At 71.4% G+C, this 230,686-nt stretch carries 206 protein-coding genes, 1 tRNA gene and 2 riboswitches (1 of these 209 running past the window's edge); of the genes, 120 read left to right on the top strand and 87 right to left on the bottom strand.

Annotated features, from left to right (window positions below):
* Both ACF062_RS02225 and ACF062_RS02220 read right to left on the bottom strand, forming a co-directional pair.
* A protein-coding gene (locus ACF062_RS02225) for an FAD-dependent oxidoreductase (RefSeq protein WP_392134542.1) crosses the window boundary here: on the bottom strand, positions 1-949 show its 5' portion. 407 nt of this gene lie to the left of the window's left edge; the window shows 949 of its 1,356 coding nt (coding positions 1-949); the start codon lies at positions 947-949; the stop codon falls past the left edge of the window.
* A gap of 167 nt (positions 950-1,116) precedes the next feature.
* Positions 1,117-2,043: a TIGR01777 family oxidoreductase gene (locus ACF062_RS02220; protein ID WP_392134539.1), complete on the bottom strand. Its 927-nt coding sequence runs from the start codon at positions 2,041-2,043 to the stop codon at positions 1,117-1,119.
* A 61-nt stretch (positions 2,044-2,104) separates the two neighbouring features.
* On the opposite strand from ACF062_RS02220, the gene ACF062_RS02215 reads away from it, so the two are divergent.
* Both ACF062_RS02215 and ACF062_RS02210 read left to right on the top strand, forming a co-directional pair.
* On the top strand, positions 2,105-2,593 hold the full coding sequence (locus ACF062_RS02215; protein ID WP_320591209.1) for a GNAT family N-acetyltransferase: 489 nt from the start codon (positions 2,105-2,107) through the stop codon (positions 2,591-2,593).
* A 70-nt stretch (positions 2,594-2,663) separates the two neighbouring features.
* Positions 2,664-3,800, top strand: a complete 1,137-nt coding sequence (locus ACF062_RS02210) for a PP2C family protein-serine/threonine phosphatase (RefSeq protein ID WP_392134536.1) — start codon at positions 2,664-2,666, stop codon at positions 3,798-3,800.
* Between the two features lie 192 nt (positions 3,801-3,992).
* On the opposite strand, the gene ACF062_RS02205 is transcribed toward ACF062_RS02210, so the two are convergent.
* Positions 3,993-4,646, bottom strand: coding sequence for a TetR family transcriptional regulator (locus tag ACF062_RS02205; RefSeq protein ID WP_392134533.1), 654 nt, complete (start codon positions 4,644-4,646; stop codon positions 3,993-3,995).
* A gap of 153 nt (positions 4,647-4,799) precedes the next feature.
* Between ACF062_RS02205 and ACF062_RS02200 the strand changes: the two genes are divergently transcribed.
* Positions 4,800-5,594 (top strand): SDR family NAD(P)-dependent oxidoreductase, encoded by a 795-nt coding sequence (locus ACF062_RS02200; RefSeq protein WP_392134530.1) that lies wholly within the window; start codon positions 4,800-4,802, stop codon positions 5,592-5,594.
* Between the two features lie 16 nt (positions 5,595-5,610).
* On the opposite strand, the gene ACF062_RS02195 is transcribed toward ACF062_RS02200, so the two are convergent.
* Positions 5,611-6,132 carry a DUF4240 domain-containing protein gene (locus ACF062_RS02195; protein WP_392136431.1) on the bottom strand — a complete coding sequence of 174 codons (522 nt, stop codon included), beginning with the start codon at positions 6,130-6,132 and terminating at the stop codon, positions 5,611-5,613.
* A gap of 134 nt (positions 6,133-6,266) precedes the next feature.
* Here ACF062_RS02195 and ACF062_RS02190 point away from each other — a divergent pair, with 134 nt between their 5' ends.
* Positions 6,267-7,214, top strand: coding sequence for an SDR family oxidoreductase (locus ACF062_RS02190; protein WP_392134527.1), 948 nt, complete (start codon positions 6,267-6,269; stop codon positions 7,212-7,214).
* On the opposite strand, the gene ACF062_RS02185 is transcribed toward ACF062_RS02190, so the two are convergent.
* The 7 genes from ACF062_RS02185 to ACF062_RS02155 form a co-directional block, all read right to left on the bottom strand.
* Positions 7,205-8,176 carry a helix-turn-helix transcriptional regulator gene (locus ACF062_RS02185; RefSeq protein WP_392134524.1) on the bottom strand — a complete coding sequence of 324 codons (972 nt, stop codon included), beginning with the start codon at positions 8,174-8,176 and terminating at the stop codon, positions 7,205-7,207. The two genes, ACF062_RS02190 and ACF062_RS02185, sit on opposite strands and share 10 nt — an antisense overlap.
* 76 nt (positions 8,177-8,252) lie before the next feature.
* A complete protein-coding gene (aceE, locus tag ACF062_RS02180; protein ID WP_392134521.1) occupies positions 8,253-10,958 on the bottom strand; it encodes a pyruvate dehydrogenase (acetyl-transferring), homodimeric type in 2,706 nt (901 codons plus the stop codon).
* A gap of 309 nt (positions 10,959-11,267) precedes the next feature.
* Entirely contained in the window at positions 11,268-11,891 is a 624-nt protein-coding gene (locus ACF062_RS02175) for a GntR family transcriptional regulator (RefSeq protein WP_223774215.1), read from the bottom strand.
* 139 nt (positions 11,892-12,030) lie between these two features.
* Positions 12,031-13,806: a 2-oxoglutarate dehydrogenase, E2 component, dihydrolipoamide succinyltransferase gene (sucB, locus tag ACF062_RS02170; RefSeq protein ID WP_392134518.1), complete on the bottom strand. Its 1,776-nt coding sequence runs from the start codon at positions 13,804-13,806 to the stop codon at positions 12,031-12,033.
* Between the two features lie 60 nt (positions 13,807-13,866).
* The gene (lpdA, locus tag ACF062_RS02165; RefSeq protein WP_127910359.1) at positions 13,867-15,255 is read right to left on the bottom strand and encodes a dihydrolipoyl dehydrogenase; all 1,389 of its coding nucleotides are present in this window, start codon (positions 15,253-15,255) and stop codon (positions 13,867-13,869) included.
* Between the two features lie 298 nt (positions 15,256-15,553).
* Entirely contained in the window at positions 15,554-17,101 is a 1,548-nt protein-coding gene (locus ACF062_RS02160) for a leucyl aminopeptidase (protein ID WP_392134515.1), read from the bottom strand.
* Positions 17,102-17,248: 147 nt separating this feature from the next.
* Positions 17,249-18,031, bottom strand: a complete 783-nt coding sequence (locus ACF062_RS02155) for an adenosylcobinamide-GDP ribazoletransferase (protein WP_392134513.1) — start codon at positions 18,029-18,031, stop codon at positions 17,249-17,251.
* Between the two features lie 66 nt (positions 18,032-18,097).
* Between ACF062_RS02155 and ACF062_RS02150 the strand changes: the two genes are divergently transcribed.
* Positions 18,098-18,907: a hypothetical protein gene (locus ACF062_RS02150; protein WP_392134510.1), complete on the top strand. Its 810-nt coding sequence runs from the start codon at positions 18,098-18,100 to the stop codon at positions 18,905-18,907.
* Here ACF062_RS02150 and ACF062_RS02145 read toward each other — a convergent pair.
* Genes ACF062_RS02145 through cobT form a run of 3 tightly spaced genes read right to left on the bottom strand, consistent with a single transcriptional unit; the run spans position 18,802 to position 22,477 of the window.
* Positions 18,802-19,545 (bottom strand): hypothetical protein, encoded by a 744-nt coding sequence (locus ACF062_RS02145; protein ID WP_392134507.1) that lies wholly within the window; start codon positions 19,543-19,545, stop codon positions 18,802-18,804. The two genes, ACF062_RS02150 and ACF062_RS02145, sit on opposite strands and share 106 nt — an antisense overlap.
* A complete protein-coding gene (locus ACF062_RS02140; protein ID WP_392134504.1) occupies positions 19,542-21,308 on the bottom strand; it encodes a phosphatidylglycerol lysyltransferase domain-containing protein in 1,767 nt (588 codons plus the stop codon). Before ACF062_RS02140 ends, ACF062_RS02145 begins: the two co-directional genes overlap by 4 nt.
* 53 nt (positions 21,309-21,361) lie before the next feature.
* Positions 21,362-22,477, bottom strand: coding sequence for a nicotinate-nucleotide--dimethylbenzimidazole phosphoribosyltransferase (gene cobT, locus ACF062_RS02135; protein ID WP_392134501.1), 1,116 nt, complete (start codon positions 22,475-22,477; stop codon positions 21,362-21,364).
* A 165-nt stretch (positions 22,478-22,642) separates the two neighbouring features.
* Between cobT and ACF062_RS02130 the strand changes: the two genes are divergently transcribed.
* Positions 22,643-23,785 carry a class I SAM-dependent methyltransferase gene (locus tag ACF062_RS02130; RefSeq protein ID WP_392134498.1) on the top strand — a complete coding sequence of 381 codons (1,143 nt, stop codon included), beginning with the start codon at positions 22,643-22,645 and terminating at the stop codon, positions 23,783-23,785.
* A gap of 31 nt (positions 23,786-23,816) precedes the next feature.
* On the opposite strand, the gene ACF062_RS02125 is transcribed toward ACF062_RS02130, so the two are convergent.
* Positions 23,817-25,061, bottom strand: coding sequence for a bifunctional adenosylcobinamide kinase/adenosylcobinamide-phosphate guanylyltransferase (locus ACF062_RS02125; protein WP_392134495.1), 1,245 nt, complete (start codon positions 25,059-25,061; stop codon positions 23,817-23,819).
* Between the two features lie 102 nt (positions 25,062-25,163).
* Here ACF062_RS02125 and ACF062_RS02120 point away from each other — a divergent pair, with 102 nt between their 5' ends.
* Positions 25,164-25,388, top strand: a complete 225-nt coding sequence (locus ACF062_RS02120) for a hypothetical protein (RefSeq protein WP_392134492.1) — start codon at positions 25,164-25,166, stop codon at positions 25,386-25,388.
* A 297-nt stretch (positions 25,389-25,685) separates the two neighbouring features.
* On the opposite strand, the gene ACF062_RS02115 is transcribed toward ACF062_RS02120, so the two are convergent.
* The 3 genes from ACF062_RS02115 to ACF062_RS02105 all read right to left on the bottom strand — a co-directional run bounded on the left by ACF062_RS02115 (position 25,686) and on the right by ACF062_RS02105 (position 27,701).
* Positions 25,686-26,213 (bottom strand): hypothetical protein, encoded by a 528-nt coding sequence (locus ACF062_RS02115; RefSeq protein WP_223774204.1) that lies wholly within the window; start codon positions 26,211-26,213, stop codon positions 25,686-25,688.
* A 79-nt stretch (positions 26,214-26,292) separates the two neighbouring features.
* Positions 26,293-27,000 carry a class I SAM-dependent methyltransferase gene (locus ACF062_RS02110; RefSeq protein ID WP_392136428.1) on the bottom strand — a complete coding sequence of 236 codons (708 nt, stop codon included), beginning with the start codon at positions 26,998-27,000 and terminating at the stop codon, positions 26,293-26,295.
* Between the two features lie 74 nt (positions 27,001-27,074).
* The gene (locus ACF062_RS02105) at positions 27,075-27,701 is read right to left on the bottom strand and encodes a DUF3043 domain-containing protein (RefSeq protein WP_392134488.1); all 627 of its coding nucleotides are present in this window, start codon (positions 27,699-27,701) and stop codon (positions 27,075-27,077) included.
* Between the two features lie 256 nt (positions 27,702-27,957).
* Between ACF062_RS02105 and ACF062_RS02100 the strand changes: the two genes are divergently transcribed.
* The 4 genes from ACF062_RS02100 (at position 27,958) to ACF062_RS02085 (ending at position 31,137) form a co-directional block, all read left to right on the top strand.
* Positions 27,958-28,755 carry a PspA/IM30 family protein gene (locus tag ACF062_RS02100; RefSeq protein ID WP_320591218.1) on the top strand — a complete coding sequence of 266 codons (798 nt, stop codon included), beginning with the start codon at positions 27,958-27,960 and terminating at the stop codon, positions 28,753-28,755.
* Between the two features lie 22 nt (positions 28,756-28,777).
* Positions 28,778-29,056: a hypothetical protein gene (locus tag ACF062_RS02095; RefSeq protein WP_392134485.1), complete on the top strand. Its 279-nt coding sequence runs from the start codon at positions 28,778-28,780 to the stop codon at positions 29,054-29,056.
* A gap of 171 nt (positions 29,057-29,227) precedes the next feature.
* Entirely contained in the window at positions 29,228-30,460 is a 1,233-nt protein-coding gene (locus tag ACF062_RS02090; RefSeq protein ID WP_392134482.1) for a sensor histidine kinase, read from the top strand.
* Positions 30,457-31,137, top strand: a complete 681-nt coding sequence (locus ACF062_RS02085) for a response regulator (RefSeq protein ID WP_392134478.1) — start codon at positions 30,457-30,459, stop codon at positions 31,135-31,137. The genes ACF062_RS02090 and ACF062_RS02085 overlap by 4 nt, the downstream gene beginning before the upstream one ends.
* 221 nt (positions 31,138-31,358) lie before the next feature.
* Here the strand turns inward: ACF062_RS02085 and nadA are convergent, their stop codons facing one another.
* Entirely contained in the window at positions 31,359-32,567 is a 1,209-nt protein-coding gene (gene nadA, locus ACF062_RS02080; protein WP_392134476.1) for a quinolinate synthase NadA, read from the bottom strand.
* 274 nt (positions 32,568-32,841) lie between these two features.
* On the opposite strand from nadA, the gene ACF062_RS02075 reads away from it, so the two are divergent.
* Positions 32,842-33,198, top strand: a complete 357-nt coding sequence (locus ACF062_RS02075) for an iron-sulfur cluster assembly accessory protein (protein WP_223774196.1) — start codon at positions 32,842-32,844, stop codon at positions 33,196-33,198.
* A 90-nt stretch (positions 33,199-33,288) separates the two neighbouring features.
* Here ACF062_RS02075 and ACF062_RS02070 read toward each other — a convergent pair whose 3' ends face one another.
* Complete coding sequence (locus ACF062_RS02070) at positions 33,289-34,770, bottom strand: hypothetical protein (protein ID WP_392134473.1); 1,482 nt, start codon at positions 34,768-34,770, stop codon at positions 33,289-33,291.
* Between the two features lie 152 nt (positions 34,771-34,922).
* On the bottom strand, positions 34,923-35,123 hold the full coding sequence (locus ACF062_RS02065) for a hypothetical protein (protein WP_392134470.1): 201 nt from the start codon (positions 35,121-35,123) through the stop codon (positions 34,923-34,925).
* Between the two features lie 162 nt (positions 35,124-35,285).
* Here ACF062_RS02065 and ACF062_RS02060 point away from each other — a divergent pair, with 162 nt between their 5' ends.
* Positions 35,286-36,260, top strand: a complete 975-nt coding sequence (locus tag ACF062_RS02060) for a carbohydrate kinase family protein (protein ID WP_392134467.1) — start codon at positions 35,286-35,288, stop codon at positions 36,258-36,260.
* Here ACF062_RS02060 and ACF062_RS02055 read toward each other — a convergent pair whose 3' ends face one another.
* The gene (locus ACF062_RS02055; RefSeq protein ID WP_392134464.1) at positions 36,261-37,640 is read right to left on the bottom strand and encodes a cysteine desulfurase/sulfurtransferase TusA family protein; all 1,380 of its coding nucleotides are present in this window, start codon (positions 37,638-37,640) and stop codon (positions 36,261-36,263) included.
* Positions 37,641-38,159: 519 nt separating this feature from the next.
* On the opposite strand from ACF062_RS02055, the gene coxB reads away from it, so the two are divergent.
* The 4 genes from coxB to ACF062_RS02035 all read left to right on the top strand — a co-directional run bounded on the left by coxB (position 38,160) and on the right by ACF062_RS02035 (position 42,635).
* A complete protein-coding gene (gene coxB / locus ACF062_RS02050) occupies positions 38,160-39,122 on the top strand; it encodes a cytochrome c oxidase subunit II (RefSeq protein ID WP_223774191.1) in 963 nt (320 codons plus the stop codon).
* Positions 39,119-40,861, top strand: a complete 1,743-nt coding sequence (gene ctaD / locus ACF062_RS02045; protein ID WP_223774190.1) for a cytochrome c oxidase subunit I — start codon at positions 39,119-39,121, stop codon at positions 40,859-40,861. Before coxB ends, ctaD begins: the two co-directional genes overlap by 4 nt.
* The gene (locus tag ACF062_RS02040; RefSeq protein WP_223774189.1) at positions 40,858-41,256 is read left to right on the top strand and encodes a cytochrome c oxidase subunit 4; all 399 of its coding nucleotides are present in this window, start codon (positions 40,858-40,860) and stop codon (positions 41,254-41,256) included. The genes ctaD and ACF062_RS02040 overlap by 4 nt, the downstream gene beginning before the upstream one ends.
* A gap of 134 nt (positions 41,257-41,390) precedes the next feature.
* Positions 41,391-42,635: an Ig-like domain-containing protein gene (locus ACF062_RS02035; RefSeq protein WP_392134459.1), complete on the top strand. Its 1,245-nt coding sequence runs from the start codon at positions 41,391-41,393 to the stop codon at positions 42,633-42,635.
* An 82-nt stretch (positions 42,636-42,717) separates the two neighbouring features.
* Here ACF062_RS02035 and ACF062_RS02030 read toward each other — a convergent pair whose 3' ends face one another.
* Positions 42,718-43,119, bottom strand: coding sequence for a hypothetical protein (locus ACF062_RS02030; RefSeq protein WP_223774187.1), 402 nt, complete (start codon positions 43,117-43,119; stop codon positions 42,718-42,720).
* 164 nt (positions 43,120-43,283) lie between these two features.
* On the opposite strand from ACF062_RS02030, the gene ACF062_RS02025 reads away from it, so the two are divergent.
* The 6 genes from ACF062_RS02025 (at position 43,284) to ACF062_RS02000 (ending at position 50,497) form a co-directional block, all read left to right on the top strand.
* A complete protein-coding gene (locus ACF062_RS02025; RefSeq protein WP_030787003.1) occupies positions 43,284-43,904 on the top strand; it encodes a heme-copper oxidase subunit III in 621 nt (206 codons plus the stop codon).
* Positions 43,905-43,981: 77 nt separating this feature from the next.
* Positions 43,982-44,791 carry a cytochrome c gene (locus tag ACF062_RS02020; protein WP_356579897.1) on the top strand — a complete coding sequence of 270 codons (810 nt, stop codon included), beginning with the start codon at positions 43,982-43,984 and terminating at the stop codon, positions 44,789-44,791.
* Positions 44,788-45,849 (top strand): Rieske 2Fe-2S domain-containing protein, encoded by a 1,062-nt coding sequence (locus ACF062_RS02015; protein WP_356579895.1) that lies wholly within the window; start codon positions 44,788-44,790, stop codon positions 45,847-45,849. The genes ACF062_RS02020 and ACF062_RS02015 overlap by 4 nt, the downstream gene beginning before the upstream one ends.
* A gap of 4 nt (positions 45,850-45,853) precedes the next feature.
* Positions 45,854-47,473 (top strand): cytochrome bc complex cytochrome b subunit, encoded by a 1,620-nt coding sequence (locus tag ACF062_RS02010; protein WP_392134454.1) that lies wholly within the window; start codon positions 45,854-45,856, stop codon positions 47,471-47,473.
* Between the two features lie 160 nt (positions 47,474-47,633).
* Entirely contained in the window at positions 47,634-48,698 is a 1,065-nt protein-coding gene (trpD, locus tag ACF062_RS02005; protein ID WP_392134452.1) for an anthranilate phosphoribosyltransferase, read from the top strand.
* A gap of 100 nt (positions 48,699-48,798) precedes the next feature.
* Positions 48,799-48,916: riboswitch (SAM riboswitch) on the top strand.
* Between the two features lie 189 nt (positions 48,917-49,105).
* The gene (locus tag ACF062_RS02000) at positions 49,106-50,497 is read left to right on the top strand and encodes an aminotransferase class V-fold PLP-dependent enzyme (protein WP_392134449.1); all 1,392 of its coding nucleotides are present in this window, start codon (positions 49,106-49,108) and stop codon (positions 50,495-50,497) included.
* Here the strand turns inward: ACF062_RS02000 and ACF062_RS01995 are convergent.
* The 7 genes from ACF062_RS01995 to ACF062_RS01965 all read right to left on the bottom strand — a co-directional run bounded on the left by ACF062_RS01995 (position 50,446) and on the right by ACF062_RS01965 (position 56,671).
* Positions 50,446-51,648 carry a glycerate kinase gene (locus ACF062_RS01995; RefSeq protein ID WP_392134446.1) on the bottom strand — a complete coding sequence of 401 codons (1,203 nt, stop codon included), beginning with the start codon at positions 51,646-51,648 and terminating at the stop codon, positions 50,446-50,448. The genes ACF062_RS02000 and ACF062_RS01995 overlap by 52 nt on opposite strands.
* Before the next feature lie 17 nt (positions 51,649-51,665).
* Positions 51,666-53,078: an SLC13 family permease gene (locus tag ACF062_RS01990; RefSeq protein ID WP_392134443.1), complete on the bottom strand. Its 1,413-nt coding sequence runs from the start codon at positions 53,076-53,078 to the stop codon at positions 51,666-51,668.
* A 99-nt stretch (positions 53,079-53,177) separates the two neighbouring features.
* A complete protein-coding gene (locus ACF062_RS01985) occupies positions 53,178-53,840 on the bottom strand; it encodes a response regulator transcription factor (protein ID WP_223774180.1) in 663 nt (220 codons plus the stop codon).
* On the bottom strand, positions 53,837-55,294 hold the full coding sequence (locus ACF062_RS01980) for a sensor histidine kinase (protein WP_392134439.1): 1,458 nt from the start codon (positions 55,292-55,294) through the stop codon (positions 53,837-53,839). Before ACF062_RS01980 ends, ACF062_RS01985 begins: the two co-directional genes overlap by 4 nt.
* The gene (locus tag ACF062_RS01975; RefSeq protein ID WP_392134436.1) at positions 55,281-55,580 is read right to left on the bottom strand and encodes a small secreted hydrophilic protein; all 300 of its coding nucleotides are present in this window, start codon (positions 55,578-55,580) and stop codon (positions 55,281-55,283) included. Before ACF062_RS01975 ends, ACF062_RS01980 begins: the two co-directional genes overlap by 14 nt.
* 78 nt (positions 55,581-55,658) lie before the next feature.
* Positions 55,659-55,940, bottom strand: a complete 282-nt coding sequence (locus ACF062_RS01970; protein WP_030787022.1) for an Lrp/AsnC family transcriptional regulator — start codon at positions 55,938-55,940, stop codon at positions 55,659-55,661.
* Positions 55,937-56,671, bottom strand: coding sequence for a rhomboid family intramembrane serine protease (locus ACF062_RS01965; protein ID WP_392134433.1), 735 nt, complete (start codon positions 56,669-56,671; stop codon positions 55,937-55,939). The genes ACF062_RS01970 and ACF062_RS01965 overlap by 4 nt, the downstream gene beginning before the upstream one ends.
* Positions 56,672-56,829: 158 nt before the next feature.
* Between ACF062_RS01965 and ACF062_RS01960 the strand changes: the two genes are divergently transcribed.
* The 5 genes from ACF062_RS01960 (at position 56,830) to ACF062_RS01940 (ending at position 62,280) form a co-directional block, all read left to right on the top strand.
* Positions 56,830-57,069 carry a hypothetical protein gene (locus ACF062_RS01960; RefSeq protein ID WP_125512349.1) on the top strand — a complete coding sequence of 80 codons (240 nt, stop codon included), beginning with the start codon at positions 56,830-56,832 and terminating at the stop codon, positions 57,067-57,069.
* Positions 57,070-57,103: 34 nt separating this feature from the next.
* Complete coding sequence (locus ACF062_RS01955; protein WP_392134430.1) at positions 57,104-58,453, top strand: NYN domain-containing protein; 1,350 nt, start codon at positions 57,104-57,106, stop codon at positions 58,451-58,453.
* 269 nt (positions 58,454-58,722) lie between these two features.
* Positions 58,723-59,766 carry a C40 family peptidase gene (locus ACF062_RS01950; protein ID WP_223774174.1) on the top strand — a complete coding sequence of 348 codons (1,044 nt, stop codon included), beginning with the start codon at positions 58,723-58,725 and terminating at the stop codon, positions 59,764-59,766.
* A 225-nt stretch (positions 59,767-59,991) separates the two neighbouring features.
* Positions 59,992-61,026, top strand: a complete 1,035-nt coding sequence (locus tag ACF062_RS01945) for an NlpC/P60 family protein (protein ID WP_392134427.1) — start codon at positions 59,992-59,994, stop codon at positions 61,024-61,026.
* Positions 61,027-61,059: 33 nt separating this feature from the next.
* Positions 61,060-62,280, top strand: coding sequence for a hypothetical protein (locus ACF062_RS01940; protein ID WP_392134424.1), 1,221 nt, complete (start codon positions 61,060-61,062; stop codon positions 62,278-62,280).
* On the opposite strand, the gene ACF062_RS01935 is transcribed toward ACF062_RS01940, so the two are convergent.
* On the bottom strand, positions 62,237-63,466 hold the full coding sequence (locus ACF062_RS01935; RefSeq protein ID WP_392134422.1) for a glycosyltransferase 87 family protein: 1,230 nt from the start codon (positions 63,464-63,466) through the stop codon (positions 62,237-62,239). The genes ACF062_RS01940 and ACF062_RS01935 overlap by 44 nt on opposite strands.
* A 128-nt stretch (positions 63,467-63,594) precedes the next feature.
* On the opposite strand from ACF062_RS01935, the gene ACF062_RS01930 reads away from it, so the two are divergent.
* A complete protein-coding gene (locus tag ACF062_RS01930; protein WP_392134419.1) occupies positions 63,595-64,737 on the top strand; it encodes a glycosyltransferase family 4 protein in 1,143 nt (380 codons plus the stop codon).
* A 417-nt stretch (positions 64,738-65,154) separates the two neighbouring features.
* On the opposite strand, the gene ACF062_RS01925 is transcribed toward ACF062_RS01930, so the two are convergent.
* Entirely contained in the window at positions 65,155-66,951 is a 1,797-nt protein-coding gene (locus ACF062_RS01925; RefSeq protein WP_392134416.1) for an AMP-dependent synthetase/ligase, read from the bottom strand.
* A 298-nt stretch (positions 66,952-67,249) separates the two neighbouring features.
* On the opposite strand from ACF062_RS01925, the gene ACF062_RS01920 reads away from it, so the two are divergent.
* The 6 genes from ACF062_RS01920 to ACF062_RS01895 all read left to right on the top strand — a co-directional run bounded on the left by ACF062_RS01920 (position 67,250) and on the right by ACF062_RS01895 (position 72,381).
* On the top strand, positions 67,250-68,020 hold the full coding sequence (locus tag ACF062_RS01920) for a metallophosphoesterase (RefSeq protein WP_392134413.1): 771 nt from the start codon (positions 67,250-67,252) through the stop codon (positions 68,018-68,020).
* Positions 68,021-68,095: 75 nt separating this feature from the next.
* Positions 68,096-68,536 carry an SRPBCC family protein gene (locus ACF062_RS01915; RefSeq protein WP_392134410.1) on the top strand — a complete coding sequence of 147 codons (441 nt, stop codon included), beginning with the start codon at positions 68,096-68,098 and terminating at the stop codon, positions 68,534-68,536.
* A gap of 269 nt (positions 68,537-68,805) precedes the next feature.
* Positions 68,806-69,966: an ArsA family ATPase gene (locus ACF062_RS01910; protein ID WP_392134408.1), complete on the top strand. Its 1,161-nt coding sequence runs from the start codon at positions 68,806-68,808 to the stop codon at positions 69,964-69,966.
* Positions 69,967-70,035: 69 nt separating this feature from the next.
* The gene (locus tag ACF062_RS01905) at positions 70,036-70,518 is read left to right on the top strand and encodes a DUF5304 domain-containing protein (RefSeq protein WP_356579859.1); all 483 of its coding nucleotides are present in this window, start codon (positions 70,036-70,038) and stop codon (positions 70,516-70,518) included.
* Positions 70,519-70,570: 52 nt separating this feature from the next.
* A complete protein-coding gene (locus ACF062_RS01900; protein ID WP_223774164.1) occupies positions 70,571-71,524 on the top strand; it encodes an ROK family glucokinase in 954 nt (317 codons plus the stop codon).
* 107 nt (positions 71,525-71,631) lie between these two features.
* Positions 71,632-72,381 (top strand): endonuclease/exonuclease/phosphatase family protein, encoded by a 750-nt coding sequence (locus ACF062_RS01895; protein ID WP_392136425.1) that lies wholly within the window; start codon positions 71,632-71,634, stop codon positions 72,379-72,381.
* Between the two features lie 11 nt (positions 72,382-72,392).
* On the opposite strand, the gene ACF062_RS01890 is transcribed toward ACF062_RS01895, so the two are convergent.
* A complete protein-coding gene (locus ACF062_RS01890) occupies positions 72,393-73,103 on the bottom strand; it encodes a hypothetical protein (RefSeq protein ID WP_392134403.1) in 711 nt (236 codons plus the stop codon).
* The gene (locus ACF062_RS01885) at positions 73,096-73,875 is read right to left on the bottom strand and encodes a carboxylesterase (protein WP_223774161.1); all 780 of its coding nucleotides are present in this window, start codon (positions 73,873-73,875) and stop codon (positions 73,096-73,098) included. Before ACF062_RS01885 ends, ACF062_RS01890 begins: the two co-directional genes overlap by 8 nt.
* Before the next feature lie 146 nt (positions 73,876-74,021).
* On the opposite strand from ACF062_RS01885, the gene ACF062_RS01880 reads away from it, so the two are divergent.
* The 5 genes from ACF062_RS01880 (at position 74,022) to ACF062_RS01860 (ending at position 79,021) form a co-directional block, all read left to right on the top strand.
* A complete protein-coding gene (locus tag ACF062_RS01880; protein WP_223778988.1) occupies positions 74,022-74,732 on the top strand; it encodes a 1-acyl-sn-glycerol-3-phosphate acyltransferase in 711 nt (236 codons plus the stop codon).
* 43 nt (positions 74,733-74,775) lie between these two features.
* Positions 74,776-76,023, top strand: a complete 1,248-nt coding sequence (macS, locus tag ACF062_RS01875) for a MacS family sensor histidine kinase (RefSeq protein ID WP_392134400.1) — start codon at positions 74,776-74,778, stop codon at positions 76,021-76,023.
* The gene (locus ACF062_RS01870; RefSeq protein ID WP_392134397.1) at positions 76,020-76,748 is read left to right on the top strand and encodes a response regulator; all 729 of its coding nucleotides are present in this window, start codon (positions 76,020-76,022) and stop codon (positions 76,746-76,748) included. The genes macS and ACF062_RS01870 overlap by 4 nt, the downstream gene beginning before the upstream one ends.
* Before the next feature lie 134 nt (positions 76,749-76,882).
* Positions 76,883-77,920: a 6-phosphofructokinase gene (locus ACF062_RS01865; RefSeq protein WP_392134394.1), complete on the top strand. Its 1,038-nt coding sequence runs from the start codon at positions 76,883-76,885 to the stop codon at positions 77,918-77,920.
* 96 nt (positions 77,921-78,016) lie between these two features.
* Positions 78,017-79,021, top strand: a complete 1,005-nt coding sequence (locus ACF062_RS01860) for a 2-hydroxyacid dehydrogenase (RefSeq protein WP_392134391.1) — start codon at positions 78,017-78,019, stop codon at positions 79,019-79,021.
* Here ACF062_RS01860 and ACF062_RS01855 read toward each other — a convergent pair.
* From ACF062_RS01855 to ACF062_RS01845, 3 genes are all read right to left on the bottom strand, one after another.
* Positions 78,964-80,853 carry an anthranilate synthase family protein gene (locus ACF062_RS01855; RefSeq protein ID WP_392134388.1) on the bottom strand — a complete coding sequence of 630 codons (1,890 nt, stop codon included), beginning with the start codon at positions 80,851-80,853 and terminating at the stop codon, positions 78,964-78,966. The two genes, ACF062_RS01860 and ACF062_RS01855, sit on opposite strands and share 58 nt — an antisense overlap.
* 107 nt (positions 80,854-80,960) lie before the next feature.
* The gene (locus ACF062_RS01850) at positions 80,961-81,020 is read right to left on the bottom strand and encodes a trp operon leader peptide (RefSeq protein WP_106977022.1); all 60 of its coding nucleotides are present in this window, start codon (positions 81,018-81,020) and stop codon (positions 80,961-80,963) included.
* A gap of 10 nt (positions 81,021-81,030) precedes the next feature.
* Positions 81,031-81,624 carry a TetR/AcrR family transcriptional regulator gene (locus ACF062_RS01845; protein WP_392134386.1) on the bottom strand — a complete coding sequence of 198 codons (594 nt, stop codon included), beginning with the start codon at positions 81,622-81,624 and terminating at the stop codon, positions 81,031-81,033.
* 44 nt (positions 81,625-81,668) lie between these two features.
* On the opposite strand from ACF062_RS01845, the gene ACF062_RS01840 reads away from it, so the two are divergent.
* From ACF062_RS01840 to ACF062_RS01830, 3 genes are all read left to right on the top strand, one after another.
* Positions 81,669-82,598: an SRPBCC family protein gene (locus tag ACF062_RS01840; RefSeq protein WP_392134383.1), complete on the top strand. Its 930-nt coding sequence runs from the start codon at positions 81,669-81,671 to the stop codon at positions 82,596-82,598.
* 35 nt (positions 82,599-82,633) lie between these two features.
* Positions 82,634-83,986 (top strand): class II 3-deoxy-7-phosphoheptulonate synthase, encoded by a 1,353-nt coding sequence (locus ACF062_RS01835; RefSeq protein ID WP_223774154.1) that lies wholly within the window; start codon positions 82,634-82,636, stop codon positions 83,984-83,986.
* A 170-nt stretch (positions 83,987-84,156) separates the two neighbouring features.
* Complete coding sequence (locus tag ACF062_RS01830) at positions 84,157-84,405, top strand: bacterioferritin-associated ferredoxin (protein WP_392134379.1); 249 nt, start codon at positions 84,157-84,159, stop codon at positions 84,403-84,405.
* On the opposite strand, the gene bfr is transcribed toward ACF062_RS01830, so the two are convergent.
* Positions 84,402-84,881, bottom strand: a complete 480-nt coding sequence (gene bfr / locus ACF062_RS01825) for a bacterioferritin (RefSeq protein ID WP_223774152.1) — start codon at positions 84,879-84,881, stop codon at positions 84,402-84,404. The genes ACF062_RS01830 and bfr overlap by 4 nt on opposite strands.
* A 163-nt stretch (positions 84,882-85,044) precedes the next feature.
* Here bfr and ACF062_RS01820 point away from each other — a divergent pair, with 163 nt between their 5' ends.
* The gene (locus ACF062_RS01820) at positions 85,045-85,677 is read left to right on the top strand and encodes a sulfite oxidase-like oxidoreductase (RefSeq protein ID WP_223774151.1); all 633 of its coding nucleotides are present in this window, start codon (positions 85,045-85,047) and stop codon (positions 85,675-85,677) included.
* 61 nt (positions 85,678-85,738) lie between these two features.
* Here the strand turns inward: ACF062_RS01820 and ACF062_RS01815 are convergent, their stop codons facing one another.
* From ACF062_RS01815 to thiO, 5 genes are all read right to left on the bottom strand, one after another.
* Entirely contained in the window at positions 85,739-86,638 is a 900-nt protein-coding gene (locus ACF062_RS01815; protein ID WP_392134376.1) for a deoxyribonuclease IV, read from the bottom strand.
* Positions 86,639-86,747: 109 nt separating this feature from the next.
* Positions 86,748-88,721 carry a Stk1 family PASTA domain-containing Ser/Thr kinase gene (gene pknB, locus ACF062_RS01810; protein ID WP_392134374.1) on the bottom strand — a complete coding sequence of 658 codons (1,974 nt, stop codon included), beginning with the start codon at positions 88,719-88,721 and terminating at the stop codon, positions 86,748-86,750.
* Between the two features lie 174 nt (positions 88,722-88,895).
* Positions 88,896-89,699 (bottom strand): thiazole synthase, encoded by an 804-nt coding sequence (locus ACF062_RS01805; RefSeq protein WP_392134372.1) that lies wholly within the window; start codon positions 89,697-89,699, stop codon positions 88,896-88,898.
* A gap of 7 nt (positions 89,700-89,706) precedes the next feature.
* Positions 89,707-89,934: a sulfur carrier protein ThiS gene (gene thiS, locus ACF062_RS01800; protein WP_392134370.1), complete on the bottom strand. Its 228-nt coding sequence runs from the start codon at positions 89,932-89,934 to the stop codon at positions 89,707-89,709.
* Positions 89,931-91,187, bottom strand: coding sequence for a glycine oxidase ThiO (thiO, locus tag ACF062_RS01795; RefSeq protein ID WP_392134368.1), 1,257 nt, complete (start codon positions 91,185-91,187; stop codon positions 89,931-89,933). The genes thiS and thiO overlap by 4 nt, the downstream gene beginning before the upstream one ends.
* Positions 91,185-91,298, bottom strand: a riboswitch (TPP riboswitch). Its footprint overlaps the gene before it by 3 nt.
* Before the next feature lie 130 nt (positions 91,299-91,428).
* Here thiO and ACF062_RS01790 point away from each other — a divergent pair.
* From ACF062_RS01790 to ACF062_RS01770, 5 genes are all read left to right on the top strand, one after another.
* On the top strand, positions 91,429-92,646 hold the full coding sequence (locus ACF062_RS01790; RefSeq protein ID WP_392134365.1) for an NAD(P)/FAD-dependent oxidoreductase: 1,218 nt from the start codon (positions 91,429-91,431) through the stop codon (positions 92,644-92,646).
* A 123-nt stretch (positions 92,647-92,769) separates the two neighbouring features.
* Entirely contained in the window at positions 92,770-93,135 is a 366-nt protein-coding gene (locus ACF062_RS01785; protein WP_205037939.1) for an Rv2175c family DNA-binding protein, read from the top strand.
* Positions 93,136-93,227: 92 nt separating this feature from the next.
* Entirely contained in the window at positions 93,228-93,887 is a 660-nt protein-coding gene (thiE, locus tag ACF062_RS01780; RefSeq protein ID WP_392134361.1) for a thiamine phosphate synthase, read from the top strand.
* Positions 93,888-94,012: 125 nt separating this feature from the next.
* Positions 94,013-94,930, top strand: coding sequence for a methylenetetrahydrofolate reductase [NAD(P)H] (metF, locus tag ACF062_RS01775; protein WP_223774143.1), 918 nt, complete (start codon positions 94,013-94,015; stop codon positions 94,928-94,930).
* A gap of 52 nt (positions 94,931-94,982) precedes the next feature.
* The gene (locus tag ACF062_RS01770; protein ID WP_392134358.1) at positions 94,983-95,858 is read left to right on the top strand and encodes a hypothetical protein; all 876 of its coding nucleotides are present in this window, start codon (positions 94,983-94,985) and stop codon (positions 95,856-95,858) included.
* A 25-nt stretch (positions 95,859-95,883) separates the two neighbouring features.
* Here the strand turns inward: ACF062_RS01770 and ACF062_RS01765 are convergent, their stop codons facing one another.
* The 5 genes from ACF062_RS01765 to ACF062_RS01745 form a co-directional block, all read right to left on the bottom strand.
* Complete coding sequence (locus ACF062_RS01765) at positions 95,884-97,383, bottom strand: phytoene desaturase family protein (RefSeq protein ID WP_392134355.1); 1,500 nt, start codon at positions 97,381-97,383, stop codon at positions 95,884-95,886.
* 49 nt (positions 97,384-97,432) lie between these two features.
* Positions 97,433-98,047, bottom strand: a complete 615-nt coding sequence (locus tag ACF062_RS01760) for a DUF4126 domain-containing protein (RefSeq protein ID WP_392134353.1) — start codon at positions 98,045-98,047, stop codon at positions 97,433-97,435.
* A 364-nt stretch (positions 98,048-98,411) separates the two neighbouring features.
* Positions 98,412-99,032, bottom strand: coding sequence for a TetR/AcrR family transcriptional regulator (locus ACF062_RS01755; RefSeq protein WP_223774139.1), 621 nt, complete (start codon positions 99,030-99,032; stop codon positions 98,412-98,414).
* 47 nt (positions 99,033-99,079) lie between these two features.
* Positions 99,080-101,164 carry a YhgE/Pip family protein gene (locus ACF062_RS01750; protein WP_392134349.1) on the bottom strand — a complete coding sequence of 695 codons (2,085 nt, stop codon included), beginning with the start codon at positions 101,162-101,164 and terminating at the stop codon, positions 99,080-99,082.
* Positions 101,136-101,921: an ATP-binding cassette domain-containing protein gene (locus ACF062_RS01745; protein ID WP_392134346.1), complete on the bottom strand. Its 786-nt coding sequence runs from the start codon at positions 101,919-101,921 to the stop codon at positions 101,136-101,138. Before ACF062_RS01745 ends, ACF062_RS01750 begins: the two co-directional genes overlap by 29 nt.
* Before the next feature lie 170 nt (positions 101,922-102,091).
* Between ACF062_RS01745 and ACF062_RS01740 the strand changes: the two genes are divergently transcribed.
* The 3 genes from ACF062_RS01740 to ACF062_RS01730 all read left to right on the top strand — a co-directional run bounded on the left by ACF062_RS01740 (position 102,092) and on the right by ACF062_RS01730 (position 104,268).
* Complete coding sequence (locus ACF062_RS01740) at positions 102,092-102,619, top strand: SAV_6107 family HEPN domain-containing protein (RefSeq protein WP_392134343.1); 528 nt, start codon at positions 102,092-102,094, stop codon at positions 102,617-102,619.
* Positions 102,620-102,715: 96 nt separating this feature from the next.
* Positions 102,716-103,579: a class I SAM-dependent methyltransferase gene (locus ACF062_RS01735; protein WP_392134340.1), complete on the top strand. Its 864-nt coding sequence runs from the start codon at positions 102,716-102,718 to the stop codon at positions 103,577-103,579.
* A 275-nt stretch (positions 103,580-103,854) separates the two neighbouring features.
* A complete protein-coding gene (locus tag ACF062_RS01730; protein ID WP_223774134.1) occupies positions 103,855-104,268 on the top strand; it encodes a DUF3040 domain-containing protein in 414 nt (137 codons plus the stop codon).
* 93 nt (positions 104,269-104,361) lie between these two features.
* Here the strand turns inward: ACF062_RS01730 and ACF062_RS01725 are convergent, their stop codons facing one another.
* From ACF062_RS01725 to ACF062_RS01710, 4 genes are all read right to left on the bottom strand, one after another.
* A complete protein-coding gene (locus tag ACF062_RS01725) occupies positions 104,362-106,770 on the bottom strand; it encodes a transglutaminaseTgpA domain-containing protein (protein WP_392134337.1) in 2,409 nt (802 codons plus the stop codon).
* An 82-nt stretch (positions 106,771-106,852) separates the two neighbouring features.
* The gene (locus ACF062_RS01720) at positions 106,853-108,220 is read right to left on the bottom strand and encodes a DUF58 domain-containing protein (protein ID WP_392134334.1); all 1,368 of its coding nucleotides are present in this window, start codon (positions 108,218-108,220) and stop codon (positions 106,853-106,855) included.
* Complete coding sequence (locus ACF062_RS01715) at positions 108,220-109,242, bottom strand: MoxR family ATPase (protein ID WP_223774131.1); 1,023 nt, start codon at positions 109,240-109,242, stop codon at positions 108,220-108,222. The genes ACF062_RS01720 and ACF062_RS01715 overlap by 1 nt, the downstream gene beginning before the upstream one ends.
* Before the next feature lie 235 nt (positions 109,243-109,477).
* Positions 109,478-110,035, bottom strand: a complete 558-nt coding sequence (locus tag ACF062_RS01710) for a carbonic anhydrase (RefSeq protein WP_356579814.1) — start codon at positions 110,033-110,035, stop codon at positions 109,478-109,480.
* A 419-nt stretch (positions 110,036-110,454) separates the two neighbouring features.
* Between ACF062_RS01710 and rsmH the strand changes: the two genes are divergently transcribed.
* The 16 genes from rsmH to ACF062_RS01630 all read left to right on the top strand — a co-directional run bounded on the left by rsmH (position 110,455) and on the right by ACF062_RS01630 (position 128,141).
* Positions 110,455-111,414 carry a 16S rRNA (cytosine(1402)-N(4))-methyltransferase RsmH gene (gene rsmH, locus ACF062_RS01705; RefSeq protein WP_223774129.1) on the top strand — a complete coding sequence of 320 codons (960 nt, stop codon included), beginning with the start codon at positions 110,455-110,457 and terminating at the stop codon, positions 111,412-111,414.
* A 63-nt stretch (positions 111,415-111,477) separates the two neighbouring features.
* Positions 111,478-112,047, top strand: a complete 570-nt coding sequence (locus ACF062_RS01700; RefSeq protein WP_392134331.1) for a septum formation initiator family protein — start codon at positions 111,478-111,480, stop codon at positions 112,045-112,047.
* Positions 112,048-112,053: 6 nt separating this feature from the next.
* A complete protein-coding gene (locus ACF062_RS01695; protein WP_392134328.1) occupies positions 112,054-114,003 on the top strand; it encodes a peptidoglycan D,D-transpeptidase FtsI family protein in 1,950 nt (649 codons plus the stop codon).
* Positions 114,004-114,023: 20 nt separating this feature from the next.
* Positions 114,024-115,676: a UDP-N-acetylmuramoyl-L-alanyl-D-glutamate--2,6-diaminopimelate ligase gene (locus tag ACF062_RS01690; protein WP_223774128.1), complete on the top strand. Its 1,653-nt coding sequence runs from the start codon at positions 114,024-114,026 to the stop codon at positions 115,674-115,676.
* A 4-nt stretch (positions 115,677-115,680) separates the two neighbouring features.
* Positions 115,681-117,096 carry a UDP-N-acetylmuramoyl-tripeptide--D-alanyl-D-alanine ligase gene (gene murF, locus ACF062_RS01685; RefSeq protein WP_392134326.1) on the top strand — a complete coding sequence of 472 codons (1,416 nt, stop codon included), beginning with the start codon at positions 115,681-115,683 and terminating at the stop codon, positions 117,094-117,096.
* Positions 117,093-118,163, top strand: a complete 1,071-nt coding sequence (gene mraY / locus ACF062_RS01680) for a phospho-N-acetylmuramoyl-pentapeptide-transferase (RefSeq protein WP_030783859.1) — start codon at positions 117,093-117,095, stop codon at positions 118,161-118,163. Before murF ends, mraY begins: the two co-directional genes overlap by 4 nt.
* Positions 118,145-119,584, top strand: a complete 1,440-nt coding sequence (murD, locus tag ACF062_RS01675; protein WP_392134323.1) for a UDP-N-acetylmuramoyl-L-alanine--D-glutamate ligase — start codon at positions 118,145-118,147, stop codon at positions 119,582-119,584. Before mraY ends, murD begins: the two co-directional genes overlap by 19 nt.
* A gap of 9 nt (positions 119,585-119,593) precedes the next feature.
* Complete coding sequence (gene ftsW, locus ACF062_RS01670) at positions 119,594-120,943, top strand: putative lipid II flippase FtsW (RefSeq protein ID WP_392134320.1); 1,350 nt, start codon at positions 119,594-119,596, stop codon at positions 120,941-120,943.
* A 6-nt stretch (positions 120,944-120,949) separates the two neighbouring features.
* On the top strand, positions 120,950-122,044 hold the full coding sequence (murG, locus tag ACF062_RS01665) for an undecaprenyldiphospho-muramoylpentapeptide beta-N-acetylglucosaminyltransferase (RefSeq protein ID WP_223774124.1): 1,095 nt from the start codon (positions 120,950-120,952) through the stop codon (positions 122,042-122,044).
* Between the two features lie 14 nt (positions 122,045-122,058).
* Complete coding sequence (locus tag ACF062_RS01660; RefSeq protein WP_392134317.1) at positions 122,059-122,850, top strand: cell division protein FtsQ/DivIB; 792 nt, start codon at positions 122,059-122,061, stop codon at positions 122,848-122,850.
* Positions 122,851-123,125: 275 nt separating this feature from the next.
* Positions 123,126-124,358, top strand: coding sequence for a cell division protein FtsZ (gene ftsZ, locus ACF062_RS01655; protein WP_223774122.1), 1,233 nt, complete (start codon positions 123,126-123,128; stop codon positions 124,356-124,358).
* Between the two features lie 16 nt (positions 124,359-124,374).
* Complete coding sequence (gene pgeF / locus ACF062_RS01650; RefSeq protein ID WP_392134314.1) at positions 124,375-125,106, top strand: peptidoglycan editing factor PgeF; 732 nt, start codon at positions 124,375-124,377, stop codon at positions 125,104-125,106.
* Positions 125,107-125,112: 6 nt separating this feature from the next.
* Positions 125,113-125,832: a YggS family pyridoxal phosphate-dependent enzyme gene (locus ACF062_RS01645; RefSeq protein WP_392134312.1), complete on the top strand. Its 720-nt coding sequence runs from the start codon at positions 125,113-125,115 to the stop codon at positions 125,830-125,832.
* Between the two features lie 125 nt (positions 125,833-125,957).
* Positions 125,958-126,602 (top strand): cell division protein SepF, encoded by a 645-nt coding sequence (locus tag ACF062_RS01640; protein ID WP_223774119.1) that lies wholly within the window; start codon positions 125,958-125,960, stop codon positions 126,600-126,602.
* An 83-nt stretch (positions 126,603-126,685) separates the two neighbouring features.
* A complete protein-coding gene (locus tag ACF062_RS01635) occupies positions 126,686-126,970 on the top strand; it encodes a YggT family protein (protein ID WP_055528652.1) in 285 nt (94 codons plus the stop codon).
* A gap of 55 nt (positions 126,971-127,025) precedes the next feature.
* Positions 127,026-128,141, top strand: coding sequence for a DivIVA domain-containing protein (locus ACF062_RS01630; RefSeq protein WP_320591241.1), 1,116 nt, complete (start codon positions 127,026-127,028; stop codon positions 128,139-128,141).
* 232 nt (positions 128,142-128,373) lie between these two features.
* On the opposite strand, the gene ileS is transcribed toward ACF062_RS01630, so the two are convergent.
* Positions 128,374-131,520, bottom strand: coding sequence for an isoleucine--tRNA ligase (ileS, locus tag ACF062_RS01625; protein ID WP_392134308.1), 3,147 nt, complete (start codon positions 131,518-131,520; stop codon positions 128,374-128,376).
* Positions 131,521-132,373: 853 nt separating this feature from the next.
* Here ileS and ACF062_RS01620 point away from each other — a divergent pair.
* The 5 genes from ACF062_RS01620 (at position 132,374) to ACF062_RS01600 (ending at position 137,718) form a co-directional block, all read left to right on the top strand.
* Entirely contained in the window at positions 132,374-133,849 is a 1,476-nt protein-coding gene (locus ACF062_RS01620; RefSeq protein WP_392136421.1) for a histone H1-like repetitive region-containing protein, read from the top strand.
* Positions 133,850-133,927: 78 nt separating this feature from the next.
* Positions 133,928-134,521: a signal peptidase II gene (gene lspA, locus ACF062_RS01615; RefSeq protein WP_223774116.1), complete on the top strand. Its 594-nt coding sequence runs from the start codon at positions 133,928-133,930 to the stop codon at positions 134,519-134,521.
* A gap of 62 nt (positions 134,522-134,583) precedes the next feature.
* Positions 134,584-135,525, top strand: a complete 942-nt coding sequence (locus ACF062_RS01610; RefSeq protein ID WP_392134306.1) for an RluA family pseudouridine synthase — start codon at positions 134,584-134,586, stop codon at positions 135,523-135,525.
* Entirely contained in the window at positions 135,522-135,995 is a 474-nt protein-coding gene (locus tag ACF062_RS01605; protein ID WP_392134304.1) for a GNAT family N-acetyltransferase, read from the top strand. Before ACF062_RS01610 ends, ACF062_RS01605 begins: the two co-directional genes overlap by 4 nt.
* 136 nt (positions 135,996-136,131) lie before the next feature.
* Positions 136,132-137,718, top strand: coding sequence for a Na+/H+ antiporter (locus tag ACF062_RS01600; protein WP_223774113.1), 1,587 nt, complete (start codon positions 136,132-136,134; stop codon positions 137,716-137,718).
* A 22-nt stretch (positions 137,719-137,740) separates the two neighbouring features.
* On the opposite strand, the gene ACF062_RS01595 is transcribed toward ACF062_RS01600, so the two are convergent.
* Positions 137,741-138,832 carry a mechanosensitive ion channel family protein gene (locus ACF062_RS01595; RefSeq protein ID WP_392134301.1) on the bottom strand — a complete coding sequence of 364 codons (1,092 nt, stop codon included), beginning with the start codon at positions 138,830-138,832 and terminating at the stop codon, positions 137,741-137,743.
* Positions 138,833-138,935: 103 nt separating this feature from the next.
* Between ACF062_RS01595 and ACF062_RS01590 the strand changes: the two genes are divergently transcribed.
* Complete coding sequence (locus ACF062_RS01590; protein ID WP_392134298.1) at positions 138,936-139,505, top strand: dienelactone hydrolase family protein; 570 nt, start codon at positions 138,936-138,938, stop codon at positions 139,503-139,505.
* A 25-nt stretch (positions 139,506-139,530) separates the two neighbouring features.
* Here the strand turns inward: ACF062_RS01590 and ACF062_RS01585 are convergent, their stop codons facing one another.
* The 4 genes from ACF062_RS01585 to ACF062_RS01570 form a co-directional block, all read right to left on the bottom strand.
* Entirely contained in the window at positions 139,531-141,195 is a 1,665-nt protein-coding gene (locus ACF062_RS01585) for an alkaline phosphatase D family protein (protein WP_392134297.1), read from the bottom strand.
* A 109-nt stretch (positions 141,196-141,304) separates the two neighbouring features.
* Positions 141,305-142,114, bottom strand: a complete 810-nt coding sequence (locus ACF062_RS01580; protein WP_392134295.1) for a DsbA family protein — start codon at positions 142,112-142,114, stop codon at positions 141,305-141,307.
* A gap of 48 nt (positions 142,115-142,162) precedes the next feature.
* A complete protein-coding gene (locus tag ACF062_RS01575; protein ID WP_392136418.1) occupies positions 142,163-142,849 on the bottom strand; it encodes a hypothetical protein in 687 nt (228 codons plus the stop codon).
* Positions 142,850-142,927: 78 nt separating this feature from the next.
* The gene (locus tag ACF062_RS01570; protein WP_392134293.1) at positions 142,928-144,256 is read right to left on the bottom strand and encodes a DUF2252 domain-containing protein; all 1,329 of its coding nucleotides are present in this window, start codon (positions 144,254-144,256) and stop codon (positions 142,928-142,930) included.
* 213 nt (positions 144,257-144,469) lie between these two features.
* Between ACF062_RS01570 and dnaE the strand changes: the two genes are divergently transcribed.
* Complete coding sequence (gene dnaE, locus ACF062_RS01565) at positions 144,470-148,012, top strand: DNA polymerase III subunit alpha (protein WP_392134291.1); 3,543 nt, start codon at positions 144,470-144,472, stop codon at positions 148,010-148,012.
* 79 nt (positions 148,013-148,091) lie between these two features.
* On the opposite strand, the gene ACF062_RS01560 is transcribed toward dnaE, so the two are convergent.
* Positions 148,092-148,271: a hypothetical protein gene (locus ACF062_RS01560; protein WP_392134288.1), complete on the bottom strand. Its 180-nt coding sequence runs from the start codon at positions 148,269-148,271 to the stop codon at positions 148,092-148,094.
* Positions 148,272-148,608: 337 nt separating this feature from the next.
* Between ACF062_RS01560 and ACF062_RS01555 the strand changes: the two genes are divergently transcribed.
* The 4 genes from ACF062_RS01555 (at position 148,609) to ACF062_RS01540 (ending at position 152,552) form a co-directional block, all read left to right on the top strand.
* On the top strand, positions 148,609-149,856 hold the full coding sequence (locus ACF062_RS01555) for an NYN domain-containing protein (protein ID WP_392134286.1): 1,248 nt from the start codon (positions 148,609-148,611) through the stop codon (positions 149,854-149,856).
* 117 nt (positions 149,857-149,973) lie between these two features.
* Positions 149,974-150,954: an ABC transporter ATP-binding protein gene (locus ACF062_RS01550; protein ID WP_392136415.1), complete on the top strand. Its 981-nt coding sequence runs from the start codon at positions 149,974-149,976 to the stop codon at positions 150,952-150,954.
* 55 nt (positions 150,955-151,009) lie between these two features.
* Entirely contained in the window at positions 151,010-151,834 is an 825-nt protein-coding gene (locus ACF062_RS01545) for an ABC transporter permease (protein WP_392134283.1), read from the top strand.
* A 34-nt stretch (positions 151,835-151,868) separates the two neighbouring features.
* On the top strand, positions 151,869-152,552 hold the full coding sequence (locus tag ACF062_RS01540; RefSeq protein ID WP_392134280.1) for a DUF2567 domain-containing protein: 684 nt from the start codon (positions 151,869-151,871) through the stop codon (positions 152,550-152,552).
* A 120-nt stretch (positions 152,553-152,672) separates the two neighbouring features.
* On the opposite strand, the gene ybaK is transcribed toward ACF062_RS01540, so the two are convergent.
* The 4 genes from ybaK to ACF062_RS01520 form a co-directional block, all read right to left on the bottom strand.
* Complete coding sequence (gene ybaK / locus ACF062_RS01535) at positions 152,673-153,179, bottom strand: Cys-tRNA(Pro) deacylase (protein WP_392134278.1); 507 nt, start codon at positions 153,177-153,179, stop codon at positions 152,673-152,675.
* Between the two features lie 21 nt (positions 153,180-153,200).
* Positions 153,201-153,947 (bottom strand): LON peptidase substrate-binding domain-containing protein, encoded by a 747-nt coding sequence (locus ACF062_RS01530; protein ID WP_223774102.1) that lies wholly within the window; start codon positions 153,945-153,947, stop codon positions 153,201-153,203.
* A 2-nt stretch (positions 153,948-153,949) separates the two neighbouring features.
* Positions 153,950-154,921 (bottom strand): hypothetical protein, encoded by a 972-nt coding sequence (locus ACF062_RS01525; protein ID WP_392136412.1) that lies wholly within the window; start codon positions 154,919-154,921, stop codon positions 153,950-153,952.
* A gap of 220 nt (positions 154,922-155,141) precedes the next feature.
* Complete coding sequence (locus ACF062_RS01520) at positions 155,142-156,656, bottom strand: oxidoreductase (protein ID WP_392136409.1); 1,515 nt, start codon at positions 156,654-156,656, stop codon at positions 155,142-155,144.
* A 222-nt stretch (positions 156,657-156,878) separates the two neighbouring features.
* On the opposite strand from ACF062_RS01520, the gene hisD reads away from it, so the two are divergent.
* The 8 genes from hisD to hisF are packed head-to-tail and all read left to right on the top strand — an operon-like array spanning position 156,879 to position 162,631.
* The gene (hisD, locus tag ACF062_RS01515) at positions 156,879-158,201 is read left to right on the top strand and encodes a histidinol dehydrogenase (RefSeq protein WP_392134274.1); all 1,323 of its coding nucleotides are present in this window, start codon (positions 156,879-156,881) and stop codon (positions 158,199-158,201) included.
* Positions 158,198-159,319, top strand: a complete 1,122-nt coding sequence (locus ACF062_RS01510) for a histidinol-phosphate transaminase (RefSeq protein ID WP_392134271.1) — start codon at positions 158,198-158,200, stop codon at positions 159,317-159,319. The genes hisD and ACF062_RS01510 overlap by 4 nt, the downstream gene beginning before the upstream one ends.
* Positions 159,316-159,918, top strand: coding sequence for an imidazoleglycerol-phosphate dehydratase HisB (hisB, locus tag ACF062_RS01505; RefSeq protein ID WP_320591249.1), 603 nt, complete (start codon positions 159,316-159,318; stop codon positions 159,916-159,918). Before ACF062_RS01510 ends, hisB begins: the two co-directional genes overlap by 4 nt.
* 3 nt (positions 159,919-159,921) lie before the next feature.
* Positions 159,922-160,086, top strand: a complete 165-nt coding sequence (locus ACF062_RS01500; protein ID WP_062781233.1) for a hypothetical protein — start codon at positions 159,922-159,924, stop codon at positions 160,084-160,086.
* A gap of 16 nt (positions 160,087-160,102) precedes the next feature.
* A complete protein-coding gene (gene hisH / locus ACF062_RS01495; protein ID WP_392134268.1) occupies positions 160,103-160,744 on the top strand; it encodes an imidazole glycerol phosphate synthase subunit HisH in 642 nt (213 codons plus the stop codon).
* A complete protein-coding gene (priA, locus tag ACF062_RS01490; protein WP_392134265.1) occupies positions 160,741-161,469 on the top strand; it encodes a bifunctional 1-(5-phosphoribosyl)-5-((5-phosphoribosylamino)methylideneamino)imidazole-4-carboxamide isomerase/phosphoribosylanthranilate isomerase PriA in 729 nt (242 codons plus the stop codon). Before hisH ends, priA begins: the two co-directional genes overlap by 4 nt.
* A complete protein-coding gene (locus ACF062_RS01485) occupies positions 161,466-161,879 on the top strand; it encodes a RidA family protein (protein WP_392134262.1) in 414 nt (137 codons plus the stop codon). The genes priA and ACF062_RS01485 overlap by 4 nt, the downstream gene beginning before the upstream one ends.
* The gene (hisF, locus tag ACF062_RS01480) at positions 161,876-162,631 is read left to right on the top strand and encodes an imidazole glycerol phosphate synthase subunit HisF (protein ID WP_392134259.1); all 756 of its coding nucleotides are present in this window, start codon (positions 161,876-161,878) and stop codon (positions 162,629-162,631) included. The genes ACF062_RS01485 and hisF overlap by 4 nt, the downstream gene beginning before the upstream one ends.
* Before the next feature lie 14 nt (positions 162,632-162,645).
* Here hisF and ACF062_RS01475 read toward each other — a convergent pair whose 3' ends face one another.
* Positions 162,646-163,281 carry a TIGR03085 family metal-binding protein gene (locus ACF062_RS01475; protein WP_356579759.1) on the bottom strand — a complete coding sequence of 212 codons (636 nt, stop codon included), beginning with the start codon at positions 163,279-163,281 and terminating at the stop codon, positions 162,646-162,648.
* An 83-nt stretch (positions 163,282-163,364) separates the two neighbouring features.
* Here ACF062_RS01475 and hisI point away from each other — a divergent pair, with 83 nt between their 5' ends.
* The 11 genes from hisI to lgt all read left to right on the top strand — a co-directional run bounded on the left by hisI (position 163,365) and on the right by lgt (position 172,096).
* Positions 163,365-163,751 (top strand): phosphoribosyl-AMP cyclohydrolase, encoded by a 387-nt coding sequence (hisI, locus tag ACF062_RS01470; protein ID WP_223774093.1) that lies wholly within the window; start codon positions 163,365-163,367, stop codon positions 163,749-163,751.
* 11 nt (positions 163,752-163,762) lie between these two features.
* The gene (locus ACF062_RS01465; protein WP_392134256.1) at positions 163,763-165,271 is read left to right on the top strand and encodes an anthranilate synthase component I; all 1,509 of its coding nucleotides are present in this window, start codon (positions 163,763-163,765) and stop codon (positions 165,269-165,271) included.
* 7 nt (positions 165,272-165,278) lie between these two features.
* Positions 165,279-165,962: a TIGR02234 family membrane protein gene (locus tag ACF062_RS01460; RefSeq protein ID WP_392134253.1), complete on the top strand. Its 684-nt coding sequence runs from the start codon at positions 165,279-165,281 to the stop codon at positions 165,960-165,962.
* Positions 165,963-166,068: 106 nt separating this feature from the next.
* The gene (locus ACF062_RS01455) at positions 166,069-166,299 is read left to right on the top strand and encodes an HGxxPAAW family protein (protein WP_392134250.1); all 231 of its coding nucleotides are present in this window, start codon (positions 166,069-166,071) and stop codon (positions 166,297-166,299) included.
* 102 nt (positions 166,300-166,401) lie between these two features.
* Positions 166,402-166,845: a DUF2752 domain-containing protein gene (locus tag ACF062_RS01450; protein ID WP_392134247.1), complete on the top strand. Its 444-nt coding sequence runs from the start codon at positions 166,402-166,404 to the stop codon at positions 166,843-166,845.
* Between the two features lie 141 nt (positions 166,846-166,986).
* Complete coding sequence (trpC, locus tag ACF062_RS01445; RefSeq protein ID WP_392134244.1) at positions 166,987-167,796, top strand: indole-3-glycerol phosphate synthase TrpC; 810 nt, start codon at positions 166,987-166,989, stop codon at positions 167,794-167,796.
* A 9-nt stretch (positions 167,797-167,805) separates the two neighbouring features.
* Positions 167,806-167,970, top strand: coding sequence for a tryptophan biosynthesis modulator TrpM (trpM, locus tag ACF062_RS01440; protein WP_392134241.1), 165 nt, complete (start codon positions 167,806-167,808; stop codon positions 167,968-167,970).
* 159 nt (positions 167,971-168,129) lie between these two features.
* Entirely contained in the window at positions 168,130-169,416 is a 1,287-nt protein-coding gene (gene trpB, locus ACF062_RS01435; RefSeq protein WP_392134238.1) for a tryptophan synthase subunit beta, read from the top strand.
* Positions 169,413-170,228, top strand: a complete 816-nt coding sequence (gene trpA, locus ACF062_RS01430; protein WP_392134235.1) for a tryptophan synthase subunit alpha — start codon at positions 169,413-169,415, stop codon at positions 170,226-170,228. Before trpB ends, trpA begins: the two co-directional genes overlap by 4 nt.
* 62 nt (positions 170,229-170,290) lie before the next feature.
* Positions 170,291-171,070, top strand: a complete 780-nt coding sequence (locus tag ACF062_RS01425) for a DsbA family protein (RefSeq protein WP_392134232.1) — start codon at positions 170,291-170,293, stop codon at positions 171,068-171,070.
* 78 nt (positions 171,071-171,148) lie between these two features.
* The gene (lgt, locus tag ACF062_RS01420) at positions 171,149-172,096 is read left to right on the top strand and encodes a prolipoprotein diacylglyceryl transferase (protein WP_392134229.1); all 948 of its coding nucleotides are present in this window, start codon (positions 171,149-171,151) and stop codon (positions 172,094-172,096) included.
* 37 nt (positions 172,097-172,133) lie between these two features.
* On the opposite strand, the gene ACF062_RS01415 is transcribed toward lgt, so the two are convergent.
* Genes ACF062_RS01415 through ACF062_RS01385 form a run of 7 tightly spaced genes read right to left on the bottom strand, consistent with a single transcriptional unit; the run spans position 172,134 to position 179,920 of the window.
* Positions 172,134-172,976 (bottom strand): HpcH/HpaI aldolase/citrate lyase family protein, encoded by an 843-nt coding sequence (locus ACF062_RS01415; RefSeq protein ID WP_392134227.1) that lies wholly within the window; start codon positions 172,974-172,976, stop codon positions 172,134-172,136.
* Positions 172,973-174,181, bottom strand: coding sequence for a CaiB/BaiF CoA transferase family protein (locus ACF062_RS01410; RefSeq protein ID WP_392134224.1), 1,209 nt, complete (start codon positions 174,179-174,181; stop codon positions 172,973-172,975). The genes ACF062_RS01415 and ACF062_RS01410 overlap by 4 nt, the downstream gene beginning before the upstream one ends.
* The gene (rbsK, locus tag ACF062_RS01405) at positions 174,178-175,092 is read right to left on the bottom strand and encodes a ribokinase (protein ID WP_392134221.1); all 915 of its coding nucleotides are present in this window, start codon (positions 175,090-175,092) and stop codon (positions 174,178-174,180) included. The genes ACF062_RS01410 and rbsK overlap by 4 nt, the downstream gene beginning before the upstream one ends.
* Entirely contained in the window at positions 175,089-176,411 is a 1,323-nt protein-coding gene (locus tag ACF062_RS01400; protein ID WP_392134218.1) for an ADP-ribosylglycohydrolase family protein, read from the bottom strand. Before ACF062_RS01400 ends, rbsK begins: the two co-directional genes overlap by 4 nt.
* Positions 176,408-177,610 carry an ADP-ribosylglycohydrolase family protein gene (locus tag ACF062_RS01395; protein WP_392134215.1) on the bottom strand — a complete coding sequence of 401 codons (1,203 nt, stop codon included), beginning with the start codon at positions 177,608-177,610 and terminating at the stop codon, positions 176,408-176,410. The genes ACF062_RS01400 and ACF062_RS01395 overlap by 4 nt, the downstream gene beginning before the upstream one ends.
* The gene (locus tag ACF062_RS01390; protein WP_392136406.1) at positions 177,555-178,874 is read right to left on the bottom strand and encodes an ADP-ribosylglycohydrolase family protein; all 1,320 of its coding nucleotides are present in this window, start codon (positions 178,872-178,874) and stop codon (positions 177,555-177,557) included. The genes ACF062_RS01395 and ACF062_RS01390 overlap by 56 nt, the downstream gene beginning before the upstream one ends.
* 38 nt (positions 178,875-178,912) lie before the next feature.
* Complete coding sequence (locus ACF062_RS01385; protein ID WP_392134213.1) at positions 178,913-179,920, bottom strand: ADP-ribosylglycohydrolase family protein; 1,008 nt, start codon at positions 179,918-179,920, stop codon at positions 178,913-178,915.
* Between the two features lie 247 nt (positions 179,921-180,167).
* Between ACF062_RS01385 and ACF062_RS01380 the strand changes: the two genes are divergently transcribed.
* The 6 genes from ACF062_RS01380 (at position 180,168) to ACF062_RS01355 (ending at position 190,734) form a co-directional block, all read left to right on the top strand.
* On the top strand, positions 180,168-180,899 hold the full coding sequence (locus ACF062_RS01380) for a VIT1/CCC1 transporter family protein (RefSeq protein ID WP_392134210.1): 732 nt from the start codon (positions 180,168-180,170) through the stop codon (positions 180,897-180,899).
* A 308-nt stretch (positions 180,900-181,207) separates the two neighbouring features.
* Positions 181,208-185,776: a glutamate synthase large subunit gene (gltB, locus tag ACF062_RS01375; RefSeq protein ID WP_392134207.1), complete on the top strand. Its 4,569-nt coding sequence runs from the start codon at positions 181,208-181,210 to the stop codon at positions 185,774-185,776.
* Positions 185,769-187,229 carry a glutamate synthase subunit beta gene (locus tag ACF062_RS01370; RefSeq protein WP_223774078.1) on the top strand — a complete coding sequence of 487 codons (1,461 nt, stop codon included), beginning with the start codon at positions 185,769-185,771 and terminating at the stop codon, positions 187,227-187,229. Before gltB ends, ACF062_RS01370 begins: the two co-directional genes overlap by 8 nt.
* Positions 187,230-187,525: 296 nt before the next feature.
* Positions 187,526-188,827 (top strand): sugar ABC transporter substrate-binding protein, encoded by a 1,302-nt coding sequence (locus ACF062_RS01365; protein WP_392134203.1) that lies wholly within the window; start codon positions 187,526-187,528, stop codon positions 188,825-188,827.
* A gap of 54 nt (positions 188,828-188,881) precedes the next feature.
* Positions 188,882-189,895: a carbohydrate ABC transporter permease gene (locus tag ACF062_RS01360; RefSeq protein WP_392134201.1), complete on the top strand. Its 1,014-nt coding sequence runs from the start codon at positions 188,882-188,884 to the stop codon at positions 189,893-189,895.
* Positions 189,892-190,734, top strand: coding sequence for a carbohydrate ABC transporter permease (locus ACF062_RS01355; protein ID WP_392134198.1), 843 nt, complete (start codon positions 189,892-189,894; stop codon positions 190,732-190,734). The genes ACF062_RS01360 and ACF062_RS01355 overlap by 4 nt, the downstream gene beginning before the upstream one ends.
* On the opposite strand, the gene ACF062_RS01350 is transcribed toward ACF062_RS01355, so the two are convergent.
* Both ACF062_RS01350 and ACF062_RS01345 read right to left on the bottom strand, forming a co-directional pair.
* Positions 190,724-190,942 carry a hypothetical protein gene (locus ACF062_RS01350; RefSeq protein ID WP_392134196.1) on the bottom strand — a complete coding sequence of 73 codons (219 nt, stop codon included), beginning with the start codon at positions 190,940-190,942 and terminating at the stop codon, positions 190,724-190,726. The genes ACF062_RS01355 and ACF062_RS01350 overlap by 11 nt on opposite strands.
* Positions 190,943-191,020: 78 nt before the next feature.
* Complete coding sequence (locus ACF062_RS01345; RefSeq protein WP_392134193.1) at positions 191,021-191,767, bottom strand: SDR family NAD(P)-dependent oxidoreductase; 747 nt, start codon at positions 191,765-191,767, stop codon at positions 191,021-191,023.
* Positions 191,768-191,904: 137 nt separating this feature from the next.
* On the opposite strand from ACF062_RS01345, the gene ACF062_RS01340 reads away from it, so the two are divergent.
* Positions 191,905-192,642 (top strand): VWA domain-containing protein, encoded by a 738-nt coding sequence (locus ACF062_RS01340; RefSeq protein ID WP_392134191.1) that lies wholly within the window; start codon positions 191,905-191,907, stop codon positions 192,640-192,642.
* On the opposite strand, the gene ACF062_RS01335 is transcribed toward ACF062_RS01340, so the two are convergent.
* Positions 192,639-193,571 carry a tyrosine-protein phosphatase gene (locus tag ACF062_RS01335; protein WP_392134187.1) on the bottom strand — a complete coding sequence of 311 codons (933 nt, stop codon included), beginning with the start codon at positions 193,569-193,571 and terminating at the stop codon, positions 192,639-192,641. The genes ACF062_RS01340 and ACF062_RS01335 overlap by 4 nt on opposite strands.
* Before the next feature lie 329 nt (positions 193,572-193,900).
* On the opposite strand from ACF062_RS01335, the gene ACF062_RS01330 reads away from it, so the two are divergent.
* The 3 genes from ACF062_RS01330 to ACF062_RS01320 all read left to right on the top strand — a co-directional run bounded on the left by ACF062_RS01330 (position 193,901) and on the right by ACF062_RS01320 (position 196,853).
* On the top strand, positions 193,901-194,104 hold the full coding sequence (locus ACF062_RS01330) for a cold-shock protein (protein WP_030362889.1): 204 nt from the start codon (positions 193,901-193,903) through the stop codon (positions 194,102-194,104).
* Between the two features lie 163 nt (positions 194,105-194,267).
* Complete coding sequence (locus ACF062_RS01325) at positions 194,268-195,887, top strand: DEAD/DEAH box helicase (protein ID WP_392134184.1); 1,620 nt, start codon at positions 194,268-194,270, stop codon at positions 195,885-195,887.
* A 114-nt stretch (positions 195,888-196,001) separates the two neighbouring features.
* Positions 196,002-196,853, top strand: coding sequence for a pentapeptide repeat-containing protein (locus tag ACF062_RS01320; RefSeq protein ID WP_392134181.1), 852 nt, complete (start codon positions 196,002-196,004; stop codon positions 196,851-196,853).
* 7 nt (positions 196,854-196,860) lie between these two features.
* Here ACF062_RS01320 and ACF062_RS01315 read toward each other — a convergent pair whose 3' ends face one another.
* Positions 196,861-197,754: a hypothetical protein gene (locus ACF062_RS01315; protein WP_223774069.1), complete on the bottom strand. Its 894-nt coding sequence runs from the start codon at positions 197,752-197,754 to the stop codon at positions 196,861-196,863.
* Positions 197,755-198,001: 247 nt separating this feature from the next.
* On the opposite strand from ACF062_RS01315, the gene ACF062_RS01310 reads away from it, so the two are divergent.
* Both ACF062_RS01310 and ACF062_RS01305 read left to right on the top strand, forming a co-directional pair.
* Positions 198,002-198,799, top strand: a complete 798-nt coding sequence (locus tag ACF062_RS01310; protein ID WP_392134178.1) for a S1 family peptidase — start codon at positions 198,002-198,004, stop codon at positions 198,797-198,799.
* A 153-nt stretch (positions 198,800-198,952) separates the two neighbouring features.
* Complete coding sequence (locus tag ACF062_RS01305; RefSeq protein ID WP_392134176.1) at positions 198,953-202,060, top strand: endo-alpha-N-acetylgalactosaminidase family protein; 3,108 nt, start codon at positions 198,953-198,955, stop codon at positions 202,058-202,060.
* Positions 202,061-202,087: 27 nt separating this feature from the next.
* On the opposite strand, the gene ACF062_RS01300 is transcribed toward ACF062_RS01305, so the two are convergent.
* Positions 202,088-203,845 carry a beta-galactosidase family protein gene (locus tag ACF062_RS01300; protein ID WP_392136403.1) on the bottom strand — a complete coding sequence of 586 codons (1,758 nt, stop codon included), beginning with the start codon at positions 203,843-203,845 and terminating at the stop codon, positions 202,088-202,090.
* 130 nt (positions 203,846-203,975) lie between these two features.
* On the opposite strand from ACF062_RS01300, the gene ACF062_RS01295 reads away from it, so the two are divergent.
* The 6 genes from ACF062_RS01295 (at position 203,976) to ACF062_RS01270 (ending at position 212,066) form a co-directional block, all read left to right on the top strand.
* Positions 203,976-204,947, top strand: a complete 972-nt coding sequence (locus ACF062_RS01295) for a helix-turn-helix domain-containing protein (protein WP_392134174.1) — start codon at positions 203,976-203,978, stop codon at positions 204,945-204,947.
* An 11-nt stretch (positions 204,948-204,958) separates the two neighbouring features.
* Positions 204,959-205,303 (top strand): chorismate mutase, encoded by a 345-nt coding sequence (locus tag ACF062_RS01290; RefSeq protein ID WP_320591262.1) that lies wholly within the window; start codon positions 204,959-204,961, stop codon positions 205,301-205,303.
* Between the two features lie 90 nt (positions 205,304-205,393).
* Complete coding sequence (pepN, locus tag ACF062_RS01285) at positions 205,394-207,952, top strand: aminopeptidase N (protein WP_392134173.1); 2,559 nt, start codon at positions 205,394-205,396, stop codon at positions 207,950-207,952.
* A gap of 149 nt (positions 207,953-208,101) precedes the next feature.
* Entirely contained in the window at positions 208,102-208,956 is an 855-nt protein-coding gene (locus ACF062_RS01280; RefSeq protein WP_392134170.1) for an NAD(P)H-binding protein, read from the top strand.
* A 225-nt stretch (positions 208,957-209,181) separates the two neighbouring features.
* Positions 209,182-210,621: a pyridoxal phosphate-dependent decarboxylase family protein gene (locus tag ACF062_RS01275; RefSeq protein ID WP_392134167.1), complete on the top strand. Its 1,440-nt coding sequence runs from the start codon at positions 209,182-209,184 to the stop codon at positions 210,619-210,621.
* Positions 210,618-212,066 (top strand): lysine N(6)-hydroxylase/L-ornithine N(5)-oxygenase family protein, encoded by a 1,449-nt coding sequence (locus tag ACF062_RS01270; protein ID WP_392134164.1) that lies wholly within the window; start codon positions 210,618-210,620, stop codon positions 212,064-212,066. Before ACF062_RS01275 ends, ACF062_RS01270 begins: the two co-directional genes overlap by 4 nt.
* Positions 212,067-212,128: 62 nt before the next feature.
* Here ACF062_RS01270 and ACF062_RS01265 read toward each other — a convergent pair whose 3' ends face one another.
* The gene (locus tag ACF062_RS01265) at positions 212,129-213,931 is read right to left on the bottom strand and encodes a bifunctional metallophosphatase/5'-nucleotidase (protein ID WP_392134161.1); all 1,803 of its coding nucleotides are present in this window, start codon (positions 213,929-213,931) and stop codon (positions 212,129-212,131) included.
* Between the two features lie 128 nt (positions 213,932-214,059).
* Here ACF062_RS01265 and ACF062_RS01260 point away from each other — a divergent pair, with 128 nt between their 5' ends.
* Together ACF062_RS01260 and pyk are read left to right on the top strand one after the other, a co-directional pair.
* Positions 214,060-214,785 (top strand): SIMPL domain-containing protein, encoded by a 726-nt coding sequence (locus ACF062_RS01260; protein ID WP_392134158.1) that lies wholly within the window; start codon positions 214,060-214,062, stop codon positions 214,783-214,785.
* A 131-nt stretch (positions 214,786-214,916) separates the two neighbouring features.
* Positions 214,917-216,344, top strand: a complete 1,428-nt coding sequence (pyk, locus tag ACF062_RS01255) for a pyruvate kinase (RefSeq protein ID WP_392134155.1) — start codon at positions 214,917-214,919, stop codon at positions 216,342-216,344.
* 154 nt (positions 216,345-216,498) lie between these two features.
* Here the strand turns inward: pyk and ACF062_RS01250 are convergent.
* Positions 216,499-216,573, bottom strand: a tRNA-Leu gene (locus ACF062_RS01250).
* A 100-nt stretch (positions 216,574-216,673) separates the two neighbouring features.
* Between ACF062_RS01250 and ACF062_RS01245 the strand changes: the two genes are divergently transcribed.
* Positions 216,674-217,330 carry an ANTAR domain-containing response regulator gene (locus ACF062_RS01245; protein WP_392134152.1) on the top strand — a complete coding sequence of 219 codons (657 nt, stop codon included), beginning with the start codon at positions 216,674-216,676 and terminating at the stop codon, positions 217,328-217,330.
* 99 nt (positions 217,331-217,429) lie between these two features.
* Here the strand turns inward: ACF062_RS01245 and ACF062_RS01240 are convergent, their stop codons facing one another.
* The 9 genes from ACF062_RS01240 to ACF062_RS01200 form a co-directional block, all read right to left on the bottom strand.
* Positions 217,430-218,146: an ABC transporter ATP-binding protein gene (locus tag ACF062_RS01240; protein ID WP_392134150.1), complete on the bottom strand. Its 717-nt coding sequence runs from the start codon at positions 218,144-218,146 to the stop codon at positions 217,430-217,432.
* On the bottom strand, positions 218,146-218,967 hold the full coding sequence (locus ACF062_RS01235; protein ID WP_392134147.1) for an ABC transporter ATP-binding protein: 822 nt from the start codon (positions 218,965-218,967) through the stop codon (positions 218,146-218,148). The genes ACF062_RS01240 and ACF062_RS01235 overlap by 1 nt, the downstream gene beginning before the upstream one ends.
* A gap of 3 nt (positions 218,968-218,970) precedes the next feature.
* Entirely contained in the window at positions 218,971-220,815 is a 1,845-nt protein-coding gene (locus ACF062_RS01230) for a branched-chain amino acid ABC transporter permease (RefSeq protein WP_392134144.1), read from the bottom strand.
* Positions 220,816-220,820: 5 nt separating this feature from the next.
* Positions 220,821-221,750 (bottom strand): branched-chain amino acid ABC transporter permease, encoded by a 930-nt coding sequence (locus ACF062_RS01225; protein ID WP_223774053.1) that lies wholly within the window; start codon positions 221,748-221,750, stop codon positions 220,821-220,823.
* 191 nt (positions 221,751-221,941) lie between these two features.
* The gene (locus tag ACF062_RS01220; RefSeq protein ID WP_392134141.1) at positions 221,942-223,189 is read right to left on the bottom strand and encodes an ABC transporter substrate-binding protein; all 1,248 of its coding nucleotides are present in this window, start codon (positions 223,187-223,189) and stop codon (positions 221,942-221,944) included.
* A gap of 291 nt (positions 223,190-223,480) precedes the next feature.
* Positions 223,481-224,077, bottom strand: a complete 597-nt coding sequence (locus tag ACF062_RS01215; protein ID WP_392134138.1) for a Tat pathway signal sequence domain protein — start codon at positions 224,075-224,077, stop codon at positions 223,481-223,483.
* On the bottom strand, positions 224,074-224,235 hold the full coding sequence (locus ACF062_RS01210) for a hypothetical protein (protein WP_392134135.1): 162 nt from the start codon (positions 224,233-224,235) through the stop codon (positions 224,074-224,076). The genes ACF062_RS01215 and ACF062_RS01210 overlap by 4 nt, the downstream gene beginning before the upstream one ends.
* 154 nt (positions 224,236-224,389) lie before the next feature.
* Positions 224,390-224,872: a PaaI family thioesterase gene (locus tag ACF062_RS01205; protein WP_392134132.1), complete on the bottom strand. Its 483-nt coding sequence runs from the start codon at positions 224,870-224,872 to the stop codon at positions 224,390-224,392.
* Between the two features lie 65 nt (positions 224,873-224,937).
* Positions 224,938-227,217, bottom strand: a complete 2,280-nt coding sequence (locus ACF062_RS01200) for an FdhF/YdeP family oxidoreductase (RefSeq protein WP_392134130.1) — start codon at positions 227,215-227,217, stop codon at positions 224,938-224,940.
* A gap of 124 nt (positions 227,218-227,341) precedes the next feature.
* Between ACF062_RS01200 and polA the strand changes: the two genes are divergently transcribed.
* On the top strand, positions 227,342-230,095 hold the full coding sequence (gene polA, locus ACF062_RS01195; protein ID WP_392134127.1) for a DNA polymerase I: 2,754 nt from the start codon (positions 227,342-227,344) through the stop codon (positions 230,093-230,095).
* Positions 230,096-230,686: the final 591 nt, after the last annotated feature.

Below are 230,686 nucleotides of genomic sequence, written 5' to 3'. Positions count from 1 at the left end.
GGAGCAGCGCGGGACCGTCGAGCGGTGGTTCGGGAGCCGTGTGGTGAAACACCGTCAGCTCGTGGAACGGCGGTACGCGCAGGCCGGGCAGCAGCTCGGCGGCGGCGCGGGCGTCGGTGGCCAGCAGCACGGCGCGGCAGGAGATCTCGCCGTGCTCGGCGGTGGTGACGGACGTCGTCGCCACCGAGGTGACGCGCACCCCGGTACGGACCGTGCCCGGCGCCAGCGCCGCCGCGAGCAGCTCGGGCAGGACCTCGGCGCCGCCTTCCGGTATGCAGAGCCGGCCGCGCGCGAAGGCGTGCAGGGCGAGGTCCGCGCACCGGCTTGAGGTGGTCAGGCCGGGGTCGCAGAGCAGCGCGGAGAGCAGCGGGCGCAGGAAGCCGTCGATGGTGCGGGAGGGCAGCCCGCGCGCGGCCAGGGCGCGTGCCGCCGGCAGTTCGGGGCGGGCCAGCAGGCGCTCGACGGGGGTCGCCGCGAGGCGGGCGAGGGCGGCGCCGAGCCGGGCCTGGTCGAGGGGGCCGCCGAGCGGGGCGGAGGTGCGCGGCGCCGCACCGGAGACGGCCCGTGCGGGCCGCGGCACGCGGGGGGCGCTCGCGAGGGCGCGCGCCGCTGTGAGTGCGCCCCTCGCGCTCCGTCCCGGCAGCGGCTCGGCCGCGCGGTGGCGGCGGCCGTCGCTGTGCACCAGCAGGCCCGGCGCGAAGGGACGCAGGACGAGCGCGTCGAGGCCCGGCGTGCGGCGCAGCTCCGGATACGAGGTGGTGAGCAACTGCCCGATCCTGTCGAGCCGGAAGCCGTCGACCTTCTCGGTCGACATGCGACCGCCGACGTAAGGGGCGGCCTCCAGGACGACGGTCGTCACACCGGCGCTGGTCAGCCGATGCGCGGCCGAGAGCCCCGCGGCCCCGGCCCCCACGATGACGACATCCGCATGGTGCGCTGGCTCTGGCACGTGCCCTCCCGGAGGTCGCGCGGCTGGTGGGGAGCTGATGCCCTCGACGAGGCGCCGGAATCCCCGACTTCGGGACGAGGGTAGGAGCGGGCCGGGGCCGGGGCAGTCGCGCACGCACCGGGCACGGTCGCACGCCGGTCGCACGCGGCGAGATCCTCGCGGCCCCTTCACCTCAGGGCAGCCCGCAGCGTCTCCTCGATGCCGGGGTACGTGAACGTGAAGCCGGAGTCCAGCAGGCGCCTTGGCACGACCCGCTGGCTCGCCAGGACATCGCCCGCCATCTCGCCGAGCACCAACCGCAGCGCGGGCGCCGGTGCCGTGAGGAGCGTGGGCCGCTTCAGCACCCGCCCCATCGCGGCCGTCACCTCTGCGTTGGTGAGCGGCTCGGGTGCCGTGAGGTTCACCGGGCCCGACAACGACTCCGTGTCGAGGAGATGGCGCAGCGCGGCGACCTCGTCGTGCAGGGAGATGTGGCTCCAGTACTGCCGGCCGTCGCCGAGGCGGCCGCCGAGGCCCGCCTTGAAGAGCGGGAACAGGCGCCCCCAGGCGCCGCCCTCGCGCGCCACCACCAGGCCGTTGCGGGCATGGACGGTACGGATGCCCGCCGCCTCGGCGGCCGCGGTGGCCGCCTCCCACTCCACGCACAGCGACGGCAGGAAGCCCTGCCCGGCGGGGGCGCTCTCGTCCACCGCGCGCTGACCGGTGTCTCCGTAGTAGCCGATCGCGCTCGCGTTCACGAACACGCGCGGTGGTACGTCGAGCGAGGCCGCCGTGGCGGCGAGCGTGCCGGTGCCGAGGACCCGGCTGTCGCGCAGCTCCCGTTTGTAGGCGTCCGTCCAGCGGTGGTCGCCGATGCCCGCGCCCGCGAGGTTGACGATCGCGGTGCAGCCCGTCAGGCCCACCGCGTCGACGTACCCCTCCTCGGGGTCCCAGCGCACCTCGTCCTTGCCGTGGGGCGCTCTGCGCACCAGCCGGACCACCTCGTGCCCGTCCGCTGCGAGGGAGCGGGTGAGCGCGGTGCCGATGAGCCCGGAGGCGCCGGCGACGGCCACCCGGTACGGCTGCGGGGAACGCTGCGGCTGTGTGGGTTCCATGGCTCCATCCTCCCTCCGAACGGCCCGGCGGGCGGGACGGGCGCCGCCGTACAGTGGCGCCATGACGGACATGCACATACGTACCGCGCTGCCCGAGGACGACGACGCCCTCGCCCGTCTCGACCGCGCCACGTGGTCCACCCTGCACGCGGTGCAGCCCCGTCCCGAGCCTCCCTACGAGCCCTTCTTCAACGACCGGTTCGGCCCCCATGACCACCTCGTCGCCGAGCTGGAGGGGCGGCTCGTCGGCTATGTGAAGCTCGGGTTCCCCACGCCGCTCGCCGTCAACGCCCACGTCCGCCAGATCCAGGGCTTCGTCGTCGCCGAGGACGTGCGCGGCACAGGGGTCGGCAGGCGGCTGCTCCGGGCCGCCATGGACGAGGCCCGCAGACAGGGCGCCGTCCGCCTCACGCTGCGGGTCCTCGGGCACAACACCCCGGCCCGCAAGCTCTACGAAGCGGAGGGCTTCGTGATCGAGGGCGTGCTGCCCGGCGAGTTCCTGCTGGACGGCGCGTACGTCGACGACGTGCTGATGGGCCGGCCTCTGTGACCGATGGGACACCGCACCCGACGGACCGGCCCGGCGTGCGGTGTCCCGGCGCGCGTAGGAGCGTGAAGAGATGATCAGGGCTGCGGCCAGACGGCGCGACGCGGAGGAGCGCGACTGGTTGCTGCGCGGAACGCCGCCCCCGCCCTGGCTGCGCTGGCCGCCGCCGCTGCTCCTGGTGGTGATCACCCTCCTCCAGTGGTTCACCCCCCAGACGGTGGACCTGGCCTTCCTGGTCGTGGCGGCGCCGCCGCTGGCCGCCCTGTCGTACGGGCCCGCCGCCACCGCGCTGATGGGCGGTGCCGTGGTCATGCTGCTCCTGCTGCCCGGCTTCGGGCTCGGCCGTCCCGGCAACAGCGACGCCCTGACGATCGCCTTCATCGCCCTGCTCAGTGTGGTCTTCGCATGGGTGCGCAGCCGCCGCGAGGCCCAGCTCGTCACGGTCCGCACGGTCGCCGAGGCGGCCCAGTTCGCGGTGCTGCCGCCGCTGCCGGAGCGGGTCGGGCGGGTGCGGTTCGCGGGCCTGTACCAGGCCGCGCAGCACGAGTCGCTGGTCGGCGGCGACTTCTTCGACGTACGCAGGGGGCCGGGGGTCGTCCGGGCCCTCATCGGCGATGTGCGGGGGCACGGTCTTGCCGCCGTCGGCACGGTCGCCGCGCTGCTCGGCGCCTTCCGCGAGGCGGTCCTCGACCAGCCCGACCTGGAGGGTGTCGCGGCCCGCCTCGACCGCAGGCTCGTCGTCGACTCGCAGGGCGACGAACACACCGAACTGTTCGCCACGGCCGTGCTCCTCGAGTTCCCCGACGACTCCACCGTCGTCCGCGTCGTCTCCTGCGGCCATCCGCCGCCGCTGTTGCTGCGCGGCCCCGCGGTCATCGAGCTGCCGGTGGTGTCAGGGCCTCCGCTCGGCCTCGGCATCTCGGGCCTCGCCCCGCCCGAACAGCTGACGGTGCCGCTGCTCGCCGGGGACCGGCTGTTCGGCCTGACCGACGGGGTGAGCGAGGCGCGCGACGCGTCCGGCACGTTCTATCCGCTGGCCGAGCGGATCAGCGAGATGGTGAAGGCGGACCCGGCGACCCTGGACGACCCCGCCGGCCTCACGGAGCGGGTGTGGTCGGACGTGCTGCGCTTCGCGGGGACGGTGCGCGATGACGTGACGATGATGGTGTTCGCGCCGGAGGAGCAGACTCCGGGACCGGACACGCCCTAGGGCCTGTCTGACAATTCCCGCCTGCCTCGCGACGCCATGCACGCACTCTCGCCGCACCGGGCGCAGAGCCAAGTACATCCAGTACGAGGCCCTACGCCCGGCACGCCGAGAGCACGCACCTGACGCCGCGAGGCCGCCCTCCGGGCGACGACGCGAATTGTCAGACAGGCCCTAGGCCCGCCGCCGCGCCGCTCACGACCCGGGGCCCATGAGGCGGTCCAGGCACCGCGCCGCGAGGTCCGCGGGGGAGCCGGGGCCCGTGACGTCCGCGTCCGTCTCCGACCAGGTCTCCAGGGCGATCCGGATGGCGGCGGTCGCGGCGGCCGCGGCGAGGCGGACCTGGAGCGAACCTGTCCCCACGCCCGCCCCCTGGCCTGCCGCCACACCCGCGTCCACGCCCACGCGCTCCGCGACGAGCGGGCGGAGCAATTCCTCGGACTCCTGGTTCACGCGGTACCAGACCGCCCGCAGCGCCGGGTCCCCCGTTGCCGCGCGCAGCAGCCCGCGCGTCTGGCGCAGCCCGTCCGCCGCCGCCTCGTCCGGCGCTGCGAGCGCCTCGCGGACCGCCGCCCGCAGCGCGTCGGGCAGGGCCGCCGCCGGATCCGTCGCGGCCAGCAGCGCCCGCCAGCGCTGCCCGCCGACGGCGAGCAGCGGTCCTACGGCGTCCTGCTTGGCGCGGAAGTACCGGTAGAAGGTGCGCAGTCCGACCCCGGCCCGCCGCGCGATGGCCTCGGCCGTGGTGCCGTCGGTGCCCCGCGCGACGAACAGCTCGGCCGCGGCGTGGGCGATCTCCAGCTGCGTGGCCAGCTTGCGGCGCTCGGTGAGGGTCAGGGCCTGTGTGCTCACCACGGCAGAGTACGCGGCTCACACCAGCACATCGGCAGCATGGGCCCACATGGCACATTGTGCCACTCAGGCGTACTGTGAAGGATGTGCCCGGGGGGAAGCGTGCCCGGGAGAAGCGAGCGGAGCCGAGAGCTCCAGGAGTGGGAGTACGACATGCAGACCCTGAACCGTTACGAGGGACGCCGCGCCCTGGTCACCGGCGGCGGCTCCGGCATCGGGCAGGCGACCGTGCTGCGCATGCTGGCCGAGGGCGGCAGGGTCGTCGCCGCCGACGTCAGCGAGGACGGCCTGAAGGACACCGTCGCCAAGGCGGGCACGGACGCGGAGCGCCTCACCACCACCGTCGTGAACATCGCCGACGAGGCCTCGGTCCGCGCCGGCGTCGCCACCGCCACGGCCGCGCTCGGGGGCCTCGACGTCCTGGTCAACGCCGCGGGCATCCTGCGCTCCTCGCACACCCACGAGACCACCCTCGACGCCTTCAACCAGGTCATCGCCGTCAACCTCACCGGCACCTTCCTGATGATCCGCGAGGCGATACCGGCGCTGCTCCGGGGCGAGGGCTCCGCCGTCGTCAACTTCAGCTCCACCTCGGCGATGTTCGCCCACCCGTACATGGCGGCGTACGCGGCCAGCAAGGGCGGCATCCAGTCCATGACGCACGCCCTCGCCGCCGAGTACGGGAAGCAGGGCATCCGGTTCACCGCCGTACAGCCCGGCTCCATCTCCTCCGGGATGACGGATGGTTCGGGCGCGAGCCGGCAGAGCCTTGGCCCCGGCCTGCCCGAGGACGCCGACATGAGCCTGTTCGTGAAGCTGGCGCCCGCCCTCGGCCAGGGCTTCGCCGGTCCCGAGACCGTCGCGTCCGTCGTGGCCATGCTCGCCTCGGACGACGGCCGCTTCATCACCGGCACCGAGGTGCGCATCGACGGCGGCACCCACTACTGAACCGCGTGGCCGCGGCTCAGTCGCTCATGAAGCGGCCCCACAGCTTCGGATAGCGCTGCGCCATCACCGCGTCGTCCTCGAAGTCGACGGGCGTACCCACCGGCTCTGGCGGCGCGGGCAGGATGCCGAGGTCCGGTGCGACGAGGCCGGTGAGCTGCTCGTACGCCTCATCGGCCGCGTAACCGAGCTCCTCGCCGTCGCCGTCCAGCTCCTCGTCGAAGTCGTCCAGGAGATCGGCGAGCGCGTCGGGGTCGTGCAGGGCGCCCTCGAAGATCTCCCGGCCCTGGCCGATCAGCCAGCACCGGAAGTAGTCGAAGGCGTCGTCGCTCGCGCCGCCGAGCAGCACCCAGGCGGCGCCCCACAGGTCCCAGCGGTAGGCGCGGTTGTACCGGGCCTCGAAGTGGCGGGCGAAGTCGAGGACGGAGTCCGGGTCGTACCGCAGCAGTCTCTCGACGAGCAGCTCGGCGTGGTCCTCGGGGTCGCCGCCGGCGGCCTCGCGGGTGCTGTCCACGATCTCCCAGAACTCCGTCTCGTCCATCACGGGTCCAGCATCGGCCCTGAGGAGTGGGGGCGCACGCGGAGTGCGCCGGAATGCGGCTGTCTCGTTATGCGCGCACATGCCGATGGAAAGACCGACAGGAGTTGTCGCCTTTTGGTGGAAGCCTCAAGGACATGGAGACCACACAGCAAGCGACCCGCCCCGCACAGCCGCTGACCGGAAGGATCGCCCTCGTCGCCGGTGCCACGCGCGGCGCGGGCCGCGCCATGGCCGTGGAACTGGGCCGCGCCGGAGCCACCGTCTACGTCACGGGACGCACCACGCGCGAGCGCGTCAGCGAGGTCGGCCGCAGCACCGAGACCATCGAGGAGACCGCCGAGCTGGTCGACGCCGCCGGCGGCACGGGCATCGCCGTGCCCACCGACCACCTGGAGCCCGCACAGGTCGCCTCCCTCGTCGAGCGGATCGACCGCGAGCAGGGCCGCCTGGACATCCTCGTCAACGACATCTGGGGCGGCGACCTGCACGTCGAGTGGGACAAGAAGATGTGGGAGCACGACCTCGACAAGGGCCTGCGCGTCCTGCGCCTCGGCATCGAGACCCACATCGTCACCAGCAGGTACGCGCTGCCGCTGCTCATCAAGAACCCCGGCGGCCTGGTCGTCGAGGTCACCGACGGCACCGCCGAGTACAACGGCCCCCACTACCGCAAGCCCTTCTACTACGACCTCGCCAAGGCCGCCCCGCTGCGGATGGCCCGCGGCCTCGCCGAGGAACTCACGGAGTACGGCTGCACGGCCCTCGCGCTGTCCCCCGGCTGGCTGCGCTCCGAAGCCATGCTCGACACCCACTTCAAGGTGACCGAGGAGAACTGGCGGGCGGGCTGCGAGCAGAACCCGCACTTCGCGATCTCCGAGACGCCCGCCTTCGTCGGCCGGGCGCTCGTCGCCCTCGCCGCCGACCCCGACGTGGCCCGCCACAACGGCGCGTCGCTCTCCAGCGGCGGCCTCGCCAAGGAGTACGGCTTCACCGACGTCGACGGCTCGGCGCCCGACGCCTGGCGGTACATCACGGAGGTCGACCAGGAGAGCCCTACGGCGGACGTCACCGGCTACCGGTAGAGCGCCGCCGAGCGCGCCGCGGCTTCCGCGAACCGCTCCCGCAGCGCCGCGGGCTCCAGCACCTCCACCTCCGGGCCGAGCGCCATGAGCTGCGTGTACGCCACGTCCTCGTTCTCGACGGGCAGGGTGGCCGTCACCCTGCCCGTCGCGTCGGGCTCACCGGCGCTCTCCATGGCCTCCCGCGCCACCACCCGGTCGGTGGCGTACGGCAGCTGACGCACGCCCGCCTCGGTGAGCCGCACCACGACCTCCGCCCGCAGGATCGCCCGCGCGAACTGCGCCGCCCGCTCCTCCCAGAAGGCCGGCAGGTCGAACTCCTCGTCCCGTACGAAGCGTTCCTCGCCGACGGCGACCGCGGTGAACCGGTCGATGCGGTACACGCGGTGCGAACCGGAATCGGGCACCCGCGCGCACAGATACCAGACGCCCGCCTTGAGCACGAGCCCGTACGGCTCCAACTCCCGCTCCACCTCGGCCTCCTGGCGGCGGTAGCGGGCGGTGATCCGCCGGTCGTCCCAGACCGCGTCCGCGACGGCGGGCAGCAGCTCGGGCGCGGGCGACTCCTTGAACCAGCCCGGCGCGTCCAGATGGAACCGCTGCGAGGCGCTGCGCGGGGCGTCCCGCAGCGAGGGCATGAGCGCCGCCGACACCTTCAGACGGGCCGCCGATGCCGCGTCCTCAAGACCCATCTCCCGCAGCGCGCCCGGCACCCCGGAGAGGAACAGCGCCTCGGCCTCGCTGCGGCCGAGCCCGGTGAGCCGCGTGCGGTAGCCGCCGATGAGCCGGTAGCCGCCGGTCCGCCCCCGGTCGGCGTAGACGGGCACGCCCGCCTCCGACAGGGCCTGCGCGTCCCGCGTGATGGTGCGCTCCGACACCTCCAGCTCGGCGGCCAGCTCGGCGGCGGTCATGGAGGGCCGTGCCTGGAGCAGCAGCACCATCTTGATGAGGCGGGCAGCGCGCATGGCCCCCATGATGCCGTCATACACGGGTGCGGGCCCCCGCCAGTGGCAGGGGCCCGCACCTACAACCCGGCGAGGCTTACAGGCCGTACTTGGCCCGTGCCTCCTTCACCGCGGACGCGGGCACCTCACCGCGGCGGGCGAGCTGCGCCAGCGCGGCGACGACGATCGACTCGGCGTCGACACCGAAGTGGCGGCGCGCCGCGTCCCGCGTGTCGGAGAGGCCGAAGCCGTCCGCGCCGAGCGAGGAGTAGTCCTGCTCGACCCACTGCGCGATCTGGTCGGGGACCTGGCGCATGTAGTCGGAGACCGCGAGCACCGGGCCCTGCGCGCCCTCCAGCGCCGTACGGATGTACGGGGTGCGCTCCTCGCCGCGCAGCAGCGCCTCGTCCGCCTCCAGGGCGTCACGGCGCAGCTCGGTCCAGGACGTCGCGGACCACACGTCGGCGGCCACGCCCCACTCCTCGGCGAGCATCTTCTGGGCCTTCAGGGTCCAGTGGATGGCGGTGCCGGAGCCGAGCAGCTGGATGCGCGCGGCGTTGGCAGCGGGGGACAGGCCCGCGGACTCCGCCGTGTTGAAGCGGTAGAGGCCCTTGATGATGCCCTCGTCGACACCCGCGGGCTTCGCGGGCTGCGGCATCGGCTCGTTGTAGACGGTGAGGTAGTAGAAGACGTTCGGGTCCTCGCCCGGCAGCGCCTCGCCGTACATGCGGCGCAGACCGTCCTTGACGATCGCCGCGATCTCGTACGCGAACGCCGGGTCGTACGTCAGCGCGGCCGGGTTGGTCGCCGCGATCACCGGCGAGTGACCGTCCGCGTGCTGGAGGCCCTCACCCGTCAGCGTCGTACGGCCGGCGGTGGCGCCGACGAGGAAGCCGCGGCCGAGCTGGTCGCCGAGCTGCCACATCTGGTCGGCCGTGCGCTGCCAGCCGAACATCGAGTAGAAGATGTAGAAGGGGATCATCGCTTCGCCGTGCGTCGCGTACGACGTGGACGCGGCGATGAAGTCCGCCATGGAACCGGCCTCGGTGATCCCCTCGTTGAGGATCTGGCCGTCCTTGGCCTCCTTGTAGTACATCAGCTGGTCGCGGTCGACCGGCTCGTACGTCTGGCCCTTCGGCGAGTAGATGCCGAGCGAGGGGAAGAGCGACTCCATGCCGAAGGTGCGCGCCTCGTCGGGGACGATCGGCACCCAGCGCTTGCCGGTCTCCTTGTCGCGTACGAGGTCCTTGACCAGGCGTACGAACGCCATGGTCGTCGCCACGTTCTGCGAGCCGGAGCCCTTGTCGAAGGAGGCGAACGTCTTGTCCGCGGCGGCCGGCAGCGGGGCCAGCGGCTGCGTGCGGCGGGCCGGGGCCGGGCCGCCGAGGGCCGCGCGGCGCTCCTGGAGGTAGCGGACCTCGGGGGAGTCGGCGCCGGGGTGGCCGTAGGGCACCTGGCCGTCGACGAAGGCGCTGTCCGGGATCGGCAGCTCAAGGAGGTCCCGCATGTCCTTGAACTCGTCCACCGTGAGCTTCTTCATCTGGTGGTTGGCGTTCTTGGACTCGAAGCCCTTGCCGAGCGTGAAGCCCTTGACCGTCTGCGCGAGGATCACGGTCGGCGCGCCCTTGTGGGTGAGCGCCGCACGGTAGGCCGCGTAGACCTTGCGGGCCTCGTGGCCGCCGCGCGAGAGGTGGAAGCACTCGCTGATCTTGTCGTCGCTCAGCAGCTTGCCGAGCTCCACGAGCGCGGGCTCGGAGCCGAAGAAGTGCTCGCGGATGTAGGCGGCGTCGCGCGTCGCGTACGTCTGGAACTGCGCGTCAGGCACCTCGCGCAGGCGGCGGACCAGGGCGCCGGTGGTGTCGAGCTGGAACAGCTCGTCCCAGGCGTTGCCCCACAGGACCTTGATGACGTTCCAGCCGGCGCCGCGGAACTGGGCCTCCAGCTCCTGCACCACGCGGAAGTTGGCGCGGACCGGGCCGTCGAGGCGCTGGAGGTTGCAGTTGATGACGTACGTGAGGTTGTCGAGACCCTCGCGCGCGGCCAGTGCGAGGGCCGCCGTCGACTCGGGCTCGTCCATCTCGCCGTCACCGAGGAACGCCCACACGTGCGAGGCGGAGACGTCCTTGATGCCGCGGTTGGTGAGGTAGCGGTTGAAGCGCGCCTGGTAGATCGCCGACAGCGGGCCGAGACCCATGGAGACCGTCGGGAACTCCCACAGCCAGGGCAGGCGGCGCGGGTGCGGGTACGACGGCAGGCCGTTGCCGCCCGCCTCCTGGCGGAAGTTGTCGAGCTGCGCCTCGTTCAGACGGCCGTCGAGGAAGGCGCGGGCGTAGATGCCGGGGGAGGCGTGACCCTGGATGTAGAGCTGGTCACCGGAGCCGGCGGCCTCGCCGGACTCCTTGCCCTTGAAGAAGTGGTTGAAGCCGGTCTCGTACAGCCAGGCAGCGGACGCGAAGGTCGCGATGTGGCCGCCGACGCCGTGCTTGGAGCCGCGGGTCACCATCGCGGCCGCGTTCCAGCGGTTCCACGCGGTGATCTTCCGCTCCATCTCCTCGTCACCGTCGATCGACGGCTCGGCGGAGGTGGGGATGGTGTTGACGTAGTCGGTCTCAAGAAGCTTCGGCAGCGCCAGGCCCGCGCCCTCGGCGCGCTCCAGCGTGCGGCGCATCAGGTACGCGGCACGGTGCGGCCCGGCCGCCTGAGTAACGGCGTCCAGGGAGGCCTGCCATTCGGCGGTCTCCTCGGGGTCGCGGTCCGGGAGCTGGTCGAGCTCGCTCGGCTGGATTGCGGAGGGGTCGGTCATTGCGCCGCCTTCCTGAGTCGGAGGGGGTCCCCTGTTCGGTAAGGGGTGGGGGTGCCCGTTGTCTTTGGCAGGACAGGGCGTGAGGTTCTGGTGGGGAGTCGTTTGTGCGGCTCCGCCACAACCCCGTCGGAGACTGTAACTCCGTGATCGATGATCGATCAAAGGGTTGAAGACGAAAACCTCTCCATATCGAGAAAGTAGGCATCCGGTGCCAGCAAAGCGGGCACGCGGTGCCTTCGATTTGAAGGGTTTACGCAGGTGGGAGCACGTCTGCGGCCACACGGACACGGATGAGCGGACGACCGGGGCTCAGGCCCGCGGCGCGCACCCCAGGACGTGTGACTTGACCAGCTCGGCGATGGCCGGATCACGCCGCCGGAACGCGGACACCAGTGCCTCGTGCTCCTCCGCGTACGACTGCTGGACCGTGCCCAGCCAGCGGATCGACAGGGCGGTGAAGACCTCGATGCCGAGGCCCTCCCAGGTGTGCAGCAGCACGGAGTTGTCCGCGGCCCGCACCAGCTCCCGGTGGAAGGCCACGGTGTGCCGCACCTGCCCGGTGCCGTCGGCGGCGCGGTCCGCCTCGTAGAGGGCCGCGACATGGGGCTCCAGGGCCGAGCAGTCCTCGGCGAGACGCTCGGCCGCCAGCTCCGCGGCGATCGCCTCGAGGCCCGCCCGCACGGGGTAGCTCTCCTCCAGGTCCGCGGCGGTCAGATTCCTTACCCGCACGCCCTTGTTGGGCGCCGATTCGATGAGCCGCAGCGTCTCCAGTTCCCGCAGCGCCTCGCGCACCGGGGTCTGCGAGACCTCCAGCTCCACGGCGATCCGACGCTCCACGATGCGCTCGCCCGGCTTCCAGCGCCCGCTGACGATCCCCTCGACGATGTGCTCGCGGATCTGTTCGCGCAGCGAGTGAACGACGGGCGCGGTCATGAGAGCTCCTCCGGCAGGGGCTGCGGACCCCAAGGGCGTGTGACCCCTAGACAATACGGCGACGCCCCCGCCCGGATAACTCCGAACGGGGGCGTACGTGCTGATGAGACGAGTGTTACAGCCTCACCGGGAGCCGGTACTACAGGCCGAGCTCGACCTCGAACTCGCCGGCTTCCAGGATCGCCTTGACGGCGGTCAGGTAGCGGGCGGCGTCGGCTCCGTCGACCAGGCGGTGGTCGTAGGAGAGCGAGAGGTACGTCATGTCCCGTACGGCGATGGTCTCGCCGAGGTCGGGGTGGTTGATGACGACCGGGCGCTTGACGGTGGCGCCGATGCCGAGGATGGCGGCCTGGTTCGGCGGCACGATGACCGTGTCGAACAGGGCGCCGCGGGAGCCGGTGTTGGAGATGGTGAAGGTGGCCCCCGACATGTCGTCCGGGGTGAGGCCGCCGCCGCGGGCCTTGCCGGCCAGTTCGGCGGTCTTCTTGGAGATGCCGGCGATGTTGAGGTCGCCCGCGCCCTTGATGACCGGGGTCATCAGGCCCTTCTCGGCGTCGACGGCGATGCCGATGTTCTCCGCGTCGAAGTAGGTGATGGTGCCTTCGTCGTCGTTGATGCGGGCGTTGATGACCGGGTGGGCCTTCAGTGCCTGGGCGGCGGCCTTGACGAAGAACGGCATCGGGGACAGCTTGACGCCCTCGCGGGCGGCGAAGGCGTCCTTGGCCTTGGCGCGCAGCTTCATCAGCTTGGTGATGTCGACCTCGACGACCGAGGTCAGCTGGGCCTGCGAGTGCAGGGCCTTCATCATGTTGTCGCCGATGACCTTGCGCATGCGGGTCATCTTGACCGTCTGACCGCGCAGCGGCGACGCCTCCAGGGCCGGGGCCTTGGGAGCGCTCGGAGCAGCGGCGGCGGCCGGGGCCGGGGCGGCCTTCTTGGCCTCGGCGGCGGCGATGACGTCCTGCTTGCGGATGCGGCCGCCGACACCGGAACCGGTGACCTCGGAGAGGTTCACGCCGTTCTCGGAGGCGAGCTTACGGACCAGCGGGGTCACGTAGGCGCCGTCGTCGGCCGGGGCCGACTGCTGGGCCGGGGCGGCGGGAGCCTGTGCCGGGGCGGTCGGCTGCGCCGGAGCCGGAGCGGCGGCGGCGGGCTGGGCCGGGGCGGCGGGAGCGGCGGCCGGAGCGGCGGGCTGGGCCGGAGCCGGGGCCTCCTGCTTCGGAGCCTCCTGCTTGGGGGCCTCCTGCTGCGCGGGGGCGGCCGGGGCCTCCTCCTTGGCCGGGGCCGGGGCGGCACCGGGCGCGCCGACGACGGCGAGCTTCGCGCCGACCTCGGCGGTCTCGTCCTCGCCGACGACGATCTCCAGGAGAACGCCCGAGACGGGCGAGGGGATCTCGGTGTCGACCTTGTCCGTCGAGACCTCCAGGAGGGGCTCGTCGGCCGCGACCTCCTCGCCGACCTCCTTCAGCCAACGGGTGACGGTGCCCTCGGTGACGGACTCGCCGAGCGCGGGCAGGGTGACCTCGGTGCCCTCGGCGGAACCGCCGGACTGGGCGGGGGCCTGCTGCTGGGGGGCCTCCTCCTGCGCGGGGGCGGCCGGGGCCTCCTCCTGCGCGGGGGCGGGGGCGGCCGGGGCCTCGGCCTGTGCCGGGGCGGCCGAACCGCCCGCGTCGCCCGAGCCGTCGTCGATGACGGCCAGCTCGGCGCCGACCTCGACCGTCTCGTCCTCGGCGACCTTGATGGAGGCCAGGATGCCCGAGGCGGGGGCCGGGATCTCGGTGTCGACCTTGTCGGTCGAGACCTCGAGCAGCGGCTCGTCGGCCTCGACGCGCTCGCCTTCGGCCTTCAGCCAACGGGTGACAGTGCCCTCGGTGACGCTCTCGCCGAGCGCCGGAAGGGATACGGAAACCGCCATGGTTTCGGTTGCTCCTTACGAATTGCGGAAAGTCTGGTCGTCGCGCCCGAAGACTGAAGATCAGTCGTGGGAGTGCAGCGGCTTGCCCGCGAGGGCCAGGTGGGCCTCGCCGAGCGCCTCGTTCTGCGTCGGGTGGGCGTGGATGAGCTGGGCGACCTCGGCCGGCAGCGCCTCCCAGTTGTAGATCAGCTGGGCTTCGCCGACCTGCTCGCCCATGCGGTCGCCGACCATGTGGACGCCGACCACGGCACCGTCCTTGACCTGGACGAGCTTGATCTCGCCCGCGGTCTTGAGGATCTTGCTCTTGCCGTTGCCCGCGAGGTTGTACTTGAGGGCGACGACCTTGTCCGCGCCGTAGATCTCCTTGGCCTTGGCCTCGGTGATGCCCACGGAGGCGACCTCGGGGTGGCAGTACGTCACCCGGGGCACGCCGTCGTAGTCGACCGGGACGGGCTTGAGACCGGCCAGGCGCTCCGCGACCAGCATGCCCTCGGCGAAGCCGACGTGCGCGAGCTGGAGGGTCGGCACCAGGTCGCCCACGGCCGAGATGGTCGGGACGTTGGTCTGCATGTACTCGTCGACCAGGACGTAGCCGCGGTCCATGGCGACGCCCTGCTCCTCGTAGCCGAGGCCCTGGGAGACCGGGCCGCGGCCGATGGCGACCAGGAGGACCTCGGCCTCGAAGGTCTTGCCGTCGGCGAGGGTTACGCGCACGCCGTTCTCGGTGTACTCGGCCTTCTCGAAGAAGGTGCCGAGGTTGAACTTGATGCCGCGCTTGCGGAACGCGCGCTCAAGGAGCTTGGAGCTGTTCTCGTCCTCGACGGGCACGAGGTGCTTGAGGCCCTCGATGACCGTGACGTCGGTCCCGAAGGACTTCCACGCCGAGGCGAACTCGACGCCGATGACGCCGCCGCCCAGGATGATCGCGGACTCCGGCACGCGGTCCAGGGTCAGCGCGTGGTCCGAGGAGATGATGCGGTTGCCGTCGATCTCCAGGCCCGGCAGCGACTTCGGCACGGAACCGGTCGCGAGGAGCACGTGGCGCCCCTGGATCCGCTGCCCGTTCACGTCCACGGAGGTCGGGGAGGAGAGCTTGCCCTCACCCTCGATGTACGTCACCTTGCGGGAGGCGACGAGTCCCTGGAGGCCCTTGTAGAGGCCGGAGATGACGTCGTCCTTGTACTTGTGGACGGCCGCGATGTCGATGCCCTCGAAGGTGGCCTTCACGCCGAACTGGTCGGCCTCGCGCGCCTGGTCGGCGATCTCGCCGGCGTGCAGCAGCGCCTTCGTGGGGATGCAGCCGTTGTGCAGGCAGGTGCCGCCGAGCTTGTTCTTCTCGATCAGGGCGACGTCCAGGCCCAGCTGCGCTCCGCGCAGGGCCGCGGCGTAACCGCCGCTACCGCCGCCGAGGATCACTAGGTCGAAAACGGTGCTGGCGTCGTTCGCCACGTCACGTCCTCCATGCATGTGCGCCGTACGCCGGACCCCTTTTGCGCGGGGGACGACCGGTCGGTCGGCTGGTATTCGGCCGCTCTTGTTTCGGCCCTTTGGTGGGGGCCCTGTCCTGCCGAGAACCCATCTTCGCACTTGTCGACGGGAGGCGGGACGCCGGGCCAGGCTGTGAGACGTCCGATCAGCCGTCTCCAGCGGTTCTGCCGTGTACGAACCTACGGATTTCGTCGAGGGCGAAATCACGCGGGGCCCCGGACGCGTGGAACGTCCGGAGCCCCGAAGTGCTGCTCGCGAATCAGCCCAGGTCGCCCGCGGCGGTGCGCTCGGCGAGTCGGACCAGGGTGCGGACCGCGGTGCCGGTGCCGCCCTTGGGGGTGTAGCCGAACGGCGCGCCCTCGTGGAAGGCCGGGCCCGCCACGTCGAGGTGCGCCCAGATGATGCCCTCGCCCACGAACTCCTGGAGGAAGAGGCCGGCGACCAGGCCGCCGCCCATCCGGTCGCCGATGTTGGCCATGTCGGCGGTGGCGGAGTCCATGCCCTTGCGCAGTTCGGCGGGGAGCGGCATGGGCCAGGACGGCTCGCCGACCTCCTCGGCGATCTCGTGGACCGACGTACGGAAGGCGTCGTCGTTGGCCATGATGCCGAAGGTGCGGTTGCCGAGCGCCACCATCATGGCGCCGGTCAGCGTCGCCACGTCGACGATCGCGTCGGGCCGCTCCTCGGAGGCCTTGGCGATGGCGTCGGCCAGGACCAGACGGCCCTCGGCGTCGGTGTTCAGGACCTCGACGGTCTTGCCGCTGTACATCCGCAGGACGTCGCCGGGACGGGTGGCGGAGCCGGACGGCATGTTCTCGGCGAGCGCCAGCCAGCCGGTGACGTTCACTTCGAGGCCGAGGCGCGCGGCGGCGACGACGGCGGCGAAGACCGCCGCGGCACCGGCCATGTCGCACTTCATGGTCTCGTTGTGACCGGCGGGCTTCAGCGAGATGCCGCCCGAGTCGTACGTGATGCCCTTGCCGACGAAGGCGAGGTGCTTCTTCGCCTTGGAGTGCGTGTACGAGAGCTTCACCAGGCGCGGCGGGGCGTCCGAGCCCGCGCCGACGCCGAGGATGCCGCCGTAGCCGCCCTTGGTGAGCGCCTTCTCGTCGAGCACCTGGACCTTGATGCCGTGCTCCTTGGCGGCCGCGGTGGCGACCGCCGCGAAGGCCTCGGGGTCGAGGTCGTTCGGCGGGGTGTTGACCAGGTCGCGGGCGCGGTTCAGCTCCTCGGCCACGGCGGCGGCGCGCTCGATCGCGGCCTTGTACGCCTTGTCGCGGGGCTTGCCGCCGAGCAGGACGGCCTCGGCGAGCGGCGCCTTGGCGTCCTTGCCGTTCTTCTTCCCGGGCTTGGTGTCGCCCTGGTCCTTGTACGCGACGAAGGAGTACGCGCCGAGCAGCGCGCCCTCGCCGAGGGCGCAGATGTCGTCGGCGTCCTCGACGGGCAGCGCGAACGCGGCCTTCTTCACGCCGGTCAGGGCGCGGGCGGCGACGCCTGCGGCACGGCGCAGCGCGTCCGTGCCGTACGTCTCGTCCTTCTCCGGGACCTCGCCGAGGCCGACCGCGACGACGACCGGGGCCTTGAAGCCGGACGGCGCGGGCAGCTTCGTCACCTCGCCCTCGCCGCCCGAGGCGCCGAGGGTCTCCAGGACCGAGGCGAGCTTGCCGTCGTACGCCTTGTCCACGGACTCGGCGCCGGGTGCGACGACCAGAGCCCCCTTGGAGCCAGAGCCCTTCGCGACACCGACGACGATCGCGTCGGCACGCAGGCCGGACGCGGCGGCGGTGCTGAGAGTCAGAGCAGTCACGGTGGTGAGGTCCTCTTTCGGTTGGTTTTCGACGGGCTGTGGGGTGGTGAGCCCGTCGCGAGCCTACGCCCGTGAGCGCTGCGGTGCGCCTGACTGTGTGTGTTCGATGGAGTGTCGCGTACGCGGCGGTTTCCGCCGGCCCGGGAGTCAGCCGAGCACGAGCACCACCAGAGCGGTGGTCGCCGCCGTCTCGGCGAGGCCGCCGAAGACGTCTCCGGTGACGCCGCCGAACCGTCGTACGCAGTGGCGGAGCAGCAGTTCGGCGGCGCCGAGCGCGAGGACCACACAGGCCGCCGCCCGCGCGAAGCCGTACGTACCGAGCGGCGCGCCCGCGCCCGCCGCCGCGCCCGTGACGACCGCCGCGACCAGCAGTGCCCGTCCTCGCGGTACGACCCCGGCGACGGCGGCGCCGAGGCCTTCGGGGCGGGCCGGGGGCACTCCGGCGCGGGCGGCCAGGGTGAGGGCGAGCCGGGCGGCGGTGGCCGAGACGACGACGGCGACGGCGCCTTCCGCCCAGGACCTCTCGTACAGCTGGCCGACCGCGGCGACCTGGGCGAGGAGCACGAAGAGCAGGGTGAGGACGCCGAAGGGGCCGATGTCGGACTGCTTCATGACGCGCAGCGCGTCGTCGGCGGGCCTGGCGCTGCCGAGGCCGTCGGCGGTGTCCGCGAGGCCGTCGAGATGCAGGCCGCGGGTGAGGGCGGCGGGCGTGGCGACGGTCGCCACTGCGGCGAGCAGGGGCCCGGCGCCGAGCAGTGTCAGGGCGCCGCCGACCCCCGCCGCGCAGAGGCCGATCACCAGGCCGGCGAGGGGGGCGCACTGCATGCCGGCGCGCGCGGCTCCGCGGTCCCAGCGGGTGACCCTGACGGGGAGCGCGGTGAGGGTGCCGAAGGCGAAACGTATGCCGTCGGCGGGGGAGGTTCTGGACACCGCGGCAGGCTACCCCGGGCGACGGGCCGCCCTGCGGATCACCCTTCGGGGACGGAGGATGGCCGCATGAGCGACTGGTGGTACCGGAACGTCGTCGAGCCGGGGAAGCTGCCGCTGCTGCTCGCGCTGCTCTCCTTCGTCGGGTCGTTCCTCGTCACGCGGACGATCACCCGGCTCATCCGGGCGGGCAAGGGCCCGTTCCGGAACATCCGTTCGGGCGAGGTGCATGTCCACCACGTCGTGCCGGGCATCTTCCTCATGCTGGTCGGCGGTTTCTGGGCGGCGGCCGCCGGGCGGCACGGTGCCGCCCCGCTGTACGCCGCCGTCATCTTCGGGACCGGCGCCGGCCTCGTGCTCGACGAGTTCGCGCTGATCCTCCACCTCGACGACGTCTACTGGAGCGAGCAGGGCCGCAAGAGCGTGGAGGCCGTGATGCTCACGGCCGCCCTGGTCGTCCTGGTGCTCACCGGCTTCACGCCGTTCGGGGTCGACGACCTGACGGCCGTCGAGCGGCAGAACCGCGGCCTGCTGGCGCTGAACATCGGGCTGAACTGTGCCTTCGCCCTGATCGCGCTCCTCAAGGGCAAGCTGCGTACCGCCCTGATCGGCATGGTGATCCCGCTCGTCGCGCTGGTCGGCGCCGTCCGTCTGGCCCGGCCGGGATCGGCGTGGGCGCGGCGCTTCTACCGCGACCGGCACCGGACACGCGCGCGTGCGGGCCTGCGCGCCTTCCGCCACGACCGCCGCTGGGCGAGGCCGCGCCGCAGGCTTCAGGACTGGATCGGCGGCTTCTCGCCCGACCCGAAACCGTCCGGGGAGGTGGACCGGGAGCCGTCCGGGCAGGCGGACCCGGAACGCTTGCCGCCGCCCCGGTGACGCAGCGCAGAGAGGGCGCGCAGCGCGAGCACGGCCGCGACCGCCGCGATGTGCTCCTTGCCCGCGAGGTTGTTCTTGACGATCACCTCGACGACCATCAGGGCGGCCACCAGGGCCGCGGTGACGTACGCCCGGTGGCGCCAGCACACGTACAGCGCGAGGCCCACGACGGCGGCGGACGGGCCCGTGTCGACGACCCGCGCGTCCGAGGCGGGGAGGCCGATGGGGCTGCCGGGGCCCAGCTCGATGCCCACGCGCGCGTAGAGCGTGCCGGCCAGCGTGGCCACGTACGCGATGAGGAGCGCGCGCCGCCGGCCGAGGCAGATCTCGGCGATCCCGAAGACGAGCAGGATCTGCGCGAGCGCACCCCATACGGGCAGGTCGAGCGCGGGCACGAAGAGGGAGAGCGGGGTGCGGAGGAGCGCGAGCCACAGGGGGTCATCGGCGCGCACGGCGCCGATGTTCTGGACGAACTGGTAGCCCCAGGGCTGGTTCTGCGCGTACTGGAAGAGGGCGGTGAGGCAGACCGCCGCGAGCGTCATGGGCACGGCCCGCCATCGCCGGGCGACGAGCGCGTCGCGCACGGTGGAGACGAGGGGTCTCCACTCGGCGCGGGCGAAGCGGGCCAGGGTGCTCATCGTCTCGACTCCAGATGCTTGCGGTGCAGGAACTTCGGCAGTCCCGGCGCTTCGAGGAAGCCTTCCGCGCGCGCCGACGCGATGCCGATGCGCGGCAGGTCGCCGCTCTTCTCGAAGAGGAGGAAGCGGGGTTCCCAGATCGGCCGGTACTTGGCATTGGCGCGGTAGAGGGATTCGATCTGCCACCACCGGGAGAAGAAGCTGAGCAGCGACCGCCACAGGCGAAGGACCGGGCCCGCGCCGAGCCGCGAGCCACGTTCGAAGACCGACCGGAACATCGCGAAGTTGAGCGAGACCTGCGTGATCTGGATCTCGGGGGCGCGCTGGAGGAGTTCGATGACCATGAACTCCATCAGGCCGTTCTCGCTGTCGCGGTCGCGCCGCATCAGGTCCAGGGAGAGCCCGCGCGGCCCCCACGGCACGAAGGAGAGCACCGCCCTCAGCTCGCCGTCGGCGTCCGTGCACTCCAGCATCACGCACCGCCCGTCCGCGGGGTCGCCGAGCCGTCCGAGCGCCATGGAGAAGCCGCGCTCGGTGGCGCCGTCGCGCCAGTCGTCGGCGCGCCGCAGCAGTTCCGCCATCTCGTCGGGCGGAATGTCCTCGTGGCGGCGGATGCGCACGGTGTAGCCCGCGCGCCTGACGCGGTTGTACGCCTGGCGGACGGTGCGCATGGCCCGCCCCTCCAGGCTGAACTCCGCCGTCTCCACGATCGCCTCGTCGCCCAGCTCCAGAGCGTCCAGGCCGTGCCGGGCGTAGATCGTGCCCCCCTCCTCGCTCGCGCCCATCACGGCGGGGATCCAGCCGTGCTCGCGGGCCTCGGCGAGCCACGGCTCGATCGCCCCCGGCCAGGCCTCCGGGTCGCCGATGGGGTCGCCGGAGGCCAGGGAGACGCCGCCGACGACGCGGTACGCGACCGCCGCCTTGCCGGTCGGTGACCATACGACGCTCTTCTCGCGGCGCAGCGCGAAGTAGCCGAGCGAGTCGCGCTCGCCGTGCCGGGCGAGCAGTGCGCGCAGCCGCTCCTCGTCCTCCTCGCTGAGCGGATCGACGGCCCTGCGGGAGCGGAACGCCGCGTACAGGACGGCGCAGAGCAGCAGTGCGCTGAGGACGTTGATGGAGACATTGACCCAGCCGGGCGTGGTGATGCCTTCGAAGCGCTGGTCGTCGGCGGCCAGCGAGACCAGGCGCATGGTGCCGTAGCGCCACCGGTCGAGGAAGGCCGAACGGTCGCCGTCCTGGGCGCGGTTGGTGACGGTGACGAGCAGCGCGGCGATCAGCGACGTCACGAGGAGCCCGCCGACCGCCACGGCCGATGCCAGCCTCGGGTTGGACCGGTCGCCCTTGGCGTAGAACTCGCGGCGCCCGATGACCAGCGCCACGACGAAGGCGGCGGTCAGGACGAGGGAGATCCAGTTCTGCGCGTACCGCCGGACCTCCGGGAAGCACATCGCGAAGGCGAAGAGCAGCAGGAAGAGCCCGCTGAGTACGGCGTTGAGGATCCACGCGGCGCGCTTGCGGCGCCGCATCGTGATCGCCAGGAACATCGTGAACGCCCCGGACGCGAAGCCCGCGGTCAGCAGGTACGGGGTGAAGTAGTTCTCCGTGTTGTGCTGCCGCAGGTCCTGCCCGAGGGAGACCCAGACCGCGCTGAGGAAGTTGATGAACGTGACGGCGCGGAGATACCAGACGGTGAAACCGGCGGCGCGGCGTTGTGTGACGGTGCGTGGTTTCCGTTGCCTGGTGACAACCTGCTCAACTCCCATAAAAAGGGATCATATGGGCAAGGCCGTCGTGGCCGTTCCGTGCCGCCGGACGCCTACTCGGTGGGCGGAATGGCAGGCTCCGCCTGGGCCTCCGTTTCGGTCTCCGCCTCGGCCTCCGCGGCGGCGGCCCGCACCGGCAGTTCCGCCGACAGGGCCGCGGCCGCCTGCACCAGCGGCAGGGCCAGCAGACCCCCGGCGCCCTCGCCGACCCTGACCCCGTGGTCCAGGAGGGGCTCGAGGGCCATCCGGTCCAACGCCTTGGCCTGGGCCGGCTCCCCGCTGTCGTGCCCCGCGAGCCACCAGTCCGGCGCCCGGAAGGCGACCCGCTGGGCCACCAGCGCCGCCGCCGACGCCACCACGCCGTCGAGGATCACCGGCGTACGGCGCACCGCGCACTGCAACAAGAAGCCCGTCATCGCGGCCAGGTCGGCGCCGCCCACCGCCGCGAGCAGCTCCAGCTGGTCGCCGAGCACGGGCCGCGCCCGCCGCAGGGCGTCCCGCACCGCCGCGCACTTGCGCATCCACGCCAGGTCGTCGATTGCCTCGCCGCCCCGCCCGGTCACCACGGACGCGTCGGTGCCGCAGAGCGCGGCGATCAGCGTCGCGGCGGGCGTCGTACCCCCGACGCTCACATCGCCGAGCACGATCAGATCGGTGCCGGAGTCGGCCTCCTCGTCGGCGACGGCCATGCCGGCGCGCACCGCCTGCTCCGCCTCCTCGGCGCTCAGCGCGTCCTCGATGTCGATACGTCCCGAACCGCGCCGCACCCGGTGCCCCGCGACCTCGGCGGGCAGCTCGGCCGGGTCGCAGTCGAGCGCCATGTCGACGACGCGTACGGGCACGTCGAGGCGGCGCGCGAGCACGGCCACCGGGCTCTCGCCGGCCAGGACGGCACGGACGAGAGCGGCGGCGCTCCCCGCGGGCCGCGCCGAGACCCCGAGCTCGGAGACGCCGTGGTCGCCCGCGAACAGCACCACGCGCGGCCGCTCGACGGGCCGCACCGGCACCGCGGCCTGGGCCGCCGACAGCCACTCGCCCAGCTCGTCGAGGCGGCCCAGGGATCCGGGCGGCAGGATCTGCCGCTCCCTGCGCTCCTCGGCGTCGCGGCGCACCCCGCCGTCGGGCCGCTCGATCAGGTCGGTGAAGTCGTCGAGATTCAGCGAGCTCATTCGCCGAACAGTACCGGCAGGCCGGGCGCCGGTGTTCGAACGGCCCCGAGGGCCGGGACCACCGTCCGGCGGGAGCCCTCCGGCGGTTACGGCATGTGCCCCATTGGGCACATAACGTCATTGCCGGACCTAACCCACCAAAGACGCATACTTCAGGAGCACGCCATGGACGTCGCCCCGCGGATCGCCGAACGACGCCCCGCCTACCTCGCCGCCCTCGCCCAGGGAACCGAGCGGTTCCACGAGCCCCGCCGCCGTGCCTGCCCCTGGTGCGGCTCCCCGCGGCTGCGGCCCCGGCTGCGCACCACCGACCTGGTCCAGCACAAGCCGGGCACCTTCACGCTCGACCAGTGCGCCCACTGCGGCCACTGTTTCCAGAACCCCCGCCTCACCCCCGAAGGCCTGGCCTTCTACCACCGCGACCTCTGCCACCGGGAGGGCCTCGGCGGCCTCGGCGGATTCGGCGGATTCGGCGGCTTGGGGGGACTGGGCGGGCTCGGCGGGGCCGGGGGCATGGGCAGCAAGGCGCTCGGCAGACTCCTCGGCGCCAGACCCACCGACCGGCGCCATCTGGCCCGTGCCCGCGCTCTGCGCGAGTTCGACGAGCCCGAGTGCTGGCTGGACGTCGGCACCGGGCGGGCGCTCTTCCCGGCCCTCGCCAAGCAGGTCCTGCCGTACACGTCCTTCGACGGGCTCGACCCCGGCAAGGGCATCGAGGTGGCCGTGCGCCGCGGCCGGGTCGAGGAGGGCCACCGCGGCACCCTGACCGGACTCGCCGGCCGCCTCGCGGGCCGGTACGACGCCCTGAGCCTCTTCCACCAACTGGAGCGCGGCCCCGACCCCCGCGCGGAACTCGCGGCGGCGAGGACCGTCCTGCGCCCCGGCGGCCACCTGATGATCGAGTCCCCCGACCCCGGCTGCCGGTACGCCCGACTGCTCGGCAGGTGGTGGCCGTCGTACTCGCAGCCCCGGCACCTGCACCTCGTGCCGCTCGCCAACCTCCGCGCGGGACTGGAGGAACTCGGCTTCACGGTGGTGCGCGTCGAGCGCCGCGCCTCGCATGTGCCCGCCGACCTGAGCGGGGCGCTCGCCCTCTTCCTCGACCGCTGCCTGCCCCGGGCCGACGTCCCCTGGCGCGCCAGGCCCGCGCCCCGGCTCGGCCTCACGATCCGCCGCGCCGCGTGGTGGGGCGCCGTGCCGGTGCTGACCCTCGCCCAGGCCCTCGACCGGCTCCTGGCCCCGCTGCTCACCCGCGTCGGTTTCTCCAACACCTACCGGGTCATCGCGCGCAGGGGCGAGGGCGCCTGACGTACGCGCGGCGACCGGAAGGCCGGCCGGGTCAGCCGCGCAGCGCCAGCGCCTGTCCCGCCACGACGAGAAGCACGTGCTCGCACTCGGCGGCGAACGCCGCGTTCAGGCGGCCCAGTTCGTCGCGGTAGCGGCGGCCCGAAGCGGTCGCGGGGACGATGCCGGAACCGACCTCGTTCGAGACGGCGACCACCGTGCGCCGGGTGGCGCGCACCGAGTCCGCCAGCTCGGCGACCCGCCCCCGCAGCCGCCGCTCGCCGCCGCCCGCCCACTCGGCGTCGTCCCACGCGTTCACCTCGTCCATGACGTGGGTCAGCCACAGCGACAGGCAGTCGATGAGCAGCGGCGGCCCGTCGTCCGTGAGCAGCGGCACGAGGTCGCAGGTCTCCGCGGTCCGCCACGAGCCGGGACGCCGCTCGCGGTGCAGGCTCACCCGGTCCGCCCACTCGGCGTCACCGTTCCTGGTCCCGCCCGTCGCGACGTACAGCACCTCGGGGAAGGCCTCCAGGCGCCGCTCGGCCTCCACCGACTTGCCCGAGCGGGCGCCGCCGAGGACGAGGGTGCGGCGCGGCACGTCCGGCACGTTCTCGTAGGCGCCGACGACGAGCGTCGTCCCGTCCGGCACGGCCCGCGCGCCCGCGGCCGCGAGCCGGCGTGTCAGCTCCCTGCCCGGCGGCACCTCGTGGCCGATGTGGACGGCGATGACATCGGTGGTGGGTCCGACGGCACCCGCCGCGCGCAGCCGGGCGAGCCCGTCGGGACGCCCGAGGACATCGGCGAGGACCATCTCGTACGCGGCCCGCCCGCCGTGCGCCCCGGTGAAGCCGAGGCCGAAGCCGTTGCCGTCGCCGTCGGCGAGCCCCGCGGGGGCGCCGCCGGGCGGCAGGTACAGCAGCCGTTCGCCGTCCGGGCCCGTCACCTCGTACCCCGAGCCGGGCGCGTCCAGCGCCACCGCCCGCACCCGGTGGCCGGTCAGCAGTGCCAGCTCCCGCCCGTCGGCGACGCGTCCGGGCTGCGGGAGACCGGCCGGGACCTCCACGGCGGGCCCGTCGTGCGGATGGGAGAGCAGGACCTGGCGCACACCGCCGAGCGAGTGCCCCGCGCGGGCCGCAGCGAAGGCCGCGCCGGGCGTGAGGTCGAGCAGCAGGACGCCGTCCACGAGCAGCGCGGTGGCCGCCCGTGCCGCGTCATCGAGGGCGGTCGCGCAGGCCGCGCAGGGGCAGCCGGGGAGGGGCAGTCCTTCGGGGGCGCCGGTGCCGAGCAGAGTCAGTTCCACACGAAGATCCTCCCGCGTCGGGTCCGGCGCCGCGCGCCCGGCTAGGCTTCAAGCGGATTCAGGCGGCTCCCAAGCCGCTACGGGACCCTCGGGAGGCTGACGATGGCAGCATGGACGTGGCGGTTCGAGAAGGCGGACGGGACGGAGGTCCAGCCCGCGCTGACCCCGGAGGAGTTCACCACACAGGGTGACGCCGAGTCCTGGGTCGGTGAGTACTGGAAGGAACTGGCCGAGGGCGGTGCCGATCAGGTCTCCCTCTTCGAGGACGCGACCAAGATCTACGGCCCGATGAGCCTGCACCCGGACGCGCAGGACGCGCAGGCGTAGCGGGTCCCACGCGGACATACGACACGTACGACACGCGGACATACGAGAGGCGGCGGCCGGATCCCCGGCCACCGCCTCTCCCACGACCGGACCCCGGCCACCGCCGCTCTTGCGACCGGGCGCTAGGGCCTGTCTGACAATTCCCGCCTGCCTCGCGACGCCATGCACGCACTCTCGCCGCACCGGGCGCAGAGCCAAGTACATCCAGTACGAGGCCCTACGCCCGGCACGCCGAGAGCACGCACCTGACGCCGCGAGGCCGCCCTCCGGGCGACGACGCGAATTGTCAGACAGGCCCTAGCCCACCCACTCCCGCAGCAGCTTCTCCCGCTCCGCGGCCCGCGGGGTCCCGCCCTCCCACGTGCGGCCCCACTCCGACATCGCGGCAAGGGTCGTGGCCATCGTCGCGGCGCCCTCGGTGAGGCGCGCCAGAAGGGCGCGGGAGAGGTCGACCTCGGCCGGGGGGTAGCCGACGGCCGCGGCGGAGTACGCCAGCAGGTCGAGGTCGCCGCCGGCCGACGCCACGCGCAGCGTCATCATCGGCGGGGTCTCCTCCGTCGGGCCGGTGACCATGGGCACGGCCAGGTTCATCACCGTCCCCACGGCGAGGTTCTTGACCGCGCCGATCTTCCGCATGAGGGACTTCACGGGGACGTCCGTCACCGTCAGGGCGCGTATGTCCTCCCACAGCCGCAGGCCGGACTGCCCGTCGCCGAGGGCCACCACGCCCTCGGGGGCCAGCCGCACCCCGGGCGCGAGGCCGGACGGCTTCGCGCCCACGTACACATCGCCCTGGGCGATCCAGAAGAGGCCCACCATGGCCATGCGTCGCTCACTTCTCCCGCCGACGGCGCCGCCGCCGGAACTCCTACGTCATGTTCCCGGGCCCGTGGCCCCGGTCCCGCTAGTCCCGCACGCCGCACAGATGCAGCAGCGCGGCGACCCGCCGATAGGGGTCGGTGCGCCCCGCCCGCTCCTCGGCGGCCAACAGCGCCTCCAGTTCCCACTCGGGGGGCAGCGGCGTGCCGTCCGGGACGGTGTCCGTGAAGACCCGCACGCCGTACCAGACCTGGAGTGGCGCCGCGATCCCCGCCAGCGTCGCCGACAGCGCGTCGAGCCGGTCGGCCCGCACGTCGAGGCCCAGGCGGTTGCGGTACGTGACGGAGTCGAAGGCGGCGACGGCGCCGCTCCAGTCCCCGTCGAGCCCCGGCCGCATGGCCAGCGCGTCCGCGTTCCGCACGAGGAGCGAGAGCAGCCCGCCGGGCGCCAGCATCCGGGCCAGTCCCGCGAGCAGCGCGTCGGGCTCCTCGACGTACATCAGTACGCCGTGGCAGAGCACCACGTCGAAGCTGCCCGGCAGGAAGTGCACCCCGGTCTGGTGGCCGTCGCCCTCGACGATCCGCACCCGCCCCTGGATGCCCTCCGGTTCCCCGGCGAGCGCCTCACGCGCGGCGGCGATCATCGTGGGGTCCCGCTCGACCCCGGTCACCTTGTGCCCGGCGCGGGCCAGCCGCAGCGCCTGGGTGCCCTGGCCCATGCCGACGTCGAGCACCCGCAGCCGCTGCCCCACGGGGAAGCGCGCCACTATCTGCTCGTCGAGCTGCCGGGCCACCAGCTCCTGACGCACGGCGTTGCGCAGTCCGCCCAGCTTCTCCAGCCAGGCCCTGGCCCCGCCGGTGAATCCGCTCAGGGCCGCTCTCCGCGCTTGACCTGCGGCTTCGGCAGCCTCAGCCGGCGCATCTGGAGCGTACGCATCAAGGCGTAGGCGACAGCGCCCTTCTTGCTTTCGTTCGGGAAGCGTTCGGCCAGGCGCTTCTTCAGGCGGAACGCGGTGGCGACCGAGTCCAGCACGATCAGCACGATCACGATGAGCCAGAGCAGCAGCGCGATGTTCTGCAACTGCGGTACGCGGACCATGCTCAGGACGAGGATGATCACCGCGAGCGGCAGGAAGAACTCGGCGATGCAGAAGCGCGAGTCCACGAAGTCGCGGGCGAACTTGCGCACCGGGCCCTTGTCACGGGCGGGCAGGTACCGCTCGTCACCGCTGGCCAGGGCCTCGCGCTGCTTCGCCATCTGCGCGCGGCGCTCGTCGCGCTGCCGCTTCGCCGCCTCCTTGCGCGTCGTCGGCGTATTGGTCACGCTGCGGCGCTGCGACTGTGCCATGGCGCGCTTGGGGGTGGGGCGGCCCTTGGGGGCCTGCGGGTCACGGGGCTGCTTGGAGTCGGTCACCGGCGCCTGCGCGGCCGGGGCCTTCTCTTCCTTGGATCGGCTACGGAACACAAAATCCAAGGGTACGTGGTGCGGGGGCATGGACCCCAGCCGGACGGGGAACGATCCGGCAACGCCGGGCGTCTTGATTTACGTGCCTAAGGGGACGTAGCAGGCGGTATCCAGTCGGCCCCAGGGGAGCACCTACTCCTTACGCCGGATCAGGGCCGGACGCAGTCGTCCTTGGGGATGAGCGCATCCGCACGCGAACAGTGCGGTAATGGATGCAGGGCCCGTACTGTGGGTTCTGAGCAGTACCTGGAGCTGGAAGTCCGTCAGAAGGGGGCGCGCGAAGCCCATGAGCGGTGTCATGAAGCGTATGGGGATGATCTTCCGCGCGAAGGCGAACAAGGCCCTTGACCGGGCCGAGGACCCGCGCGAAACCCTCGATTACTCGTACCAGAAACAGCTGGAGCTGTTGCAGAAGGTGCGCCGCGGCGTCGCCGACGTGGCAACCTCCCGCAAGCGTCTCGAATTGCAGCTGGCCCAGCTCAACAAGCAGTCCTCCACCCTTGAGGACCAGGGGCGCAAGGCCCTCGCCCTCGGCCGCGAGGACCTGGCCCGTGAAGCCCTCTCCCGGCGGGCCGCGCTCCAGCAGCAGGTGACGGACCTGGAGACGCAGCACCAGACGCTCCAGGGCGAGGAGGAGAAGCTCACCCTCGCGGCGCAGCGCCTCCAGGCCAAGGTCGACGCCTTCCGTACGAAGAAGGAGACCATCAAGGCCACGTACACCGCGGCCCAGGCGCAGACCCGCATCGGCGAGGCCTTCTCCGGCATCTCCGAGGAGATGGGCGACGTCGGCATGGCGATCCAGCGTGCCGAGGACAAGACCGCGCAGCTCCAGGCGCGGGCCGGCGCGATCGACGAACTGCTCGCTTCCGGTGCCCTCGACGACTCCTCCGGTCTCGCCAAGGACGACATCCAGTCCGAGCTGGATCGCCTCTCCGGTGGTACTGATGTAGAGCTGGAACTCCAGCGCATGAAGGCGGAGCTCGCGGGGGGCTCCAGCAGCGGCCAGCAGGCGATCGAAGGCGGCCAGGGCCAGTCCCAGCCGCAGCAGCAGCCGCAGGACACCCCGCGCTTCGACAAGCAGTAGCTCTACGTCCGAGGAGGACGACATGATCGTACGGATCATGGGGGAGGGGCAGGTGAAGCTGGCCGACAGCCACTTCGCCGAACTGAACAAGCTCGACGACGAGCTGCTCACGGAGATGCGGAGCGGCGACGGCGTCGCGTTCCGCCGCACGTTCCACGCGCTCCTGGACAAGGTCCGGGAGCTCGGCGAGCCCCTCCCGGACGACGCCCTGGAACCGTCCGAACTGATCCTCCCCGCCCCGGACGCGACCCTGGAAGAGGTCCGCGAACTACTCTCGGACGACGGCCTCTTCCCGGGCTGACACCCCCGGTACACGGACGCCCCGTAAGGGGCGCGGGGAACCGCGCGCCCAGCCACGTCCCACCCGCAGAAAACCCCGAAACCCCCAAACCCCCCAAAGCCCCACCCCCGCCGACAGCCCGAGCCCCGCAATCCGCCCAGGCCCCCGCCAAGGCCCCGTACGGTTTGCACCGTGACCACACTCGTACGAGGCCGCGGCTGGGCCCGAACTCACCCGCTGGCGGTGGACGCGGCGCTCGCCTCCACCGTCCTCGTCTGCATGGTCGTCGGCTCCTTCGCCGAGCCCAACGGAGAGCACGGCCCCACCTGGGGCACCCGCACCCCCGACCTGCCGAGCCTGCTCCTGATGGCCCTCGGCGCCCTCGCGCTGTTCTTCAGGCGCCGCGCCCCCTGGACGGTGCTCGCCGCCACCTGCGCCGCCTCCATCACGGAACTGCTCACCGGCGAACCCCGCGCACCCGTCGTGATGTGCGCCGTCATCGCGCTCTACACCGTGGCCGCCACCACCGACCGCTCCACGACCTGGCGGATCGGCCTGGTCACCATGGCGGGCCTCACCGGCGTAGCGATGCTCTCGGGCCCGCTGCCCTGGTACGCCCAGGAAAACCTCGGCATCTTCGCCTGGACCGGCATGGCCGCCGCCGCGGGCGACGCGGTGCGCAGCCGCCGCGCCTTCGTGGACGCCATAAGGGAGCGCGCCGAGCGGGCGGAACGCACCCGCGAGGAAGAGGCAAGGCGCCGCGTCGCCGAGGAGCGGCTGCGTATCGCCCGCGACCTGCACGACGTCGTCGCCCACCACATCGCCCTGGTCAACGTGCAGGCCGGTGTCGCCGCGCACGTCATGGACAAGCGACCCGACCAGGCGAAGGAGGCCCTCGCGCACGTCCGCGACGCCAGCCGCTCCGCCCTGGACGAACTCCGCGCCACCGTCGGCCTGTTGCGGCAGACCGGCGACCCCGAGGCCCCCACCGAACCCGCCCCCGGCCTGCACCGCCTCGACGAGCTCGTGGAGACGTTCCGCAACGCCGGCCTGCCCGTCGAGGTCGCCCTCGGCCAGGTCGGCCTCGACCTGCCCGCGGCCGTCGACCTCGCCGCGTTCAGGATCATCCAGGAGGCGCTGACCAACGTACAGAAGCACGCGGGGAGCGAAGCCAAGGCCGAGGTCAGCGTCGTCCGCGTAGGACCGAACGTCGAGGTCACCGTCCTCGACGACGGCCCGGCCCACGGCCAGGGCGGCGAGGGCGCGCGGAAGCCGAACACCGACGGTGGCGGCCACGGCCTGCTCGGCATGCGCGAGCGCGTCACGGCCCTCGGCGGCAGCTGCACCGCCGGACCCCGCTACGGCGGCGGCTTCCGCGTCCATGCGATCCTGCCCGTCACCACGGCAAAGGGAGGGACCGCGTGACGATCCGCGTACTGCTCGCCGACGACCAGGCGCTGCTGCGCAGCGCGTTCAAGGTGCTCGTCGACTCCGAGCCCGACATGGAGGTGGTCGGTGAGGCGTCCGACGGCGCGCAGGCGGTGCGGCTCGCCAGGTCGGAGCGGGCCGACGTGGTCCTGATGGACATCCGCATGCCCGGCACGGACGGTCTGGCCGCCACCCGGCAGATCAGCGCCGACCCCGCCCTGGCTCACGTACGCGTGGTGATGCTGACGACGTTCGAGGTCGACGAGTACGTGGTGCAGTCGCTGCGCGCGGGCGCCTCCGGCTTCCTCGGCAAGGGCGCGGAGCCCGACGAACTGCTCGGCGCCATCCGCATCGCGGCGGCGGGCGAGGCGCTGCTCTCCCCGGTGGCCACCAAGGGGCTGATCGCCAAGTTCCTCGCGCAGGGCGAGGGTTCGGACGGCGAGGTGTCGGTGCGCGGCGAGCGCCTGGCCGCGCTCACCGGCCGTGAGCGCGAGGTCCTCGTCCAGGTCGCGGGCGGCCACTCGAACGACGAGATCGCCGAGCGCCTCGAAGTCAGCCCGCTCACCGTCAAGACCCATGTGAACCGCGCGATGGCGAAGCTCGGCGCCCGTGACCGGGCCCAACTCGTGGTCATCGCGTACGAGTCGGGCCTGGTACGCCCAAGGGTGGAGTGACGCGAGGATCTGCGTACTGCGTCCGCAGGCGGATGAAACCGGCCGAGCTGAGGGGCACCCCCATACGCCGGGTGCCTCTTACGTGGACGCGCGGTCGGCGCCTTGAAGGGGCGCGGGGAACCGCGCGCCCGGCCACGACGCGCCCGCAGGCGGCTGAAACCGGCGGAGCCAAAGGGCGCCCAAGACGCCAGGCGCCCCCCATCGCTCCCGCCGGCGCAGCGCTACGGCAACGCCAGCATCCGCTCCAGCGCCAGCTTCGCGAACTGCTCGGTCTCGCGGTCGACCTCGATCTGGTTGACGAGGTTGCCCTCCGCGAGCGACTCCAGCGTCCAGACCAGGTGCGGCAGGTCGATGCGGTTCATGGTCGAGCAGAAGCAGACCGTCTTGTCGAGGAAGACGATCTCCTTGTCCTCGGCGGCGAAACGGTTCGCCAGGCGGCGTACGAGGTTCAGCTCCGTGCCGATGGCCCACTTCGACCCGGCAGGGGCCGCCTCCAGGGTCTTGATGATGTGCTCGGTGGAGCCCACGTAGTCCGCCGCGGCGACGACCTCGTGCTTGCACTCCGGGTGCACCAGGACGTTCACGCCCGGTATCCGCGCGCGCACGTCCTCGACCGACTCCAGCGAGAAACGCCCGTGCACCGAGCAGTGCCCGCGCCACAGGATCATCTTCGCGTCACGCAGCTGCTCGACGGTCAGGCCGCCGTTCGGCTTGTGCGGGTTGTAGACGACGCAGTCGTCGAGCGAGAAGCCCATGTCGCGCACAGCGGTGTTGCGGCCCAGGTGCTGGTCCGGCAGGAAGAGCACCTTCGCCGGAAGGGGGCCGCCCTGCTCATACGCCCACTCCAGCGCGCGCTTGGCGTTCGACGACGTACAGATCGTGCCGCCGTGCTTGCCGGTGAAGGCCTTGATGTCGGCAGAGGAGTTCATGTACGAGACGGGTACGACCTGCTCGGCGATGCCGGCCTCGGTCAGTACGTCCCAGCACTCGGCGACCTGCTCGGCGGTGGCCATGTCGGCCATCGAGCAGCCGGCGGCCAGGTCGGGGAGCACGACCTTCTGGTCGTCCGTCGTCAGGATATCCGCGGACTCGGCCATGAAGTGCACACCGCAGAAGACGATGTACTCGGCGTCCGGGCGGGCGGCGGCGTCGCGTGCCAGCTTGAAGGAGTCACCGGTCACATCCGCGAACTGGATGACCTCGTCACGCTGGTAGTGGTGGCCGAGGACGAAGACCTTGTCCCCGAGCTTCTCCTTGGCGGCCCGGGCGCGCTCCACCAGGTCCGGGTCGGAGGGGGACGGCAGGTCGCCGGGGCACTCGACGCCGCGCTCGCTCCTGGGGTCGGCCTCACGGCCGAGCAGCAGCAGGGCGAGCGGCGTGGGCTGCACACCGAGGTCCACGAGCTCCACGGGGGACTGGGCGGTGGTCACGACGACACCTACCCTTTCTCTTCTGACAGACGAGCCTTTTCGTCTAATTGACGCTATCTATCATAACCGCTTCACGTCAGTTTGACGATGGCCATAGTGTCGATGTGACGCATTCGCCGGCTCCCCGTCCCGCAGGCTGGTGCCCCGGGAAAAACCATGTGCGAGCATGAAGGGGTAAGACGCAAGACGTAAGCGCTCGGCCCGGAATGAATCCGCGGCCCCGCCGGTTGCAACCGTCGGCAAGCAGTCTCCGTACAACCCGGGAGAGAAGCAGATGTCCGTATCGGACGAGACCACCACCGTGAACGACGGCATCCTCCTGTCGGACGCCGCCGCGGCCAAGGTGAAGGGCCTGCTGGAGCAGGAAGGCCGGGACGACCTGGCGCTGCGCGTCGCCGTCCAGCCCGGTGGCTGCTCGGGCCTGCGCTACCAGCTGTTCTTCGACGAGCGCTCGCTCGACGGCGACGTCGTCAAGGACTTCGACGGCGTGAAGGTCGTCACCGACCGGATGAGCGCTCCCTACCTGGGCGGCGCCTCCATCGACTTCGTGGACACCATCGAGAAGCAGGGCTTCACGATCGACAACCCGAACGCCACCGGCTCCTGCGCCTGCGGCGACTCCTTCAGCTGAGTCCGTAGCTGTAGGCAGAGACATACGTACGAAGGCGGCGGCTCCCTGAACTCCAGGGAGCCGCCGCCTTCGTACGTATGCGTGACCGGGCTACTTCCGGCGGACGGTCTCGCCCGTGCCGTCCACGACCTTCCGGTCGCCGAGCGGCTTGTCGAGGGTGACCGTCTCCGAGAGCTTCTTGGCGACCATGACGCAGACCTCGTCCTTCTGCCTGGTCTCCGTGACGCGGACCGTCACGCGGTCGCCGTCCTCGTTCGCCGACGCGGCGTACTCGCCGCACGCGCCGCCCCAGAAGTGCACGGTGAGCGACTTCCTGTCGGCCGTGTAGGACTCCACGCGCGCCTGCCGCTCGGTGCTGCCCCCGGGCTTGTCGGTGGGCTCCGGCGTGCCCGGGGTGCCGGGCGAGGTCAGGTACGCGGGCGCGATCGCCGGGTGCGTCACCGTGAAGGCGTCCCGCGCGCCCTGCGGCTTCACCTCGAACAGCCAGGACGGCACCAGCGTCTGCTTGCCGTCCACGTGGTGCGTCGCGAGCCCGAAGGCGGCGCCGCTGACGGCCACCGGCCGCGGCTTCGCGGGCGCGGACGAGGGCTCGCAGGGCGCCTGCTTCACGCCGCCGCCCTCCGTCTTCGTGCTGTCATCGGCGTGCGGCACCGGCGTCGCGCAGCCGCCGATGCCGACGCGTCCTTCACCGGCGGACGCGTTCAGTCGGTCCAGGGTCTCCCGGGCGCCGATCACGGGATACCGGGCGCCCTTCTCGGGCGCCTTCAACTGCCCGCTGCCGCCCACCACTTGCCCGTCCGTGCCGACCTGGATGCCGGTCGACCAGCCGTAGGTCGGCAGGCCGTCCACCTTCGGATCGGCGTTCACCACCCGTACGGCGCCCATCAGTTGGCGGGCGTCCAGCTTCGCGTCGTCCTGGCCGAGTGCCTTGAGGACCGGCGCCGCGGCGTCCTTGGCGGCCTTCTCCCCGACGGCGTCGCCCAGTTCGCCGTTCGGCGCGGTGGAGGTGCTCGAACAGGGCTTGCCCTTGGGGCAGTTGTCCGTGCCGCCCGTGCCGTGCCGGGCATACGTCCAGGTGCCGGGCGCCTGCTTGTTCACCTGGAGCGAGGGGCCTGAGCCGTCCTTGTCCTGCGCCACCCGCCAGACGCCGTCCCGCGCCGTCGGCGTGCCGGAGAGGCCGAGCGCCTTGGCCAGCGTGCTCACCTCGCCCCGGGTGACCTCGCCGCGCGCGTGGTAGACGGACGCCGACTTCGGCCCCTCGGGCAGCTCGCCGGTCGCCCTGTACGTGGTGCCGCTCGGGTCGGGCTCACCGGGCGCGATGCCGCCACTGCCGCCTCCGTTCCGGCCGGCGTCACCCGTATAGCCGTCCAGCGCGAGTGGTGGCGGGGGGCCGCCGTCTCCCGCCGGGGCGCCGTCACTGCTCTGGCCGCCACCGCCGCCGGACGCGGTCGCCGCGAAGTACGCGCCACCGCCGCCGACGAGCAGCACGGTGGCCGCGACCGAGGCGACGGCGAGGCGGGCACGCCTCCGCTGCGGCTCGGCCACCTCATGGACGGATCGCTCGGTGCTCACCGCATCGCTCCTTCGACTGCACTGCTGTCCCCGGAAACCCATGGGCGGGCTTCGTCGTATCCCAGTACCCCCTTTACGGGGGACAGCGATGGGACGCAGCGGGGGAGCGCACGGTTCCCCCGGCGCGCGCCGAGGCCCGGGGCCAGTCTCCCTCAGTCGCCGTACTCGGACATCCCGTCGATGAGCCGCGCGGAGGCGGGCGGCACGGTGACGCCGTGGATGAGGGCCGGCGGCACCGGGGCGGCGGCGGCCGTGGCGGGCACCACCCAGTGCGGCGCCATGCGGGCGCAGTCGCCGCGCAGCGTCTCCATGCTCTCGGAAGGCTCCGCGGAGACCCTGTGGGCACGCTTCATGACGACATCCTTCGAGATATGGGTCATAACGGCACCGTACGCATCGGGCCACACAAGAAAAAAGCCCTACTATCGGGTAGTTTTGGCACTTCAGTGGGGGTGGGTCGACCCGATAGCGTGAACCGTCAACCCCTCGCCTCTCCTCCACAGGAGCACCCAGCCGTGCGTATCGCAGTCACCGGCTCCATCGCCACCGACCACCTGATGACCTTCCCCGGCCGCTTCGCCGACCAGCTGGTCGCCGATCAGCTGCACACGGTCTCCCTCTCCTTCCTGGTCGACAACCTCGACGTCCGCAGGGGAGGCGTGGCCGCCAACATCACCTTCGGCATGGGGCAGCTCGGCACCCGGCCGATCCTGGTCGGCGCCGCGGGCGCCGACTTCGACGAGTACCGCGCCTGGCTCGACCGGCACGGCGTGGACACCTCCTCGGTCCGGATCTCCGAGACGCTGCACACCGCCCGCTTCGTCTGCACCACGGACGCCGACCACAACCAGATCGGCTCCTTCTACACGGGCGCGATGAGCGAGGCCCGCCTCATCGAGCTGAAGACGGTCGCCGACCGCGTGGGCGGCCTCGACCTCGTCCTGATCGGCGCCGACGACCCCGAGGCGATGCTGCGGCACACCGAGGAGTGCCGCACCCGCCGGATCCCCTTCGCCGCGGACTTCTCGCAGCAGATCGCGCGCATGGAGGGCGAGGAGATCCGCACCCTCCTCGACGGTGCCACGTACCTCTTCTCCAACGAGTACGAGAAGGGGCTCATCGAGTCCAAGACCGGCTGGAGCGACGCCGAGATCCTCTCGCGCGTCGGCCACCGTGTGACGACCCTCGGCCCGGGCGGCGTACGCATCGAGGCGACCGGACAGGACCCGATCGAGGTCGGCGTCCCGGACGAGGAGGCCAAGGTCGAGCCGACCGGCGTCGGTGACGCGTTCCGCGCGGGCTTCCTGTCGGGCCTCGCCTGGGGCGTCTCACACGAGCGCGCCGCGCAGGTGGGCTGCATGCTCGCCACCCTGGTCATCGAGACCGTCGGCACGCAGGAGTACGAGCTGCGCCGCAGCGACTTCATGGACCGCTTCACCAAGGCCTACGGCCACGAGGCCGCCACCGAGGTCCGCGTGCACCTCACCTGATCACGAGAGCCGGCGGACCACATACGCGCTGCCGTGGTCCGCCGGCCGCTCGCCCACATACTCCTGCCCCCGCATCTCGCACCACGCCGGGATGTCGAGCCGCGCCGCCTCGTCGTCCGCGAGCACGGTCACCGTCCCGCCGACCGGGACGTCCCCGATGACCTTCGCGAGCTTGATGACCGGCAGCGGGCACCGCTTGCCGAGCGCGTCGACGACGAGCGAGGTGCCTTCCGTACGCCGCTGAGCCGCGACCGGGGCGCCCAGCTTCTCCCGGACCTCGCCCACGGCGCCGGGCAGCACGTCGAGGAACCGCTCGACCTCCGCGGCCTCGGTGCCGGCCGGCAGCGAGACCCGGACGTTGCCCTCGCTCAGCACGCCCATCGCCCTGAGCACATGGCTCGGGGCCAGCGTCGAACTGGTGCACGACGACCCGGACGAGACGGAGAACCCCGCCCGGTCCAGCTCATGCAGCAGGGTCTCCCCGTCGACATAGAGACAGGAGAAGGTGACGAGGTGCGGAAGCCGCCGCACCGGGTCGCCCACCACCTCCACGTCCGGCACCAGCACGGGCACCCGCGCCCTGATCCGCTCCGTCAGCTCCCGCAGCCGCGCGCCCTCCGCGGCGGCCTCGGCCCGCACGGCCCGCAGCGAGGCGGCCGCCGCCACGACGGCCGGGATGTTCTCGAACCCGGCGGCGCGCCCCGACTCCCGCTCGTCCGCGGGACCTTGCGCGGCGAAGCGCACCCCCTTGCGCACGACGAGCAGCCCGACCCCCGCGGGCCCGCCCCACTTATGGGCACTCCCGGTCAGCAGCGACCAGTCCCCGCCGACAGGACCCCAGGCCAGCGACTGCGCCGCGTCCACGAGGAGCGGCACCCCCGCCGCACGGCAGGCCGCCGCCACCTCGGCCACCGGCTGCTCGGTGCCCACCTCGTGGTTGGCGGACTGGAGACAGGCGAGCGCGGTGTCCTCGCGCAGCGCGGCGGCGTACGCCTGGGCGTCCACGGCCCCGGCGCGGTCCACCGGCACCTCGGTCACCGTCCCGCCGCCGGCCTCGTGAGCCGCTGCCGAATGGAGCACCGACGAGTGTTCGACGGCCGACACGATCAGGTGGCGCCCGGCGCGGCGGCGCCCGGTGAGGGCCCCCGCCACCCCCGAGTGCACGGCACGCGTACCCGACGAGGTGAACACCAGCTCGTCGGCCCGGCACCCCACGGCGTCCGCAGCGGCCTCCCGCGCCGCGTCCAGCAGCATCCGGGCCCGCCGCCCCTCCCGATAGAGCCGAGCAGGATCGGCCCACCCCTCGTCGAGCGAGGCCTGCAGAGCCTGCCGGGCAACGGGATGAAGGGGAGCGGAGGAGGCAGCGTCGAAGTAGGGCACGCGCCAACGCTAGACCCCGCGCCCCAAGGGGCGCCCGCAGGGCGCAGCCCTTAGGGCCTGTCTGACAATTCCCGCCTGCCTCGCGACGCCATGCACGCACTCTCGCCGCACCGGGCGCAGAGCCAAGTACATCCAGTACGAGGCCCTACGCCCGGCACGCCGAGAGCACGCACCTGACGCCGCGAGGCCGCCCTCCGGGCAACGACGCGAATTGTCAGACAGGCCCTAGGGGCGCGGGGAACTGCGCGCCCAGCCCCCACAAGCCCACACTCGCGGACCTACAGATTCCGCCACCCCGGTGGGCGCCCCGACCCCCCGTCAGAAAGCGGCAAGGGGCGCCCACCCCACCCTTCGGAGTGACCCGCGGCGCGTTAGGCACCCTCCCCGCGCGACCCCAAAATGCGTCCAGTAGGGTTTGGTCCGCATAAACATCCAAACCCCTGCCCGACGCAGGGCGGCGACCGACCAGCGTGAAGGCCGCAGCCGACAGCGCGGGCGAGACTCTCGGGAAGGCGCTACGTGAGTCCCAACGGCTCCGACCGCTCGTCGCGGCGCCCGATGCGGCGGAAGCTGCCGCAGGTGCTGACTGCGGGCCTGATCCTGGCGACCGCCACCGGTTGCACATACAAGGATTTCCCCCGCCTTGGAATGCCCACCCCGGTAACGGAAGAGGCTCCGCGGATTCTCTCCCTCTGGCAGGGCTCGTGGGCGGCAGCGCTCGCCACGGGCGTGCTGGTCTGGGGCCTGATCCTGTGGAGCGTCATCTTCCACCGGCGCAGCCGCACCAAGGTGGAAGTCCCCATCCAGACCCGTTACAACATGCCCATCGAGGCGCTGTACACGGTCGTCCCCCTCGTCATCGTCTCCGTGCTCTTCTACTTCACGGCGCGCGACGAGTCCAAGCTCCTGCAGCTGGAGGAGAAGCCGGCCCACACCGTCAACGTGGTCGGCTACCAGTGGAGCTGGGGCTTCAACTACGTCGAGAACGTTCCTGGCGCCGGCAAGGACAACGCCCGGACGTCCAAGGACCTGGAAGCCATCCCGGACAAGTTCCGCAAGGACTTCCCGGCGAAGGCCAACGGTGTCTACGACGTCGGCGTACCCGGCGACCGGAACCCCCAGAACGGCAACCCGGGCCCGACCCTCTGGCTCCCCAAGGGCGAGAAGGTCCGCTTCGTCCTGACTTCGCGTGACGTCATCCACTCCTTCTGGGTGGTGCCGTTCCTCATGAAGCAGGACGTCATCCCGGGCCACACCAACGCCTTCGAGGTGACTCCCAACAAGGAGGGCACCTTCATGGGCAAGTGCGCCGAGCTCTGCGGCGTCGACCACTCCCGGATGCTCTTCAACGTCAAGGTCGTCTCTCCCGAGCGCTACAAGCAGCACCTCGAGGACCTGGCGAAGAAGAACCAGAAGGGCTACATCCCGGCCGGCATCGAGCAGACGCCCCACGAGAAGAACCGGGAGACGAACAACCTGTGAGCATCCTCAACGAACCCCAGGGTGCCGCGGCAGCACCAACGGACTCGTACGAGAACGAGCTGCCGGTCCGGCGCAAGCAGCCGGGAAACATCGTCGTCAAGTGGCTGACCACCACTGACCACAAGACGATCGGCACGCTCTATCTGGTCACGTCGTTCGCGTTCTTCTGCATCGGCGGCGTGATGGCGCTCTTCATGCGCGCCGAACTCGCCCGTCCCGGCACGCAGATCATGTCGAACGAGCAGTTCAACCAGGCGTTCACGATGCACGGCACGGTCATGCTGCTGATGTTCGCGACGCCGCTGTTCGCCGGTTTCGCGAACTGGATCATGCCGCTCCAGATCGGTGCGCCCGACGTCGCCTTCCCGCGGCTGAACATGTTCGCCTACTGGCTCTACCTGTTCGGCTCGCTCATCGCGGTCGGCGGTTTCCTCACGCCGAACGGCGCGGCCGACTTCGGCTGGTTCGCGTACGCGCCGCTGTCGGACGCCGTGCACTCGCCGGGTATCGGCGGCGACATGTGGATCATGGGTCTGGCCTTCTCCGGCTTCGGCACGATCCTCGGCTCGGTCAACTTCATCACCACGATCATCTGCATGCGCGCGCCGGGCATGACCATGTTCCGCATGCCGATCTTCGTGTGGAACGTGCTGCTCACCGCCGTGCTGGTGCTGCTGGCCTTCCCGGTCCTGGCCGCCGCGCTGTTCGCCCTGGAGGCGGACCGCAAGTTCGGTGCCCACATCTTCGACGCGGCCAACGGCGGCGCGTTGCTGTGGCAACACCTCTTCTGGTTCTTCGGCCACCCAGAGGTGTACATCATCGCCCTGCCGTTCTTCGGCATCATTTCCGAGGTCATCCCGGTCTTCTCCCGCAAGCCGATGTTCGGCTACATGGGCCTGATCGCCGCGACCATCGCCATCGCGGGTCTCTCCGTGACGGTGTGGGCGCACCACATGTACGTCACGGGCGGCGTGCTGTTGCCGTTCTTCTCCTTCATGACGTTCCTGATCGCCGTACCGACAGGCGTGAAGTTCTTCAACTGGATCGGCACCATGTGGAAGGGGTCACTGAGTTTCGAGACCCCGATGCTGTGGGCGGTCGGCTTCCTGATCACCTTCACCTTCGGTGGTCTGACGGGCGTCATCCTGGCCTCGCCGCCGATGGACTTCCACGTCTCGGACTCGTACTTCGTGGTGGCGCACTTCCACTACGTGGTCTTCGGCACCGTCGTCTTCGCGATGTTCTCCGGCTTCCACTTCTGGTGGCCGAAGTTCACCGGCAAGATGCTGGACGAGCGCCTCGGCAAGATCACCTTCTGGACGCTGTTCGTGGGCTTCCACGGCACGTTCCTGGTCCAGCACTGGCTGGGCGCCGAGGGCATGCCGCGTCGTTACGCGGACTACCTCCACGCCGACGGCTTCACCGCGCTGAACACGATCTCGACGATCAGCTCGTTCCTGCTGGGCCTGTCGATCCTGCCGTTCTTCTACAACATCTGGAAGACGGCCAAGTACGGCAAGAAGATCGAGGTCGACGACCCGTGGGGCTACGGCCGCTCGCTGGAGTGGGCGACGTCCTGCCCGCCGCCGCGGCACAACTTCCTCACGCTGCCGCGCATCCGCAGTGAATCGCCGGCCTTCGACCTGCACCACCCGGACATCGCGGCCCTCGGCCAGATCGAGAACGACGGCCAGAAGGACACCGCGCTGTTCGGCGGCGACAAGGAGGCCGCGAAGTGAAGATCCAGGGCAAGATGTTCATCTGGCTGAGCGTCTTCGTCCTCGCCATGGCGATCGTCTATGGCGTGTGGTCGAAGGAGCCGGCCGGTACCACGGCGCTCTTCCTGGCCTTCGGCCTGTGCATCATGATCGGCTACTACCTGGCCTTCACGGCCCGGCGGGTCGACGCCTCCGCACAGGACAACAAGGACGCCGACGTCGCGGACGAGGCCGGCGAGGTGGGCTTCTTCAGCCCGCACAGCTGGCAGCCGCTCTCGCTGGCCGTGGGTGGCGCGCTCGCCTTCATGAGCATCGCCATCGGCTGGTGGCTGCTGTACTTCTCGGCCCCCCTCCTGCTGATCGGTCTGTGGGGCTGGGTCTTCGAGTACTACCGCGGCGAGAACCAGACCCAGTGAGTCTGTAGTTCCCGACCGCACCGAGGGGCCCGGACACTCCGTCAGGAGAGTCCGGGCCCCTCGGCGTGTCGCGCTTGACACCCGGACGGGTCACTCGCCGCGCCGGACCGGGTGAACGTCCATACCGTGAGTTCATGAGCCACTCACCGCGAATCCGCACGGTACTGAGCTGCACGATGCTGGTGGCCGCCCTCGGCGCGGGGGCCACGGCGTGCGGCTCCGACGGCCACCCGCTCTCGGCGAAGCCGTACGACGCGGCCGGCCATGTCGCCTTCAACGGCCCCGTGGGCAGCAAGAAGGCGGATCCGGACAAGCCCCTGGAGGTCACCGCCCAGGGCGACGACGCGCGCATCACCGATGTGACGGCCACGGACGCGATGGGACGGTATCTGGCCGGTGAGCTCTCCGCCGACGGCTCCCGGTGGCACAGCACCGCGCCGCTCGCGGCCGGCGCCCACTACACGGTGCGGGTGAGCACCGAGGACGACGAGGGCGCACCGGGCCGCAAGGTCCTGACCTTCGACACCGGCGCCCCCGAGAAGAAGAAGCGACTGAAGGTCACCTTCGGCCCCGAGGGCGGCAAATACGGCGTCGGACAGCCCGTCACGGCCTCGCTCAGCGCCCCGGTGAAGGGCAAGGAGGCCAGGGCGACCGTCGAACGCTCCCTGAAGGTGCGGTCGGTGCCCGCGGCCGAGGGGGCCTGGCACTGGGTGGACAGCGAGACGCTGCACTACCGCCCCAAGGAGTACTGGCCCACCCACGCCACGGTCACCGTCTCGAGCAACCTGGAGGGCATCAAGGTGGGCGACCGGCTGTGGGGCGCCGAGACCAAGCCCCTGAAGTTCACCACCGGCGACCGGATCGAGGCGGTCACGGACGCCTCGTCCCACTGGATGACGGTCTACCGCAACGGCGAGGAGATCAATTCGATCCCGGTGACCACGGGCAAGCCCGGCTACTCCACCCGCAACGGCGTCAAGGTCGTGCTCGGCAAGGAGTACTCCGTACGCATGACCAGTGCCAGCATCGGCTCCGCGGACTTCTACGACAAGCAGGTCTACTACGCGACGCGGGTCACCGACTCCGGTGAGTACGTGCACGCGGCGCCCTGGTCGGTCGGTTCGCAGGGCTATGCCAACACCAGCCACGGCTGCATCGGCATGAGCACGGGCAACGCCGCCTGGTTCTACGAGACCGTGCGGCAGGGCGACCTGGTGAAGGTGATCAACAGCGCCGGCGAGGACATGCCGACGTTCGGCAACGGCCTCGGTGACTGGAACGCGAGCTGGAAGTCGTGGCGCAAGGGCAGCGCGCTGCTCACCGGCGCCAAGGAAGGCCCCGCGGCGGCCGACGCGGCCCGACTGCGGCCGCAGGTCTAGCGGGGGCGCAGAACGGCACACAACGGCACGCGGGGCCCCACGCCGACGCGTCCTGCCCCGCGTGCCGCGTGACCGGGACCCGTCAGGCCTGCACGGCCTGCGTGCTGCGCAGCAGGGCGGCCAGGGCGTCCGCGAACTCCACCGGATCGACCGGAAGGGTCACCGCCGCTTCCGCGCGGCTCCAGGTGGCCAGCCAGGCGTCCTGCGGGCGCCCGATGAGCAGCAGTACGGGCGGCGCGCGGAAGATCTCGTCCTTGACCTGGCGGCACACCCCCATGCCGCCCGCGGGCGTCGCCTCTCCGTCGAACACACAGACGTCGACGCCGCCCCGGTCCAGTTCCTTGAGCACGGCGGGCAGCGTCGCGCACTCGATGAACTCGACCTCGGGAACGTCCGCCGCCGGCCTGCGCCCGGTGGCCAACCGGACTTGCTCGCGGGTGCTCGCGTTGTCGCTGTAGACCAGCACCGTGGCGGTCGGCTGCATTGTTCCTCCAGATCATCGGGAACCGATGCGCGGATGCTACTCCTCCCGACGCCCCGTCAGCAGGGGTTCGGACAGGCCTCCGATGGGCCATACGGGCAGGACACACCCCACAGACACTCCGAACGGCACCCCCCGGGGTGAGGGCGGGATAAGCGACCGACATAATGTCGGTCGTGGCGACAGCAACGACAGTAGATACCGGGCACGCGCACCCGCCGGTCAATCGACCGAACCTCACCAGCGTCGGAACCATCATCTGGCTGAGTTCCGAGCTGATGTTCTTCGCGGCCCTCTTCGCGATGTACTTCACCCTGCGATCGGTGACAGGTCCTGATCACTGGAAGGAAATGGCCTCGGCCCTTAACTTCCCGTTCTCGGCGACGAACACCACCATCCTGGTGCTCTCCTCCCTCACGTGTCAGCTCGGCGTCTTCGCCGCTGAGCGTGGCGACGTGAAGAAGCTCCGGATGTGGTTCATCGTCACCTTCATCATGGGTGCGATCTTCATCGGCGGTCAGGTGTACGAGTACACCGAGCTGGTCAAGAAGGACGGGCTCTCGCTCTCCTCCGACCCTTACGGCTCGGTCTTCTACCTGACCACCGGCTTCCACGGACTGCATGTGACAGGCGGCCTGATCGCCTTCCTGCTGGTCCTCGGCCGCACCTACGCGGCCAGGAAGTTCACCCATGAACAGGCGACCGCAGCCATCGTCGTGTCCTACTACTGGCACTTCGTCGATGTGGTCTGGATCGGACTCTTCGCCACGATCTACATGATCAAGTAATCGGCGGGGTCGCTCACGCGACGTACCGACATTTTCCAGAAGCATCGACGCAGAAGATCCTGACACCGGGGTAATCCGTGAAAAAGCTCTCCGCACGACGACGCCATCCGCTGGCGGCGGTCGTCGTCCTACTCCTCGCGCTGGCGGCCACCGGGGGGCTGTACGCCGCGTTCGCGCCGGCGGACAAGGCGCAAGCCGACGACACCGCCCAGTCCCTCGCCATCGACGAGGGCAAGAAGCTCTACGCCGTGGGCTGCTCCAGCTGCCACGGAACCGGCGGTCAGGGCTCCTCCGACGGTCCGAGCCTGGTGGGCGTGGGCGCCGCGGCGGTCGACTTCCAGGTCGGCACCGGGCGCATGCCGCTCCAGCAGCAGGGCGCCCAGGCGCCCAAGAAGAAGGTCATTTACAACCAGGCCCAGATCGACCAGCTGGCGGCGTACATCTCGTCGCTCGGCGCCGGTCCCTCGGTCCCGACCGAGAAGCAGTACAGCCCGGACGGGGCGGACATCGCCAAGGGCGGCGAGCTGTTCCGCACCAACTGCGCCCAGTGCCACAACTTCACTGGCGAGGGCGGCGCGTTGACGCACGGCAAGTTCGCGCCTTCGCTCGAGGATGTCTCCCCGAAGCACATCTACGAGGCCATGCAGACCGGCCCGCAGAACATGCCGTCCTTCCCCGACACGACGATGCCGGAGAAGGAGAAGAAGGACATCATCGCGTACCTCGACGCGGTCAACGGTGAGAAGACCCAGAGCCCTGGCGGTCTCAAGCTGGGTGGACTGGGCCCGGTCAGTGAAGGCCTCTTCGGCTGGATCTTCGGTCTCGGCTCGCTGATCGCGGTCGCCGTGTGGGTCGCCGCTCGGACCGCAAAGGCCAAGAAGTCATGAGTAGCCAAGAGATTCCAGAAGAGAACCTGCCCACCAAGCAGGAGACCGAGTCCGAGCACGGCTCGGTGGCGGTCGCGGACGACAACCCGTTCGCCGACCCGGGCCTTCCGCCCCACCAGCACCGCATCCAGGACATCGACGAGCGGGCCGCGAAGCGCTCCGAGCGTGCGATCGCGTTCATGTTCACGCTGTCCATGCTGGCCACGGTCGGCTTCATCGCCGCGTTCGTGACCATCCCGGCCGACAAGAGCATCTTCGTCTGGCCGATCGGGCACATCAGCGGACTGAACTTCGCCCTGGGTCTGACCCTCGGCGTGGCCCTCTTCTGCATCGGCGCGGGCGCGGTCCACTGGGCCCGCACCCTGATGTCCGACGTGGAGGTCGCCGACGACCGGCACGCGATCGAGGCCGAGCCCGAGGTCAAGGCCAAGGTCATGGCCGACTTCAAGGCCGGTGCCGAGGAGTCGCAGTTCGGGCGGCGCAAGCTGATCCGCAACACGATGTTCGGCGCGCTCGCCCTGGTCCCGCTCTCCGGCGTCGTCCTCCTGCGCGACCTCGGTCCGCTGCCCGAGGACAAGCTCCGGCACACCAAGTGGGCCAAGGGCAAGAAGCTCGTCAACATGAACACGCACGAGCCGCTGCGTCCCTCGGACGTGCAGGTCGGTTCGCTCACCTTCGCCATGCCCGAGGGCATGTCGGAGCACGACCACGACTTCCAGACCGAGATCGCCAAGGCCGCCCTGATGATCGTCCGGATCCAGCCGGAGAACATCAAGGACAAGCGCGAGCTCGAGTGGTCGCACGACGGCGTCGTGGCGTACTCCAAGATCTGCACCCACGTGGGCTGCCCGATCTCCCTGTACGAGCAGCAGACGCACCACGTCCTCTGCCCGTGCCACCAGTCCACCTTCGACCTCTCCGACGGTGCCCGAGTGATCTTCGGCCCCGCTGGTCACGCCCTGCCGCAGCTGCGCATCGGTGTGAACGAGGAGGGCTACCTCGAGGCGCTCGGCGACTTCGAAGAGCCCGTCGGTCCTGCCTTCTTCGAGAGGGGCTGACCTGATGAGCAGCGACAACAAGAAGAAGGCACCCGCCGGCGAGCGGGTGGCCGACTGGGCCGACGGCCGCCTTGGGATCTACTCCCTGGCCAAGGCCAACATGCGCAAGATCTTCCCGGACCACTGGTCCTTCATGCTCGGTGAGATCTGCCTGTACAGCTTCATCATCATCATCCTCACGGGTGTGTATCTGACGCTGTTCTTCCACCCGTCGATGAACGAGGTGGAGTACCACGGCAGCTACGTCCCGTTGCAGGGACAGCTGATGTCCGAGGCGTTCAACTCGACCATGCACATCTCCTTCGATGTGCGCGGTGGTCTGCTGATCCGGCAGATCCACCACTGGGCGGCGCTGATCTTCATCGCGGGCATGTTCGTGCACATGATGCGCGTGTTCTTCACGGGCGCCTTCCGCAAGCCGCGTGAGGTCAACTGGCTGTTCGGCTTCCTGCTGTTCGTCCTCGGCATGTTCACCGGTTTCACCGGTTACTCGCTCCCGGACGACCTGCTCTCCGGCACCGGTGTCCGCTTCATGCAGGGCGCGATCCTGTCCGTCCCGGTCGTCGGCACGTATCTGTCGATGTTCCTGTTCGGCGGTGAGTTCCCGGGCGGCGACTTCGTGGCGCGGTTCTACTCGGTCCACATCCTGCTGCTGCCCGGCATCATGCTCGGCCTGGTGGTGGCGCACCTGATCCTGGTCTTCTACCACAAGCACACGCAGTTCGCGGGTCCCGGCAAGACGAACAAGAACGTCGTCGGCATGCCGCTGCTGCCCGTGTACATGGCCAAGGCCGGAGGCTTCTTCTTCCTGGTCTTCGGTGTCATCGCGGCCATCGCGGCGATCGCCTCGATCAACCCGATCTGGGCACTCGGCCCCTACCGTCCGGACCAGGTGTCCACCGGCGCCCAGCCCGACTGGTACATGGGCTTCGCCGAGGGTCTGATCCGTGTCATGCCGGGCTGGGAGATCAACCTCTGGGGTCACACGCTCGTTCTCGGCGTGTTCATCCCGCTGGTCATCTTCCCGCTGATGCTCGCGGCGATCGCGGTCTACCCGTTCATCGAGTCCTGGGTCACCGGGGACAAGCGCGAGCACCACATCCTGGACCGCCCGCGCAACGCCCCGACCCGTACGGCCTTCGGTGTCGCCTGGGTCACCGCGTACATGATCATGCTGCTCGGTGGCGGCAACGACATCTTCGCCACGCACTTCCACCTGTCGCTGAACGCGATCACCTGGTTCGTCCGGATCTTCTTCTTCGCCGGACCGGTCATCGCCTTCATCATCACCAAGCGGATCTGCCTGGGCCTCCAGCGGCGCGACAGGGACAAGGTGCTGCACGGCCGCGAGTCGGGCATCATCAAGCGCCTGCCGCACGGTGAGTTCATCGAGATCCACGAGCCGCTCGACCAGGGGCAGCTGCACACGCTCACCTCGCACGAGCAGTACAAGCCGCTCGAGATCGGCCCGACGGTCGACGAGAACGGCGTCGAGCGCAAGGTGTCCGGTTCGCAGAAGCTCCGGGCCAAGCTCTCCAAGGGCTACTACGGGGAGGACAACCAGATCCCCAAGCCCACCGCCGAGGAGTACAAGGAGATCACCAGCGGCCACGGCCACCACTGATCACCTGCGAGCTCCCTGAGCTCTGACCCACGGTCGCCACGGCGAGAGCCCCGTCCAGTGCATGGACGGGGCTCTTTGCCGTCCCGGAGGCTGGATAGGGTGGACCCACCCGACGTGTCGGGCACTTTCCTCCCCTGACAGACGAACACCAGGAGCGGCCATGAGCGCTGTGACCCCCGCAGGAGGCACTACCGCGGCGGGCCGCTCCTGGCCCGACGTACTGAACGGCCTGCTCGACGGGCGGGACCAGAGCGCCGACGACACGGCCTGGGCCATGGACCGCATCATGCGCGGCGAGGCCACCGACGCGCAGATCGCCGGATTCGTCGTGGCGCTGCGGGCCAAGGGCGAGACCGTGGAGGAGATCTCCGGTCTCGTACGGGCCATGTACGAGCACGCCAACGTGATCGAGGTGCCGGGCGAGACGGTCGACATCGTCGGCACCGGCGGTGACGGCGCCAAGACCGTGAACATCTCCACGATGTCCGCGATCGTCATCGCGGGCACCGGCGCGAAGGTCGTCAAGCACGGCAACCGCGCCGCGTCCTCGGCCAGCGGGGCGTCCGACGTGCTGGAGAAGCTCGGAGTCAACCTCCAGCTCACCCCGGAGCGGGTCGTCGAGGTCGCCCAGGAGGCGGGCATCACCTTCTGCTTCGCCGTGAAGTTCCACCCCGCGCTGCGGCACGCGGGCGCCGCGCGCAGCCAGCTGGGCATCCGGACCGTCTTCAACCTCCTCGGTCCGCTCACCAACCCGGCCAGGGTGCGCGCCCAGGCGGTCGGGGTCGCCGACGCCCGGATGGCGCCCGTCGTGGCCGGCGTCTTCGCCGAGCGCGGGAACTCCTCCCTCGTCTTCCGCGGCGACGACGGGCTCGACGAGCTGACGACCACGGCCACCTCACGGGTGTGGATCGTGCGGGACGGCCAGGTGCGCGAGGAGGCCTTCGACCCCCGCGACGTCGGGATCGACCTGGTGCCCGTCGAGGCCCTGCGGGGCGCCGACGCCTCGTACAACGCCGAGATCGCCCGGCGGCTGCTCGACGGCGAGAGCGGGCCGGTGCGCGACGCCGTGCTGCTGAACTCGGCGGCGGCGCTGGTCGCCCTCGCGCCGACCGACGCGCCTCTCGCCGAGCAGATCCGCGGGGGCATGGCGCGGGCGGCCCACTCGATCGACTCCGGGGCCGCGAGGAATGCCCTGGAGCGGTGGGTGGCGGCCAGCAACCGCTGACGCTCCCGCCCATCTCCCGCTCACCCGTGTGACGCAAGGCGCAGTCCGGATTCTGGACTGCGCCTTGCGCGTCGAAGATCGTGTGGCAGGATGCTGGACAGGTCATGAGTGACAGCGACTACGGCCCCGGCCCGCTGTCCGGCAACCCTCCGTCCGTGGCGGGGTGCCCCGGGTGAAGACCAGGCCGTACGCAGCGAGGCGTATGGCAAGCGCGGACCCCTGGACATCGGTGAATGTCACAGCCCTGGGGTCCTGGTCCTCAAGGGAGCAGTCTCGTGAGCAAGCGAATGTGTTAGGGCCTCGGCGCCCCTCTTCCGCACACCTTCCTCTCTTCATCACTGCACCGCCGTACCTCCGCGTACGCGCGTCGACGCAGTGAACTCACTTGCCTCTTACGGGAGTTCGCCATGTCCGTTGCCGCTGTCCCTGCCGTTGCCGCCGACCCGTCCGTCTGTGCCCCGCTCGCCGTCCTCGGCCGGGACGTCACCGTGCCGCTGGTCACCGGCGGCGAGGTGACGTACGCCGCGCTCGACTACGCGGCGAGCGCCCCCGCGCTCCAGCGCGTCTGGGACGACGTGGCCGCCTACGCCCCGTACTACGGCAGCGTGCACCGCGGCGCCGGGTACCTCTCGCAGCTCTCCACCGACCTCTTCGAGAACTCCCGCACGACCGTCGCCGAGTTCCTCGACTGCCGCGAGGACGACCAGGTCGTCTTCACCCGCTCCACCACCGACTCGCTGAACCTCCTCGCCGCCGCCCTGCCCGCCGGTTGCGAGGTCTTCGTCTTCGAGACCGAGCACCACGCCTCGCTCCTGCCGTGGCGGAACGCCCGCGTCACCTACCTCGACGCCCCGCGCACCCCCGGCGAGGCCGTGCGGAACCTGGAGCGCGCTCTCGCCGACCGCGACCCCTATGGGCCCGCCCTGGTCTGCGTCACCGGCGCCTCCAACGTCACCGGTGAGCTGTGGCCGGTGCGGGAGCTGGCCGCAGCCGCGCACGCCCACGGGGCCCGCATCGTCCTGGACGCCGCGCAGCTCGCCCCCCACCACCCGGTCTCCGTACAGGAGTTGGACGTCGACTGGGTCGCCTTCTCCGGGCACAAGCTGTACGCGCCCTTCGGCTCGGGCGTGCTCGCGGGCCGCTCCGACTGGCTGCGGGAGGCCGAGCCCTACCTTGCGGGCGGCGGCGCCTCGCGGAAGGTGGCGCGACGCCCCAAGGAAGCGGGCGGCGGCGTGGACGTGGAGTGGCACGACACCGCGGCCCGGCACGAGGCGGGGTCGCCGAACGTCATCGGCGTCTACTCCATCGCCGCCGCCTGCAAGGCGCTCACCGAGGCCGGGTTCGACGAGCTGGTGGCCCGTGAGCAGTACCTGATCAGGAAGGTCCGCGAAGGGCTGGCCGAGGTGCCCGCCGTACGGGTGCTCTCCCTCTTCGGTGACGACGCGCCGCGCGTGGGCGTCATCTCCTTCGTCGTGGACGGCTGGAACAGCTCGCACTTCGCCGCCGCGCTCTCCGCCGAGTACGGCATCGGCGTACGCGACGGCCTCTTCTGCGCCCACCCGCTGGTGCGCACCCTGCTCGGCGGCAAGGCCGACGAGCCCGGCGAGTGCGGCGCCCCGGAGGCCGCGCCCGGCGAGAAGTCGCTGAACGCGATCCGCGTGAGCTTCGGCGCGGGCACCCCCGACGAGCACGTCGAGCGTTTCGTGCGCGCCGTCAAGGAGCTGGTGGCGGACGGCGCGCGGTGGAACTACCGCACCGAGGACGGCCGTTGCGTGCCGGACACCAGCGCCGCCGCCTGACCGGCCGGCAGCCGTGACCCCAGCAGGATCATCCGCAGGGCCCGCTCGGTCGCGTCGGTGAGGAACTCGCCGCCCCGGCCGAGCGCCTCGGTCAGCGAGACCGGGGCGGGCAGGATCGCGCTGTAGGCGTCCACGCCCAGCGCGCGCACCGAGTGCGCGCCGACGCCGATCGTGCCCGCGAGGACCAGGACCGGGCGCCCGGACCGCTTGGCGCGGCGGGCCACCTCGGCGGGGATCTTCCCGTGCCGCGTCTGGCCGTCCAGGGCCCCCTCGGCGGTGACGACCAGGTCGGCGCGGGCCAGGCGGGCGTCCAGGTCGAGCCGGCCGAGCAGCACGTCGAAGCGGGGCAGGAGCCGGGCGCCGAGCGCGGCGAGGCCGGCGCCGAGGCCGCCCGACGCGCCGGTGCCGGGCCCGCCGGAGAGGTCGGCGGTGACGCGCAGGTCGCGCGTGAGGACGTACGCCCAGTGCTCCAGGGCCGCCGCCAGCTCCTCGACCTGCCTGGGGGTGGCGCCCTTCTGGGGGCCGAAGACGCGGGCCACGCCGCGCTCGCCGCACAGGACGTTGAAGGGGTTGCAGGCCACGCGGATGTCGGTGTCCGCGAGGCGGGGGTCGAGGCCGCTCGTGTCGATGCGGCTCAGCCGGGACAACGCCCGGCCGCCGCGCGGGAGTTCGAAGCCGTCCAGGTCAAGCAGGCGGGCGCCGAGGGCCTGGAGGGCGCCCGCGCCGCCGTCCGAGGTGCCCGAGTCGCCGCAGCCGACCAGGATGCGGCGGGCGCCCACGTCGAGGGCGGCGCGGATCAGCTCGCCGACGCCGTACGTGGTGGTGGCGCCCGGGTCGCGCAGATCGCGGGGGACCAGCGAAAGCCCGGCCACGGCCGCCATCTCGACGACCGCCGTGCCGTCGGGCAGCAGCGCGAAGTGGGTGCCGATCGGCTGGCCGACCGGGCCGGTGGCGGGCAGCGCGACGAGGCGGCCGCCGTCCGCCGCGGCGAGCGCGCGGGCCGTGCCCTCGCCGCCGTCCACCAGCGGGATCAGATCGGTCTCGGCGTGCGGGACGACACGGCGTACGCCCGCCGCGATGGCCTCGGCGGCGGCGGGCGCGGACAGGGACTCCTTGAAGCCGCTGGGGGCGATGGCGAAACGGGTCAGCATGAGGTCTCCTCGATGGTTCAGCGGACGGGGACGCCGAGCAGCGGCCAGAGCGTCACGGCGCAGAGCAGGACGAGCGCGGCGGTCAGCGGCGCCAGGACCGCGGAGAGGCGCAGCAGGTCGCGCGGGGTGTAGGTGGGGGTGCCGGGGATGTCGGCGAAGAGCGTGACCGGCTTGGCGGAGGCGGGCAGCGTGTGACAGAAACCCGCGGCCGCCGTGGAGGCGAGGGCGGCGGCGACCGGGTTGACGCCCGCGCCGACGGCCGCCGCGACGACCAGCGGGACCAGGACCGAGGAGCGTGCCGAGCGGGACTGGAGGACCAGGTGCGCGGCCGTGCTGACCGTCACGACGGCGGCGAGGAACAGCCACGGCGGCAGATCCAGCGGCAACCCGCCGACCAGCCACTTCGCCGCCCCGGAGTCGGCGAGCGCGACGCCCATCGCCATCGTGGCCGCCATGAAGAGCAGCAGCGACCAGGGCACGGTCTTCAGGGCGTCCTTGAGTCGTACGGTGCCAAGGGCGGGGGAGGCCGCCACGACCGCGCCGATCAACGCCACGACGGCGGGCGGAACTTGGTGCAGCGGCTCGCTGCACCACAGGGCGACGACCGTGGCGAGCAGCAGGGCGCAGCGCGTCTCGGCGGGCTCCCAGGGGCCGGTCACCGGCTGCTCGCTGTGCTCCTGGAGCTGGTCGAGGGTGATGTGGACCGGGCCCTTGCGGTCGGCGCGCCGGGTGGTCGTCAACAGCACGGCCTCGGCGGCCAGGTGGGAGGAGGCGACGGCGAGCGGCAGCCCGAGCAGCAGCCACTGCGTGAAGCCGATCCGTTCACCGGTCGCCTCCCACAGCACCGACACCGTGATCAGATGCGCGCCCGCGCCGATCAGGGTCGCCACCGCGGAGAGCAGGATGACGGTCGGGAAGAGCAGCGCCAGCATCACCACGAGCCGCCCGCGCTCGGCGAGGACCTTGGCGAGGGCGAGGAAGACGGGCAGCGCGAGCGCGGCGCGCCCCGAGGTGGCCGGCACCGCGAAGGCCGTCACGACCAGGGCGGCTGTCGTCAGATGGGTCAGCTGCCGTACGCTGCGCGCCCCGCTGACGAGGAACGCCGCGGCCCGCCCGGCGAGGCCGGTGCGCGCGACGGCGGCGGCGAGCACGAAGGCGCAGATCAGCAGCCACACCGTCTCGTCGCCGAGGGTGCCGAAGAGGGTGTCGCTGCTGATCACGCCGGTCGCGGTGAGGGCGAGTCCCGCGCCGAGCGCGATGTACGTGTCGTCGATCGGCGTGCTGATCCAGGCGCAGGTCGCGAGCGCGAAGACGGCCAGCGTGAGGCGGGCGTCGCCGCTCAGCCCCGGGAAGTTGCCGGGCACGAGCAGCAGCGCGCAGAGGCTGAGGGCCGCGCAGAGGGTCACGGCTTGGCGCGGGTGCAAGGTCACGCCGTTCAGCGTGGTGCGCCGCCGTGAGCCCTCGATGAGCCGCTGATGAAGGAAACTTCACCGGCCGTCAGGTCACAGGCGTGCGGCGTGCCCGGGGGGTCAGGCCGGGAGCCGGTACCCCATCCCGCGCACCGTCTCCACCCGCTGCGGGCCGAGCTTCTTGCGCAGCGCGCGGACGTACACGTCCACGATGTTGGAGCCGGGGTCGAAGTCGTAGCCCCACACGTGGGAGAGGATCTGCTCCCGCGAGAGCACCTGTCCGGGGTGGCGCAGGAACAGTTCGAGCAGCACGAATTCACGGGCCGTCAGGTCCACCGTCCGCTGGTCCGCGCGCGCCCTGCGCGTGCGCAGGTCCAGGCTCAGCCCGCCGCTGCGCAACACCGTCACCTCGGGCGCCCGGGCCGCCGTGCGCAGCCGCAGCCGGACCCGCGCGAGCAGCTCCTCGAAGCGGAAGGGCTTGGTCATCCAGTCGTCGGCGCCGCCCTCCAGGCCTGCCACGGTGTCCCGCACCGAGTCGCGCGCCGTCAGCACGATGACGGGGGTGCTCACCCGGGCCTCGCGCAGCTCCCGCAGGACCGTGAAGCCGTCCTTGCCGGGCAGTCCGATGTCCAGGACGATCAGGTCGAAGCCGCCGGTCAGGGCGTAGTCGTGGGCGCTCTCGCCGTCGCCGACCACGGTCGTCGTGAAGCCGCCCGCGCGCAGGCCCTTCTCCACGAAGGAGGCGATGCGCTCCTCGTCCTCGACGATCAGAATGCGGTTCACGGGTGGGCCGCCCCTTCCGGCTGTGGCTGTACGAGTACGAAGGTGGCGCCGCCGCCGTCCGTAGGGCGCAGTTCGACGCGCCCTCCGTGGCTCTCGGCGATGGCTTTCACGATGGCGAGGCCGAGCCCCGCCCCGGTGGCCCGGGCGCCGCGCCGCGCGGTGCCGCGGCGGAACCGCTCGAAGATGACCTCGGCGTCCTGCGGCTGCACCCCGGGCCCGCTGTCGGCCACGTACAGCTCGATGTGTCCCTCGCGCAACCGCGACCCTATGCTGACGCGCTGGCCGGGGACGGTGTGCTGGACGGCGTTCTGGGCCAGCTGCACCATCGCCTGGGTGATGCGCTGGGCGTCGAGGTCGGCCTCGGTGTCGGCGACCTCGGCGAGGTGCCAGTCGCGCTCGCCGAGCGCCCGGGCCTTGACGAAGACGTCCGCCGTCAGCTCGGTGAGCTGGACCGGCTCCGGGGCGACGAAGTCGGGGCGCTCGGCCTTGGCGAGCAACAGCAGGTCCTCGACGATGCGACTCATCCGGTCCAGCTCCTCGGTGACGATGCGGACCGTCTCCTCGCGCTCGGCGGCGTTGTCGGTGGCGGTGTCCATCAGTTCGAGGTGGCCGCGGACGATGGTGATGGGTGTGCGCAGTTCGTGCCCGGCGTCGTCGACGAACTCGCGCTGCGCGGCGAAGGCACGCTCCAGGCGGTCCAGCATGCCGTTGAAGGTCTCGGCGAGGGCCGCGATGTCGTCCCGCCCCTGCACCGGGATGCGCTGGGTGAGGTCCTGCTCGGTGAGGTGCGCCGCGGTCGTGCGCACCAGCCGTACCGGCTTGAGGATGCGGCCCGCGACCGCCCAGCCGATGCCGGTCGTCATCAGCAGCGCTACACCGGAGATGGCGAGCAGCATGGTGAACACGTCACCGGCCTTGGCCCGCTCACGGGCGGGGTGGAAGGCGACGACGAACGCCGCCTCCGGATGCGTCGCGCTCGCCTTGACCACCACCTTGGCCCAGCGGACCTCGCCCTCGGGCCGGTGCAGCGTGCCCGTGGCGTCGGGGGAGTCGAAGACGGCCGTCAGCGACGCGGGGTCCTCGGCGAGCGGGTGGTCGATCCGAGGCTCGCGTGACTGCTCCTTCTTGGCGGGCGCCGCACCCTCCCGGCCGATCAGTCCGAGGAGCTCCTCGTCGGGGTCGGCGTACTGCCGGGAGAGGAAGAGCCGCAGGAGCGGGTCGGCGTCGGTGAACTTCTCGCCGGTGTGCGGGTCGACACCTTCGTGTACGAAGTTCGTGAACTCCCCGGTCTCCTGCGCGAGGAGGCGGTCGATCCGGTGGTCGACGTCGCGCAGCAGCACCGAACGCGTGGTGGCCGCGACGGCGGCGAGCGCCACGGCCATCACCACGAGCAGCCACAGCAGGATGCGGACGCGGGCGGAGATCCAGCGGCGCGGCGGTTCAGCCGTCGTCACCGGGACCGTCGTCGTTGCCCTGGTCGTCGGTGTCGGTGTCGGCGGCGTCGTCGGTGTCGTCATCGCCCGTGGAATTCTCGCTGACCGGCGGCGGGGAGACCTTCTCGTCGCTGGGGGTGGGCCGGGGGCTGCCGGGCGTCGCGGACGGCGAGCGGCTCTCCAGCTCCACCTTGGGCGGGGCCTTCGGCGGTTCGGGGCTGTCGGTCAGGGCGTAGCTGGTCGCGGCGATGCCGAGCGGGATCGCCACGACGGCGGCCAGGGCGGCCATGCGGTGGGAGAAGACCATGGGAGCGAGGGTGGACGGCGTACCCCGTCATCCGGATGAGCCGCGGATGAGGAAACCTTCATGGAGCCGCGGGGCGTGTCACGAGTCGAGGCCGATCGCGAACGCCGCCTCCAGGTCGTGCTGCGAGTACGTGCGGAACGCCACGTGCGTGTCCGTCGCCTCCACGCCGGGGATCTTGCTGATCTTCCCGGGGATGACGTCCGCGAGGTCGTCGTGGCGCGGCACCCGCACCATCGCGATCAGGTCGTACGTGCCCGTCACGGAGAAGACCTCGCTGACGGAGTCGAGCGCGGCGATCGACTCGGCGATCTCCGGGATCCGGTCCACGCTGGTCTTGATGAGCACGATCGCGGTGATCACGGCTGGCTGTCTCCCTCGGTGGCCGGTACTGCTGCGCCTTTCACTTTAACCTTCCTTACACACCATCCCCAGGCGTACAGGAACCCCAGCGAGAACCCCACCAGGTGCGCCAGATACGCCACCCCCGTCCCCTTGCCGCCCTGCCCCGCCGCGAGCCACTGGAGCGCCACCCAGAACGGCAGCACCACCCACGCGGGAAACCGCAGCGGCAGGAAGAAGAGGAACGGGAAGAGGCTGGTGACGCGGGCCTTGGGGAAGAGATAGAGGAAGGCGCCGAGGACGGCGGAGATCGCCCCGGAGGCACCGACGAGCGTCTGGCCGGAGTCCGCGTGCGCCGCCGCGTAGGCGAGCAGGGCCAGATAGCCGCAGGCGACGTAGAAGAGCGCGTAGTGGAGGTGCCCCATGCGTTCCTCGACCATGGCCCCGAAGACGTACAGGAACAGCAGGTTCCCGAGCAGATGCACCCAGCTGCCGTGCACGAACAGCGCGGTGAACGGGCCGAGGGCGGCGCGCGGGACGCCGCTGAACAGCTCGGTGGGCACCACGCCCCAGCGCTCGAAGTAGGTCTGCTGCGCGGTGAGCAGCTGATCGCCGGTGCCGTAGGAGGGGTTGAGCCCGGACACCGGGGAGATCACGAAGACCAGGCAGCAGACGGCGATCAGTCCGTACGTCACCGGGGCCGACAGCCCCCTCCGCAGCCGGTCCGTGTGCGTACCCTTTGCGTTGATCATGGACAGAGCATGACGTAACGGGCGCTACCCGCATGGACCGCCATGCCGCGACGGAGCCCGCCGCATCGCGACCCTTACAGGCCTTAGGGTTACGGGCGATACGCACCACGGAAGAACCGCCGAAGCACCACGGTCACCGAAGAAAGCGAACAGCCACGATGACGGTCCCCCTGCCGACGGACACCACCCGGTGGCGCTGCACGCTGTGCGGCAATCTCACGCGTTTCGACGTGACCCGCACGTCGAAGGTCGTCGAGTATGTCCATCTCGACCTGGCCGGTGAGTCGAACGTCGAGGAACGCGAGGTGGTCAGTGAGACCATCGAGTCGGTGCGCTGCCGCTGGTGCAACGCGGTGGACCAGGTGGAACTCGTGGACAGGCCGGGCACCGGCTCCTGAGGGAGCGGGGCCCGCACAGCTAGTGGGGTGACGGATGGTGGAGAGCGCAGGCGGGGAGCCGGACGACGGCACCGCTGAGGTGCTCGACCGTCCGCTGCCCGACGGGGTACGCCGACGGGTCGTCCGGCTCGTCTCGGACGGCTTCGGCGGCCTGACCCCGGCCGAGCTGCCCGCCCAGCTGCGGCAGTACGCCCGCTTCACGCCCACCCGGCGCGCGAAGTTCGCGGGCAACGCCATGGCCGCGGCGCTGGAGGGCGACACCCTCTTCCGCCAGCGCATCGGCGAACGCCTCCGCGAGGCACAGCCCGAGCTGGCCGGCGCGCTGGACGCGGGCTCCCCGCCGCCGGCCGCCGACCCCCTGGACGTGGCGGCCGCGGCCTATGTGCTGCGCCCGGCGGGCTGGGTGAAGCTGGTGACCGCCGCGGGCGAGGAGGCCCAGCGGGCCGTCGCCGAGCGCGTCGACGACGAGACCAGGGCCGAGCTGGAGCGGCTGCGCGAGGAGCTGGCGGCGGCCCGGGCCCAGACCAGGGCGGAGACCGAGCGGCTGCGCACGGAGCTCGAAGCGGCACGCCGGGAAGCCGAATCGGTGCATCGCAAACTGCGCGGGGCGCTCAGCGACGTCAAGCGCGGTGAGGCGGCGCTGCGCAAGGCGACCGCCGAGACCGAGGCCGTCCGCACCGAGGGGCAGGCCCAGGTGTCCGCCGCCGAGAGCGAGACGCGGCGGCTCAAGGCCCGCCTCAGTGAGACCGAGGCCGCGCTGGAGGCCAGCCGCAGGGCGGCGCGCGAGGGACGCAGCGTCGAGGACATGCGGGTGCGGCTGCTGCTCGACACGGTCCTGGAGGCGACCCAGGGGCTGCGGCGCGAACTGGCCCTGCCGCCCGTCTCCGTACGGCCCGCGGAGACCGTCGACGCCGTGGAGCCCGGCCGGATGTCGCCGAAGGACATCGCCGCCCGCGCGCTGTCCGAGAACGACCCGGCCATCCTGGACCAGCTGCTCGCCCTGCCGCAGGCGCATCTGGTCGTCGACGGCTACAACGTCACCAAGACCGGCTATCCGACCATGCCGCTGGAGAAGCAGCGGCTGCGGCTGCTCGGCTCGCTCTCGCAGCTCGCCCTCCAGTCGGGCGCCGAGGTCACCTGCGTCTTCGACGGGGCGGAACTGGCCGCCCCGGTGCTGCTCGCGCCGCCGCGCGGGGTGCGGGTGCTCTTCTCCAAGCCGGGCGTGACCGCCGATGAGTTGATCCGTCAGCTGGTGCGCGCGGAGCCGCCGGGCCGGCCCGTGGTCGTCGTGTCGACCGACCGCGAGGTGGCCGACGGGATCGCCAAGGCGGGGGCGCGGCCGGTGGCTTCGGCAGTGCTCCTGAAGAGGCTTTCGCGCGGCTAAAGGGGTGCACGGCAACTCCTGTGCCCTATGCCCGAATTGGGGGCTTCCGTGCGCGACGTAGCGTCAGAAGGTCATCACGGGCTGTGCGGTATCGGTAAAGAATGTTTCCCGCGACCGATTTTTTGATGGTGTGATTTGAACTGATCACAAGGAGGTCACTAGGGTCAGCCCTCGAACCCCCGCTCGGTTGATCACCCATCCGGGGTGGCGGCGGTGGTACCCGCCCGCCGCGTCTCGGCAGGCGGCAGGAGGAAGAAGGAGCCGCCCGCGTGGCGTCCCACCGTCGACCCAAGCAGCCGAGCCGCACCCGCGTGACCGTGCTCACCGCGACCGCCGCCGCTGCCGTTGCCCTCACCTCGCAGGGCGCCGCCCAGGCCGCGCCGAAGCCGAGCAAGGACGAGGTCAAGTCCAAGGTCGACAAGCTCTACGAGGACGCGGAGCGCGCCACCGACAAGTACAACGGCGCCAAGGAGAAGCAGGAGAAGCTGGAGAAGCAGATCGGCGATCTCCAGGACAAGGTCGCCGAGGGCCAGGAGGACCTCAACGACCTGCGCGACGGCCTCGGTTCGATGGCCAGCGCCCAGTACCGCTCCGGCGGCATCGACCCCTCCCTCCAGCTCTTCCTCTCCTCCGACCCGGACGACTACCTCGACAAGGCGTCCACCCTGGACCAGTTGAGCAGCCAGCAGGTCGACTCGCTCAAGAAGATCCAGAAGAAGCAGCGGGACCTCGCGCAGCAGCGCAAGGAGGCCGCGGGCAAGCTGGACGACCTCGCGGACACCCGTGAGGAGCTCGGCAAGAAGAAGCGCGAGGTCCAGGGCAAGCTCGGCGAGGCGCAGAAGCTCCTCAACACCCTGACGGCCAAGGAGAAGTCGGACCTCGCCGCCAAGGAGAAGCAGCGCGCCAGCCGCGCCGCCGACCGCGCCGACAAGCCCGCGGACCTCGGCGACGAGGCCCCCGCCTCCAGCCGCGGCGCCGCCGCCCTGAACGCCGCGGCCACCCAGCTCGGCAAGCCGTACGTCTCCGGCGGCACCGGCCCCAACTCCTACGACTGCTCCGGGCTGACCCAGTGGGCGTACGCCCAGGCCGATGTCTCCATCACCCGGACCACGTACACGCAGCAGAACGACGGCACCCGGATCGGCCGCGGCGAGCTGAAACCCGGCGACCTGGTGTTCTTCAACAACCTCGCGCACGTCGGCCTCTACGCGGGCAACGGCCAGGTGCTGCACGCTCCCAAGCCCGGCGCCGTGGTGCGCTACGAGGCCATGGAGTACCTGGGCGACTTCCAGTTCGGCGTCCGCGTCGCCTGATCACCCCCGTCGACACGGGCTGACACGGGCCGACACCGCCCGAACGGGCGAATTCCGGCAACTCCCGCTGACCCCGCGCCCCGCTGATGACCTGCGTCTGAGGCGGGGCGCGGGGCTGTCCGCACCCATCCGGGTCGTTGGCCCCTCCCTGGCCGCACGGCTACTGTCGGCGCGCATTCCCCCGGACGACCGGGGGTCCGTCAGCGGAAGGGAGACCGGCCACCCGTGGGGTTCCATCGCCGTCCCGCACAGCCCGGCATCGACCGGAGCACGCGCGTCACCGTCCTCTCGGCGGCAGCGGTCACCGCGGCCGCCGCCCTCGGCGCCACACCCGTCGGTGCCGCGCCGCAGGACAAGCCGTCCGAGGTCCGGGCCGAGGTGGACCGGCTGTACGCACAGGCCGAGAAGGCGACCGAGGCGTTCAACGAGGCCGACGAGCGCACCGACCGGCTGCGCGCCCAGGTCGAGCGGGCCCGGGACAGCGTCGCGCGGGGCCAGGAGCGGATCAACCGGATGCGCGGCGCGCTCGGCGCGCTCGCGGGAGCGCAGTACCGCGAGGGTGGCATCGACCCCGCGCTCCAGCTGATGCTCTCCTCCGACCCGGACGGCTACCTCGACAAGGCCACCACCCTGGACCGGGTCAGCGCCCGGCACGCGGGGCAGCTCGTCGATCTGCGGCGGGCGCAGCGCGGTCTCGCGCAACAGCGCGCCGAGGCCGGGCGGAAGCTCGCCGAGCTGGAGAAGAGCCGCACCCTCGTCGCCCGCCACAAGCGCGCCGTCGAGCACAAGCTGGCGCAGGCCCGCCGACTGCTCAACTCGCTGCCGAGCAAGGAGCGCAAGGAGTACGAGAGGTCCTCGCGCACCGGGTCGCGCCCCGAGCCGCCGGACGTCAAGGGCGCGGCGGCCCCCTCCTCCTCGCGGGCCGCGGCCGCCATCGCCGCCGCCCGCTCCGCCGTCGGCCGCCCCTACGTGTGGGGCGCCAACGGCCCCTCCGGCTTCGACTGTTCGGGCCTCACCCAGTGGTCGTACGCCCAGGCCGGGGTCGGCCTGCCGCGCACCTCGCAGGCCCAGCGGTACGCCGGACGGCAGGTGTCGCTGGCCGAGGCACAGCCCGGCGACCTCGTCACCTACCGCGACGACGCCAGCCACATCGGCATGTATATGGGCAACGGCCAGGTGGTGCACGCCCCCTACCCCGGGGCGCGGGTCCGCTACGACCCCGTCGGCATGATGCCGGTCTCGTCCGTGACACGGGTCTGACCGGCGCCGCCGCCGCCCCGTACGATCGGGAAGGTGGCTGGTCACAGGCGTGGGTCGGGGGCGGGGGCGCTGTGCTCGGCGCTCTGCCTCGCCGCGCTCACCATGCTTGTCGGCTGCGGCGCCGACCCCGTCCCGGACACCGCCGCGGGCGACGTGCGCAGGCTCCTGGACCGCCGGGCGCACGCCGTCCTCGCCGGGGACGAGAAGGCGTACGAGAGGACCGAGCGCCCGGCGCGCGGCGCGGCCGGTTCACCGGACCTCTTCGCGAACGTCCGCGCGATCCCGCTGGACACCTGGGAGTACCGCCTCTCCCGCCTGGAGCGCTCCGGATCGCGGGCCACGGCGAGTGCCGAACTCCGCTACCGCGTCGAGGGCCACGACCGCGCCCCGCTGACCGCCGAGCGCACGCTCTTTCTGGAGCGGCACGACGGGCAGTGGTACGTCACCTCCGAGCGGCCCGCGAGGAAGGCGGGCGAACAGCTGTGGGACCAGGGCAGGGTGCGGGCGGTGCGGGGCGCGGACAGCCTCGTCCTCGGCGTCGGGCGGAGCGCCGGGGAGCTGCGCGCCTACCGCCGGCTCGCCGACCGCGCGGTGCCCGCGGTGAGCGACGCCTGGCCGGGGAAGTGGCCGCGGAAGGTCGTCGTCCTCGTACCGCGCTCCCTGAAAGGCATGGCGGGCCTCCTCGGGGCGCCCGCCTCCGGGTACCGGGGGATAGCGGCGGTCACCACGGGGGAGGCGGGCGGTTCGGGGCGGGCCCCCGCCGACCGGATCATCGTCAACCCTGAGGCGTACGGAATCCTCGGGGACCTCGGCAAGCAGGTCGTGCTGACCCACGAGACGACCCACGTGGCGACCCGCACAAGCACATCCCCGGCCACCCCGCTCTGGCTCTCCGAGGGCTTCGCGGACTGGGTGGGCTACCGCGGCACCGGGCGCACGGCGGCCCAGGCCGCGCCCGAACTGCGGCGCGCGGTGCGGGACGGAGAGCTGCCCGGCGATCTGCCGGGCGACGACGAGTTCGGCTTCGGGGAGGACGCCGGTCGGCTCGCGCGGGCGTACGAAGGCGCCTGGCTGGCCTGCCGGATGATCGGGGACCGGTGGGGCGAGCGCAAGCTGACGGACTTCTACCGGGCCGTCGGCGGCCACGGGAAGCGGGCGGGCGCGGTCGAGGACGCGCTGCGGGACGTCCTGCGCACGACGCCGGAGGAGTTCACGGCGCGCTGGCGCACGTATCTGCGCTCGGAGCTCGGCTGACCGGCGCCTGCGCGGGTCCTTGCTCGTGCACGGCCACCGTCTGCCGCCACAGGGCGCGGCACGCCAGCAGGGCCGCCGCGACCAGCAGGCCGTTGCGTACCAGCAGCAGGGCCACGCCCAGCGGATCGCCGACCACCACGTGCGAGAACCACACCGGGAACTCCAGGAACGTCACGAACGTGGCGGCGAGGACCAGCCGGGCCGGCACCTCCATGCGGCTCGCGCGGAAGGCCAGGCAGACGGCGGCGGCTCCGACCAGCCACAGCATGTACTGCGGGCTGATCACGCGGCTCGTCGCGGTGAAGAGCAGCACCGCCGCGAAGGCCGCGTCCGCGAGGGTGCTCGCCGCCCAGGTCCGCGCCCGCAGCCGCCACGCCAGGAGCCAGCACAGGGCCGCCGCCGAGAGGAGCTGCGCCGCCGTGCTCACCAGCGGCACGTACGGGCCGAGGAATTCCACCGAGCCGTAGTTGAGCCGGACGTCGCCGCGCCAGCCGAGGTGCCGCCCGACGTGGAAGACCAGGGCGCCGAGGGACTCCACCTCCGTGCCCCGGTCGCGCTGGAAGGCGAGGAACGCGAGCGCGCCGGGCATCGCCACGAGGAACGCCAGCGTGACACCGAGCGCCGTGCCCGCGGCCGTGGTCCAGGACCGCCGCGTCGCCCGCCCGCGCGGGACGCCGGCCAGCAGCAGCACCGGCCACACCTTCAGCAGCGCCCCGAACCCGGCGAGCGCTCCCATGGCCCGCGGATGCCGGGCCCCCGCGAGCAGCGCGGCGACCGCGACGGCCGTCACCATCACGTCGTAGCGGGCGTACACGGTCGGACCGAGCAGCGGCACGCCCACGACCCACACGCACAGGCCCCGATGGGACTTGCCGGGCCGTCGACCCGCGTACAGGAGCAGCCCGCAGACCACCGCGTCGGCGAGGAGGGCGAGGACGAAGAAGGCCGAGGCGTAGTCGAGGAAGGGCAGGAGGGCGGGGGAGAGGACCGCGAGGGCGGCGGCCGGCGGGTACTGCCAGGTGACGTCGTCGAGCGGGAAGGTGCCGGTGCGCAGGATCTCGTACCAGCCCTGGTAGATGACGGTGACGTCGCTGGTGACGTCCGGGCCCGGGGCGGTCAGCACATGGAAGACGCAGAGCAGCAGGAGGGCCCTGGTGAGGACCCAGACCGTCAGGATGCGCGCCATGCGTACCTCGCCCCCATTTCGCATGCTTCACCGTGATTCGGGGAGCCATGATGCCGGGCGCGCCGGACCGAGGCGAAGAGGCTGGGCCATTCGGTGGCCCCGGGCCGCTTTCGGTACTGTCGGGCCCGATGCACAAGACCCTGATCGTCACGAACGACTTCCCGCCCAGGCCCGGTGGCATCCAGGCGTTCCTGCACAACATGGCGCTGCGCCTGGACCCCGAGCAGCTCGTCGTCTACGCCTCCACCTGGAAGCGCGGCCGGGAGGGTGCCGAGGCCACCGCGGCCTTCGACGCCGAACAGCCCTTCGAGGTCGTACGCGACCCCACGACGATGCTGCTGCCGACCCCGCGCGTCACCCGCCGCGCGGTCTCGCTCCTGCGCGAACACGGGTGTACGTCGGTGTGGTTCGGGGCGGCGGCCCCGCTCGGGCTCATGGCGCCCGCGCTGCGCAAGGCGGGGGCGACGCGGCTCGTCGCCACCACGCACGGCCATGAGGCGGGGTGGGCCCAGCTGCCCGCCTCGCGCCAACTGCTGCGCAGGATCGGCGAGTCGACGGACACGATCACCTACCTCGGCGAGTACACGCGTTCGCGGATCGCCGCCGCGCTGACGCCCGCGGCGGCCGGGCGGATGGTGCAACTGCCGCCCGGCGTGGACGAGAAGACGTTCCATCCGGGGTCCGGCGGCGACGCGGTGCGGGCGCGGCTCGGCCTGACCGACCGGCCCGTGGTGGTCTGCGTCTCCCGTCTTGTGCCGCGCAAGGGGCAGGACACGCTGATCCGCGCCATGCCGGCGATTCTGGCGCGGGAGCCGGAGGCGGTGCTGCTGGTGGTGGGTGGCGGGCCCTACGAGAGTGACCTGCGCAAGCTGGCCGCCGAGACCGGTGTCGCGGAGTCCGTCCGCTTCACGGGGGCGGTGCCGTGGGAGGAGCTGCCCGCCCATTACGGCGCCGGTGACGTCTTCGCCATGCCGTGCCGGACGCGGCGCGGGGGGCTGGACGTGGAGGGCCTCGGCATCGTCTACCTGGAGGCGTCCGCCACGGGGCTGCCGGTGGTCGCCGGCGATTCCGGCGGGGCGCCGGACGCCGTCCTCGACGGTGAGACGGGGTGGGTCGTGCGGGGCGGTGTGCCTCAGGAGGCGGCGGAGCGGATCGTCACGCTGCTGGGGGACGCGGAGCTGCGGGCGCGGATGGGGGAGCGGGGGCGGGCGTGGGTGGAGGAGAAGTGGCGCTGGGACCTGCTGGCCGAGCGCTTGCGGGAGCTTTTGTAGCGCCTGGCGCCTACGGCACTGCCGCGGGGCCCTGTCGGGCGACTGCGGGCCGCCATGGGCTGGTCGCGCAGTTCCCCGCGCCCCTGGGGGGGCAGGGGGCGTCGGGTGTCTGCGGGTCGCCGTGGGCTGGTCGCGCAGTTCCCCGCGCCCCTGAGGCAGGGGCTGCGCCCCGCCTCCCCAGGAAAGCGGGCGAAGCCCGCCTTTCAGGGGCGCGGGGAACTGCGCGAGCAACCACGTACAGCCGAGAGCCGCGAAGAGACAGGCCCTCCTACGGCGTGTGGGCGCGAGGAACCACCCACGACCGAGAGCCGCGAAGAAAAAAGGCCCTCCCACGGCGAGTGGGCGCGAGGAACCACGCACGACCGAGAGCCGCCAAGAGACAGCGGCCCCCACGCCGAGTGGGCGCCCCCGCCCACGCTACCCGCGGTAAATCGCCTCGATCTCGTCCGCGTAATCCTTCGCCACAACATTCCGCTTCAGCTTCAGCGACGGCGTCAGATGCCCCGACTCCTCCGTGAACTGGGAGTCGAGGACACGGAACTTCCGCACGGACTCCGCCTTGGAGACCGCCGCGTTGCCGTCGTCCACCGCGCTCTGGATCGCCGCGAGCAGATCCGCGTCGTCACGGAGGGACGCCGCCGTGGAGCCCGCGGGCTTCCCGTGGTCCGCCGCCCACCGGCCCAGGAACTCGTCGTCCACCGTGACCAACGCGCCCACGAACGGCCGGCCGTCACCGACGACCATGCACTCGGCGACCAGCGCATGCGCGCGGATACGGTCCTCGATCACGGCCGGGGCGACGTTCTTGCCGCCCGCGGTGACGATGATCTCCTTCTTGCGGCCGGTGATGCGCAGGTAACCGTCCTCGTCGAGGGTGCCGATGTCGCCGGTGTGGAACCAGCCGTCGGCGAGCGCCTCCTCGGTGGCGTCCTCGTTGTTCCAGTAGCGCGAGAACAGGTGCTCGCCGTGGAGCAGCACCTCGCCGTCGTCGGCGATGCGTACGACCGACCCCGGCAGCGGCTGGCCGACCGTACCGATCTTCTGCCGGTCCCAGGGGTTGAAGGCGGTGGCCGCGCAGGACTCGGTGAGGCCGTACCCCTCAAGGACCGTGAAGCCGATGCCGCGGAAGAAGTGGCCGAGCCGCTCGCCGAGCGGGGCGCCGCCGGAGATCGCGTACTCGCCGCGACCGCCGAGAACGGCCCGCAGCTTGCTGAAGACCAGCTTGTCGAAGATCTTGTGCTTGATCCTCAGGCCGAGGGACGGACCCGAGGGCGTGTCGAGCGCCCGGCTGTACGCGATGGCCGTGTCCGCGGCCATGTCGAAGATCTTGCCCTTGCCGTCGGCCTGCGCCTTCGCGCGCGCCGAGTTGTAGACCTTCTCGAAGACGCGCGGCACGCCCAGGATCATGGTCGGCCGGAAGGAGGCGAGCTCGTCCGTCAGGTTCTTGACGTCCGGCGCGTGGCCGAGCTTGATCGGCGCCATCAGCGCGGCGACCTCGACGAGCCGCCCGAACACGTGCGCGACGGGCAGGAAGAGCAGGACCGAGCACTCGCCCGTGCGGAAGAGGGGCTTGAGCCGCTCCACCACGTTGCCGCACTCGGCGAAGAAGCTGCGGTGCGTGAGGACACAGCCCTTGGGGCGGCCCGTGGTGCCGGAGGTGTAGACGATGGTGGCCGGGTCGTCGGCCTTGGCGGCGGCGCCGCGCTCGTCGACCGTCTCCTCCGAGACGTCGGCGCCCGTGCGCCGCAGGTCCTCGACGCCGCCCTTGTCGATCTGCCAGACGTGCGCGAGGGCGGGCAGCCTCTCGCGCACGGACTCGACGGCGGCGGCGTGCGCGTCCAGCTCGACGACGCAGGCCACGGCGCCGGAGTCGCCGAGGATCCACTGGATCTGCTCGGGGGAGCTCGTCTCGTACACCGGCACGGTCACCGCGCCCGCGCTCCAGATGGCGAAGTCGAGGAGTGTCCACTCGTAGCGGGTGCGGGACATCAGGCCGACGCGGTCGCCGGGCCGCACGCCGGCGGCGATCAGGCCCTTGGCGGTGGCGCGCACATCGGCGAGGAAGGCCTTGGCGGTGACGTCCTGCCAGCTGCCGTCGACCTTGCGGCCGATGACGGCGACATCCGGGTGCTGCGCGGCATTTCTACGGACGATGTCGGTCAGATTGCCGTCCGCAGGGACCTCGTACAGGGCCGGAAGGCTGAACTCGCGCAAGACTGCTGCTCCTACATAGGGCGCCGGCGCCACGACGTTGTGTGCTGCGACGGTGCGGTCCAAGATCGGGCAGGTGCTCAGTCGAGTGGGGGGCTGAGCACTACTGGACTGCCCGGACGTTACCCACCGGTATGGCTTGTTCGGTAGGGGGGCAGGGCCAGATGTTCGGTGCGTCACACGTCGTCGTGGTCTGAACCGCACAGTACGCCACCGTCTTCCCGACTCGGAAGTAACCGCAGGTCCAGCCCCTGACCTGGGCCCCTACCGTCCGCCCCGCGGCCGTCCTAGGGTGATCGGCATGCCAGCTTTCCGGGTCAACGTGGTCAGTGACGTGCACGGCAACGCGGCGGACCTCGCCCGCGCGGGGGACGGCGCCGACGCGCTCGTCTGCCTCGGCGACCTCGTCCTCTTCCTCGACTACGCCGACCACTCGCGCGGCATCTTCCCCGATCTCTTCGGGGCGCGGAACGCCAGCAGGCTCGTGGAGCTGCGCACCGCCCGCCGCTTCGAGGAGGCCAGGGAGTTCGGCAGGCGGCTGTGGGCGGGCGTCGACCGCGGCCCGGCGATCGAGCGGGCGGTCCGCAAGCAGTACGCCGAACTCTTCGCCGCCTTCCCGACGCCGACGTACGCCACCTACGGCAATGTCGACATGCCGATTCTTTGGCGTGAATACGCCGGGCCCGGCACCACCGTCCTCGACGGCGAGCGCGTCGAGATCGGCGGCCGGGTCTTCGGCTTCGTCGGCGGCGGTCTGCGTACCCCCATGCGGACTCCCTACGAGATCAGCGACGAGGAGTACGCCGCCAAGATCGAGGCCGTCGGCGAGGTCGACGTCCTGTGCACCCACATCCCGCCGGACGTCCCCGAGCTGCTCTACGACACCGTGGCCCGCCGCTTCGAGCGAGGCAGCCGTGCCCTGCTCGACGCCATCCGCAGGACCCGCCCCAAGTACGCCCTCTTCGGCCACGTCCACCAGCCGCTGGTCCAGCGGATGCGGGTGGGCGCCACGGAGTGCGTGAACGTCGGCCACTTCGCCGGGTCCGGAAGGCCATGGGCCCTGGAGTGGTGACCCGGCGGCGCGCGGTAGCCTTCACGCGGCAGACGTGCCGTACCGGACCCGACCGCATCTGGAGGAGCCACAGCGATGGCGGAACACACCAGCTCGAGCATCGTGATCGAGGCGGCTCCGGCCGAGGTCATGGGAGTGATCGCCGACTTCGCTCGCTACCCCGACTGGACGGGCGAGGTGAAGGAGGCCGAGGTCCTCGCCACCGACGAGCGGGGCCGCGCCAAGGAGGTCCGCCTCGTCATGGACGCCGGCGCGATCAAGGACGACCAGACCCTCGGCTACACCTGGACCGGCGACGACGAGGTCAGCTGGACCCTCGTCAAGTCCCAGATGCTGCGCTCCCTGGACGGCACCTACCTCCTGAAGCCCAAGGGCACGGGCACGGAGGTCACGTACCGCCTGACCGTAGACGTCAAGATCCCCATGCTCGGCATGATCAAGCGCAAGGCCGAGAAGGTCATCATCGACCGCGCACTGGCAGGCCTGAAGAAGCGCGTGGAGTCCAAAGAGGCCTGAGAGCGAACTAAGGGGAGGCCGGGGCGAAGCCCCTGCCTCCCACCCGCACCCGCGAAGGCACCGGCCCTCGGCACTTCCCAGGGGCGCGAGGAACTGCGCGAGCAACCACGACGCACGTCCAGCCGAAACAGAGCCCGCACCCCCCACCTCCAGGGGCGCGGGGAACTGCGCGAGCAACCACCCCCCACCCGCACCCGCCAAAAAACCGCCCCCCCACGGCGAGTGGGCGCCCCCAGCCCCCACCCCCCGCTGCCGTACCGTTCACCCTTATGCGCACCCTCCTCGTCACCGGCCCCGGCGGCTCCGGCCGGACCACCGTCGCCGCCGCCACGGCACTCGCCGCGGCGGACGCGGGCCACAGGGTCCTCGTACTCAGCGCCGACCGCACCGACACCCTCGGCGCCGTACTCGGCGGACCGCACGCGCACCCCGGCCTCACGGCGCGTCGCCTCACCCCCGACGACCGCTTCCGCGACGACCTCGCCGCCCTCCAGGACCGCGCCGCCTCCGCCCTCGACCTCCTCGGCGCCGACCGGATCGACGCCGAGGAGCTGACCCCGCTGCCCGGAGCCGAGGAGCTCGCCCTGCTGCGCGCCCTGCGCGACGCCGCCCGCGACGACACGTACGACACCGTGGTCGTCGACCTGCCACCCGCCCCCAAAGCCCTGGCCGTCCTCGCGCTCCCCGAGCAGCTGCGCCGCTACCTCCGCAAGTTGCTGCCGCCCGAGCGCCAGGCCGCCCGCGCCCTGCGCCCCATGCTCGGCCGCCTCGCCGGCGTCCCCATGCCGGCCGCCTGGCTGTACGAGACCGCCGCCCGCTGGGAGGACGACCTCGCCGCCGCCCAGGCCGTGATCGAGGCGCCCACCACCACCGTCCGCCTGGTCGCGGAGCCGGGCCCCGCAGGCGCCGACGCCCTTGACGCGGCCACCACCGGCCTCGCCCTCCAGGGCCTGCGCGCCGACCTCCTGGTCGCCAACCGCCTGCTCCCCGACGCCTCCGCCGACACCTGGCTCGCGGCGCTCGCGGCCCAGCAGCACAAGACGCTGGCCGCCTGGGAGACGGAGTATGAGCAGGTCACCACGGTCCGCCACCTCGGCCACGACCCGCGCGGCACCGACGACCTCACCGCCCTCGGCCTGCCCGGCCGCACCGATGCCCCCGCCCCCGTCCAGTGGCCCGTCACCGCGGCGCCCGCCGACGAGGAGAACCACGCGTACGTATGGCACATCCCGCTCCCCGGCGTCGTACGCGAGGAACTCGGCCTGATCCGGCGCGGCGACGACCTCGTGATCACCGCCGGGGTCTTCCGCCGCATCGTCACCCTGCCGTCCGCGCTGCGCCGCTGCACCGTCGCGGGGGCCGGGCTGCGCGAGGGCGAGCTGAGGGTGCGGTTCGCGCCGGACCCCGGCCTGTGGCCGCGGGAACGCTGAAGATCCGCTCGCGATCCGGCCCACGCGCACGGTGAACGGGCTGCCGCCATTCGGGTAACGTCGAGTGGCATGAGCGATGCCACCGGGCGCGAAGGCCCCGAAGCCTCTGAAGCCGACGTCGACGCCGACGCCTGGGAGCAGGCGTGCGCCGAGGATCTCGCGGCGGAGCAGGCCCGCCGCCGCGCCCAGTACGGGCCGCCGCCCGGCTCGGCCGCCGAGGAGCTGCGCAAGCTCGTCGACGCCGTCTCCGACAAGCTCTCCGGGCTCCAGGCACCGCTGCTCGGCGCGGCCGCGCAGGGCGCCGTCGAGCAGACCGTGAAGCAGGTCGTCCAGCAGGCGAAGGCCGTGGTCGAGCCGGTGATCGAGCGCAACCCCGACGTCTTCGACCACCTGGCGGCGGCCGGTTCCGAGCTGCTCGCCGCCTACCGTTCGGCGGTCGAGAAGCAGGAAAGCCGGTGGACCCGCGGCGACGACACCTCGGGCGGCGACGCGCGGGGCCCCGGCCGCCGCGACGAGGGCACCGCCGGCGGGGAACACATCGATCTCGACTGACCCCCCTCGGGTACGGTGGGCCGTAGCGGGGCTCGATCGAACTGAGGGATTCATGGGACTCACCATCGGCGTCGACATCGGCGGCACCAAGATCGCGGCCGGAGTGGTCGACGAGGACGGCAACATCCTCTCGACCTTCAAGGTGCCGACCCCTGGTACTTCCGAGGCCATCGTCGACGCGATCGCCTCCGCCGTGGAAGGCGCGCGGGCCGGTCACGACATCGTCGGCGTCGGCATCGGCGCCGCCGGGTACGTCAACCGCCAGCGCTCCACGGTCTACTTCGCGCCGAACATCGACTGGCGGCAGGAGCCGCTCAAGGACGAGGTCGAAAAGCGCGTCAGCCTGCCGGTCGTCGTGGAGAACGACGCCAACGCCGCCGCCTGGGGCGAGTACAAGTTCGGCGGCGGCAAGGGCCACCGCAACGTCATCTGCATCACCCTTGGCACCGGCCTCGGCGGCGGCATCATCATCGGCAACAAGCTGCGCCGCGGGCACTTCGGCGTGGCCGCCGAGTTCGGCCACATCCGGATGGTCCCGGACGGCCTGCTCTGCGGCTGCGGCAGCCAGGGCTGCTGGGAGCAGTACGCCTCCGGCCGCGCCCTCGTGCGCTACGCCCGCCAGCGGGCCAACGCGACGCCGGAGAACGCCGAGTTCCTGCTCTCGCTGGGTGACGGCACCCCCGAGGGCATCGAGGGCAAGCACATCTCCATGGCCGCGCGGCAGGGCGACGCCGTCGCCATCGACTCCTACCGCGAGCTGGCCCGCTGGGCCGGCGCCGGCCTCGCCGACCTGGCCTCGCTCTTCGACCCGTCCGCGTTCATCGTCGGCGGCGGCCTCTCGGACGAGGGCGAGCTGGTCCTCGACCCGATCCGCAAGTCCTTCAAGCGCTGGCTCGTCGGTGCCGCCTGGCGCCCCGAGGCCCAGGTCATCGCCGCCCAGCTCGGCAACAAGGCGGGCCTCGTCGGCGCCGCCGACCTGGCGCGGGAGCCCGACCCCGTCATGTGACCGCCCGGCCCGGTCCGGCCCGGTCCGGCCCGTACACCAGTGCCCGCCGCGCCCCGCGAGGGAGCGGCGGGCACTGTCGTATCTTGATCGCCATGTCGACGAGTCCCATGGGTACGCTCCCCAACTCCCGCACCGATCCCGACGGTTCGGCGGTCGTCCGGGTGCTCAGCTACAACATCCGATCGATGCGCGACGACACCGACGCGCTCGCCCGGGTCATCGCCGCCTGCGCCCCCGACCTCGTCCTGATCCAGGAGGCGCCGCGGTTCTTCCGCTGGCGCAAGAAGCTGGCCCGCCTCGCGCGCGCCGCCGATCTCGTGATCCTCTCCGGCGGCGGCACCGCGGCGGGGCCCGCGCTGCTCTGCTCGCTGCGCGCCACCGTCGAGCGGACCGAGGACGTGCTGCTGCCCCTCACCCCGGGGCTGCACCGGCGAGGCTTCGCGAGCGCCGTCGTCCGCTTCGGGGGCGCCCGCCTCGGCGTCCTCAGCTGTCACCTCAGCCTCCAGACCGACGAGCGGTACGCGCAGGGCGGGATGCTGCTCGACCGCCTCGCGGAGCTGGGCGTGGAGCACGCGGTCGCGGGCGGAGACCTCAACGAACGGCCTCAGGGGCGTACATTCCGCAGGCTCGCGGCCGAGCTGCGCGACTGCTGGACGGCCGAGCCGTGGGGCGGCGAGCACACCTCGACGCCGGACGATCCGCACCAGCGCATCGACGCGCTGTTCGTCACGCCGGGCGTTGAGGTCCTCGGCTGCGGTGTGCCGCTGGGCCTGCCCGGGGTGACCGAGGCGGACCTGAGGGCGGCCACGGACCATCTGCCGGTGCTGGCCGCCCTCAGGGTCCCGTCTGCCCGGTGAGGCCCGGGGCCTCAGACCACCGCGCCGCGCCCCGGGTCGTCGTCCTCGTCGTCGTCCCCGCTGTTCATCCGCACCACGAGCGTGGCGAAGCCGCCCAGGAAGCCGCCGAGGCCGAGCGTGGTCAGCCACCACGTCATCTGCCAGCCCAGCAGCACGGCGAGCAGGATGAGGAGCGGGCCGCCGAGCACGGCGAGCCAGGCGAACTTGGCCGTCACGTCGGCCTCGGGCAGCGGCGGCGGCTCCGGCGGCACGAAGTGGCCCTCGTCGTCCGCGTCGAAGTCGTCCTCGGAGGGCTCCGGGGTGGTGTAGTCGCGGGGGCCACCGCCGCCGACGCCGGGCGCGAAGGAGACGGAGCTGCCGAGCGGCTTGCCCGCGCCGGGGCCCGCCTCGTCGGCCGGGTCGGCGGCGCCCCTTCCGGGGGTCTTGTCGGGGCCCTTGGCGTCCGTGCCGGGGCCCTTGGTGAGGCCGCTCGCGGGGCCGTCTACCGGGCTGTTCGACTCCGGCTCCAGGAGCGCGAGGTCCTCGACCGACTTGAAGGGCTTCGCGCCCGGCGGGTCCGCCGGCTCCTCGCCGTACCCCGCGACGATCGCCTGCCAGGCGGCGTCCTCGTCCAGCGGCAGACCGTCCTCGGGCGCCGCCTTGTCCTTCCCGGGCTCGCGGTCCTTCTCCGGCTCGCGACTCTCGTCGCGGCTCTCGTCCCGGTCCGCCTCGTGCTCAGCCACCGCTGGCCGTCCCTTCCATACCGACGCTGGGAGCGAGCCGGCCGATGAACGCGTGACTCTCCTCGAAGATCCGGTCCGCGTCGTGGTCCAACGTCGCCACGTGGTAACTCTGTTCCAGCAAGATCTCCGTGACGTCCGTCGACGAGACGCGGCTGAGGACGCGGGCCGAGTCGGCGGGCGGCACCACATGGTCCCGCGGGCTGTGGAGCAGCAGCAACGGCTGCGTCACCTGCGGCAGTTCGGCGTCGACCATGCGGAAGAACACGCGCATGGAGTGCGCGGCGTGCAGCGGCACGCGGTCGTAGCCGATCTCCACCGAGCCCTCCTTGGCGATGTCGCTGGCGATGCCCTTCGTCGTCCGCACGAGGTGCCGGGCGACCGGCAGCGCGTAGGGCGAGAGGCCGTGCAGCTTGTTCGCAGGGTTGACCAGGACGATGCCGCTGATCGCGTCGCCGTGCTTGGCCGCGAGGCGCAACGTGAGCGTGCCGCCCATGGAGAGGCCGAAGACGAAGACCCGCGCGCACCGCTCCAGGAGGCCGCGCAGCTCGCGGTCCACCTCCGCGTACCAGTCCTGCCAGCCGGTGACCTGCATGTCCTCCCAGCGGGTGCCGTGTCCGGGCAGCAGCGGCAGCGAGACGGTCAGGCCGCGCTCCGCCAGGTACTGGGCCCAGGGGCGCAGCGACTGCGGGGATCCGGTGAAGCCGTGGCAGAGCAGGACGCCGACCTCGCCGCCTTCGTGGCGGTACGGCTCGGCTCCGGGGAGGACCGGCACCTTCGGTCTCCTTCGTGAGACGTGGCAAGGGGGGTAGGGAGTACCTCACCGTACGCGACCGGACTGACACCGACCAGGGTCGTCGGGCCCATTGGCCGTACCGCGGGTTAAGGTCTGATCCACAGAAACAGGAGGCACTCGGTTTGATCTACGGCGCAATGAAGGTTGCCATCGGAGGGCCGCTGAAGCTCGGCTTCAGGCCCTGGGTGGAGGGCCTTGAGAACGTCCCCGCCGAAGGCCCCGCGATTCTCGCGAGCAACCACCTCTCGTTCTCGGACTCCTTCTTCCTCCCCGCGGTCCTCGACCGCAAGGTCACCTTCATCGCCAAGGCGGAGTACTTCACCTCGCCCGGTGTGAAGGGCAAGTTGACCGCCGCCTTCTTCAAGGGCGTCGGCCAGCTCCCGGTGGACCGCTCCGGCGCGCGCGGCGCGGGCGAGGCGGCCATCAAGAGCGGCATCGAGGTCCTGGAGCGCGGCGAGCTCTTCGGCATCTACCCCGAGGGCACGCGCTCGCCCGACGGGCGCCTGTACCGCGGCAAACCGGGCGGCCTCGCGCGCGTGGCGCTCGCCACCGGCGCCCCGGTCATCCCGGTGGCCATGATCGACACGGAGAAGATCCAGCCACCCGGCAAGGTGCTGCCGAAACTGATGCGCCCCGGCATCCGCATCGGCAAGCCGCTCGACTTCCGCCGCTACCAGGGCATGGAGCAGGACCGCTTCGTGCTGCGAGCGCTGACCGACGAGGTCATGTACGAGATCATGAAGCTCTCCGGCCAGGAGTACGTGGACGTGTACGCGACGGCCGCCAAGCGCCAGCTCAGCGAGGCCGCGAAGGCCGCCAAGGCGGGCGAGAAGTAGCAGCCGGGGGACACCGCGTGGGGGACTGGGGGAGCTGGGGGGCATGGCCAAGCGCGAGCGAGTCATGAGGATGTCGGTCGAGCAGCCGCTCTGGCGTGCCCTCACCGGCTACCGCGTCCTCACGATGCTGTACGCGATCGGGCTCTTCACGACGGCGCACGAGGAACTGGACCGCCCCTGGGTGGCCATCGCCTACTACGTGGTGCTCGCCGGCTGGACGCTCGGCACGCTGCGCCGCGTGGCGAACGCCGCGAGCTGCACCAAGCGGTTCCTCGTCATCGACCTGGCCGTCGCCCTCGTGGGCATCCTCCTGACGCCGCTGGCCGACTCGCACCAGCGGATCGTCGAGGGCGGCCCGACGCTGCCCTCCATATGGACCGCCGGCGCCGTCCTCGCGTACGCCATCAAGGGCGGCTGGCGCTGGGCCGCCTTCGCCTCGCTCCTGGTGGGCGTCGCCAACGTGGTGCAGCGCGGGGCCTTCAGCCGCGACACCATCCACAACGTCCTGCTGGTCTGCATCGCCTCCATCGCCATCGGATACGTCGTGGAGGTGGCCCGCGCCTCCGAGCGCACCCTCGCCCGCGCCCTGGAGATAGAGGCCGCGACCCGCGAGCGCGAACGGCTCGCCCGCGACATCCACGACAGCGTCCTCCAGGTCCTCGCCATGGTGCAGCGGCGCGGCACCGCGATCGGCGGCGAGGCGGCGGAGCTCGGGCGGCTTGCGGGCGAGCAGGAGGTGGCGCTGCGCACGCTGGTCGCCGGCGGCATGGTGCCCGCCTCGCGCGCCTCGGAGGACGCCTCGCAGGGTGCGCTCGTACGGGCCGTCGAGGAACCGGACGACGAGACCGGCGCCGCCGACGAGACGGCGCCCCGCGATCTGCGCTCCCTCCTCGTCCCGTACGCCGGGTCCAAGGTGACCCTCTCCGAACCGGGGGCCCCGGTGCTGCTCGCGCCGCCCGCCGCGAGGGAGCTGGCGGCCGCTGTCGGTGCGGCCCTGGACAATGTCCGCAGACATGCCGGAGCCGAGGCGCACGCCTGGATCCTGGTCGAGGACGAGCCGGGCGAGGTGGTCGTGACGGTCAGGGACGACGGGCCGGGCATCCCGGAGGGCCGCCTCGCCGAGGCCGAGGGGGAGGGGCGCCTCGGCGTCGCCCTGTCGATCCGGGGGCGGCTGCGGGAGCTCGGGGGCACGGCCGAGCTGATCTCGGTGCCGGGCCAGGGGACGGAAGTGGAACTGAGAGTCCCGCGCGAAGCGGCGCGGGAAGCACGGGGGAAGGCAGGAAAAGCATGAAGAGCGAGCAGGGACAGCAGCGGCGGGAGCCGTCCACGGACACCGGCGGGGGAGCGGGCCCGGTCAGGGTCATGGTCGTCGACGACCACCCGATGTGGCGCGACGCGGTCGCCCGCGACCTCGCCGAGGCGGGCCTCGACGTCGTCGCCACCGCGGGGGACGGCGAGCAGGCGGTCCGCCGCGCCCAGGCCGCCGCGCCCGACGTCCTCGTCCTCGACCTGAACCTCCCGCTGAAGCCGGGCGTCCAGGTCTGCAAGGAGCTGGTCGCCGCCAACCCCGCGCTGCGCGTCCTGGTCCTCTCCGCGAGCGGCGAGCACGCCGACGTCCTGGAGGCGGTCAAGTCAGGCGCCACCGGCTATCTCCTGAAGTCGGCGTCCACGGAAGAGCTGATCGACGCCGTGCGGCGCACGGCCGAAGGCGACGCCGTCTTCACCCCGGGCCTCGCCGGTCTGGTCCTCGGCGAGTACCGCCGCCTGGCCACCGAGCCCGAGGCCGGCACCCCGGACGACCCGAAGGCCCCGCGGCTCACCGACCGTGAGACGGAGGTCCTGCGGCTGGTCGCCAAGGGCCTGAGCTACAAGCAGATCGCCGAGCGCCTGGTCATCTCCCACCGCACCGTGCAGAACCACGTCCAGAACACCCTGGGCAAGCTCCAGCTGCACAACAGGGTGGAGCTCGTGCGGTACGCGATAGAGCGGGGCATCGACAGGGCGGACGACGCCTGACCCCTCGTACGAGTGAACGCCTGTGATCAACTCCGGCCACATACAGGGGAATTGACCGTTCGCACCGTCCCGTAGTGACCTGGGTCACCATTAGCGTGACCCGCGTCAGGTCACTGAGGCGAAGGGACACTTCCATGGGGGCCAAGAAAATTGGCGTACTGACCGGAGGCGGCGACTGCCCCGGGCTCAACGCCGTGATCCGTGGCGTCGTCCGCAAGGGCGTGCAGGAGTACGGCTACGACTTCGTCGGCTTCCGGGACGGCTGGCGCGGTCCGGTGGAGGGCGACGCCGTCCCGCTCGACATCCCCGCGGTCCGCGGCATCCTGCCGCGCGGCGGCACCATCCTCGGCTCCTCGCGCACCAACCCCTTCAAGGTGGAGCACGGGGTGCGCCGCATCAAGGAGAACCTCGCCAAGCACGAGGTCGACTCGCTCATCGCGATCGGCGGCGAGGACACGCTCGGCGTCGCCGCCCGCCTCACCGACGAGTTCGGCGTCCCGGTCGTCGGCGTCCCGAAGACCATCGACAACGACCTCTCCGCCACCGACTACACGTTCGGCTTCGACACGGCCGTCGGCATCGCCACCGAGGCGATCGACCGGCTGCACACCACCGCCGAATCCCACATGCGCGTCCTCGTCGTCGAGGTGATGGGCCGCCACGCGGGCTGGATCGCCCTGCACTCGGGCCTCGCGGGCGGTGCGAACGTCATCCTCATCCCCGAGCAGCGCTTCGACGTCGACCAGGTTTGCGCGTGGGTCGCCTCGCGCTTCAAGGCGTCGTACGCCCCGATCGTCGTCGTCGCTGAAGGGGCGATGCCGAGGGACGGCGAGATGGTCCTCAAGGACGGCACGCAGGACTCCTTCGGGCACGTGCGGCTCTCCGGGGTCGGCGAGTGGCTCGCCAAGGAGATCGAGGGGCGCACCGGCAAGGAGGCGCGCACCACGGTCCTCGGGCACGTCCAGCGCGGCGGTACGCCCAGCGCCTTCGACCGCTGGCTCGCCACCCGCTTCGGGCTGCACGCGATCGACGCGGTGCGGGACGGGGACTTCGGCAAGATGGTCGCCCTCAAGGGCACGGACATCGTCCGCGTACCGATCGCGGAGGCCACGGCCCGCCTCAAGACGGTGGACCCGGCGCTGTACGCGGAAGTCGGCGTCTTCTTCGGCTGAACCGGTCGCCGACTGACCCGCGCGGACAGCCGGAACGCGACGGGACGGCCCCCCCCCCGGGTGCCGTCCCGGAAACCGGTCAATAGACTCACATCCATGGAAATACTCGCATTTGGCGTGCAGTCCGATGAAAAGCCGCTGATGGAGAAGGCCTTCGAGGGGCACCACGACGTCCGCTGCCTCGACGTGTTCCTGAACGAGGACACCGCGCCCATCGCCGCCGGCTACGAGATCATCTCTTCCAGCGTCAACGCCACCCTCGACAACCGGGTGCTCCAGACCCTCGCCGCCGGCGGCACGCAGCTGATCGCCCAACGCTCCACCGGCTTCAACAACATCGACCTTCAGGTCGCCGAACGCCTTGGCCTGACCGTCGCCCGCGTCTCGTCGTACTCGCCGTACTCCGTCGCCGAGTTCGCCTGGACGCTCGCCATGGCCGTCAACCGCCGCATCGTCCGCGCCAGCAACCGCACCCGCGACTTCGACTTCCGCCTCGACGGGCTGATGGGCCGCGACCTGCGCGGCCGCACCGTCGGCGTGCTCGGCACCGGCAGGATCGGCGAGGCGTTCACGCGGATCGCGCACGGCTTCGGCATGCGCCTGCTCGGCTGGGACGCCGTGCCGAACCCCGCCTGCGTCGAGCTGGGCATGGAGTACGTCGAGAAGGACCGGCTCCTCGCCGAGGCCGATCTGGTCAGCCTGCACGTCCCGCTGCTCCCGTCGACGCAGCACCTCATCGACGCCGACGCGCTGCGGTCGATGAAGGACGACGCGATCCTCGTCAATTCCAGCCGCGGCGGCCTGATCGACACCGAGGCGCTCGTCGTGGAGCTGCGCGCCGGACGGTTCACCGGCGTCGGTCTCGACGTCTACGAGGCCGAGGCGGGCCTGTTCTTCCTCGACAAGTCCCTGGAGGTCGTCGCCGACGACACCCTGGCCCGCCTCGTCACGTTCCCGAACGTGGTCGTCACGTCCCACCAGGCGTACTACACCGTGGACGCGGTCGCCCAGATCATCGAGACCACGGTGCAAAACGTCCTGGACTACACGGAGGGCCGCCGCTCCGAGAACGTCCTCGTCCCCGCCGTCGCCAACACCTGACCGAGCAGTTCCCGCACGATCCGGTCCCCGCGCAGCGTCAGCACCGACTCGGGGTGGAACTGCACCCCGGCGAAGGAAGGCCCGCGCACCGCGTGCACCTCGCCGCTCGCCCCGTCCCCGCTGACCTCGATGCCGTGCGCGGCCAGCTCTGCCGCGGACTCGTCGTCGCAGCGCGCCACGAAGCTGTTGTAGAACCCGACGGTCTCGGCACGCCCGAACAGGTCGATGCCCGTCTGCGCGCCCTGGTACGGCACTTCCTTCCGTACGATCTCCAGGCCCAGCTCCGCCGCGATCAGCTCGTGCCCGAGACAGACGCCCAGCACGCCGTACTCGTGGTCGCGGATCACCTCCGCCGCCAGTGAGCGCAGGAACCGCATCTTCGGGTCGGTGAGGTCGGACGGGTCGCCGGGGCCGGGCCCGAGCACGACGGGCCCCTCGTGCACGAGCACCGCCTCCCGCAGCCCCCGTGCGTCGTACCGCAGCACCGAGACCTGAAGGCCGCAGGAGCGCAGGACGTGCGCGAGCATCGCGGTGAACGTGTCCTCGCCGTCCACGACGAGCGCGTGCCCGCTCAGTGCGTCACCGCGCTCCTGCATCCGCAGCCAGAACGGCGCGAGCCGCTCCCGCCGCCCGTCCAGCGCCGCCCGCACGCGCGGATCGTCGGCCAGGGCGGGCCGCGCGCACTCCTCGCGCGGGCGCCCGGGCCGCACCCCCAGCGCCGCGAGCACCCCGGCCGCCTTCGCATGCGTCTCCGCGACCTCGCCCGCCGGGTCGGAGCCGCGCACCAGCGTCGCGCCGACCGGTACGCGCAGTTTCCCGGCCGCGGAGATGTCGGCGGTACGGATCAGGATGGGGGAGTCCAGCGTCTGCGCGCCGCCGCCGTCCCGGCCGATGAGCGCGAGGGCGCCGGCGTAGTAGCCCCGCCCGGACGGCTCGTACCGCTCGATGACCCGGCAGGCGTTCTGCACCGGCGACCCGGTGACGGTCGCCGCGAACATCGTCTCCTTGAGGACCTCGCGCACGTCCAGCGACGACTTGCCCCGCAGCTCGTACTCGGTGTGCGCGAGGTGCGCCATCTCCTTCAGACGCGGCCCGACCACGACCCCGCCCATGTCGCCGACGGTGCACATCATCTTGAGCTCCTCGTCGACGACCATCGACAGCTCCTCGATCTCCTTGCCGTCGGCGAGGAAGGCGAGCAGGTCGTCGGGGGTCGGCCCCTCGGCCGGATAGCGGTAGGTCCCGCTGATGGGGTTCATGACGACCGTCCCGCCGGACATCCGCACATGCACCTCGGGGCTCGCCCCGACGAGCGTCCGGTCCCCGGTGTGCACGACGTACGTCCAGTACGCGCCCCGCTCGCCCACCAGGAGCCGCCGGAACAGCGCGAGCGCGTCGGCCCGGTCAAAGCCCGGGATCTCGCCCTCGTACGTACGGCGGATCACGAAGTTGGCGCCCTCGCCCCGCCCGATCTCCTCGCGCAGGACGCGCCCCACGATGTCGGCGTACGCGGTGTCGTCCACGTCGAAGGCCCCGCCCTCGACCCGCACGTCGTGCGCGGGAAGCGAGGCCAGGGCCTCGCCGAGCGGGAGTTCGTACGTCTCCTCGGGGGTGAGGACGGTCAGCGGCGTGCCGTCGTCGCGGACGTCGAAGCCGCGCTCCCGGATCTGCCGGAAGGGCACGAGCGCGAGGCCCTCGGGGATGTCGGCGAGGCGGTCGTACGTGCCGGTCGGGCCGATGAGGACCTCGACCGTGTCATGGTCACGGCCCGGCGTGCGGCGGCGCAGCAGGGCGAACGGGCGGTCGTCGGACAGCAGATCGGTCAACTGCATCAGTTCTGTTCCTTCTCACTCGGAGAGGAACGGCCCGGCCCGGAGAGTCCGGGAAACACGGAAGGCCGCCCCTCGGGCGGCCTTCGCGAGTCTGTGGGTACGCGCAGTCAGTGGGCCGCCGGATGAGCGGGCCACCACCAGTTGCGAGTCGTCGTCTGCGCGTGCATGTGCGGCACCCTAGCGCATCATCAGGAGGTCGAGGCCCTCGTCGAGATACGCGCCGAGCTCCTCACCCGCGGGCACCACGGAAGGCACCGCGTGGCCGAGCTGGGTGTGGCCCAGATAGACGCTGTACGCGAGCAGGCCGCGGCGGCGTGCCTCCGCCTCCGGGAAGCCGAGCGCGGCGAACAGCTCGGCGACGTACGCCAGGCGGCGTTCGGTCACCTTCCGCAGGGCCGCGGCGACCTGCGGGTGCTCTGCGGTTGCCAGCAGGGAGACCTCCAGGGGGCCGGAGGCGGCGGCGGTGATCGCCTCGGCGAAGAGCAGCCGGATGCGCTTGCGGACGTCCGGCTCGGCCTCCACGTGGGTGATCATCCCCTCGGTGTGGAGCTGTGCCCAGCGGTCCAGAGCCGCCTCGACGAGCGCGTCACGGTTGGCGAAGTGCCAGTAGAAGCTGCCCTTGGTGGTGCCGAGGCGGACCGCGAGCGGCTCCACGGCGACGGCCGCGAGCCCTCCCTCGCCGATCGCCGTCAGCGCCGCGTCCGCCCAGTCGTCGGCGGTCATCCGGGGCTTCGCCGGGGTCGTCTTACGCTGCCGTTGCACCATGGCCATACGGTACCGTACGGTGACCATACGCCAGCGTATGGAGGTGCGGCATGGGTGTCGTGCGCAACGAACACGAGCGGCTTTTCGAGGCCCCTGCGGAGGAGGTCGGCGCGCTGCTCGACCGGCTGTCCGCCGAGGACGACCCGGTCTTCCCGGCCCCGCAGTGGGCCCCGATGACCTTCGACCGCCCCCTGGGTGTGGGCGCGACCGGCGGCCACGGCCCGGTCAGGTACGCCGTCACGGAGTACGAACCGGGCCGCCGCGTCCGCTTCGCCTTCACCCCGCCGGACGAGGGATTCCACGAGCTCTCGGTCGAGCCGCGCGGAGAGGGCCGCTGCCTCGTGCGCCACGTGCTTGAGGCACGGCAGCGCGGTCTCGACTTCCTCCTGTGGCCGACGGCTGTCCGGCCGGTGCACGACTCGATGATGGAAGAACTGTTCGACAACATCGAGCGCGTGGTGGCGGGCGGCTGCGCCCGGCCCGTGCGCTGGTCGCCCCGGCTCCGCCTGCTCAACCGGCTCTGGTGGCCCCGGCCGCGGACGGTCGAGGTGCCGCCGGAGGCCCGCCTGCTCCGGGACTCCATCGAGCGGCCCGACTACCAGGACGCGTACCGCATGGACATGCGCGCCGGCCTGCCCCGCGACCCCGGCGCGTGGACCGGCGTCCTGCGCGACGCCTTCCCCGTCATCGCCCGCGAGGGCGGCGAACTGCTGATGGACGTGAACACGGCAGGCCTGACGGCCCGCGCCTCGATCCTGGTCGACGAGCGGCACGTCACCCTGAGCACGGCCGTGCGGGCGGACACCACCTGCGCACGGCTCTACTGGAGCGCCGTGCGACGCGCCCACCCCTTCATGGCCCGCATGATGCTGCGCCGCGTCCACCGCGGGCTCTGCCTCGCGGCCCCGACCGCGGGCGACCGGGCGGCGGCGGCCCCTCGCTCTTCCGTGTCTGCTCCGTCTCACTTGGTGAGCGGGTGAATGGACGGCGCGCCCGACCCCGTAATGTTGACGAGGTGACCGTGAACGCTAAGACCACCGCAACCGGTGGCAACACCTGGCGAAACCTGCCCGCGGCGCAGCAGCCCGAGTACCCCGATGCCGAGGCTCTGCGCGATGTGATCGCGGACCTCGAGTCGTATCCCCCGCTCGTCTTCGCGGGCGAGTGCGACCAGCTGCGCGCCCGACTGGCCTCCGTCGCCAAGGGAGAGGCGTTCCTGCTCCAGGGCGGCGACTGCGCCGAGGCCTTCGACGCGGTGTCGGCCGACCACATCCGGAACAAGCTGAAGACGCTGCTCCAGATGGGCGCCGTCCTCACGTACGCGGCGTCCGTGCCCGTCGTGAAGGTGGGCCGCATCGCGGGGCAGTACTCCAAGCCGCGCTCCAAGCCGACCGAGACCCGCGACGGCGTGACGCTCCCGACCTACCGGGGCGACTCCGTCAACGGCTTCGACTTCACCGAGAAGGCCCGCATCCCGGACCCCGAGCGCCTGAAGCGGATGTACAACGCCTCCGCCTCCACGCTCAACCTGGTGCGCGCCTTCACCACCGGCGGGTACGCCGACCTGCGCCAGGTGCACGCCTGGAACCAGGACTTCGTGAAGTCGTCCCCCTCCGGCCAGCGGTACGAGCAGCTGGCGCGCGAGATCGACAACGCCCTGCACTTCATGCGGGCCTGCGGCACCGACCCGGAGGAGTTCAAGACCGTCGAGTTCTACGCCTCCCACGAGGCGCTGCTGCTCGACTACGAGGGCGCGCTGACCCGCGTCGACTCCCGCACCGGCCGGCTGTACGACACCTCGGCCCACATGGTCTGGGTCGGCGAGCGCACCCGCCAGCTCGACCACGCGCACATCGAGTTCGCCGCGCAGATCCGCAACCCCATCGGCATCAAGCTCGGCCCGTCCACGACGGCCGAGGAGGCGCTCCAGTACATCGAGCGCCTCGACCCCGACCGTGAGCCCGGCCGGCTGACCTTCATCGTCCGCATGGGCGCCGACAAGGTCCGCGACAAGCTGCCCGAGCTGGTCGAGAAGGTCACCGCGTCCGGCGCGACCGTCGCCTGGATCACCGACCCGATGCACGGCAACACCTACGAGGCGGCCTCCGGCCACAAGACCCGCCGCTTCGACGACGTGCTCGACGAGGTGAAGGGCTTCTTCGAGGTCCACAAGGCGCTCGGCACGCACCCGGGCGGCATCCACGTCGAGCTGACCGGTGACGACGTCACCGAGTGCGTGGGCGGCGGCGACGAGATCTTCGTCGACGACCTCCACCAGCGCTACGAGACGGCCTGCGACCCGCGGCTCAACCGCAGCCAGTCGCTCGACCTGGCGTTCCTGGTAGCGGAGATGTACCGCGACCAGTAAGCCTTCGGCAGTACGTACGAGTGGGGCGCGGATCCATGTGATCCGCGCCCCACCGCCGTACGGGGGCTTTTGTGGGCCCGGAGTCGTGGGTAAGGTTAGGTTAGCCTCACCGATCAATCGGGACGGCGCTGTCGATAAATCCTGTCCGTCCTGTCTCTTCTGCCCGGGAGGTGAGCCGCGTGTACGTCTGCAACTGCTTCGGGGTCACCGAGGCGCAGGTGAAGAAGCACGCGGCGGACGGCGCCTGCACCCCCCGCCAGATAGCGTCGGCCTGCAAGGCGGGCACGGACTGTGGTTCGTGCGTACGGCGCATCCAGGCGCTGCTCGGCCGGGGCGCGTGCCCCCGCAGGGAACTCGTCGACCAGGGAGAGCCCGCCGTGGCGCTGGCCCCCGAGGCCGGGCTTCCCGAGGCCGCCTAGCTCTCCGGCTGCTCGATGAGCTGCGCGAGGTAGAGCGGCTCACCCAGCTTCTCGACCAGCTCCAGCTGCGTGTCGAGATAGTCGATGTGGTGCTCCTCGTCCGCGAGGATCGACTCGAAGATGTTCGCCGACGTGATGTCGCCCTTGGTGCGCATCACCTCGATCCCGCGCTTGAGGCGGTCGATCGCCTCCACCTCGACCTGCCGGTCCGCCTGGAACATCTCGGTGACGGTCTGGCCCACGCGCACGTGGAAGAGCCGCTGATAGTTGGGCAGCCCGTCGAGGAAGAGAATCCGGTCGGTCAGCACCTCCGCGTGCTTCATCTCGTCGAACGACTCGGCCCGGGTGTACTTGGCGAGCTTCGTCCAGCCGAAGTTCTCCTGCATCTTGGCGTGGAGAAAGTACTGGTTGATCGCCGTCAGTTCGGCGGTCAGCTGCTCGTTGAGAAATTCGATGACCTCGGGGTCGCCCTGCATCGCAAAGGCTCCTTCCAACGGTGTCTGGGCAGGTAGCGCGCATCTTTGCACCGGTGTTCGGAGGCCGTCCAGTAAGTGCACGCTTAGTAGGAGTTGCCCGAATCCGCATCTGTCAGACTTCGTCTGGTCACGCCTACTGTTCCCCGTCTGTCAGGATGGAGTCATGGGTCAGCCGGCGGAACGCGCATCTCGACAGGCAGCGGAGCCGGAGCTTCCGCCGGGTCAGCGGCTCCAGCGCGGCTGGCCGGTCACGCACTACGGGCCGGTGCCGAAGTTCCGGCCCGAGCGCTGGGAGTTCAGGGTCTTCGGGGCCACCGCGGACGGCGAGAAGCACTGCTGGACCCATGAGGAGTTCTCGGCCCTGCCGTACACCACCGTGGTCGGCGATCTGCACTGCGTGACGAAGTTCAGCATGCTGGGCGCCGAGTGGGGCGGAGTGGCGGCCCGTACGATCCTGGAACTCGCGCCGCCCGCGCCCGACGCCACCCATGTCATGGTCTGGGCCGAGTACGGCTTCAGTTCGAATCTGCGGATGGACGACTTCGCCTCCGACCGCACGATTTTCGCCACCCACAAAGGCGGTGAACTGCTCACCGCGGAGCACGGCTTCCCACTGCGGCTCGTGGTCCCGCACCTGTACGCGTGGAAGGGCCCCAAGTGGGTCCGCGGCGTCGAGTACATGACCGCCGACCGCCGCGGCTTCTGGGAGGAGCGCGGCTATCACAACGTCGGCGACCCCTGGCGTGAGCAGCGCTACTCGTACCAGGAAGAGCCCGGGGACGGCCCCGAGCTCTAGCTGCCGGGTGCGGATGCGTGTCCATCGCGCCGGGCCACAGGGCGGTCGGGCCCAGTATTTCCTAGTCGCTCCTGAGCCCCTTGAGCCGCGCCACGTCCGCCGCGTGTCCCTCCTTGCCGCCGGGCGTCTCGATGACCAGCGGTACGCCCTCGGTGGCCGGGTGGCGCATCAGCTCGCGGAAGGGCTCCTCGCCGATGTGTCCGGTGCCGATGTTCTCGTGGCGGTCCTTGTGGGCGCCGACGACGTCCTTGGAGTCATTGGCGTGCACGAGCTTCAGGCGGCCCTCGCCGACCGTGTCCACGAGGAGGTCCAGGGTCTGGCGCATGCCGCTGGGGCCCGTCAGGTCGTGGCCCGCCGCGAAGATGTGGCAGGTGTCCAGGCAGATGCCCAGCTTCGGGTGCGCGTCGAGTGCCTCGAAATAGGGGCCGAAGTCCCAGGTGCGGGAGCAGAGCGAGGCGCCCTGGCCGGCCGTCGACTCCAGGAGCAGGAACGGGTCGTCGTCGTGCGTCAGCTCGTCGAGCAGCGGCAGCACGAGCTCGCGCACCTGCTTGAGGGCGACCCCCCGGTCGCGGCCGCCGGTCGCCGAACCGGTGTGCACGACGACACCGAGCGCGCCGATCTCACGGCCCCGGCGCAGCGAGTGGCGCAGGGAGTCCACGGACTTCTCGGCGGTCGCCTCGGTGTGCGAGCCGAAGTTGATGAGGTAGGGCGCGTGGACGTACGCAGGGATGTTCCCGGCGGCGCAGGCCGCGCGGAACTCCTCGTCCTGCTTCGGATTGCCGGGCGGGGTCGCCCACCCGCGCGGGTTGGCGACGAAGACCTGGACGGCCTCGGCGCCGAGATCACGGGCGTACGACAGTCCTACGGAGGCGAGACCGCCGGCCACGGGGATGTGGGCACCGACGGGGTTGCGGGACGCGGCGCCCAAGGACGCAGGACGGGGGGATTTGTTGCTGCTCACGCCGTCAAGGGTGGCACGTGGGCGGGGCCGGGCGGGCATCGGCCGGGGGTGGGCTTCGTCATCCTCGCCGGGGCGGCGGGGGCCCGCGCGGACCCCCGGGGGCCGCGGCTCAGCGGATCTCGATGGTGATCGTCGACCCCTTGGGGGCCTCGTCGCCCGCGTCCACCGACTGGTCCTTCACCGTGTCCCCGAAGAGGCCGAGCAGCCCGCGGTCCTTCTCCACCGCGAAGCCCTTCGACTCCAGCTTGTCCACGGCCTCGTCGACGCTCATCCCGGTGACGTCCGGGACCTCGACCATCGGAGGGCCCTTGGAGATCGTCAGCGTGACCGTGTCCCCCTCGGCGAGCGGCTTGTCCGCCGCGGGGTCCTGCGCGGCGACGGCACCCTTGTCCTCGTCGGAGGGGATGCGGGCCGACTTGATCTTCGCCTTCAGCCCGGCGTCCTCCAGGTCCGCGACGGCGTCGGCCTCGGACTCGCCCACCACGTCCGGCACCTCGACCTGGCGGCCCTTGCTGACGACCAGGGCGACGGCCGAGTCGGCCTTGCGGGTGAAGCCGGCCCGCGGGTCCGTACGCACCACGGAACCCTTCGCGACGTCCTCGCTGAAGGTCTTGGTGACCATGCCGGGGGCGAGACCGGAGTTCTTCAGCTCCTTCTTCGCCTCGGCCAGCGGGATGCCCTTGACGTCCGGCACCTTCACGGTCTCCGGGCCCCGCGAGACGGTCAGCGTCACCTTGCCGTTCTGCCGGATGCGCTCACCGGCCGCGGGGTCGCTGTCCATGACCGTGCCGCGCTTGTCGGTCTCGCTGTACTCGCGCTTGATCTCCTTGACCTCGAGCCCGGCTTCCTCCAGACGCTTCTCGGCCTGCGCCTCGGTCTTCGCCAGAAGCGGCGGGACCTCCGTGAACTGGCCGGAGTTGATGTACCAGACGCCCGCGCCCAGGCCGAGGGCCAGGAGCACCGCGGCCACCACCGCGATCGTGCGGCGGCGCGGATCGAACCGGCCGCGCGAGCGCGGTGCCGGGGCGGGCGGCGCCGGCGGCGGTGTCGTCAGGACGCTGGTGCGGTTCAGGGCGTCCTGCCGGCCCTGCTCTCCCTCGGCCGAGAGCGGGAGTGGGAGCTGCGCCGAGCGGTCCGCGCGCGGGATCACGCTGGTGCGGTCCTCGGAGTTGTCATGGTGGCCGGGGGCGTCATGCTCCGCCGCGCGGGCCTGCGGCGGCACCGCGTCGAGCTGCTCCTCGGTGAGGGCTCCTCGCGCCTCGCGCAGCTGGGCCAGGAGGGCCACCGCGTCGTGCGGGCGGACGTCGGGGGTGCGGGCGGTGGCGGAGGCGACCAGCTCGTCGAGCGCGAAGGGGAGCCCCGGCACGGCCGCCGACGGGGGCGGCACGTCTTCGTTGAGGTGCTGGTAGAGCACTTGGGCGGGGGAGTCCCCGGAGTGCGGCTTCGCGCCGGTCAGCATCTCGTAGAGCACCACGCCGCAGGCGTACACGTCCACGCGTGTGTCCGCCGTGCCGTGCTCGATCTGCTCGGGGGCGAGATAGGAGACGGTGCCAAGGACGGTGCCGGTCGTGTTCGTGACGGTGTCCACCGCGCGTACGAGGCCGAAGTCGGCGACCTTCACCCGGCCGTCGTCCCCTATGAGGACGTTCTCGGGCTTCATGTCGCGGTGCACGAACCCGGCGCGGTGCGCGGCGCCGAGCGCGGCGAGGACCGGCTCCAGGATGTCGAGCGCGGCCCGTGGCTGGAGCGCGCCGCGCTCGCGCAGGACGTCACGCAGCGTGCAGCCCGCCACGTACTCCATCGCCAGATAGACGTACGCCCCGTCGGTGCCCTGGTCGAAGACGCCGACCACGTTCGGGTGCGAGAGGCGGGCGACCGACTTCGCCTCGCGGATGAAGCGCTCCACGAAGGAGGCGTCGGCCGCCAGCGTGGGGTGCATCACCTTGAGCGCGAGCACGCGGTCGAGGCGGGTGTCCACGGCCCGGTAGACCGTGGCCATCCCGCCGACCGCGATGCGCCCCTCGATCCGGTATCGGCTGTCGAGCAGCTGCCCGACGAGGGGGTCCTGAAGGGTCGTGTCCACGCAGGGGAGTCTACGAGCCGCCACCGACACCTCGTCCCGGCCGGTCCTCCCCGCGGCTGGACTGCAGCCGAGCTGTGACAGGTGACGGGCCGGAGCGCCCCGTCAGGGGCGCGGGGAACTGCGCGCCAAGCCCCCACCGGCGGCCGGCCGCGAGCGAGCAGTACCCCGCCTTGCTCAAGGCGTCCCGAAAGCCGGCCGCTCCGGATCCAGCCGAGCCATGCCCTCCGCAGGAGAGGACGCCTCCGCGAAGTGACGGCGGGGGATCCGCCCGGCCCGGTACGCGAGGCGCCCCGCCTCGACGCCGTGCCGCATGGCCTCCGCCATCAGGACCGGCTCCTGCGCCCGTGTCACGGCCGAGGCGAGCATGACACCCGCGCACCCCAGCTCCATGGCGAGCACCGCGTCGGACGCCGTGCCCGCACCCGCGTCCAGGATCACCGGCACGCGCGCGTGCTCGACGATCAGCTGGAAGTTGTGCGGGTTGCGGATGCCGAGCCCCGAGCCGATGGGGGAGCCGAGCGGCATGATCGCCGCGCACCCCACGTCCTGGAGCTTGCGCGCGAGCACCGGGTCGTCGTTCGTGTACGGAAGGACCGTGAAGCCGTCGTCGACGAGGGTCTCGGCGGCGTCCAGGAGCTCGATCGGGTCCGGGAGCAGCGTGCGCTCGTCCGCGATCACCTCCAGCTTCACGAGATCGGTGCCGAGCGCCTCGCGTGCGAGACGGGCCGTGAGGACGGCCTCCCCGGCGGTGAAACAGCCCGCCGTGTTCGGCAGGACGCGGATGCCGAGCCGGTCCAGGACGGAGAGCACCGAGCCCTGCACACCGGGGTCGAGGCGGCGCATGGCGACCGTGGTCAGTTCGGTGCCGGACGCGACGAGGGCGCGTTCGAGGACGTCGAGGCTGGGCGCCCCGCCCGTGCCCATGATCAGACGCGAGGAGAGGGTGAGCCCGCCGATGACGAAAGGGTCGTCTGCCATGGTGGGATCAGCCTCCCTGGACTGCGGTGAGTACTTCGACGCGGTCGCCCGCGGCGAGCACGGTGCCGGACCACCGCGCGCGCGGTACGACGGTTTCGTTGAGGGCGGCGGCGACACCGGAGTGGGCCGCCGTGAGAGTGGCGACGAGGGCTTCGAGCGTGGTGCCCGGGGTCACGTCGCGTACCTCTCCGTTGACGGAAACGGTGAAGGGCGTACTGGAGGCGGGCGTACTCATGCGGGTTGCTCCGTGAACGACTGCGTGGGCAGTGGCTGCGTTGGGGGTACGAGGGAGGGCTCGGTGAATCGGCGCGGGGTGAACGGCCGCGCCTCGTCGGGAAGCTCACCGGTGGCCAGGGAGTGCGCCATGACGTCGCCCGTCAGGGGCGTCAGCAGGACGCCGTTGCGGTAGTGCCCGGTGGCCAGCTGGAGCCCGGGCAGCCGCGTCGGGCCGAGCAGGGGCGCGTTGTCGGGGGAGCCGGGGCGCAGGCCCGCGCGGGTCTCGGTCAGCGGCAGTTCGGTGATGCCGGGCACGAGTTCGTGTGCGTCCCGCAGGAGTTCGTAGACGCCGCCCGCGGTGACCGTGGTGTCCCAGCCGAGCTCCTCGCTGGTGGCGCCGACGACGAGTTCGCCGTTCTCGCGCGGGACGAGGTAGAGGGCGCCGCCGCGCACGACCGCGCGCACGGTGCGGCTCAGGAACGGCGCGTACGCCTTCGGCACCGTCAGGCGCAGCACCTGCCCCTTCACCGGCCGCACGGGCGGCAGGACGTCGTCGGGAACGCCCGCGAGGCGCCCGCTGAGGCTGCCCGCCGCCAGCACGACCTGGTCCGCGTGCAGCTCGGTGCCGTCCCCGAGGACGACTCCCCCGGCCCGGTCGCGTACGACCGAGAGCCGCTCGGCCCAGCCGCGGTGGAAGGCGACGCCCGCCCGCTCGCAGGCCACGAGCAGCGCCGCCGCGAGCCGGCGCGGGTCGACCTGGTGGTCGCCGTCGACCCGTAGCCCGCCCCGCACGCCCGGTGCGAGCATCGGCTCCAGGCGGCGGCACTCGCGGCCGCTCAGCCACTGCGACTCCAGGCCGGACCGGCACTGGAGGGCGTGCAGTTCGCGCAGGTGGGCACGGTCGTCGGAGTCGAGCGCGACGGCGAGCGTGCCACACGCGCGGTAGCCGAGGTCGCCGACACCGCGGTCGCTCGCCTCGGCCAGTTCGGCGGCGAAGTCCGGATAGCGCCGCGCGGATTCGAGGTTGAGTGCGAGCAGCGTCTGCTCGCCGTGGTGCAGTTCCGTGACGGCGGCCAGCATGCCGGCCGCTACCTGCGCGGCGCCGCCGCCCGGCTCGGGGTCCACGACGGCGACGGAGAGCCCGCGCTGCGCGGTCCGCCAGGCCGTGACCAGGCCGATGATGCCGCCCCCCACGACGAGGACGTCCGTCGGAGTCTTCGATTCCGCCGGTGGCGCACAGGATGGTGTGCGGGGTGGTGTACGTGGCTGCATGGGCGTCCAGCCCCTCCCTTCGCCGGCATGACCCGGATCAGGTTCGTACGGTCGGAGGCCGTCCCAGCCTCCCTCTCAGCCCGGTGCGTCCGGGCTCCCGCGAGTGCTCTGCACCGGCCACCCTAGCCCGTCGCCCCGCGCGGCAGTAGGGGAGCCGTGCCGTCATGGGCGGTGACGGTGTGTCAGAGATCTCCCCGCCCGCCTCTGAAGGCGCCGCCGTCCGCCGCCCTACAGTGATCGGGTGAGCGAGCAGCAGAGGCAGAGCGAGCGGCACGTCGTCATCGTCGGCGCCGGGATGGCAGGGGTGCAGACCGCCGTGGCCCTGCGTGAGCGGGGTTTCGCCGGTCCGGTCACCGTGATCGGCGCGGAACCCCACCAGCCGTACGACAGGCCGCCGCTGTCCAAGGCGGTGCTGCTCGGCAAGGCGGAGGGCTCCGCCTTCGACATCGACTTCGAGGCGCTCGGCATCGGGCTCCGCCTGGGGCGCGAGGTCACCGGCGTGCGCCCCGCGGACCATGAGCTGGACACGGCCGAGGGCCCGGTCGCCTATGACGTCCTGGTGCTCGCGACCGGCGCCGAGCCGATCACGCTGCCGGGCACCGAGGGCGTTCCCGGCGTCCACCTCCTGCGCACCCTGGACGACGCCGCGCGGCTGCGGCCGGTACTCGCCGCGCAGCACGAGATCGTGGTGGTGGGCGCGGGCTGGATCGGCGCCGAGTTCGCCACGGCCGCGCGCGAGGCGGGGTGTGCGGTCACCGTGGTCGAGGCCGCGGGCCGGCCGCTCGCGGGGGCGCTGCCCGCGGAGGTCGCGGCCCCCATGGCGGGCTGGTACGCGGACTCCGGAGCCGTGCTGCGCACCCACGCGCGCGTGGAGCACGTCGAGCCGGGCGCGGTGGTCCTGGCCGACGGGGCCCGGTTGCCGGCGGGCGCGGTCGTCGTCGGCATCGGGGCGCGGCCCGCGACCGCCTGGCTGACCGGCTCCGGCATCGTCCTCGGCGCTCACGGGGAAGTGGTGGCCGACGACCACCTGCGCGCCTCGGTGCCCGACGTGTACGCGGTCGGCGACTGCGCCTCGTTCCCTTCCGGGCGGTACGGCGAACGACTGCTCGTCCACCACTGGGACAACGCGCTCCAGGGCCCGCGCACGGTCGCGGCGAACATCATCGGCGAGGACCCCGCGGCGTACGACCCGGTGCCGTACTTCTGGTCGGAGCAGTTCGGCCGCTTCGTGCAGTACGCGGGCCATCACACGCCCACCGACGAGCTGGTGTGGCGCGGCGACCCCACGGGCATGGCCTGGTCGGTCTGCTGGCTGCGGTCCGGCGCCCTGGTGGCGGTCCTCGCGGTGGGCCGCCCCCGGGACCTGGCCCAGGGCCGCAAACTGATCGAGTCAGGCACCCACCTGGACCCAACTCTGACGGCAGACCCATCGGTACCCCTGAAGAAGGCAGCGCTATAACGCCCCTTGAGGGGCGCGGGGAACCGCGCGCCCGACCTCCACGCATCCGCACCCGAACACACCCCCCGTCCCCGACCGCGGTGCCGCCCGCCGCGGGCCCCCGGCCAGAGATACGCTGGGACGGTGACCGAGATTGACGCAAAGACCGATGCTCTCGTCCCCGCCTGGCTCCACCTCCCCGACATCGCGGAAATGCTCGACGTCGAGGTGACGCGCGTACGCCAGCTGGTCAAGGACGGCCAGCTGATCGCCGTACGCCGTGGTGAGAACCGGACGCTCCAGGTGCCGGCCGCCTTCATCGACGGCGACAAGGTCGTCAAGGGCCTCGTCGGCACCTTGACGCTCCTGAGGGACGACGGTTTCTCCGACGAAGAGATGCTCGAGTGGCTCTTCACCCCCGACCCGACCCTGCCCGGCACCCCCGCGCAGGCACTGAGCGAGAATCGCGGCACGGAGGTGAAGCGCCGCGCCCAGGCGCTCGCCGTCTGAGCAGGCGCCCGTCGTCTGACTGAACACACCGTTCGGGATGCGGGCCGCGCGTCGCGCGGCCCGCACGCCCACGACACCGGGGGGATCTCTCCATGGCCGCCGACCACCCGCGCGCCCAGCTCGCCGACGCCCGGCTCTACCTGTGCGTGGACGCCCGCAAGCGTCAGGGAGACCTCCCCGACTTCCTCGACGCCGTCCTCGCGGGCGGCGTCGACATCGTGCAGCTGCGCGACAAGGGCATGGAGGCGGCCGAGGAGCTGGAGCACCTCCAGGTCTTCGCCGACGCCGCCCGGCGCCACGGCAAGCTCCTCGCGGTGAACGACCGCGCGGATGTCGCGCACGCCATCGGCGCCGACGTCCTCCACCTGGGCCAGGGCGACCTGCCCGTCCCCGCGGCCCGCGCCATCCTCGGCGGCAGCGACGACGTACTCATCGGCCGCTCCACGCACGCCGAGTCCGAGGCCGCCGCGGCCGCCGTCCAAGAGGGCGTGGACTACTTCTGCACCGGCCCCTGCTGGCCGACCCCCACCAAGCCGGGCCGTCACGCACCGGGCCTCGACCTGGTCCGCTACACGGCCTCCCTCGGCACGGACCGCCCCTGGTTCGCCATCGGCGGCATCGACGCGGGCAACCTCGACGAGGTGCTCGAAGCGGGCGCGCGCCGCGTCGTCGTCGTACGGGCGATCAGCGAGGCCGACGACCCGGGCGCCGCGGCGGCGGACTTCGCGAAGCGGCTGCGTACGGCCGGCTGAGCACCTGCTCGGCACCCGCTCGGCGGTGTCCGATCCGTGTCCGATCCGTGGACAAGAAACCGGCAAATGAGATGAAATCCCCAGGTCCGGTTGGGTGACCGCCGTGGCCTGGCTAACCTGCCCGTATGGCCCTAGGCACAGCTTCCACCAGGACTGACCGCGCGCGCACCGTGCGCGACATGCTCGCGACCGGCAAGACGACGTACTCCTTCGAGTTCTCCGCGCCGAAGACCCCGAAGGGCGAGCGGAATCTGTGGAACGCGCTGCGCCGGGTCGAGGCGGTCGCCCCGGACTTCGTCTCCGTCACCTACGGAGCGGGTGGTTCGACGCGTACCGGCACGGTCAAGGAGACCCAGCAGATCGTCGCCGACACCACGCTGACGCCCGTCGCCCACCTGACCGCGGTCGACCACTCCGTGGCCGAGCTGCGCAACATCATCGGGCAGTACGCGGACGCCGGGATCCGGAACATGCTGGCGGTCCGCGGCGACCCGCCCGGCGACCCGCTCGGCGAGTGGGTCGCGCACCCCGAGGGCCTCACCTACGCCTCCGAACTGGTCGAACTCATCAAGGAGTCCGGCGACTTCTGCGTGGGCGTCGCGGCCTTCCCCGCCATGCATCCCCGCTCGCCCGACTGGGAGTCCGACACCCGGCACTTCATCGACAAGTGCCGGGCCGGCGCGGACTACGCGATCACGCAGATGTTCTTCGACCCGGAGGAGTACCTGCGGCTGCGCGACCGCGTCGAGGCGGCCGGCTGCGCGACGCCGATCATCCCCGAGATGATGCCCGTCACCAACGTCCGCCAGCTCGACCGGCTGCCGCAGCTCAGCAACGCCGTGTTCCCGGCCGAGCTGAAAGACAGGATCCTCGCGGCCAAAGAGGATCCCGCCGCTGTACGCTCCATTGGCATCGAGTTCGCGACGGAGTTCTGCGCGCGATTGCTGGCCGAAGGCGTGCCGGGATTGCACTTCATCACGCTCAACAACTCCACGGCGACGCTGGAAATCTACGAGAATCTTGGTCTGCACCAGCAGGCTTGAACGGCAGTACCCCCGTACCCACGGGCGGCGGCCGTAGGGGAGTGGGGCGTACATGGGCTGGACGGTCCTCTACATCGCGTTCGGATTCGTCGCGCTGTGGCTGCTGGGCGAGGTGCTGCTCCAGTACAAGGCCAGGCTGCGCTGGCGGCTGCTGGCGTTCGTGGGCTTCCTGGGCGTCGTCGTCGGCGTGGTGATGTCGTCGGTCCCGGTCATCGCGGCCGGCGCCATCGCCTTCGCGGTCGGCCAGACGTACGTGACGCTGTCGTTCCGCCGGGGCTTCTCCACCGGCTGGGCGCTGGGCGGGAAGCCGGGCCTCAGCAAGCGCCGCAAGAAGCCGTCCCAGGGCGCGGCCGCCGCGCAGGAGCCGACGCTCCAGGTGTCCGACCTGGAGTATGAGCAGGCCCCGCCGCCGCCCGCGCACGCCCCCGGGGTCTACGAACCGGAGCCGCTGCCCGACGACACCGGGCAGTACGGCGTCTACACCGACGCCGCGCACGCCCCGCCGGCCGCGGGCGACGCCTACCACGGCGACGGCGGCCAGGGCTATGACGCCGCCGCCTACACCGGCTACGACCAGCAGAACTACAACTACGACGAGACCGGCCACCAGCAGTACGCCGCGTACTCGGACCCGTATGTCGGCACGCAGACCTACGGCGCCCGGCAGAGCTACGACACCTACGGCGACCAGCAGCAGTACGCCCCCTACGGCGGCGACACCTACGGCGGGCTCGGCGAGGTCTACAACGACACCCCGCCCGGCGGCGTCTGGGTGCCGCACCAGCGCACCACCGACGAGCCGTACGGCGGCGAACTCCCGGCGGAGCAGCCGTATCCGTACCAGGGCGGGCAGACCGGCGGCCACTCCGGCGGATACGACGACTCCGGCTACGACTCGGGCCACAACGAACAGCAGTACCGCTACTGACCCGCTGCTCACCGGCTCCTCGAGGTCACTGCGAGCCGCGGAACTCCGGTCCCTCGACGATCAGCCCGGCGACCAGCGCGCCCGACATGCCCGCGTGGGGCAGGCCGCCGCCGGGGTGCGACCAGCCGCCGACCGCGAAGAGGCCCGGCAGGCGGGTGCTGTTCGCCGGGTGCAGGAGCGCGCCGTCGGCCGCGGCGAGCGCCGGGGCCGGGACCGAACCGCCGTCGGCGCCGGTGGCCTCCGCGATGTCCGCCGGGGTGTGCGTCCGGTGCCACAGGAGGCGCTCGCGCAGGCCGGGGAGCACGGCCTCGGCGCGGGAGATCACGCGCTCCACGTCGGCCGGGGAGACCTCCAGGTGCGCCGGGACCGTCACCGTGAGCGTCACCGCTTCGTGTGCGCCGTCGGGCGTGAGATCGGGGTCGTCGGGGCGCAGCACCGTGACCGTGGGGGAGGCGGGCAGGCCGGGCCGCTCTCCGAAGAGGCGGTCGAGCTCGTCCTGACGGTCGGCGGAGTGCAGCACCGTCCGGTGCGGGGTGCCCTCGGGGCGGGCTCCGGAGAGGGCCAACAGGACCGTCAGACGGCTGGGCATCCCGGAGCGTGCGGGCACATCACCCTCCGACCGTATGTTCACACCGGGCAGCATTCCGGCCAGGACGGTGGGCGCCACACCGGCGACGACGAAGTCCGCCTCGGCCGTCGTGCCGTCGGCGAGCTCCACGCCCGCGGCCCGGCCGTCCTTCTCGGTGATCCGGACCACCGCCGCGTCGAACACGAACTCGACCCGGCGGGCCAGGCACCGCTCGTACACCGCCTCGGCCAGCGCGCGCAGACCGCCCCGCACCGACCAGGTGCCGAACGTCTGCTCCAGGTACGGCAGGACGGCCGCGCTCGCCGGGGTCGTGCGGGGGTCGAGGCCGTGCGCCAGGGCGAACTGCTCCAGGAGCGCGACAAGGCGGGCGTCGCCACCCAGCTCCAGCTCACCGATCTCGCTGAGCGTGGCCGCGCGGCGCTCGCGGCGCAGCAGGCGCTTGTGAGGCACGGCGGGGTAGGGCTCGCGGGAGCCGAGCACCTCCCAGTTGGGGTACAGCGGCTCTTCGAGCAGGGGGCGGCGGGTGCGGTCCCAGGTCTCCCTGGCGCGGTTCATGAACGCCGCCCAGCGGGCGCCCGCGCCGTCGCCGAGCGCCGCGTCCAAGGCCTCGCCGACGCCCGCGCGTGAGGCGTTCGGCAGGTCCGTCGTGGTGCCGTCGGCGAAGACATGGCGCACGGCGGGCTCCACCTGGGAGAGCTCGACGCACTTCTCCAGAGGTTCCTTGCCGGTCTTGACGAACACGTCGCGGTAGACCGCGGGGAGCGGGAGCAGTCCCGGTCCGGTGTCGAAGGCGAAGCCGTCCCGCTCGACGCGGCCGAGCGCGCCGCCGTAGGTCCGCCCGCGTTCGTACACCACCACCCGGTGGCCCGCGACGGCCAGCCGGGCGGCCGCCGTCATCGCGCCCATCCCGGCGCCGATCACCACAATCCGTGCCATGCCAGGGACTTTATCGGCCACCACTGACAGTCACGCCGCGGCCCCGGCCTCAGAGCGGGGGCGGCCCCGTCCGCGCCGCCAGCCGCTTCTCCTCGCGCCGCTGCGCCCGGCGCCGGCGGAACCTGCGGATGCGGGAGACCAGGAGGAACAGCAGGAACAGACCGAGCAGCAGGAGCACGGCCGCGATGATCGCCGCGGCCTCCGGATAGAACATCGCGAAGGAGATGATCCCGCCGACCCCGAGGTCCTCGGCCGTGCTCATCACGACGTTGCTGAACGGCTCGGGCGAGGTGTTGATCGCCATCCGTGTCCCGGCCTTCACCGCATGGCTGGCCAGCGCCGTCGATCCGCCCACGGCGCCCGCGGCGAGGTCGGAGAGGGAGCCGCTCTGCCCCGCGAGGAGCGCCCCCACCACGGCTCCGGAGACCGGCCGGATCACGGTGTGCACCGTGTCCCAGACCGAGTCGACGTACGGGATCTTGTCGGCGACGGCCTCACAGACAAAGAGCACACCGGCCACGATCAGCACGTCCGGCCGTTGGAGCGCCGCGGGGACCTCGTCGCTGATCCCGGTCGCGCCGAAGACGCCGAGCAGCAGGACAACGGCGTACGCGTTGATCCCGCTCGCCCAGCCGCTGGTGAACACCAGGGGGAGTACGGACACGGACGCGATCGTAACCACTCCGGGACGAGGCGGCCTGAGGAGGCGCCCGCACGCCTGAGTACCCGTACCTAGTCGGTGAGATGAGTACGCGCGCGGATGGGCTCCGACCTGCGTGGACGGCAGAGTGTGGGGCACGGAGAAGGGCGCGGCGCCGGTACCGCCGACACGGGGCGGCGGAACGGCGCAGCGCCCTTGACCGCTCCTTCCGCCGCGAGGCGGGAGCGAGGTACGGGGGTGACTCGGGGGAACGACCACACGGGGGTCGCACGGGGGTTACGGGGGACACGAAGAAGCGCCGGTCCGGTGCCGCCTGGAGAACAGGGGCACCGGACCGGCGCCGTCGTCTGCGCGCGGAAGCCGGCCGCTACGCGCGCGTGCCGCTCACCCGGCCCTGCAACAGCCGGGACAGGGCCGCGTGCACGTCGTCCAGGGAGCGCTCCGGCTGGAAGGCCTGCCAGTCGAGGGCGGCAACCAGCACCATGCCGACGAGCGCCGCCGCCGTCAGCGGGATGTCGATCTCCTCGCTCAGCTCGCCGTTCCCGACGCCCTCGCGCAGCACGTCCTCGACGACCGCGACGGCCTGCTGCCTGACCACCAGAAGGGTGGACTGCCAGGCGCGGTTGGTGCGCCACAGTTCGGCGACGTACAGCTGGGTGAAGGCCGGATAGCGGTTGATGAAGACGAGACCGGCCCTGATCATCGCGTCGAGGGCGTCGACCTTGCTGCCGCCGTTCTTGGCCGTCGCCTCGGCCGCGTCCTTCAGGGAGGCGGTGAGCAGGCCGACGCCGTGCCGCAGCAGCTCTTCGAAGAGGACCGATTTGCTCGCGAAGTTGTAGTAGACGGTGCCCTTCGCGACCCCGGCCCGTTCGGCGATCTCGTCGACCGTCGTCGCGGAGAAACCCTGCTCCGCGATGAGGGTGACGGCTGCCTCGTAGAGCTTCTGCCGGGTGGCCTCGCGGCGGGTGCTGCCTGCACTGCTGTCCATGGCCCTGATTCTCACAGGTCCCGCCGGGCTCCCCGGCTCCGCCGTGGTCACAGGCTCAGCTCCGGATGCAGCCGGTCAAGGGTCCATACCTGCTTGCGGTGGGCGGAGAGCGCGGTGAGCGCGAGGGCGCCCACGGTGAAGGCCACCAGGACCCCGCACGCCAGCCATACGGGTGTCAGCCCGCCGCCGGTGATCAGTCTGCGCAGGGCGTCGACGACGTGGCTCATCGGCAGGTAGGGGTGGACCGCGCCGAAGAAGCCGGGGCTCGTCTGCACGGGATAGGTGCCGCCCGCCGACGTGAGCTGGAGCATGAGCAGGGCGAGGACGAGGATCCGCCCGGCCGCTCCGAAGCGGGCGTTGAGCCACTGCACGATGGCCGCGAAGCACGCCGTGACCAGGAACAGGAACCCGACCGTGCCGGCCGCCCTGGCCATCTGGAGGCCGAGGCCCCAGTGCAGGACGGACATGAGGGCCACCGTCTGGAGCACCCCGAGGGCCGCCACCGGCAGCCAGCCGGCCAGCGCGATGCGCCACGCGGAGGCACCGGCGGCGAGTGCGCGCCGGTTGAGCGGCTGGATCAGCATGTACGCCACCATCGCGCCGACCCACAGGGAGAGCGGGATGAAGTAGGGCGCGAAGCCGGTGCCGTAGTTGGGCGCCTTGTGCAGCGACTGCGAGGCGAGCTGTACGGGGTCGGCCATGACGCCGGTGCGGTCGTCGCGGTCCTTCTTGCCGTAGTCGGGGATCTTCTTGACGCCGTCGTGCAGCCCGCCGGACAGCTTCGCGGAGCCGTCGGCCAGCTTGAACATGCCGCCCTTGAGGTCGCTCGCGCCCGTCTCCAGCTTGGTGATGCCCGCGTTCAGGTCGCTCGCCCCGGTCTTGGCGGTGCCGAGGCCGGTGTGCAGCTTCCTGGCGCCGGCGGCGACCTTGCCCGCGCCCTTGTTCAGCTCGTTGATCTGCGTGACGGCCCTCTCCAGGTCCTCGTCGAGGTGCGGGGCCCGGTCGGCGAGCGCCTGCGACTTCTTCTGGAGCGTGGCCAGGTGTCTGTCGAGCTTCTTGACGTCGCCGCTGTGGTCCTTGATCAGCGTGTTCATGTCGTCCGCGAGGGCCGACACGTTCTCGGCGGCCTTCCTGGCCTCCTTGATCTCCGGGCAGGCCGGGTCCGGCACGGGGGCCGTCTCGCAGCGCTTGGTGTAGAAGTCCCCGAGGGTCTTGGAGCCCTCCTCGGCGCCCTTGGCGGCCGCGGGAGCGAGCTTGACCCACGTGTGCAGGTTGCGGCGCATCGCCTTGGAGGAGTCGGCGACCAGCTGGGCGGTGTCCCCGATGGTCTTGCCGTTGTCCTTGAGGAAGGGCCGCACCTTCTCGGCGGTGCCGTTGACCTTGCCGGCGAGCTTCCGCGTGCCGTCAGCGACCCGCTGGGAGCCGCTCTTCAGCTCACCCGCGCCCTTGTGGAGCTTCTTCACGCCCGAGGCCAGGTCGCCGCTGCCGTCCTTGGCGTCGCCGAGACGCTTCGCGAGGTCCGTCGTGCCCTTCTTCGCCTTGCCGATGCCGTCGTCGAGCTTGTCGGCGCCCTCGGCGGCCTTCTGCGTCTTGCCGTGGATGTCGGAGAAGGAGATGAAGATCTTGTCGAGGAAGGAGCGCGAGGCCTTCGTGGACGCGGCCGTGCGCACCTCGGAGAAGACCGTCCGCGAGATCTGCCCGACGATGTAGTTGTTGGCGTCGTTCGTACGGACCCGCAGAGCGCCCGTCTCCGGAGAGTCCCCCGAACTCGAGGCGATGCGCTTGCTGAAGTCCGACGGCATGGTCAGCGACAGATAGTACGTACCGTCCTCGACGCCCTCGCGCGCCTCGGCGTCGGTGACCTCGTGCCACTCGAAGGTCTTGCTGTCGCGCAGCCCCTCGACGATGGAATCGCCCGCCGCGAGCTTCTTGCCCTGCGCGGTGGCCCCCTTGTCCTCGTTGACGAGGGCCACGGGGATGCGGTCGAGACGGCCGTACGGGTCCCAGAAGGAGCACAGGTACAGCGCGCCGTACAGCAGGGGCAGCACCAGGAGCGCCACGAGCGCGGCGCGCGGCAGCTTTCCCCTGCCGAAGCGCCTGAGCTCAAGCGCGGCGAGCTTCGGCGAGCGCATCCGCCGTCTCCTTGTCGTCGTCGGTGCGGTGCCGTTCCTGGTCCGCCTCGTGGGTGCCGGTGCGCACCACGACCGCGCCGTCAGGCGCCTCGCTGCACACCGCCACGACGGTCGTCCCGCCCTCGGCGAGGGACTTCAGCAGGCCCCAGGCCTCGGCCCGTTCGGCGTCCGGGAGCTTGAGGTCGGTGTCGTCGACGCCGAGGACGCGCGGCCGGCCGATCAGCGCCAGGGCAACGGACAGCCGCAGAGCCTCCAGCCGTTCCAGGTCGCGTACTGAGGTCCGCCGCCCCTTGGGCAGCGACTCCATGTCGAGCCCGGCGGCGGCCAGCGCGGTCTCCACTCGTGAGCGCATCTCGGCCGCCCGCTCGGTGCGCGGCCTCAGGAGTCCCCGCAGCGGCCCGCCGAACCGCCGCTCCAGCAGGGCGCGTTCGTGCAGGTGCTCCGCGACGGTCAAAGCCGGGTCAAGGTCGGTGACGCCCGGCAGGGGCCCGAGCCCGCTGATCCGGCGCACCGCCGCGAGCTGCTTCGGCAGATGATGGCGTCCCACGCGCGCGTGGCCCTCGGTGGCGCGCATACGTCCCGTCAGAGCGAGCAGCAGACAGGTGCGGCCCGACCCCGACGGGCCCTCCAGCGCGATCAGCGACCCGGGCTCCGCGTCGAAGCCGACGCCGCGGAACGCCCAGCCCCGCGGCCCCTTGAGCCCGAGGCCCTCGGCGGTGACGGCGGCTCCGGGCACGCCGTCGGTCGGACCGTCCACAGTCCCCCCTGCCCCTCTTTGGACCTTCTTTTGAACTGACTGGTCAGTACAAAAGTAGGCCCGAACCCCCGCTCGAGGCAAAGGGCCAGGTCAGAGCCGATTGTCAGTGGCGTACTCCACGATGGGCACATACGGCCACTGCGCCGTCACACGACGACAGGAGGTTCGTCATGGCCAGCACTTCCGCGGCAGCCGCACGTCGGCACCCCGCCGTCGGCCACGCACCCTCGACCGCCGGCCCGGCGAGCGATGTCCACCCCGTCCTGCGCCGCGCGACCGCCCCGCCCGCCGCACTCGAACTGCTCGCCCAGGCCCACGCCGGCATCGACGAGGCCACCCGCCTGGACGCCCCGAACGAGCGCTATGCCACCGCCCACCTCGCCGCCCTGCGCACCGCGGCCGCCGTCCTGGCCGCGCGCGGACGCCCCGAGACGACCCCGCGCCGCAGGCAGCGCATCCGCAGCGCCTGGGAAGTCCTGCCGGAGATAGCCCCCGAACTGACCGAGTGGAGCGCGCTGTTCGCCTCCGGCGCCGCCCGCAGGGCCCGCGCCGAGGCGGGCATCCAAGGCGCCGCCACCGCCCGCGACGCCGACGACCTGCTCCGTGACGTGGCGATGTTCCTGCGTCTGGTCGAGCGGATGCTGGTGCTCCAGCCCGTGCTGCCCCAGCCGAGGCAGGAGCCGCCGGACGCGAGCTGACCGGCACGTCCGCGCCCGTGGACGGGTGACAAGGGCACTGCGCGGCAGGCAATAGGGTGGGGGAAATCGCACCCACGCGCCGAGGAGTCAACTGCCGTGTCGGACCCGATGCGCCCGCCCGCCTCCCACCACCACGCTCAGACGGCGTCGCCGCGCTCGGACTCCGCGGATTCCTCGGGAGCCCCCCGGCCCCGCGCGTCGCTGCGTACCGCCGTGGTCTGGGACGTCCTGAAGGAAGCCCTCGACCGCCGCGTCGAGGTCACGGGTCGTCAGTCGCGCACCGAGCTCGACGTGCTCGACACCGGAGGCGGCAGCGGCAACTTCGCGGTACCCGTCGCCCGGCTCGGCCACCGCGTCACCGTCGTCGACCCCAGCCCCAACGCCCTGTTCGCCCTGGAACGCAGGGCCGCCGAGGCCGGGGTCGCCGACCGCGTGCGCGGCGTCCAGGGCGACGTGCTCGGCCTCTTCGACGTCGTCGAGCGCGGCGGCTTCGACGCCGTCCTGTGCCACGGCGTCCTGGAGTACGTGGACGACCCGGCCGAGGGCGTGCGCCTCGCCGTCGACGCGCTGCGCCCCTCCGGAGTGCTCAGCCTGCTCGGCGCCGGACTCGGCGGGGCCGTGCTCGCGCGCGCCCTCGCGGGCCACTTCAAGGAGGCCCGGACGGCGCTCACCGACCCGGCGGGCCGCTGGGGCGCGGGCGACCCCGCGCCGCGCCGCTTCACAGCCGAGCAGCTCACCGAGCTGGTCGAGGCCGCGGGCGTACGCGTCGACGCCGTGCACGGCGTGCGGGTCTTCGCCGACCTGGTCCCCGGCGTCCTCGTGGACACCGAGCCCGGCGCCCTGGACGCCCTCCTGGCGCTGGAGGCCGCCGCCGCCGAGCTGCCCGCCTTCCACTCCGTGGCCACCCAGCTGCATGTGCTCGGTGAGGCGCGTGGGCCCCAAGGCGGCGCGGCGGCCTGAGGTGCGGGCGTGGCTGCCCCGCTGATCAGGGACGCAACCGCACATGGAGTACGCCACAGGACCCCCGAACGGGCTACTGGCGCCGTATGATCGAAGGACACCGTCCTGCATGACGGTCCGGCCGCCGGGGAATGCACGCTTCAGCGAGCCGGAGCGATGTGAAGGTCCGGTTTGGCGAAGTTGGCGCAGAGGGGCGGGTTTCACGGGGGCGATTCCCTGCCTATCCTGAAGGGGACCCCCGGTCGCCCCGGCGACTGCACGATGAGGAGGACTCCGTGCCGCTCTCGGAGCACGAGCAGCGCATGCTCGAGCAGATGGAGCGAGCGCTGTACGCCGAAGATCCCAAGTTCGCGACAGCGCTTGAGGGAAGCGGGCTGCGTACGTACACCCGGAAGCGGGTCTACCAAGCGGTCGTGGGCTTCCTGGTGGGCATCGCCCTTCTCATGGCCGGAATGGTCGCCCAGCAGATCTGGATCAGCGTGGTGGGGTTCCTCGTCATGCTGGGCTGCGCGGTGCTCGCCGTCACCGGTTGGCGCAAGGCCCCGAAACCGGGCGAACAGCCCGCGGGCGCGGCCACGGCGCAGGGTGGGCCCCATGCCCGCAGACAGACGAGGCAGCGTCGTTCCGTCATGGACCGCATCGAGCAGCGGTGGCAGCGTCGCCGCGACGAACAGCAGGGCGGTCAGTGAGCCCGGCCCGGCAAGGCTGACCGAACAGACTGGATGAGCTTGTGTAAGGGGTGACCGCCCTGTTGGGCGGTCACCCCTTACTTGTGCGTGCGCTTACGCATGCCTCCGCGTCAGCGCCGCCCACCGCTTGGCGGCCCGCTCGCTCCAGCGGGCGCTCGACGCCGACCAGCGGTCCGAGACCGCCCACACCACCCGTGCGGCCGAACGCGGCGCGAGCGTCGCCCGCAGCCGGGCGGAGCGGGTCGACGTGGCGTGCAGTCCTTCCCGTACGCGCAGCACGTCCTGCGAGAGCCCCGTCACCGGAAGTCGCGGGCTCGGAGCGTAGAGCGCCTGCTCCACGGCGGTCGCCACCCGGTGGACGGCCTCCGCGGGCCCCGACGGCAGCTGCCCGATGCGGACGATCCGCGCGGCGGCGTTGCGCGGGGTCTGTGACTCGTCCGGCTCAATGCCGTGGTCCCAGGCCGTGTCGGTCACTTCGAGCCAGGCGGCCAGGGTCCGCGCGACGGCGTCCCCCGGTGTACGACCGCCGGCGCCGAGACGCGCCGACCGCATCCGGGTCCGCCACAGCATCGGCAGCAAGGGCAGCGTGACGACGAGCAGGACCGCGAGGGCCACCAGGACGATCATCTGGATGGGCGGCCCGTCACCACCCGAACCGGCGGCGACCTGCGGCGCGGCACTCGCGCAGCCGCCCTGCTTACGCACGTCCGGCGGGCAGCTGTCGGACGCCGAGGGCGCCGTGGACGGCTCCGAGGAGCGGGCCGGCTCCGGGGCGTCCGGGTCGCTCGCGTCGCCCGACGGGACATCGGAGCGGGTGTACTCGGGCACCGTGCCCCGGCTCGGCGTCGGCTCGAAACGGGTCCAGCCCACGCCTTCGAAATAGAGCTCGGGCCAGGCGTGCGCGTCCCGCAGCCCGACCGACATCGTGCCGTCGGCCTGCGCGGAACCCGGCGTGAAGCCCACCGCGACCCGGGCCGGAATGCCGAGCGTGCGCGCCATGGAGGCCATCGCGAAGGAGAAGTGGACGCAGAAGCCTTCCTTCTGCCGCAGGAACTTCTCGATCGCGGCGGGTCCGCTGCCCGCCCGCACCTGGGTGTTGTACGTGAACCCGCCGTCCGAGGCGAAGTAGTCCTGGAGCTTGACCGCCTGCTCGTAGGGGTTCGCGGAGCCCTTGGTCACCCGGCGGGCCGTGGCCCCGACCAGCCCCGGCAGCGAGTCAGGGACCTTGGTGAACTCTTTCCGCAGGTCCGCGGGGGGCGACGGAGCGTCCGCCAGCTGCTCGGCGGTGGGCTCCACGAGCAGACTCTTGACCTCGTAACGGGCGCCGCGCGTGGTCTGGCCCCGGTCGCCGACGAGGGCGCGGCCCACCGGCTCGTACCGCCAGCGGCCGCCGATCTTCACGTCGCTGGCCGGGAACGGCATCGGCAGCCAGTTCTGCGCGTAGCCGTCGGCGGCGGAGATGTTCGTCTGGATCTCGCTCCTGCGGACGTCCGGGAGCAGACCCCGTGGCGTCGGCAGGGGAGAGGGCACGTCCTCGATGCTCCGGACGGTGGTCTTCCACGTGGTGCCGTCGAACTGGTCGAGCGAGACGATCCGCAGATACAGGTCGTCGGTCCGCTCGGCGTTCGTGCGGTAGGTGATGACCTCGCGGTCCTCCGGCTGGTTCAGGCTGTCCTGGAGCGCGACCAGGGGATTCACGGCGGAGATCGTCCCGCCGCCGCCCGAGCCGCCCCCGCCGGGGCCACCGGAACCGTCCAGGAGACCGCCGTCCAGGGCCGGCAGGGCGAGCGGCACCACCAGGGCGATGCCGAGGGCGAGGGCGCCGATGCGCCGGCCCGTGCGGACCGGGGCGATCGCCCCGCCGCTGCTCTCCAGGCCTCCGGAGACACGCCCAGGAGCGCGCGCCGCACCGCCGAACACCCGGCCCCACTGGGAGATCCGGTCCCTGCCCTCCGCCAGGAGCAGCAGCAGGTATCCGGCCGAGGCGAGCAGGAACCACAGCCATCCCGCGCCGTCCCCGGAGAGCCCCGCCGCGACCGAGTACAGCGCGAGCAGCGGCAGCCCGGCCGGGGCCGCCGCACGGAACGTCACCGCGAGGGCGTCCACCGCGAGGCCGATCACCAGGACGCCGCCGACCAGCATCAGCCGGATGCCGTCACTGAGCGGCGCCGGAATCGCGTACCGCCCGACGTCCTCGCCGCCCGCCTCAAGGAGCACCGCGAACCGCCGGAACACGTCGGGGCCCGGCAGGATGCCCGCGATGGCCTGCTCGCGGGCGAAGACCAGGGTGAGCAGCAGCAGCGACACCAGCGCCTGCACGGCCACGGTGAGCGTCCTGGCCAGCGGCAGCCGCCGGGCCAGCGCGCCGACCCCGCTCTGCACCACCAGCAGGATGACGGCCTGCACGAACCACGTCGCCGGATCGACGAGCGGCAGTAACGCGCTCGACGCCATCAGTGTCGCCGCGGTGGCACACAGCGCGAGCCGCGCGCGTCCGCTCATGACCGTCCCCCCACTGTCGTACGTCCCTGCCGTGCTACCGGGCCTCCCGCGCGCGGGTGCCCCGGCGATCCGTACCGCGTCCTCATGCCCAGCCCCCGGTCGTGGTGCCCGTCGCGGGTGCCGGGCCCGCGCTCGTGCGCGCGTGGTCGGCCCGGCGCCACAGGTCCGTCAGGCTCGCCCCCGGCGGCACGGTGAGGGCCGTCCAGCCTGCCTCGCGCAGCAACTGCATCCGTACGTCACCGGCGCCGGCCGGCACACCGCCGGAGCCCTGCGCCCACACCGTGCTGTCCAGGACGAAGGCGACCGCGGCGCCGCTGCGCTGGCGCATCTTGGCGACCACCGCCGCCTGTTCCTCGTCGAGGTCGCCGAGGAAGGCGATGAGGAGGCCTTCATTGCCACCGCGCAGCACGTCGTACGCACGGGAGAGCCCGGCGCCGTCCGAGTGGTCGATCACCGCGAGGGTGTCCATCATCAGCCCGGCCGCGTCCGCCGACTCCTGGCTCGCGCCCGCGAAGCCGTCCGAGCCCTCGCCCGGCACGGAGGTGCCGGTGTCGGTCAACAGCCTGACCGAGAAGCCCCGTTCGAGCATGTGCACCAGGGCGGAGGCCGTGCCCGACACCGCCCACTCGAAGGCCGAGTCGGGCCCGGCGCCCCGGAAGCCGGTGCCCCGGGTGTCCAGGAGCACCGTGCAGCGGGCGCGCTGCGGCTGCTCCTCGCGGCGGACCATCAGCTCGCCGTAGCGCGCGGTGGAGCGCCAGTGGACGCGGCGCAGGTCGTCGCCGTGGCGGTACCCGCGCGGGATGACGTCGTCCTCACCGGCGAGCGCCAGCGAGCGGTTGCGCCCGTCGCCGTACCCCTTGGCCTCGCCCGAGAGCCGCACCGGGGGCAGCGCCTCCACGCGCGGGATGACCGTCAGGGTGTCGTACGTCGAGAAGGAGCGGGTCAGCTCGCACATCCCGAACGGGTCCGTCAGGCGCAGCTGCAGCGGCCCCAGCGGATAGCGTCCGCGCAGGTCGGAGCGGACGCGGTAGGACACCTCGCGGCGCCCGCCCGCCTCGACCCGGTCGAGCACGAACCTGGGCCGGGGCCCAAGGACGTACGGCACCCGGTCCTGGAGCATCAGCAGTCCCGTGGGCAGCCGCGAGACGTTGTCCATGCGCAGGTGGACGCGGGCCTCCGAACCGGCCGGCACGCGCGCGGGGGAGAGCCTGCGGCTGCCCGCCACGCGGTACCGGGTGCGGAAGAGGACCACGGCGCAGACCAGTGGCAGTACGGCGAGCAGCAGCCCGACGCGCAGCAGGTCGCTCTGGCCGAGGACGTAGGCGCAGATGGCGGCGGCGATGCCCGCCGCCAGGAAGGAACGCCCGCGTGTGGTCAGGCCCGCGAGAGCCGTGCGCAGCCCGCCCTTGTCGCCCTCGGCGGGGCCCGCAGGACCCGCTGGCGCCGTCATCACAGCCTCCGCGTGCCGGGCGGCTGCGGGGCGAAGAAGGCGCCGTTGCCCGGCTGGGCGGCGGCGGGGACGGGGGTGTGCTGGAGGATCTCCAGGACGACGGATTCGGCCGTGCGGCGGTTCAGCTGGGCCTGCGCGGTGGGCAGCAGGCGGTGCGCGAGGACCGCGACGGCCAGCGCCTGTACGTCGTCCGGCAGGGCGAACTCCCGGCCGCTGAGCGCCGCGGAGGCCTTGGCGGCGCGCACCAGGTGCAGCGTGGCGCGCGGCGAGGCCCCGAGTCTCAGGTCCGGGTGGTTGCGCGTGGCGGAGACCAGGTCCACCGCGTACCGCCGCACGGTGTCGGCCACGTGGACCGTGCGGACCGCGTCGATGAGCTTCACGATGTCATGGGCGTGCGCCACCGGCTGGAGGTCGTCCAGGGGTGAGACGCCGCCGTGCACGTCGAGCATCTGGAGCTCGGCCTCCGGCCCCGGATAGCCGATCGAGACGCGCGCCATGAAGCGGTCGCGCTGCGCCTCGGGCAGGGGGTAGGTCCCCTCCATCTCCACGGGGTTCTGCGTGGCCACGACCATGAAGGGGCTGGGCAGTTCATAGGTCTGCCCGTCGATGGTGACCTGACGCTCCTCCATGGACTCCAGGAGCGCGGACTGCGTCTTCGGAGAGGCGCGGTTGATCTCGTCGCCGATGACGATCTGCGCGAAGATGGCGCCCGGCTTGAACTCGAAGTCCCTGCGCTGCTGGTCGAAGATGGACACACCGGTGATGTCCGATGGCAGCAGGTCCGGCGTGAACTGGATCCGCCGCACCGAGCAGTCGATGGACCGCGCCAGTGCCTTGGCGAGCATGGTCTTGCCCACGCCCGGCACATCCTCGATGAGCAGGTGCCCCTCGGCGAGGAGCACGGTCAGCGAGAGCCGTACGACCTCCGGCTTGCCCTCGATCACACCCTCCACCGACCTGCGGACACGCTCCGCTGTGGTGGTCAGATCTGTGAGGCTCGCTCGATCGTCATACGTCGTCACCCGGCCCTCCTCGGCCCTGCCCCGCGCTCCTGAGGAGCAGGGGGTACCCCATTTCCGGGCTGCCGCTCAAGCGCACGACCCGGTCCACCCCGAATTCACCGGCGCCACGCGTGAATGGTGTGCGTGGTGCCACCCCCGCATTGTTGTTGGGTGTACCGGGTCGTGTCACTCGCCTGTGGATAACTGGCGCCGATTTGTCGGGTCTTACGACCTTTTGTCAGTCACGCAGGGTCGATTACGCGGGGTCGATCTCCCGCAGCAGACCCGTCGTCACGTCGAAGACAAAGCCGCGGATGTCGTCGGTGTGCAGCAGGAACGGCGAGGTCCGTACGCGCTGCATCGACTGGCGTACGTCCTGCTCGACGTCGCGGAAGGACTCCACCGCCCACGTCGGCCGCTGCCCCACCTCGTTCTCCAGGTCCTGGCGGAACTCCTCGGTGAGGGACTCCAGGCCGCAGCCGGTGTGGTGGATGAGGACCACGCTGCGGGTGCCGAGCGCGCGCTGGCTGATGGTCAGGGAGCGGATGACGTCATCGGTGACCACGCCGCCCGCGTTGCGGATGGTGTGGCAGTCGCCCAGCTCGAGGCCGAGCGCGGCATGCAGATCGAGGCGGGCGTCCATGCAGGCGACGACGGCGACACGCAGTACGGGGCGGGCGTCCATGCCCGGATCGGCGAAGCCGGCGGCGTACCGCTTGTTCGCTTCGACCAGGCGGTCGGTGACCGTGCCGACGGCTATGTCGCCGATCGGCTCTGCGGGGCTGTTACCCGAGGGGGATGCGGAAGTCGACATGGATATGACGTTAATGGCCACTGATCAACTCGGCCCGCTGTGAGAAGGGACAAAGAACGCCAATAACTCTTGTTGTGAGCTAACCCACAGGGTGTGGCGGCTACGGCCGAATGGGTGACTTCGGGGGATTCGTGCCCGTGTCCCGGACCGGTCCGCGACGCGCAGGCCGGTTGATTGACCGGAAGACACCGTGGACTAAAGTGACGCGAAGCGGGAGACGTGACCTGCTCCCCGCTGGACCGCACATCCCGGAGATTCTTGAGAATCCCCACGTGCGCGGCGCGTACGTACGGCTCGGCCTCCTCCCGCTCCCGGTCGGCTGACGCCACTTCCCCGGCGCCGGCGGACCATTCCCCTTCACGGAGCGGGCGGGGACCCGGCAGTGCGTACGGACGCCGCGCCGGACCTGAGAGGGCCCCTTGACCGACAACAGCCGACACGTCCCGGTGATGCTCCAGCGGTGCCTGGACATGTTGGCCCCCGCCCTCGCCGAACCGGGCGCGGTCGTCGTCGACTGCACCCTCGGCCTCGGCGGCCACAGCGAGGCCCTCCTGGCCACCTTCCCCGCGGCGCGCCTCGTCGCCCTGGACCGCGACAAGGAAGCACTGCGCCTGTCCGGCGAACGGCTCGCCCCCTACGGCGACCGGGCCACCCTGGTGCACGCCGTCTACGACGAACTCCCCGAGGTGCTCGACCGCCTGGACATCCCGCGCGTACAGGGCGTCCTCTTCGACCTCGGCGTCTCCTCCATGCAACTCGACGAGGCGGACCGAGGGTTCGCGTACGCCCAGGACGCGCCCCTGGACATGCGCATGGACCAGACGACCGGCATCAGCGCCGCCGAGGTCCTCAACACGTACGCGCCCGGCGAACTGGTGCGGATCCTGCGCCAGTACGGCGAGGAGAAGCAGGCCAAGCGCATCGTCAGCGCCGTCGTGCGCGAGCGCGAGAAGGAGCCGTTCAGCAACAGCGCGCGGCTCGTGGAGCTCATCCGCGACTCCCTGCCGCAGGCCGCCAAGCGCACCGGTGGCAACCCCGCCAAGCGCACCTTCCAGGCCCTGCGCATCGAGGTCAACGGCGAACTGAGCGTCCTGGAGCGGGCGATCCCGGCAGCCGTGAAGGCGCTCGCCGTCGGCGGCCGGATCGCCGTCCTGTCGTATCACTCGCTGGAAGACCGCCTGGTCAAGCAGGTGTTCGCGGCCGGTGCCGCGAACACGGCGCCGCCCGGACTGCCCGTGGTCCCCGAGCGCTACCAGCCGCGCCTGAAGCTTCTGACCCGCGGCGCCGAACTGCCCACCGAGGAAGAGGTCGCCGAGAACCGCAGGGCCGCCCCGGCGCGGCTGCGGGGCGCCGAGCGCGTCCGCGAGGACGTGAGCTGAGGTCCGGCCGGCCGAAGGGCACGTGAGCACCGTCCGCTGAGCTGAGTTACGCGAGGAGGCTCCATGAGCAAGAAGCCCGAGCTGCGGGGGAGGGCCGCCCGCCTCGCGAAACTGCTCCCGCAGGGCCAGAACCAGGCCGCGCGCACGCCCTTCGTCCTCCTGGTCGTGCTGCTCCTCGGCGGTGGCCTGATCATGCTGCTCATCCTGAACTCCTCGCTCAACGAAGGCTCGTTCCAGGTGAGTGAGCTCAAGCGGCAGACGAAGGACCTCACCGAGGAGAAGCAGGAGCTCCAGCGCGACGTGGACGGCTATGCCGCGCCCGACGCCCTCCAGCGGCGCGCCGACAAGCTCGGCATGGTCCCCGGCGGCGACCCGGCCTTCCTGAACCCCGACGGCACCGTGCGCGGTGTGCCCGGCGCCGCCGCGGCCCGGCCCTCGGCGCTGCGTCCGCAGGAGATGGCGCCCCCGGCGGCCTCCGTGCCGATCTCCGCCCCGCCCCCGGCTTCGGCCCCGCCCGCCGCCTCCGCCCCGGCACCCGCGGCCGCGCCACCCGCAGCTGGGCCACCCGCGACCGTGCCCCCCACGACCCCCCGGCCCCCGCAGCCCGGCCCCCCGACGACCTCCGGCAGGTGACGTTAAGTGTCCGACAGGGAACCCCCGCGGCGTCGGGTGCCAGGGCCATCGCGGCCCGCACGCCCCGGCGCGCCCCGGCGCCCGGCATCCGCAGGGCGCCCCGCCGCCCGCCGCCCCGGCACCAAGGCCAAGCCCCGCACCATCCGCCTCGGCAGCCCCCGCCCACGCCTGCGCATGGTCAGCCTGGGCCTGACGCTGGTGATGCTGGCCTTCGTCGTGCGGCTCCTCCAGGTGCAGGCCGTCGACGCGAGCGTGTACACGGCCAAGGCGGAGAAAAACCGCTACTTCACGCACACCCTGGCGGCCGAGCGCGGACGCATCACCGACCGCGCCGGCGTCGAACTGGCCGCCAGCGTGGACGCGTACGACATCACGGCGGACCCCACGCTGTTCACGCCGAAGGAGATGAAGACCAAGGACGCGCCCGAGCAGGCGGCGGCGCTCCTGGCCCCCATCCTCGACAAGAGCGTCGCCGAGCTCACCAAGAAGCTCAAGACGCCCGACACCCGCTACGTCCTGCTCGCCCGCCGCCAGACCCCGAAGGTGTGGAAGCAGATCAAGGACCTGCGCGGCGCGCTCGCCGAGAAGGCGGGCACCGACCCGGGCTCCCCGAACGTCCTGGCCGGCGTCCTCGCGGACCCGAGCAGCAAGCGGGTCTACCCCAACCACGATCTGGCCGCCGGGATACTGGGCTGGGTCAGCTCCAACGGCAAGGGCGGCGGCGGCCTGGAGCGGCAGCTCGACAAGCAGCTGGCGGGCGAGGACGGCAAGATCCGCTACGCCCAGTCCGGCGGCAGGCAGGTGCCGACCGCGGGCTCCACGGAGACGCCCGCCGTGCCCGGCTCCGACATCGAGCTCACCATCGACCGCGACATCCAGTGGGCCGCGCAGAACGCCATCACGGAGCAGGTCAGGAAGTCCAAGGCCGACCGCGGCTACGTGATAGTGCAGGACACGCGGACCGGCGAGGTCCTCGCGATGGCCAACGCCCCCGGCTTTGACCCGAACGACCTCACGCAGGCCAACGGCGCGGCGCTCGGCAACGCCGCGCTCCAGGACGCCTTCGAGCCCGGCTCCACCGCCAAGGTCATGTCCATGGCGGCGGTCCTGGAGGAGAACGTCGCCACGCCCGGCACCCGGGTGACGGTGCCCAACCGGCTGCACCGCGGCGACCGCCTCTTCCAGGACGACATCGACCACCCGACCTGGCACCTGACGCTCAACGGAGTGCTCGCCAAGTCCTCCAACATCGGCACCATCCTCGCCACCGGCCAGCTGGGCAAGACGCAGGAGCAGGCCAACGAGGTCCTCTACTCCTACCTGCGCAAGTTCGGCCTCGGCAAGGAGAGCGGCCTGGGCTTCCCCGGCGAGACCTCCGGCATCCTCGCGCCCCCCGCCAAGTGGTCGACCTCGCAGCAGTTCACGATCCCGTTCGGCCAGGGCGTCTCCATCAACGCGATGCAGGCGGCCTCGGTCTACTCGACGATCGCCAACGGCGGCGTACGCGTCGAGCCCACGCTCGTGCGCGGTACGAAGGGGCCCGACGGCCGCTTCACGCCCGCGCCGAAGCCGAAGAAGACGCGGGTGGTGAGCGACAGGACCGCCAAGACGGTGTCGCAGATGCTGGAGTCCGTCGTCGACGACGAAGAGGGCACCGGCACCAAGGCCCGCATCCCCGGCTACCGCGTCGCGGGCAAGACCGGTACGGCCAACCGGGTCGACCCCGCGACCGGCCGCTACAAGGGCTACACCTCGTCCTTCGCGGGCTTCGCGCCGGCCGACAAGCCGCGCGTCACGGTCTACTGCGCGATCCAGAACGCCACCAAGGGCAGCTACTTCGGCGGCCAGATCTGCGGGCCCATCTACAAGGAAGTCATGGAGTTCGCCCTCAAGACGCTCCAAGTCCCGCCCACGGGGAGCGGTCCGGCCCGCCTTCCCGTCACCTTCGAGCCCTAGGACCCGACCAGGAACCGCCCGTGACAACGATCACTCCCGACCCCGGGAACCACCCCCCGCCACGCCCCTCACTTCGCCCCGAGTGGGGTGCGCCCGGTACGCTCACCGCCGTGCCACACGCTGATCAGTCCCAAACCACCCAGAAGGGCGCTCCCGTGACCTACCCGGGACCGCCGCGGCCGGACCAGGTCTCCGCGACCTCCTTGACGGACCTGGCGGGCCAGCTGGGCGTCGCCGTCGAGGGCGCCGCGCAGATCACGGGCATCACGCACGACTCCCGCGCGGTCCGCCCCGGTGACATCTACGCCGCGCTGCCCGGCGCCCGTATGCACGGCGCCGACTTCGTGGCGCAGGCCGCCGACCTCGGCGCCGCGGCGATCCTCACGGACCCGACCGGCGCCGAACGCGCGGCCGCGACCGGCCTGCCGGTCCTGGTCGTCGACAGCCCGCGCGGCCGGATGGGCGAACTCGCGGCGACGGTCTACGGCCACCCCGGCCGCGACCTCCTCCAGATCGGCATCACCGGCACCTCCGGCAAGACGACGACCGCGTACCTCGTCGAGGGCGGCCTCAAGGGCCTGCGCGCGACCGGGCTCATCGGCACCGTCGAGATGCGCATCGGCGAGACGCGCATCAAGTCGGAGCGTACGACCCCCGAAGCCACCGACCTCCAGGCGCTGTTCGCGGTGATGCGCGAGCGCGGCGTCGAGGCGGTCGCCATGGAGGTCTCCAGCCACGCCCTGGTGCTCGGGCGCGTGGACGGCTGCGTCTTCGACGTCGCCGTCTTCAACAACCTGAGCCCGGAGCACATGGAGTTCCACTCCGACATGGAGGACTACTTCCAGGCCAAGGCGCAGCTGTTCACCAAGCGGCGCTCGCGGCTCGGCGTGGTCAACTTCGACGACGAGTACGGGCGTCGGCTCGTCACCGAGTCCGAGGTGCCCGTCACCACGTTCTCCGCCGAGGGACACCCCGACGCCGACTGGCGCGCCGAGGACGTCGTGGTCGGTCCGCTGGACTCGACGTTCGTCGTGGTCGGCCCCAAGGGCGAGCGCATCACGGCGAAGTCGCCGCTGGCCGGTCCCTTCAACGTCGCCAACACCCTCGCCGCGATCGTCTCGCTGGCCGTCGCGGGCATCGACCCGCAGCAGGCCGCCGACGGTGTCGCCGCGGTGCCCGGCGTGCCCGGCCGCCTGGAGCGCGTCGACGCGGGCCAGCCCTACCTCGCGGTCGTCGACTACGCCCACAAGACGGACGCCGTCGAATCGGTCCTGCGCGCCCTGCGCAAGGTCACCGAGGGCAAGCTGCACATCGTGCTCGGCTGCGGCGGCGACCGCGACAGGACCAAGCGGATGCCGATGGGCGCGGCCGCGGCCCGCCTCGCCGACACCGCCGTACTGACCTCCGACAACCCCCGTGGCGAGGACCCCCTCGCGATCCTCGCCACGATGCTCGCCGGCGCCGCCGAGGTGCCGATCCACGAGCGCGGCGACGTCGCCGTGTTCGAGGACCGCGCCGCCGCCATCCGCGCGGCCGTCGTCCGCGCGCGACCGGGCGACACCGTCCTGGTCGCGGGCAAGGGCCACGAGCAGGGGCAGGACATCGCCGGGGTGGTGCGTCCCTTCGACGACCGCCAGGTGCTTCGCGAAGCTATCCAGCAAACCCAGGGATGAAGTTGTGATCGCCCTCTCCCTCGCCGAGATCGCCAGCGTCGTCGGCGGGCAGACGTACGACATACCGGATCCGGCCGTCCAGGTCACCGGACCCGTCGTCCGGGACTCCCGTGAGGTGGAGCCCGGCAGCCTCTTCGTCGCCTTCGTCGGCGAGCGCGCCGACGGCCACGACTACGCGGCGGACGTCGTCGCGGCAGGCGCCGCGGCCGTCCTCGCCTCGCGGCCGGTCGGCGTGCCCGCCATCGTCGTCGACGACGTACAGGCGGCGCTCGGCGCCCTCGCCCGCCACGTCGTGGAGCGGCTCGGCGCGACCCTGGTCGCCCTGACCGGCTCGGTCGGCAAGACCAGCTCCAAGGACCTGCTCGCGCAGGTGCTGCGGCGCCACGCGCCCACGGTCTTCACGCCGGGCTCCCTCAACAACGAGATCGGCCTGCCGCTGACCGCGCTCAGCGCCACGGACGAGACGCGCTTCCTCGTCCTGGAGATGGGAGCGCGCGGAATCGGCCATATTCGCTACCTCACCGGACTCACGCCGCCGAAGATCGGCCTCGTCCTGAACGTCGGCACCGCCCACATCGGCGAGTTCGGCGGGCGCGAGCAGATCGCACAAGCGAAGGGTGAGCTGGTCGAGGCGCTGCCTGCGGACGGCGCTGCCGTCCTCAACGCCGACGACCCCCTCGTCCGCGCCATGGCGTCGCGCACCAAGGCGCGCGTGATCCTCTTCGGAGAGGCCGAGGACGCCGACGTACGCGCCGAGAATGTCCGACTCACGGAGAACGGACAGCCTGCTTTTACGCTGCACACACCCTCCGGGTGCAGCGACGTGACCTTGCGGCTGTACGGTGAGCACCACGTGTCGAACGCGCTTGCCGCGGCCGCCGTCGCCCATGAGCTGGGCATGTCCGTCGACGAGATCGCCCTCGCGCTCTCCGAGGCGGGCACGCTGTCCCGCTGGCGTATGGAGGTCACCGAGCGCCCGGACGGTGTGACGGTCGTCAACGACGCCTACAACGCGAACCCCGAGTCCATGCGAGCCGCTCTGCGCGCGCTCGTGGCCATGGGCAAGGGGCGTCGTACGTGGGCGGTGCTCGGTCAGATGGCCGAGCTGGGGGACGACAGTCTCACCGAGCACGACGCGGTCGGACGCCTTGCCGTCCGGCTCAACGTGAGCAAGCTCGTGGCAGTCGGGGGCAGGGAAGCGTCCTGGCTCCAACTGGGCGCATACAACGAGGGTTCGTGGGGTGAGGAGTCGGTGCACGTGTCCGACGCACAGGCGGCGATCGACCTGCTGCGCAGCGAGCTGCGCCCGGGAGACGTCGTGCTGGTGAAGGCGTCCAGGTCGGTCGGTCTCGAGCGGGTCGCCACGGCGCTGCTCGACGACGCCGCGGTGTCTTCTGAGGGGCAGGTCTCCGGCCGATGAGGCAGATCCTCTTCGCGGGCGTGATCGGGCTCTTCCTGACCCTGGTCGGCACCCCGCTGCTGATCAAGCTCCTGGCCCGCAAGGGCTATGGCCAGTTCATCCGGGACGACGGCCCGCGCGAGCACCACAGCAAGCGCGGTACGCCGACCATGGGTGGTATCGCCTTCATCCTGGCCACGCTCATCGCGTACTTCCTCACGAAGATCATCACGGGTACGGAGACCACGCTCTCCGGCCTGCTGGTGCTCTTCCTGATGGCGGGCATGGGCCTCGTCGGCTTCCTCGACGACTACATCAAGATCGTCAAGCAGCGGTCGCTCGGTCTGCGCGCCAAGGCGAAGATGGCCGGCCAGCTGATCGTCGGCATCGGCTTCGCCGTGCTCGCGCTGAACTGGCCGGACAACCGCAACCAGACCCCGGCCTCCACCAAGCTGTCGTTCGTCACGGACTTCGGCTGGTCGATCGGCCCGGTCCTGTTCGTGGTCTGGGCGCTGTTCATGATCCTCGCCATGTCGAACGGCGTGAACCTCACCGACGGTCTGGACGGCCTCGCCACCGGCGCCTCCGTGATGGTCTTCGGTGCCTACACCTTCATCGGCGTCTGGCAGTACCAGGAGTCCTGCGCCAACGCGACGACGCTGACCAACCCCCAGGCGTGCTTCGAGGTCAGGGACCCGCTCGACCTCGCCGTCGTGGCCTCCGCGCTGATGGGCGCCTGCTTCGGCTTCCTGTGGTGGAACACCTCGCCCGCCAAGATCTTCATGGGTGACACCGGCTCGCTCGCCCTCGGTGGCGCGCTCGCGGGCCTCGCGATCTGTTCCCGCACGGAGCTGCTCCTCGCGCTGCTCGGCGGCCTCTTCGTGATGATCACCATGTCGGTCGTCATCCAGGTCGGCTCGTTCAAGCTGACCGGCAAGCGCGTCTTCCGGATGGCGCCACTCCAGCACCACTTCGAACTCAAGGGGTGGTCCGAGGTCCTTGTGGTGGTCCGCTTCTGGATCATCCAGGGCATGTGCGTGATCGTCGGCCTCGGTCTCTTCTACGCGGGATGGGCAGCCGAAAAGTGACCTTCGCCTCCGACTGGCAGGGCAGGAACATCACCGTCGCCGGTCTCGGCGTGAGCGGCATCAGCGCCGCCCGCGCCCTGGCCGGCCTCGGCGCGTCGGTGACCGTCGTGGACGGCGGCTCGGGCTCGGCGCACGAGGAGCGTGCCGCCCCGCTCCGGGGCGAGGGCATCTCCGTACGCCTGGGCGACGCCGAGACGCTGCCCGAGGGCACCGACCTGGTGGTCACCTCGCCGGGCTGGAAGCCGTCGTCACCGCTGTTCGCCGCGGCCGCCGAGGCGGGCGTGGACGTCATCGGGGACGTCGAGGTCGCCTGGCGGCTGCGCGGCCCGGACGCGGCGCCCTGGCTCGCCATCACGGGCACCAACGGCAAGACGACGACCACGCAGATGCTCGCCTCGATCCTCGAAGCCGCGGGCCTGCGCACGGCCGCCGTCGGCAACATCGGCACCCCGATCGTGGACGTCGTCCTCGAAGGCGACGACGCGTACGACGTGCTCGCCGTCGAGCTGTCCTCGTACCAGCTGCACTGGGCGCCCTCGCTGCGCGCCCACTCCGCGGCCGTCCTCAACCTCGCGCCCGACCACCTCGACTGGCACGGCTCCATGGAGGCGTACGCCGCCGACAAGGGGCGTATCTACGAGGGCAATCTCATCGCCTGCGTCTACAACGTCGCGGACAAGGCGACCGAGGACCTGGTCCGCGAGGCCGACGTCGAAGAGGGCTGCCGGGCCATCGGCTTCACGTTGAACGCGCCCGCACCCTCGCAACTGGGCGTGGTGGACGGCATCCTGGTCGACCGTGCCTTCGTGCCGGACCGCCAGAAGCAGGCCCAGGAGCTCGCCGAGATCTCCGACGTCCGCCCGCCCGCGCCGCACAACATCGCCAACGCGCTGGCCGCCGCGGCCCTCGCCCGCGCCTTCGGCGTCCAGGCGACGGCCGTACGCGACGGCCTGCGCGCCTTCCGTCCGGACGCCCACCGCATCGAACACGTCGCCGATGTCGCGCAGGTCGCCTACGTCGACGACTCCAAGGCCACCAACACCCACGCCGCACAGGCGTCGTTGGCGGCGTACGAGTCGATCGTGTGGATCGCGGGCGGCCTCGCCAAGGGCGCCACCTTCGACGAACTCGTCACGGGCGCGGCGAAGCGGCTGCGCGGTGTCGTCCTGATCGGCGCCGACCGCGCCCTGATCCGCGAAGCCCTGGCGCGACACGCCCCCGAGGTCCCGGTCGTCGACCTCGACCGGACCGACACTGGGGCGATGTCCGAGGCGGTACGGCGGGCGGCGGAGCTGGCTCAGCCGGGGGACACCGTGCTGATGGCTCCGGCCTGTGCGTCGATGGACATGTTCACCAACTACAACAAGCGTGGTGAAGCGTTCGCGGACGCCGTCCGCGAACTCGGCTCCGCGCGCGCCTGACCGGGTCTCATGCCCGGTCGGCGCCGGGCACACCCTTGGGAGGGGAATGTGGCCAGGTCATCCGTGCGGGTCGCCAGACGTCCGGCTCCGGTACGCGCCAGAGGTGCCTCCCACCCTCCGGGCGAGAGCGGGCCCCGGCGGCTCGTCAACAGGGTCCGCCGGGCCTGGGACCGCCCGCTGACCGCCTATTACCTGATCTTCGGCAGCAGCCTGCTGATCACCGTGCTCGGCCTGGTGATGGTCTACTCCGCGTCGATGATCCAGGCGCTCCAGCTGGACCTGCCCGCCTCGTACTTCTTCCGCAAGCAGTTCGTCGCCGCCGTGCTCGGTACGATCCTGCTGCTGCTCGCCATGCGGATGCCCATCAAGCTCCACCGGGCGCTGGCGTATCCGATGCTCGCGGTGACCGTCTTCCTGATGGTCCTCGTACAGATCCCGGGGATAGGGCGCAGCGTCAACGGCAACCAGAACTGGATCTATCTGGGCGGCCCGTTCCAGCTCCAGCCCAGTGAGTTCGGCAAGCTCGCCCTCGTGCTGTGGGGTGCCGACCTGCTCGCGCGCAAGCACGACAAGCGGCTGCTGACCCAGTGGAAGCACATGCTGGTGCCGCTCGTCCCGGTCGCCTTCATGCTGCTCGGGCTCATCATGCTCGGCGGCGACATGGGCACCGCGATCATTCTCACCGCGATTCTTTTCGGCCTGTTGTGGCTCGCGGGCGCACCGACCCGGCTGTTCGCGGGGGTGCTCGGCGTCGCGGCGCTGATCGGTGTGATTCTCATCAAGACGAGCCCCAACCGGATGGCCAGGCTCGCCTGCATCGGCGCCACCGATCCCGGGCCCGGCGACCAGTGCTGGCAGGCGGTACATGGCATTTATGCCCTTGCCTCCGGCGGATTCTTCGGTTCCGGCCTGGGCGCGAGTGTGGAAAAATGGGGTCAACTGCCCGAACCACACACCGACTTCATCTTCGCCATCACCGGGGAGGAACTCGGTCTGGCGGGGACACTGTCGGTGCTCGCCCTGTTCGCGGCTCTAGGCTATGCGGGTATCCGCGTGGCCGGACGCACGGAGGACCCCTTCGTGAGGTATGCCGCGGGAGGCGTGACCACCTGGATCACGGCCCAGGCCGTGATCAACGTCGGTGCGGTGCTCGGTCTGCTGCCGATCGCCGGTGTCCCGCTCCCGCTGTTCTCCTACGGGGGTTCGGCGCTGTTGCCGACCATGTTCGCCATCGGGCTCCTCATCGCCTTCGCGCGATCGGACCCCGCTGCGAAGGCGGCCCTGGCCATGCGGCAACCTCGGGTGAGATGGAACACGATGCGACGGCGCGCCAAGGCGCGTCCGTCCGGAGAGCGGTGAATTTCGGTGCATGTCGTACTCGCCGGTGGGGGGACCGCCGGCCACATCGAGCCCGCGCTCGCCCTCGCGGACGCCCTGCGGAGGCAGGACCCGACCGTGGGCATCACGGCCCTGGGCACGGAGCGTGGACTCGAGACCCGACTCGTACCCGAGCGGGGCTACGAACTCGCGCTGATCCCGGCCGTCCCGCTGCCGCGCAAGCCCACCCCTGAACTGATCACCGTCCCAGGAAGGCTGCGGGGCACCATCAAGGCGGCCGAGCAGATCCTGGAGCGGACGAAGGCGGACTGCGTCGTCGGCTTCGGCGGCTATGTCGCCCTGCCCGGCTACCTCGCGGCCAAGCGGACCGGGACGCCGATCGTCGTGCACGAGGCCAACGCGCGGCCCGGGCTCGCCAACAAGATCGGTTCGCGGTACGCCCACGGGGTGGCTGTCGCCACCCCCGACAGCAAGCTGCGCAACTCCCGCTACATCGGCATCCCGCTGCGCCACACGATCGCCACGCTCGACCGGGCCCGGGTCCGCCCGGAGGCGCGCGCCGCCTTCGGCCTCGACCCCAACCTGCCGACCCTGCTGGTCTCCGGTGGCTCACAGGGCGCCCGGCGGCTCAACGAGGTCGTCCAGCAGGTCGCGCCGGTGCTCCAGCGCGCGGGCATCCAGATCCTGCACGCGGTGGGCCCGAAGAACGAATTGCCGCATGTGCAGCAGATGCCGGGGATGCCCCCATACATCCCGGTACCGTACGTGGACCGGATGGACCTCGCGTACGCCGCGGCCGACATGATGCTCTGCCGCGCGGGCGCGATGACCGTCGCCGAACTCTCCGCCGTCGGGCTCCCCGCCGCGTACGTACCGCTGCCGATCGGCAACGGCGAACAGCGGCTCAACGCCCAGCCGGTGGTCAAGGCCGGCGGTGGACTGCTGGTCGACGACGCGGAGCTGACGCCCGAGTGGGTCCAGGGCAATGTCCTGCCCGTGCTGGCCGATCCGCACCGGCTGTACGAGATGTCCCGCGCCGCCTCGGAGTTCGGCCGGCGGGACGCCGACGAGCTTCTGGTCGGCATGGTGTACGAGGCGATTGCGGCACGCCGTAACGCGTGAGAAGGCAGGGGACCGTGGCCGGACCGACCACCGCCGAACGGCAGCAGCAGAAGTCCGGCCCGCCCCGCCCGCAGCGCGCCCGCCGGTTCCGTCCGGCCCGTCCCCGCACCCTGGTCCTGGCCCTGGCCCTCGCCGTGCTCCTGGCGGCCGGGGGCATCTGGGCCCTCTACGGCTCGCAGTGGGCGCGCCTGGAGCAGGTGAAGGCGTCGGGTACCCGCGTGCTGACGCCCCGAGAGGTGATCGGCGCGGCGGACGCCCCCGTCGGGGAACCACTGGTTTCGGTCGATACGGACGCCCTTGAGGAGCGTCTCCGCTCGAAATTGCCCCGAATTGACTCGGTTGAGGTCGTACGGTCCTGGCCGCACGAAATCGCACTCGAAGTGACGGAACGCAAGCCGGTTCTCGTCCTCGAAAAGGGCGGAAAGTTCATCGAAGTGGACGCCGAGGGAGTGCGATTCGCCACGGTCGAGCACGCGCCCACGGCCGTGCCACGGCTCGAATTGACGCCGGATCACAAGAACGACGCCGCGAGCCTGCGCCGGTTCGGCACCGACCGGCTGCTGCGCGAAGCGGTGCGGGTCGTCGGTGACCTGCCCGGAGCCGTCGCCCGCGATACCCGGAAGGTCAAGGTCCGTTCGTACGACTCCATCTCGCTGGAGTTGAGCGGCGGCCGTGCGGTCGTCTGGGGCAGTGGCGAGAAGGGGCGTACGAAAGCCACTACCCTCACCGCGCTGATGAAAGCGACCCCCAAGGCGCGGCACTTCGATGTGAGCGCCCCCACCGCCCCTGCGTCATCAGGGAGTTGACGCGTATCGCCGCAGGCCAGCACCCTGGTTCGGCATCGCTACGGCTGATCACATAGGGTGAAAAGAAAAACGGGAGGTTCGGCGTGTTCGTTGAACGTGCGCCACTTGTCGACTTAGTGTCCTGTTCGGAAGAGTCCAGGGAACAGACACACTGGTAACCCTAAACTTCAGCGTTAGGGTTCGGGTCGGCGTTCGGACCGTCCCATTCGGCATCAGTCGCCGCATCGCATCGATGCGAAACGGCGACACGTAACTCGAGGCGAGAGGCCTTCGACGTGGCAGCACCGCAGAACTACCTCGCAGTCATCAAAGTCATCGGTGTCGGCGGCGGTGGTGTCAATGCCATCAACCGGATGATCGAGGTCGGTCTCAAGGGCGTCGAGTTCATCGCCATCAACACCGACGCGCAAGCCCTGTTGATGAGCGACGCCGACGTCAAGCTCGACGTCGGCCGGGAACTGACCCGCGGCCTCGGCGCCGGCGCCAACCCGGCCGTCGGCCGCAAGGCCGCAGAGGACCACCGCGAGGAGATCGAGGAGGTCCTCAAGGGGGCCGACATGGTCTTCGTCACCGCCGGCGAAGGCGGTGGCACCGGCACCGGCGGCGCACCCGTCGTCGCCAACATCGCGCGCTCGCTCGGCGCCCTCACCATCGGCGTGGTCACCCGGCCGTTCACCTTCGAGGGCCGCCGCCGCGCCAACCAGGCCGAGGACGGCATCGCGGAGCTGCGCGAAGAGGTCGACACCCTCATCGTCATCCCCAACGACCGACTGCTGTCCATCTCGGACCGCCAGGTCTCGGTCCTCGACGCCTTCAAGTCGGCGGACCAGGTCCTGCTCTCCGGTGTCCAGGGCATCACCGACCTCATCACCACGCCCGGCCTGATCAACCTCGACTTCGCCGACGTCAAGTCGGTCATGTCCGAGGCCGGTTCGGCACTCATGGGCATCGGCTCGGCCCGCGGCGACGACCGCGCGGTGGCCGCCGCCGAGATGGCGATCTCCTCGCCGCTCCTGGAGGCGTCCATCGACGGCGCCCGCGGGGTGCTGCTCTCCATCTCCGGTGGCTCGGACCTCGGCCTCTTCGAGATCAACGAAGCGGCCCAACTGGTCAGCGAGGCCGCACACCCCGAGGCCAACATCATCTTCGGCGCGGTCATCGACGACGCGCTCGGCGACGAGGTCAGGGTCACCGTCATCGCGGCGGGCTTCGACGGCGGTCAGCCACCGTCCAAGCGGGACAACGTCCTTGGCTCGGCCTCCACGACCGCCAAGCGCGAGGAGCCGGCGCCGTCCGCGGCCCCGCGTCCCGCGGAATCGTCCCGCCCGGCCTTCGGCGGACTCGGGAGCGTCACCCCGCGCGAGGAGCCCCCGGCCCCGGAGCCCGCGGAAGCGGCCCCGGCGAGCGAGGCCCCGGCCACGCCGGTGACCCCGCCGCAGGTCCCGCCGGCCCGTCCGTACCAGGACAGCCAGGCCGAAGAGCTGGACGTGCCGGACTTCCTGAAGTGATATCGGACTTCTCGAAGTGATAAGCAAGCACAGCACCGCGAGCGGCGCGCACTTCGCCTTCACCGACAGGTGGGGCGGGGTGAGCGCCGTTCCGTACGAAGAGCTCAATCTCGGCGGCGCGGTCGGCGACGAGGCCGAGGCGGTGCGGGAGAACCGGACGCTGGCCGCCAAGTCCCTCGGCGTCGACCCGGGCCGGGTCGTCTGGATGAACCAGGTGCACGGCCGCGATGTCGCCGTGGTCGACGGGCCCTGGGGATCCGAGGCCGAGATCCCGGCCGTCGACGCGGTGGTGACCGCCCGCAGGGGCCTCGCCCTCGCGGTTCTGACCGCCGACTGCACGCCGGTCCTGCTCGCCGATCCGGTCGCCAAGGTCGCGGCCGCGGCGCACGCCGGGCGCCCGGGCATGGTGGCGGGCGTCGTGCCGGCCGCCGTCGAAGCCATGGTGGAACTCGGCGCCGACCCCGGGCGCATCGTCGCCCGCACCGGGCCCGCCGTCTGCGGGCGTTGTTACGAAGTACCCGAGGCGATGCGCGCCGATGTCGCCGCCGTCGAGCCCACGGCGTACGCCGAGACGAGCTGGGGTACGCCGGCGGTCGATGTGACCGCCGGGGTGCACGCCCAGCTGGAGCGGCTCGGGGTGCACGACCGGGAGCACTCGCCGGTGTGCACGCTGGAATCCGGTGACCACTTCTCGTACCGCCGCGACCGCACGACCGGTCGTCTCGCGGGCTATGTCTGGCTGGACTGATAAGGCATGACGGACCGTAGGACTCAACTCGCAGCAAATCTCGCGCAGGTCGAGGAGCGCATCGCCGCGGCGTGCGCGGCGGCCGGGCGCAAGCGGGAAGAGGTGACCCTGATCGTGGTCACCAAGACCTATCCGGCGAGCGATGTGCGAATCCTGTCGGAACTCGGAGTGCGTCACGTCGCGGAGAACCGCGACCAGGACGCGGCACCGAAGGCCGCGCAGTGCACGGATCTCCCCCTTACCTGGCACTTTGTCGGTCAGTTGCAGACCAATAAGGTGCGTTCCGTGGTCGGTTATGCCGATCTGGTGCAGTCTGTGGACCGGCCCAAGCTCGTCACGGCCCTTTCGGCGGCCGCCGTTCGCGCGGAGCGTGAACTCGGCTGCCTGATCCAGGTCGCGCTCGACGCCGAGGAGAACGGGCGGGGGGAGCGCGGGGGTGTCGGCCCCGGCGGAATCGAAGAGTTGGCCGACCTCGTGGCCGGGGCGCCGGGACTGCGTCTCGACGGTCTGATGACCGTCGCGCCGCTCACCGGTCCGTACGCGGGACGGCAACAGGCGGCGTTCGAGCGGCTGATGGAATTCGCAACCCTCATGCGCGCGGCTCATCCGGCTGCGAACATGGTGTCAGCAGGGATGAGTGCGGACCTCGAACAGGCCGTGGCGGCCGGGGCGACACATGTGCGCGTCGGTACGGCGGTACTCGGAGTCCGACCCGGGCTCGGGTAACGTCGCCAAGAAGTCGGACCACAGCAGAAAATATGGTCATTCTCGCTGTTGAGGCGGGGATACCACGTGGATCGCGGGCAGTTGGTGACGACAGCCGATCCACCACAGAGCGGAGGACTCAGAGCATGGCCGGCGCGATGCGCAAGATGGCGGTCTACCTCGGCCTCGTGGAGGACGATGGGTACGACGGAGCGGGGTTCGACCCCGATGACGAGTTCGAACCCGAGCCGGAGCCCGAGCGCGACCGCAGGCGGCATGAACCGCCACACCAGTCGCACCAGTCACACCAATCCCATCAGTCCCAAAGGGACGAATCGGTACGAGTGGTGCAGCCCCCCGCCCCCCGTGAGCCGGTGGCCCATTCCGCTTCGCTAGCCGCGGAATCCGGACGTCCGGCACGAATCGCCCCCGTGGCATCCATCACACCTGAACGCCAGAGCCTGGAGAAGAACGCACCGGTGATCATGCCCAAGGTCGTGTCCGAGCGGGAGCCCTACCGCATCACCACATTGCACCCCCGGACCTACAACGAGGCCCGTACCATCGGGGAACACTTCCGCGAGGGCACTCCGGTGATCATGAATCTGACCGAGATGGACGACACCGACGCGAAGCGACTTGTCGACTTTGCCGCCGGTCTGGTCTTCGGTCTCCATGGCAGCATTGAGCGCGTGACGCAGAAGGTGTTCCTGTTGTCGCCTGCTAACGTCGATGTAACGGCGGAGGACAAGGCTCGCATCGCAGAGGGCGGGTTCTTCAACCAGAGCTGAGACGCAAGTGACGCAGTAGTCGCAAGCAAGACGCAGTACCGGAACGACGAAGCACGAGTAACAGGGGAGAGGGAACCGCGAACATGAGCGTGGTCTTGCAGGTGCTTTACATCGCGCTGATGTGCTTCCTCATCGTGCTTATCTTCCGACTGGTCATGGACTACGTCTTCCAGTTCGCCCGCTCATGGCAACCCGGCAAGGCGATGGTGGTCGTTCTGGAGGCCACCTACACTGTCACTGATCCACCGCTCAAGCTTCTGCGGCGGTTCATTCCGCCGCTGCGTCTCGGGGGCGTGGCGCTCGACCTGTCCTTCTTCGTACTGATGATCATCGTCTACATCCTGATCTCCGTCGTGAGCCGGCTGTGAGCTCGATGTCAGCTACGTTCTTGCCGAATGCCGACGACTACGTTGAGGTGAAGAGATGCCGTTGACCCCCGAGGACGTGCGGAACAAGCAGTTCACGACCGTCCGCCTCCGAGAAGGCTATGACGAGGACGAGGTCGATGCCTTCCTCGATGAGGTCGAAGCCGAACTGACTCGCCTGCTCCGCGAGAACGAGGACCTGCGCGCCAAGCTGGCCGCCGCCACCCGCGCCGCTGCTCAGAACCAGCAGCAGGGCGGTATGCGCAAGGGTCCCGACGGGCCGCAGGACCAGCGAGGTCCGGGTGCTCCGGTGCCCGCCGCTATATCGGGACCGCAGCCGGTCCCGCCGCAGCAGCAGATGGGTGGCCCCATGGGTGGCCCGCCTCAGCTGCCCGGCGGCGCACCGCAGCTGCCCGCAGGCCCCAGCGGACATGGCCAGCAGCATGGCCAGCAGGGTGGTCCGCAGGGCCCCGGCCCGATGGGTCAGGGTCCGATGGGCGGCCCCATGGGTGGTCCCATGGGTGGCGGCCCGATGGGTGGTCCGCAGATGCCGCAGCCCGGTCAGGGCCCCGGTGGCGACAGCGCCGCACGCGTGCTGTCCCTTGCGCAGCAGACCGCCGACCAGGCGATCGCGGAGGCCCGTTCCGAGGCCAACAAGATCGTCGGCGAGGCCCGTTCGCGCGCCGAGGGCCTCGAGCGTGACGCCCGTGCCAAGGCCGACGCCCTGGAGCGGGACGCGCAGGAGAAGCACCGCGTCGCGATGGGCTCCCTGGAGTCCGCTCGCGCCACGCTGGAGCGCAAGGTCGAGGACCTGCGCGGCTTCGAGCGCGAGTACCGCACGCGTCTGAAGTCGTACCTGGAGTCGCAGCTGCGCCAGCTGGAGACGCAGGCCGACGACTCGCTGGCCCCGCCGCGTACGCCTGCCACCGCCTCGCTGCCGCCGTCCCCGGCGCCGTCGATGGCTCCGGCCGGCGCGGGTGCCCCGTCCTACGGCGGCAACCAGTCGATGGGTGGCGGCAACCAGCAGGGCGGCGGTCCGTCCTACGGCGGCCAGCAGCAGATGTCGCCGGCGATGACCCAGCCGATGGCGCCGGTGCGGCCGCAGGGCCAGCAGCCGATGCAGCAGGCCCCGTCGCCGATGCGTGGCTTCCTCATCGACGAGGACGACAACTGACGGGCGTGACCGCGCCTTAGGCGTCGGCAGCGTTCAGGGCCGGGCCCCCAGTCTCTCTGGGGGCCCGGCCCTTTTGTGCGTCCGGGGGTGTTCTGCGCGTCCGGTGGTGTTAGGCGCGCCCGGTGGCGTCGTACAGGAACGTTCGTCTGTACGTGGGTACGCAACGCCGAAGGCCCGGTCCCACCAAGATTTCTTGGCGGGGCCGGGCCTTCGGCCGTGTGCTCGGGCGCGCTTACGCCTTGCGCAGGCGGAACGTCAGCTTCAGGGAGTCGTCGGTGAACGGCTGCCCGAATGTGTCGTCCGCCTCACCCTGGGCGAACTCCGTGGCGAGCACCTCGTCGGAGATGAGCCCGGCGTGGTCGGAGAGCGCCGTGAGCACCTCCGGGTCCGTGGACGTCCAGCGCAGGGCGATCCGGTCCGCGACGTCCAGGCCGCTGTTCTTGCGGGCCTCCTGGATCAGGCGGATCGCGTCACGGGCGAGGCCCGCGCGGCGCAGCTCCTCAGTGATCTCCAGGTCCAGGGCGACCGTGGCACCGGAGTCGGAGGCCACCGACCAGCCCTCGCGCGGGGTCTCCGTGATGATGACCTCGTCCGGGGCCAGCGTCACCGTCTCGCCGTCGACCTCGACGGAGGCCGTGCCCTCGCGCAGCGCCAGCGACAGGGCGGCGGCGTCGGCCTCGGCGACGGCCTTGGCGACCGCCTGGACACCCTTGCCGAACCGCTTGCCGAGCGCCCGGAAGTTGGCCTTGGCGGTGGTGTCGACCAGGGAGCCGCCGACTTCGGAGAGTGACGCCAGGGAGGAGACGTTCAGCTCCTCCGTGATCTGGGCATGCAGCTCCGGGCCCAGCGCGTCGAAGCCGGACGCCGCGACGAGCGCGCGGGACAGCGGCTGGCGGGTCTTGACGCCCGACTCCGCACGCGTGGCACGGCCGAGCTCGACCAGGCGGCGTACGAGGACCATCTGCCGGGACAGCTCCGGGTCGATGGCGGTCAGGTCCGCCTCCGGCCAGGAGGCCAGGTGCACGGACTCCGGGGCGTCCGGCGTCACGGGCACGATCAGATCCTGCCAGACACGCTCCGTGATGAACGGCGTCAGCGGCGCCATCAGGCGCGTGACGGTGTCGACGACCTCGTGCAGGGTGCGCAGGGCCGCCTTGTCGCCCTGCCAGAAGCGGCGACGGGAACGGCGTACGTACCAGTTGGAGAGGTTGTCCACAAAGACGGACAGGAGCTTGCCCGCGCGCTGCGTGTCGTAGCCCTCCATGGCCTGGGTGACCTGGTCGGTCAGCGCGTGCAGCTCGCTGAGCAGCCAGCGGTCCAGAAGCGGGCGGTCGGCGGGCGCCGGGTCGGCGTCGCTCGGGGCCCACTTCGACGTACGGGCGTACAGGGCCTGGAAGGCGACCGTGTTCCAGTACGTGAGGAGCGTCTTGCGGACGACTTCCTGGATGGTGCCGTGGCCCACGCGGCGCGCCGCCCACGGGGAACCGCCGGCCGCCATGAACCAGCGCACCGCGTCGGCGCCGTGCTGGTCCATGAGCGGGATGGGCTGGAGGATGTTGCCCAGGTGCTTGGACATCTTGCGGCCGTCCTCGGCGAGGATGTGGCCGAGGCAGACCACGTTCTCGTAGGACGACTTGTCGAAGACCAGGGTGCCGATGGCCATCAGCGTGTAGAACCAGCCGCGGGTCTGGTCGATGGCCTCCGAGATGAACTGCGCGGGGTAGCGGCTCTCGAAGAGTTCCTTGTTCTTGTACGGATAGCCCCACTGCGCGAACGGCATCGAGCCCGAGTCGTACCAGGCGTCGATGACCTCCGGCACGCGCGTGGCCGTGCCGGCGCAGCCCTCCTTGGGGCACGCGAAGGTGATCTCGTCGATGAAGGGGCGGTGCGGGTCCAGGCCCGACTGGTCGGTGCCGGTCAGATCGGAGAGCTCCGCGCGCGAGCCGACGCAGGTGAGGTGGTCGTCCTCGCAGCGCCAGATGGGCAGCGGGGTGCCCCAGTAGCGGTTGCGGGAGAGCGCCCAGTCGACGTTGTTGTTCAGCCAGTCACCGAAGCGGCCGTGCTTGACCGACTCCGGGAACCAGTTGGTCTTCTCGTTCTCCTGGAGGAGCTTGTCCTTGACGGCCGTGGTGCGGATGTACCAGGACGGCTGCGCGTAGTAGAGCAGCGCCGTGTGGCAGCGCCAGCAGTGCGGGTAGCTGTGCTCGTACGCGATGTGCTTGAAGAGCAGGCCGCGGTCGTCGAGGTCCTTGGTGAGGGCCTCGTCGGCCTTCTTGAAGAAGACGCCGCCCACGAGCGGGACGTCCTCCTCGAAGGTGCCGTCCGGGCGGACCGGGTTCACGACCGGCAGGCCGTACGCGCGGCAGACCTTGAGGTCGTCCTCACCGAAGGCGGGGGACTGGTGGACGAGGCCGGTGCCGTCCTCGGTGGTGACGTACTCGGCGTTGACCACGAAGTGCGCCGGAGCCGGGAACTCCACCAGCTCGAAGGGACGTTGGTACGTCCAGCGCTCCATCTCGGCGCCGGTGAAGGTCTCGCCGGTCGTCTCCCATCCCTCGCCGAGCGCCTTCTCGACGAGCTGCTGGGCGACGACGAGCTTCTGCTCGCCGTCCGTCGCGACGACGTAGGTGACGTCGGGGTGCGCGGCGACGGCGGTGTTGGAGACGAGCGTCCAGGGCGTCGTCGTCCAGACCAGGAGGGCGGCCTCGCCCGCGAGGGGGCCGGAGGTGAGGGGGAAGCGGACGTAGACGGACGGGTCGACGACCGTCTCGTAGCCCTGCGCCAGCTCGTGGTCGGACAGGCCCGTGCCACACCGCGGGCACCAGGGGGCGACGCGGTGGTCCTGGACGAGCAGGTCCTTGTTGAAGATCTCCTTCAGGGACCACCAGACCGAGTCGACGTACTCGGGGTTCATCGTCCGGTACGCGTCGTCGAGGTCGACCCAGTAGCCCATGCGGGTCGTCAGCTCGGTGAAGGCGTCGGTGTGGCGGGTCACGGACTCGCGGCACTTGGCGTTGAACTCGGCGATGCCGTACGCCTCGATGTCCTTCTTGCCGTTGAAGCCGAGTTCCTTCTCGACCGCGAGCTCCACGGGGAGGCCGTGGCAGTCCCAGCCGGCCTTGCGGGCCACGTGGTAGCCGCGCATGGTGCGAAAGCGCGGGAAGACGTCCTTGAAGACGCGGGCCTCGATGTGGTGGGCGCCCGGCATGCCGTTGGCGGTCGGCGGGCCCTCGTAGAACACCCACTCGGGGCGGCCTTCGGACTGCTCCAGGCTCTTGGCGAAGATCTTCTGCTCGCGCCAGAAGTCGAGCACGGCGTGCTCGAGGGCGGGCAGGTCGACCTGGGCGGGTACCTGTCGGTACTGCGGCGGCGTATTCACGGGCTCCTCCGGCGGATGTGCTGCCTTCCGTCGGAGGGACGAGAGCCGTGTGCGCCTGGTGCGGCGCGCTCCCGCGGTACCACCCTCCTTGGCTCTCCGGAACGGTGCTCCGTGCCGGTGAGCCCCCTCATTGGGGTCGCGATACCGGGTCTACTCGCCTCGGCCCGAAGGCCTCGGCTTTCTTCCGGCGGCTCCGGGGTGATCTTCACGTCGCGCTCGCCCCCGGGCTCACACCGTCCCCGGGTCGCTCATGGCTGCGTACGCCGCTACTCGTCCCCATCCACGCTTCTCGCTGCCGTTCAGTGTACGGCGCCCGGGAAGCGTGGCCGAACGGTTTTCGCGGGACCGCGCGGGGCGCGGGGTGCGGGGCGCGGACTGCCCCGAATGGCGACATGCGGGGCGCGGGATCCCGGCGCGCGTCGGCCGGCGGATTACCCGGCAGGGAGTTGGGCACAACGCTTGCAGACTCGCCCCGCGGGACCGGCGTGGCGGGCGGATCGGGCGGCGTGCCCCGTTGCCGCGGGCCTGGAGTCGATTTATCGTCCCAGAACGATTCGCGTGCAAGATCACAATATGTGAAGGGGCCGCGGCCATGGTGGCGAAGAAGACCGCCGTACAGCAGTCGGCGTCCGGCAGATCCACAGGCGCGGCCGGGACGACGGCCAAGGATGTGAGCGGCAGCGGCGAGAGGCGCGGGCACGAGGCGTACGTGGCCAATGGCATGCATGCGGCGGGGGAGGTCGCGCGGAAGGTCCATGTGGGGCCGGGAGCGATGTCGGGGGATGAGGCGGCGGGGAAGAGGGCGGGAGTGTCTGGGGCGGCGGTGCGGGGGGCGGAGACGTCGGGGGCAGTGGTGAAGAAGGCGGTGGCCAAGGAGGCGGCGGTCAAACGGGCGGTGGCCAAGGAGGCCGCGCCTGAGCAGGGCGCGGCTAAGAAGACTGCCGCTAAGAAGGCGGCGGCCAAGAAGGCGGCAGCCAAGAAGGCAGCAGTTAAGAAGACGGCAGCTAAGAAGACGGCAGCTAAGAAGACGGCAGCTAAGAAGACGGCAGCTAAGAAGACTGCCGCCAAGAAGACGGCAGCTAAGAAGGGGGCGGTCGAGAACACGGCAATGGAGGGGGCGGCAGCCGAGAAGGCGGCGGCCAAGGAGGCGGCGGCCAAGAAGGCCCCCGCGAAGAAGGCCGCGCCTGAGCCGACCGCGCCTGGCGAGGCCGCGCCGGAAGCGGCTGTGCCGGACGCGGCCGCGGTGAAGAAGGCCGTGGCCAAGAAAGCCGGCGCCGAGAAGGCCACTACCAAGAAGACCGCTACCAAGAAGACCACCGCCAAGAAGGCCGCCGCGAAGAATGCTTCCTCCAAGGAGGCTTCCGCCGAGAAGTCGGTGGGCAAGAAAGCCTCTGCCGACGGGGCGGTAGCCGCGGAGGCATCCGCTTCCGGGATGGGTGCGGACGAGGCTTCTGAGAGCGCTGCCAAGACGGCTGAGCAGGCAGGGAAGATGGCGATGGAGGAGGCGACCCCGCTGCGGAAGGCGACCCCCGCGAGGGATGTGGGCCATGCGGGGGCGGAGGCTTCCGTGAGGGAAGCGACTCCTGCCGGGGAAGGGATTGCCGCGGGAGGCGCGGACCGGGACCTGGACTTGGAGGGAGAGGCGGACGTCGGGGGCGAGACCGACTCCGCGGCAGGCATGGCCCCGGCCGGGGAAGCGCCCGCCAAGAAGAGCCCCGCGAAGAAAAGCGCCGCCAAGCAGAGCACGACGAAGCAGAGCACGGTCAAGAAGAGCACGGCGAAGAAGACGGTCGCGTCCGCGGCCGAAGATGCGGCTGAGGCCGCGGAGACGACGGGAGCCACGACAGTGGTTGCGAAGAAGACTCCGGGCACGGCGACCGCAGCGACCAAGCCGACGGCGGTGCCCAAGGCGCGTGCCGCCGCGGCCGACGCCGGTGAGCTCGCGGTCCGGCCGGGCGAGGACCCCTGGACGCCGGAAGAGGTCGCGCAGGCCCGCACGGACCTCCAGAGCGAGGCGCTGCGGCTGACCACCGAGATCACGGCGTCCGAGCGGGCCCTCGCGGGGCTTATGCGGGACTCCGGGGACGGCGCGGGCGACGACGAGGCGGACACCGGTACGAAGAACATCACGCGCGAGCACGAGATGGCCCTGGCCGCGAACGCGCGCGAGATGCTCGTCCAGACCGAGCGCGCCCTGGAACGCCTCGACGCGGGGACGTACGGCCTCTGCGAGAACTGCGGCAACCCGATCGGCAAGGCGCGCATGCAGGCCTTCCCGCGCGCGACGCTATGCGTGGAGTGCAAGCAGAAGCAGGAACGGCGCTCCTGAGCACGGCCTGAACGCCTGGACCCGTACGTGTGTGCCGTACCCTCGTCCCCAGTCAGGTACCTAGGTCGAGGGACTCACGTGGCAGAGGCGGAGCGCATCATCGGTACGCCGGACAACCCTGAGACGGGCGGGGGCGAGCCGGAGCAGTCCGGCGAGGTCGCGGGCGAGGACGGGCAGCAGCCCAGGGGCAGGCGCAGGATCGCCGTGCTCTTCGTCGTCGCCGCCGTCGCCTACGCCTTCGACCTGATCAGCAAGATGATCGTGGTCGCGAAGCTGGAGCACCACGAGCCGATCGACATCGTCGGCGACTGGCTGCGCTTCAACGCGATCCGGAACGCGGGCGCGGCCTTCGGGTTCGGCGAGGCCTTCACGATCATCTTCACGTGCATCGCGGCCGCCGTCATCGTGGTGATCGCCCGCCTCGCCCGCAAGCTGTACAGCCTGCCGTGGGCGATCGCGCTCGGTCTGCTGCTCGGCGGCGCGCTCGGCAACCTCACCGACCGGATCTTCCGTGCGCCCGGCGTCTTCGAGGGCGCGGTGGTCGACTTCATCGCCCCCAAGGGCTTCGCGGTCTTCAACCTCGCGGACTCGGCGATCGTCTGCGGCGGCATCCTGATCGTGCTGCTGTCCTTCCGCGGACTCGACCCGGACGGCACCGTCCACAAGGACTGAGGCCCCGCCCCGTATGCGACCTGTGGTCGGGGAGTGTCGGTGGGCTCCTGCATACTCAATGGGTGAGCACGATTCCCGAGATCCGCACCCTGCCCGTGCCGGACGGCCTGGAGGGCGAGCGCGTCGACGCCGCCATCTCCCGCATGTTCGGTTTCTCCCGTACGAAGGCCGCCGAGCTCGCCGCGGCGGGGAAGGTCTCGGTCGACGGCTCGGTGGTCGGCAAGTCCGAGCGGGTGCACGGCGGCGCCTGGCTGGAAGTGGAGATGCCGCAGGCGCCCGCTCCGGTGCAGGTCGTGGCCGAGCCCGTCGAGGGCATGGAGATCGTGCATGACGACGACGACATCGTCGTGATCGTCAAGCCGGTCGGCGTGGCCGCGCACCCGAGCCCCGGCTGGACCGGGACGACCGTGATCGGCGGCCTCGCGGCGGCCGGTTTCCGCGTCTCCACCTCCGGTGCCGCCGAGCGCCAGGGCATCGTGCACCGCCTGGACGTGGGCACCTCCGGCCTCATGGTGGTCGCCAAGTCGGAGCGTGCGTACACCTCCCTGAAGCGCCAGTTCAAGGAGCGCACGGTCGACAAGCGCTACAACGCGCTGGTGCAGGGCCACCCCGACCCGATGAGCGGCACGATCGACGCCCCCATCGGCCGGCACCCCAACCACGACTACAAGTGGGCGGTCACGGCCGAGGGCAAGCCCTCCGTGACGCACTACGACCTCATCGAGGCCTTCCGGGCCGCCTCCCTGCTCGACATCAAGCTGGAGACCGGGCGCACCCACCAGATCCGCGTCCACATGGCGGCACACCGGCACCCCTGCGTGGGCGACCTGACGTACGGCGCGGACCCGACGCTCGGCAAGCGGCTCGGCCTCACGCGGCAGTGGCTGCACGCGGTCCGGCTCGGCTTCGAGCACCCGGGCGACGGGCAGTGGGTGGAGTTCGAGAGCCAGTACCCCGACGACCTCCAGCAGGCGCTCGACCGGGTGCGGGCGGAGAGTTCGTGAGCGATGTGACGATCCGGGTCGCTCGGGATCCGGACGACCTGGCGGCCTGCTTCGCGGTCCGCAAGGACGTCTTCGTGGCCGAGCAGCAGGTGCCCGAAGAGCTTGAGTACGACGAGTACGACGCGGGGGCGGTGCATGTTCTGGCGGTGCGCGAGGACGGCGTTCCGCTGGGCACCGGGCGGCTCCTGACCGGCGCCGCGGCCGCCGCGAAGAACGGCGGGGACGCCACCGTCGGCGCGCTCGGCCGGCTCGCGGTGACGCGGGCCGCGCGCGGCCTCGGCGTCGGAGCGGCCCTGGTCGGCGCCATCGAGGACGCGGCACGCGCGCGTGGCCTGACGGCGGTCGACCTGCACGCGCAGACACAGGCCCTGGGTTTCTACGAGCGCCTGGGGTATGAGGCGTACGGACCTGAGTTCCCGGACGCCGGAATTCCGCACCAGGCGATGCGGAAGGCGCTGCGCCTGCGTTGACGCCTAGGCATGGGCCGCGCGCCCCGGGTCACCGCCGCGAGCGCGGAAAGTGGGGCGCGGTCGTCCGGTTCGCAACGGACGCGTGGCAGGGTTGAGGTCTTGATCGTTGGAGTCTCGACCGCCCGGAGGGCGCACCGTGGATCAACTGGCGCTGCTGCTCGTGTTGCTGCTGGGGGCCGTTGTCACGGTACCGCTGGGGGACCGGCTCGGGCTGCCCGCGCCGGTGCTGATGACGCTGGCGGGCATCGGCATGGCCCTCCTGCCGTTCGTGCCCAATGTCGAGATCCCGCCGGACTACATCCTCCCGCTGGTCCTGCCGCCCCTGCTCTACGCGTCCGTGCAGCGCACGTCCTGGCGGCAGTTCGCGGCCAACCGGCGGCCCATCTTCCTGCTCGCCGTGGCCCTGGTGTTCGTGACCACGGCGGCGGTCGCCGCCATGGCCAACGCCCTGGTGCCCGGGCTGCCGATCGCCGCGGCCGTCGCGCTCGGAGCGCTCGTCGCGCCGCCGGACCCCGTCGCCGCGACCGCCGTCGCGGGTTCGCTCGGGCTGCCCCGCAGGCTCGTGTCGATCCTGGAGGGCGAGGGGCTCTTCAACGACGTCACCGCGATCGTGCTCTACCACGTGGCGATCGCGGCGGCGGTGAGCGGCACCTTCTCCTGGCCGTCCGCCGCGGGCCGGCTGGTGCTGTCCGCCGTGGTGGCCGTGCTCGTCGGGCTCGTGCTCGGCTGGCTCACGAACAAGCTCATGATGCTGCTCGGCGACGCCACCCTCCAGACCGGCCTGACGCTGCTCGTGCCGTTCGTCAGCTATGTGCTGGCCGAGGAGATGCTCGGCTCCGGTGTGCTCGCCGTCCTGACCACGGCGCTCTACCTCGCGGAGAACGCCGTCGACGCCGACGACGTGCTCGGGCGGATCACCGGCCAGACGTTCTGGCAGATCGTCGACACCCTGGTGACCGGCGCCGCGTTCGGGCTCATCGGGCTCGAACTGCACAACGTCTTCGGCATCGCGAGCGGCCGTGAGTGGGAGATGTTCGGCTGGGGCGCGGCGATCGTCGGCGTCGTCGTCGGCGTACGGCTGCTGTGGCTGCTGCCCGCGACGTGGCTCGCCAAGCGGCTCCACAAGCGCCGGGACTTCGACGAGGACATTCCGACGAGCTGGCGCGAGACCGTCGTCATGTGGTGGGCCGGTATGCGCGGCGTGGCCTCCGTGGCGCTCGCGCTCGCCATCCCGCTCAAGACGGACGACGGGTCTCCGTTCCCGGCCCGAGACGAGATCATCTTCATCGCGTTCTGCGTCATCATGGCGACCCTCGTCGTGCAGGGGCTCACGCTGCCCTGGCTGGTGCGCAAGCTCCGGGTGCAGGCCGACGCCGGCGCGGAGCGGGAGCTGGAGCGCGAGCTGGCGGTGCGCGCCGCCAAGGCCGCCAAGCGCCGCCTCAAGGAGATCGAGGAGGTCGAGGAGCTCCCGGAGGAGGTCTCGGAGCGGTTGCAGCGCGGCGCGTTCGACATCGGGGCCAGGATCAGCCCGGACATGGTCGACGAGGAGCGCCGCGAGCGGTACGCGCGGCGCGTGGACCGCCTGAAGGCCTTCCAGCGCATCCAGCGCGAGATGATGTCCGCCGCCCGCCACGAGGTCCTCGCCGCGCGCAGCGAGCCCGGTGCCGACCCGGAGATCGTCGACCGGGTGCTGCATCACCTCGACGTGCGCAGCTTGCGCTGAGGCGGCAGGTGGCGTCGCGGGCTCAGCCTCGTCCGGTGCGGGGCATCTCCGGGGTCAGGGGGTGCGGGTCGTGGCCGTTCGGGGAGGGTTCCGCCCAGGCCGTGGTGATGCGCGGCAGGGCGTACGGATGGTGTTCCGTCAGCCACTGGATCAGCTGCTCGCGCACCGTGACCCGCACCGTCCAGACGTCGTCCGCGTCCTTGGCGGTGACCAGGGCGCGGACCTGCATCGTGCTCGGCGTCGTGTCCGTGACCGCGAGGCCCCAGTCCCTGCCGTCCCACGCCGCGCACTCGCGCAGGATGTCCCGGAGCTTCTCGCGCATCTCGTGGACCGGCGCGGAGTGGTCCAGGTGGAAGAAGACCGTGCCGGTCATCTGCGCGCCGCCACGGGACCAGTTCTCGAAGGGCCTGGACGTGAAGTACGACACGGGCATCGTGATCCGGCGCTCGTCCCAGGTGCGGACGGCCAGGAAAGTGAGGGTGATCTCCTCCACGGTGCCCCACTCGCCCGCCACCACCACGGTGTCCCCGATCCGCACCATGTCGCCGAAAGCGATCTGCAGGCCCGCGAAGAGGTTGCCGAGAGTGGACTGGGCCGCGACACCGGCGACGATGCCGAGGATGCCGGCCGAGGCGAGCAGCGAGGTGCCCGCGGCCTGCATGGCGGGGAAGGTCAGCAGCATCGCGGCGACCGCTACGACGGCGACGATCGCGGTGACGACCCGCTGGATGAGCGTCACCTGCGTACGGACCCTGCGCACCCGGGCCGGATCGCGGTGGACCGCGGCGTAGCGGGCGTACGAGGACTCCACTATCGCCGCGGCGATCCGCACCACCAGCCAGGCCGTGGAGCCGATGAGCACGAGGGACAGGATCCGCCCGATGGCCTGCGAGTGGTTCCTGGCGAGCTCCGCGTGCCCGTAGGAGCCTCTCAGCAGGGCGGCACACAGAACGACGTGGAAGGGCACCCGGCAGCGGCGCAGCAGACCCCACAGCGGGGTCTCGTGGTGCCGCTCGTCGGCCCGGCGCATGGCGAAGTCGACCAGCCAGCCGATCGCCACCGTGAGCACGACCGAGCCGCCGATCACGATCAACGGACGCAGTACGTTCTCCATGGCTCCGAGGGTAGGGGTACCGCGTCCGTACATCCGCGGGCAGGGGTGCCAGGTGCATGACATTGAAAACGGGGTACCCGGTACGGATGGCACGATTGACCCCATGAACATCATGCTTTTCCACTCGACGTACGGGCTGCGGCCCGCGGTGCACGCGGCCGCGGACCGGTTGCGCGCCGCGGGGCACGAGGTGTGGACCCCCGATCTCTTCGAGGGGCGCACCTTCGACACCGTCGAGGAAGGCATGGCCTTTCAGGACGGACTCGGCAAGGACGAGCTCCTGAAGAGGGCGATCCTGGCCGCCGCCCCCTACTCCGAGCGAGGCCTCGTCTACGCGGGCTTCTCGCTCGGCGCCGCGACCGCGCAGACCCTCGCGCTCGGCGACGACAAGGCGCGCGGCCTGCTGCTCCTGCACGGCACCTCCGACATCGCGGAGAACGCGTCCGTGGACGGCCTGCCGGTGCAGCTGCACGTGGCGGAGCCCGACCCCTTCGAGTCGGACGACTGGCTGAGCGCGTGGTACCTGCGGATGGGGCGCGCCGGGGCCGACGTGGAGATCTACCGCTACGCGGGCGCCGGGCACCTCTTCACCGACCCGGACCTCGACGACTACGACGCCGAGGCCGCGGAGGCGACGTGGCGCACGGCGACCGGCTTCCTGGAGACGCTCTGACGGCCTCCGGCACGCCCCCGCGGGCTCAGCGCACCGGCTCGTGCACCCGCTCGACCTTCTGCGTGCCGCTGAGCGTGCGGTAGGAACGGACCCAGGACGACGTCGCCTTCGGGTCGGTCCGGTCGGAGAGGGCGTAGTAGTCCATCTGCGCGCGCTCGGCGGTGACGTCGAGGACGCCGTAGCCGTGCGAGTCCATGTCCAGCCACTTCACATGGCGGTTGGCCGCCTTGATGGCCGCCGCGGCCGCCAGCGAGACGGTGTGCGGGGCGACGTCGAGCATGTCGTCGATGTTGTCCGAACTCACCGAAGTGACCACGAACTCCGTGGCGACCGAGGGCGAGAGGGGATACGTGGCCGCCTTGGCCGGCACATTGTTCGCCCACGCCATGTGGATGTCACCGGTCAGGAAGACGGTGTCCTGGATCTCGTTGTCCCGCAGGTGGGCCAGGAGTTCCTTGCGGTCGTCCGTGTAGCCGTCCCACTGGTCGGTGTTGATGGCGAGGCCCTCCTTGGGCAGACCCAGCAACTCCGCGAGGGGCGCGAGGAGGTGCGCGGGCAGGGAGCCGAAGGCGACCGGCGAGATCATCACCGAGGTGCCGACCAGCTTCCAGGCGGCCCCCGAGGACGCGAGGCCCGCCTTCAGCCAGTCGAGCTGCGCGCGGCCCGTCAGCGTACGGTCCGCATCGTCCACCGCGCCGCTGCCGGTGCCCGCCTGCTGGGAGCGGAAGGACCGCAGGTCGAGCAGGTGCAGATCGGCCAGCCTGCCGAAGCGGATGCGGCGGTGGACCGTGCCCTCGGTCGAGGGGCGTACGGGCATCCACTCGAAGTACGCCTGCTTGGCCGCCGCCATGCGCTGCGCCCAAGGACCCTCGGACGCGCTGTGGTTGACGGCGCCGCCCGACCAGGTGTTGTCCGCGAATTCGTGGTCGTCCCAGATCGCGACGACCGGGTGCGCGGCGTGCATCGCCTGCGCGTCGGGGTCGGTCTTGTGCGCGCCGTGCCGGACGCGGTAGTCGGCGAGGGTGATGATCTCGTGCCGGGGCTCGTGCTGACGTACGACGTCGTCGGCGGTCGGGTATTCACCGCTCCGGTACTCGTAGATGTAGTCCCCGAGGTGCAGGACCGCGTCGAGTTCGGTGCGGTCCGCGAGATGGCGGTACGCCGAGAAGTACCCCGCCTCCCAGTTGGCGCAGGAGACCACGCCGAACCGGACGCCGTGCGCGGTGGCTTCGTGCGCGGGAGTGGTGCGGGTGCGGCCCACGAGGGAGTGCACCCTGGAGGCGTCGCCTACGGAAAAGCGGAAGTAATAGGTGGTCGCTGGGCGCAAGCCCCTTACGTCGGCCTTGACCGTGTGGTCGGAGGCCGCCCGCGCGGTGGTGCTGCCCCTGCTGACGACTCTGGAGAAGCCCTTGTCCTCGGCTATCTCCCAACGCACCTCCGTATCGGGCCCCTTGCCCGACCCGGGCACGGCGTCCGGGGTGGGCGTCACCCGGGTCCACAGCAGGACGCCGTCGGGCAACGGGTCACCGGAGGCGACACCGTGCAGGAAGGCGGGGCTCTCGGCGGCGTGTGCGAGGGATGCCGTGGCGAGTGGGGCCGCGAGTGCGGCGGTGGCGGCAGCGGCCTTGACGACCGTGCGGCGACTGGGAGTTGAGGCACCTGTAGGTGCGGAAGGGAGGCTACTGGTCACGAGTGATCACATTACTGACCAGTATGGACGAAGAGCGGGCCAACGGGGAAAATTGGCCCGCTCTTCGGCGGAAGGCAGAGTGCGCGCTACGCGGAAGGCTGAGCGCGCGCTACTTCGTGACGCCCGCCGTCTTCAGCGCGGCCTTCCAGGCGTCCGGGGTCTTCGGCGTCTCGATCACCTTGCCGTTGACCTTGATCGTCGGGGTCGACTCCACGCCCTCGGCCGACTGGAAGGAGTCGCTCATCTTGATGGCCCAGGCATCGAAGGTGCCCTTCTTGACGGCACTCTCGAACTTCTTGTTGTCCTTGAGTGAGTCGACCGTGTCGGCCACCTTGAGCAGCTCGTCGTCATCCGCGAACGTGTCGGTGGACTCCGACGGGTGGAACTTCGCGGAGTACAGGGCGGTCTTGAACTCGAGGAACGCGTCCGGGCTGACGTTCAGGGCGGCGCCGAGCGCGCTCAGCGCGTTCTTCGAGCCCTCGCCGCCGAGGTTGTTGTCGAGGAACGTCCCGATGGTGAAGGACAGCTTGTAGTCGCCGTCCTTCATTCCCTTGTCGACCGCGGAGCCGATGGACTGCTCCATGGCCGCGCAACCGGGGCAGCGCGGGTCCTCGTACAGGTGGACGGTGTTCTTGGTGGAGGACTTGCCGAGCGTGAGCGTGGTGCCGTTCTTGCCCGAGGTGTTGGCCGGGGCGACCACCTTCGCGTCGGCTGCCTTCTCCCACTTGCCGGGCTTGCCGGGCTTGTTGGCCTGCATCACCGCGTAGCCGACGCCGCCGGCGATCGCGATGACGCCGACGATCGAGACGCCGACGATGGCCGCGCGCTTGCGCTTCTCCCGCTTCCGCTCGGCTTCCTGCTGAGCGCGGATCCGCTCACGGGCGGCGGACTTGGCGGCCTGGCTGTTGCGCTTGCTCATGATCTTTTCTCCGTGTGGGTGAACTGCGTGGGGGTGCCGTACTCGTGCTCAGGCGAAGATCGCCGAGCGCGGCGGTCCACGCCGCCCCACGAAGTGCACCAGCAGGCGCGTGGCGGTGACGCGCGCCCGGCGCTCGGGGCGCGGCAGGCGGCGTACGGGAGTGCGCGGCACGGTCACCGAGGCGACCGCGAGCAGCAGCGGCCGGAACGACGCCGCGGCGACCGCGCGCAGGAGCTGGGCCAGGGCGCGCTCACCGCGGCGCAGCCACGCCGCCGCCAGGAGCCCCACGCCCACGTGCGCCCCGAGCAGCAGCCAGGCGGCGCCCGGGTCGGCGTCGGCGAGCAGCGCCGCGGCGCCGCCGTGGCCGTCCGCGGTCATCCGGGCCAGCGGCGTCCCGACGGGCGTGCCACCGCACAGCACGTCGAAGCCGACGGAGCGCAGCGGGCCGGTGACCGGGCCGCCCGCCTCGCCGTAACAGACGTGCTGGCCGGCGGTGAACACCGTGTCGGCCGCCAGCTCCAGCGGGATCAGCAGGGCGGCGATCCGCCCGTAGCCGCGCTCGCGGCCCGCCAGCGCGTACGCGAGGACGAAGACGGCGGCGGCGATCGCCGCGACGGTGGTCAGCGGCAGGGGGACCCGGGACAGCAGCACGTGCGACGCGGCGGAGAGCGTCACGACGAGTGCCGTGAACAGCGCCGCGCGCACGGCTCTGAGCTGGGTCCCGGATATGTCCATCGCGGAGGAGTGTGCCATGGGTTCCTGTAGGAGCGCCCTCAAGGGTGCCCATGAGTTCCGCATCGGCACCCGGGGCGGCTACAGGCCCGGGATCCGGCCGTTGCGGAACAGGTCGACGAAGATCTGGTGGTCGCCACGCGCGCGTGCCCCGTAGGTGTGCGCGAAGTCCACGAGCAGCTCCCCGAAGCCGCTCTCGTCGGCCGCGATCGCGGCGTCGATGGCACGCTCCGTGGAGAACGGCACCAGGTCCGAGTGCCCGCTCTCGTCGTCCGCCGCGGCGTGCATCGTGGCGGTGGCGCGGCCGAGGTCGGCGACGACCTCCGAGATCTCCTCCAGGTCGTCGATGTCCGACCAGTCCAGGTCCACCGCGTACGGCGACACCTCGGCGACCAGCTGGCCCGCGCCGTCCAGCTCCGTCCAGCCGAGCCACGGGTCGGCGTGCGCCTGGAGCGCGCGCTGCGAGATGACCGTGCGGTGGCCCTCGTGCTGGAAGTAGCCGCGCACCGCCGGGTCCGTGATGTGCCGCGAGACGGCCGGGGTCTGCGCCTGCTTGAGGTAGATCACGACGTCGTTCTCCAGGGCGTCGCTGTTGCCCTCCAGGAGGATGTTGTACGACGGCAGGCCCGCCGAGCCGATGCCGATGCCGCGCCGGCCCACCACGTCCTTCACGCGGTAGGAGTCGGGGCGGGTGAGCGAGGACTCCGGCAGCGTCTCCAGATAGCCGTCGAAGGCCGCGAGGACCTTGTAACGCGTGGCGGCGTCCAGCTCGATGGAGCCGCCGCCCGGCGCGAAGCGGCGCTCGAAGTCGCGGATCTCGGTCATCGAGTCGAGCAGCCCGAAGCGGGTCAGGGAGCGCGCGTCGCGCAGCGCGTCCAGGAGGGGCCCCTGGGCGGTGTCCAGCGTGAAGGGCGGCACCTCGTCGCTCTTGGCGCCGGTCGCGAGGTCGTGGATGCGCTCGCGGTACGCCGCGGCGTAGATCCGCACCAGCTCGGAGATCTGCTCGTCGCTCAGTGCCTTCGAGTAGCCGATCAGGGCCACGGAGGCGGCGAAGCGCTTCAGATCCCAGGTGAAGGGGCCTACGTACGCCTCGTCGAAGTCGTTCACGTTGAAGATCAGGCGGCCCTGGGCGTCCATGTACGTGCCGAAGTTCTCGGCGTGCAGGTCGCCGTGGATCCACACCCGGCCCGTGCGGTCGTCCAGATACGGCCCGCCGTGCTGCTCGCGCGCCAGGTCGGCGTAGAACAGGCAGGCCGTGCCGCGGTAGAACGCGAAGGCGGAGGAGGCCATCTTGCGGAACTTCACCCGGAACGCGGCGGGGTCCGCGGCAAGCAGCTCGCCGAACGCGGTGCCGAAGACGGCGAGGATCTGCTCGCCGCGCTGATCGGCCGTGGGCTGCGGGACGGACATCGCTGGGTGCCTCCTGGTTACAGGGTCGTGCGGGACAGTGGTGGGCGGGTGGGGGCGGAGATTCCGCCCGTACCGGGCAGGCGCTCCGCCTCTTCCAACGCACGACCGTACTCCCGAGTGCCCGCCCGCTGTCAGTGCCCCGGATTAGACTTCACCGCTGTCCCCCAGACTGCCCGCAGCCTGTCACCAACCGTTCTCCGGAGGCCTCCTACCGTGACCAAGCCGCCCTTCACGCACCTGCACGTGCACACCCAGTACTCGCTGCTTGACGGTGCCGCGCGGCTCAAGGACATGTTCAACGCGTGCAATGAAATGGGCATGACGCACATCGCCATGTCCGACCACGGCAACCTCCACGGTGCGTACGACTTCTTCCACTCGGCGCAGAAGGCGGGCGTGACGCCGATCATCGGCATCGAGGCGTATGTGGCGCCGGAGTCGCGGCGCAACAAGCGGAAGATCCAGTGGGGCCAGCCGCACCAGAAGCGCGACGACGTGTCCGGCTCCGGTGGCTACACCCACAAGACGATCTGGGCGGCGAACAAGACGGGCCTGCACAACCTCTTCCGCCTCTCCTCGGACGCGTACGCGGAAGGCTGGCTCCAGAAGTGGCCGCGTATGGACAAGGAGACGATCTCCCAGTGGTCGGAGGGGCTCATCGCCTCCACCGGCTGCCCCTCGGGCGAGCTTCAGACCCGGCTGCGGCTCGGGCAGTTCGACGAGGCGCTGAAGTCGGCGGCGGAGTACCAGGAGATCTTCGGCAAGGACCGGTACTTCCTGGAGCTGATGGACCACGGCATCGAGATCGAGCGCCGGGTCCGCGACGGCCTGCTGGAGATCGGCAAGAAGCTCGGCATCCCGCCCCTGGTGACGAACGACTCGCACTACACGTACGCGCACGAGTCGACCGCCCACGACGCCCTGCTCTGCATCCAGACCGGCAAGAACCTCTCGGACCCGGACCGCTTCCGCTTCGACGGCACCGGCTACTACCTGAAGTCGACCGACGAGATGTACGCGATCGACTCCTCGGACGCGTGGCAGGAGGGCTGCCGCAACACGCTCCTGGTGGCGGAGCAGATCGACACCACGGGGATGTTCGAGAAGCGCGACCTGATGCCGAAGTTCGACATCCCCGAGGGCTTCACCGAGGTCACCTGGTTCCAGGAGGAGGTCCGCCGCGGCATGGCGCGCCGCTACCCGGGCGGCGTCCCCGAGGACCGCCAGAAGCAGGCCGAGTACGAGATGGACATCATCATCCAGATGGGGTTCCCGGGGTACTTCCTGGTGGTCGCCGACTTCATCATGTGGGCCAAGAACAACGGCATCGCGGTGGGCCCCGGCCGAGGCTCCGCGGCCGGCTCGATCGTCGCGTACGCCATGGGCATCACCGACCTCGACCCGATCACGCACGGCCTGATCTTCGAGCGGTTCCTCAACCCCGAGCGCGTCTCCATGCCCGATGTCGACATCGACTTCGACGAGCGCAGGCGCGTCGAGGTGATCAGGTACGTGACGGAGAAATACGGCGCCGACAAGGTCGCCATGATCGGCACATACGGAAAGATCAAGGCGAAGAACGCCATCAAGGACTCCGCGCGCGTGCTCGGATATCCGTACGCGATGGGCGACCGCCTCACCAAGGCCATGCCCGCCGACGTCCTCGGCAAGGGCATCGACCTCGACGGCATCACCAACCCCAGCCACCCGCGCTACAGCGAGGCGGGCGAGATCCGGGGGATGTACGAGAACGAGCCGGACGTGAAGAAGGTCATCGACACCGCCAAGGGCGTGGAGGGCCTGGTCCGGCAGATGGGCGTGCACGCGGCCGGCGTGATCATGTCCAGCGAGCCGATCGTCGACCACGCCCCGATCTGGGTGCGCCACACCGACGGCGTGACCATCACGCAGTGGGACTACCCCCAGTGCGAGTCGCTCGGCCTGCTCAAGATGGACTTCCTGGGCCTGCGCAACCTCACCATCATGGACGACGCCGTCAAGATGGTGAAGGCCAACAAGGGCATCGAGCTGGAGATGCTCTCCCTGCCGCTCGACGACCCGAAGACCTTCGAACTGCTCTGCCGCGGTGACACCCTCGGCGTCTTCCAGTTCGACGGCGGCCCGATGCGTTCGCTGCTGCGCCAGATGCAGCCCGACAACTTCGAGGACATTTCCGCCGTCTCGGCCCTGTACCGGCCGGGCCCGATGGGCATGAACTCGCACACGAACTACGCCGAGCGCAAGAACGGCCGCCAGGAGATCACGCCGATCCACCCGGAGCTCGAAGAGCCCCTGAAGGAGACGCTCGGCCTCACCTACGGCCTCATCGTGTACCAGGAGCAGGTGCAGAAGGCCGCCCAGATCGTCGCGGGCTACAGCCTCGGCGAAGCCGACATCCTGCGCCGCGTGATGGGCAAGAAGAAGCCCGAGGAGCTGGAGAAGAACTTCGTCCTCTTCCAGGCGGGCGCCCGGAAGAACGGCTACTCCGACGAGGCCATCCAGGCCCTGTGGGACGTCCTGGTCCCCTTCGCCGGCTACGCCTTCAACAAGGCGCACTCCTCCGCGTACGGCCTGGTCACCTACTGGACCGCCTACCTCAAGGCGAACTACCCGGCCGAGTACATGGCCGCGCTGCTCACCTCGGTGAAGGACGACAAGGACAAGTCGGCCGTCTACCTCAACGAGTGCCGCCGCATGGGCATCAAGGTCCTCCCGCCGAACGTGAACGAGTCCGTGCACAACTTCGCCGCGCAGGGCGACGACGTGATCCTCTTCGGCCTGGAGGCGGTCCGCAACGTCGGTACGAACGTGGTGGAGTCGATCATCCGTTCGCGCAAGGCCAAGGGGAAGTTCACCTCCTTCCCCGACTACCTCGACAAGGTCGAGGCGGCCGCCTGCAACAAGCGCACCACGGAATCGCTCATCAAGGCGGGCGCCTTCGACACCATGGGCCACACCCGCAAGGGCCTGACCGCGCAGTACGAGCCGATGATCGACAATGTGGTCGCGGTGAAGCGGAAGGAGGCCGAGGGCCAGTTCGACCTCTTCGGAGGGATGGGCGACGAGACCGGCGGCGACGAGCCGGGCTTCGGTCTCGACGTGGAGTTCTCCGAGGACGAGTGGGAGAAGACGTACCTGCTCGCCCAGGAGCGCGAGATGCTCGGCCTGTACGTCTCCGACCACCCGCTCTTCGGCCTGGAGCACGTGCTCTCCGACAAGGCCGACGCGGGCATCGGGCAGCTCACCGGCGGCGACTTCTCCGACGGCTCGGTCGTCACCATCGGCGGCATCATCTCCGGCCTCCAGCGCAAGATGACCAAGCAGGGCAACGCCTGGGCCATCGCCACCGTCGAGGACCTCGCCGGTTCCATCGAGTGCATGTTCTTCCCCGCGACGTATCAGCTGGTGTCGACCCAGCTCGTCGAGGACGCCGTGGTCTTCGTCAAGGGCCGGCTCGACAAGCGCGAGGACGTGCCGCGGCTCGTCGCGATGGAGCTCCAGGTCCCCGACCTGTCGAACGCGGGCACCAACGCCCCCGTGGTGATCACCATCCCGACCGTCAAGGTGAGCCCGCCGATGGTCCACCGGCTCGGTGAGGTCCTCAGCCACCACCGCGGCAACAGCGAGGTGCGGATCAAGCTCCAGGGGGCGCAGAAGACCACGGTCCTGCGGCTCGACCGGCACCGCGTGAAGCCGGACCCCGCGCTCTTCGGCGACCTGAAGGTGCTGCTCGGCCCGTCCTGCCTGGCGGGCTGACCGGCAGCCGCCGCGGCGGACGAAAGCACGAGGGGCGCACCCGGTCCGGGTGCGCCCCTCAGTCGTGCCTCAATGTGCGTCAGTTGTGGCCGAAGCGGCGCTGGTGCTTACGCGCAACATCAGCGGGGCTGCCCTGCGCCTGCGACTCCATCGGCGACTGGGCCTCGGCGGCGGCCGACTTGGCCTGCTCCGACGCCCGCTCGGCCGCCGAGGCGCGGTTCTCCTGGCTGCCCTGCTTGCGATTCTTGTTCTTGGCCATGGTGATCTTCCTCCTGAGGGGAATCCGGGGGCCATGACGCGATCAGACTCACATAAGACGACAAAGCGCGCATTTCGGAGAATTACCGTGCGTGATAAGGGCTCTCCTCAAGCGAAGCGGTGATACGCCACGCCGAAGATCGAGTTCCGGCCGTTAACCTCCGCCAGGTCGGGCAGACTCGAAGCAGACCCGACGCGGCCCCGCACCCGCACCCCTGATTCATACCCGTCACAGGGTGTGTCCGCGGGCCTTCGAGGGAACGTCCAGGAACCTCCGGGCACTTTCAGGAACTGCCGCCGAAGGCCGGGAGAACCTCCAGGGAAAGAGGGTGGATCGTGTGGACCGCTGCATCGTCCTGGTGGACGCCGGGTATCTGCTGGGTGCCGCCGCGAGTCTCCTCGCGGGCGAACCGTCCAGGTCCCGGATCACCGTCGATCACGCCGCCCTGATCCAGGGTCTGCGCGAGCGCGCGGAGTCCGACACGGAGCGCCAGCTGCTGCGCATCTACTGGTTCGACGGCGCCCCCGACCGCGTACCCCAGCCCGAACACCGGCGGCTGCGCGTCATGCCCCGCGTGACCGTCCGGCTCGGCGCCCTGACCCGCAGCGACGGGCGCTGGGCGCAGAAGGGCGTGGACGCCGCGATGCACGCCGAGCTGACCGAGCTGGCCCGCAACCGCGCCTGCTCCGACATCGTGCTCGTCACCGGCGACGGGGATCTGCTGCCCGGCATGATGGCCGCCAAGGAACACGGCGTCGCCGTCCACCTGTGGGCCGTGCAGGCCGCCGACGGCGACTACAACCAGTCCGAGGACCTGGTCGCCGAGGCCGACGAGCGGCGCGTGCTCGACCGCGCGTGGATCACCAAGGCCGTACGCCCCAAGGAACTCACCGGCATCTGCGCCCCGCCGCCCGCCCCGCGCCCCGAGATCGCCGCGATCCTCTCCGCGCCGCTCCCGGAGTCCGCGCTCGCCGCCGCGGCTCAGCGCGCCGAGGAGGAGGCCGCCCCCGCCCGCCACTCCGACGCCACCTCCAACGGCCGGGAGCCCGGCGAGCACCGCGCCCCTGCGGGCAGAACCGTGCCCACCCCCAAGGATCTGGCCGCCCTGCGCGGCCCCGGCACCCACACCGCCGCCCCCCAGCACCCCACCAACGCCACGCTGCGCTGGTCCTCCGACAAGGGCTGGGTCGAGCGGCCCGGCGGCGCGCCCGAGGGCACCGAGGCGGCCGCGCTGCCCACCCTCGCCCAGCTGACGACGGCCGAGCAGCGCTGGGCCGACCGCGAGGAGGACATCACCACGGTCGGCGGCGACCCGTATGAAGTAGGGCAGGTGTTCGCGCGGCGCTGGATGGCGCGCCTCCCCGAACAGCACAACCTCCAGAAGCTGTCGACGATGTACCCCCGCATCCCGCACCGCATCGACGGCGAGCTGCTGCGCTACGCGGCGCGCTTCGGTCTCCTCGCCCACAAGGACGATCAGATCGACGAGCACGACCGGTACGCGATCCGGGCCGGTTTCTGGCGGGAGATCGACGTGCGGACCGCCGCCGAACACGCGCCCGCGGGAGACCGGGCAGGTGACTGATACGGGGCGTACGGGGCGCCCCGGGCGTCATCGGCACCCGCGGACCCCGTACTCTCGTCCTTCGTGAGTACGCGCCCGGCACCGGCAGTCCGACAGGGACTCCGTCAGGAACACGGCATCGAGGCCGTCTGCGCGGTGCGCGACCTGGTCAAGACCTACCCCGCCGCCCGCGGCGGGCGCGGCCGGCCCGCGACGCCCGAGATCCGCGCCACCGACGGCATCTGCCTGACGGTGCGGCGCGGTGAGATCTTCGGCCTGCTCGGCCCCAACGGCGCCGGCAAGTCCACCCTCGTACGCCAGCTGACCGGGCTCATGCGGCCCGACAGCGGCGGCGTCGACATCCTCGGGCACGACATCGTGCGCCACCCCGAACGGGCCGCGCGGCTCCTCGCCTACCTGGGACAGGAGTCCACCGCACTCGACGAGCTGACGGTGTCGCTCGCCGTCGAGACGACCGCGCGGCTGCGCGGCCTCGACGTACGCCGGGCGCGGGCCGAGCGGGACGCGGTCCTGGAGGAGCTGGAGCTCACCGCGCTGGCCGCGCGTCCGCTGAAGAAGCTCTCCGGCGGGCAGCGGCGGCTCGCCTGCTTCGCCACCGCACTGGTGGGAGAGCGGCCGCTGCTGGTCCTCGACGAACCGACCACCGGCATGGACCCCGTCGCACGCCGTGCCGTATGGGCGGCGATCGACTGGCGCAGGGCCGAGCGCGGCACGACCGTGCTGCTCGTCACGCACAACGTCATCGAGGCGGAGACCGTGCTCGACCGGGTCGCCGTGCTCGACCAGGGCAAGGTCATCGCCTGTGACAGCCCGGTCGGGCTCAAGGAGAAGGTCGCCGACGAGGTGCGCGTGGAACTGGTGTGGCGCGAGCGGGCGCCCCTGGACGTCCCCGAGGTGGCCGCGCTGCGCTCCAGTGCCGTCGAGTCGGGGCGGCGGTGGTCCCTGCGGCTCGCTCCCGACGAGGCGCGGGCGGCCGTGGCGGCGGTCACCGGCGGGGCCGCCTTCGCCGCGCTGGACGACTTCACCGTGGCCACGCCCAGCCTGGAGGACGTCTATCTCGCGCTGGGCGGACGTGGGCGGGGGTTGGTGAAGGCGTGACGGCCGGTACGAGCGGTGAGCGAACAGACAGGTACCTGAGCAGGAAGGACGTTCGGTGAGCGCGGTTCCTTTGGAAGCCGCTGTGCGGGCCGACAGCGTACGCCCGGAGCAGGAAGCCGACGGCCCGGCGCCCCTCGGGCCCCCCGCCCGTCTCTTCCCGGCGCTCTCGGCCGTCTACCGCGCCCAGCTGTCCCGCGCGCGGGTCGCCCGGATACCGCTGCTCTTCGTGGCGACCTTCCAGTCCGTCGGCATCATGATCCTGATGCGCGGCGTCGTCGACGGCGGCGGCGAGGCGCGTGCCGTGGTCGCCGGGTCGTCCGTGCTCGTCGTCGCGTTCGTCGCCCTGAACCTCCTCGCGCAGTACTTCGGGCAGCTCCGCGCCGATGGCGGGCTCGACCACTACGCCACGCTGCCCGTGCCGCCCGCCGCCGTGGTGCTGGGCGCCGCGGCCGCGTACGCCTCGTTCACAGTGCCCGGCACCCTCGTCACGGCGGTCGTCGGGTGCGGGCTCTTCGGGCTTCCGCTCACCCACCTGTGGGTGCTCCTCGCGGTGATCCCGCTCGCCGGGGCCGCCCTCGCGGGGCTCGGCGCCGCGCTCGGTCTGCTCGCGCCGCGGCCGGAACTGGCCACGCTGCTCGGCCAGATGGGCATGTCGGCGGCGCTGCTGCTCGGCGTGCTCCCCGCCGAGCGCATGCCGACGCTGCTCCAGTACGCGCGTGACCTGCTGCCCTCGACGTACGGAGTGGAGGCCTTCGCCCGTACGTTCGATCCGGAGCCGGGTTGGGCCGTCGTCGCCCTGGATCTGGCGGTCTGCGCCGGGGTCGGCGTGGCCTCTCTCGCCGTCGCCACGTGGGCGTACCGCCGAGCGGCCGTCCGGTGACGCGCCGCACAGGGACTGCTGGCACGATGTGTGGGTGACCGCACCGCTGACACCCTCCCAACCGCCGCACCACCAGCCCTCGAACGACCCCTGGCAGGCAGCCCCGCACCCGGCGGGAGCGACGTCTCCGTACGGATACGAGGAGGACGGCTCCGGCATGAAGAACGAAGCGCTCCAGGCCGTGGCGGTCATGGTCGCGGCCGCCGTCAGCGGCGTACTGCTCGGGCTGCTGTGGGTGTGGCTCTCCCCGCGCGTGCCGCTCATCTCGGACGGTCAGACCGTGTACCTCAAGGACACCGAGGGAGAACAGGCGATCGGTGTCGACGGAACGTTCACTCTGCTCGCGCTCGGCTTCGGTCTCGTTAGCGGCGTGGTCGCCTTCCTGCTGCGCAAGAGCGGCGGCGTCCCGCTCGTCGCGGGACTCGCGCTCGGCAGCCTGCTGGGCGCCCTGCTGGCGTGGCGGGCCGGGATCTGGCTCGGCCCGCAGACGGATGTGGTCGCGCACGCCAAGGCGGTCGGCAAGGGAGTCGTCTTCGACGCGCCCCTCGACCTGAAGGCCAAGGGCACCCTCCTGGCCTGGCCGGTGGCCGCGCTGGCCGTGCACCTCGGCCTCACCGCGCTGTTCGGGCCCCGGGACCCGGAGCCGTACCCCATGCCCTACGGAGAGCCCCGCGGCGAGGCCCGCCCGTCCGCCGAGGGCACGGGCACGGGGCTCTGAGTCAGGCGGGGCGCCTGCCGTGATTGGCCTTGCGCTTCTTCGCCCGCCACTTCCGCATGCGCGTCTTCTTCGACATGCTCCCGGTACTAGTCCCGCACCGGGCAGGTGTCGAGGGGCCTTTCAGGCCGTGCGTCCGACGGGCGCCAGTACCGCCCCGGTGAGCTCCGCTAGGTCGCCCGGCGCGAGCTCCACCTCCAGGCCCCTGCGGCCCGCCGAGACGCAGATCGTGGCGTGCGCCGACGCCGAGTCGTCCAGGACCGTGCGCAGCCTCTTGCGCTGGCCGAGCGGGGAGATGCCGCCCCGCACATAACCGGTGGTGCGCTCGGCCGCCGCCGGGTCGGCCATCGCGGCGCGCTTGCCCCCGACCGCGGCGGCCAGCGCCTTGAGGTCCAGGGAGCCCGCGACCGGCACGACGGCGACGGTCAGCTCGCCGTCGACCTCCGCGACCAGCGTCTTGAAGACCCGGTCGGGGGAGACGCCCATGGCCTGCGCGGCCTCCTCGCCGTACGAGGGGTGGGCGGGGTCGTGCTCGTAGGAGTGCACGGTGAACGCGGTGCCCGCGGCGGTCAGCGCCACCGTCGCCGGGGTCCCGGCCCCGCCCGCCTGCTTCCTCTGCTTCTTCGCCAAGGTGATGCGCCTTTGCATGCGTCAGTTGAGGCTGGTCGTCCCGCGCGTCAGCTCCGTCGCGGGCAGCGAGGGCAGATTACGGATGATGGCGGTCTCGGCGCGCAGCAATTTCAGCTCGTCCCGCAGCCGCGCCGCGGTGTCCGGCGCCTCCAGGAGCCGCTGCTTGGTCGGGGTGTCCAGGACGGCCGCCGCCGCGACCAGGTACGACACCACGGACGGCTCGTCCGGCAGCTCCGCCCCCGTCGTCAGCGAGCGTTCCCGCGCCCCCGCCAGCCGCTTCTGGTAGGCCCGGAAGGCGCGCAGGACACCCTCCGCGAGCGTGCCCGCCCCCTCGCCCGGCTCCTCCGGCACCTCCTCGACCTCGGCGGTGAGGAAGGCCCCGGAGGCGTCGACCGACAGGATCCGCACCCGCGTGGTGCCGGTGGCGAGGACCTCGAAACCGCCGTCGGCGCGCTCCCTGATCGTCGCCGCGTCCGCCACGCAGCCCACGGTGTGGAAAGCCTTGACCGGGTCGTCGCCGAAGCCCGCGGCGGGGCCGTGCTCGGGCAGCGCCGTCTGGTCGGGGAGGCCGGGCGCGCTGGGCGCCACCTCCAAGCCGTCGCGGATGGCGACGACGGCGAACTGGCGCTGCTCCTCCTCGGGGGACTTGAGCAGCTCGCGCATCATGGCGCGATATCGCTCCTCGAAGACGTTCAGCGGCAGGACGAGGCCGGGGAACAGCACCGAGTTGAGCGGGAAGAGCGGAAGCCGGATGGTCACGACCGGCAAGCCTAATGCTCGCCGGAGCGCTCACGTCCGCGCGGCGGCCGCAGCGGGGTCATCGACGCCACTTCGATGCGTACGCCGTCGCGCAGCTCCAGGAACTGGCCCAGCGGATCGTCCGCCATCCGGTCCCAGGGGAAGGACGTCGCGTACGGGCCGATCATGCGCAGCTGTTCGAGGGCGTCGTCCCACCGCTCCAGGCGGACCAGGACGTAAGCGAGGAGGTTGCGGACCTCGGCGGGCCAGGGATCGCCGGCCCCGTACTCCGAGGACAGGCCGATGGCGAGGTCGGCCGCCGCGTCCAGACGCTCGCGCGGCACGCTGCCCGTCGGGCTGGTGAGGTAGGCGAAGGCGGCACGGGCCGGCAGGACCTGTATCAGCGAGCCGGGCAGCGCGTCCGAGGCGGCGCGCTCGGCGAAGTCGAAGCACTCGCGGTGCGAGCCGTACCAGGCGGCCGAGAGGTACTGGAGGGCGGAGGCATGGCAGCCGTAGTGGTACGAGGAGCGGCGCACCGCCTCCTCCCACAGCTGTTCGAAGACGGTGTGCGTGGCGTGGGTGCCGCGGGCGTGGTCGAGGGCGATCCGCCAGGGCACCGGGTCGCGGGGGTCGGCCTCGGCGGCGGCGGTCAGCAGCGGGCTCACCTCGCGCAGCAGTTCGGCGCGGGCCGGTGACTCCCAGCCGCGGACGACCGCCAGCTCGGCCTTGACGAGCAGGGCGTCCGGGTCGTGCGGGGACGCGCCCAGCCACGCGTCGAACCACTCGGGGCGGGAGCGGGCGAAGGCGGCGAGCCGCGTGGTGTAGCGGTCGCGGTTCTCCCACTCGGCGGCATCGCGGGTGGTGGCGAGGAGCTTGGCGGCCGGGCCGTGGTCGCCGCGCCCGGCGGCGACGAGCGCGGGGGCGAGCCGCTCGTCGGGCACGTCGAGGAGCACTTCCTCGTCCGGCGGCAGCCCGGCGGCGAGCCGCGGGGTGTGCCGGATCATGCGGGCGGTACGGATGAAGGCACGCAGCACCGTGCCCTCCTTTGCGCCTCAACCGGCGCCGCTCGCGCGGGGGGTGGCCGGTCACCTTCGTGGTTGCTCAATTGTTGGTTGCGGTGGGATGACGGTCGAAGGGCGGCGAAGGTTGCCCGCCGCCGGATAACGGTTCGGCGGCGGGGCGCACCGGCGCGGGGCGGCCGGGCGGCGCGCCGTGGCACGCGCCTCAGCTGCGCCGCAGCAGCCGGGTCGCGCCCGCCGCCACCGTCGTCGCCAGGACCCAGCCGAGCAGGATCAGCGCCGTCGAGAACCACTGCCAGCCGCCGCGCAGCTGCCAGTAGCTGTCCTGGCCGAGGTTGATCACGGGCAGCAGGAGGTCGAGCGCGAAGAGCGCGGGGTTCCAGTTCGGGTGTTCGCCCGGTTTGATCGCCGGGTGGTCGGCGTGCGAGAACGCCACGGCGCTGATCGCCCACAGCACGGCCATCCAGACCGCCGCCCGGCCGGGCCGGTAGCCGTACGCGACCGTCCAGTCCTGGGCGAACCCCCACAGCTTCGCCGCCATCGGCAGTGTCTCGCGGCGTCGGCGCTGCTTGGCGAGGAGGACCTCGCGGGCGTCGGCGTCCTCACCGCCGTTGCGCAGGACGGCGGCCAGCTTCTCGTACGGCTCCGGGTTGTACTCGGCGGTCGCGGCCGACACCCAGGCCAGCCGCTGGTCGAGCGTGAAGCTGCCCAGCGGGACGAGGTTCTCGTAGGTGAAACCGCCCATCTGGAGGCCGCCGGGTCCAGGCCAGCTGGTCGCCCGGTCGATGAGGTTGACGACCTTGGCGCCGGACAGCACGACCTTGCCGCGCTGCGGCGCCTCGCCCAGGAAGCGCAGCTCCGGCGTCTGGACGCGGCGCAGCGAGATCTCCTGGTCGTTCTGGAGCCTGAAGCGGGCGGCCGCGAAGTCGATGGCGTCGCCGAAGCGGCCGTCGTCGAGCCGGATGCCGCCCTCGCACTCGAAGCGCTGCACGCGGGTGCCGCGTGCCGGGGTGGTGCCGCTGGTCTGCGGCGGATTGCCGACGGCGGCGGGCGTCAGGTACAGCGTGCGCTCCACGGTCAGCTGCGGGGCGTTGAGCGCGTACCGCCCGTACTGGTTGATGAGTCTGCTGCCGCGCAGGCTCAGCGACACGCCGACCTTCGCGCCGCGCAGGCTCAGCTCGCCGTGCGACTCCATCATCTCGGCCTGGAGGTCCTGCCCGACGGTGAGGCCGTCACCGGTGATCGAGCGGCTGCGCCGGTCGCGGTAGACCACCGCCTGGTTCAGGAGCAGATCGGTGCCGATCTGGGCGTCGGTGAGGCGGATGCCGTTGTGCACCCGGCAGCGCGGCAGGTGCAGATCGCCCTCGGTGTGCAGCCGGGCCGCCTCGATGCGCGGGATCGAGCAGTCGACCAGGCGCAGCGTGGCGAAGCGGGACTCGGGGAGGAGGATCTCCTTCTCGAAGCGGCAGTGCTTCATCTCGGTGTACGGGACGATGGTCCCGCCCGCGAGATCGAGCACGTCGGTGATCTGCACCCCCGCCAGCTTCAGCGAGGAGACCCGGCCCGCCAGCGCGGGCGGCCCGCCGAGGAGGAGCCAGCACACGATGCGCGCCCGCACGCTGCGCTCGGGTCCCCAGGGGTGCCCGCCGTGCGGATCGTCGGCGGCGCCGTCGCCCGATCTGAGGTCGTAGACGCTGCCGTTGCGGAACGCCTGCCACATGCCGATCTCCGCGGCGGTCAGCCCGTCCGGCGGCTCCACGGTGCCGTCGTCGTCGACCACTGCTCCTGCCACCTCCTCCGCGTGTACCGGTGCCTCGTACACCTGTTTCATGCCCGCTCTGTGACCGGCTGAACGCGCTTGGTGAAGACGGTCCCGCGAGATCCATATCAGCCACTGATACGGGCGAACGAGGTCGAAAGAAGGTCTGAGAGAATTGGCCATGTGATCTCTCGAATCGATCTGCGCGGCGACGCCCTCCCCGAGGGCCCCGCCCTGCGCGCCCTGCTGCCCCGTGCCGACTTCGACGTCGCGGCCGCCCTGGAGAAGGTGCGGCCCATCTGCGAGGACGTGCATCATCGTGGCGACGCGGCGCTGATCGAGTACGCGGAGAAATTCGACGGCGTGCGGCTCGACCAGGTCCGGGTGCCCGCGGCCGCCCTCAAGGAGGCCCTGGCCGGTCTCGACCCGGTCGTGCGCGAGGCGCTGGAGGAGTCGATCCGCCGCGCCCGCCTCGTCCACTCCGCCCAGCGCCGCGCCCCGCACACCGTTCAGGTCGTGCCCGGCGGCAAGGTCACCGAGAAGTGGGTGCCGGTCGAGCGCGTCGGGCTCTACGCCCCCGGCGGCCGGTCCGTCTACCCCTCCTCCGTGATCATGAACGCCGTCCCGGCGCAGGAGGCGGGCGTCGGGTCGATGGCGCTCGCGTCCCCGCCGCAGGCCGACTTCGGCGGGCTGCCGCACCCGACGATCCTCGCCGCCTGCGCGCTCCTCGGCATCGACGAGGTGTACGCGGTCGGCGGCGCCCAGGCCGTCGCGATGTTCGCCTACGGCACCGAGACCTGCGCCCCCGCCAACATGGTGACCGGCCCCGGCAACATCTGGGTCGCCGCCGCCAAGCGGTACTTCACCGGCCGGATCGGCATCGACACCGAGGCGGGCCCGACCGAGATCGCCGTCCTCGCCGACGACACCGCCGACCCGGCGCACGTCGCGTCCGACCTGATCAGCCAGGCCGAGCACGACCCGCTCGCGGCCGCCGTGCTCGTCACCGACTCCGAGGCGCTCGCCGACGCGGTCGCCAAGGAGCTGGTGCCGCAGGTCGCCGCCACCAAGCACGTCGAGGACCGCATCATCCCGGCACTCGAGGGCCGCCAGTCCGCGATCGTCCTCGTCGACGGCGTGGAAGAGGGCCTGCGGGTCGTCGACGCGTACGGCGCCGAGCACCTGGAGATCCAGACCGCCGACGCCCCTTCCGTCGCGGAGCGCGTCAAGAACGCCGGTGCGATCTTCGTCGGCCCCTGGGCGCCGGTCTCCCTCGGCGACTACTGCGCGGGCTCCAACCACGTCCTGCCGACCGGCGGCTGCGCCTGCCACTCCTCGGGCCTGTCCGTCCAGTCGTTCCTGCGCGGCATCCACATCGTGGACTACACCCGCGAGGCGCTCGCCGACGTCGCCCACCACGTGGTGACGCTCGCCGAGGCGGAGGACCTGCCCGCCCACGGGGCGGCCGTGAAGGCGCGGTTCGGATGGAAGGTGCCGGGCCAGTGAGCACCGTACGCATCGACGACCTCCCCGTCCGCGACGAACTGCGCGGCAAGTCCCCCTACGGCGCGCCCCAGCTCGACGTACCCGTACGCCTGAACACCAACGAGAACCCCTACCCGCTCCCCGAGCCGCTCGTCGAGCGCATCGCCGAGCGGGTCCGCGAGGCCGCCCGCGACCTCAACCGCTACCCCGACCGGGACGCGGTGGAGCTGCGCACCGAGCTGGCGCGCTACCTCACCCGCACCGGCGGACACGAGGTCACGCTCGCCAACGTCTGGGCGGCCAACGGCTCCAACGAAGTCATCCAGCAGCTCCTCCAGACCTTCGGCGGCCCCGGCCGCACGGCCATCGGCTTCGAGCCCTCGTACTCGATGCACGGCCTGATCGCGCGCGGCACCGGCACGGCCTGGATCTCCGGGCCGCGCCACGACGACTTCACGATCGACGTGGCGGCGGCGGTGAAGGCCATCACCGAGAACCAGCCGGACGTCGTCTTCATCACCACGCCCAACAACCCCACGGGCAACGCCGTCCCCGCAGAGACCGTCCTCGCCCTCCACGACGCCGCGCAGGCCGCGAAGCCGTCCATGGTGGTGGTCGACGAGGCGTACGTGGAGTTCAGCCACGGAGACTCGCTGCTGCCGCTGATCGAGGGGCGCCCGCACCTCGTCATCTCACGGACCATGTCGAAGGCCTTCGGCGCGGCCGGGCTGCGCCTCGGCTACCTCGCCGCCGACCCCGCGGTCGTCGACGCCGTACAGCTGGTGCGCCTGCCCTACCACCTGTCGGCCGTCACCCAGGCCACCGCGCTCGCCGCCCTGGAGCACACCGACACGCTCCTGAAGTACGTGGAGCAGCTCAAGGCCGAGCGCGACCGCCTCGTCACCGAGCTGCGCGCGATGGGGTACGAGGTGACGGACTCCGACGCCAACTTCGTCCAGTTCGGGCGATTCGACGGCGAGGGGGCCTCCCACGAGGTCTGGCAGAAGATCCTCGACCGGGGCGTCCTGGTCCGGGACAACGGCGTACCGGGATGGCTGCGGGTCACCGCGGGAGCACCCGACGAAAACGACGCGTTCCTCGATGCGGTGCGCGAACTCAAGAAGGAGCAGGACGCATGACTCGCGAAGGCCGCGTCGGAAGAATCGAACGGACCACCAAGGAGACCTCCGTCGTCGTCGAGATCGATCTCGACGGCACCGGCAAGGTCGACGTGTCGACCGGGGTCGGGTTCTACGACCACATGCTCGACCAGCTCGGCCGCCACGGCCTGTTCGACCTCACGGTCAAGACCGACGGCGACCTGCACATCGACTCCCACCACACCATCGAGGACACCGCCCTCGCGCTCGGCGCCGCCTTCAAGCAGGCACTCGGCGACAAGGTGGGCATCTACCGCTTCGGCAACTGCACGGTCCCGCTCGACGAGTCGCTGGCCCAGGTGACGGTCGACCTCTCCGGCCGCCCGTACCTCGTGCACACCGAGCCCGAGAAGATGGCGCCGATGATCGGCGAGTACGACACGACGATGACCCGGCACATCCTGGAGTCCTTCGTCGCGCAGGCCCAGATCGCCCTGCACGTCCACGTGCCGTACGGCCGCAACGCCCATCACATCGTGGAGTGCCAGTTCAAGGCCCTGGCCCGCGCCCTGCGGTACGCGTCCGAGCGCGACCCGCGCGCGGCCGGCATCCTTCCCTCCACGAAGGGCGCGCTCTAACCCATGACCGGCCTCAACACCATCCTCATCGTCGTCGGTCTCTTCCTGATCGGCGGCGTCATCTCCTTCGTCAAGCAGGGGATGCCCAAGAGCCTGATCACGCTGCTCTCCATCGGCGCGGTGATGTGTCTGGCGGCGGGCATCCTGCGGCTCGACTACTGGAACTGACGGAGGCGTACGCCACATGAGCACTCCCAAGAAGGTCGTCGTCTTCGACTACGGCTTCGGGAACGTCCGCTCCGCCGAGCGCGCCCTCGCGCGCGCGGGAGCCGACGTCGAGATAACGCGCGACTACGACAAGGCAATGAACGCCGACGGCCTGCTGGTGCCGGGCGTCGGTGCCTTCGCCGCCTGCATGAAGGGCCTCAAGGAAGCACGCGGCGACTGGATCGTCGGCCGCCGCCTGGCCGGTGGCCGTCCCGTGATGGGCATCTGCGTCGGCATGCAGATCCTCTTCGCACGTGGCGTCGAACACGGCGTCGAGACCGAGGGCCTGGACGAGTGGCCCGGCACGGTCGAACCGCTGAAGGCCGAGATCGTCCCGCACATGGGCTGGAACACCGTCCAGACCTCCGCCGGGTCCACGCTCTTCAAGGACCTGGACGACGACGCCCGCTTCTACTTCGTGCACTCCTACGCCGTGCACCACTGGTCCCTCGAAGTCGCGAACCCGGCGATGCGCGCGCCGCACGTCACCTGGTCCACGCACGGCGAGCCCTTCGTGGCGGCCGTCGAGAACGGCGCGCTGAGCGCCACCCAGTTCCACCCCGAGAAGTCCGGCGACGCCGGCGCCCAGCTCCTCACCAACTGGATCGGAACCCTGTGAGCATCCTCGAACTCCTTCCCGCCGTCGACGTCCGCGACGGCCAGGCCGTACGTCTCGTCCACGGCGAGTCCGGCTCGGAGACCTCCTACGGCTCCCCGCTGGAGGCCGCCCTCGCCTGGCAGCGGTCGGGCGCCGAGTGGCTGCACCTGGTCGACCTGGACGCGGCGTTCGGCACCGGCGACAACCGCGCCCTGATCGCCGAGGTCGCCGCCGCGATGGACCTCAAGGTGGAGCTCTCCGGGGGCATCCGCGACGACGACACCCTCGCCGCCGCCCTCGCCACCGGCTGCACCCGCGTCAACCTCGGCACCGCCGCCCTGGAGACCCCCGAGTGGGTCGCCAAGGTCATCGCCGAGCACGGCGACAAGATCGCGGTCGGCCTCGACGTACGCGGCACGACGCTGCGCGGCCGCGGCTGGACCCGCGACGGCGGCGACCTCTACGAAACCCTGGAGCGCCTGAACTCCGAGGGCTGCGCGCGCTACGTGGTCACCGACATCGCCAAGGACGGCACGCTCCAGGGCCCCAACCTCGAGCTGCTGCGCAACGTGTGCGCGGCGACGGACCGCCCCGTCGTCGCCTCCGGCGGCGTCTCCTCCCTGGACGACCTGCGCGCCATCTCCGAGCTCGTCCCGCTCGGCGTCGAGGGCGCGATCGTCGGCAAGGCGCTGTACGCGAAGGCGTTCACGCTCGAAGAGGCACTCGCCGCGGTGGCGTCGTCATGAGCGACGCCGTGCGCCGGGTGAAATCGGGCGGCCCGTGGGAGGAAGCCTTCGGCTACTCCCGCGCCGTCGAACTGCCGAACGGCCTCGTCCTGGTGTCCGGTTGCACGTCGGTGGTGAACGGCGTGATCGAGGCGGGCACCCCGTACGACCAGACCGTCAACGCCTTCCAGGTCGCCTTCGACGCGCTCAAGAGGCTCGGCCTCGGCCGCGAGCACGTCGTACGCACCCGCATGTACCTCACGCACGCGCGGGACGTGGAGGACGTGGGCCGCGCCCACAAGGACCTCTTCGACGACGTGCGGCCCGCCGCCTCCATGCTGATCGTCTCCGGCTTCGTCGACCCCAGTCTGGTCGTCGAGGTCGAGGTGGAGGCGTACGGTCCGCGCGCCGCCCAGGGAGGCGCGGCATGACCCTCTCCGTACGCGTGATCCCCTGCCTGGACGTGGACAACGGCCGCGTCGTCAAGGGCGTCAACTTCCAGAACCTGCGCGACGCGGGCGACCCCGTCGAGATGGCCAAGGTGTACGACGCCGAGGGCGCCGACGAACTGACCTTCCTGGACATCACCGCGTCCTCGGGCAACCGCGCGACGACGTACGACGTGGTCCGCCGCACCGCCGAGCAGGTCTTCATCCCGCTCACGGTCGGCGGCGGCGTCCGCACCGCCGAGGACGTCGACAAGCTCCTTCGCGCGGGCGCGGACAAGGTCGGCGTCAACACGGCGGCGATCGCCCGCCCCGACCTGATCCGCGAGATCGCGGAGCGCTTCGGCCGCCAGGTCCTCGTCCTCTCCGTGGACGCGCGCCGCACCCCGTCCGGCACCTTCGAGGTGACCACCCACGGCGGCCGCGAGTCCGCCGGCATCGACGCCGTCGAATGGGCACACCAGGCCGCCGAGCTGGGCGCGGGCGAGATCCTGCTCAACTCGATGGACGCCGACGGCACGAAGGACGGCTACGACATCGAGATGATCTCGGCCGTACGCCGACACGTCACGGTCCCGGTCATCGCCTCCGGCGGCGCGGGCCGCCTGGACCACTTCCCCCCGGCGATCGAGGCGGGCGCGGACGCGGTGCTCGCGGCGTCGGTCTTCCACTTCGGCGATCTGCGGATCGGCGAGGTGAAGGAGACGTTGCGGGGGGCGGGGCACCCGGTGAGGTAAGGCCGGGCCGGGGCCTAAAGCCCCAGCTGCTTCGTCTCGTGGAGGGCGGCGATCGCGTCCTTGTCGCCCTCCAGGGAGACGTCGGCGGCCTCCTGCCTGCCGTACGCGAACAGCAGCAGCTCGGACGGTTCGCCCGTCGCCGTCACCACCGGGGTGCCCCGGTGGGCCACCGCCGTGCGGCCGTCCGGGCGGCGCAGGACGAGGCCGACCGGGGACTTGCGGCCCACCAGGCGGGCCGTGCGCTCCAGGCGGGACCACAGAGCGTCGGAGAAGACCGGGTCGAGGGCGCGCGGCGTCCAGTCGGGCTGGGCCCGGCGCACGTCCTCGGTGTGGATGTAGAACTCGAGGGCGTTCGACGCCTCGTCGAGCTGCTTGAGCGAGAAGGGCGAGAAACGCGGCGGGCCCGTCCTGATCAGCTGGATCAGCTCTTCGTACGGCTTCGCGGCGAACTCCGCCTGCACCCGCTCCAGACGCCCCGCCAGCTGCTTGATCAGGAGCCCGCCCGCGGCGTCCGCGCGGCGCTCGCGCACCACCACGTGGGCCGCCAGGTCCCGGGTCTTCCAGCCTTCGCAGAGCGTCGGGGCCTCAGGGCCCTGGGCCTCCAACAGGTCGGCGAGGAGAAGTCGTTCACGCTTCGCATGGGTCGACATGCCAGCCAGCCTACGACCGGTCGGCCGGTCCGGACAGTGGACGCCCGCCGGGCCCGCCGCGCCGGCGCGGCACAATGGGCGGCATGACCAGCGTGCCCCCGCCCAGCAGCGGCCTCGACCCGGAGATCGCCGCGCGCCTCAAGCGCAGCGCCGACGGCCTCCTCCCCGCCATCGCCCAGCAGTACGACACCGGTGAGGTGCTCATGCTCGGCTGGATGGACGACGAGGCGCTGCACCGCACCCTCACCACCGGGCGCTGCACCTACTGGTCCCGCAGCCGCCAGGAGTACTGGGTCAAGGGCGACACCTCCGGACACTTCCAGTACGTCAAGGAGGTGGCCCTCGACTGCGACGCGGACACCGTCCTCGTCCAGGTCGACCAGGTCGGCGCGGCCTGCCACACCGGCACCCGCACCTGCTTCGACTCCGACGTGCTGCCGTTGTCCGGCGTACCGGCGCCCGGTCAGTAGGGTCTGCCGGCATGGACCTCGACACCTTCCGCAAGCTCGCGACCGACCGCCGAGTGATCCCCGTCAGCCGCAAGCTCCTCGCGGACGGCGACACCCCCGTCGGCCTCTACCGCAAGCTCACCGCCGAACGCCCCGGCACCTTCCTCCTGGAGTCCGCCGAGAACGGCCGCAGCTGGTCCCGGTACTCCTTCGTCGGCGTCCGCAGCGCCGCCACCCTCACCGTCAAGGACGGCGAGGCCCACTGGCTGGGCACCCCGCCCGTCGGCGTCCCCACCAGCGGCGACCCGCTCGACGCCCTGCGCGCCACCGTCGAGACCCTGCACACCCCCCGCGACCTGGTCACCGACGCGGGCCTGCCACCCTTCACCGGCGGCATGGTCGGCTACCTCGGCTACGACATCGTGCGCCGCCTGGAGAAGATCGGCCCCGGCGACCGGGACGACCTGCGGCTCCCCGAGCTGACCATGCTGCTCACCAGCGATCTCGCCGTCCTGGACCACTGGGACGGCTCGGTCCTGCTGATCGCCAACGCCATCAACCACAACGACCTCGACACCGGCGTCGACGAGGCCCACGCCGACGCGGTCGCCCGGCTCGACGCCATGGAGGCCGACCTCTCGCGCCCCGTCGCCCAGCCGCCGGCCGCGCTCCCGCCCTCCGAGCTGCCCGAGTACACCGCGCTGTGGGGCGGCGAGCAGTACCAGGAGGCGGTCGAGGACATCAAGGAGCGCATCCGGGCCGGTGAGGCCTTCCAGGTCGTGCCCTCGCAGCGCTTCGAGACCCCGTGCGAGGCGAGCGCGCTGGACGTGTACCGGGTGCTGCGGGCCACCAACCCCTCGCCGTACATGTACCTCCTGCGCCTCGACGGCTTCGACGTCGTCGGCTCCAGCCCCGAAGCCCTCGTCAAGGTCGAGGACGGGCACGCCATGGTCCACCCCATCGCGGGCACCCGCCACCGCGGTGCCACCCCCCAGGAGGACCAGGCGCTCGCCGACGAACTGCTCGCCGACCCCAAGGAGCGCGCCGAGCACCTGATGCTCGTCGACCTCGGCCGCAACGACCTGGGCCGTGTCTGCGAGCCGGGCTCCGTGGAGGTCGTGGACTTCATGTCCGTCGAGAAGTACTCCCACGTCATGCACATCGTCTCGACGGTCACCGGACAGGTCGCCGAGGGCCGCACCGCCTTCGACGTGCTCACCGCCTGCTTCCCCGCGGGCACCCTCTCCGGCGCCCCCAAGCCCCGCGCGATGCAGATCATCGACGAACTGGAGCCCTCCCGGCGCGGACTGTACGGCGGCTGCGTCGGCTACCTCGACTTCGCGGGCGACTCCGACACCGCCATCGCGATCCGCACCGCCCTGCTGCGCGACGGCACGGCGTACGTGCAGGCCGGAGCCGGTGTCGTCGCCGACTCCGACCCCGTCGCCGAGGACACCGAATGCCGCAACAAGGCCGCCGCCGTGCTGCGCGCCATCCACACCGCCAACCGCCTGCACGCCCCGGGAAGCCGTGAGGGATAGTGGACAGGTGACTTCCGCTGTACCACCGCCCCGTACCGACGCCCAGCCCGACCCCGCCAAGGCCGCGGAGGCCGCCGGGCCCGCCGAGACCAAGGAACAGCGCGGCAGCAGGCGCAGCATCGCCGCCGCCCTGCTGCTCGGCGCCGTCGGCGCGGCCCTCGCGCTGCTCGCCTCCCGCCAGACCTGGGCCCGCGGCACGGCGTCGGTGGCGGGCGGCGACCTGCCCCTGACCGCGAGCGGCGGCGACGTCACGGGCGTGCCCGCGGCCCTCGCGATAGTGGGCCTCGCCGCCCTCGTCGCGATCTTCGCGGTCCGCCGCACCGGACGCGTCCTGGTCTCCCTGCTGCTCACACTGAGCGGCGCGGGCACCGTGGCCGCCGCCCTGATCGGCGCGGGCGACAGCGCCGCCCTCGACGAGAAGGCCGCCACCGCCTCCGGCGACGCCGCCGCCACCATCGGCGGCCTGAGCCACACCGGCTGGCCCTACGCCGCGGCCGCCGCCGGCGTCCTCCTCCTGCTCGCGGGCCTGCTCGCCCTCACGTACGGTCGCTCATGGCCCGCCATGTCGGGACGCTACGAACGCGACGGCTCGCCGCGCCCCCGCAAGGCACGCCGCGCCCCGGACCCCGAGCGGCCCGAGGAACTGTGGAAGGCCCTGGACCGGGGCGAGGACCCGACGCGCGAAGCATGACCCCGCGCTCAGGCCATACGCGCCGGTACGGGACAATGACAGCGAGCGTCCGACTCGCGGTGGGTCTTACGCCCATCACCACGCATACAGCAACGAGGAGCAAGTCATGGCGGGCAGCAGCCACGGACACACCCCGGCCGCCTGGACCGGTGTCATCATCGCCTTCATCGGTTTCTGCGTCGCCGGTGCCTTCATGGTGATGGCCAACGTGCCCGGGTTCTGGGCGGGCATGGCCCTCACCGTGGTAGGCGGCCTCGTGGGCCTCGTCATGCGCGCCATGGGCCTCGGCGCGGACAAGAACCAGCAGCAGCGCCAGGTCGTGCGGTCCCAGAGCTGACCTTCGCCCTACGGAGAGAGGCGGTCCCGGCAGGTGCCGGGGCCGCCTCTTCCGCTGTCCGGCCACCGGGCGGCGGGCCCACGGGCGGGGCACAATGCACGCGTGAGAGCCGAAACCGAGAGCGCCGAGGCCGCCCGCAGGGGCGCGCCCGCGCTCCTGGCCCGCCTGCTCGTGCCGGCCGGTGTCCTCGCCGCCGTCGCCGGCGCCTTCGCGTACGTCGGCGCCGTCGACCCGAACGAGCCCGGCCACTACCCCGCCTGCCCGCTCCTGCGCCTCACCGGGATCTACTGCCCCGGCTGCGGCGGGCTGCGCAGCGCCCACGCCTTCGTCCACGGCGATTTCACCGCGGCCCTCGGCGCCAACGCGCTCGCCGTCGCCGGCTACGGCCTCTTCGCGGTGCTGTGGGCCGTCTGGGTGGTCCGCGCGGCGCGCGGGCGGCCCCCGAGGATCGACTTGCGCCCGGCACAGCTGTGGGGAGCCGGTGTCCTGGTGGCCGTCTTCACCCTCGTACGCAATCTGCCGTTCGGGTCATGGCTGCATCCATGAACGCGCAGGCCGCAGGGGTGACGCGTGTCCAGGTCGTGGGATGGGCGTCAACCGGATGCGGAGGCTTCGCCCTCCTGCGGATACCATCGCAGTGACCAGCTTGAACGTCAGCTTCAACCGTCAGGGAAGGGGACCGCTCGCGTGAGTGTGCTCGACGAGATCATCGACGGAGTCCGTGCCGACCTCGCGGAGCGGCAGGCGCGCGTCAGCCTCGACGAGCTCAAGGAACGCGCGGCCAAGGCCTCTCCGGCCAAGGACGGTGCGGCGGCCCTGCGCGGCGACGGCGTCAAGGTCATCTGCGAGGTCAAGCGCTCCAGCCCCTCCAAGGGCGCTCTCGCCGCGATCGCCGACCCGGCCGGCCTCGCCGCCGACTACGAGGCGGGCGGCGCCGCCGTCATCTCCGTGCTCACCGAGGAGCGCCGCTTCGGCGGTTCGCTCGCCGACCTGGAGGCCGTCCGCGCCAAGGTCGACATCCCGGTGCTGCGCAAGGACTTCATCGTCACCTCGTACCAGCTGTGGGAGGCCCGTGCGTACGGCGCCGACCTCGCGCTGCTGATCGTGGCCGCCCTGGACCAGCCCGCCCTGGAGTCCCTCATCGAGCGCGCCGAGTCGATCGGCCTCACGCCGATCGTCGAGGTGCACGACGAGGAAGAAGCCGAGCGCGCCGTCGACGCGGGCGCCCGGGTCGTCGGTGTCAACGCCCGCGACCTGAAGACCCTCAAGGTCGACCGCACCGTGTTCGAGCGGATCGCCCCCGAGCTGCCGGACAGCGTCGTCAAGATCGCCGAGTCCGGTGTCCGCGGCCCGCACGACCTGATCGCGTACGCCAACGCGGGCGCCGACGCGGTCCTCGTGGGCGAGTCCCTGGTGACCGGCCGCGACCCCAAGGCCGCGGTCTCCGACCTGGTCGCCGCGGGCGCGCACCCGGCGCTGCGACACGGACGGAGCTGACCCCTCCCGATGCCGATCTCCGCCCGCCTCGCACCCGGCTGCCGCCCCCGCGGCTGCCGGGCGCCCGCGCGGCGGGTGCGGGGCAGGCGGGTGCGGTACCACATCGGCTCGGAGCCGGGCCAGATCCCCGGGATGCGATGGCGACGCGGCGCCTCGACCGCCGCCGCGAGCTGAAACGCCCCTGAAAGGGGCGCGGGTCTGTATCCATTTGCGGCTCCGCCGCGTGGGCGCGACCGGCCCAGGACGGGCCGCAGTCGCGCGAGAACCCGGTCGGCCACGGCGCAGAGGCGTACTCATGCCACACGCCCACGCCAGCCAGAGCGAGGTTCAGCCATGCCCAGCCAGTTCTTCATCCCCGACCCCGAGGGTCAAGTCCCCAGCACCGAAGGCTACTTCGGCGCGTTCGGCGGCAAGTTCATCCCGGAGGCCCTGGTCGCCGCCGTGGACGAGGTCGCCGTCGAGTACGACAAGGCCAAGAGCGACCCGGAGTTCGCCCGCGAGCTCGACGACCTCCTGGTCAACTACACCGGCCGTCCGAGCAGCCTCACCGAAGTGCCCCGCTTCGCGGAGCACGCCGGCGGCGCCCGCGTCTTCCTCAAGCGCGAGGACCTCAACCACACCGGCTCGCACAAGATCAACAATGTGCTCGGCCAGGCCCTGCTCACCAAGCGCATGGGCAAGACCCGGGTCATCGCCGAGACCGGCGCCGGCCAGCACGGCGTCGCCACGGCCACCGCCTGCGCGCTCTTCGGCCTCGAATGCACCATCTACATGGGCGAGATCGACACCCAGCGCCAGGCCCTGAACGTGGCCCGCATGCGCATGCTCGGCGCCGAGGTCATCGCCGTGAAGTCCGGCAGCCGCACCCTCAAGGACGCCATCAACGAGGCGTTCCGCGACTGGGTCGCCAACGTGGACCGGACCCACTACCTCTTCGGGACCGTCGCCGGACCGCACCCCTTCCCCGCCATGGTCCGCGACTTCCACCGCGTCATCGGCGTCGAGGCCCGCCGCCAGCTCCTGGAGCGCGCCGGCCGGCTGCCCGACGCCGCCGTCGCCTGCGTGGGCGGCGGCTCCAACGCCATCGGCCTCTTCCACGCCTTCATCCCCGACCGGGACGTACGCCTCATCGGCTGCGAGCCCGCCGGGCACGGCGTCGAGACCGGCGAGCACGCGGCCACACTGACCGCGGGCGAGCCGGGCATCCTGCACGGCTCCCGCTCCTACGTCCTCCAGGACGAGGAGGGCCAGATCACCGAGCCCTACTCGATCTCGGCGGGCCTGGACTACCCCGGCATCGGCCCCGAGCACGCCTACCTCAAGGACAGCGGCCGCGGCGAGTACCGCGCGGTCACCGACGACGCGGCGATGCAGGCCCTGCGGCTCCTCTCAAGGACCGAGGGAATCATCCCGGCCATCGAGAGCGCCCACGCACTCGCCGGGGCCCTTGAGGTCGGCAAGGAACTCGGCAAGGACGGCCTGATCGTCGTCAACCTCTCCGGGCGCGGCGACAAGGACATGGACACGGCCGCGCGCTACTTCGGCCTGTACGACACGGACGCCACCGTCGAGGCGGACGCGTCCGCCACCGGTGCGGAGATCAAGGGGGACGCCAAGTGAGCGGCAACATCCGACTGTTGGGCGACACCCTGGCCGTCGCCAAGTCCGAGGGGCGCTCCGCGCTCATCGCGTACCTGCCCGCCGGTTTCCCCACCGTCGACGGCGGCATCGCGGCCGTCAAGGCGGTCTTCGACGGCGGCGCGGACGTCGTCGAGGTCGGCCTGCCGCACAGCGACCCGGTGCTCGACGGGCCGGTCATCCAGACCGCCGACGACATCGCCCTGCGTGGCGGCCTCAAGATCCGCGACGTCATGCGCACCGTCCGCGAGGCCCACGAGGCGACCGGCAAGCCGGTGCTCGTCATGACGTACTGGAACCCCATCGACCGCTACGGCGTGGAGCGCTTCACCGCCGAGCTCGCCGAGGCCGGCGGCGCGGGCTGCATCCTGCCCGACCTGCCAGTCCAGGAGTCCGGCCTTTGGCGGGAGCACGCCGAGAAGCACGACCTGGCGACGGTCTTCGTCGTCGCGCCGAGCAGCAAGGACGAGCGGCTCGCCACGATCACGGCGGCGGGCTCCGGGTTCGTGTACGCGGCGTCGCTGATGGGCGTCACGGGCACCCGCGAGTCCGTCGGCGAGCAGGCCCAGGACCTGGTGCGGCGCACCAAGGCCACCACCGACCTGCCGGTCTGCGTGGGCCTCGGCGTCTCCAACGCCCGCCAGGCCGCCGAGGTCGCGGGCTTCGCCGACGGAGTGATCGTCGGCTCCGCCTTCGTGCAGCGGATGCTCGACGCCGAGGACGAGGCCGCCGGGCTCGCCGCCGTGCGCGCGCTGGCGGCCGAGCTCGCGGACGGCGTCCGCGGCAAGGCGTAACTCGTACGGGTGGTCCTGGACCGGGGAGGCACGCTGGTGCCTCCCCGGTTCGTTGGCGGGGTGTGAGTGAGAAGAACCGTGAGGCAAAGCGATCGGCCCGTGAGCGGCTGACGGAAGAGCGAGAGCGACAGAAGGCCCGCGACAAGCGGCGCCGGGCGCTGATCGTGGGCGCCGCGGTGGTCGGCGTCCTCGGCCTCGCCGCCGTCGTGGGGCTGCTCGCCGCCAATGCCGGCGACGACGAGAAGGACACATCGGGGCCCGTGGTCGTCCCCAAGGGGGCGACCGGTGAGGACGAGCTGACGCTCCCGCTCGGCAAGGCGGACGCCAAGTCGACCCTCATCATCTGGGAGGACTTCCGCTGCCCGGCCTGCAAGGGCTTCGAGGACGCCTTCCGTTCCACGATCCACGACCTCGCCGACAAGGGCGAGCTGAAGGTGGAGTACCACCTGGCCACGCTCATCGACGGGAACATGGGCGGCAGCGGCTCCCTGCGCGCGGCCAACGCCGCGGCGTGCGCCCAGGACGCCGGCAAGTTCCCGGCGTACCACGACGTGCTCTTCAAGAACCAGCCCGCCGAGACCGACGACGCCTTCGGCAAGAACGAGAAACTGATCGACCTCGCCGGTCAGGTCGACGGTCTCGTCACGGACTCCTTCAAGAAGTGCGTCGAGGACGGCAGGCACGACAGTTGGGTCGTCCGGTCGAACAAGGCCTTCGAGGACGCGAAGCTCCAGGGCACCCCGACCGTGCTGCTCAACGGCAAGAGCATCTTCGGCGACCAGAAGAACCCGCTCACCCAGCAGAAGCTGCGGCAGATGGTGCGGGACGCCAACAAGGGCTGAGGCGCAGGCGCCCGTTATGGACCCGTAGCCGGGCTGGTTGCCGCCCCCGCCGCCCGGCACGGTAGCGTCGGACGTGCCATGGACCTTGCCTTCATTCCCAGCCCGTCCCGCGGAGTGGTCGAACTCGGACCCATTCCGCTGCGCGGCTACGCGTTCTGCATCATCATCGGCGTCTTCGTGGCCGTCTGGCTCGGCAACAAACGGTGGATCGCCCGCGGGGGCCGCTCCGGCACCGTGGCCGACATCGCCGTGTGGGCCGTGCCGTTCGGCCTCGTCGGCGGGCGTCTCTACCACGTGATCACGGACTACCAGCTGTACTTCAGCGAGGGCCGTGACTGGGTCGACGCCTTCAAGATCTGGGAAGGCGGCCTCGGCATCTGGGGCGCGATCGCGCTCGGCGCGGTCGGCGCGTGGATCGGCTGCCGCCGCCGGGGCATCCCGCTGCCGGCCTGGGCCGACGCGCTGGCCCCCGGCATCGCCCTCGCCCAGGCCATCGGCCGCTGGGGCAACTGGTTCAACCAGGAGCTGTACGGCAGGCCCACCGACGTGCCGTGGGCGCTGAAGATCACCTCGGCGGAGGACGGCCGGGTCCCCGGCACGTACCACCCCACCTTCCTGTACGAGTCCCTGTGGTGCGTCGGCGTCGCCCTCCTCGTCATCTGGGCCGACCGCCGCTTCAAGCTCGGGCACGGCCGGGCGTTCGCGCTGTACGTCGCCTCGTACTGCGCGGGGCGCGGCTGGATCGAGTACATGCGGGTCGACGACGCGCACCACCTGCTCGGCCTGCGCCTCAACGTATGGACCGCGATCGTGGTCTTCGTGCTGGCCGTCGTCTACCTCGTGGTGTCGGCGAAGAAGCGTCCCGGGCGCGAGGAGATCGTGGAACCCGATGACTCCGGCGCGGTGGCCTCCGGCGGGGGCGACGGGGACGGTGACGGCGGTTCCGTGCAGCTCACCAAGGGGGAGAAGGCCCCCGCGTCCAAGGCCGAGTCCGGGTCCGGGTCCGGGTCCGCCGAGAAGAGCTGAGGCCAAGGCCTTCTGGGCGCTTCCGGGCGTACGTCGACTAGCGCGGGCGTCGCGCCAGGGACAGGATCCGTCGCGCGCCCTCCACCACCGCCCGGTCGACGAAGCGGCCGTCCGGCAGGGCGAGGGCCCCCTCGTCCGTCGTCGCCGCCTTGGTGATCTCCTCCGCTTGTTCGATCTCCTCGGCGGTGGGGAGATAGGCCCGTTCGATCACCGGGAGCTGGCGGGGGTGGATCGCCGCGCGGCCGAGGAAGCCGAGGGCGCGGCCCCGGGCGCAGGACGCCGCCAGGCCTTCGAGGTCGCGGATGTCCGGGTGGACGGACTGGCCGGGCGGGGCGAGGCCCGCGGCGCGGGCCGCCACCACCACGCGGGAGCGCGCCCAGTCCAGGCCCGCGTCCTCCCGTACGCCGAGGTCCGCGCGGAGGTCCGCCTCGCCGAGGGAGAGGCCGTGCAGCGCCGGGTGCGCGGTGGCGATGGCGAAGGCGTGCTCCACGCCGAGCGCGGACTCCACGAGGGCGTGCAGGCTGGGGGAGCCGCCGTCGGCGGGGACCGCGCGTTCCGCGACGCGGATGACGTCGGCGCGGGAGGTGACCTTGGGCAGGCGCAGCCCCGCGACGCCGGGGAGCGGGGCGATCGCGCGGAGGTCGGCGTCGGCGAGGGGGGTGCCCAGCGCGTTCACGCGGACGTGGACGGGGACGGGCGGCGGATGGGGATCCGAGAGGAGTTCCGCCGTGGCGGACCGCGCGTACTCCTTGCGGCCGGGGGCGACCGCGTCCTCCAGGTCGACGATCACCACGTCGGCGCCCGCGCGCAGGGCCCTGGCCACCACCTCGGGCCGGTCCCCTGGGGCGTAGAGCCAGGTCAGGGGGTGGGCGGCGGTCATAGGGCGCCCTCCTTGCGCAGCGTCGTGATCTCCCGTTCCGTCAGGCCGAGTTCGGCCAGGACCGCGTCCGTGTCGGCGCCGTGCGGGCGGCCCGCCCAGCTGATCGCGCCGGGGGTCTCGGAGAGGCGGAAGAGCACGTTCTGCATGCGGAGCGGGCCGAGTTCCGGGTCCTCGACCGTGGTGAGCGTGTCCAGGGCGGCGTACTGCGGGTCCGTCATGACGTCGCGTACGTCCTGGATGGGGGCGATCGCCGCCTCCGCCTTCTCGAAGGCCTCGATCACCTCGGCGCGGGTGTGACGGGCGATCCAGCCGCCGACCGCCTCGTCGAGGACGTCGGCGTGGGCGGCCCGCTCCGTGCCCGAGGCGAACCACGGCTCGGCGATCAGCTCCGGGCGGCCGACCAGGCGCAGCACGCGCTCCGCGATGGACTGCGCCGAGGTGGAGACGGCGACCCAGCGGCCGTCGGCGGTGCGGTAGGTGTTGCGGGGCGCGTTGTTCGTGGAGCGGTTGCCGGCCCGGGGCTGGACGAAGCCCAGCTGGTCGTACCAGAGCGGCTGGGGGCCGAGGACCGTGAGGATCGGTTCGATGATCGCCATGTCCACCACCTGCCCGCGTCCCGTGCGCTCACGTGCCGCGAGGGCGGTCAGCACCGCGTACGCCGTCGCCAGGCCCGCGATCGAGTCGGCCAGGCCGAAGGGCGGCAGCGTCGGGGGCCCGCCGGGCTCGCCGGTGACCGCGGCGAAACCGCTCATCGCCTCGGCGAGCGTGCCGAAGCCGGGGCGGCGCGCGTACGGGCCGAACTGGCCGAAGCCCGTGACGCGGGTCAAAACCAGGCGGGGGTTGGCCTCGCTCAGCTCCTGCCAGCCGAGGTCCCACTTCTCCAGGGTGCCGGGGCGGAAGTTCTCCACGATCACGTCGGCGGTGGCGCCGAGGCGCAGCAGGGTCTCGCGGCCGCCGGGCGTGGAGAGGTCCAGCGTCATCGTGCGCTTGTTGCGGCCGAGCAGCTTCCACCACAGGCCGACGCCGTCCTTCGACGGGCCGTGGCCGCGGGATGGGTCGGGGCGGCTCGGGTGCTCGACCTTGATGACCTCCGCGCCGAAGTCGCCGAGCATCGTGGCGGCGAGGGGGCCGGCGAAGAGGGTGGCCAGGTCGAGGACGCGGAGGCCGGTGAGGGGCGGGGTCGTGGGCGGCTTCGCGTGTGTCATGAGGGGGTGCCGTTCGCCTGGGCGTCGATTTCCTTGCGGCAGGGCATGGAGGCGGAGGCCCCCGGGCGCTGCACGGAGAGCGCGGCCGCCGACGACGCCCAGTGGAGGGCCTCCGGCACGGGCCTGCCCTCGGCGAGCGCCACGGCGAGGGCCCCGGCGAAGGTGTCGCCCGCGCCGGTCGTGTCGACCGCCGTGACCCGTGGCGCGGGCACCGTCACCGGTTCGGCGCCGCGCGCCGCGTACAGGCTGCCCTCGGCGCCGAGGGTGATGACGACCTCGGGGACCTGGGCCAGGAGCGAGCGGGCGGCGGCCCGCGGGTCGTCCGCGATGCCGGTGAGCGCGGCGGCCTCGTGTTCGTTGGGCAGCAACAGGTCGGTGGCGGCGAGGAGTTCGTCGGGGAGCGGCTGGGCGGGGGCCGGGGTGAGGACCGTGCGCACCCCGTGGCGGCGGGCGGCCCGCGCGGCGGTGAGGACGCCCTTGAGCGGGATCTCCAGTTGCAGGAGCAGGGTGTCGGCGGAGGCGATCAGGGCCTCGTCGCCGGGGGTGAGGCCCTTGACGGTGCCGTTGGCGCCGGGGACGACGACGATCGCGTTGCCGCCCTCGTCGTCGACGACGATGTGCGCGGTGCCGGTCGGTGTCTCGACGCTGCGCAGCAGGTCCGTGTCGACCCCGGAGTGTTCGAGCGAGGAGCGCAACTGCGCGCCGAAGGTGTCGGCGCCGATCGCGCCGATCATCGAGACGGTGGCGCCGGCGCGGGCCGCGGCGACGGCCTGGTTGGCGCCTTTGCCGCCGGGGACCGTACGGAACTCGCGGCCCGTCACGGTCTCGCCGCGCCGCGGGGCCTTGGCGACGTACGCGACGAGGTCCATGTTGGCGCTGCCGAGGACGGCGATGTGGGGTGTCGGCGTCATGAGCGGTGTGCCTCCCGGGCGGTGAGTTCTGCGAGGGTGTCGAAGCCGATGCCGTCGAAGCCGGCCACGGACGTGGCGAGCCGGTTCTTGAGCGGCGCGGTCCAGCAGGCGGGCAGCGCGGCCGGGTGCCCGGCCAGCAGGCCCGCGATCGACCCGGCGGTCGCGCCGTTGGAGTCGGTGTCCCAGCCACCGGAGACGGCGCGGGTGATGGAGCCGGTGAAGTCGCCGTCGGCGTGGGTGAGGGCGGCGGCGATCAGGGCGGCGTTCGGGACGACGTGGACCCAGTGGCAGGCGGCGTGAACGGCGTGGAGCCGGTCCACCACGTCGTCGAACCGCCTTGTCGTGAGCGCGAGTCGGATGGCCTCGCGGACGGCGCGGGCCAGCCGGGAGTCCGGCGGGACGGCCGCGAGGCCCGTGCGCAGACACTGGTGGACGTCCGCGTTCCCGGCGGCGGCCGCGGCGATGGTGGCCGCCGCGAACACCGCTCCGTGGACGCCGTTCCCGGTGTGGGTCAGCGCCGCGTCGCGGTAGGCCTGCGCGGCGGCCGCCGCGGGCGCGCCGGGGTTGGTCCAGCCGTGCACATCGGCCCGGATGAGCGCGCCGATCCACTCGCGGAAGGGGTTGCGGTGGCCGGCGGTGTGCGGGGGTTCGATGCCGTGGAGGAGGTTGCGGTAGGCGACGCGCTCGGCGGTGAAGGTGCGCCCGGCCGGCAGCTCGTCCAGCCAGAGCCGCGCCACGTCCTCGGTGGTGAAGGACGTGCCGTGGCGCTGGAGGAGGACGAGGCCGAGCAGCGGGTAGTTGAGGTCGTCGTCCTCGGGCATGCCGTCGATGTTCTCGGCGAGGGAGGTCGCCGCCGAGCGCCTGTTCCACGGGTACGCCGCCTTGAGCGCGGGCGGGAGTCCTCGCTCCGTGAACCAGGTGGTCAGCGGCCAGTTGCCGGTCGCCCTGGCGATGCCGCGGATGCCGTCGAGGGGCAGCTTCTCCACCGGTTTGCCGAGGAGGCAGCCCGCGGCCCTGCCGAGCCAGGCGGCGTGCAGGCGGTCGCGGAGGTCGGCGGGGGCGGTCGGCGCGGGGCCGCGGGGTGCGGGCGGCGGCTGCGCGGGGGTGGCGGGCCCCAGCTCGTCCAGGAGCTGTTCGGCGAGGGCGCGGAGGCCGGGCGGGACGGGGGTGGGGGAGGCGCCCGCGCGCGGGGGTGCCGGGTGGCCGCCCGCCGCGAGCCAGCGGGCGCGGACGGAGGAGACGTCACGGCCCTCGTGCTCGGCCTGCCGGAGCTCGTGGCCGATGAGGTCCTCCGGCTGGACCCAGGTGAGGCGGATCACGGGGTGGCCGTCAGGGCGTGGAAGGCGGCTTCGTGGGCGCGGCGGCGCGCGACGTCCCTGGCGAAGATCTCCCGCGTGACCTCCGTCAGGGACCTCGCGGGGGCGTGCAGGTCGAGGCGGCTCGCTTCCGCCACCGTCTTCGCCCAGTCGCGCGGGATCGCCGCCTCGCCGTGCAGGGCGCCGACGATCGCGCCGCTCATCGTCGCGATGGAGTCGCAGTCGCGGCCGTAGTTGACGGCGCCGAGGACCGTGCGGCGGTAGTCGCCCTCACCGACCAGGAGCATGGCCAGGGCCACGGGCAGCTCCTCGATGGCGTGCAGGCGCGAGGGGCGGCGGGCGCCCAGGGACGGGGCGCGGTAGTCGGGGCCGACCGTGTCGAAGGGGGCGACGGCGGCGCGGACGGGGGCCAGGGCCGTCTCGAAGTCCCGGTGCCGCGCGGCGACTTCCGCCACCGCCTCGATCGCCGCCCGCGTGCCGTCCTTCGCCAGGGCGAGGCTCGCCTCGACCACCGAGTCCGGCGTGGCGCCGGGCGTGCAGGCGGCCGCCACCGCCGCCGCGAAGACGCCCGCCGCCTCGCGGCCGTACGAGGACTGGTGGGCGCCCGCGATGTCGAGGGCCTCGGCGTACGCGCCCTCCGGGTTCGCGGCGTTGACCAGGCCGACCGGCGCCATGTACATCGCGGCGCCGCAGTTGACGATGTTGCCGCTGCCCGCCTCGCGCGGGTCGACGTGGCCGTAGTGGAGGCGGGCGACGAGCCACTTCTCGGCGAGGAAGAGCCGGTGCAGGGGGAGGGTCTCGGCCGCCAGCTCCGGGATCCAGCGCGGCGTCGTCATGAGGTCCGGCACGAGGTGGTCGGCGATGGCGTACGCGTCGAGGTGGTCGCGGACGGTGCCGTAGACCCGTACGAGCGCGTGGGTCAGCAAGGTGTCGTCGGTGACGTGGCCGTCGCCCTTGTGGTACGGCGCGATGGGGCGGGCGGTGCGCCACGCGTCGCCGTTCCAGGGGCCGACGATGCCCTGGACACGGCCGCCGTGCCGCTCGGCGATCTGCTCGGGCGCGTACCCCTCGACGGGGCCGCCGAGGGCGTCGCCGACGGCCGCTCCGACGAGGCTGCCGGTGATGCGGTCCGCCAGACCGGCCGTACTACTTGTGGGCCTGTTCGTGGGACTTGTTCGGCCTGTGAGGCTTGTGGGCTTCATGCCGGAATTGTCCATCGCCTCTGCCTTGTTCGGCTGGAATGGCCAGGCCCGTATGTGCCAGGTGCCCGGCGAGTTCCACCAGGTCGGTGCCGGCGAGGCGGGGCAGCGTGCAGCCGGAGAGCGTCCGGCAGGTCTCGCGCCATGCCTCGGGAATCGCCGCCGCCGTGCCGTACGTGCCGGTCAGCGCCCCGGCGAGGGCGGGCGCCGAGTCCGCGACCCGGGAAAGGCACGCGGCGGCGGGCACGGCCTCGCAGATGCGGCCGCGTGCGGCGGTGGCCAGGGCGAGGGCCACCGGGACGGTCTCGGCGGCGGCGATGCCGTAGCTGTACACGTGGTCGACGATCTGGTGTTCAAGGAGCGGTACGAGATCGAAGGCGCACCCGGCGTCGCGGGCGAGCTTCACTGCGTGCCGGGCGTTGCGGCCGATCTCGGTGTGCTCGGGGAGCTGGGCGAGCGCGGCGTCCACCGCCTGCTCCACGTCCGCGCCGCCGAGGGCGGCCGCGATCGCCGAGGCCATCGCGCGGGCGCCGTGCGTGCCGTCACCGTCCTGGGTGTAGCGGGCGTCGAACTCCGCGAGGGCGGCGGCCCGTTCGGGGTCGCCGGGGTGGACCAGGGCGAGCACGCAGGCGCGTACGCAGGCGGCATCGTCGAAGAAGTGCGGGTTGTCGTGGCCGGTGGCGGGTGGACGCAGCCCCGCGGCGAGGTTTCCGAGGCCCGCGCGGACGGAGATCCGGGCGCGCAGGGGGAGCACGGCGGACTCCACCTCGGGGGCGCGGGCCGCCGCCTCCGCCACTTCGGCGGCGAGCGTCGACCAGGCGAGGTCCAGCGCCGCCCGTACCCTGCGGTCCGGGGGCAGCCCGGGGTCCAGGGTTCCGTCGGCGGCGCGGAGCAGCGACTCCGCGGTGAACGCCGCCCATTCGGCGTCGTCCGAGGGGCCGAGCCGCAGGGGTTCGGGGGGCTGGTTCAGGGCGATGGGGACGGGCAGGGTGGTCGTGGCGTTCTGCTCGGCGAAGGTGTCCAGCTCGCGGGTGAGGCGGCGGGTCCACTCGGGCATGCGGGCGGCCCGGTGCCGGGCGGCGGGCCACCCGGCGGCGTCGCCCGCGGCCAGGCCCAACAGCAATCCCTCGATGCGGGGTGCTTGAGCCGGGCTTCTGTTGTGTGCGGCTTGGGCCGGGCTTTCGTTACGTGCGGCTTGGGCCGGGCTTTCGTCGCGTGCGGCTTGAGCCGGGCCTTCGTGTACGTCCGTTCGGCCGGTCACCGGCATGGTCGGCACAGCGGCGACAGCGCTGGGCCCGTCGGCGCTCACGACCCCTCCCCGTCAGGGATCAGCAGCTCCGCCACGTCCAGTACGTGATGCCCCCGCATCGAGGGCAGGCAGCTGCCCCGCGCGGGCCCGATGGCCAGGGCCCAGGGCTCGGGGATCGAAGAGACGCCGCACGTCGCCCCGGCGAGCGCGCCCGCGACCGCCGCGGTCGTATCCGCGTCACGGCCCATGTTCACCGCCGAGAGCACCGCGCAGCGGAAGTCGCCGCGTGCCGCCGCGTACGCCCCGAAGGCGAGGCCCACCGCCTCCGGGGCGAGGTCGGTCCAGGGGTAGCCGCCGATGACCACCGCGGAGCGGACCGCGCGTTCGCCGCGATGGGCGGCGATGACCGCCCGCCGCAGCGACCGTGACGTCCAGCAGTCGTCCGGGATGACGGAGAGAGCCGCCGTCACGACGGCATCCACCCGCGCGCCCGCCATCGCCGCCGCGACACCCGCCGCGACCGCCTGGCCGCCGTAGATGCCCTCGCCGTCATGGCTGACCGAGCCGTCGATCGCGATGAGGCGGGCCGCCTCGTCGGGGCGCCCCGCGGCGAAGACGCCGAACGGCGCGGCCCGCATCGCGAGGCCGTCGCTCCATGCGTGCCGGTGCTGCGCCGAGATGGGGGCGGCGAGGCCGCGCCGCAGGTTCTCCAGCGTGCCGCGCTCGCTGAAGCCCGCGCCCCGGAAGGGGCCCTCGTCCAGGTCGGCGATCCACTGGTGCCAGGCGGACTCGACGTGCGCGACGGTCAGGGCCGAGCCGTGCCGGGCGAGGAGCAACCCCGAGAAGATGGCGTACTCCGTGTCGTCCGTGCCGGCCGGGTGTTCGGCGACGTACCCGGTGATGCGGCCCCAACGGGCCCGGATCTCGGACGGTTTCATGTTCTCCGCGGGCGCGCCGAGCGCGTCGCCGACCGCCAGGCCGAGCAGCGCGCCGCGCGCCCGTTCGCGGAGGCCGGCGGCGTCGCCGGGCGTCGGGACCGAGGGAACGCATGCGATGGATGCCATGCCGTGCCTCCCTGTTGCGCGGACCGCTGGACGCGGTGCTTGGTGCATCCCTGCCACGCGGGGTGCTCACACGAGCATGCCGGGGCTCAGATCACCCCTTCGCGCTTCCACTCCGACGGGGTGCGAAGGGCCTCGCGAGACCCCCGCCGAGGCGCGTTTGCGCAGGTAAGTACGGCCTTCCTTGCTGGCGAGAGATTTTTTTCGCGCGTACTTTGGACATTGTCCAAGCATTGAGGGGGTCCATACCATGGCGATCATCGAGACCGAAGCGGCACTGCACGAGGCGCACCGCGACAACCACACCCACCGGGACGTCAACGGCGGCTGGCTGCGTCCGGCCGTGTTCGGCGCGATGGATGGGCTCGTGTCCAACCTGGCGCTGATGACGGGTGTCGCGGGCGGCTCGGTCGCGCAGCAGACCATTGTCATCACCGGCCTCGCGGGGCTCGCCGCGGGCGCCTTCTCCATGGCGGCCGGTGAGTACACCTCCGTCGCCTCGCAGCGCGAGCTCGTCCAGGCCGAACTGGACGTCGAGCGCCGGGAGTTGCGCAAGCACCCCATGGACGAGGAGCGCGAGCTCGCCGCGCTGTACGCCTCGCGCGGGGTCGAGCCGGAGCTGGCCCGCGAGGTCGCCCGTCAGCTCTCCAGGGACCCCGAGCAGGCCCTGGAGATCCACGCCCGTGAGGAACTCGGCATCGACCCGGGCGACCTGCCGTCGCCGACCGTCGCCGCGGTCTCCTCCTTCGGCGCGTTCGCGCTGGGCGCCCTGCTGCCCGTACTGCCGTATCTGCTCGGCGCCACCGTGCTGTGGCCCGCCGTGCTGCTCGCGCTCATCGGGCTCTTCGCCTGCGGCGCGGTGGTCGCCAAGGTGACCGCGCGGTCCTGGTGGTTCAGCGGTCTGCGGCAGCTCGCGCTCGGCGGGGCGGCGGCCGGTGTGACGTACGCCCTGGGCGGTCTGTTCGGTACCGCCGTAGGATAAGGCCGTGCAGGCCTATGCGGGACCTTGCATAAATAGCCGTTACTCGACGGTTTCGGATCGATTGCCACAGGGCATGAGCCGTAAGCGCTGCGGGCAATGAGGCTCGCGGCGCTCTGGGCCTTCGGCCATGGATCTGTCCGTAAAGGTCCCCCGTGAACCGCTCCCCACCTCTTTGAGCGGTGTCCACATGATGGAATGAGCTATCCGCTTTTCGAGAAGCGTTCCATCATGTAACCTGCACGAAATTTCGCCAGGGCCAACGTCGTCCCTTGCCACATGTAGTTGCCTCGACGACGACGGGAGTGCCGATGCGTACCCACGCCTGGTCGCCCATGGACGGTCGCCCCGCCCCCCAGGGGATGTACGACCCCCGTAACGAACACGACGCCTGCGGTGTCGGATTCGTGGCCACCCTCACCGGTGTTGCCAGCCATGACCTGGTGGAACAGGCGCTGACGGTACTGCGCAACCTCGAACACCGCGGCGCCACCGGCTCCGAGCCCGACTCCGGTGACGGCGCCGGAATCCTGCTCCAGGTGCCCGACGCCTTCCTGCGCGAGGTGGCCGGATTCGAACTGCCCGCGGCCGGCGGCTACGCCGTCGGCATCGCCTTCCTGCCGGTCGACACCGCCGGCACCACCGACGCCGCCGTCTCACAGATCGAGACGATCGCCTCCGAGGAGGGCCTGACCGTCCTCGGCTGGCGCGACGTGCCCGTCGCCCCCGAGCTGCTGGGTGCCACCGCCCGCTCGACGATGCCGGTGTTCCGGCAGGTCTTCGTCGCCGACGGCGAGAGCACCGGCCTGGAGCTGGACCGCAAGGCGTTCATGCTGCGCAAGCGCGCCGAGCGCGAGGCCGGGACGTACTTCCCCTCGCTCTCCGCCCGCACCATCGTCTACAAGGGCATGCTGACCACCGGCCAGCTGGAGCCGTTCTTCCCCGACCTGTCCGACCGCCGCTTCGCCACGGCGATCGCGCTCGTCCACTCCCGCTTCTCGACGAACACGTTCCCGAGCTGGCCGCTCGCACACCCGTACCGCTTCGTCGCGCACAACGGCGAGATCAACACCGTCAAGGGCAACCGCAACTGGATGCGCGCCCGTGAGTCGCAGCTCGCCTCGGACCTCTTCGGCGCCGAGAAGCTGGACCGGATCTTCCCGATCTGCACGCCGGACGCCTCCGACTCCGCCTCCTTCGACGAGGTCCTGGAACTCCTGCACCTCGGCGGCCGCTCGCTGCCGCACTCCGTGCTGATGATGATCCCGGAGGCCTGGGAGAACCACGCCTCCATGGACCCGGCCCGGCGCGCCTTCTACCAGTACCACTCCACGCAGATGGAGCCCTGGGACGGCCCGGCCTGCGTCACCTTCACCGACGGCACCCAGGTCGGCGCGGTCCTCGACCGCAACGGCCTGCGCCCCGGCCGCTACTGGGTCACCGACGACGGCCTCGTCGTCCTCGGCTCCGAGGTCGGCGTCCTCGACATCGACCCCGCGAAGGTCGTCCGCAAGGGCCGCCTCCAGCCCGGCCGGATGTTCCTCGTCGACACCGCCGAGCACCGCATCGTCGAGGACGACGAGATCAAGGCCGCCCTCGCCGCCGAGAAGCCGTACCAGGAGTGGCTGGAGACCGGCGAGATCGAGCTCTCCGACCTGCCCGAGCGCGAGCACATCGTGCACACGCACGCCTCCGTCACGCGCCGCCAGCAGACCTTCGGCTACACCGAGGAAGAGCTGCGGATCATCCTCGCGCCGATGGCCAAGACCGGCGGCGAGCCGCTCGGCTCCATGGGCACCGACACCCCGATCGCGGCCCTGTCCGAGCGCCCGCGCCTCATCTTCGACTACTTCACGCAGCTGTTCGCGCAGGTCACCAACCCGCCGCTGGACGCCATCCGCGAGGAGCTCGTCACCTCGCTGCACAGCAGCCTGGGCCCCCAGGGCAACCTCCTTGAGCCGACGGCCGCCTCCTGTCGCAGCGTCACCCTGCCCTTCCCGGTGATCGACAACGACGAGCTGGCCAAGCTCATCCACATCAACGCCGACGGCGACATGCCCGGCATGAAGGCCGCGACGCTCTCCGGCCTCTACCGCGTCGGCGGTGGCGGCGACGCGCTCGCCGCCCGCATCGACGAGATCTGCGCCGAGGCCGACGCCGCCATCGAGGCCGGCGCCCGCCTGATCGTGCTCTCCGACCGGCACTCCGACGCCGAGCACGCGCCGATCCCCTCGCTGCTGCTCACCTCGGCCGTCCACCACCACCTCATCCGCACCAAGCAGCGCACCCAGGTGGGCCTGCTCGTCGAGGCGGGCGACGTGCGCGAGGTCCACCACGTGGCCCTCCTCATCGGCTACGGCGCCGCGGCCGTCAACCCCTACCTCGCGATGGAGTCCGTCGAGGACCTCGTCCGCGCAGGGACGTTCCTGCCCGGCATCGAGCCCGAGCAGGCCATCCGCAACCTCATCTACGCCCTCGGCAAGGGCGTCCTGAAGGTCATGTCCAAGATGGGCATCTCCACCGTCGCCTCCTACCGCGGCGCCCAGGTCTTCGAGGCCATCGGTCTCGACCAGGCCTTCGTGGAGCGGTACTTCAGCGGTACGACGACGAAGATCGGCGGCGCCGGTCTCGACGTCATCGCCCAGGAGGTCGCCGCCCGCCACGCCAAGGCCTACCCGGCCTCCGGCGTCCCCTCGGCGCACCGCGCGCTCGACATAGGGGGCGAGTACCAGTGGCGCCGCGAGGGCGAGCCGCACCTGTTCGACCCCGAGACGGTCTTCCGCCTCCAGCACTCCACGCGCAGCCGCCGCTACGACATCTTCAAGCAGTACACGGGCCGTGTGAACGAGCAGTCCGAGCGGCTCATGACCCTGCGCGGCCTCTTCGGCTTCAAGTCCGACCGGCCCTCGATCTCCATCGACGAGGTCGAGCCGGCCTCCGAGATCGTCAAGCGGTTCTCGACCGGCGCCATGTCGTACGGCTCCATCTCCAAGGAGGCGCACGAGACCCTCGCCATCGCCATGAACCAGCTGGGCGGCAAGTCCAACACCGGTGAGGGCGGCGAGGACGCGGACCGCCTGTACGACCCGGCGCGCCGTTCCTCCATCAAGCAGGTCGCCTCCGGCCGCTTCGGTGTGACCAGCGAATACCTGGTCAACGCCGACGACATCCAGATCAAGATGGCCCAGGGCGCCAAGCCCGGCGAGGGCGGCCAGCTGCCCGGCCACAAGGTCTACCCGTGGGTCGCCAAGACGCGTCACTCGACGCCGGGCGTCGGCCTCATCTCGCCGCCGCCGCACCACGACATCTACTCCATCGAGGACCTCGCCCAGCTCATCCACGACCTCAAGAACGCCAACCCGGCGGCCCGCATCCACGTGAAGCTGGTCTCCGAGGTCGGTGTCGGCACGGTCGCCGCCGGTGTCTCCAAGGCCCACGCGGACGTCGTCCTCATCTCCGGCCACGACGGCGGCACGGGCGCCTCGCCGCTGACCTCGCTCAAGCACGCGGGCGGCCCCTGGGAGCTGGGCCTCGCCGAGACCCAGCAGACGCTGCTGCTCAACGGCCTGCGCGACCGCATCGTCGTACAGACCGACGGCCAGCTGAAGACCGGCCGCGACGTCATCATCGCCGCGCTGCTCGGCGCCGAGGAGTTCGGTTTCGCGACCGCGCCGCTCGTCGTCTCCGGCTGCGTCATGATGCGCGTCTGCCACCTGGACACCTGTCCCGTGGGCATCGCCACGCAGAACCCGGCGCTGCGCGAGCGGTTCTCCGGCAAGGCCGAGTACGTCGTGAACTTCTTCGAGTTCATCGCCGAGGAGGTCCGCGAGCTCCTCGCCGAGCTGGGCTTCCGCTCCATCGAGGAAGCCGTCGGCCACGCCGAACTCCTCGACACCGAGAAGGCCGTCAAGCACTGGAAGGCGCAGGGCCTGGACCTGGAGCCGCTCTTCCACGTGCCCGCGCTGCCCGCCGGAGCCGTGCGCCACCAGGTCACCGTCCAGGACCACGGCCTGGAGAAGGCGCTCGACAACGAGCTGATCAAGCTCTCCGCCGACGCGCTCGCCGCCTCCAGCGTGACCGACGCGCAGCCCGTGCGCGCCCAGGTCGCCATCCGCAACATCAACCGCACGGTCGGCACCATGCTCGGCCACGAGGTGACGAAGAAGTTCGGCGGCGCGGGCCTGCCCGACGACACCATCGACATCACCTTCACCGGTTCGGCGGGCCAGTCGTTCGGCGCCTTCGTGCCGCGCGGTGTCACCCTGCGCCTCGAAGGCGACGCCAACGACTACGTGGGCAAGGGCCTGTCCGGCGGCCGCATCATCGTCCGCCCGGACCGCGGCGCCGACCACCTCGCCGAGTACTCGACCATCGCGGGCAACACGATCGCGTACGGCGCGACCGGCGGCGAGCTGTTCCTGCGCGGCCGCACCGGCGAGCGCTTCTGCGTCCGCAACTCCGGCGCGACCGTGGTCTCCGAGGGCGTGGGCGACCACGGCTGCGAGTACATGACCGGCGGCCACGCCGTCGTCCTCGGCGAGACCGGGCGCAACTTCGCGGCCGGCATGTCGGGCGGCATCGCGTACGTCATCGACCTGGACCGCGACAACGTGAACGCGGGCAACCTCGGCGCCGTCGAGGAGCTGTCCGACTCCGACACGCAGTGGCTGCACGACGTGGTGCGCCGCCACCAGGAGGAGACGGGCTCGACCGTCGCCGAGAAGCTGCTCGCCGAGTGGGACGTGGCGGTGGCGCGCTTCAGCAAGATCATCCCCAGCACGTACAAGGCAGTGCTCGCCGCCAAGGACGCCGCCGAGCGAGCCGGTCTCTCCGAGACCGAGATCACCGAGAAGATGATGGAGGCGGCGACCAATGGCTGATCCCAAGGGCTTTTTGAACCACGGCCGCGAGGTCGCCAAGACCCGCCCGGTCGGCGAGCGCGTCCGCGACTGGAACGAGGTCTACGTTCCCGGTTCGCTCCTCCCGATCATCTCCAAGCAGGCCTCGCGCTGCATGGACTGCGGCATCCCGTTCTGCCACAACGGCTGTCCGCTCGGAAACCTCATCCCCGAGTGGAACGACTACGCCTACCGCGAGGACTGGCAGGCCGCGCAGGAGCGGCTGCACGCCACCAACAACTTCCCGGAGTTCACGGGCCGCCTGTGCCCGGCCCCGTGCGAGTCGGCGTGCGTCCTCGGCATCAACCAGCCGGCCGTCACCATCAAGAACGTCGAGGTCTCCATCATCGACAAGGCGTGGGAGACCGGTGACGTGGCGCCCCAGGCGCCCGAGCGGCTGTCCGGCAAGACGGTCGCGGTCATCGGCTCGGGCCCGGCGGGCCTCGCCGCCGCCCAGCAGCTGACCCGCGCCGGTCACACCGTCGCCGTCTACGAGCGCGCCGACCGCATCGGCGGCCTGCTCCGCTACGGCATCCCCGAGTTCAAGATGGAGAAGCGGCACATCAACCGCCGCATCGAGCAGATGCGCGCGGAGGGCACCAAGTTCCGCACCGGCGTGGAGATCGGCCGGGACATCGACGCGATGAAGCTGCGCAAGCGGTACGACGCCGTCGTCATCGCCGCCGGTGCCACCATCTCCCGCGACCTGCCCGTCCCGGGTCGCGACCTGAACGGCATCCACTTCGCCATGGAGTACCTGCCGCTCGCCAACAAGGTGCAGGAGGGCGACTTCGTGGCGCCCCCCATCACCGCCGAGGGCAAGCACGTCGTCGTCATCGGCGGCGGCGACACCGGCGCGGACTGCGTGGGCACCGCCCACCGCCAGGGCGCGGCCTCGGTCACCCAGCTGGAGATCATGCCGAAGCCGGGCGAGGACCGGGCGCCGCACCAGCCGTGGCCGACCTTCCCGATGCTGTACAAGGTGACCTCCGCGCACGAGGAGGGCGGCGAGCGGGTCTACTCCGTCTCGACCACGCACTTCGAGGGCGACGAGGACGGCAACGTCCAGTTCCTGCACCTCGTCGAGGTGGAGTTCATCGACGGCAAGCTGACCCAGAAGCCGGGCACCGAGCGCAAGATCCCCGCGCAGCTGGTCACCCTCGCGATGGGCTTCACCGGCACGGACCGCGAGAACGGCCTGGTGGACCAGTTCGCCCTGGAGCTCGACGAGCGAGGCAACATCGCGCGCGACGCCGACTTCCAGACCAACGTCCCCGGCGTCTTCGTCGCCGGTGACGCGGGCCGCGGCCAGTCGCTCATCGTCTGGGCGATCGCCGAGGGCCGCTCGGCGGCGCGCGGAGTCGACCGCTTCCTCACCGGCGCGAGCGACCTCCCGGCGCCGATCCGCCCGACGGACCGCGCCCTGACGGTCTGACCCCGCCCCCTCCGTACGGCGCTTGCCGTACGACCCCTCATACGTCCCGTACAACGACGTACGGAACTGAAGCGGCGCCCGCCTCGTCCCCGACCGGACCTGGGCGGGCGCCGTGGCGTGTGCGGAGGCGCCTCTCCCCGATACCCCTGCGTTGCAAGTGACGCAATGCTATGAGCGTATGTTGCGTCACTCGCAACCGTCATTACGGTTCGGCCGCTTATACCAATGGGTCTAGACCGCCTCGGTCCGGTGTGACCACAATCGCTCCCACCAATCGGAACCTGGAGGGGGCCGGCATGAAGCGACGGGTCATCGCGGCTGTTGCTGTCGCCATGAGTCTCGGACTGACCGCCACGGCATGCGGCGGCGACGACGGTGACGACGGCGGCAAGGCCACCGACGGCAAGGGCAAGACCCTCACCGTATGGATCATGGAGGGGACCAACCCCGACGCGCGGCCCTTCTTCAAGGAGGCCGGGGAGGCCTTCGAGAAGAAGACCGGCGCCAAGATCAAGGTCGAGTACCAGCAGTGGGCCACCGCCCAGAAGAAGTTCACCACCGCCATCGAGGGCGGCCCCGACCAGGTGCCGGACGTGGCCGAGGTCGGCACGACCTGGGTGCCGCAGTTCGCCGAGACCGACGCGCTCGTCGACGTCACCGACGAGGTGAAGAAGTCGGGCCTCGGCGACGACCTGGTCGAGGGCCTGAAGGACGCGGGCACGCTCGACGGCAAGCAGTACGGCATGCCCTGGTACGCAGGCGTCCGCTCGCTCGTCTACCGCAAGGACCTCTTCGCCAAGCACGACATCAAGCCCCCGACCACGTGGCAGGAGCTGCGGACGGCCGCGAAGACGCTCAAGGAGAAGGAACCGAACCTGGTCGCCTTCCCGGTGGCGGGCGGCGCGGAGATGTTCGCCGCCCCCTTCGTCTGGGGCGCCGGCGGCGAACTGGCCACCGAGTCCGGCGGCTCGTGGAAGTCCGGCATCAACTCGCCCGAGGCCGTCAAGGGCATCGAGTTCTACACGGACCTCGCCACCAAGGACAAGGTCTCCCCGGCCAAGGTCAGCACCTGGACGGAGAAGGAGGTCGGCGAGGCCTGGAACAAGAGCGAGATCGGGATGTCCATCGGCGGCAACTGGACCCCGAAGGCGATCGTCGACAAGAACCCGTCCCTCAAGGGCAAGCTCGGCGCCGTGCCGCTCCCGGGCGAGAACGGCGGCATGAGCAAGTCCTTCCTCGGCGGCTCCTATCTGTCCACGTTCGACACGGACAAGAAGGAACTCGCCTGGGAGTTCGTGAAGATGCTGACCACCGGTGAGTTCGCCGCCAAGTGGGCCGAGCAGACGAACTACTTCCCCGGCCAGAACTCCGAGCTGGAGAAGATCGCGGCGAAGAAGGACCCGCTGGTCGAGCCGTTCGCCAAGCAGATGCTGGAGGCCGGCGCCACGGTCCCCAAGACCAAGGCGTACGGCGAGATCCAGGCCTCCAAGGTCATCCCGCGCATGGTCCAGTCGATCCTCACCGGCAAGGCGTCCGTCCAGGAAGCCGCGGACAAGGCAGCCGACGACATGGACGCGATCTTCGCCAAGGACAAGTGACCAGGGCGAGTTCGGCACCGTGAAAGGCACGACTGTGAAGGACGCGACGCGACTGTGAAGGACGCGACTGTCGTGAAGGACACGCTCGTCGGCGGCGGCGGACCGGAGGCACCGGTCCGCCGCGAGCCCCCCTCGCCCGACGGCGGCGCCGAGGCCGCCCGCCGCCGCAAGAAACTGATCACCCTCACCCGCCCCTGGCTCCTCCTCACCCCCTCCCTCCTCGTCCTCGCGGGACTCCTGCTCTGGCCGCTGATCCAGGTCGGCAAGCTCTCCCTCCAGGACTACGAGGTCAAGTTCGGCGGCGGCACCGGCACGTTCACCGGCTTCGACCACTACAGTGACCTGCTCGGCAGTGACCTGCTGTGGCAGACCGTCCTGCCCAACACCGTCTTCTTCGCCGTCGCCTGCGTCGGCCTGACCGTCGCCCTCGGCACGCTCGTGGCGCTGCTCCTCAACCGTCTCGGGCCGACCTGGCGACTGATCTGCTCGATCTCGATCCTCGCCGCCTGGGCCATGCCCGCGGTGACGGGAACGTACGTATGGATCTGGCTCTTCCAGCCGCAGGACGGCATGGTCAGCCAGCTCGCGGGCTCGATCGGCCTCATCGACCCCGAGACCACCAACTGGTTCACCGAACGCGGCCCGTTCTACGCCATCGCCACCCTCAACGTCATCCACCACGGCTTCCCGTTCGTCGCCATCACCGTCCTCGCGGGACTCATGACGATCCCCAAGGAGCTGTACGAGGCGGGAGAGCTGGACGGCGCGAACGCCTGGCAGCGGTTCTGGAACATCACGGTGCCGACGATCAAGCCCGTCTTCCTCGTGGTGACCATCCTCTCCACCATCTGGGACTTCAAGGTCTTCACCCAGATCTATCTGATGCCGGGCGGCGACGGCTCCAACCCGGAGGTCTACAACCTCGGCGTCTACTCCTACATCGAGGCCTTCGCCAAGAACGACTACGGCGCGGGCGCGGCGGCCGCGGTGCTGCTCACCGTGCTGCTCCTGATCATCACCGTCGTCTACATCCGTACGCTCTTCCGGCAAGGGGAGGAGGACCTGTGACCGCCCGCACCCGCTCCCGCACCACGCTCGCGGGCCGCATCGGCCTGCCGGTCGCCGTCGCCGCGCTCCTCGTCTTCACCCTCTTCCCCGTCTACTGGATGATCTCCACCGCCCTCGACCCGAAGGCGCTCACCCGCGGCTCGGACGTGCTGCCCAGCGGCCTCAGTCTCGAACACTTCGAATTCGTCTTCGACAAGGGCAACTTCGGTACGTACCTGCTGAACTCGGCGCTCGTCGGCCTCGCCACGATCGTCGCGGCCGGACTGCTCTCCCTCTTCGCCGCCATCGCGGTGGCACGCTTCAAGTTCCGCTTCCGCACCTCCGTACTGATCATGATCCTGATCGTGCAGATGGTGCCGCTGGAGGCCCTGGTCATCCCGCTCTTCATCCAGATGCGGGACTACGACATGCTCAACTCCCTGCTCGGCCTGAGCGTCGTCTACATCGCCCTCTCGCTGCCCTTCGCGATCTGGACGCTGCGCGGCTTCGTCGCCACCGTCCCGAAGGAGGTCGAGGAGGCCGCGTACATCGACGGGGCGTCCTGGCCGCGGATGTTCTGGTCGGTGCTGCTGCCGCTGGTCGCGCCGGGCCTCGTCGCCACCTCGATCTTCGCCTTCATCACGGCGTGGAACGAGTTCGTCTTCGCGTACACCTTCATGAAGGGCAGCGACAAGTACACGGCGGCCGTCGGCATCTACCAGTTCTTCGGGGAGAACTCGACGTCCTGGGGTCCGGTCATGGCCAGCTCCACCCTGGTCACGGTGCCGGTGATGGTCTTCTTCGTGATCGTGCACCGGAAGCTGGGCTCGGGCCTGGCGGCGGGCGCGGTCAAGGGCTGAGCCGGGGGCTCGTCGTCGGCCGGGGAGCCGGCTGCCGGTCGGTCTCCGCGTCGGCCGCCGAGTGGTCCTCGTCGTAGGGCCGCGGGCTCTGCGGCCGTCCGGGGCCGGCCCCGCCCGCGTCACCACCCGGGCCGTCAGCGAGGACGTACGCGGCCACGGTGACGACCGGGGCGACGGCGAGGAGCAGCAGCAGACGGGCACGGTCCATCCGCCCAAGATACGTGCGTCGCGCGGGCGTTCGCGCGGGCCTTCGAACCGCCGGGCGGGCGGTAGGGCCGGGGCGCCGTCACCCCGTCGTCGAGCCGCCGTCCACGGCGAACTCCGCGCCCGTGATGTACGACGACGCGTCCGACGCCAGGAACAGCACCACCTCGCCGACCTCCTCCGGGCGGCCCATCCTGCCGAGCGGCAGATGCGACCAGTCCCGCCCGGCGGAGGTCGCGGCGATCATCGGGGTGTCGACCGCCCCCGGATGCACCGAGTTGACCCGGACCCCGTACCGCGCGAGGTCCAGCGCCGAGGACCGGGTCAGGCCCCGCAGCCCGAACTTCGTCGAGCCGTACGCCGCGTGACCCGGGATGCCGACGAGCCCCGCCGTCGACGAGACGTTCACGATCGAACCCCCGCCCGCCTCCTTCAGCGCGGGCAGCACCGCCTGGATACCGAGGAACGGACCCAGCAGATTGACGCGGAGCAGCGCCTCGAAGTTCTCGTACGTCTCCTCCTCCACGGAGGCCGTGCGCCACAGCGCGGCGTTGTTCACCAGGGCGTCGAGCCGTCCGAAGGCATCGAGGGCGCGTGCCACGGCCGCCGCCCAGCCCCGCGCGTCCGTCACGTCATGGCGTACGAACTCCCCTTGCCCGCCCAGGGACGCGGCGACCTCGCGCCCCTCCTCCTCCCGTACGTCCGTGACCACGACCCGCGCCCCGGCCTCGGCGAACAGCCGTGCCTCCGCCGCGCCCTGCCCGCGTGCCGCCCCGGTGATCAGAACCGTCCTGCCGTCCAGCCCGTACGAGATCTCCCGTGAGCTCATGCCGCATGTGTCTAGCAGTCATACGTGCAAGGGAGAAGGGTTTCCGTACGCCCGGACGGAAGCCGGGAGCGGCGCGTACCCTCGGCCGCTGACGGGCCGGCACCGTGGCGGTCCCGCACGGAGGAACGGAGCGGCGCATGGGTCCCGCGATCAGTCTGCGCAAGGTGGAGGACTCGGCGCCCGCGCTGGTCAGCCTCTACAAGAGCGCCGGGGTGTCCTTGCGCAAGCACGGCCTGGAGGGTGCCCGGGCGGCGGTCTACCTTGTCGTCGACCACTCCGGATCCATGCGGCCGTACTACCGGGACGGCAGCGTCCAGGCCCTCGCCGACCGGGTGCTCGGCCTCTGCGCGCACCTCGACGACGACGGGAGGGTGCCCACCGTCTTCTTCTCCACGGACATCGACGCGGTGACGGAGATCGCACTCGATGACCACCGCGGCCGGATCGACGCCATCGTGGCCGGGCTCGGGCACATGGGGAAGACCAGCTACCACCTGGCGATGGACGCCGTCATCGACCACTACCTCGACCACGCCGCGCACGCCGACGGCTCCGTGACGCCCGCTCTGGTGATCTTCCAGACCGACGGCGGGCCGATCAGCAGGCTCGCCGCCGAGCGCTATCTGTGCAAGGCGGCGAAGCTGCCCCTGTTCTGGCAGTTCATCGGCTTCGGCGACCCGGCGAGCAAGCAGTTCGACTATCTGCGCAAGCTCGACGAACTCGCCGTGCCGGCCAAGCGCCCGGTCGACAACGCGGGCTTCTTCCACGCCGGGAACGACCCCTTGGCCGTGCCGGACGACGAGCTGTACGACCGGCTGGTGGGGGAGTTCCCCGCATGGCTCGCGGCGGCCCGGGCGGCCGGGATCGTGGCCTAGCCGACCATGCGGTGGCGTAGCTTCACGAGCGTGTCCGCGTCGAGGCCCAGCCCCTTGGTCAGATAGCCGCCCAGACCGCCGTACCGCCGCGCGGCCTCGTCGAGAGCCGTGTCCAGGTAGTCGGTCCGCACCTCCTGGAGCGGGATGATCAGGTCCGGGTTCCGCATCAGCCCGCCCTGCTCGAGCGCCTCGCGCACCTTCGCGTCGTGGGCGGACCGGTAGGTGTTGGAGGCCAGGTAGTCGCCCACGGCCGCCCTGTCCGGTACGCCGACCAGGCGCAGCAGCAGATACGTCGTCCAGCCGGTGCGGTCCTTGCCCGCGGTGCAGTGGTAGAGCAGCGGGGCGCGGCTGCCCGCGATGTCGCGCAGGGTGGCCGCGAACTGTGCGCGGTTGGCGGCGTCGGTGACGAACGTGCGGTAGACGTCCCGCATGAACGCGGCCGCCCTGCCGTCGCCCAGCATCTCCTCCTGCTTGACCGGGTCCTTGGAGCCGATCGCGGTGAGGAGCCGGGTGAACAGGCCGTTGTCGGTGATAGGGCGGGGGACGGGGGTGGCTCCGCCGGGCAGCCGGTCCGGCCCGTCGTACCGCACCTCGGCGGGCACCCGGAAATCGATGACCTTCGTCAGGCCGAGCCCGGAGAGCGTGGTGAGGTCAGCCTCGGTGAGCTTGCTCAGGGCGTCGGCGCGGAAGACCTGGCCCCGGCGGACGTGCTCCCCGTCGTAGGTCCGGTACCCGCCCACGTCGCGGACGTTGACGGCGCCCTGGAGGGGGATGTGGCGTGCGTTGTCGTACGCCGACGTCGCCGCCGGGCGGGACGGCCGGGGCGAGGCGGGTTCGGCGTGGGCCGCCCAGGCGGGCAGGGCGCCGAGGACGAGGGAGGAGATCGCGAGTCCAGCCGCCGTACGGGTGCGTGGGACGCTGACGCGCATCGGGCCGCCTTCCGGTCGGGAGTGATGGCGGTGGCGGTGCGGTGCCTGAACCAACCAAACGATTGTTCGGGGACCATAGCGAGGTCCTCGCCAAGGCGGAAGGGAGCGGGTGGCGCAGGTCTCCCCGGCCCGGGAACAACGACTCCGCCGGGCGTGTTAAAGTTGACGTGTTGCAGTTTTGGTACCCATGGACTTTATGTGCGCCTGACGGGAATGCTCCGAGGGCGCATTATTGTTTTTCCGGTTCTCTCCGGTATGGGGGTCATTGCAGCGCTGGAGATTGGCAATTCCGCGATTCTCCATTCACTGCCCCTGTTGAGGAGATTGACATGGCAACCGGCACCGTAAAGTGGTTCAACTCGGAAAAGGGCTTCGGCTTCATCGAGCAGGACGGCGGCGGCCCCGACGTCTTCGCCCACTACTCCAACATCGCGTCCTCGGGCTTCCGTGAGCTCCTCGAGGGCCAGAAGGTTTCCTTCGAGGTGACCCAGGGCCAGAAGGGCCTCCAGGCCGAGAACATCGTTCCTGCCTGATCGTCGCAGCGCGCGAACCTCACAGCCGAGGCCCGCACCGGAAGGTGCGGGCCTCGGCTTGCGCTGTCATCGGGCCCTACCGGGCCCAGAGCCGCACCCAGGCTCAGAGCCGCCCCCAGGCTCAGCGGTCCGGAAAGTCCAGCGACCAGGAAGGCATTACTGCATGAACCGCTCCGAACGCCCGGCACGACCCGCCCGCAAGCGGCCCGCGAACGCAGCCGGAAAGGGCAGGCCGACCGGCCAGGCGAAGGGCTCCGCACATTCCGCGAAGAAGCCCGGAAGCCGTAAGCCGAAGCCGGCGCAGGGCGGCGACTTCGCACTGCCCGAGAGCATCACGCCCGCGCTGCCCGCCGTCGAGGCCTTCGGCGACCTGGACATGCCCGAGGCCCTCCTGAAGACGCTGGCCGCCCAGGGCGTCACCGAGCCCTTCCCGATCCAGGCCGCGACCCTCCCGAACTCCCTCGCCGGACGCGACATCCTCGGCCGCGGCCGCACCGGCTCCGGCAAGACCCTCGCCTTCGGCCTCGCGCTCCTCGCCCGCACCGCCGGGCACCGCGCCGAGCCCAAGTCGCCGCTCGCCATGGTCCTCGTCCCCACCCGCGAGCTGGCCCAGCAGGTCACGGACTCCCTCACGCCGTACGCGACGTCGGTGAACCTCCGCATGGCCACCGTCGTCGGCGGCATGTCGATCACCCGGCAGTCCGGGACGCTGCGCCGCGGCGCCGAGGTCCTGGTCGCCACCCCCGGCCGCCTCAAGGACCTGATCGAGCGCGGCGACTGCGACCTCTCACAGGTGCGCGTCACGGTCCTCGACGAGGCCGACCAGATGGCCGACATGGGCTTCATGCCGCAGGTCACGGCGCTGCTCAAGCAGGTCGAGCAGGGCGGCCAGACCATGCTGTTCTCGGCGACGCTGGACAAGAACATCGACCGGCTCGTCCGGATGTTCCTGACCGACCCCGTCGTGCACTCCGTCGACCCGTCCGCGGGCGCGGTCACGACGATGGAGCACCACGTCCTCTACGTCGCCGACGAGACGGACAAGAAGGCCGTCGCCATGCGGATCGCGGCCCGCGAGGGCCGCGTGATCATGTTCCTGGACACCAAGCGCGCCGTCGACCGCTTCACCAAGCGGCTCCTCGCCAACGGCGTCCGCGCCTCCGGCCTGCACGGCGGCCGCTCGCAGCCGCAGCGCAACCGCACCCTGGACCAGTTCAAGACCGGCCAGGTCACCGCGTTGATCGCGACGAACGTGGCGGCGCGCGGCATCCACGTCGACGACCTCGACCTGGTCGTGAACATCGACCCGCCCGCCGACCACAAGGACTACCTCCACCGCGGCGGACGCACCGCCCGCGCCGGCGAGTCCGGCAGCGTCGTCACCCTCGTGCTCCCCGAGGAGAAGCGGGAGATGACGCGGCTGATGTCCGACGCCGAGATCAGCCCCCGCACGGCGCGGATCTCCTCCTCCGACGAGGAGCTGGTACGCATCACCGGCGCCCGGGAGCCCTCGGGCGTGCCGGTGGTCATCGAGACGCCGCAGCCCCAGCAGCCCGCCCAGACTTCGCAGCGCCGCCGACGGCCCCGCAGCGGCGGTGGTGGCGGTGGCGGCGGCGCGGCTGCCTCCGGCCAGGGCGGACAGCAGCGCAGGGTGCCCCGGCAGGGGCAGGGCGGTCAGTCCCGCGACGGTTCCGGTTCCGCCGGGGGCGGCGCCGGGGCCGGGCGCGCACGCCGCGGCCGCTCCGGTGGCGGTGCCCAGGGAGGCCGCCGCAGCGCCGCGTGACACCGCCGGGCAGGCCTGGGCCCCGTCCCCGGCCTGCCCACCCCCCGGTTCGGGCCGTAGCGCTGCCGGACAATGGTGAGCCGTACCGTACGACGTTCCAAAGGAGCCCGCCCGATGCCACCGGAGCGCGAACCCGTCGCGTTGCCCCTGCTCGAAGACGACCGCGCCGCCCTGCGCGCCGACTGCGGCGACTGCTTCGGACTCTGCTGCGTGGCCCTCGCCTTCTCCGCGTCCTCGGACTTCGCGCAGAACAAGGAGGCGGGCAAGCCGTGCGGCAACCTCCGGGCGGACTTCCGCTGCGGCATCCACCGCGAGCTGCGGGACAAGGGCTTCCGCGGCTGCACCGTGTACGACTGCTTCGGCGCGGGCCAGCACGTCTCGCAGCACACCTTCGGCGGCCGTGACTGGCGCGCGGATCCGGCCACCGCCCGGCAGATGTTCGAGGTCTTCCCCCTCATGCGGCAACTCCACGAACTCCTCTGGTACGTGACCGAGGCGCTGACCCTGCCGCAGACGAAGCCGATCCGCTCCGACCTGCGCACCTGCCTCGCCCGCACCGAGGAACTGACCCGGGGCGCCCCCGAGGCGATCACCGAGACCGACGTCGCGGCGCACCGCGAGGACGTCAACGTCCTCCTCCTGCGCACCAGTGAACTCGTACGCAAGGGTGTCGGCGGCAAGAAGAAGGACCGCAGGGGAGCGGACCTCTTCGGCGCACGGCTCAAGGGCGCCGACCTCAAGGGCGCCAACCTGCGCGGTGCCTGCCTCATCGCCGCCGACCTGCGCGGCGCCGACCTGAGGACCGCCGACCTGATCGGCGCCGACCTGCGCGACACGGACCTGCGGGGCGCCGACCTCACCGGCGCGCTCTTCCTCACGCAGACGCAGGTCAACGCGGCCAGGGGAGACGAGCGCACGAAGCTCCCGGACGCCCTCGCCCGCCCCGGCCACTGGTCCGCCTCATGAGCGACGCCTAGGCGTCGCACTCCAGGACCGTCCGGCACAGCGCGCACCGCGCCCGGACCCGTCCCCGCGCCGGTACACGGATCCGCTGGCAGCACGTGGGGCAGGGGAACGACACCCGCAGCGCCCCGAGGCCGTCGGACGAGAACGAGTACGTCCCGTCCCCCGGGCCCGACCCGTGCTCGCGCGCGTACCGCCGGTCCTTCGCGTACCGCCGTCTGCCCGCCCACCCGGCGGCCGTCAGCGGTGGCCGCTGCTCGTCGCGGCGGGCCTGGGCGAGCCCCTTGGTGTACGCCGTGTAGGCCTGCGCGCTGGTGAACCACGTCTCCGGCGCCTCACCGAAGGCCAGCGCCCGCTTGGCGAGGACGTAGCCGAACTCCTCGGGGGTGAGATAGCCGAGCTTCTGCGAGGAGACGCCGTCCTCGCGGAAGGCGTCCAGGAGCAGCCAGCCGGCGCCGAGGTACGCGGCGGCGGTGTCGGTGAGGATCTCGTTGTCGCGGGTGCCGGGGAACGACAGGTCGAGCCGGTGCAGATACACGTGCATGACCTCGTGGGCGAGCGCCGCGCCGATGTCCCGCCGGTGGGTGCGGAAGCGGTCGTTGAGCTCGACGAAGTACTCGGGCCCCGCGGTGAGTTCGACGTTGGCGGCGTGTTCCATCGCGCGGAAGCCGACGATCACGCGGGCGTCGGGCAGGCGCAGGTGCCGCACCATCTCGCGGGCCACCCGCTGCGCACCCAGATGCAGGTCGTCCTGGTCGCCGAAGGCCACATCGGCGGGGGCGACGCTGGTGTCGAAGGTGTGGACGGTGTCGTACGAAAGGCGTTTGTAGAGCGCGGTGACGGCGGCGCGCACGGTCTCCAGATGGGGGTAGCCGTGCTGCACGGGACCGCCGCCGACCGTCACGTCCCTACCCCCTGATGTCAGCCGTCGGACACTGAACCCGGCTCCACTGTAAGGGCGTTGAGGCCCTCGGGAGCGGACCCCGCGGCGGGGCGTGGCCGGAAACCTCCCCTTGTCCTGAGCGGACACCGATCTCCATAATCCGCAACAACGCTTTGTCGGGCTCATGCCATCCGGGCGGTTGAAACGGGCGGCAAGGGCCTGCCCTCGCGCGCGCTCCCCTCATCAACCCCCCACGAAGGGTAGTCAATTGAAGACCAAGCTGCGTGGAGTCAAGAGAGCCGCCACCCTCGGCACGATCGCGCTCGCCGCCCTCAGCCTTCAGCCGGTGGCCGCGTCCGCCGCCCCCGACCCGGGCCCCCAGCCGAGTGAGCGTGTCGTCGGAGGGACCCCCGCCAAGCAGGGTGAGTTCCCGTTCATGGTCCGTCTGTCGATGGGCTGCGGCGGTTCCCTGTACGCCAAGAACATCGTGCTGACAGCGGCCCACTGCGTGGACGGCTCCGGCAACAACACCAGCATCACCGCCACCGCCGGTGTCGTGGACCTCAGGAGCTCCGCCGCGATCAAGGTGAAGTCCACCAAGGTCCTCCAGGCCCCCGGCTACAACGGCAAGGGCAAGGACTGGGCGCTCATCAAGCTGGCGAAGCCCATCGACCTGCCCACGCTGAAGATCGCCAAGGACACCAAGTACAACAAGGGCGACTTCACCGTCGCGGGCTGGGGCGCCGACCGGGAAGGCGGCGCCCAGCAGCGCTACCTCCTCAAGGCGACCGTCCCGTTCGTCAGCGACGCCGACTGCAAGGCCGCGTACGGCGGCGAGCTCACGCCCGGCGAGGAGATCTGCGCGGGCAACCTCGCCCAGGGCGGCATCGACACCTGCCAGGGCGACTCGGGCGGCCCCATGTTCCGCAAGGACGAGGCCGGCGCGTACATCCAGGTCGGCATAGTCAGCTGGGGCAACGGCTGCGCCCGGCCGAAGTTCCCCGGCGTCTACACCGAGGTGTCGACGTTCGCCGCGGACATAGAGAAGGCGGCGGCGGGACTCTGACGTCCGGCTGTCGCGGTGCGGGGCGTCCGAGACCGTGGGCGCCCCGCCCCTCGCGGTTAAGTCCAACACCTGTCCCTCCTTTGTCCATAGGCGTGTCCGCACCGCCCGGCGCATCGTGATCGGCACCGATTCCGCCCCATGGAGGGATGCCGCATGCTGCCGTCAGACACGTCCGGGCCGAGCCGCAGAGCCGTCGTCGCCACCGGTGCGCTCGCTGGGGTGGGGGCCGCCCTCGGAGCAGGGTCCGGCGCGTACGCCAAGGACGCTCCCGCCGGACCGGCCGCGCCCGAAGCGACCCTGCGCTCCCGCCACCTGGACGTACGCGTCGCCACCGCCTTCCCGCGCGTCATCGCCTACACCGACCGCGCGAGCGGCGCCGTCCTGCACGGCGCCACGGACGCCGTCACCACGGTCCTCATCGACGAGACCGAGCACACGCCCGAGGTGACCTCCTCGGCGGACAAGGCCCGCATCGCGTACGTACTCGCCTTCGCGGGCGGCACCCGCATCCACGTCGAGATCGCCGTCGAGGGACGGCAGGTCCACTGGCGCGTCACGAAGATCGCGGACACGGACGCGCTGCGCGTCGGCACCCTGCGGATCCCCGGCCTCTCCCTGCTCGCCGTACGCGACGACCAGCCGGGCGCCGCCCTCCTGGCCGCCAAGGTGCAGCTGGACAAGGCCAAGAGCGGTGACACTCTGATCCGGCCGGACAAGGACACGCCCGCGGCGGCGCCCACCGGTTGCGCGTACGCCGTCGTCGCGCACGACCGGCTCGGCGGCGCGATCGAGACGAACACCGTCTACGACAGACCGACGAGCGCGGCGGGCACCACCTGGGACAACGGCCGGCTCTGGCACGAGACGGTGCGGACCGGCGGCCGCGTGGAGGCGCGGCTGACCCCGGGACAGTGGACGCACCGGGCCGCGACCGCCCCCGTGGACGCCACCGAACCCCTCCCGTACGCCACCGTCGTGATCACCGGCGACCGCAACGGCGACGGCAAGGTCGACTGGCAGGACGCCGCGACCGCCTTCCGCGACATCATGGTGACCCCGCTCGGCGCCGACGAACAGCATCTGCGGGTCGTCCCGCACATCCCGTTCAACTTCGCCTCGCAGGCCACCAACCCCTTCCTCGCCACGCTCGACGACGTCAAGCGCATCCACCTCGCCACCGACGGGCTGCGCCAGTACACGCTCCTCAAGGGCTACCAGTCGGAAGGCCACGACTCCGCCCACCCCGACTACGCGGGCAACCACAACACCCGCGCGGGCGGCCTCGACGACCTCAACACCCTCGTCCACGAGGGCGGGAAGTGGCACAGCGACTTCGGCGTGCACGTCAACGCCACCGAGTCCTACCCCGTCGCCCACGCCTTCTCCGAGAAGCTCGTCGACAAGAACAACAAGCAGTGGGACTGGCTCGACCAGAGCTACCGCATCGACCAGCGCCGCGACCTCGTCTCCGGGGACATCATCAAGCGCTTCGCCGACCTGCGCGCCGAGACCGACCCGGCCCTCAACACCCTCTACATCGACGTCTTCCGCGAATCCGGCTGGACCTCCGACCGCCTCCAGCGGGCCCTGCGCGACCAGGGCTGGAACCTCACCACCGAGTGGGGCCACGGCTTCGAACGCTCGGCACTCTGGTCGCACTGGGCCACCGAGACCGACTACGGCGGCGACACCTCGCGCGGCATCAACTCCCGCCTGATCCGCTTCGTCCGCAACCACCAGAAGGACGTCTTCGCCGACAAGTGGCCGACCCTCCTCGGCATCGCCCGCATGGGCAACTTCACCGGCTGGATCGGCAAGACCGACTGGCACGCCTTCTACGACCTCATCTGGACCCACTCACTGCCCGCCAAGTACCTCCAGGCCTACCCCATCAAGACATGGGACGAGCACGAGATCACCTTCTTCGGGCCCACCGGGACGACCGTCTCCGACGCCGTCGAAGGCAAGCGGCGCATCACCACCGACGGACACGTCGTCTACGAAGACGGCCGCTACCTGCTGCCCTGGGAGCCCCGCAAGGCCACAGATCCCGCCAAGCTGTACCACTACAACCCCGCCGGCGGGCGCAGCACCTGGCACCTCCCGCGCGCGTGGGCGGGCCGCTCCCGCGTCGCCCTGTACCGGCTCACCGACCAGGGCAGGGTCTTCGCGTCGTACGTCCCCGTGCGCGGCGGCCAGGTCACCCTCGACGCCGAGCCGAAGCAGCCCTACGTCCTCTACCGCGAGCGCGCCGCCGCCCTGCCCGACCCGAAGTGGGGCCAGGGGACACCGCTGCACGACCCGGGCTTCCACTCCGGCTCCCTGAAGGGCTGGCAGGTCAGCGGGCCCGCCACCGTGAAGCGCAGCGCCCTCGGCGACTACGAACTGGTCATCGGCGCGGGCGGCGCCGCCTCCGTCGGACAGCGCCTCGCCCGCCTGCGGGCCGGTAGGTACGTGGCATCCGTGCAGGTCGAGGTCGGCGAGAAGGCGGGGGAGCGGCGCAAGGCCTCCCTGGAGGTGCGCACCGCCGACGGCGTCACCGCCGCCAACTTCACCGAGACGTCCACCGCCGGCAACTACGTCGCCGCCGACCGCAAGCACGGCACCCGCTTCCAGCGCATGTTCACGTACTTCACCGTCCCCGAGGGCGGCGGCACCGCCGAACTGACACTGCGGACCGCGGCGGGCCACGCGCGCGTGCGCTTCGACAACGTACGGGTGGCCGCGACCCACCGCCCGGCAAAGCACCCCCGCACCACCCTCGTTCACGAGGACTTCGAACACGTCCCGCAGGGCTGGGGCCCGTTCGTCAAGGGCGACGCGGGCGGCGCCACCGACCCGCGCACCCACATCGCCCAGCGCCACGCCCCGTACACGCAGCGCGGCTGGAACGGCAAGGCGATCGACGACGTCATCGACGGCGGCAACTCCCTGAAGTCACGCGGCGAGAACACCGGCCTCGTCTACCGCACGGTCCCGCACACCGTCCGCTTCACGCCGGGCAAGCGCTACCGCGTCTCCTTCCGGTACGAGAACGAGAAGGCGGGCCAGTACGCCTGGGTAACCGCCGTCGACGAACCCGCACCCCGCGAGATCGACCGCGAGGAACTCCCTGTCGCCACCGACCCCACCACGCTCACCTACGAGTTCACCGCCCCCGCCGAGGGAGAGGCCTGGGTGGGCCTGCGCAAGACCGGCGGCGACGGTACGGCCGAGTTCGTGCTCGACGCCTTCGAGGTGACCTCCGTGACCGAGGGCTGAGCGGGACGGGGCGGCCCCTCGCGGGCCTCAGGACAGCGTGACGGCTGCGCCCGGGGCCGCCCCCTCCAGCTCCAGCACCCACACCTCGTTGACGCCCTCCCGCAGCACGGGGCCCGGCACATACAGCGACCGCTGCGGGCCGACCGACCAGTACCGGCCCAGATTGAAGCCGTTCACCCAGACGAATCCCCGCGTCCAGCCCGGCAGTTCGAGGAACGCGTCGCCGGGGGAGCCGACCTCGACCGTGCCCCGGTGCAGGCCTCGCCGCCCCTCCCCGGGACCGGCCACGGGAACCCCCCGCACCGCCGACGGCACGTCGAACGCGTCCAGCCGCAGACCCCGCGCCCGCACCCCGTGCAGGTACTGCCGCTCATGCAGGACACCCCCGCAGATCCCCTTGGACTCACCCGAGCGCGGCCCGTAGTTGACCCGGCCCAGTGACTCCACCCACAGCTCCACGCGCGCGTGCCCGGCCACGGGGTCCTCCAGGACGGGCTCGTCCTCGGTCAGGACCCCGGCCCGCTCCCCGTCCACGTACACGACCGCCAGGTCCCGCAGCCCCCGCACGCTCAGCCGGTAGGGACGGCGCGGACCCGGCACCGTCAGGGCGTAGCGCACCAGGCCCCGGTCCACGTCGAGCTCCTCGAAGGTGGGCGGCACGGCATGCTCGGCCTCCGGGGTGCCGAGGCACTCCAGGACCGTGTCCAGCGGGGCCCACTCCGTGAGCGCCGCCGTGGCGGGGGCGCCCAGCACCGGCGGGGGCGGCGGCGGCTCGGGCAGGGGCTCCGTCGCGTACGGGGCGAGCACCTCCCGGAAGCGCCAGAACTTCGCCGTGGGACGGCCGGCCTCGTCGATGGGCGCGTCATAGTCGTACGACGTGACGTCCGGCTCCAGCGGCCCGTCGTGCAGCGCCCCACCGCCCCGGTTGGCCCCCGCCCAGCCCGCGAAGTTCGTGCCGCCGTGCGCCATGTAGAGGTTCACCGACGCCCCGCACTCCAGGATCTCGCGCAACGCCGCCGCCGCGTCGTCCGCGTCCCGTACGACATGATCCGCGCCCCAGTGGTCGAACCAGCCGCACCAGAACTCCATGCACATCAGCGGCCCCTTGGGACGGTGCGCGCGCAGCGTCCCGAAGCCGGAGCGCGCCCCCGAGCCGAAATTGGCCGTCGCCAGGACCCCCGGGACCGAGCCGCCGCTCAGCATGTGGTCCTCGGGGCCGTCCGAGGTGAACAACGGCACCCGCACACCCTCGCCGCGCAGCAGATCGACCAGGCGGCGCAGATACACCTGGTCCGAGCCATAGCTCCCGTACTCGTTCTCGACCTGGACCATGATCACGGGGCCGCCGTCCGCGCCGCCGTGCTGACGCGGCACGACCTCCCGCAGCAGCCGGTGGAACCAGCGCTCCACATGCGCCAGGTACTCCCCGTCACGGGTACGCGCGCGTGCCCCCAGGGGCCCCGTCAGCCAGTGCGGCAGCCCGCCGTTCTCCCACTCCGCGCAGATGTAGGGGCCGGGCCTGACGATCGCCCACAGCCCCGCCTCGCGCGCCGCGTCCAGGAAACGGCCGAGCGCCGACACGTCGCGGTACCGGCCGGGCCGCGGCTCGTGCAGGTTCCACGGGACGTACGTCTCCACGCAGTTGAGCCCCATCGCCCGCAGCATCGCCAGGCGGTGCCCCCACTGCGCCTCGTGCACCCGGAAGTAGTGCAGCGCGCCGGAGAGCAGCCGCACCGGCCGCCCGTCCACCTCGAAATCGTCCTCGCCGACCCTGAACCCGTCCATCGTGTCCTCTCGCTCACCCACCGCCCGTCCACGATCACCTCTGGCGGGCGGCGGGGTCCATGGACAAAGATCGGGTCCGGTTGGACGCAGCGAGCGGGTCGGCCGGGCCCGCACCGGAAGGGGCACGCGGATGTACCACACGTGGATGCGGTATTTCACTCCCAGCCCGGCCCACCACAAGCTCGGCCTGGCCTGCCTCGGCGTCGGCCTCCAGCACGGCCTCCTGCCGACCGTCGGCCCCCGCACCCTCGACCACCACGTCGCCGTCGTCATCAGCGCGGGCGGCGGCTGGTTCCGCGGCCCCGACGGACGCCGTACGACGGTGACCGCACCCGCCCTGATCTGGCTCACCCCCGGGGTACGCCACCACTACGGGCCCGACCCCGACACCGGCTGGGACGAGTGCTTCGTCGACTTCACCGGCCCCGCGACCGCGACGTACACCGAACTCGGCTACATCGAACCCAGCCGCCCCGTGGTACCCCTCTCCGACGCGGCGGGGGCCCGCGCCGCCGTCGGCCGCATCGCCCGCGCGGCCCGCCGCGGCAACCCCCTCCTCGAAGTCGAGACCGGCGCCGCCGTCCACGAACTCCTCGTCGCCCTGCGCCGCGCCCGCGCCGACATCGCCCCCGACGGCGACCCCGTCCTCCAGGCCCTGGCCCGCGACGCCTTCCGCCCCCTGTCCGTCGCCGAACACGCCGCCCGGCACGGCATGACCCCCGCCGAGCTGCGCACCGCCGTGCGGCGCGGCGCCGGATGCAGCCCCAAGGACTACCTCCTCGGCATCCGCCTCGGCCGCGCCAAGGAACTCCTCGCCGCCACGGAGCTGCCCGTCGCCGCCGTCGCCCGCCGCGTCGGCTACGACGACCCGGCGTACTTCTCCCGCCTCTTCACCCGCCGCGTCGGCACGGCACCCGTCCGCTTCAGGGAACAGCAGGGCCGTGCCGTGCCCGGCGGCTGGTCACAGCAGGTGCCGGATCCCGATGACCCGCCCATGCTGCGGTCTCCCTCCGGGGGCGGCACAGGGGAAGCACCGGTGCGGCGGGACCACACCCCACCCCCCGCTCCGCCACCCTCCCACCGCCCCCGACCGGCAACGTAGGCTCATGCACCATGACCACCAGCCACACCAGTGACGCGAACGGCGCGAGCGCGGCGGAGGGTACGGACGAGGCCGTGCGCGCCGAGCTGTCCCGTCTGCGCGACAGCATCGACAACATCGACGCCGCCGTCGTCCACATGCTCGCCGAGCGCTTCAAGTGCACCCAGCAGGTCGGCCACCTCAAGGCCAACCACCAGCTGCCGCCCGCCGACCCGGCCCGCGAGGCCCGCCAGATCGCCCGGCTGCGCGAACTCGCCGAGAGCGCCAAGCTCGACCCCGCGTTCGCCGAGAAACTGCTCAACTTCATCATCGCCGAGGTGATCCGCCACCACGAGACGATCGCCAAGTCGTCCTGACGGCACCTCCCCCCGTCGGACGGCGCACGGCGCACGGCGCACACCGCCCTGACCTTCACCGATGCCGGTGCCATCGGGCAGCATGGGCCCATGCCCGTACTGACGCGCGACGAAGCGCAGACCCGAGCCCAGCTCATCGACGTCCACCGGTACACCGTCGAGCTCGACCTGACCCAGGCGACCGACCCCACCGTCGGCACCTTCGACTCGCGTACCGTCATCCGGTTCAGCGCCCGCACCGACGGCGCCACCTTCGTCGAGCTCAAGCCCGCCGAGCTGCGCTCCGCCACCCTCGACGGGCAGCCCCTCGCCGTGGACCTGACCGACAACCGCCTCGCGCTCGACGGGCTCACCGCGGGCGAACACGAGCTGCGCGTGGACGCCGCGATGCGCTACTCCCGCACCGGCGAGGGCATGCACCGCTTCACCGACCCCAGCGACGGCGAGACGTACACGTACACGCAGTTGTTCATGGAGGACGTGCAGCGCGTCTTCGCCGCCTTCGACCAGCCCGACCTGAAGTCCGTCTTCGAGCTGACCGTCACCGCCCCCGAAGGCTGGACCGTCCTCGCCAACGGCATCACCGAACACCTCGGCGACGGCACCTGGCGCGCCGCCCCCACCCCGCTCATCTCCACCTACCTCGTCGCGGTCGCCGCCGGCCCCTACCACTCCGTGCGCACCGAACACCGCGGCCTCCCCTTCGGCATCCACTGCCGCCGCTCGCTCGCGCCGTTCCTGGACGCCGACGCCGAGGAGATCCTCGACATCACGCGGGCCTGCTTCGACCGCTACCACGAGAAGTTCGAGGAGCCCTACCCCTTCGACTCCTACGACCAGGCGTTCGTCCCCGAATTCAACATGGGTGCCATGGAGAACCCCGGCCTCGTCATCCTCCGCGACGAATTCGTCTACCGCTCCGCCGTCACCGACACCGAGCGGCAGACCCGCGCCATGGTCATCGCCCACGAGATGGCCCACATGTGGTTCGGCGACCTCGTCACCCTCACCTGGTGGGACGACATCTGGCTGAACGAGTCCTTCGCCGAGTACATGGGCTTCCAGACCACCGCCGAGGCCACCCGCTTCAAGGACCCGTGGACCGACTTCGGCGTCACCCGCAAATCCTGGGGGTACGACGCCGACCAGCGCCCCTCCACCCACCCCGTCGCCCCCGCCGCCGACGCCGTCCCCGACACCGCGTCCGCGATGCTCAACTTCGACGGCATCTCGTACGCCAAGGGGGCGAGCGCCCTGCGCCAGCTCGTCGCCTGGCTCGGCGAGAAGGACTTCCTCGCGGGCATCAACACCCACTTCGCGCGGCACAAGTTCGCCAACGCCACCCTCGCCGACTTCATCGACTCCCTCGCCCACGCCACCGACCGCGACGTGCACGCCTGGGCCGAGGCCTGGCTGCGCACCACGGGCGTCGACACCCTCACCTCGAAGGTCGCGCACGCCGGACGCGAGTGGACGCTCACCCTCGACCGCGGCACGGGCGACGGCACCCACGGCGACGGCCGCCCCCACCGCGTCGCCGTCGGCGTCTACGACCGCGACCTCGCCGGCGGCCGCGGCCTCGTCCTGCGCGAGCGGTACGAGACCGACATCCCGTCCACCGAACCCGCCACGCCCCGCGACGGCGGCCGCCCCGCCCTGATCGTCCCCAACGACCAGGACCTCACCTACGCCAAGATCCGCCTCGACGAGACCTCCCAGGAGACCGCGCTGCGCGACCTCTCCGGAGTCCCGGACGCCCTCACCCGCGCCGTCCTGTGGAACAGCCTGCGCGACATGGTCCGCGACGGCGAACTCGACGGCGGCTCCTACCTCGCGACGGCCCTCGCCCACCTCCCCGAGGAGAGCGACCTCGCCATCGTCCAAGGCGTCCTCACCTTCGCCACCGCCCACATCGCCGGCCGCTACGCCGGCCCCGAGGAGCGGCCCGCCGCACTCGCCGCCCTCGGCGAACTCTGCCGCGACCTGATCCGGCGCACCGAGGACGGCTCCCACCCCGGCCTGCGCCTCACCGCCGTCCGCGCCGCCATCGACATCGCCACCCAGCCCGGGCCCCTCCAGGCGTGGCTGAACGAGGGCACCGTGCCCGGCGGCCCCGAACTCGACCCGGAGCTGCGCTGGCGCGTCCTCGCACGCCTCGCCGTGCTGGACGCGACCGACGAGGCGGCCATCGCCGCCGAGCTGGCGCGGGACCCGAGCGCCACCGGCCAGGAGGGCGCCGCCCGCTGCCGGGCCGCGCTGCCGGACGCCGCGGCCAAGCGGGCCGCCTGGGACGCGATGTTCGCCTCCGACGAACTGTCCAACTACCTCCTCAAGGCCACCGCCCAGGGCTTCTGGCAGCCCGAACAGGCCGACCTCGTCAGGGAGTACGTCCCGCGCTACTACGAGGACGCCGTCGCCGTGGCGGCCCGGCGCGGCCCCGCGATCGCCGACGTGGTGGGCCAGTGGGCCTTCCCCGCCCCGTTCGTGGACGCCGAGACGCTGCGGCTGGGCGAGCGGTGCCTGCGGGACGCGGACCCGATCCCCGCCCTGCGCCGCAAGTTCGCCGACCAACTCGACGACCTGGCGCGGGCGTTGCACGTCCGGCAGGGCACAGGCAAGGGTACTGAAAAGGGCACAGGCAGGGTCTGACCCGAGCCGCGCGGCGTAGGTCCCACGGCCTACGCCCACTGGTCCCAAACGACGATCCGGCACCCGGCACAACCGGCCTAGGCTCGCACCTGGGCCGGGCCGGACCTGCCGGAACGGCCGCGCGCACCCCGACCAGAAGGAGCCCTGCCGTGATCGTCGTGACCGGAGCCACCGGAAACGTGGGCCGCGCCCTCGTGGGCCATCTCACCGCCGAAGGAACCCCCGTACGCGCCCTGACCCGCGCCCCCGAGCGCGCCGGACTGCCCGAATCCGTGGACGTCGGCCACCTCGACCTCTCCGGCGACCGGCCCCGACCCGCCGACCTCGCCCCGCTGTTCGAGGGAGCCTCGGGTCTCTTCCTGCACCTCCAGGCCGCGGGCACGCACACCGCCGCCCTCCTCGAAGCGGCCCGCGCGAGCGGCGTCCGCCACGTCACCGTCCTCTCCTCGGGCATCATCCAGGACGGCGCCGACACCAGCCACCCCATCTACGCCGCACACGCCCAACTCGAAGCACACGTGACGGAGAGCGGCCTCGGCCACACCTTCCTGCGGCCCAACGCCTTCGCCACCAACTCCCTCCAATGGGCGCCGCAGATCCACGCCGGTGACACCGTGCGCGGCCCCTTCGGCGGCGCCGTGACCGCCCCCATCCACGAGGACGACATCGCCGCGGTCGCCGCCCGCACCCTCCTCGACGACGGACACGACGGCGCCGTCCACCGCCTCACCGGGCCCGAGGCCGTCACGACGGAACAGCAGATCCACGCCATCGGTGCCGCCCTCGGCCGCGCCCTGCGCTTCGTCGACATACCGCCGAACGAAGTCGGCCCCGAACTCTTCCCGCACGTACCGCCTCAGATGCTGCCCGCCATCCTCGCCTCCTTCGCCGAGACCGTCGGCGCCGAACCGGAGATCACCACCACGGTCGAGACCGTCACCGGCAAGCCGGCCCGCACGTTCGCCCAGTGGGCCGACGACCACAAGGACGACTTCCGCCCCTGAGAAACCGCAGAGCCGTGCCAGAACCCCGGGCCGGCAGTTCCGGCACGCGACGCCCGGCGCCACCCCTACGCGCCCCCGGCCCGCTCAGCACCCCCACCGCACCCACACGTTTTCTCCGCACGGCAGTACCACTTTCGGGTTCGGATCGCCGAGGACCCCGGGCACGGCGCCCACGCGGCGTACAGGCTGGTGCCCCTGTACGCGCGCACCCGAAGGACACGCCCCATGAGCACCCCGCCGCCCCTCGCCGGAGGCGTCCAAGGCCCCGACGCCCTGCGGCCCTTGCTCGCGGTCACGCTCGACGCCCTGCACCACGGGGCGACCGCCCGCGGCGGCCCACTCCCCGCCGACGGCCCCACCGCCGTCACCGACCGCGTCCGCGCAGCCGCCGAACCGGTCCTGCCCGAGCACGGCACGGGCCCCGAAGCCGCCCTGCGCACCCTCGTCCACGCGCTCGCCGAAGGCGCCGCCGACCCCGCCGACCCCCTGTGCGCCGCCCACCTGCACTGTCCGCCGCTCGCCCTGGCGGCCGCCGCCGACCTGGCCGCCTCCGCGCTCAACCCCTCCATGGACTCCTGGGACCAGGCCCCCGCCGCCTCCACCCTCGAAACCCTCGTCACCCGCGCACTCGCCACCGAGGTCCACCCCGAAGCGGACGCCCTGGTCACCACCGGCGGCACCGAGTCCAACCAGCTCGCCCTGCTCCTCGCCCGCGAAGCCGCCACCCGAGGCCCGCTGCGCCTCCTCGTCGGCGAGAACGCCCACCACTCCCTCGCCCGCGGCGCCTGGCTCCTCGGCCTGCCCGACCCGGTCACCGTCCCCGCCCCCGCCGGCACCCTCGACCCGGCCGCCCTCGACGAGGCCCTCAACGAACTCGGCGGCCCGCACACCACCTTCCTCGTCACCGCCACCGCCGGCACCACCGACGCCGGACTCATCGACCCCCTCGACGACATCGCCGACGTCTGCGCCGCCCACCGCGCCCGGCTGCACATCGACGCCGCGTACGGCGGCGGCCTGCTCTTCAGCGACGTACGCAAACGCCTCCTGAAAGGCATCGAGCGCGCCCACACCGTCACCCTCGACCTGCACAAACTCGGCTGGCAGCCCGCCGCCGCCGGACTGCTCGCCGTCCGCGACCCGAACGACCTCGCCGCGCTCACCCACCGCGCCGACTACCTCAACGCCGACGACGACACCGACGCGGGCCTGCCCGACCTCCTCGGCCGCTCCCTGCGCACCACACGCCGCCCCGACATCCTCAAGATCGCCGTCACCCTCAAAGCCCTCGGCCGCACGGGACTCGGCGCACTCGTCGACCAAGTCTGCGACCAAGCGAGGCACTTCGCCACCCTCATCGAAGACCACCCCCGCTTCGAGCTGTACGACACCCCGGCCATCAGCACCGTCCTGTTCCGCCCCACAGACACCGACGACACCCACCTCGCCCACGTACGAAGGCGACTGCTCACCGAAGGCACCGCCGTCCTCGGCCGCGCCGACCTCGACGGCCGCCGATGGCTCAAAGCCACCCTCCTCAACCCGCACACCCGCCCCGGCGACCTCACCACGCTCCTCGAACACGTCGAGGAGACAAGCCGACAGGCCACCGCCAGGGCCGCGCGCACCACCCCCCACCTCGCGGAAGGAACCACCCCCCGATGACCGGCACGCCCGACCGCCCCGACCCCACGCCGCGCTCCACGCCCGAAGACCCCCGCGACCTCGTCGGCATCGGCATCGGCCCCTTCAACCTCTCCCTCGCCGCCCTCGCCCACCCCCTCGGCGAACTCGACACCGTCTTCTACGAACAGAGCCACGGCTTCCACTGGCACCCCGGCCTCCTCATCGAAGGCGCCACCCTCCAAGTGCCCTTCCTCGCCGACCTCGTCACCCTCGCCGACCCCGCGAGCCCCTGGTCCTTCCTCAGCTACCTCAAGAGCCGCGAGCGGCTCTTCCCCTTCTACTTCGCCGAGCGCTTCCACATCCAGCGCGCCGAGTACGACGCCTACTGCCGCTGGGTCAGCGAGAACCTCACCGCACTCCACTTCGGCCACCAGGTCGACGCCGTCCGCTGGAACCCCGAACGCGACCTCTTCGAAGTCGACTTCACCCAGCTCGACTCCGACGGCGAAGCCGAAGCCCTCGGCCGCACCTACACCAGGAACATCGCCCTCGGCGTCGGCACCGCCCCCCACATCCCCGAACCCCTCAAACCCCTCGCCGAAGCCCCCACCGTCCCCGTCATCCACTCCGCGGACTACCTCGACCACCGCGAACTGCTGCTCTCCGCCGAGCACATCACCGTCATCGGCTCAGGACAGTCCGGCGCCGAAGTCTTCCTCGACCTGCTGCGAGCCCGCCCCGCGGGGCGCGAGAAAATCCACTGGCTCACCCGCACCGAAGCCTTCGCACCCATGGAGTACTCGAAACTGGGCCTGGAACACTTCACACCCGACTACACCCGCTACTTCCACGCCCTGCCCGAAACGGTCCGCGACGACCTCGTGCCCCACCAATGGCAACTCCACAAAGGCATCGACGCCGACACCATCGCCGCCATCCACGAAGAGCTCTACCGGCACACCCTCCACGGCGGCTGGCCCGACGCCGTCCTCACCCCCGGCGTCCTCGTCCGCACCGCAGGCCGCGTCGCCAGCACCCGCGTCGAACTCCACCTGGAACACCTCCAGCAGGGCACCCGCTCCCGCCTCACCACCGACGCCGTCGTCCTCGCCACCGGCTACCGCGAACGGCCCACCGAGCAACTCCTCGCCGGCCTCGACCCCTACATCCGCAAGGACTCCTCCGCCCGCCCCCGCGTCGACGAGCACTACCGCCTCGTCCTCGACCCCTCCATCACCGCCACCGGCAGCAACATCTACGTACAGAACGCCGAACGCCACACCCACGGCGTCGGCGCCCCCGACCTCGGCCTCGCCGCCTGGCGCAGCGCCACCATCCTCAACGCCCTCACCGGAAAGGACCCCTACCCCCTGCCCCGCCGCACCGCGTTCACCAGCTTCGGCCTGCACACCCCCACCATCCCCGGCCAGGCCACCGGCCGCGTGGGGGAACAGCGCGGAAACCTCGTACGCCTCAAGAACTGACCCCCACGGGCCACCCCGGCCCCCGGCGGACGCCCGCCGGGGGAGGACACGGACAACGCCACTCAGAACACCGGCGTACCGTCCCGGGTCAGCCTCCAGTCCACCGACGCGAACTGAGCGGGATCGATCGTCCCCTTCGCCTTCACCCAGCCGATGATCGTGTTACGGATCTCCTCCGAATTCGCCCACACCTGCTTGGCACCCGCGACATGCGGGAAATTCCCGCCACCGCTCGCCCGGTAATTGTTCACCGCCAGCACGAACTCAGCCTTCGGGTCGATCTCCTCGCCCTCGAACGACAACTTCACGACACGCGAACCCACGGGCTTCGCGATGTCGATCTCATACGTCACGCCATACACCGCGTCGTAGTTGTAATCCGGGATCTTCTCGGCGTTCGTCAGCTTCGCCGGGTCCACCGGGGCACCCGCGGGCGTCTGCACGTAGTAGCGCGCCGAGAACTCCAGATAATCCTTGAGCTGCGCACCCGTGAGCAACCGCGCCTCCAGGGTGTTCTCGAAGGGATACAGACCCGCAGCGTCCTTGATCGTCACCTCGCCCGCCGGAATCCGCGCGGTACGCGAAAAGCACGACGCCTGCGAGAGCACCGGCAGCGCCGCGTACGCACCACCCGTCAACGCCTGCGCCACCGTCTCCCTCTGCACCTGATTGATCAGATCGATGATCGCGACATCCTTGTACGGGCCCTCGGCCGTACTCATCGCCGCCTTCGACGTGCCGATGACCTGATTGACGTAGGCGACGACCTTCTTGTGCTCGTCGGCCAGCAACCGCGTGATCTTCTCGTCCTCCGCGGCCGTGTTGGAGTTCAGGACCTTCGCCCCCACCTTCTCCACCGTCCACCGGCCCTTCACCCACACCAGGTCGAAGTCGAACAACGTCAGACGCTGCCCCCACTTCAGCGGCTCCGACAGGACGACCCGCTTGCCCGTCGCCTTGTTCTCCACGAAGTACTCGGGAATCTCCGTGTGCGCGTGCCCCACCAAAATCGCGTCGATACCCGGCACCTGCTCCGCCACCAGGCCCGCCGCGTTCTCCACATACGGCAACTGATCCCCGTACGACGACGTGCCACTGGAACCGGAGTGCGCCGACACGATCACGACATCCGCACCCATCGACCGCAGCTTCGGCACCCACTTCGCGGCCTGCTCCTCAAGACCGGGAAACGTCATCTTGCCCTGGACGTTCGCCTTGTCCCAGATCGCGATACCCGGATTCGTCAGACCGAGCACCGCCACCTTCACATCACGCCCGTGCGGAGTACGCAGCCGCTTCATGAAATACGGCGGGAACGCCGGCCGCTGCGTCTTCGCGTCCAGCGCGTTGGCCCCGAGAAGCGGGAAATCACACTGCTCCTCGAACTTGCGCAGCACCGGTATACCGTAATTGAACTCGTGATTGCCGAGCGCCGCCGCGTCATAGCCCATCGCGTTCATCGCCTGCGCCATCGGGTGCACCGGGCCACGCGCGGCGGTGATCGGATCGACCTTGGCGTAGTAGTACGAAAGCTGCGTGCCCTGGATGGTGTCACCCGCGTCGATCAGGAGCGTATTGCGACGCCCCTTCTCCGCACGCACCTCGTTCACCAACGTGGAGATCTTGGCCAGGCCCACGTCATTGTGGTCCTTGTCGTCGAACTCCTTGTCCGTGAAGTAGTCCCAGTTGAAGACGTTGCCGTGCAGATCCGTCGTACCGAGCACGGTGAACGAATACCGCTTCTCCCGCCGGCCCGGCTTCCCCTTCGCCTGCGCCACGGACGGCGCCACAGCCCCACCCGTGAGCGCCACGCCCACGCCGGTGACGGCGGACGTGCCCAGGAACTTCCTGCGGTTCAGCGGCATTTCTGTACTCCTCGGTCGACCGTAGTAACGCGCGTAGATTCTGACCTCACCAGCCCGTTCCGCAACAGACCCCCCAGGTTGCGATCCGATGACTGTCGGACCCACCGGCGCAGTGCGACAGTGACCCCATGGACACCACCCCCACCACCACCACCCCCCACACCCCCTACGGCACCCCCGACGCTCCCCGCCTCGCCGTCCGCGGCGAAGCACACCTCGAAGTCGACCCCGAGATCGCCCGCATCGGCATCACCGTCAACGCCCGCGGCACCGACCGCCGCGACGCCCTCCACGACCTCACCCGGCGCAACACCACCGCCCTCGACCTCATCAAGGGCTACGGCGACACTGTCGAGAAACTGGAGACCGGCGCCTTCTCCATCACCCCCGAACTCACCAGACACGGCCGCGCCGAACGCGTCCGCGCCTACCACGGCCGCGTCCACATCACCGCCGAACTCACCGACTTCACCGCACTCGGCGAACTCACCACCCGCCTCGCCGACCTCGACCTCACCCGCGTCGAAGGCCCCTGGTGGGCCCTGCGCCCCGACTCACCCACCCACCGCCGCGCCAGGCAACAAGCCGTCCGCGAAGCGGTACAACGCGCCCGCGAATACGCCGAAGCCCTCGACACCCGACTCGCCGCCCTCATCGAACTCGCCGACCTCGACGCCGAGAACACCCCCGCCCACGGCTACGGCGCCCCCGCCGTCATGCGCTCCGTCGCCTACGGCGGAGCGACCGACATGCCCGCCGAAGCGGTGCCCCTGGACCTCGAACCACAACGCCAGCACGTCTACGCCCAGGTCAACGCCCGCTTCACCATGCAACCCCCACGACTGCACCCGTGACAGCCGAAAATCCGCTCATCAGAGCAGCCGCCCGCGCACTTCAACACTTGTCAACACCCCTTCACGCAAAGGTTGTTGAGTAGTCACGCAGGACCAATTCACTACTGACCGGTAAGCCCTAGGCTCGAACCATGCGCCGAGCCAAAATCGTCTGCACCCTGGGCCCCGCCACCGACTCGTACGACCAGATCAAGGCACTGGTCGAAGCCGGAATGGACGTAGCCCGCTTCAACCTCAGCCACGGCACCCACGCCGAACACGAGGAGCGCTACCAGCGCGTGCGCAAGGCCTCCGAGGAGAGCGGCCGCAGCGTCGGCATCCTCGCCGACCTTCAAGGCCCGAAGATCCGCCTCGGCCGCTTCAGCGAAGGCCCCGTACTCCTTGAACGCGGCGACGAGTTCACCATCACCGTCGAAGACGGCATCCAAGGCGACCGCCAACGCTGCGGCACCACCTACAGCGGCCTCGCCCAGGACGTCACCTCCGGCGAACGCATCCTCGTCGACGACGGCAAGGTGACCCTCCAGGTCACCGGCGTGATCGGCCCCCGCGTCGCCACCACCGTCCTCGAAGGCGGCATGGTCTCCGACCACAAAGGCCTCAACCTCCCCGGCGTCGCCGTCTCCGTCCCCGCACTCTCCGACAAGGACGAAGAAGACCTCCGCTGGGCCCTGCGTACAGGCTTCGACGTCATCGCCCTCTCCTTCGTACGCAGCGGGCGCGACATCGAAGACGTCCACCGCATCATGGACGAGGAAGGCCGCCGCCTCCCCGTGATCGCCAAGGTCGAGAAGCCGCAAGCCGTCGACAACATCGAGGACATCGTCGCCGCCTTCGACGGCATCATGGTCGCCCGCGGCGACCTCGGCGTCGAAATGCCCCTCGAACAAGTCCCCATCGTCCAAAAGCGCGCCATCAAACTCGCCAAGCGCAACGCCAAACCGGTCATCGTCGCCACCCAGATGCTCGACTCCATGATCGACAACTCCCGCCCCACCAGGGCCGAGGCGAGCGACGTCGCCAACGCCGTCATCGACGGCACGGACGCGGTGATGCTCTCCGGCGAGACCAGCGTCGGCAAATACCCCGTCGAGACGGTCAAGACCATGGGCCGCATCGTCGAAGCCGCCGAAGAGGACATCCTCGCCAAGGGCCTGCCCCCACTCACCGAGCGGAGCAAACCCCGCACCCAGGGCGGCGCCGTCGCCCGCGCCGCCGCCGAAATGGGCGACTTCCTCGGCGCCAAATTCCTCGTCGCCTTCACCCAGTCCGGCGACACGGTCCGCCGCCTCTCCCGCTACCGCTCACCCATCCCGCTCCTCGCCTTCACCCCCGACAAGGCGACCCGCTCCCAGCTGAACCTCACCTGGGGCGTGGAAACCTTCCTCGGCCCGCACGTCGACTCCACCGACGCGATGGTCGACCAGGTCGACGAACTGCTCCTGGAGATCGGCCGCTGCGAGCGGGGCGACGTGGTCGTGATCACGGCCGGCTCCCCGCCGGGGGTATCGGGCTCGACGAACCTGGTCCGGGTGCATCGGATCGGCGAGAACGAGTAGCCTCCGGCGGTTCGGTCAGTATTTGGGGCCGGTGCCCAAGTCGTACATGCGACCCACATTGCGGTGCGGTGGGTCTAAGGGGCAGCAAAAAGCGGATGTTCACGGGAACGGGAACATCCGCTTGTCATTTGCGACCTTGGAAATTAAGGAAAGGTGCCCCGGGTGGGACTCGAACCCACACTGTAAGGTGTTTGAGACCTTCGTCTGCTGCCAATTGGACTACCGGGGCCCAACGAATCGAAGGTTAATCCCGACCCGCTGCCCAACCACCATACCGCAGCTGGGTAGGCTCTTGGGAGCTGTACCCCTGCCCTGATCGAGGAGCCCCCGTGACCGCCCCCGAGCCGCCACAGCCCACCGAAGCGTCGGACGACGACCAGTCGCACGTTCCTCCGCTGACGACCCGCGTCGTCATCGCCGAGGACGAGGCCCTGATCCGGCTCGACCTCAAAGAGATGCTGGAGGAAGAGGGCTACAGCGTCGTCGGCGAGGCGGGCGACGGTGAGAAGGCCGTCGAGCTGGCCCGTGAGCACAGGCCCGACCTCGTGATCCTGGACGTGAAGATGCCCGTCCTGGACGGCATCTCCGCGGCCGAGAAGATCGCGGAGGAGTCCATCGCCCCCGTGCTGATGCTGACCGCGTTCTCGCAGCGGGACCTCGTCGAGCGGGCGAGGGACGCGGGTGCGATGGCGTACCTGGTGAAGCCGTTCAGCAAGAGTGACGTCGTCCCGGCGATCGAGATGGCCGTCTCGCGTTTCGCGGAGCTGAAGACGTTGGAGAAGGAGGTCGCGGACCTCTCCCAGCGGCTGGAGACGCGGAAGCTGGTGGACCGCGCGAAGTCGATCCTTCAGACGGAGTACGGCCTGACGGAGCCCGCCGCGTTCCGATGGATCCAGAAGACGTCGATGGACCGCAGGCTGTCGATGCAGCAGGTCGCGGAGGCGGTCATCGAGGACGCCGAGGAGAAGAAGGCGGCGAAGGGCTAGCCCCGGAGCCGGCATACGCGCGTACGTACGTACGACAGGGCCCGCACCCCGAAGCCGGGGTGCGGGCCCTGTCGTATGCGGGAGGGACGGGCGGGTGTCTCAGTCCTCGCCGAGGTACGCCTTGCGTACGGACTCGTCGTGGAGGAGGTCGCCGCCTGTTCCGGAGAGGACGATGCGGCCGACTTCCATGACGTGGCCCTCGTCGGCGAGGGAGAGCGCCGCTTGGGCGTTCTGCTCGACGAGGAGGATCGTGGTGCCCTGGGATTTCAGTTCGGCGATGGTCGCCATGATCTTCTGCATCATGATCGGTGAGAGGCCCATGGAGGGTTCGTCGAGCATGAGCAGTTTGGGTTGTGACATGAGGGCGCGACCCATCGCGAGCATTTGTTGTTCGCCGCCGGAGAGGGTGCCCGCTGCTTGTTTTCTGCGTTCTCCGAGGATGGGGAAGAGGTCGTAGGCGCGGTTGATGTCCTTTTCGATGCCCGCCTTGTCGGAGCGGAGGTAGGCGCCGAGGCGGAGGTTGTTCTCGATGGTCATGCGGGGGAAGATGTGGCGGCCTTCGGGGGAGTGGGCGAGGCCGAGGGCGACGATTTGGTCGGCGCGGTATTTGCGCAGGGTTTTGCCGTTGAATTTGATGGTGCCGCCGACGGGCTTGAGCAGGCCCGACAGTGTGCGGAGTGTGGTGGTCTTGCCTGCGCCGTTGGTGCCGATGAGGGTGACGACTTTGCCGGCCTCGACGGTGAAGGAGATGCCTTTGACGGCTTCGATCCTGCCGTAGGCGACGCGGAGGTCCTCGACCTCAAGGAGTGCGGTCATCAGTTGTTCTCCTCGAAGGGTTCGCCGAGGTAGGCGGCGATGACGCGGTCGTCCTGCCGGACCGTCTCGCTGGATCCTTCGACGAGTTTCTCGCCCTGGACGAGGACGGCGACGCGGTCGCAGAGGTTGAAGATGAAGCGCATGTCGTGCTCGATGACGAGGACGGCGATGCCCATGTCGCGGATGGCGAAGACGAGTTCTTCGGTGGCGCGGGTTTCCTGGGGGTTCATGCCGGCGGTGGGCTCGTCGAGGAGCAGGAGGCCGGGTTCGCTGGCGAGTGCGCGGGCGATCTCCAGTTTGCGTTGTTCGCCGTACGGCAGGTTCCGTGACAGGTGTTCTGCCTTGTCGGCGAGGCCCACGAACTCCAGGAGTTCCATGGCGCGGGCCTTGGAGGCGGCTTCGGCTCGGTGGAAGCCGGGGCCGCGGAGGAGGGCTGACCAGAGGCCTTCCTTGGTGCGGGTGTGGCGGCCGACGAGCACGTTCTCCAGCACGGTCATGTTGGGGAAGAGGCGGATGTTCTGGAAGGTGCGGGCGACGCCGGCCGCGGTGACCTTGAAGGATTTGGCGGGGAGGATCTGGCCTTTGTAGCGGACTTCGCCTTCGGTGGGGATGTAGAGGCCGGTGAGGCAGTTGAAGAAGGTGGTCTTGCCGGCGCCGTTGGGTCCGATGAGTCCGACGATTTCGCCGCTGTTGACGGTGAGGTCGACGGAGCGTACGGCGGTGAGGCCGCCGAAGCGCATGGTGACGTTGCGGGCGTCGAGGACGGTCTGTCCGGCCGGGGTGTCGGGGGCCTGGCCTGCTGTGGTGGTGTCGGTGGTCATGGGTCAGGCCCCTGTCTTGCTGAGGACTGTGGGTGGTGGTGTCTCGCCGGGTTCGAGTTCGGCTTCGTGGAATTCGAGTTGGCGGCGGCGGTTGGGGATGAGGCCTTCGGGGCGGAAGCGCATGAGGAGTGCGAGGGCGAGGCCGAAGGCGAAGAGCTGGTAGTCGCCGAGGAAGGCGAGTTTGTTGGGGATGAGGTAGAGGAGTGCCGCGCCGACGAGGGGTCCGCTGATGGTGCCCATGCCGCCGAGGACGACGGCGGCGAGGAGGAAGGCGGAGTTGGGTGGCACGGTGTTGGCGAATTGGTACTGCTCGGGTGTGACGGTGTAGGTGACGTGTGCCTGGACGGTGCCGGCGAGGCCCGCGAGGGAGGCGCCGAGGGCGAAGGCGATGAGTTTGACGCGGAAGCCGTTGATGCCCATGGCCAGTGCGGCGGTCTCGTCCTCGCGGATGGCGACCCAGGCGCGGCCGATGCGGGAGTCGCCGCTGCGCCGGAAGACGAGGACGACGACGAGGGTGATGAGCAGCATCAGGAAGAAGTAGTTGGCGAAGCGGCCGATGGTGAAGCCGCCGATGCTGTGTTCCAGGCCGAAGTCGAAGCCGAAAATCTTCAGGTTCGGGATGGAGGAGATGCCGTTGGAGCCGTTGGTGATGTCGGGTCCGGAGGCGCCGTCGGAGTTCATGGCGACGATGCGGAAGATCTCTCCGAAGCCGAGGGTGACGATGGCGAGGTAGTCGCCGCGCAGTCGCAGGGTGGGGGCGCCGATGAGGACGCCGAAGACGAGTGAGGCGGCGGCGCCGACGAGGATGGCTCCCCAGAAGGGGAGGTGGATGTCGAAGGGTGAGGAGGGGGATCCGGAGACCATGGATGCGGCGTAGGCGCCGACGCCGAGGAAGGCGACGTATCCGAGGTCGAGGAGGCCTGCGAGGCCGACGACGATGTTCAGGCCGAGGGCGACGGTGGCGAAGATGAGGATGTAGACGCCGATGGTGGCGTACTGGTCGTCGTTCTGGGTGAAGGGGAAGGCGGCCGCGGCGAGGAACGCGCCGAGGAGGGTGACGTTGCGGTGGCGCGCGGTGTAGACGGAGACGTGGGCGACGAGGCCGGCTTTGGAGAGTGCGGCGAAGCCGAAGGCGACCGAGATGAGGAAGCCGATGAAGAGTTCGTCGTATTCGGTGCCGATGCCGTAGGTGAAGACGAGCAGGCCGGTGGCGAGCGCGGCGACGATGATCAGGATTTCGGCGTATCCGGGGAGTCTGCGCGGGGCGGGGGGTGCCTCGGCGGCGAAGGCTCCCTTGACGGTGGTCAGGCTGTTGCGCAGGCGGTGTTTGAACTGTTCCCAGCCGGTGTCCTCGGGGTCGACGGGGTAGGTCTGTGGCCGTTGGAAGGGCAGGGCCAGGGCGCCGGTGAGGGCGGCGAGGGTGGCGATGGCGGTGATCCAGACGCCGGGTTCGAGGTTGGCGAGTCCGCCGAGTTGGACGCTGATCGCGAGGATCGTGTACCAGGCGGTGGCGAAGGCGGCGAGTGCCGCGTATTTGAGGGCGGCGTCGGCGTTGCCGGGGGCGATGGCGCGTATGCCTTTGATGCCGTAGGAGGCGAGGCCGAGGAGGGTGGTGAGGGCGCCGGTGATGAGGACGAGCCATTGCAGGCCGCCGGGGTAGCCGTAGTAGGTGAGGTCGCCTGGGAAGGTGGCGGTCCAGGTCCAGGCGAGGAAGGCGGAGACGATGGTGAGTGCGCCGCCGCCGGTGGCCATGGCGCGGGCCGGGCCGGTGGGGATGGGGAGGAGGCCCGTGGGGGCGTCTTCTTCGCGCGGGCGGGAGTTGTCGGCCGCCGTGGTCTGTGTGGTCATGGTTGTCACGCCCTGTCCGCGACGCGCTCGCCGAGGAGGCCTTGTGGCCTGACGAGGAGGACGACGATGAGGAGTACGAACGCCCAGACATCGGCCCAGGACTGGCCGCCGAGCTTGTCCATGCCGGGGATGTCGTTCATGTAGGCGGTTGCCATGGCTTCGGCGACGCCGAGGACCAGTCCGCCGATCATGGCGCCGTAGATGTTGCCGATGCCGCCGAGGACGGCGGCGGTGAAGGCTTTGAGGCCCCAGAGGAAGCCCATGCGGAAGTTGACTTCGCCGTAGCGGAAGCCGTAGGCGATGGCGGCGATGCCGGCGAAGGCGGCTCCGAGGGCGAAGGCGACGACGATGACGCGGTCGGTGTTGACGCCCATGAGTTTGGCGGTGTCGGGGTCCTGGGCGGTGGCTTGCATGCCGCGGCCGACGCGGGTCTTCATCACGAACCAGCCGAGGGCGAACATGCAGATGGGGGCGGCGACGACGAGGAAGAGGTCGCCGGGCTGGATGGTGACGCTGCCGATGTGGATGGAGTCGCCGGGGATCTCGGGGAAGGTGCGGGACGACTTGGCGCTGGGGTACCAGGCCCAGACCGCTTGCTGGAGGGCGAGGGAGAGGCCGATGGCGGTGATGAGCGGGGCGAGCCGTGGTGCGCCGCGCAGGGGCCGGTAGGCGAAGCGTTCGGCTCCGATCGCGACGGTCGTGGAGACGATGACGGCGCCGATGATCATGAGGGGGACGGCCGCCCACATGGTGGTGCCGCCGGGGAGCCAGAGCCAGACGGTGAGGGCGCCGAAGCCGCCGACCATGAAGATCTCGCCGTGGGCGAAGTTGATGAGCTGGACGATGCCGTAGACCATTGTGTAGCCGATGGCGATCAGGCCGTACATGGATCCCAGTAGCAGGCCGTTGACCAGCTGTTGCGGCAGTTCGTGCACCGCAGGTCCTCCGAGTCTTTCGAGCGACGGGTGTCGGATGCGACGGACGCGACGGGCACGGCACCGCTGTGCCGGCCGGGATGTCACCGTGTCGGATGTGACGCCGCGCGGGGCGCTGTCGGGCAGCGCCCCGCGCGGTGGTGTCGTGCGCGGTGGTGTCGTGCGCGGTGGTGTCGGGCTGTGGTGGTGGGTCAGCCGGTGTAGGTGCCGGACTCGACGGGCTGCCAGCCCTTGGCCGGGTCGGTGGTGTCCTTGACCTGGTAGACCGTGAGCTGCTTGTTCGTGGCGTCGCCGTATTCGTCGAAGGAGACCTTGCCGGTCACGCCGTCGAAGGAGACGTCCTGCATGGCGTCGACGATCTTGGCGCGGGCGTCGGAGGGCAGTTCGCCGTCGTTGTCCTCGACGACCTTCTTGACGGCCTCGATGATCGCCCAGGCGGAGTCGTAGGAGTAGCCGCCGTAGGCCTCGTAGGCCTCCTTGTAACCGGCCTTCTTGTAGTTGGCGATGAACTCCTTGGCGGAGGGCAGCTGCTCGACGGGCTGGCCGACGGAGGTGGCGTAGTCGCCCTTGCCGTCCTTGCCGGCGAGCTTGATGTAGTCGGCGCTGTAGAGGCCGTCGCCGCCGACGAGCGGGATCTTGGCTCCGGCCTTCTTCATCTGCTTGCTCAGCGGGCCGGCGGCCGGGTACTCGCCGCCGTAGTAGACGACGTCGGCGTCCGAGTTGCGGATCTTGGTGGCGACGGCGCCGAAGTCCTTGGTGTCGGGGTTGACGTGCTCGGTGCCCGCGACCTTGCCGCCGAGCTTGGTGAACTCGTCCTTGAAGGTGGCTGCGAGGCCCGCGCCGTAGGTCTTCTTGTCGTCGATGACGAAGACCTTCTTCTTCTTGGCCTTGTTGTACAGGTACTGCGCCGCGAAGGGGCCCTGGATGGCGTCGGTGGTGGCCGTACGGAAGTAGGCCTTGTAGGGGCGCACCTTCTTGCCGCCGTTCCAGTCCGGGCCCTGGGTCATGGCCGGGTTGGTGTTGGCGGGGGAGACCTGGACGAGTTTGGCGTCGTCGAAGACCTTCTGCATGGACTCGCCGACGGAGGAGTTCAGGGGGCCGACGGCGCCGAGGAGTTCTTTGTTGGCGACGAACTTGGTGGCGTTGGTCTGGCCGGAGGAGGGCTGTCCCTGGTCGTCGGCTGCCTGCATCTTGAAGGTGATGCCGTCGACGTAGTTCTTGTCGTTGGCCTGCTTGACGGCGAGGTCGACGGAGTTGCGGATGCCGAGGCCCAGCGCGGAGAGGTCACCGGTCAGCGGCGCGTCGACGCCGATGACCACGGTGGTGCCGCCGCCGTCGGCGCTTCCCTTGTCCTTGTCGTCGCGCGAGCCACAGGCGGTGAGGGTGAGAGCCCCCGCGGTGAGTGCAGCGGTGATGGCTATGAGCGAACGTTGACGCACGATCAGTCCTTTCCCCTGGCACGGCCGTCCCTTGTTGGGATGCCGAGTCGAGCGCGGAACCGAACTGACGGGAATCCGGTGGGCGCGGTGACTGGCCGTGACTCTAAGGGCGCCTTTGTTCCAGGTGGAGTGGTCAGACCAAGGCTGTGACGCTCTTGTTATGCCACGGAGTATTCCGGGCTGGAACGCAGGGGGCGGTTGAGGCCGAATGTGACCTTGTTCGGGGGATCTCGACGCATCCACATGCTGAGAATCTCCAGGACAATCGGCAGGAGCGTAAGGGTATTTGGCTCATGACACGCGTGTTCGTGGGCATGCGGCGGTCAGCGCTCCGGAAAGATCATTTGCGTATTCCGGACCCAGGATGTAACTCTGCCGCTCGTTTGCGCGCGCATTACGCAGTGTTACTTCCAGGAAAGGGAGTCCGGCATTCCGTGGCACTTCTCCGCATTCGCGAATGTGCATCGTGATGATCAACTTCCGGGGTGTTCCCGATTTCACCGTGAATGGGGTGGCGGGGGATGCGTGCACCGAAAGCGCCGCCGAGGGCTGGGCGACCCGCCGGACGGACACCGGGGGTTCGGCCTCATGGGTGACGAGGACGGCGAAGGTGAAGTTCCGTTCCCCGGCCCGCGGACGCGACATCTCGCCGGTGTACGTCACCGCCACACTCTGCGACGGCCAGAGCGGGGGCGGCGCGGGCGGCGGCTCGGGGCGGGTGAGGTGGATGGTCAGCCCGGCCGCGGCAAGGAGCACGGCCGCGGCGGCGGCGAGGGCGGTGCGGCGGGGGGCTCGCCAGGCAGCCCTGGGGGCGGCGGCTTTCCGGCCATGGGCGTTTTCGCGCCCGTAGGTGTCCTCACCCGGCTCGACCGGGCCGATGGCGTTCACGCCCAGGGCCCGCCGGTCGGCTCGCAGCCACGATGGCGCGCGGCGCGGCGCTCGCGTGCCTGACGGATGTCGCGCAGGGTCTGGTGCTGCCCGTTCGACGCGCAGCCGGTGCCGGTGCCGGTGCCGACGGCCGGCGGGGGCGGGAGGGGGGAGCGCACAGAGCCGTCTCCGGCGCTGTCTCCGGTGCCGTATCCGGTGCCTCATGCGCCGACGCTAGTCCGGAGCCGCACGCTCCGACAATGCGCGTGCGCCCGCCCTCGTGACGTGTGCGCCCGCCCTGGTGATGTGTGTACCCCCCCGCCCGTCGCCGGGTCAGCCGGTCGCGCCGTCCACGCGGCCGGCGGGGGCGTCCCGCAGCATGCACGTCAGGCGCGCGCTGCACACCCGCCTGCCCTCCTCGTCGCTGACCGCGATCTCGTACGTGGCCGTGGAGCGGCCCCGGTGCACCGGCGTCGCCACGCCCGTGACCAGGCCGGAGCGGGCACCGCGGTGGTGCGTGCAGTTCAGGTCGACGCCGACGGCGAGCTTGCCGACACCGCCGTGCAGCATCGCGCCGATGGAACCGAGGGTCTCGGCGAGCACCGCGGACGCGCCGCCGTGCAGCAGGCCGTACGGCTGGGTGTTGCCCTCGACCGGCATGGTGCCGACGACGCGCTCCGCCGAGGCCTCCCGTATCTGCACGCCCATGCGGGTGCCGAGGTGCCCCGCGGAGAACAGGGCGGCCAGATCGATACCGAGCGCGGCGTACTCGTCGATGACCTCCTGCGGGAACTTCACGCTGTGCTGCTCACCCATGGGGCCCGGCTCCGTTCGTTCGTCCGTCGTCACACGCATCACTTGCGCTGTCGCTGAGCAAACGCTCAGTCGAGCGAGGATTGTTCCAGGCGTACGACAACGGACTTGCTGGCAGGGGTGTTGCTGGTGTCGGCGGTGGCGTCCAGCGGCACCAGCACGTTGGTCTCCGGGTAGTACGCGGCGGCGCAGCCCCGGGCCGTCGGGTAGTGCACGACGCGGAAGCCCGGCGCGCGGCGCTCCACGCCGTCCCGCCACTCGCTGACCAGGTCCGCGTACGTCCCGTCGGCGAGGCCCAGCTCCCCGGCGTCCTCGGGGTTGACCAGGACGACGCGGCGCCCGTTCTTGATGCCGCGGTAGCGGTCGTCCAGGCCGTAGATGGTGGTGTTGTACTGGTCGTGGGAGCGCAGCGTCTGGAGCAGCAGGCGGCCCTTGGGGAGGGCCGGGTACTCGACCGGGGCGGCCGTGAAGTTGGCCTTGCCGGTGGCGGTGGGGAAGCGGCGCTCGTCGCGCGGGGCGTGCGGCAGGGCGAAGCCGCCGGGGTGCGCCACGCGCGCGTTGAAGTCCTCGAAGCCGGGGATCACGCGCGCGATGCGGTCGCGCACGGTGGCGTAGTCCTTCTCGAACTCCTCCCAGGGCGTACGGGACGCGGGGCCGAGGACGCGCCGGGCCAGCCGGCACACGATGGCGGGTTCGGAGAGCAGCTGGTCGCTCGCGGGCTCCAGGCGGCCGCGTGAGGCGTGCACCATGCCCATGGAGTCCTCGACGGTCACGAACTGCTCGGCGCCCGCCTGGAGGTCGCGTTCGGTACGGCCGAGCGTCGGCAGGATCAGGGCGCGCGCGCCCGTGACGGTGTGCGAGCGGTTCAGTTTCGTGGAGACGTGCACCGTCAGGCGGGCCTTGCGCATCGCCGCCTCGGTCACCTCGGTGTCGGGGGAGGCCGACACGAAGTTGCCGCCCATGGCGAAGAAGACCTTCGCCTCGCCGTCCCGCAGCGCGCGGATCGCGCGGACCACGTCCAGGCCGTGGTGGCGGGGCGGTGCGAAGCCGAACTCCTTCTCCAGGGCGTCGAGGAAGGCGGGCGCGGGCCGCTCGAAGATGCCCATCGTGCGGTCGCCCTGCACGTTGGAGTGGCCGCGCACGGGGCAGACGCCCGCGCCGGGGCGGCCGATGTCGCCGCGCAGCAGAAGGAAGTTGACGACCTCGCGGATCGTGGGCACGGAGTGCTTGTGCTGGGTCAGGCCCATCGCCCAGCACACGACGGTGCGCTTGGAGGCGAGCACCATGGCGAGGGCTTCCTCGATGCGTGCGCGGTACAGGCCCGTGGCCGTCAGGGTCTCGTCCCAGTCGGCGTCCCGCGCGGCGGCGACGAACTCCTCGTACCCATGGGTGTGTTCGCGTACGAACTCCTCGTCGACCGCGCCCTCGGTCTCAAGGATCAGCTTGTTCAGGAGGCGGAAGAGGGCCTGGTCGCCGCCGAGGCGGATCTGGAGGAAGAGGTCGGTGAGGGCGGTGCCCTTGAGCATGCCCTGCGGGGTCTGGGGGTTCTTGAAGCGCTCCATGCCCGCTTCGGGCAGCGGATTGACCGTGATGATCCTCGCGCCGTTGTGCTTGGCCTTCTCCAGGGCCGAGAGCATGCGCGGGTGGTTCGTGCCCGGGTTCTGCCCGGCGACGATGATCAGATCCGACTTGTAGAGGTCTTCCAGCAGGACGCTGCCCTTGCCGATGCCGATCGTCTCCGTCAGCGCGGAGCCGGACGACTCGTGGCACATGTTGGAGCAGTCCGGCAGGTTGTTCGTGCCCAGCTCGCGGGCGAACAGCTGGTAGAGGAACGCCGCTTCGTTGCTGGTGCGGCCCGAGGTGTAGAAGACGGCCTCGTCGGGGCTGGCGAGGGCCGCCAGCTCCTCGGCGACGATGTCGAAGGCGCGCTCCCAGGAGACGGGCTCGTACCGCTCGGCGCCCTCCGCCAGGTACATGGGGTGGGTGAGGCGGCCCTGCTGCCCCAGCCAGTACCCACTGCGGGTCGCGAGGTCGGCCACGGGGTGCGCGGCGAAGAAGTCGGGGGTCACGCGGCGCAGCGTGGCCTCCTCGGCGACCGCCTTCGCGCCGTTCTCACAGAACTCCGCCTTGTGCCGGTGCTCGGGCTCGGGCCAGGCGCAGCCCGGGCAGTCGAAGCCGTCCTTCTGATTGACGCGCAGCAGGGTCAGGGCGGTGCGGCGCACGCCCATCTGCCGCTGCGCTACCCGCAGCGTGTGGCCGATGGCGGGCAGCCCGGCGGCGGCGTGCTGCGCCTGCTCGACCTGCGGCGCGTCCTGGACCGGATCGCCCTTGGGCGGCTTGCTTGCCATGGTCGGCTCCCCTTCGAGCACCTACGTGAGCTACGTCATCGATCCTCCCACGCGCCGGTGACAACGCCCGGCCGAGGGGGCGGGCGGGACCGGACTGTCAGTGGGGCGTGGCAGGATCGGGGACGTGGCAGAAACAGCATCGAAGAAGAAGTCCGAGACCGTGGCGGCCAAGGCCCCGAAGGCGGGCGGCGAGCAGCGCCCGCGCCTGCTCCTCATGGACGGGCACTCCCTGGCGTACCGGGCGTTCTTCGCGCTGCCCGCGGAGAATTTCACGACCGCGACGGGCCAGCCGACGAACGCGATCTACGGCTTCGCGTCGATGCTGGCGAACACCCTGCGTGACGAGGCACCCACGCACTTCGCCGTGGCCTTCGACGTCTCGCGCAAGACGTGGCGCTCCCAGGAGTTCCCCGACTACAAGGCGAACCGCTCCAAGACCCCGGACGAGTTCAAGGGCCAGGTCGAGCTGATCGGCGAGATGCTCGACGCGATGCACGCGGTGCGCTTCGCCGTGGACGGCTTCGAGGCGGACGACGTCATCGCGACGCTCGCCACCCAGGCCGAGGCGGCCGGCTTTGAAGTCCTGATCGTCACCGGCGACCGCGACTCCTTCCAGCTGATCACCGACCACGTCACGGTGCTCTACCCGACCAAGGGCGTCTCGGAGCTGACCCGCTTCACCCCGGAGAAGGTCGCGGAGAAGTACGGCCTCACGCCCAGCCAGTACCCCGACTTCGCGGCGCTGCGCGGCGACCCGTCGGACAACCTCCCGGGCATCCCCGGTGTCGGCGAGAAGACCGCCGCGAAGTGGATCAACCAGTTCGGTTCGTTCGCCGACCTCGTCGAGCGCGCCGAGGAGGTCAAGGGCAAGGCCGGGCAGAACTTCCGCGACCACCTGGAGGCGGTCAAGCTCAACCGCCGCCTGACCGAGATGGTGCGCGACGTCGAGCTGCCGAAGACGGTCGCCGACCTGGAGCGCGCTCCGTACGACCGCACGGCGCTCGCCATGGTCCTGGACACCCTGGAGATCCGTAACCCCTCGCTGCGCGAGCGTCTCCTGGCGGTCGACCCGGGCGCCGAGGAGGCCGAGCAGACCCCCGTCGCGCCCGGCGTCGAGCTGGACGGCGCGGTCCTCGGCGCGGGTGAGCTCGCCCCCTGGCTGGCCGAGCACGGCAAGGCGGTCCTCGGTGTCGCGACGGTCGACACCTGGCAGCTCGGTTCGGGCACCGTCACCGAGGTCGCGCTCGCCGCGGCCGGGGGAGCGGCCGCCTGGTTCGACCCGGCGACGCTGGACGAGGCCGATGAGAACGCGTTCGCGACCTGGATCGCCGACCCCGCCAAGCCGAAGGTGATGCACAACGCCAAGGCGGTCATGCGGGTCTTCCCCGAGCACGGCTGGTCGGTGGACGGCGTCACCATGGACACCGCCCTGGCCGCCTACCTCGTCAAGCCGGGCCGCCGCTCCTTCGCGCTGGACGCCCTCTCCCTGGAGTACCTCGGCCGTGAGCTGGCGCCCGCCTCCGCCGCCGACGGGCAGCTCGCCTTCGGTACGGAGGAGGACGAGCGGGCCGAGGCGGACTTCCTGATGTCGCAGGCCCGCACCGTCCTGGACCTCGGCACCGCCTTCGGCGAGAAGCTGCGGGAGGTCGGCGCGAGCGACCTCATGCAGGACGTCGAGCTGCCCACCTCCACGCTCCTGGCCCGCCTTGAGCGGCACGGCATCGCGGCCGACCGCGCCCATCTGGAGGCGATGGAGCAGCAGTTCGCGGGCGCCGTGCAGCAGGCGGTGAAGGAGGCGCACGCCGCGGCGGGCCACGAGTTCAACCTCGGCTCGCCCAAGCAGCTCCAGGAAGTCCTCTTCGGCGAGCTGAACCTCCCCAAGACGAAGAAGACCAAGACCGGCTACACCACGGACGCGGACGCGCTGGCCTGGCTGGCCGCCCAGACGGAGAACGAACTGCCGGTCATCATGCTCCGCCACCGCGAGCAGGCGAAGCTGCGCGTCACCGTCGAGGGGCTGATCAAGTCGATCGCCGCGGACGGCCGCATCCACACGACGTTCAACCAGACGGTGGCCGCGACGGGCCGTCTCTCCTCGACGGATCCCAACCTCCAGAACATCCCGGTCCGCACGGACGAGGGCCGCGCGATCCGCCGCGGCTTCGTGGTGGGCGAGGGCTTCGAGTCGCTGATGACGGCGGACTACAGCCAGATCGAGCTGCGCGTGATGGCGCACCTCTCCGAGGACGAGGGCCTCCTGGAGGCGTTCACCTCCGGTGAGGACCTGCACACCACCGTCGCCTCGCAGGTGTTCTCCGTGGACCGTTCGAAGGTCGACGCGGAGATGCGGCGCAAGATCAAGGCCATGTCGTACGGCTTGGCGTACGGCCTGTCGGCGTTCGGCCTCTCCCAGCAGCTGAACATCGACGCGGGTGAGGCGCGTGCCCTGATGGACACGTACTTCGAGCGGTTCGGCGGGGTGCGGGACTATCTGCGACGCGCGGTCGACGAGGCGCGGGCCACGGGGTATACGGAGACGATGCTGGGCCGCCGGCGGTATCTGCCGGACCTCAACAGCGACAACCGCCAACGCCGTGAGATGGCCGAGCGGATGGCGCTGAACGCCCCGATCCAGGGCACGGCCGCGGACATCGTCAAGATCGCCATGCTGAACGTGCACCGCGCGCTCACCGAGGCGGAGCTCGACTCGCGCATGCTGCTGCAGGTCCACGACGAAATCGTCCTGGAGATCGCTCCGGGCGAGCGCGCGAAGGTGGAGGAGCTGGTCCGCCGCGAGATGGCCGGCGCGGTGGCCCTCCGGGCGCCGCTGGATGTCTCGGTGGGCGTGGGCCCGAACTGGGAATCGGCGGCGCATTAGCCTCCGGGGGCGCCTGGTCTTCTGCGGCCCCGGTGGGGGCTGGCCGCGCAGTTCCCCGCACCCCTTGCAGGGGCGCTTGCCGAAGCCCTGTGAACAGTTCCCCGGGCGAGCCCCATAAGGGGCGCGGGGAACTGCGCGAGCAACCACGATGCGCCCGCGGTGAAGGCCCGGGGTCATGCCCCGGCCAGGGGCGCGGGGAACCGCGTGAGCAACCACGATGCGCCCGCGGTGAAGGCCCGGGGTCACGCCCCCGCCAGGGGCGCGGGGAACTGCGTGAGCAACCACGGCGCGCTCGCGGTGTAGGCCCGGGGTCACGCCCCGGCCAGGGGCGCGGGGAACCACGATGCGCCCGCGGTGAAGGCCTGCGATCACGCCCCGGCCAGGGGCGCGGGGAACTGCGCGAGCAACCACGATGCACTCGCGGTGTAGGCCCGGGGTCACGCCCCGGCCAGGGGCGCGGGGAACTGCGCGAGCAACCACGGCGCGCCCGCGGTGTAGGCCCGGGGTCATGCCCCGGCCAGGGGCGCGGGGAACCGCGTGAGCAACCACGATGCGCCCGCGGTGAAGGCCCGGGGTCACGCCCCCGCCAGG

The sequence above is a fragment of the Streptomyces sp. NPDC015345 genome (genome assembly GCF_043078805.1).
In the GTDB taxonomy this organism is placed as follows: Bacteria; Actinomycetota; Actinomycetes; order Streptomycetales; family Streptomycetaceae; genus Streptomyces.
Note: the sequence above shows the minus strand (reverse complement) of the source record. Positions and strands in the feature narration are given on the sequence as shown.

Coding starts and splice junctions, on each gene's coding strand:
- ACF062_RS02115 (WP_223774204.1), bottom strand. CDS start 26,213: ATGGCCATGGTGGGCCTCTTCTGGATCGCCCAGGGCGATGTGTACGTG.
- ACF062_RS01570 (WP_392134293.1), bottom strand. CDS start 144,256: ATGTCCGTCCCGCAGCCCACGGCCGATCAGCGCGGCGAGCAGATCCTC.
- ACF062_RS01270 (WP_392134164.1), top strand. CDS start 210,618: ATGACCGGCACGCCCGACCGCCCCGACCCCACGCCGCGCTCCACGCCC.
- ACF062_RS01750 (WP_392134349.1), bottom strand. CDS start 101,164: ATGCGCTCGCCGAAGCTCGCCGCGCTTGAGCTCAGGCGCTTCGGCAGG.
- ACF062_RS01335 (WP_392134187.1), bottom strand. CDS start 193,571: ATGCGCGTCAGCGTCCCACGCACCCGTACGGCGGCTGGACTCGCGATC.
- ACF062_RS02185 (WP_392134524.1), bottom strand. CDS start 8,176: ATGCGCGCTGCCCGCCTCATCAAGATGGTGCTGCTGCTCCAGGCACGG.
- ACF062_RS02025 (WP_030787003.1), top strand. CDS start 43,284: ATGTCGGTCGTGGCGACAGCAACGACAGTAGATACCGGGCACGCGCAC.
- ACF062_RS01345 (WP_392134193.1), bottom strand. CDS start 191,767: ATGAGCTCACGGGAGATCTCGTACGGGCTGGACGGCAGGACGGTTCTG.
- ACF062_RS01770 (WP_392134358.1), top strand. CDS start 94,983: ATGGGCTGGACGGTCCTCTACATCGCGTTCGGATTCGTCGCGCTGTGG.
- ACF062_RS01300 (WP_392136403.1), bottom strand. CDS start 203,845: ATGGACGGGTTCAGGGTCGGCGAGGACGATTTCGAGGTGGACGGGCGG.
- ACF062_RS01955 (WP_392134430.1), top strand. CDS start 57,104: ATGGTGGAGAGCGCAGGCGGGGAGCCGGACGACGGCACCGCTGAGGTG.
- sucB (WP_392134518.1), bottom strand. CDS start 13,806: ATGGCGGTTTCCGTATCCCTTCCGGCGCTCGGCGAGAGCGTCACCGAG.
- ACF062_RS01935 (WP_392134422.1), bottom strand. CDS start 63,466: ATGGCGCGCATCCTGACGGTCTGGGTCCTCACCAGGGCCCTCCTGCTG.
- ACF062_RS01965 (WP_392134433.1), bottom strand. CDS start 56,671: ATGATCAACGCAAAGGGTACGCACACGGACCGGCTGCGGAGGGGGCTG.
- ACF062_RS02015 (WP_356579895.1), top strand. CDS start 44,788: ATGAGTAGCCAAGAGATTCCAGAAGAGAACCTGCCCACCAAGCAGGAG.
- ACF062_RS01340 (WP_392134191.1), top strand. CDS start 191,905: ATGGGTCCCGCGATCAGTCTGCGCAAGGTGGAGGACTCGGCGCCCGCG.
- ACF062_RS01805 (WP_392134372.1), bottom strand. CDS start 89,699: ATGGCAGACGACCCTTTCGTCATCGGCGGGCTCACCCTCTCCTCGCGT.
- ACF062_RS01700 (WP_392134331.1), top strand. CDS start 111,478: ATGAGCAAGAAGCCCGAGCTGCGGGGGAGGGCCGCCCGCCTCGCGAAA.
- metF (WP_223774143.1), top strand. CDS start 94,013: ATGGCCCTAGGCACAGCTTCCACCAGGACTGACCGCGCGCGCACCGTG.
- hisF (WP_392134259.1), top strand. CDS start 161,876: ATGACCCTCTCCGTACGCGTGATCCCCTGCCTGGACGTGGACAACGGC.
- ACF062_RS02035 (WP_392134459.1), top strand. CDS start 41,391: ATGAGCCACTCACCGCGAATCCGCACGGTACTGAGCTGCACGATGCTG.
- ACF062_RS01915 (WP_392134410.1), top strand. CDS start 68,096: ATGGCGGAACACACCAGCTCGAGCATCGTGATCGAGGCGGCTCCGGCC.
- ACF062_RS01645 (WP_392134312.1), top strand. CDS start 125,113: ATGACGGACCGTAGGACTCAACTCGCAGCAAATCTCGCGCAGGTCGAG.
- hisB (WP_320591249.1), top strand. CDS start 159,316: ATGACTCGCGAAGGCCGCGTCGGAAGAATCGAACGGACCACCAAGGAG.
- ACF062_RS01235 (WP_392134147.1), bottom strand. CDS start 218,967: ATGACCACCGACACCACCACAGCAGGCCAGGCCCCCGACACCCCGGCC.
- ACF062_RS01740 (WP_392134343.1), top strand. CDS start 102,092: ATGGCCAGCACTTCCGCGGCAGCCGCACGTCGGCACCCCGCCGTCGGC.
- ACF062_RS01755 (WP_223774139.1), bottom strand. CDS start 99,032: ATGGACAGCAGTGCAGGCAGCACCCGCCGCGAGGCCACCCGGCAGAAG.
- ACF062_RS01840 (WP_392134383.1), top strand. CDS start 81,669: ATGGGTGTCGTGCGCAACGAACACGAGCGGCTTTTCGAGGCCCCTGCG.
- ACF062_RS02130 (WP_392134498.1), top strand. CDS start 22,643: ATGGACGTCGCCCCGCGGATCGCCGAACGACGCCCCGCCTACCTCGCC.
- ACF062_RS01295 (WP_392134174.1), top strand. CDS start 203,976: ATGTACCACACGTGGATGCGGTATTTCACTCCCAGCCCGGCCCACCAC.
- ACF062_RS01820 (WP_223774151.1), top strand. CDS start 85,045: ATGGGTCAGCCGGCGGAACGCGCATCTCGACAGGCAGCGGAGCCGGAG.
- ACF062_RS01365 (WP_392134203.1), top strand. CDS start 187,526: ATGAAGCGACGGGTCATCGCGGCTGTTGCTGTCGCCATGAGTCTCGGA.
- ACF062_RS01390 (WP_392136406.1), bottom strand. CDS start 178,874: ATGCCGGTGACCGGCCGAACGGACGTACACGAAGGCCCGGCTCAAGCC.
- ACF062_RS01455 (WP_392134250.1), top strand. CDS start 166,069: ATGGCGGGCAGCAGCCACGGACACACCCCGGCCGCCTGGACCGGTGTC.
- ACF062_RS01870 (WP_392134397.1), top strand. CDS start 76,020: ATGAAGAGCGAGCAGGGACAGCAGCGGCGGGAGCCGTCCACGGACACC.
- ACF062_RS02065 (WP_392134470.1), bottom strand. CDS start 35,123: ATGAAGCGTGCCCACAGGGTCTCCGCGGAGCCTTCCGAGAGCATGGAG.
- ACF062_RS02145 (WP_392134507.1), bottom strand. CDS start 19,545: ATGAGCACCCTGGCCCGCTTCGCCCGCGCCGAGTGGAGACCCCTCGTC.
- ACF062_RS02140 (WP_392134504.1), bottom strand. CDS start 21,308: ATGGGAGTTGAGCAGGTTGTCACCAGGCAACGGAAACCACGCACCGTC.
- ACF062_RS01325 (WP_392134184.1), top strand. CDS start 194,268: ATGAACCGCTCCGAACGCCCGGCACGACCCGCCCGCAAGCGGCCCGCG.
- ACF062_RS02120 (WP_392134492.1), top strand. CDS start 25,164: ATGGCAGCATGGACGTGGCGGTTCGAGAAGGCGGACGGGACGGAGGTC.
- bfr (WP_223774152.1), bottom strand. CDS start 84,881: ATGCAGGGCGACCCCGAGGTCATCGAATTTCTCAACGAGCAGCTGACC.
- ACF062_RS02210 (WP_392134536.1), top strand. CDS start 2,664: ATGATCAGGGCTGCGGCCAGACGGCGCGACGCGGAGGAGCGCGACTGG.
- hisH (WP_392134268.1), top strand. CDS start 160,103: ATGAGCACTCCCAAGAAGGTCGTCGTCTTCGACTACGGCTTCGGGAAC.
- ACF062_RS01385 (WP_392134213.1), bottom strand. CDS start 179,920: ATGGCATCCATCGCATGCGTTCCCTCGGTCCCGACGCCCGGCGACGCC.
- ACF062_RS01290 (WP_320591262.1), top strand. CDS start 204,959: ATGACCACCAGCCACACCAGTGACGCGAACGGCGCGAGCGCGGCGGAG.
- cobT (WP_392134501.1), bottom strand. CDS start 22,477: ATGAGCTCGCTGAATCTCGACGACTTCACCGACCTGATCGAGCGGCCC.
- ACF062_RS01860 (WP_392134391.1), top strand. CDS start 78,017: ATGGAAATACTCGCATTTGGCGTGCAGTCCGATGAAAAGCCGCTGATG.
- ACF062_RS01725 (WP_392134337.1), bottom strand. CDS start 106,770: ATGAGCGGACGCGCGCGGCTCGCGCTGTGTGCCACCGCGGCGACACTG.
- thiO (WP_392134368.1), bottom strand. CDS start 91,187: ATGCAGCCACGTACACCACCCCGCACACCATCCTGTGCGCCACCGGCG.
- pepN (WP_392134173.1), top strand. CDS start 205,394: ATGCCCGTACTGACGCGCGACGAAGCGCAGACCCGAGCCCAGCTCATC.
- ACF062_RS01640 (WP_223774119.1), top strand. CDS start 125,958: ATGGCCGGCGCGATGCGCAAGATGGCGGTCTACCTCGGCCTCGTGGAG.
- ACF062_RS01910 (WP_392134408.1), top strand. CDS start 68,806: ATGCGCACCCTCCTCGTCACCGGCCCCGGCGGCTCCGGCCGGACCACC.
- ACF062_RS02175 (WP_223774215.1), bottom strand. CDS start 11,891: ATGACCGCGCCCGTCGTTCACTCGCTGCGCGAACAGATCCGCGAGCAC.
- ACF062_RS01765 (WP_392134355.1), bottom strand. CDS start 97,383: ATGGCACGGATTGTGGTGATCGGCGCCGGGATGGGCGCGATGACGGCG.
- ACF062_RS01380 (WP_392134210.1), top strand. CDS start 180,168: ATGGCGATCATCGAGACCGAAGCGGCACTGCACGAGGCGCACCGCGAC.
- ACF062_RS01560 (WP_392134288.1), bottom strand. CDS start 148,271: ATGGCCAAGAACAAGAATCGCAAGCAGGGCAGCCAGGAGAACCGCGCC.
- ACF062_RS01930 (WP_392134419.1), top strand. CDS start 63,595: ATGCACAAGACCCTGATCGTCACGAACGACTTCCCGCCCAGGCCCGGT.
- ACF062_RS01230 (WP_392134144.1), bottom strand. CDS start 220,815: ATGACCACACAGACCACGGCGGCCGACAACTCCCGCCCGCGCGAAGAA.
- lgt (WP_392134229.1), top strand. CDS start 171,149: ATGGACCTTGCCTTCATTCCCAGCCCGTCCCGCGGAGTGGTCGAACTC.
- ACF062_RS01575 (WP_392136418.1), bottom strand. CDS start 142,849: ATGGACATATCCGGGACCCAGCTCAGAGCCGTGCGCGCGGCGCTGTTC.
- ACF062_RS01370 (WP_223774078.1), top strand. CDS start 185,769: ATGGCTGATCCCAAGGGCTTTTTGAACCACGGCCGCGAGGTCGCCAAG.
- ACF062_RS01240 (WP_392134150.1), bottom strand. CDS start 218,146: ATGACCGCACTCCTTGAGGTCGAGGACCTCCGCGTCGCCTACGGCAGG.
- ACF062_RS02030 (WP_223774187.1), bottom strand. CDS start 43,119: ATGCAGCCGACCGCCACGGTGCTGGTCTACAGCGACAACGCGAGCACC.
- ACF062_RS01895 (WP_392136425.1), top strand. CDS start 71,632: ATGGGTACGCTCCCCAACTCCCGCACCGATCCCGACGGTTCGGCGGTC.
- ACF062_RS02075 (WP_223774196.1), top strand. CDS start 32,842: ATGTCCGTATCGGACGAGACCACCACCGTGAACGACGGCATCCTCCTG.
- hisI (WP_223774093.1), top strand. CDS start 163,365: ATGACCAGCGTGCCCCCGCCCAGCAGCGGCCTCGACCCGGAGATCGCC.
- ACF062_RS01520 (WP_392136409.1), bottom strand. CDS start 156,656: ATGTGGCAGGCGTTCCGCAACGGCAGCGTCTACGACCTCAGATCGGGC.
- pyk (WP_392134155.1), top strand. CDS start 214,917: ATGCGCCGAGCCAAAATCGTCTGCACCCTGGGCCCCGCCACCGACTCG.
- macS (WP_392134400.1), top strand. CDS start 74,776: ATGGCCAAGCGCGAGCGAGTCATGAGGATGTCGGTCGAGCAGCCGCTC.
- ACF062_RS02010 (WP_392134454.1), top strand. CDS start 45,854: ATGAGCAGCGACAACAAGAAGAAGGCACCCGCCGGCGAGCGGGTGGCC.
- ACF062_RS01720 (WP_392134334.1), bottom strand. CDS start 108,220: ATGACGGCGCCAGCGGGTCCTGCGGGCCCCGCCGAGGGCGACAAGGGC.
- ACF062_RS02220 (WP_392134539.1), bottom strand. CDS start 2,043: ATGGAACCCACACAGCCGCAGCGTTCCCCGCAGCCGTACCGGGTGGCC.
- ACF062_RS01350 (WP_392134196.1), bottom strand. CDS start 190,942: ATGGACCGTGCCCGTCTGCTGCTGCTCCTCGCCGTCGCCCCGGTCGTC.
- gltB (WP_392134207.1), top strand. CDS start 181,208: ATGCGTACCCACGCCTGGTCGCCCATGGACGGTCGCCCCGCCCCCCAG.
- ACF062_RS01275 (WP_392134167.1), top strand. CDS start 209,182: ATGAGCACCCCGCCGCCCCTCGCCGGAGGCGTCCAAGGCCCCGACGCC.
- ACF062_RS01485 (WP_392134262.1), top strand. CDS start 161,466: ATGAGCGACGCCGTGCGCCGGGTGAAATCGGGCGGCCCGTGGGAGGAA.
- ACF062_RS01410 (WP_392134224.1), bottom strand. CDS start 174,181: ATGACACACGCGAAGCCGCCCACGACCCCGCCCCTCACCGGCCTCCGC.
- trpB (WP_392134238.1), top strand. CDS start 168,130: ATGCCCAGCCAGTTCTTCATCCCCGACCCCGAGGGTCAAGTCCCCAGC.
- ACF062_RS01205 (WP_392134132.1), bottom strand. CDS start 224,872: ATGGGTGAGCAGCACAGCGTGAAGTTCCCGCAGGAGGTCATCGACGAG.
- ACF062_RS01590 (WP_392134298.1), top strand. CDS start 138,936: ATGAACATCATGCTTTTCCACTCGACGTACGGGCTGCGGCCCGCGGTG.
- ACF062_RS01525 (WP_392136412.1), bottom strand. CDS start 154,921: ATGATCCGGCACACCCCGCGGCTCGCCGCCGGGCTGCCGCCGGACGAG.
- ACF062_RS01920 (WP_392134413.1), top strand. CDS start 67,250: ATGCCAGCTTTCCGGGTCAACGTGGTCAGTGACGTGCACGGCAACGCG.
- ACF062_RS01265 (WP_392134161.1), bottom strand. CDS start 213,931: ATGCCGCTGAACCGCAGGAAGTTCCTGGGCACGTCCGCCGTCACCGGC.
- ACF062_RS01260 (WP_392134158.1), top strand. CDS start 214,060: ATGGACACCACCCCCACCACCACCACCCCCCACACCCCCTACGGCACC.
- ACF062_RS02105 (WP_392134488.1), bottom strand. CDS start 27,701: ATGCCCCCGCACCACGTACCCTTGGATTTTGTGTTCCGTAGCCGATCC.
- ACF062_RS01900 (WP_223774164.1), top strand. CDS start 70,571: ATGGGACTCACCATCGGCGTCGACATCGGCGGCACCAAGATCGCGGCC.
- ACF062_RS01465 (WP_392134256.1), top strand. CDS start 163,763: ATGGACCTCGACACCTTCCGCAAGCTCGCGACCGACCGCCGAGTGATC.
- ACF062_RS02150 (WP_392134510.1), top strand. CDS start 18,098: ATGAGCGACTGGTGGTACCGGAACGTCGTCGAGCCGGGGAAGCTGCCG.
- ACF062_RS01960 (WP_125512349.1), top strand. CDS start 56,830: ATGACGGTCCCCCTGCCGACGGACACCACCCGGTGGCGCTGCACGCTG.
- thiS (WP_392134370.1), bottom strand. CDS start 89,934: ATGAGTACGCCCGCCTCCAGTACGCCCTTCACCGTTTCCGTCAACGGA.
- ACF062_RS02215 (WP_320591209.1), top strand. CDS start 2,105: ATGACGGACATGCACATACGTACCGCGCTGCCCGAGGACGACGACGCC.
- ACF062_RS02100 (WP_320591218.1), top strand. CDS start 27,958: ATGAGCGGTGTCATGAAGCGTATGGGGATGATCTTCCGCGCGAAGGCG.
- ACF062_RS01305 (WP_392134176.1), top strand. CDS start 198,953: ATGCTGCCGTCAGACACGTCCGGGCCGAGCCGCAGAGCCGTCGTCGCC.
- ACF062_RS01865 (WP_392134394.1), top strand. CDS start 76,883: ATGGGGGCCAAGAAAATTGGCGTACTGACCGGAGGCGGCGACTGCCCC.
- ACF062_RS01975 (WP_392134436.1), bottom strand. CDS start 55,580: ATGGTCTTCTCCCACCGCATGGCCGCCCTGGCCGCCGTCGTGGCGATC.
- thiE (WP_392134361.1), top strand. CDS start 93,228: ATGGCCGCCGACCACCCGCGCGCCCAGCTCGCCGACGCCCGGCTCTAC.
- ACF062_RS02195 (WP_392136431.1), bottom strand. CDS start 6,132: ATGGACGAGACGGAGTTCTGGGAGATCGTGGACAGCACCCGCGAGGCC.
- ACF062_RS01200 (WP_392134130.1), bottom strand. CDS start 227,217: ATGGCAAGCAAGCCGCCCAAGGGCGATCCGGTCCAGGACGCGCCGCAG.
- ACF062_RS02095 (WP_392134485.1), top strand. CDS start 28,778: ATGATCGTACGGATCATGGGGGAGGGGCAGGTGAAGCTGGCCGACAGC.
- ACF062_RS01330 (WP_030362889.1), top strand. CDS start 193,901: ATGGCAACCGGCACCGTAAAGTGGTTCAACTCGGAAAAGGGCTTCGGC.
- ACF062_RS01630 (WP_320591241.1), top strand. CDS start 127,026: ATGCCGTTGACCCCCGAGGACGTGCGGAACAAGCAGTTCACGACCGTC.
- ftsW (WP_392134320.1), top strand. CDS start 119,594: ATGCCCGGTCGGCGCCGGGCACACCCTTGGGAGGGGAATGTGGCCAGG.
- ACF062_RS01995 (WP_392134446.1), bottom strand. CDS start 51,648: ATGCTGACCCGTTTCGCCATCGCCCCCAGCGGCTTCAAGGAGTCCCTG.
- ACF062_RS02190 (WP_392134527.1), top strand. CDS start 6,267: ATGGAGACCACACAGCAAGCGACCCGCCCCGCACAGCCGCTGACCGGA.
- murD (WP_392134323.1), top strand. CDS start 118,145: ATGGGCAGCCGAAAAGTGACCTTCGCCTCCGACTGGCAGGGCAGGAAC.
- ACF062_RS02000 (WP_392134449.1), top strand. CDS start 49,106: ATGTCCGTTGCCGCTGTCCCTGCCGTTGCCGCCGACCCGTCCGTCTGT.
- ACF062_RS01475 (WP_356579759.1), bottom strand. CDS start 163,281: ATGTCGACCCATGCGAAGCGTGAACGACTTCTCCTCGCCGACCTGTTG.
- trpD (WP_392134452.1), top strand. CDS start 47,634: ATGAGCGCTGTGACCCCCGCAGGAGGCACTACCGCGGCGGGCCGCTCC.
- ACF062_RS01595 (WP_392134301.1), bottom strand. CDS start 138,832: ATGGAGAACGTACTGCGTCCGTTGATCGTGATCGGCGGCTCGGTCGTG.
- ACF062_RS01635 (WP_055528652.1), top strand. CDS start 126,686: ATGAGCGTGGTCTTGCAGGTGCTTTACATCGCGCTGATGTGCTTCCTC.
- ACF062_RS01395 (WP_392134215.1), bottom strand. CDS start 177,610: ATGAAGCCCACAAGCCTCACAGGCCGAACAAGTCCCACGAACAGGCCC.
- ACF062_RS01415 (WP_392134227.1), bottom strand. CDS start 172,976: ATGACCGCCGCCCACCCCCTGACCTGGCTCTACGCCCCAGGGGACCGG.
- ACF062_RS01500 (WP_062781233.1), top strand. CDS start 159,922: ATGACCGGCCTCAACACCATCCTCATCGTCGTCGGTCTCTTCCTGATC.
- rbsK (WP_392134221.1), bottom strand. CDS start 175,092: ATGACGCCGACACCCCACATCGCCGTCCTCGGCAGCGCCAACATGGAC.
- aceE (WP_392134521.1), bottom strand. CDS start 10,958: ATGACCGACCCCTCCGCAATCCAGCCGAGCGAGCTCGACCAGCTCCCG.
- trpM (WP_392134241.1), top strand. CDS start 167,806: ATGCCGATCTCCGCCCGCCTCGCACCCGGCTGCCGCCCCCGCGGCTGC.
- ACF062_RS01320 (WP_392134181.1), top strand. CDS start 196,002: ATGCCACCGGAGCGCGAACCCGTCGCGTTGCCCCTGCTCGAAGACGAC.
- ACF062_RS02200 (WP_392134530.1), top strand. CDS start 4,800: ATGCAGACCCTGAACCGTTACGAGGGACGCCGCGCCCTGGTCACCGGC.
- ACF062_RS01710 (WP_356579814.1), bottom strand. CDS start 110,035: ATGTCGACTTCCGCATCCCCCTCGGGTAACAGCCCCGCAGAGCCGATC.
- ACF062_RS01905 (WP_356579859.1), top strand. CDS start 70,036: ATGAGCGATGCCACCGGGCGCGAAGGCCCCGAAGCCTCTGAAGCCGAC.
- ACF062_RS01845 (WP_392134386.1), bottom strand. CDS start 81,624: ATGGCCATGGTGCAACGGCAGCGTAAGACGACCCCGGCGAAGCCCCGG.
- mraY (WP_030783859.1), top strand. CDS start 117,093: ATGAGGCAGATCCTCTTCGCGGGCGTGATCGGGCTCTTCCTGACCCTG.
- ACF062_RS01580 (WP_392134295.1), bottom strand. CDS start 142,114: ATGAGCAAGCGCAACAGCCAGGCCGCCAAGTCCGCCGCCCGTGAGCGG.
- ACF062_RS01855 (WP_392134388.1), bottom strand. CDS start 80,853: ATGCAGTTGACCGATCTGCTGTCCGACGACCGCCCGTTCGCCCTGCTG.